Raw genomic sequence first — 230686 nt, forward strand, 5'->3', positions numbered from 1 at the left:
GCGCCAAACAAATGAGCCATCTCGACGAGAGTTTCCTCATATGTTGTGAAATAGTCCTCGTAATCACCATACCACCATTTGCAACGTGAAAAATGAGAATATGTAGGAGCAGGAGTAAATTGCGAGCGTGTAATATTGCCGTAGCTGTCAATCTTTATGATGTCACCTTCGGCAGCTTCGATACGTTCAGAAGCAAATTTATGTAAGCCGACACGTTTCAGAGCATTTTTCATTATGCTCTCAGTGCTGGCGTATACGTAAAGACCAAGAGACTCAAAGTGGAGCAGGCATAACGGGTTGGAGCCTTTCACAAGGTACAGGTTGTTATTTTTATCAAGAAGGCTAAAAGTGAAGCTGCCTTGCACCTGCTCCGACATATAACGTAACGAATCAAAATCCAGTTTGTGCTGTGACTCAATGAGCTGCACCGCTATATACGAATCGGTTTCGATATCCGAGACAGGTAACTTTTTCTCCTTGCGGAGCTCCTTATCGTTATAGATAATTCCGTTGTGTGCCAGACTCCAGGAAATATCGCCTGTTGTCCCAAGAAAAGGATGATTGTTGTAATTGTATTTCTCATTGCCCTGAGTTGTCAAACGGGTATGCCCCATAACCGCTCTCGTGTCATCTGGCGGATTGAAATGAAGACGGTGAGCCGCTTTCGGGCGCTTGAAGATGACGATTTGTCCGTCCTTAATATAGCTTATGCCAGAGGCATCAGTCCCGCGCTCCTCAGCGGCGTTGGCAAGAGACTGTGTCAACTTTCTCAATACTTTGTTAGGTACTACTCCTTGGTAGTTCATCCAGCCAAATAAGCTGCACATTTTATCCCACCTCCTCAAATTTTACGTCGATACTTTGTGTATTCTTCTGGTTGAGGGAATCCTCTAATATTTCACCGACCTTATCCAACAGCACAGTTGCCGTAAACAAAGCGATTATTTTGAGTATTTCTCCAGCAGGTCCTCCTGTTGGTATCTTTTTTATTATTTCTATAGGTTTCATTATACTTCCTCCTGTATTTCGATTTCTTCATTTATGTAGAGCCTGCGTTCTTTCAGGTACTGTATAAGCTCAGGTTCATTTATCGTATCTACGAACTCTGACCATGACTGATTGGCAATGCCCTCATCAGTAAGAGAGATAGCGAGATCGCAGATATCATTTACAAGTTCTAATGCAGCAATGAGCGTGTTATGCTTGAGAGTACCGCGGAACAGGCGGAATTCTAAAGTTGTGTAGTTCATAAGGTTCACAGCTGCATATCTGCCGTTGTTTCCTTTCTTAGCCTTATCGAGAATCTCACGACCTGTCTTTTCGTAGCCATATCTGGCCGCCCATCGGTTAATACTGTACTCACTGCGTCGTGAGAACTTGAGCAATTCAGGCCAGTGGTGTTCAACGAAGTACAGTATCCTTGCAATAACTTCATCCTGCTCCTCTCTGCTGTCACCAAGGGAATCCCTGTTGACGTGAATGTGTAGTCCGCAGGTACTTGTCTGATGCGAGCGATATCCAAGATATATAGCCTTTTTCATTATCTCTTCCCACTGAAACTGCTTATGATATTCAAGGCTCATTGGGTGGCTTACGATTTCAAGTCCGTCATCGAGACTGCCGTCACCTTTTATATAAATTTTATCTTCGCCCTTGTTTGCGATAGCAAGTATCTCATCAGCATTATCACAATCCTTGCCAGCTCCGTCAATTTCAAGCTCAACGCCGAAATATCGGATTGAATCGCCTCCATAAAATATAGGCTCAGGTTTGTATCCATAGTCGTGGATACTTCTGTTTTTGTCTACCTCATCGTGATAGCACTCCGAGCAGTAACTATCACCATCGATGTTGTAGGCATCATCCTCATGCAACAGCACATCGCAGCAGCTACAGCGTGTATAGTGATTGTGATAGCAATGGCTACAGAGCGTTGTATCATCATCGCCATAGCTGTCATCGATCCAAATTACAGCTCCACATCTGTCGCAGGTATGAGGAACATTGTGATATGCAGGTGCCTATGTTTTCTATCCTTACGCGAGAAGCAGCGGGGACTGTACGAGATATACACGACCGTATGCCGCTTATACTGGATAAGGATAATATACTTGACTGGATACGTCCTGACGGAGATTCCAGCGCTATAGTAGAGAAAGCACTAACTAATCTGGTCTATGAGGGAGCTATTGAGTATCCTAGATTTCCACCTGAGACAATCAAAGCATAGAATAATACGTGAGCCGCCCATTGGGCGGCATCGCATGAAAGAATATATGTTGCTGAGAATCACTGAGTGGTTTTTAGAGTTTTTGAAGAATATTGCGGTTTTTGTTAACCGAGGTTAACGGCAAAGAAAATATTATAGATTTTAAAAGTTTATATATTCCAATGTTATTATGTATATTACGAACATCACGTAAAATAGTTGAAATCAAATTATTTATATGATATAATCTAAATGCTGCATAAATTGCAGGCAAGACAATACTTTTTGAAGTGTTATACTGAAAGAGCAGTCGACAAACACCCCAAAATCTGGTAGAATAATAATAACAAAACCGGAAAGGGAAAACGACTATGAAGTACAGTAAAGAATTCAAAGAAGAAGCATTAAAGCTCTCGGATGAAATTGGACTGAAAAAGGCTGCTCAGCAGTTAGGCATTCAGTATTACACACTATCAGACTGGCGTACAAAGCGAAATGCCGCTGCCAAAGCTAAGAAGTATCAGATGACCGATGATGAAGCAAAACTGCGTATTACAGAGCTCGAACGTGAAAATGCCGAGCTTCGCAAAGCAAATGATATTCTCAAGGACGCACTCGGTTTTTTCGCAAAAGACCGGAAGAAGTAAAGACAAGCGAACGTCACCTGTTCGTCAATGAGTTCCGTAACAAGTACGGAGCGAAAGCAATATGCAGATTTTTGAAAATCAGCGAATCAGGATATTATCGCTGGCTAAGAAATCAGGGCAAGCCCGGTGCAAGGCAGCTTCTTCTGGTCAAAATACAGGGAATTATTTCCGAGCATCCTGACAACAAGAATTACGGTGTCAGAAGGATGCAGGCAGCTCTTGCATAGCGTGGCACTCATGTAAGCCTCAGAACAGTATACCGCACTATGAGCGAAGCCGGGCTTATCCACAGGCACCGTAGACCTCACGGTATCACAAAAGCTGATACTGAAACTCAGAACAGAGAGAATCTGATAAAAAGAAATTTCAGCGCAGACAAGCCGCTGAAGAAACTGCTTACCGATATTACCGAGGTCCAGTGTTCTGACGGAAAGCTCTATGTTTCACCGATCCTCGACTGCTTCAACGGCGAGATCGTAGCTCTTGAAATGCGTGATAACATGAAGAAGGAACTTTGCATAGACACCGTAAAACAGCTGCGTGAGAAGTACGGTAGACTGGAAGGAAGTGTTCTCCACAGTGACCGTGGCTGCCAGTACACAAGCTACGCCTTCCGCAGGGAACTTGTAACTAATGGGCTCATTCAAAGCCTCAGCGGCACTGCTCATTGCTATGACAACGCCCGTATGGAGAGCTTCTTTGCCACGCTGAAAAAAGAAAAACTGTATCAGATCCCGATCTACAGAATGAAACGTGAAGAGGTCAAAACTGTCATCTTCAGATACATCTTCACCTACTACAACACACAAAGTATCAACAGCTTCAATGAAGGCGGCCTCCCACCTGTGGCATTAAGAACTTCAAAGCAGCTTACTCATCACGCTGCCTGACTCCGGCCTATCCAAGATTTTGGGTATTTTATGACTGCACTTTTCTTGACAATTCCACATATTGGGAATTATGGAAGCTGTAGGTTCCCCCTTAGAGCCATATGATTTTGATAATTGTGGTGAATTCAACGCAATTAATGCCGCTTTATTGGATAAAGCAGACCCTAGTAATTTGGTTATTGTATCCACTAAGAGGACGAAGTATTCCATAATGAAGCCATGTGATAATTGTAAAGCGCTATATAACGGCTATATTAACTACTTTATCACTAACTCATAAGATTAATTAAGACTGAAAGTGGAGGTTATATGATTAGTAATATTGAAGAAATACTCATTTCGGCTGGTTGGATTCCAGGCAGATGCATTAATATTGATTCGTACATGGAATGGTTTATTAGTGAGGGTTATTCACCAACTGAAAGCATAAAGAGTTTTTTGCATGAGTTTGGAGGTTTGACAATTTCAATACCTTATAAAAATAGTTTTGACCAAGGAGTTGCAACAAAGAAGGTAATTATAGATCCAGAAGAGAACGGGTTCGAGTACGAATTCATACACAAATACAATTCTTATTTTAAAGAACAACTTTTCCCTATCGGTACATCAGAAAGTACAATTGATTATTTTATGGATACAAATGGAGCAATATATGCAATATTTGGTGACGTAGGTGCTAAATGGGGAAATTCCATTTATGAGGTAATCACGAAAATCACAAATGGAAATATATCAAAATTTGTCTCTCTTTATTGATGATGTTAGCGAATTAAAATGGATCTCACAGCCTGCTAAGCTTGTGGAACGGAAGATAGTGCATCTAAATAACAACTCTGAGAAATGCATGTATTGCAAATCTCAGGGTTGTTCCTTTATCAGTTTCAATAGGTATATAGGGTATATTTTAATACAACACAATTTAGTTTGTTTTGATAATCCTTCATTCTTCATAGAAATCTCTGTGTTGTTGCTGACAAATCGACAGGCAGGGTGTATTTTGGACTCTCAAGTAATAATCCTAATAATCCAACGCTGCGTACAACCATAGACGATTGGCTTGTAGAAAGCTTGTTTCATATACTGTATGGATAGATAGAGGCGAATTCCATGCTCCATGTTCTCAGTGCCAAGATATGTATAAGGGCTTTATAAGCGGCTTTTTAGATTTGGAGTGATAAGTAGTGGACAATAGTAAAGATTTAGAAGAAATACTTCTTAATTGATGCTTATAAAATATAAGAGAATCTTCTCAAGATTATAATCAGTCTTGATCAGAACGAATAATTCTTATTATAAAGCTCCTCCGAAAGGAGGAGCTATCTTCTTATGTATTTACATTGTATAAGTGATATGGTATAATAGGTTACAAGAAACGAATAAGGAGCTATATATGGTAAATAAAGAGATTATCGACAGGGACACTTACCGAAAAAACAAGAAAATGAACCGAGAGGAGCTTACAAAGTTCATTCTGCAGTATGGTGATCAGTTACTATGAGAACAGGGGAAAAAATTGATCTTCCTGCTCTTGAGGCAGAGCTAAGTAAGATCAAAGGTATAGGCGGTAAGCGACTTGAGGAGATAATGGTTGTTATAGAGAAATTCTTTGAAGAATAGATATATCCAAGACTTATGGGACGGCTTGAAGCCGTCCTTTTATAATAGTATGATAATTGTTCGTGTGGAATAATTGAGCAAATAATAATTATACTGTAAAAAAACAAATCTACTATAGCTTTTCCCTTTCAATTATTGAAAAATCAATTGTCCATGTTTATCTTACATATGTAATCTCAACAGAACTGTCAGTGCCAAGATAAAGCTCCTTACATTAATCCAGCATGATCATTTTTCAGCACTCTTCTTGTTATAATTTTGAATTAATGAATCCTATATGAGAGTTTTTACAATCTCAAACGTCTATTTTACAGAAAGGTTTTTTATTACCTTAAAAAGCATGATAAAATCAAAGGAATGAGGGAATTACAATGAATGCAAAAAAATTACTGAAACGAAATCTTGCCGCTGTTGTATGTGCAGGAATGTTATTCAATCCTGTCATTACAGCTTTTGCCGCCGAAACTGAAGATACAAGTACAGAAAAAAATCCAACGATAGTTCTTAATTTCAAGGACTATGAAGTTGACAAAGAATACATAGGTCTGCAATTTGACCTGTATGCGTATGTATATGATAAAGAGAAAAATGAAACTATGGATTTTAACTGTGGAAACTACGATACCGGAGATAAAAGCAGTATCAGCGTTGAACTCCCAAAGGAGATTTTTAATACATTCAAAGACGAGAACAGATACGAAATAAGCTTTTATACCAACCCTACCAACGTTAGCGGTATATGTTTTGTTGCCAATTCCGACGATATTTACTATAAAGGCGAAGAAAACGAAAGTTATGATGTGATACTGGAAAAACATAATAACAACATAGCAATAATTACAGGTTCATTAACTCTCAATCTGCCTGAGAAGCTTGAATATAAGATCGGTGAAGAGCTCGATCTTACAGGCGGCAGTACATTCGGCAGTGGAGAAATCAGAAGTAGTTTAAATGATAGATCTTGTGGTATGTGGGACGATTTTGGCTCTCCATTGTCTTTGCACAGTTTAGATGCTTATGATTTCGATAACAGTAAACCGGGAGAATACATTATTAAATACATAAACCAAAAATCATATACCGTTAATGAAAATAGAGTTTCTGTAAAACCAAGTGAGTTTACCGTTACTGTAGTGGAGTCAGAGAGACCTGAAGGACCTACAGCAAAAATATCCATTGTTGATGCGGATACAGGTGAAAGCATCAAAGGTATCAAGGCAAAATTGTTTGAACATAATCAAAAAAACTACGATATTGAGCCGAATGAAGACAAGATCATCGCAATGTGGAATACTTCCGATATACCTGAAAGGCTGTTTACCGAAACAGATTTTTCCGCTGATAAACAATACTATATAGGATTTGAGAGCATTCCTGATAAATATCATGATAGTATGGTGCTTTACTGTGATGGTTATGAATTTAGTACAGAAGAATATTTCAGCTTTGAAGAAGATAACGAAAATAAAGACTGGACTCTCAGTATTAAAGCCAAAGAGGTCAAGCCTATACCTGCCGGTACTTTTAATTTCAGACTGTATGAAAGATACAGCGGATTACGTGAGGATTCTAATAATATAGGTGTTGCAGAAATAAAGGACAGCGACGGAAACTCAATAGGATTTTTCCCTCTTGACCGTGATTTTGAACTTCCCGACGGTGATTATTCATCAACTGTATCTATATTCTCGAAGGATTACAAGTGCTTTAGTGATGAAACTATCAATTTCTCAGTCAAGAACGGTAAAACTGAAACAACTCTTGATTATAACATTGAGAAGTGGAATTTTGCAGATATCGGAAACGGTGACAGCAATAATGACGGAACAGTTGATATGTCCGATATCGTCCTCATTATGCAGTCTCTGGCTAATCCTTCAAAATACGGTATTAACGGCACAGATGAAAACCATATCACAGAAGCAGGCAATCATCGTGCCGACATTGACGGAAACGGTGTTACAAATATGGATGCAGTAACAATACAGAAATATCTCCTTGGATATTTTGATATCAAATAACAACAAATGTTTCGCACAAAGAAACATAGATGTTCAGCACCATGGATCACAAGCTCACTCTCTACCATGACATGGGCGAATTCATAAATATAATCAGCGGTTATCAGTGGATGATACAGAACAAGGAAAACATCTATCTGTGCCTTTATTACAACTGGAACGATACAGTCTCCGAAACCGCAGGCATAATGCGCTCTGTTAGCCTGCTTGATGACCATGCCTCTTTTGAAATGGATCACTGCGGCTTGCCGCACTGCGCAGGAACAGCGGATATACCGATATGCTAAGGATCCGCAACAATATATACAGCTCCCGCGAAATAACACACGAATAGCAAAAGCCCAATACTCCCTTGTAACTATCTCCCTCGGTATCAGCAACATATCCGACAAATGCGGCTACCTCGACTACAAGTTCTTCCAGCAGCATTTTTCCGCAAATACGGGGATACCTGCTCTGCGATACAGAAATCTGATCAAGTGGTGATCTTATACAAATGAAAAAGGACGGCATTACGCCGTCCTTTTATAATATTTGTCCATGCGAAACAGGTCTAAAAACGCCTGTTTTCCATGAAGTTTATTTCTTTTCTTATTATATTCCCACCTGCATTAAATATGTAAGCTCCATTTTATGCTCCACAGATCTCATACTGTTTCGGGTAATTTTCCATTGTTGTTCCGGACACATCATATTACTAATATGCCACACTTTTAAATTATATAGCTCTCACAAATTAATTTGTGAGAGCTAATATTTTCCTACACTTTTCCTACAGTTTTAAGATTTTTTCTGCAAAGGTAATAAGCATCAAATCAGCTTTTGTCCTCGAAAAATAGGTACAAAACAGGATCCTACTCCTGTTTCATTCACTTTAGTTTCTTAGCTTAATGACATTAGCAGCAAGGCCTCTTTCCTTTATTTATTGACAAAAGGAATGATAGTTTACATGAGAATATATATTTCAGACAGTATATGTTCCGCCAACCGGAAAGCTTTTGTCTTTGCCAAGGAGATAATTCTGCAACAGAACAAGGTCTGCGATACCGATCTCCTTGTCACCGTTCACATCAGCTGCTGCAAGCATATTTTTACTGCTGATGGTGTTTTTGTCAATAATTGCCTTTTTCATGAGTACGAAATCAAACACATCTACTCTGCCGTCACTGTTGAGATCACCAACATAACCGGAAGTTGTCACATCCTGTATGTCTTCCTTTTCGGTGTAGTAATAATCAGCCTCGGGGACGTCCTTGTTATATACACGGAAATAGTCCATAGAGCCGTTCATACCTGCGCCAATGAGATAAACATCATTCGTGCCGATAACATCAATCGGCTCAGCAGAAAATTCTGCGGTTTCGGTTTTCAACTCATTGCCGTTATCGATCTTAAGAGTCGCCTTTCCGTCCGAAATAAGAACGCTGACAGTTATCCACTCTCCGAGTTTATATGCTTCATTGACCTTCACGCACTGATCTACGCCATAAAGTGCAACAGAGCCGTTTTCAGCTACAAGTGTTATTCCCTTATCCTCTGAGCCGAAACGGAAAAGTTCGCTCCTACTTTTGCTCCGAAGAAGGACAGCTGTCTGATATTCTGCAGTGTGAAGTGCAGTATAGGAACTGTCTGCAAGCAGATACTGCTCATCCGAACCCTCAAAGGTAAGCACTCCCTTGCCGGAGGTCATAGCCTTGCTCCATACCGGACTACCAATAGAAATACCGAATGTTGAGGTATACTCATCTGCTGCAATGTCAGTGCTGTCGGCAGCAAATTCCAGAGCCGCCATCTGGCCGTCAGTATAGGGGCGGTTCTGTGCATATTCATCGTAGCTCGTCCAGCCATACATGGAACCCTTTTGTATCGTTCTGCCGGAGTCATCATAGTAATCGCCGTCAGGCATTGCCTGCCCTGTTGCAGAGCCATTGCTCAGACAATATGCAACTCCCTTGACAGTCGCATTCCCGCTGACCGTGTACGTGTTAAAAACAAGACCACTTTCCAGAACTCTTGCATTGTCGGAGATGACTGCCGATCCCATTACACCGGCATTATCAGCTATTATAGCATTATCCTTAACAACTGCATTTTCTGCTACAACAGCGTGTCCTTTCACGACAGCATTGCCTGAGATCTTTGCATTTCCGCTGACTACAGCATAGCCGTCAATTATTGCATTGCCACTGACGGTTGAATATCCAAGCACCTTTGCATCAGCACCAACGTAAACAGATGGCTCGACCTTAGCTGTTGAAGCAACGAATCCTCCTCCGTTCGGATGACGCGAACCGTGTACAGCTGCAGCATCGTTCTGAGTCTGCTTTATGCCTGCACCCGTGATAATTGCTCCCCATGGATATCGTGTCTTGCTGAGAAACGGTGCATGAGCTTCATCAAATTCACCTGTTCCATACGCCCACGGAACACCTGTCTGCTGCCAGACTGAAATGTCAGGTGTAGCTGTGACGGTTAGATACGCCGCAGAGTCATTGCTGCCGAAATCCATATTCATAGTCTCTCCAGCTTTGAAAAGCTCAGAATAGCGTGTGGTACCGTCCTTCTGTTCAACTGCGATACAAGCCCGCCAGTCTGCGCCATTGGTCTTTGTCAGTCCTTCAAGAGTGACGGAAATACTGCTGCCCGTAACCTCGAGCGGTACGATGTTAACGCCGAACTGCTGAGGTGCACGTTCGGTCGGAACGGTATAATAGTCCTCCATGCCTATGGTATTTTCAAGGATAGTAAATATCTCTCCCCAGTTCCACTCGCCTCGTGCAAGAAGCTCGTTCTGACGTGACTGATAGTCCTTCTTGTGAGCAAGGTCAAGTGTTGCAAGTCTCTTTGTATAATGACCGAGGGTGTCTTTCATATCTGCACCTGATATACGCTCTATCTCTATGTATGGATATTCATCACGCTTACCCTGCTGCATAAGGTCTCTGACGAAGCTGCTGCCATAGCCGGGAAGATCATCCGGGTTTTCGGTGATGTACTGCAAAAATGCCCATGAAGCGTAATTATCACGGCCAAGTATCGACGTGAAGCAAAGATTCTTCATATAGGTCTCAAAGTAATCGGTTATGCCGTTCACATTCCCCCACTGACTACTGTAGTAATCGGAATAGAGAAACTGCTCACGATACCAGTTGGCAATTGCCTCCCACCAAGAAGATACGTATTTATTTTCGTTCCAGCCGAGTTGATGAGCTGTTACGACATGGCCGAACTCATGTGGGAGCACCCATGAAGGATTAGGAGAGTTCTGCATAGCACCCACGCAGCAGAACATGAAAGCATAACCCTGATTGTCATATCCCATATAAGCCCAGTCATCCGGGAATGGCTTAAGGCCGGTACCGGATATGTAGAAATTGACCTTGTATCTGTTTCCGTCACGGAGAGCCAGATTTACCGACTGTGTAGGAGCTTCCATGGAAAGGTCGTTCATATAGACGTCCCAGCAGGCTTCAAGGTTTTTAGCATTTTCCTTGAGAAACTGTGTGGTTATCTTCGCTGAATCAGCTCCGTTTTTGCCCCAGATGAACTGGAAATGTTCTGATTCCCAGCGATTGACATCTTCGTTTGCACACCATATATCCCGCGTCATCAGAGCATCAGCTGCTCCGGCAGTTTCAATGCAAGCTGATAATGGTACTGTGCTTAATGAAAGCGCCGCCGCCAATACGGTCGCTGCTGTTTTTCTTGCTGATCTGAACATCAATGATCCCTCCGTTAGTATTACGGTATGCCTATTACCGTTTTTCCTCATGTCGGCAAGGGAGAAGGTGCCTGAAGATCCGATACTCCGCTCCCTGCACACTGCATATGCTTTTCCTGTCACTTATATGATAGCATGACATTTTTATCTTTTCAATAACATTTTAAACACTCCGACTGACATAATACAGAATCCTTGTTGACAGAAAGCAGCATCGTAATGTATAATAAATGAAAAGGAGGCGGTATCATGAAACGTATAGGTGTAGTAATACCTTCGATAACAGACGATCTGCAGACACAGCTTCTTGATGGCATTTTCAAAACTGCCTCTGCCGCGGATTGTGATGTAATAGTGCTGACAACTATGACAAACGGACTGGAATTTCACGTTCAGAGTGAGATAATGGATGGAGAAGAAAGCATTTACTGTCTTCTTGAACGAGCTGCACTGGACGGAGTGCTGATCGCTTCGCAGTATTTCGTCAAAGAGAGCGTCCGCCGCATGGTATTGGAAAAGATAAGGCGGACCGGAATTCCGTGCATTGACCTTGGCGGCAGTTCCCTTGGCTTTGAAACTGTCTCTGTACCGCAGGATGATGCTGTATATGAGCTGACGTGTCACCTGATAGAAAAGCACGGGTGCAGAGAACTGATGTTTCTTGCCGGACATGAAGGCAATCCTGATTCAGAGCAGCGTATGTCCGGTTTCCTCCGCGCAGTAAATGAACACAACTGTACACATGAGATATTCTATGGAGACTTCTGGAAGATGCGTGCAAAGGAGCTTGGTAATGAGTTAATACATCACAAAAGGAAGTGTCCTGATGCTGTTGTATGTGCAAATGACATAATGGCAGTAACACTATGTGATGTTCTGCAGAAAGGCGGCATCAATGTCCCCGGCGATATCATTGTAACCGGCTTCGACGGGCATATCAGTGCGATATCAAATTTTCCTTCTGTTACTACGATAGGCGGTATTATGTCAGAAACGGGCAGAGCCGGAACAGAAAAACTGCTAAGAATTAGCGGAGGGATGCCGGTTCCGGACTCTGGAAACGATTTACACATAATCTATGGTGCAAGCTGCGGATGTGTAGAGAAAATGGCTGATTATCAGACAGCAGCACTACAGGTACGTGAGCAGATTCGGCGTGACACTGAGGTCAGCGATATGCTCGAAATGCGAATCAATGCTGATGTTATAACAAGAGCTTCAGCCGTTGAGTCTCTCTCTGAGCTGACTGATATCGTTGACCAGACAGCACACATAATCAAAAGCTACCGCTCACTGCATCTTTGCATTCTTCCCGATTGGGACAGCGAACCTGAACAGCCGGATATATGCCGTACAAAGCCATATCCCGGACAAATGCTCTGTGCTGTTACAAAGGAGGCATGGAAGGACGGCAAAAGCGGCTCATTGTTTCCTACGTCACAAATAGTGCCAATGCTTGCAAAGCCTCATGAACCTGTTCTGTTGATACTTCTGCCGCTGCACGCCGCATCACAGGTTTTCGGATACTGCGGATTTGTCTATGAAAAAGCAGCAGACTTCAAGGCATCGGTCATGCTTTTCAACCTTCTGAGTTCCGTGGCAAACGGTCTGCGTATCCTGCGGCACAGACTATATGCGGAGTATCTGCAAAAAACGGTAGAAGAAGCTTCAATGTACGATAAGATGACTGATATGCTCAGCAAAAAAGGGCTGCTGCTTTATCTCGAGAACCAGGAGCAGACAAGCAGAAATAACGGCATAATGCTCGTTACTATCGCTATGCTTACGGCTTCACCGAACAACATGAGCAGCAGTATAATGACCGATAACGTACTTCAGTCAGAGCTTTTGCTTGCAAATGCGATACGTCTGATATCAGGACGGAAGTATCAGACTGCACGTCTCGACAAAAGAACTTTTGCAATAGTTTTTTCTCTTGAGGAAGAAACACCTGAATACTATGCAGAAGAACTGATGATACAGCTTGAAGTACTCATACGCAAAATGCAGGAGGGTTCGGCGGCTGCATTTCTTCCTGAGCCGTACTATGTCTGCGGAGAGGTGTCATATCCGGCTGAGAAATGTCTCTCTGAGCTGTGGGAGTCGCTTAGCAGCAGTATGCCTGCGGAAAAGGGATTTACAGGTATCAGTCAGCTCAAAAAGCTCAGGCGTGAGATACACAAGGCGCCTGAGCTTGACTGGAGTCTCTCTGTACTCGCCAAACGGCTGAACATCAGCAAAAGCTATGTTCAGAAACTGTACAAGGAGCATTTCGGGGTCAGTTATATTGATGACCTGCTTGAAGCACGTATAGGTATGGCAAAGAAGCTTCTGTTAACGACCGATCTGCGTGTCAGCGAGGTTGCCTCTTCCTGCGGATATCAGAACGCTACTCACTTCATGCGTCAGTTCAGAGCGAAGACAGGAATGTCTCCATCTGAATACAGAGAAAGGCAATAATGGGATGTTGTGCCATTGATTGTTAGCGCCAAACATCCCATGCTTATTAATATAAATTATAAAAAGCTCCGCAGTAATGGCTAATGTCATTAAGCTAGTCGAATATCCATTCATTAAAGCCGCAAGGCTAGCAAAATACGGAGTCTATGATATGCAGGGTATCACCATGCTACCGGAGGCTCTGTTATACAAGGAATTTGGTGTTAACGCTGAATTCATTATAGATCATGCCTGGGGACGTGAGTCCTGCACTAGCACAAAAAGCTGATAACGTCGAGCTTTACAAACAACTCATTGATTTAAGTTCACAGGCCTTGGATATGCAGACTGAAATAGCAAAACTACGCGAAGAGAATTCAGAACTACAAAAATCCAAAGAAACGGAGCAAAGGTTTGTTAGGCATGAACAGCCGTATTTAACACTTGAAGGTGATAATCAAAAGATTTGTTATTGCGCTGTATGTTGGGGAAAAGACGAGAAAATGATTCAGATGGACAGAATTAACTGGGATAAAGGTCAAATAAAGCTATATTGCAGCGTTTGCGAGAATCACTGCATTGAATGCGAGCAGTAGGTGATGACTGCCTTTCATTAATACTACGGAGTATACAAAATCAATTATATAACGATGAGAACCGCCCATGCGCGATTCTGTTTTATGTATTTACATTGCATGTGGGATATGGTATAATAAACGAAAAAGGAGCTATATATGGGACAGAAAGAGATCATCGACAGGGATACTTACCGAAAAATCAAGAAAATGAACCGAGAGGAACTTACCAAGTTCATTATCCAGTACGGAGATGAACTGCTCGGAGAACAGGGCAAAACAATTGATCTTCCTGCTCTTGAGGCAGAACTCAGTAAAATCAAAGGTATTGGTGGTAAGCGCCTTGAGGAGATAATGGTTGTTATCGAGAAATTTTTTCAAGAATAAATAAAATACTTATGGGACGGCTTTACGCCGTCCTTTTATAATATTTTGATAATTGTTCGTGTGGAATAGGTTTGAAAAATGCCTATTCTACGTGAAAATAATTTCAAATCCGATAAATAATTTTCAGTTCAAAGTAAAAAAGAAGAATGGCTGAATCCCGCTATTTTACGCGATACAGCCATTCTCCTGACTCATTATTTTGAGCGGACAGAGAGGGATTCGAACCCTCGATACGCTATTAACGTATACACGAGTTCCAGTCGTGCGCCTTAGACCAGCTCAGCCATCTGTCCATACTTTGGTGCGAGTAATGGGACTTGAACCCATACGTCTCTCGACACACGCCCCTCAAACGTGCCTGTCTGCCTATTCCAGCACACTCGCAAAGTACTTTAATATTATACTACAAAACAAGTACAATGTCAATAGCAACTTATATATATTTATATTATTACTATTAGTGGAATTTAATATAACAATCACTGCATGAACGACTGATACACACAAATGCAAATATAAAAACACAAAAAATCTCAATTTTCGACAATTTACGCTAAAACACCCTATTGAAATTCCTCTTCAATGGGTGTAGAATAGTAAACATAGTAACAAAGAAAAGGAGTCCTAACATGGAAAATGAACGAATCAAAGTATTGATCGGTGACGATTCAGCAACAAACGGAGTAAGAGTAGCAGCAAAGCTTAGGGATAACGGCATTACAGCCTATACCCGAAGGAAACATAGCAAAGCGATACTTGATTCTATTCTCAATGACAAGCCTGATGTAGTACTGGTAGACTTGACCTTACCTGACGCAGATGCGCTTATGGTAATGAAGCAAGTCAAGGAAACATTTGTCTCTCCACCAGCATTCATAGTTGTATCTGATGTACAAAACAAATTTATTGAACGTCAGGTAATGGAAAACGGAGCATCATATTTCTTATCTAAGCCGTATGATCTTGAGTCTCTCAGCTACATCGTCAAATCTGTATGCAGAAAGCCAATACCTTTAAACTGTACTGATACTGAGATAATGGTGACAGACGTTATTCAGAAGCTTGGTATACCGGCGCATATAAAGGGATATCATTATCTGCGTACTGCAATACTTAGTGCAATTGAGAACAGCCAGCTCATGGAGTGTGTAACAAAGCAGCTTTATCCATGCGTTGCCAAGAAATATGCCACAACTTCATCTCGTGTTGAAAGAGCCATACGTCATGCAATAGAAATTGCATGGGATCGCGGAAACGCCGAAATAATAAACAATTTCTTCGGTTATACCATAGACAGTTACCGCGGCCGTCCGACAAACTCAGAATTCATAGCTCTTGTCACTGACAAAATAAGGCTCAGACTGAAAAACACATCTGTATGATCCAATTACTTATACACATCAAAAGCCCGTATCACTACGGGCTTTTATTTATTAATTCCTTATTATTCTGCGTACAGGAAAAGTTGCAGAAGCCATACAAAATGCAATTAGTATAAGCCATTTCTTTTCGATAAAGCTGCCATGCATCATAGAGAAAAGATAAAAATATCCAAGCTTTGTACCGAATGAAAAATTAAGGATATAATATATCACAGATGCCATATAGCCTACTACAACATTTCTGCCTATACCTGCAAATGCAAAGCCAATTGCTCCAAGAAAAAGAGCTGTTGCCGATGAACCTATAAAATACCTTACTGTGACCTGTGAATTACAATTCTTCATATAAAGCACATAAGCACCTATCATACATAATATCACTATCACGGAACATATCAGTCTAAGAATACATACTATATCATGGTTTATTTTCTTTGAACGTACTATATCGTATATGCTTTCGTTCTGTTCAGGCAAAAATACAGGTGTCATCAGAACTACGCCTATAAGCGGAACATAAAGTTCAAGTGGCTGAGCTGCAAGGATACTATCAAGCTGTGAAAGACTGAAAAAGATAGGTGAAGCAAGCAGTATACACAGTGCAACTATATAATGTATCAGAAAATTATGCTTTACGTCTGAATATACTACCCTTGCCAAACAACCTGATACCATTAAAGCTTCCTCCCCTCTTCAGTTCATAAATACCAACAGTGAATAAAACCGCTGCTACAGATATCACCATATAAAAGACACGGTTAAAAACGAAATTATTCCAATTCATAATAAATCCACTTCTGTTCCCCAATGCATTATGACGGCATATAAATGTAAACTTCCCTATCCGTCCTGATAATCCTGCTGTTCCGCCTGCCATAAGTCCCATAAACCACCATACGAACTGCACCAGTATAGCAGCACCTGCTGACAGTATTTCCGTAACCAACATTCCTGTTGCTGTGGCAGCCATTATATTAGGAAGCAGCCAGAATGTTGGGAGCGTAAACATAGCCGTCATATCTATATCAGCACCATTATATCTTATAAGTATCTGTATAAGTGCGATGACCATGAATACAAATACAGGAATGAACATGGTTGTCACAAGCGCGAGAAAACGAGTGAATACTATGCGTAACGAGGACGATCTGCGAGAATATATAAGCTCACTCATTCTGCGTCGTCTGTCTGCTGCTGTAAGCGCAGCTGCAACAAATACAGGTAATATAGCAAGTACTATACCTGCATAGTCGCTGAATAATCTTGCGTATGCATTTGTTACTCTGTCATCAGTTAAAATGCTGTTATAATCTTCAACTGCGTCCTCATATGTCATGGGTACACGGGAGAACTTATAAACCAAGCCGTCAACAGCGTAATCAGAACCGCCGCCGAGAATATCATCAACATCGTCCATTATATCAGTAAAACGCTCATATGTCATACTCACGCTTATAGGCATATCTCTAATGGCATATTCGCCGTAGTCGTGAGTACCGTCCGTAATATAGCAAACATCTGCGTTTTTCTTCTTTTCAGCAATACCTTCACTATCCAATCCTGTGATCTCACAGATGTACTTTTCAATCTTTGCCTGCTCTTCATTATCAAGATGAACAGCTTTATAAAAACCAAAAGGATAGCATACATACCTGTTTGATAAGAATTCCACCGTCAGCGCATCTGTGGCTGTTGACATAATAAGATCATGGTCTTCGACTATCTTTTCTCCGTAATCATAATCACCTTGACTTGGCGGATAAACCTTTTCTCCGCCTTCCATGAAATACTGACTTACGATCATCAGAATAACAAGCAGGGAATATAAAATGTATGTCAGAGAACTAAATATCTTTTTGCACTCCATACAGAACAGCATCATTCTTCACCTCCGACTATATCACAGCCGTGACTGTGCAAACAGTAAACATAAGCGCCTTCAAGATCAGGTTCAGTGAGAACGGTATTAGGAAGATCAGGCTCGGTATCAGATACTATCCTGACTGTGACATAGTCAGTCTGCGCAAGCATACCTGTTACGATATACTCTTTTTTTATCTGCGGAAGAAATTGTTTCTCAACATTTGCCGTATAGATATGTCCTCTTGCATTTTCAAGTATTTCATGAACTGTTCCTTTCCAGAGTATCCTTCCTGCGTCCATTATGGCTATATTCTCACAGGTAGCTTCGATATCGCCCACAATATGCGTTGAAAGCAGAACTATACGTTCCTGAGCTACTTCACAGAGCAGATTTCTGAAACGGATACGTTCTTCGGGATCAAGTCCTGCTGTAGGCTCGTCAACTATCAGTACCTTCGGATCATGTATAAGAGCCTGAGCGATACCAAGTCTGCGCTTCATACCGCCTGACAGTTCCTTGAACTTTTTGTGACGATGTTCAATAAGATTGACCTTGCGAAGGAGCGAAGTAACACGCTTTTTACATTCAGCCTTTGGTATGCACGAAAGTGCCCCGAGATATTCGAGTACCTCATCACACTTCATATTTGGATACATTGAAAAATCCTGCGGAAGATATCCTGTCATAGCACGTATTTCCTTTGCACTTTCAACGGGTACTCCGCATATGTTTATATCGCCGCTCTTCTTTTTATGAAGAACAGCAAGCGTTTTCATCAGAGTAGTCTTTCCTGCGCCGTTTCGTCCGAGGAGTCCGAACATTCCTTTTTCAATAGTAAGATCAATGTCAAACAGTGCCTGCTTTTTGCCGTAGAACTTATTGACATTTTTTATTACGATCTTTTCGTCCATTTTATCGCCTCCAAAAATAATGACATGATAAGCTTTTCCTATCATGTCATTATAATAATCTATGAATTTCAACTTTTTATCTACTTTCCGATTTTTTTACAGAAAATTCTGCTGTGACCTTTCCGCCGCCTTTTTCACCATTGGTGATATAAAGATCACCGCCGCATTTTCTGCATAACAATCGGCAGATATAAAGTCCAAGTCCGAAATGCTCTATCTCATCTTCATTTTCACCGTGGTAAAATGGCTGCCACGCCTTTCGCAGAGCTTCTTCCGAAAAGCCTTCGCCGTCATCAGATATTGCTATCCTGAGTTTGTCATCTTCTGCTTCCGCAATACAGCTGACTTCACTCTCTTTGTATCGCTCAGCATTTGAAACAATATTTTCAAATACCTGCATTATAAGTTCACGGTCATTATAAATAAGAATGTCCTCATTTTCATTTGCAGACATTGAAAAAACTTCATTGCCGCATATGAGCTTTCCGACTTCATCAAAACTGTCGCAAAGCTCTTTATACGAAATAGCTTCTTCCTCGGGAATAATATCTTCAAGCTTATGAGCTGCACTCATCTTTTCCGTGTAATGCTCCAGACGCTCCACCTGTACACTCATTTTACTTAGGATATCCGCCTGCTTTTCGGGACTTATCCTACCATCAAACTTCTTTACAAGCTCGGTATATCCTTTAAGCACCGTTATCGGTGTACGGAGATCATGTGAAAAGGCTGAATTAAGGCGTTTGCGCTCTTCAAGTGATTTCCAGAGCTCGTAGTTGCTCGAATACAGATTTTTGCGCATATTTTCAAATGACTCACATAATCTGCCAATTTCGTTTTTGCACTCAGTGCGAACTTCAAAATCAAGATCATCACTCAGTATCCTTTCAGATGCAGATAACAGCGTATCTATGGGCTTTTTGACTTCTGCCGCATAAAATGTTTTTACGGTGAACCAGATGCAAAGGCAGGACCAAAATGAAACTGCAATATATCTGCCATAATGGAGCAGGTCATATAACCACATATCATCGGGAAGGCTGTTCCATAGCCGATACTCGTCCATAGAAAAATATTCCGGCAAAAACACATTTACGTGCCGATTAACATACCACCTCTGAAGATAATCAAAAAGCGCATAGATCAACCAGTTACCAATAACGCAAACCACAAAGCATATGGCAAGATACTTTATAAATGAACTCTTGATACCGACTTTTTTTATTTTATCCATTTATACCCCATTCCCCATACAGTGCCGATATGCTTATCCTCTCCGTATTTTCCAAGCTTTGCTCTTATACGCCTTATATGCTCGGCTATAACAGAGCTGTCACCCTCCGCTTCATAGCCCCATATTTTCTCGTAAATTCGCTCTTTATCAAAAACCTGCCCTGTATTAAGCGAAAGAAGCTCTATTATGCGGAATTCCTTGTTCGCAAGTTCAATAACTTCGTCTCCTGCCGAGATTTTTTTCTCGGTATAGTCAATTACAAGATCACCATAAAACCGAACATTCTTTGCCGCGCTGACTCTCCTGTCTCTTCGTATATGTGCAGCTACACGAGCACCGAGCTCGTCCAGTGAAAATGGCTTGATTATGTAGTCATCTCCGCCTGCTGCAAAACCGTTTATCTTGTCCTCGTCTTCGACCTTTGCAGTAAGAAAAAGGATAGGACAGCTTACGTGATCCCTTATTTTCTGACACACTTCAAAGCCATTCCCGTCAGGCATATTCACATCAAGGAGTATTATATCGGGTGATTTCGATACTGCTTCAACAGCCTGCGAACCGCTGTATGCCGTATATACACAGTAACCCTCAAGCTCAAAATAGTCCTTCAATAATCCTACAACGTCCTTTTCATCATCTGCGATAAGTATACTGTACATATTTTCCCGCTCCTTTCCCTATGATTGTAAAACCGAAAAATCAACTTTTTATCAACTGTTTTATTAATATCTGCTCAATTATTATAACGCCAAATGCTGTCATTGTCAATTATGAGCATGGTAAGATCGTAATTGGATTTTCACATCTATTCACTCTGTAAACATTGATTTATCAATAAAAGTATGTTATAATAATAACAAATCAAATACAGGAGCATTATCATGTCAAAACTGATATCAGATAAATTCAAGGACTGGGAAAAAGTCTGCAATGAGCGTTTCGACAAACTTAAAGAAAATGAAGAAAAGCTCAACAGTTATTTTATCTCAGCCTATGGTCTTGAAGCCGAAATCACGCCTGAGGTAAAAGACGAGGACATTACTGTACGCAGAGCTGATCTCCAAAGAGAGATAAAAAGCCTGATAAGCTACGCTGTAGGCTGTATTTTCGGTCGTTATTCGCTTGACCGTGAGGGACTCTGCTACGCAGGCGGCAGTTGGGACTCCTCTGCATATTCTACTATTATCCCCTGCGAAGATAATATAATGACAATAAACTCTGCTGACAGCGGACTTACGGCTGCTGTCATAAGCTTTGTCGAAAAAGCCTACGGAAAGGAAACACTGGAAGAAAACCTTTCCTTTATTGCTGAAACACTGGGCGGCAGCGGCGATGGCCGTGAAGTGATACACAATTATCTCAGAAAAAGCTTCTTTAAAGAACACAATCAGATATACCGCAATCGCCCTATATACTGGCAGTTTACCTCAGGAAACAAAAAAACATTCAAGGCAATTATGTACATTCATCGCTATACCCCCGATACCCTATGGGTACTTGAGGAAAAATATGCTGTGCCGTATTATGAACAGCTCAAATACAGGCTTTCACAGCGAAACGAAGAATACCGAAGTGCAAACGGCAAGGAAAAAACTGCCTTTCGCAGGAACATATGCCGAACACAGGCACTTATCACTGAAATGGAGGGATTTATACAACGGCTTCATCTCCTCGCAGCTGAGAAGATCAGCCTTGAACTTGATTACGGCGTAAAGATTAACTACGAAAAACTCAAAGACATACTTGAATGATCAACTTTCGACCACTGAAAATGAGGAAAATTTTTTTATTTGACTTTTATAACCTATTAATGTATAATAAACGCTGATATATCAACCAAGGAGGATAAAATGAAGAGAATAATCCTGAATATGGCACCTTACTGGCATATCGTCCTTATCATTCTTGTTTTTCTCGGAGTACAGGCATACTGTGACCTTTCACTTCCGCAGTACACATCTGATATGATAGACATTGGTATCCAGAACCACGGTGTGGAGTATATTCTTCCCAAAAAGATGACTTCGGAAGATATGCTGTATTCTACGCTGTTCATGACGGACAGTGAAAAACAAAAGTGGGAAAGCTTATACTCTCAGAACGGCGACATATATGAGAGAAAGGCTTCCGACAAAGAGCTTGAAAGCTCGACCGAGGAATTTCTCGTACCTGTTGCCCTGTCTCAGCAGACCGGCAATATGAGTGAGGAGAGATTTAAGGCAACTTTGAAAGACTCTATGGCAAAATCTCCGCAGCAGTCTCCCGAAGGACTTGACATCGACAGTCTTACTCTCGATGAGATAAGTGAGAATATGCACCTTGACCTGAAAACATTTGAAGCAAAGAACGAAAACGGCGTTATGACTACATATGTGGATATGCGCCCTATAATGCTGGGACTTATAAAAAATGGTATGCTTGATACCGAACAGATATCAACTCTCCGCAGTCAGCTTGAAGAAACCGTCTCAAAAGTCGGCAGCAATACCATGAAGTCAATGGGCATTTCTTATGCCATTTCAGCCGATAAAGCCGCAGGAGTTGACGTAGACAGCATACAGAAGAAGTATCTGTGGATGCAGGGACTTAAAATGCTGGGCATGGCTTTTCTTATGCTTGCTGCTTCGATCGGTGCAGGCTATTTTGCAGCGCGTACAGGTGCAGGTATAGGTCGTGATCTGCGCGAAAAAATATTCAGGAAGGTCGTAGGGTATTCAAATACCGAGATAGACAAATTCTCAACAGCCTCCCTTATAACCCGAAGCACAAACGATGTACAGCAGATACAGAACGTAACGGCTGTACTGCTGAGAGTACTCATGTATGCACCTATACTCGGTATCGGAGGAGTTATAAAGGTCCTTAATACAGGCGCACATATGGGCTGGATAATCATTGCTGCCGTATCTATTATCCTAATGTTCATTCTTGTTCTTATGATAATCGCTATGCCTAAGTTCAAAGTCATGCAGAAGCTTGTGGACGGTCTCAACCTTATATCACGCGAGATACTGACTGGTCTCAGTGTAATAAGAGCTTTCGGACGTGAAAAGGAAGAGGAAAAACGCTTTGACAAAGCCAATACCGATCTTATGAAAACTCAGCTCTTCACCAACAGAGTAATGACATTTATGCTTCCCGGTATGATGCTGGTTATGTACGGTGTTTCACTGACTATCGTATGGGTATCGGCTCACAGAGTTGACACAGGCGATCTTCAGGTAGGCGCGATGACTGCATTTATCAGCTACTCCATACAGATAGTAATGTCATTCCTTATGCTTACGGTAATGTCGGTCATACTCCCTCGTGCAGGAGTTGCGGCTGACAGAATAGACGAAGTACTCAAAACAGATACAACTGTACTCGAACCCGAAGCTCCTAAATCAATAACTGCTCCTACAGGAACAGTCTGTTTCAATAACGTTTCGTTCAAGTATCCTAATGCCGATGACAATGCTATAAGCGATATAAGCTTTACGGCAGAGTCTGGCAAGACAACAGCTATCATAGGCAGTACGGGCTGCGGCAAATCTACTCTTATCAATCTTATCCCACGTTTTTATGATGTTACTGAGGGAAGCATAACTGTTGACGGCGTAGATGTACGCGAACTCAGCAAGTCCGACCTGAGATGCCGGATAGGTCTTGTGCCGCAGAAAGGTGTGCTTTTCTCTGGTACTATAAGCTCTAACCTTAAATTCGGCAAGCCTGATGCTACAGATGAAGAGCTTGCAAAAGCTGCTGAGATCGCTCAGGCTATGGAATTCATATCAAATGACGAAAATGGCTTTGAAAGAGCCATATCACAGGGCGGAAGCAACGTTTCCGGTGGTCAGAAGCAGCGTCTTGCCATTGCACGAGCTATCGTCAAGAAACCTGAAATATACATTTTTGATGACAGCTTCTCGGCTCTTGATATGAAAACTGATGCTGCGCTCAGAAAAGAGCTTAAAAAATACGTTAAAAATTCAGCAGTTATCATAGTTGCTCAGCGTATCAGCACTATCATGAATGCCGATCAGATAATCGTTCTTGATGAAGGCAGATTAGTCGGCAAGGGTACTCACAAAGAGCTTATGAAGTCCTGTGATACCTATAAGCAGATAGCAGGCTCTCAGCTTTCCGAGGAAGAACTGAAAAAGAGCATGGGAGGTGAAGATAATGAGTGAAAACAATAAAAGTAGTATGCCTGTACAGCGTCCGCGAGGACATATGGGCGGCGGAGGCAGATTTGCTCCCGGCGAAAAGCCAAAGAATTTCAAAAGTTCGATGAAAAAACTCATATCCTACCTTGGAGCATATAAAATAGCTATTTTCATTGTAATGATACTTGCAGCTGTGGCTACTGTATTCTCTGTTGCAGGTCCTAAGATAATGGCAAAGGCTACAAACGCGCTGTTTGACGGACTTATGAGCAAGATCGCAGGTACAGGCGGTATCGACTTCGGATACATCGGCAAGATACTTCTCTTTACTCTTGGACTTTATATTTTCAGCTCAGTTGTAAGCTTTGCTCAGGGCTGGATAATGACGGGAATATCACAGAAGATATCCTACAGACTGAGAAAGGATATATCCGAAAAGATAGCACGTATGCCAATGGGCTATTTTGAAAGCAGAACCTACGGCGAAGTACTCTCACGTATCACAAATGATGTTGATACTATGGGTACTACTCTCAATCAGAGTATCACGCAGATAATCACTTCTGTTGCTACTCTTGTGGGTACGTTGGTGATGATGCTTTCGATATCCCCTCTTATGACGCTTATTTCAATAGTTATCCTTCCTATTTCAGCAATACTTCTCTCACTTGTTATAAAGAAGTCACAAAAACACTTCCGCACTCAGCAGGAATACCTGGGACATATAAACGGTCTCGTTGAAGAAACATACAGCGGACACACAGTAGTTCAGGCTTTCAATAAAGAAGAGGAAACACTGAAAGATTTCTGTGACACCAACGACGTGCTCTATAAATCGGCATGGAAATCGCAGTTCATATCGGGTATAATGATGCCTATAATGCAGTTTGTCGGAAACCTCGGCTATGCAGGCGTTGCTATCTCAGGAGGACTTCTTGCAATCAAGGGCGTTATCGGTATCGGTGACATACAGGCATTCATTCAGTATGTAAAACAGTTCACACAGCCGATACAGCAGATAGCTCAGGTCATAAATCAGGTACAGTCCATGACAGCGGCTGCTGAAAGAGTATTTGAATTCCTTGAAGAAGAGGAGGAAGAGCAGATACCTGCTGACGCTGTTATCCCTGAAAATGTAGTCGGCGACGTAAGCTTTGACCACGTTTCATTCGGATACAACAAGGATAAAATTATCATCGGTGATTTCAGTGCTGATATCAAGGCAGGACAGAAGATAGCCATAGTCGGTCCTACAGGTGCTGGAAAAACTACAATGGTAAAGCTGCTGATGCGCTTCTATGATGTAAACGGCGGAACGATCTCCCTTGACGGAACTGATATCCGAAAGATACCGCGTTACGAACTGAGAAAGAACTTCGGCATGGTTTTACAGGATACATGGCTTTTCAACGGCACTATCATGGAAAATATCCGCTACGGCAGACTTGATGCCACAGATGAAGAAGTCATTGCTGCTGCTAAAGCCGCTCACGCTCACCACTTCATCAAGTCACTTCCAAACGGCTATGATATGGTACTTAATGAGGACGCAAGCAACGTATCTCAAGGACAGAAACAGCTCCTCACCATTGCAAGAGCTATCCTTTCAGACTCTAAGGTAATGATACTCGATGAAGCAACATCTTCTGTTGATACACGTACAGAGGTGCTGATACAGGACGCTATGGATTGCCTTATGAACGGCAGAACAAGCTTTATTATCGCACACCGACTTTCAACTATCAAAAATGCCGATATCATACTCGTTATGAAGGACGGCGATATCATAGAACAGGGCAATCACGAAGAACTTCTCGAAAAGAACGGATTTTACGCACAGCTCTACAATTCACAGTTTGAAATTGCATAAACAAAAACGGTCTCTTTCGAGACCGTTTCTTTTATGTTGATTTATTACAAATTATATGTTATACTTAGCAATGGAGGTAATATCTATGACTTTTGAAAGACTTGAAAAGAATATATGCGATAATATATATGAGGCTCAGCTGAAGCTCGGCTACGATCAGCGTCCCATGAGCCTTAATTATACAAACGCCACACTCTGTCATCTTATCGGAATAAATGACACTGCGCAACTGTCACAGCTTCTGGAAAGCTTTGCTGACAGTGTGGCTCAAAAGCTTGGTAGTCTCTCTTTCCGCAGTACCCATAACGGTTTCTGCATAACTATCCCTGCGGAGGGAACTGCTTATGTCAGTGAGCACAGCAGCGGCAATGAGTTCATGGCAAAGCTTGTTGAAGCGGTCAGAGGTCATGCCGATACGGAAACGATACTCGGTATATTTAAGGAAGCTTCGGCAAATGTTTCTGTGACTGAGCTGAACAATGAGGAATTCCGTTATCTCGTTTTCTTTCCCGATATGACACCCGATGAGTATTACTACTGTATATCCGAGGAAGAAGAAATGGACGGGCATATCCACGCATCTTATCACAGGTTTATCCGCGAGGATTATGAGGAACTTGGCTTCTGAAATGGACAAAAGCTGTATTCGCCTATGAATACAGCTTTTCTGATCTGTCCGTTACAAAGAAATCGCCTCAGCTGATCGTGTGCAGATATCAACTGCGGCATCGCTCAAATAATAACCCAATTATTCTCGCAATACAATTATACCACTTATATAAAACCATGTCAATAAGAAAGAGCGTTATCTGTCAAAAGTGTACAAATAACGCTCGTATTTTTATATTTTTATTATTTTTTTGACTTGTCTATCTTCTCGCTTTTTACAATAAGAATATCATTCATTTTAAGCTTTACACTGTCAACCGGAACGATAGTAAGCTCACCTCTCAGGATAACGTGTATGCTTAAACTGTACTTTTCTCTTATATCCAATACACTCATTCCCGAAAAGCCGCTTTTGCGGTCAATAAGTATCTCACCGACTTCTTTTATATCAGGAAATCTGACATCTGACTGTTGATTTTTTGTGTACTGCTCAACAAAACCTGCACTGATGATACCTGTTGGGATAGCAACCACTCCCACACCAAGGAAAGCTATACATATTCCTATAAGCTTACCTATAACAGTTACAGGATAGATATCGCCGTATCCAACAGTAAGAAGCGTTGAAACGCTCCACCATATTCCCGAAAAAGCATTGCTGAACACCTCGGGCTGCGCTTCATGCTCAACACTGTAGATGCCCAGAGATGAAGCCAGCATGAGTACGATAATAATGAAAACAGATGAAAAGATCTGATTTTTCTTCTCGATAAGGACTGTTGTAATAACGTGGAATGAGTCATAGTGGGCATTGACTCTGAAAAGGTGAAATATCCTTACAACTCTCAACATTCTGAATACGATAAAACCGTCAAGGAATATGAATGGAAGTATCGTAAGAAGATCAACTATACCGTCAAAGGATATCAGAAATCTCATTCTTGCCTTTAATTTGCCAAGCTTTGGATAAAGCAAATCAGCTGTCCATATTCTGAGTACGTATTCAATACAGAAGATAAGTACAGTAACTCCCTCGATTATTTTAAAGCCGGTCTTGAACCTTGACAACTCGTCAAATGTTGAGAGAAAAACAGTGAGGATATTCAGAATGATAACAGTTACTATAAGGAAATCAAAAGCTCTGCTGGGGAAATCATACTTGTTTCCGATCTGAATAATATCGAAGATACGCTTTTTAAGCTTATTGTTCTTCTTAATTTCACTCAATTCCACTCAGCTCCCTGTAAAGTTTTTGTGCATAGCCGTCTGTCATGCCGCAGACAAAATCCGTGACCAGCATAAGCCTTAAATAAAGCTTTTCATTCTCCTGTTTTCCCTTGGAATAGGTCTTATACGCACGTATATAATTCTCGGAAACGATCTTCATTATTCGCTGCTCTATGGCTGAGCTTTCAAGGTCTGTATCATACACCATAGCAGCCTTCGTCAGCTTGTTCAGAAGAAATTCGTATATCTCCCCTGCTGCTATTTCAAGCTTGAATATGTCCTTTGACTGAAAAACATATCTGCTTGCTATATCTCCAAGTGCAAATGCAAGAGCATTTCCATGCGAGACAGCAAGAAGTTCCTTAGGAAAGCTTCCTTCCATTATTTCCTTATAGTTGCTTGTAAAGCCGAAAGCCGCACATCTTAAAAGAACGCCCTGTACGTAGATTATCCAGCGCTGGACCGCATTCTGCTCAGGTGATGAAATACCTTTTTCATTTGCCTGACTGTAATAGTCCTCAAGCTTTTTAACTGCCTTGCAGTACTCCTCACATTCTTCATTATCAGCGCATTTAGCGATATATTCTTTTTTCAGATCATATAACAACTGGCCGTAGCTCACAAATCCCTTTTTCACGGCGTCCTCGATATCAGCGGTCTTATAAGCGATATCATCTGCTGCTTCAAGAATGAATGCAAGAGGGTGTCGGCAGTCTACAGCTCCTGTGCTGTTTACTATGTCCTCAAATATATCCTTATCTGCATAGTAATATCCCATTTTCTTGTCCTTGATATTTCCGCTCTTTTTGTTGATCTCTGTAGATGAGACAGGATATTTTATTATAGTATTCAGCAGAGTATAGGTAAGGTTCATACCATTTTCGTCAACAAGGAAATGCAGCTTTGTAAGAAGTCTGAGTGCTTGTGCGTTGCCCTCAAAATGATAAAAATCATTGAGCATCTGAGGCGTAAGAAGCTCGTCTATCTTTTTGCCGCCAAATTCAAGCTTATTCAGATTTTTTCTGAACCAGTCGCGGACATAATCCTCTCCGAAGTGTCCGAAAGGTGGATTGCCGATGTCATGGATAAGTCCCGCACATTCAAGTACGCTGCATATCTTGTCTATATCCTCATAAGAAAGATCTTTATCCTTTCCGTATTGCAATATATTGCGGAATATCATCTGTCCGAGAGACTTTGCAAACGATGATACTTCAAGTGAATGAGTCAGACGAGTACGAACAAAATCTCCCCTGTCAAGAGGAAATACCTGTGTCTTGTCCTGCAGGCGTCTGAATGAAGCACTGCCGATTATCCTGTGATAATCACGCTGAAACTCATTTCGTGTATCTGTACTCACAGAAGTTGTAGAATAGCTCCTTCTGCGCTTTTCACATAATAGGTTTTTCCAGTTCATATTAAAGCTCCGTTCTCACGATAATTGGATTGTCGATAACTATACTTTCGGGTTCAACGATACAATCGTATGCGAGGATATTTACTCCTGCTTTCTGTGCAGCTCTCAGTGCATCGCCAAACGCCCTGTGCATTACATCATTAGGTCGGAATTCCTTTATTTCCTTCATCTGTATAACGAACAGCAGATATGCTCCGTATCCTTCGCCTGCTGCACGTATAAGCTCATTTATATGCTTTACTCCGCGTTCTGTGGGAGCATCGGGAAAAAGTGCGATACCGTTATTTTCAAGGGTAACGCCTTTTACTTCAAGGAAGGATGCCTTTCCGTTTTCCTCTATCCTGAAGTCAAATCGTGATGCTCCGTATGTACATTCACGGCGTATCACAGCCTGCTCAGAGAATAGCTTTCCGCTTTTCAGCCATTCCTCAGTTGCCGAGTTTGGTATCTGTGAATCCATGTTCACAAGCAGGGGGTGAAGTCCGTCACGGAGCTTTTCAACAGCAACAAGGTCATATTTTGTCTTTCTTGCAGGATTGTCCGAACGTTCAAGGTAAACTGTAACGCCTTCCCTTAGAAGTTCCCTGCATCTTCCCGTATTCTTTACGTGTACTGTCTCTCTTTCGCCATTTATCATCACTTCTGCGATAAATCTGTTGGGACGGGATATAAATACAGCTTTTTCAATATTTCGGTACTTCATATTCCTTGCCGTAGATCTCCTTGTAAGTATCCTTAGTACACATTACATATACATTATATTCATCACATTTATCTTTGAATATCCTTTTTGCCTTTCCGACATATGCCTGAGCGATATAATCATCTTCAAATCCAAGCTCATCACATATAAAAGATGTTTCCTGAGGTCCGTCGCATACTATAAGATCAGGTTCGCCCACTTTTTTCCATTTATCGAGCACCTTTTCTTTTTCATTATCGTCAATTACTACATGGCTGATAAATGAAAGATCATAATTAAGATCATAATAAATACTATGGTCGAAATACGCATTTGCGGCAATACTTGAAGCATTTACCAAATATAAATCATTCTTTGACCATGTGGTGAGTATCTTTTTGTCTTGAAGTCTGTTTTCCTTTACCCAGTCAGCAAGTGCAGGTGCAGGATCGTATGGAAGCTTTATCTCATGGTAAAAGCTTAAAGCGTCCCAATAAATATTAATTGCCGAAAATGCAGCTGCTGCTCCAATAATTATCTTTTTTGTGAAAGAAACCGATAGACCTGCTTTTTCTGCGATATTAGTAAATTCGCTTATTTTTACAGGTTCTTTATCTGCTGCTGTCCATAAAATAAACAGCATATACATAAAGAATATACCAAAATGGTGCGGATTGATATGGATAGCTGTTAGTACGGCAATGAAAGCGTAAGGTATAAAAAGCTCCGCGATCATGCGTCTTTTTTTGCATATAGCAAATAAAACAGCCCATATAAGCAACGATATCGCTCCTGCGGCAATAACTTCTCCAATAGGATTTACTTCATCTCTCATGTAAAGAAGTTCCGATGAGAACGAAGTAAAGAGATTTTCTGACGGTATAAGCAGCCAGCTGAACAAATAACAAGCAGCATAATTGTGCTGTCCGCCCACTGACTGTTTTACGGCATATGTATCTGAATGAGGCATGATATCTGCGATCATCGTCAGTGCAGAAGCTAAAAGTACGATATAGCATATCATAAGCTTTTGGTTGGATATGACATCTGCACACATTTTCTTTATACTGCGCTGTCTTATAGCTTCGCCGACCATATCAGCTATAACTATTCCGCCTGCAAATGCTATTCCGTATGAGTGTATAGTACATATAAATATAAGTGCAAGACAGTATCTTAAAGGCTTTTCATGCCTGTCCTTATAACACATTGCAGCCAGTAGACATGAACAGGTAAGCATCATGTACGGACGGGATATAACGCTGTACTGATAAAGAAGAAAAAAACTCAGTGGTATGATATTTTTTGTTATCCTGCTGAATGGCGAGCGAAACTGTATAAGCAGAATTACAGCTTCAACAAATATAAAGTTTACTGATTTAATGGCTGTTTCAAAAGATAAACCAAGGGATATTGCGATCTTTAAAAGGAAATGCCACATGGGAGGGTGTCCCTCATAATGCGTCCAGCGCATCAAAACGTCATGCCATGAGGTGTCCCTTGCCAACAGATAAGCCTGTGCTTCGTCAAACCACGGTTCATGGCAGTATAAACCTATTACAGCCAATAGCGATACGATAACAGTTACAAGCACTGATGCCATAAGATCAGACTTTTTGTTCTTTAAAACCATATTTGCACCTCGTTATTTATTCTGTTCCATAACGTCCAGATAATGAAGTTCTCTGAACTTTTTCGGAGTAATGCCGTTTATCTTCTTAAATACGCTTATGAACGCGCTTTGTGACGAAAAACCAAGAGCAAGCGATATCTCAAGGCACGAAAAATCAGAATATCTCAAAAGATTTTCTGCCGTTGATACTTTCGCCTGTATTATAAAACTCTTTATGCTCATTCCCTTTTCCTTTGAGAAAAGCTTTGACAGATATGAGGGATTGAGTCCTACATGATCTGCAAGCAGTGTGAGCGTAAGTTCCTCATGAAGGTGCTCATAAATATAATCTATACATCTTCTAACGTGAAGGGATACTACATTTTCTTTTTTAAGTGTACGCATACGCTCTGTAAAATCAAGCTGCATCTCTCCAAGAAGGTCGATTATTTTTTCCGCATCGTTGAGCTTGTCCGCACGCTGTATATAGATATCGCTGAGGGTATATGCAGTATTAAGTGCCATTCCGCCCTCAATGCAGAACCTCGCCACCAGTGCAACAGCCGTTACAAAATGATACATCACATTACGCACGGGATCATTGGAAAGTGTGCCTTTTCCCTCGAAAAAATTCCTGCGTATGATCTCAAATCTCTTTTTTATACCCTCGATGTCTCCTGCCTGGACCATTCGGTAAACACTCAGCTCACGTTCAAAGGGACTTCGCATAAAGCCGTCATTTTTCTGTATATAAAGCCTGTAATTCAGATCACGGTCTGTTTTCATAAACTCCCCCCAAATTCAAAAATTGCGGTCTTATTCCCATTATTTGCTGTAATCCTATTATATCCTATTTTTGATACAAATGCAATATTTCTGATATAATTTCTTTGTTTGTTCGACTATAATAAAGGCAATGAAGAACAAATAAAAACAACGTGATATAGCTGTAAAGGAGGAGTTTTATGGCAAAAGCAAATGATCTTACCCAGGGAAAAGTTACAGGTCTAATACTTAAATTCTATTTTCCGATGCTGCTGACAAATATGCTCCAGCAGTTATATACCATCGCTGATACAGCTATCGTCGGAAAAGGTCTTGGCGACAATGCTCTTGCGGCAGTCGGAAATATGTCATCTCTTACTTTTCTGATATTCGGCTTCTCCATGGGACTTGCCAACGGCTTCTCAGTTATCATCGCCCAGAGCTTCGGTGCAAAGGACTATTCAAAGCTGAGACGTTCTGTAGCTTCATCGGCAATGCTTTGCTTTATTATTGGTATTATCCTCACAGCAGTAAGTATCTCATTCCTGAAGCCTGTACTGCATCTTCTGAGAACAAATGAAGCTATAATGCACGACGGTCTTGTATACGGCTACTTCATATTCGGTGGTCTTATCGCAACTATCACTTATAACCTCTGCTCATGTATTCTCCGCGCACTTGGAGACAGCAAAACTCCGTTCATTGCGATCATCATATCAAGCATAGTCAATATCTGCCTTGACAGCTTCTTCATATTTGTACTGAAAACAGGCGTTGAGGGAGCTGCTATAGCTACCATATTCTCGCAGATAATGTCTGCATTCATCTGCTGGCTCAGAATACGCAAAATAGAAGAACTCAATGTGACAAAAGAGGATTTCCGCGGCAACGGCAAGCTTTACGGTGAACTTTTCAAAAACGGTCTGCCTATGGCATTTATGAACTCAATTACAGCTGTTGGCTGTATGGTAATACAGTATTTTGTAAACGGCTTGGGAGTCGCTTATACTACTTCATACTCGGCTTGCAGCAAATTCCTCACTCTCTTTATGCAGCCTGCCTGCACAGCAGGATTTACAATGTCGGCATTCACGAGCCAGAATTACGGTGCAAAGAGATTTGACCGCATACGCGAAGGGCTCCATGTATGCCTTGCTATCTCAACTATCTCATACGTTTTACTTGGCTCGGTAATGGTATTCTTCCCCGAAGCACTTGCAAAGATCATGTTAAACGGTGAAGAACCTGTTGCTATTGCCAAGACATATCTCCCTGTATGCGGAATATTCCTGTTTGCTGTTGATTTCCTTTTCGTATTCAGAAACGGCTGTCAGGGCTTCGGAAAACCTTTTATCCCTATGATATCAGGAATAGCTGAAATGGCACTTAGAATTGCTGTCATCGCTCTGTTCATATCAACAGTCGGCTTCAGAGCTACAGCATACGCTGAGGCTTCTGCATGGATAGGAGCACTCCTGATAAATATGGCTGCTTTTGAGCATACTCTCAGAAAAAATCTATCCGAACCTGTTGTACACAGGAAAGAGATAAAAACAGTTGCATGATCCCAGACTGGTCTATCAGTCGAAAATATACACCCAATCACTTCCTCACTCAGCTGTCTGTAATCCAATCCGTTACAGGCAGCACTTTTTTGCAAAAAAACAGCCCCTCGTATAAACGAAGGGCTGTATCTTATCTTTCTTTTGCAATTCAGCTTAAACGTCAGCGAGTTGCCGTAAGCTTTTAATCACCGATCAACTGATCTTTTTGCATTTCTTCATAATTCTTTTTAGCTTCAACCTGACTTTTATAATTATCTTCTATAGCTGACTGTATCTGTGCATTTTCGGCATTGATAGTATCTTCTGAATTATCTATATCATAGCATATATCGTTTCTGTGTATCTTTAATATATTATCACTGCCTGCTATTTTTATGCCAATATACGGGTCACTGTAAGAAGAATACATAAGGAAGCTTACTCCTGCGGTATATATCTTCATGCTTTTCTTTGAATAAGCACAAGCAGGTGTATCAAGCACACGTTCACCGATGTACTCATCGTCACCTTCTGAAGTGAACTCAAGGGAGAAGCCGAATAAATTAAATTTGCTGCTGTCACTGTCATTATTGTCAGTAAACTGATTGAACTGCTGTAATTCCGAATTATCCATTGCATAATCGCCGTTAGGATAGTTTTTGATTTCCAGATGATCTAAACCACCGTCCAAAATATCTTCACCAACATTGGCATATGGTTTATAATAGTTCAGAGAACTGCCGTTGCTTTCGTCATTCGGCTTACTTGTAAAATATTTTTTACGCATGAACAAAGAATGATCTTCTTTTGGCATTACCGATGTACCGTTAAAATAAACGGAACAGTTCCACATATCTTTTTCGTCAGGCATTTCAAATAAATAACGCTGACCTGTCTCTTCGTCAATAGCTGTAGCAGCCATATCGTAAAAATACTGACGGTTATCTTTCATATAATTACAGTACAATACCTCGGTGTACAGCAGATCTACGTTATCATTATACTTGAATAAATGATCGTACATAAAAGAAGCAGCCATTACTTTCTGACCGTCACCGTCAAGCACATCATCTCTTTTACTTCCAAAAAATTCTTTGTTGACTGTGTACTGTGTCAGGTTGTCATCTAAAACATCATATAGTCCAAGCTTCTCAAAGTCTGAATCAGTGAATTTGGCTTTCGATTCTGCAACGGCAAGTATATTGTTTTTGTCGTAATCGCCTGCATATTCAACTGCATAGATCTGGTTTGTCGGCAGTTCGTTGTACATTCTTATATATATGCGTACATTGATATCGTCTTTCTCATCTTCATAAAACGGGCAGCTGTAATACGGCGTGATCAGAACGTCCTTTTCAATGTATTCTTTCAGCGGCATATCATATATTTTATAAGTGTGTTCAATGTTTTCTTCTGATATTTCCGCTAATATCGACCTATACCGGCTATCGTTATCTTTGCCGATATTTGAAATGAATTCCTGTACGAACGCTGTCCGGGAAAGTATCCCCACAAACAATACCGCTGCCGCAGCTACTGCTGTCCATTTCAGCACAGGCACTGCCTTGCGTCTGCCCGTAACATTTTCAAGGTCTCTTACGGTAAACTCGCTGTCGGAAAAATCCGAATCGTTCTCAGGAAAAGCTCTTGCGGAGATCTTATCAAAACAGTCCACAGAGGACGAAAGCTCGTTCATCTTGTCCTTAAGCAGCTTCTCAAATTCCAGATCTCCCACTATATCATTTTTCTTTTTCACTGATCTTCACCTGCCTTTTCCTGTAAAATGGTTATTGCTTTCTTGTACCTTGATTTCGCTGTTGTCTCAGGGCATTTCATTACCTGCGCTATCTGCTTGAAAGTAAGCTCTGCACAGCATTTCAGAATGACAGTTTCCCTTTGCTTTTCATTTAAATGCTTTAGAAGCTGATTTATGTAAATACTGTCCTCGACAGTCTTTTCTGCTTCGCCGTAGCTCTGTATTATAAAATTCGTTATCTCTTTCTTGTATCTTCGGCGAAGCTCAAATGCAACGTTGCGGGCTATAGTGATTATAAATCCCTTGCCGTCCCCTTTTTTGGCGGAAAAATGTTTTACCTGCGTTAGTCTTACAAAGGTCTCGGTCACGCAGTCCTCAGCAAGATGATAGTCAGAGGTTATACCAAATCCAACGGCAAATACCGTATCCTTGAACATAACGTACAGCCGGCTCAGACTCTCTTTCGATGTCTTGCAGCTTGCTATTAATTCATTTACGGTACTATCCGCTTCATTGATCCTATCTTTCTTTGTAAAAGAAGTAAAAATTGCTCCGTCACCTCCGCTGATGAAATTCGTATCGGCATCCATTATATATCACTCCTTTTCGGTTATCAGAGGCAGGAATATCTCCCTGACTTGCAAGCTCCTCTGAAGCTCCTGTGAAAGCTTTCATATATAAGTGTTTTCAGATGCCCAAAAAGACGAAAAATTTCAAAATTATTTTTTATGTAGTTAGTCATTTATAACATAATTGCATCGTGTTATCAAAATTATATCATCAAAAAAGAAAATTTGCAATATTATAACCTTACCTATTGACAAACATCTCAAAATATGATATATTAAACATATGAACAGATATTCATATGTTTGAAAGGATGGTGACTTTATGGAGAAGATCTTTTCGATATCAAATCTTGACTGCGCTCACTGCGGTGCAAAGATCGAAGAAGCCATAAACAAGCTTGAGGGTATAGAGTCAGCTGTTTTGAACTTCCCCATGAAAAAGTTTAAAATAAAAGGTGAACTCACTGATGAACTTTTAACTGAAATAAACAAAGTCGCTTCGTCAATAGAAGCAGGTGTTGTCATCTCCCCTATTGAAAAAGAATTAAAAACTCACTCACATCATCACGGTGAGAAATGCTGCTGTGGTCATGATCATGGACATCATCATCACGATGATGAATGTGACTGCGAACATGAACATCACCCAAAACATGAGCATGAACATCATCACAGTGAAGAGTGCTGCTGCGGACATGACCATGAACATGAACACAACCATGAAAAAGCACATTCTCATGAACATACTCACGATCACGCCGAAAGTCACGAAAGTCTTTCACATGAGATATTGACTCTTGTAATAGGTATAGCCTTTTTTGCAGCAGCGGTCATATGCGACAAATTCATTGATATAAAGCCGCTGACAGTAAGTCTTTATGTTATTGCATACCTTATTCTCGGCTTCAATGTTCTTAAAGCTACATTAAAAAACCTCAAAAACAAGAACCTATTCGATGAAAATTTCCTTATGACAGTTGCGACTATCGGAGCATTTGCTCTCGGTGAATATGCAGAGGCTGTTGGAGTTGTACTTTTCTTCCGCATAGGAGAGCTTTTTGAGGATTACGCTGTATCACGCAGCCGCAAGGCTATAACCGATGTTGCGGCATACAAAGTAAAAGAAGCAGATGTGCTCGTAAACGGTGAATTTATCAGAGTTGATTCAGATAATATCAAAGTCGGTGATATACTCCGAATAAAACCAGGCGAAAGAATAGCTGCCGACGGAATAATAGAGTCGGGCGAGTCAAAAATAGATACCTCAGCTGTAAATGGTGAACCCGTTCCGCTCATCGTTCATAAAGGCGACAAAGTACACTCAGGCTGTATAAATCTTTCTGAAACATTCACACTGAAAGCAACTGCTGCTGCCGATGACTCCATGATATCAAAGATAGCACAGGCAGTCGAGGACGCTTCCGCAGAAAAGCCTCACATCGACCGATTTATCACACGCTTTGCCAAGGTATATACTCCTATCGTTATCGCTACAGCTCTTCTGACAGCCATCGTTCCTTCGCTTATCACAGGCAACTGGAGCAAATGGGTATATTCTGCACTTACATTTCTCGTTATAAGCTGTCCCTGCGCACTTGTTCTCAGCGTGCCTCTTGCGTACTTCTCGGGTATCGGTGCAGCTTCAAAGCTGGGCATACTCTTCAAGGGCGGAAATGCCATTGAAGCACTGGGCAAAGTAAATGCTATTGCATTCGATAAGACAGGAACTCTCACAGACGGCTGCTTCACAGTAACAGAAATAGTATCATACGGCGATATGAGTTCAAACGAGTTGCTTTCAATATGCGGAAGCTGTGAGCAATACTCAACTCACCCTGTTGCAGAAAGCATCGTTGAATACTGTCGCGAGAATGGTGCAAAGCTTACAGAAGCAGAAAAATCAGGAGAAATTGCAGGACGAGGCGTTACTGCTGTTATCGGCGGTAAGAATATTATCTGCGGCAATGAACGTCTTATGTCAGAAAATAATATCACAGTCAATGATAAAGAAGTACCGCTCGGCAGTGTTGTATATATTGCAGTTGACGGCAGGATCGAAGGAAGGATAATCGTTTCCGATATCGTAAAAAAGACCTCGGCGAATGCTGTAAAACAGCTTAAAGCTATGGGAGTCAGAACAGCAATGCTCACAGGCGACAAATCTGAAAATGCAGCTGCCATTGCAAAACAGCTCGGCATCGACAGTGGAAAAGGCGACCTTCTCCCTGACGGCAAGCTCAAAGAGATCGAAGCCATGCGAAAGGAATGCGGTGCAGTTATGTTTGTTGGTGACGGATTCAACGACGGACCTGTTCTTGCAGGTGCAGACGTAGGCGGTGCAATGCAGAGTGGCTCTGACCTCGCACTTGAAGCTGCTGACGCTATATTTATGAATTCCGAACCTGATGCGGTAGTCAGAGCAAAGAAAATTGCTGACAAGACCATGCGCATTTCAATGGAGAATATCATATTTGCACTTGCAATAAAGGCTGTAGTACTTATTCTCGGACTTTTAGGTCACCCCAATATGTGGCTCGCAGTCTTTGCAGACTCAGGAACTGCAATGCTGCTTATCCTTAATTCTATTCGAGTACTCAATACTAAAAAATACAAATAACTTGCCATTTACTTGATTTTATACTATAATTATATAAGATCACCGAGCCTTTATTTGGGCTCGGTGATTTTTTTCTGAAAATATGTAACGTTTCATTCACTCAGGTTACTAAATTACAGAAGCTTCTAAAAAAGTGAAAGGAGTGATGCGGATGAACAAGGAGATCGAAGACTATTACGAAAAATACGGTCAAAAGGTCTATGCCTATCTTATAAGTATTACCCGTGAACCTGATACAGCGCAAGATCTCACACAGGAAACCTTTCTGCAGGCAATGCGTTCCCTAAAAACATTCAAAAATAAATGCTCAGTCTGTACATGACTGTGTCAGATTGCAAAAAAATCTGTGGTGTACAGAGCTCAAACGCAGGAAATATCACCCGTCCACTTCACAGGAGCCTGATATATCCGCACTTGACATCAGTATCATACCACCCGATAAACAGACTGAGAGCAATGATACTAAGATGTACATTCTCAAACAGATACACGAACTGCCTGAGCGAGAAAAAGAGATAATACTTCTAAGAGCAACAGGTGCTATGTCTTTTGATGAAATCGGTCAGCTTTTTGGCAAGAACGGAAGCTGGGCAAGAGTGACATACTATCGTGCCAAACAAAAACTGAGAAAGGAGTAACACTATGAGATGTGAGATAATAAAAGACCTTCTCCCGCTGTACTGTGACGATGCACTTTCCGATGTAAGCAAGGAAGAAGTTGAAAAGCATATTGCAGAATGTGATGACTGCAAAAAAGTATATGAAGATATGAAAAACGGCGATATAAAGCTTGATACAGCTTCAAAGAACATAGAGCCGCTGAAAAAAGTCAAGAAAAAAATGCGCCTTACAAAAATATTCTTCGCATTTATCCTGTTGGCAGTTGTTCTTCTCGGAACTGCATATGAGCTTTTCTGCCTGCACCCTCGGCTTGCAAAAACCGATCAGATATCATTTATCCCTGAAGTAACGAATTACGGAGTACAATACCGATATCCAAATCCAGACGATGACGAAAATCATCCATTTATAGTCCCAATACAAGGCAAAGAAGAGAAAGATATCAAAATAGATAAAACAAATGACTGTGTATACGTAAATGGTGAAAAGCTGCTTGATGAAAACGGCAAGCCTGTTCCGTCAAACGGAAAAGTCGTCCCGTGGGGAAAATTACGTATAGGAGTCCATGTTGAAACTTCATTTAAAGCTGTAAGAGAAAAAGTAACATTCGCCCCATATCCCTCATTAAACGTTGAAGCAGAATTTCGCCCATGTCTGCCGTTCAGACAGGATATGAACAAGTGTATACAGAATGAGTCAAATACTATGTACTTCGATTTCCCTATTGAATATCTTACTATGGATACAACTCTGACTATACACTGCCGTGATGATGATATAGTCATAAGACCTTATACTTTCAGTGACCTTATGATAGAAGAACAGTCTTGATATGCTTTTTATATATTTTCTTTCAAGTTGTTGACAGATATTTCAACACATTGTTGAAATACGTGTTAAAAGTAATGCCCCCTTGTAAACAGGGGGGTTCCAAAAGAAGTTTTGTAATCCTTATGTTAGGTTGCGTAACTACGGTTACGCAACCTTTCTTCTTTTATCATAGTCTTTTCTTGAAAGTACCGCCGAAGCAACAGCAACACGAAAGCGAAAATAAATATCCTCCTTCTGCTGACGATGACCACTGGACTTATCCGGTGCATGAACGACGATACGTTCAATCAACTCATGCATAATCTCAGGCGTAAGCTCTGTGATATGCTCATACTTCTGTAATTTTGCCGGAAACATTATCCTTATACAATCTTGTGAACAGCTTGTCCAGTTCAGCAATACGCTTTTCATTCTTATACAGTGTACGCTTTGCCTTTTTCAGGTCATATTCATGATCGACGGCTGAACGTTCCATTGCTAACTGAACAAATTCGTCCTCATGCTCATGTATAGTGTCCAAAAGCTTATTAAGCTCTTTCAGAACCAACTCCTGCAATACAACTGTTCTAATATAATGAGCACTGCATTCCAACTGATCCTTTGCATAGGTACTGCATTTCAAATGGTCCTGATTTTTCGGTTGGGTTCTTGCCCTGCAAAGATACATCTTTGCGCCGCAGTCCGCACAGTACACCATGCCTGAGAACGGATTGAGTTCCTCACATTTCTGCATCCTTCGACGATTCTGCCGAAGTGCCTGCACCAAGTCAAAGTCGTGCTGCGTGATTATTGCGGGATGCGTGTTCTCAAAGATTTTCCATTCCTCTCTTGGTGTCTGCATCTTCTTTTTGATCTTATAAGATTTTCGATGCGTTTTGAAGTTGACAGTGTGTCCGAGATATTCCATGTGCTCCAGAATCTTGACGACCGTGCTGTCATTCCACCTTGTCGGATATTTGTAATTTCCTGACGCAATGTACCCTTTGGATATAGCATAGGCTATAGGGATCAGCACTTTTTCAGAAGATAGCTTTTTGGCAATCTGATCAGGACCGAAGCCTTCGATACACATTTGGAAAATACGCCGAACTATCGCAGCCGATTCATCGTCTATCTCTCAGATATGCTTATCCTGTTCAGTTTTTCTGTAACCGTAAGGCGGAAGTGTTGAAAGTGGCTTGCCTGACTGCCCCTTTGCACGGAACACAGCCTTGATTTTTTTCGAGGTATCACGAGCGAACCAGTCATTAAAAATATTTTTAAATGCCATCAGTTCGTTTTCGCTCTTGGCTGTATCGACTGCATCATTGATCGCAATGTACCGGACATCAAATTCAGGAAAGATGATCTCAATGTACTCACCGGTTCTCAGATAATCTCTGCCGAGACGACTAAGGTCTTTTGTTACGATGATGCCAACTTTACCGTCCTCCATATCCTGTACCATTCGCATAAAGTCAGGTCTTTGTAAGGTGGTTCCGCTCCAGCCGTCATCCACATAGAACTGCGGATTCGGAAAGCCGTTTTCTTTCGCATACTTGAGCAGAATTTCCTTTTGGTTGGTAATGCTGTTGCTCTCACCTGCAAGGAGATCGTCTTGCGAGAGGCGGCAATATAAAGCTGTAATCTTATCTTCTCTCATCATATCCTCACTTTCCGACAAGCTACAGCGGATTCGCAACTATATTATACCACATCTTCAAATAAAATTCATGACTTTAAAGCGTTAAATTTTAAAATCCGCTGTATTTTTATATCACGGCTTTATTTCTGTTTTTTTACCCGTTCTACATCATGAACGATCAGCCTTTTAACTACATCCTCCAGTGTTTCCTTACATTCCAAACAAAAATGCAATTCAACAATATAGGTCGTATGACCGAATTTATATTCTGTATCGCTTGCTTCTGCGTTATTCATTTTTATTTTGTTATCCATTTAGCCTCCTTACAGATATTGAGTCTGTAATGAATTGAGCTACTATGTACTCAAAACTCTTTTTTCTCCTCATCAATCGGCGTATTCAGAACACGTTTCAATGCTTTTCCGCCTTTGAAGGTCGGAATACGTACTCCGTGCAGATCGGTCAGAACTTCAAATGTACCGAATCCGCCGATCTCTATTTTTTCCCCTTTTGAAAGCAGAAGGCGAAGTGTATCCATAACAGCATTGACACTATTGTATGCCTGTCTGCGGCTGATGTCTTTTTGTGCTGCGACAGCCTTTACAAAATCACTTCTGTTCATTGTCAGCCTCCTTCTTAAAATGTTCATTCAAGAAATTATCAAGCTGCTTGCGGTACAAGGTGATGTACCGCTTTCTTGTTTTCCCGACACGTTTCTACGGACGGTAACGCACCTGTCCCGTAAGAATCCAATGTACCTTTATATAGTCCATTGCAAACAGCTTACGAAGGATCAGAAGCATATCGACCTTGTGTTCGGGATATTCGACCGCACGAAAACACGGGATATAGATTTCCGGTCGGATATAATAATAGGTATCATCGCAGTAAGCGAGCGGCTGCTTATCTGCTGACACAGTATTATGATCCTTTACAGCGACTATACAATCGGGATTGGCTTTAATGTAACAGCAGAGCAGATAAAGGAAATCTGCCGTCTGCTTTTCAACGCTCATAATCGTCACCTGTCTTTGCGGCGATGCAGAGTGCCATTGCAAACGCACTGACTGCACCGCCTACGAATAATCCTGCAATAAAATGTCCCATAGAATACCTCCGTTTATATTGCTTTGCGCTTTGCAGCAGGTTTGGCGATATAGTCTAAAGAAAACACAGCTTGATTATTTTAATGAACTCATAACGGCTGAACCTGTAAGGCTTAATTTTGATTGTAATGTGTCAGGTGTTCTGGAATTGAAAACTGATGTGAAAAAGTGAATTATTTTTTAAGTGTTACAAAACAAATGTTCTGATTAGTGATAAAAAAGAGAGCGACTGTTAAAACAAGAACATTCGCTCTTCTACTATTATCTTTTTGAACAGCAAAGATAGTGCATATATGTGAAAGCAGCCCGATACTCGCATAAGTATCGGGCTGTTCTATTTGCGATTCCGCTATATACCGTCTTTTCGTATAACTTCTTTCGCTTGCCCCAGCTAAAAGGGAGCATTTTTTTAATAAAATGTAGCAACAGGCTGCTCGGGAGCTTCTGCTTTTCCATAGCTCTGAACATAGAGCACAGGACCTTTTCCGCGGTAAAGCTTATGCTTCTGAACACTTATCTTTCCTGTAATTGTTATCCATTCCTTATTTGGTGGTTCTTTGCCGCTGTCGTCCTGAGCAACAAGCCAGCAGTACTGTATATCCTCAACACAGCAGGTCATTATATGACGACCTACAGCGTAGGTATTCTCAGGGAATTTGGAATTCTTTGCAGTAAGTGCTTTGAAAGTCATGGTTTTACCGTCATATTTCATAGGCTCATCCATAATATCACGGTACCAAAGAGCGAAGTCCTTATCCTCAAGAATGATCTCGTCAGCTTCGACGTCAAACGGGAGCGGATCTTCGATATCATCGTATGCAACTCTGCCGTCAGAGTATTCATATACTATCTCTGCTCTTCTGCTTACTCCCCTTACGATCTTGTGGAATTCATTAGGATCATATTTTTCCTCAAAACGGTTAAAGCACACCATTTCGGTATTGTTGAATTTATCGACCACAAGGCTTCTCATATTTGCATTGTAGTTCATGAATGTTGTAGCATCAACAAAGCACATAACCTGAGCGATAGTAGTCTCGTCAGGCATTGCCTTGAAGAACTCGTCCATAGTCCACATACCGTTATATTCACATACGATACGCTCAGCACCGCTCTCTTTCAGCAGTTTTGTGAAGTTTTCCTCAGTAAACTCTGACTTATCGTCAATTACTTTTATAACGATATTCTTCTTCGGCATCTTTGAGATATCGAACTCTTCAATTCCCTCCTCACATACGAGAAGGAGAGTTTTTTCACCCTTATTGAAGCGTCTGTCCTCAAGTGTTTCCTGTATGAACTTTGTCTTTCCCGACTCAAGGAAGCCGAGGAACAGGTATATCGGTATTAATTCGTCCTGATTAGGCACGTTTTACAGCTCCTTTCGTTTGTTCAGGCTTTGAAAAGCTCGGCAATTGCTTCCTCGTTTATCTTAGAACCGATAACACAGAGTCTGCCAATTGTGCTTGCACTTCCTGTACGAACATCAGGTACTCCGGGAACGTAATCATAGTGTATCCACTTTCCGTCAGTTCCTGCAACTATTCCCTTCGCACGAAGTATCATACCGTACTTCTCCTCATCACCAAGCGCGTTGAGCGCGTTTGTGATCTCTTCGGGAGTATAGGTTCTTGTAGTCTCTCTGCCCCAGCTTGTGAATACATCATCTGCATGGTGATGGTGATGATGGTCGTGATCATGGTCATGGCAGCCGCAGGTACAGTCAGGACCGTGGTCATGATGATGTTCGTGTTCTTCATCATGGTCATGGTGATGACAATGCTCATCATGATCATGGTGGTGGTGCTCATGCTCTTCTTCGTCGTGATAATGGTGGTGATGATGATCATGATGTGCAGCCTCTTCAAGGAGCTCTTTGAGTTCATCATCAAGAGTGTTCTTCTGAGTCATAGCGTCAACGAGCTGTGCGCCTGTAAGCTGATCCCATTCAGTTGTAACTATAGGTGCAGCAGGGTTTTTCTCACGCAGGCTCTTTACGCAGTCATCAAGCTTATCCTGTGAAAGTCCGCTTGTATGGCTGAGTATGAGACAGCTTGCATATGTTATCTGATTATCAAAGAATTCACCGAAATTCTTCATATACATCTTATACTTCTTAGCGTCAACAACAGTTGTAAAGCCGTCAAGCTCTACGTCATGCGCGTTTATATTCTGCACTGCACGAATAACGTCACTGAGCTTGCCAACGCCTGAAGGCTCAATAAGGATACGGTCTGGAGCATAGTCAGCAAGTACCTTTTCGAGTGCCTTGCCGAAGTCGCCAACAAGGCTACAGCAGATACAACCTGAGTTCATTTCAGTTATCTCAACACCTGCGTCCTGTAAGAAACCGCCGTCAATGCCTATCTGACCGAATTCGTTCTCGATAAGCACCAGCTTTTCGCCCTTGTATCCTTCCTGTATGAGCTTCTTTATAAGAGTGGTCTTTCCTGCACCAAGAAAGCCCGAGAAAATAGTGATCTTTGTCATGTGAACAACACTTCTTTCATAAAAATAGTTCAAGTTATATTATACCACATTGACAAAAATAAATCAACCCCCAATACAACAGAAAAGGCTGCCGCAAATGCGGCAGCCCAATTATTACTTATTCAACATTGCCTACTGCTGAGATGACCTCTGCAAGGAGATTTGCAGGAAGCTGCTCATATCTTACGAAATCAAGTGTGAAGCTTCCGAGACCTCTTGTAGTCTGACGGAGATACATTGCAAAATCGTGCATCTCACGCATAGGAACTTCTGCCTGTATCATGGTATTTCCGTTGCCAACAGGCTCCATACCGAGAACTCTGCCTCTGCGCTTGTTGAGTTCGCCCATGATATCACCTGTATTTTCATCAGGAGCAACTACTTTAAGCTCGCCGATAGGCTCAAGCATTACAGGATCAGCCTGTCTCAGACCTTCCTTGTACGCAATGGAAGCAGCTGTCTTGAATGCCATTTCCGAAGAGTCAACAGGGTGATAAGAACCGTCTACAAGTATAGCCTTCAGACCAACTACAGGGCAGCCTGCAAGTACGCCCTTTCTGACGCTTTCTTCAAGTCCCTTCTGTACTGCCGGGAAGTAGTTCTTAGGAACAGCACCGCCGAAGATCTTCTCCTCAAATACGAGTGTATCGCTTACGCATGGCTCAAACTCTATCCATACGTCACCGAACTGACCATGACCGCCTGACTGCTTCTTATGTCTTCCCTGTACCTTTACCTTCTTTCGGATAGTCTCCTTATAAGCTATCTTAGGCACTGTAAGATTTACCTCAACACCAAACTTTGTCTTGAGCTTTGCAGCTGCAACTTCGATATGCTGCTCGCCGAGACCGCTCAGTATCTGCTCCTTTGTGGTATCGTCCTGCTCATATGTCAAAGTAGGATCTTCCTCAATAAGACGCTGCATACTTGTTGAGATCTTAGCCTCATCGCCCTGTGCTTTAGCCTTTACAGCCATAGAATAGCAAGGTCTCGGGAATTCCATATTAGCGAATTCAACAACTCTTGAAGAGTCTGAAAGTGTATCGCCTGTATTTGCGGAGATCTTTGAAGCAACTACGATATCGCCTGCATATGCAGCCGATACTTCTGTCTGCTTCTTTCCGCAAAGAGTATAAAGCTTGCCTATCTTTTCTGCTCCACCAGTTGTTGAATTTACAACATCACAGTTAGCAGCAAGCTTGCCTGACATAACTCTTATAAATGACATCTTGCCAACGAACGGATCGGCAACTGTCTTGAATACGAACGCTGAAAGCGGATCGTTAACGTCACACTTTACTTCTGTAACGTCCTTTGTAGCTGTATAAGCCTCAGCAGCATATACTTCATTAGGTGAAGGAAGCAGAAGCTCTATCTCCTTGAGAAGCATATCTATACCTGCAAGATCAGCAGCTGATGTGCATACAACAGGTGTGATGATACCTCTGTTCATACCGTCATGGATACCGTCGATAAGCTCTTTCTGAGTGAATGCCTCACCCTCAAAGAACTTCTCCATAAGCTCCTCGGAAGTCTCTGCAACAGCCTCAGAAACAGCTGCAACAAGTCCGTCAACACGATATTCGAACTTTTCGGATATCTCGGCTGTAGGCATTTCTGTCTCTATAGCATTGCCCTTATCGTCATATTTATAACACTTCATCTCAATGAGATTTACATATTCAACGATCTGACCATTGCTTATAACAGGAACTACTACAGGGCAAACTGTAGGTCCGAATACTGTTTTAAGCTCGGTGAGGACATTGAAAAAGTTAGCGTCCTTGTCATCTATCTTGGTAACAACGAACATCTTTGACTTGCCCTGCTTTACAGCTTCCTCATAAGCCTTTCTTGCGCCGACCTTTACGCCTGATTTTGCAGATACAGTTATCATGACCGTATCGGAAGCCCTGATACCTTCTATCATTTCAGCTGCAAAATCGAATAAGCCCGGTGTGTCAAGCAGATTTACTTTAAGATCATTATATTCAAAAGATGCAAGAGAAGTACCTATTGAGATCTTTCTCTTTATCTCTTCGGGATCGTAATCGCAAATTGTTGTGCCGTCAGCAGTCTTGCCAAGACGATCGGAAGCTCCTGCCTTGTAAAGGATTGCCTCTGCAAGAGAAGTTTTTCCTGAGCCGTTATGGCCTGCGAATGCTATGTTTTTGACCTTGTTTACATCATATTCTTTCATGGTAAAGTTTCTCCTCTTAAATGGTTTATCCGCTTTTGATGTACGGCATAACAATATTATAATTCATTAATAAAAAAATTGCAATACTAACAGAAAATTTTCTACATTTTACAATACAGGCTTATCCATATGTTGTGCAGTATTGACAAAAACATCTTCTGCTGTTTTATCAAATAGGCGAACTTTTCCCAATGAGCAGAAAATTGCGAAATAAGCAGTTCCCCAGAGTATAGCATAAACAACGATCGAAAAAATACTGCTAACGGCTATATTACAGATATCAAGGCACATTTCTGCTGCATACATTGTTGAAGCTGCAAGAATTACAGGCAAAAGAAATGTTCCACAAAGTTTCCTTCTGACTCTTGTAACATTTGTTATTTTGATGAAACGGGCACAGTTACCGAAAACGTTGCTTGCATAGTATGAGATGACTATCCCGTAAAAGCCGATACGCGGAATAAGGATAAGTACAGCTGCAATTCTGATAATGTATTCAGCAAGATAATTCATTGATGAAAAGCTTTGCAGTCCCAATCCTTTTATAAGAGCTTCAAGAACTATCTCCATATATATAAAAGGTATAACAGGAGCAATAACTGTTATCATTCTGCCGGCAAGCTCTCCGCCGCCGAGAAGTTCACCTATCTGTACTCCGAAACGCATAAGAACAGCCGCAGCAAAAACCGAAAACATAAGAGTCCATGAGCTTATCTTATTCGTCAGCTGTTTTATCCTTGCACTGTTCTTTTCTGCGTTTGCTCTTGCGGTTTCACTTACAATTATACCCGACATTGAGCATAAAACTACTGAGGGGAAGAACAAGGTCGGTATCACTATTGCTTCAAATATGCCAAATTTGCTGAACGCATCGCCTGCCGAGTCACCGTACTGTCTGAGATATATGGGTATAAGTGCGTCGTTTGTACTGCTCAGAACAGCTGTAAGGATACTTCCGCCCATTATTGGAAATGACAATGTGGCATACCTGCAGAATGTAAGACTGCATATACCTCGGCGCGTTTCACGATATTTCAGATAAGCTGCGCCGAATATAGCCAATGACACTGCGTTTCCTGCTATTATTCCCAATATCATTATCCTGCATACCTGATCTTCTGTTGAAGCTCCTGCAGTCATGGTCATGCCAACAATCACAGCACATCTTATAAGGAATTCGACTATCTCCCCTACTGCTGTTACTGCTGCTTTTCGGCAGGCATTGAAATATCCTTTCAGGCAGGCAGAAACAGCTCCTGTTATGAGAGCAAATGGCATCAAACGCAGTGCCGTAGTAAGATGAGCTCCGCTGAAAAAACGAATACTTATCGTCTCGGAGAAAGTAACTACTGCCGCCGATACGATCATGCTCATTATCAGACACAGCCTTATGCCATATGAAAGCACCCTGTTCGGATCACCGTTTTTCCTGCCAAGTTCTTCAGATACAAGGCGGCTGATACACAAAAAGGCGTTTCCGTTTGATAAAATGCCTGCAAGTCCCAAAAAAGAACCTATCAAACTTAATATTCCCATTGCGGAAGTTCCAAGCTGCTTTGTAATGAAAACATTCAGCATGAGTACAGCCATATCAAGAAACAGCTGCATCACCGTTAGCAAAAAGGTATCACGTAAGATCTTACTTTTTAATATCATAATGTCCTCCAATATGTACTTCTACATTATATGGAGAAACATCATAAAAAATGACAAAAACGGACAACTTTGGCTGTCCGTCTTGTAAATCATATTATCTCTTTTTATAAAGCAGCAATTCAGGTTCTGCACCGTCTTTTCCGTATGAAGCGACCATGAGGAAGTCCGCATTTGCAAGTATTCCGAAACAGTGACCGTCGCCAAGCTCACTTTCAAGCTGATTGCCGAGGTAAGTTGCATTGTCATCGAGAAGCTTGACCACACTGCCGTTAGGCATAGGATATGCAATATTGACATATGCTCCCACTAAAGCATTCAGCTTTTCCACCTTTGGCATATTCTTGATATTCAGTGCGTTGAATTCATCAATAAGCTGCTGCTTGAACTTCTCAAAAGCTCCGCCGTCCTCAAGCTCCTTATGATCTTTCCAGTAGCTGAGGTTCGGCAGCATATCCTTCATGTACTCACGAGCCTGCTCTTCAGTGAAGCCCTGTCCTGCCATGTGCTTAACGCAGACATTTATGAGATCATCCATATCGTGATATGTATAATTTCCGTCTGCATAGCACCATTTGCAGTAGCTCTCGTTGAATGAACCGTCAGTCTCTTTGCTTATCATTGCGTCTTCAAGAGGCATACCGCAGCACTGACATACGAGCTTTCTCGGTGAGCCCAAAAGAGTGTTTATAGAAACATCAAAGAGCTGTGAAAGAAGCTTTAATGTTTCCGTATTTGGTACAGTGTCGCCGTTTTCCCAGCGTGATACAGCCTGACGGGTAACAAATACCTTTTCTGCAAGCTCGTCCTGTGACATCTCATGTTTATTTCTTAGTTCAAGTATAATACTTTTAGTTTCCATGTTTATCACCTCTGATGCTATTATAACATATCTGCCGACAAAATCAAGCAACTGTCTGTTGCTTTTCACAAGCATCATATTCATTTTCGACAAGGACGACCACTGGTCGTCCCTACAATTCCAAATTTAAAGGGCGGATAATATCCGCCCTACATTGTTTTTTTGGCGGAACGCCAAGAGCGGCATTCCCTACACTACTTTCTACTCACTTTTTCAGCAGCCTATCCAGCATTACCTGTCTGCATTCCTTTTCAAGAGTATCATCGAGAGCATCGATAATAATGTGCTCAGACTCTCCCCTGTTTACGCAGTATTCTATCATATAATCAGATATTTCAGGATTTTTTGAGAGACATGGTCCGTGAAGATAAGTTGCGATGACATTCTTTTCGCAGTAGCCCTCAGCTTCGCTCTTTGAGCAGTTGCCGTTTCCGTAAAGCACCTTGCCGAAAGGAGTATTTACGCCCTGAGTCTGACCGCCATGGTTTTCAAAACCCACAACCTTTACAGGCTTGCCCGTGATCTTTGTCTCGATGACAATATTGCCGATACAACGCTTTCTTCGGCTGTTTGGAGCTACGGTAAAGTAATCGAAAAGCCCAAGTCCTTTTATGTCGTTGCCGTCAGCATCACGGTAATATTTTCCCATAAGCTGATAGCCGCCGCATATAAGGAACAGAAATGTGCCGTTTTTATAAGCCCTTACGATACCTTCTTTGCATTTGAGCAGATCAGCAGAAATATGCTGCTGTTCAAGGTCAGCACCACCGCCTATATATATAAGATCATATGAGCTGAAATCAGGCATTTCCGAGTCAATAGAATACTTGTCTATCTGACACTCTATACCGCGCTTTTTGCAGCGGAAAGCCATGACCTCCATGTTTCCGCTGTCGCCATACAGATCAAGCATATCGGCGTACATATGAAGAATTCTTATAGTTTTCATTTGTTACCTCCATGCTTTGTGATATATCGTTTAAGTGCGCTTCTTGTGGGCTGTACAGCCGTATAGTTGGCTATTATGAACTTTCGGCTCTCTGTACTTGCAAGCTCTTCAACAGCTTTGTCAAGATCAGGACGTACAACGATCTTCGCAGAATCATAGCCTGCTGTCTTGATACGTACAGCTATGTCATAGGCTCTTGTACCTGATGTAACTACTCTTGAAACTCTCTCGAAGATGCTGAAATTAATATCATATATCCACGAAACGTCAAGTCCGTCCGCAACATTATCGTTAAGTACGAAAAGAAGCTCCTTTTCGCCATTCATCTCGTTCATTACACGGAGAGTCATATTTGCTCCTACAGGGTTTTTTGCAAGATTGAGAGTTGCCTTGCTCTTTCCGAGCATGAAGTTTTCCATACGTCCGTTCTTGACGGTATAGCTGTTGATAACTCCGTCCGTTATCTTCTGGTCGATATTGTAGAGCTTTGCTGCTGCTGCAACTGCTGTCATATTATAGACATTGTAGATACTGTTGAGCTTGGGCGAATAGGTATGACCGTCAGCTGTGAATACAGTTTTTTCAAGGTCGATATCCTTTGCGGTGATATAGGGCTCATAATTTCCGAAGCCGCACTTCTTACAGATGAACTTTCCGATATGCGAATACTGATAGTACTCATATTCAAGCGGTTCACCGCAGAATGGACAGAAACGTCCCTCAGAGGCTTCAAAAATCTTCTCAGTAGCAAAAGCATAAGGCTCTGCATGGAAGTATCTTACGTTCTTATTCTTGGGGTTTGCTCTGCCGAGACGGGCTGTATTAGGATCATCACCATTGAGGATAAGATTGCCCTCGAAGGTCTTGCAAAAGCCGTTTATCTTCTGGATAAGGGTTTCCATTTCGCCGTTTCTGTCAAGCTGATCGCGGAAGAAATTCAGCACCACAAGTGTATCCAGTTTGAGTTGTGAATATACAACAGGTACGTGTGACTCGTCTGTTTCAAGTATAAGGTAGTCAGCCTTGACCTTTCCTGACATATCGCAGTATTTCAGGAGCATTGAGCATATTCCCGTATCGAGGTTGTTGCCCTCTTTGTTTATGATTATTTTCTTGCCGCTGCGCTCAAAAAGCTGAGCTATGCAGTTTGTAACAGATGTCTTTCCGTTAGTGCCTGTTATTGCAATAATTGGACACTCTACCTTGAACATTGAGACTGCCTTGTGCCGTGACAGATGCCACAGCACGATACCGGGCAGATTTCCAGCATTGCGGTGCATCAGCTTCAGAAGCTTTACTATTATTTTTCCGATGATTATGAGAAGTCGTTTCAATTTCGTCCTCCGTATTTTTTAGTTTCCTGTGTAGGTCACTCTGCCGTCCTCGGCAAAGCCGACCCAACCGCGGTTTTTAGCCGCCTTTATTCCAAGAGCAACAGATGTCTCAAGAGTGCCCGTCATTCTTGTAAAGCCGAAGAGGTGCGCCACTTCGCGAAGCAGGTCCTCACGAGCCATAGCGACCTGACGTGACATTATCGCCTTTATTCCCACTGCTATCTCTTCGGGTGCTACCTCGTCGATATCACGCTTTTCATCTCCGCTGTATACAGTCCTGCACTTGTCATACGACTCAGGAGACTGCTGCTTCAGCCATACATACTCGTTTTCTCCTGCTGTCGTTACCTGTGCATCTGAGTTTTCAAAAGCTTTATCGAAAAGTGCTTTCATGTTTGCTCCGGGACGTGATATTCCCCAGCACGAAAACGTCTTTTTAGCCAGAGTTTTCTTGTTCATCGGTGCTTCGGCAGCAAGTATATCGTTTATGCACTTGGTTATCTTAGCAGTACTGCTCTCGTTGAAGTTTTCAGAAGTTCCCAGAGCCTTTATCTTGAATGACTTGAACTCGTCGAAGCTCTCTGCAAAGCTGCTTACTTCCTCAGTCTCAAATACAAGCTCTTGTTTCTTCTTTTCCTCAGCTTTCGGAGCAGACTGAGGATTACGGTATCTTTCGATAGCACCGTCGATCTCAGCCTTTATCTTGCCAAGTACCTTTTCCTTATTGTCCAGCCAGTCTATGATATAAACGCTCATAACGTTCCAGCCAAGACCTCTGAGTACACTCGGCTGTGAAAGGCTTCTGTCGCTTGCTGTACCATTATGGAAATAGGACTCGTTTCCGCAGTTTATACCCATAATATAGGTATCTGGCTTATCAGGATTAACAACTGCTACATCTACCTTATAGTCAGAGCAGCCAACACTGCATTTACATTCATAGCCCATTTTCCTTATCTCGTCCGCAACTACAGTCTCAAAGCCCTCAGTGCTGCTCTTAGAACCTGCTCTTACAGGAAGTGCGCTCCTGCCCTTTGCAGCAAATTCAAGGAAGCCCTTGAGTCCCTCAACACCGTCGGAGCGTGTACGTGAAAGGTCGATCATATCGGGAGTGATGACCGAGAATACTATCATCTTGCACTTTGAACGTGAGATAGCAACATTAAGTCTTCTCCAGCCGCCGTCGCGGTTAAGCGGACCGAAGTTCATTGATACCTTGCCGTCCTTGTCAGGACCATAACCGATAGAGAACATGATAACATCACGCTCATCACCCTGTACATTTTCAAGGTTCTTGATGAGGATAGGCTCATACATCTCGTTTGCGTATTCTTCAAGCTTCGGATCTTCTCGGTATGCGTCCATGAGAAGATCATCAATAAGGTTCTGCTGAGGCTGACTGAATGTTACAACACCTATACTGAACTTTCTCAGCTCAGGGTCTCTCAGTCTGCGGCATATCTCCTCCACAACAGCCTGTGCTTCTGCCTTATTGGTACGTGTAGAGCTCTTGTCGTAATAGCCCTCAACGTGTACCCAGCTAACCTCTGATACCTGATCGTCAGGCGACGGGAATGTATAAAGCTTATTTTCGTAATACTTTGAGTTGCTGTATGCAATAAGACTCTCATGGCGTGAACGATAGTGCCAGAGGAGATGCTTCTGCGGCATTGAAAGGGCAAGACAGTCATCAAGTACGCTTTCAAGGTCTTCCTTCTCATAGTTCTCCTCGTCCACCTGATTAGAAGCAAAGAAGCTTGTAGGCGGGAGCTGTTTCGGGTCGCCGACTACTATAACATTCTCTCCTCTTGCAATAGCTCCTACAGCCTCGCAGGTCGGGAGCTGTGAAGCCTCATCGAATATAACAAGATCAAATTTAGGGTAAGACGGATCAATATACTGAGCTACGGAAATAGGGCTCATAAGCATAACAGGACACATTCTGCGCAACAGATTTGGTATACTGTCGAAAAGCTTTCGTATGGACATCATTCTGCCGTTTGACTTTATAGCCTTTTGAAGTATTCCTATCTCAGAGCTGTTTGCGGAGCTGCCGGGAGCAGGTATCTTTGCTGAAAGCTCTGCTGCAAGCTCCTTGATAGAAAGTGTTGAGAAATCATCAAGGACTTCGCCGAAACGTCTGATAGTATCTTCAAAGAGAGTGCCCTGAAAACGTGAAAGCACACTGCTGCGGGAAATAGTGCTCGTTACCATAGCCTTGCTGATATCGCAGTCAAATGCGCCGATAAGCTGCTCAGTCGGTACATCACCATTCATATAAGCATCAGCAACGTTACCTATGCCAAGCTCACGGAGCTTGTTGCATATAGTAACGATACCTGTCCATTCTTTAAGCTGCGGAAGTGCTTCTATAACAGCATCGGCTTTCTGCTGAGCATCACTGCCCCAGCTTTCGCCTGTTATGAGCTTGTCAGTATTTATGCCGAAATTGGTTCTGAGCTGAGATGATACATTTTCAAGTGCAGCATAATCAGCGGATATCTTCGATGTATCACTGCTTATTCCGTTAGTAAGGTTCTCACATAGCTTCTGCTTTATTTCGGGAGCAAATGACGAAGCAGCCACCTTTTCACCAAGCTCAGCCGAACGTGCAACACATTTCTCGATGCTGTTCCAGTCAGCATTTTCATCAAGCTTAAAGGTTCCAAAGTACTTCACAAGCTCGGGCTGCGCGGAAGCGACTTGATTTTTCAAATTAGAGAAATGGGTGATTTTGTCGTAATATTCGGTGATATTGGACTTTGTAACAGTTGATGAGGATTTAGCGTGGGCAGCAAGCTCCTTGACGAGTTTATTGCTTCCCAATGCTTTACCGATAAACCATTTGCCCTGCGCAGTTTTCCACCTTACAAGAGCATCTCCTGCGTTATATCCGAGGACAGACGACTCAAACTTTGCAAGGAGCTCGTCTTTCGCCTGTGAAAGCTCCTTACCCGTATTGATAAGTCCCTGTGCAGGCTCCTTAAAGCCATTCCAGCGGCTGTCACCGATAATATCGGGAAGAAGCTGCTCTCCGCCTGATGCTGCGGTAAGTATCTCAGCCGCAAGCTTGCATTGCTCAAATGTCATCTCACTGCTGCCTGTAAACTGAGCAAGCTGCTGTGTATCGCTCTGAGCTGCCGTAAGAGCTGTTTTAAGCTCGCGAAGCTTCGCTTCCATAGCTCCTCTTGTTTCGGGAGTGCATGAAGTAAGCTCGCATACTCCGAGAGCAGTCGTGGTAACATCGCCGAATTCACGACCTGCCGCAGCAAGGCTCTCAAGAGTCTCACGCCATGTGGAATAAGAACTTTCGCTCATAGCGTCAAGCTGCTCGTTCGTAAAACTGAACTTTCCGCCATAGCTGCTGTTTTTCTCGTATCTTACAGCTGCATCATACATTGAGCAGCCGAAATTACGCTTTTTATGTATCTCCTCCATTGTGCTGTTGAGCTCTTTACGCATTTCAGCTATCTTGTCAGCCTGTGCTTTGTACTCAGCAGGCTTTTTGATACGTCCCACGTTGAGGGTCTCTTCAAGCTGTTTGAGTACAGCTCGCTTCTGAGCCTTGTTTGAGTGAAGCTCTATGCAGAATGGTCCGAGCCCTACTTTGTTAAGACGCTTTTCAACAACGGAGAGAGCTGCCATTTTTTCCGCAACGAAAAGTACGGATTTTCCCTGATACAGCGCACTTGCTATCATATTGGTGATAGTCTGTGACTTACCGCTTCCGGGAGGGCCGTGAAGAACGAAGCTCTTGCCCTGTGAAGCTGCGTATACAGCCGCAAGCTGTGACGAATCCGCACTCAGTGGTACAACAAGATCTGACGGTGCTACCTTATTGTCAAGGTCAAGGGGAGATATGTACAGGTCGTCGCCTGCCCACTCAGTCTTGCCTGAAATAAGACTTGCAACGACTTTATTCTTTGCAAGCTCATCAGCACGATTGCGGATATCGTTCCACATGATGAAACGATTGAAGGAGAACTGTCCGATAAAGGCATAATCAACGATATCCCAGCGAGGCTGTGACATTATCCCCTGACGGATAGTATTGAATATTATTTGCAGGTTTACTCCGTTTTCGTCCTCGGGAACAGGATCAAGTCCGTTGATATCAATGCCGAAGAACTGCCTCAGCATCTCAAGCATGGTTATGTTCACCTGTGTATCCTCATCACGCATACGGATAAGATATGTCTTTTCCTGTACCTTACGAATTATATCTATCGGTACAAGTACAAGAGGTGCATAACGAGGCTTATCGCTCTTTTCGGTCTCATACCAGCGAAGGAAGCCAAGAGCAAGATATATGGTATTCACACCATTTTCTTCAATGCTGACCTTAGCCTGTCTATGAAGCTTTTTCATTATTTTTTCAAGGTCAGTCTCGCTAATAAAAGTCCTCAGACGGCGGCTTTTGAATTCAGATTCTGAGATAGAAGTAATAAGGTCGCGGTCGTTCTCTATTTCGTAGATCTTGCTGTCGGACATTTGCAGAGTCATATCATTGGGCATTGGCATGACTTTGAAGTCCTCGCCCTTTGATATCTCGTCCTCAAGTACGCCGAGATCACTTATCATAAGCTGTACGCTCATAGCTGACGGGCGGAAATTGAGCAGGCTGTTCCTAAGGCTGAGATCAAGGAGCTTTCTCTCCCATATGACCTGTTTTGTAACTTCCTTAGCCTCTCCTCCTGCAACTGTCTGACCGATAATGTCTATTTCATTTGGAGCAGATGTTATCTCGGTTTTTTTACGCTCTCCGTAGTCAACTGCCTTGAATGTTCCGTTTTCATATACTCTTGCAGGCACGGGACGTATGCCGCTTGAACGTGTACGGCTTATATCTATGGCAAAAATAAACTTTGATGCATCATCAAGGTGAGCTGCGGCGTGTTTTTCGGCATTGTCAAAATCAATATTCTTTCCTGCAACGAGATCTGTACACTCAACTGCACATATAGCATCTATTCCATGAGCGATACGCTTTGTTATGGCAGACATATCATATTGCAGACAATCGGAAAAGGTCTCGTTATCCAGCCAGCAGGCTGCAAAAGCGTGTCCCTGCACAAGAACTATTACTGGATTGAGTCCTGCCGCTTCAAGGCATGAACAATAAAGCACTGTGAGATCAAGACAAGTGCCCTGCTTGTTTTCAAGCACTGTATCGGGCATACGTATGCGCTGAGACTCCTCAAAACTAGCAGGCGGCATTGCATAGGCAATGTTCTGTTCCTGCAAAGCTGCATATATCGCGCCCATCTGCTGCTTAACTATGTTAGGGTTCTTGGTCTGATAGCCTGTAAACGCAGGATCACCGCACCATTTTTTCAGATATGCACTTGCAGATGACAGTAGCTCCTGTACCTTAGGGTGATTTGGACTTACAAAGGCTGCGGCAGTCTCAGGCATAAAGTTGATGCCTGACCACTGATCGTACGCAAGAAGCTCTATGCTGCGAGTTTCAGATGCAATAACTTCATCACCCTGCAATGCCTCTATAGTAACGCTTCCCACGATCTTTTCGGTCAGACTGAAAAGATAATCGGAAAGCATGATTATATTTATAGGTGATATTTCCACAGGCTGTGAAGGCATAAGATCAATGGGAGCTGATTCAAATACCTTTGCAAACTCAGGCTCGAAGCTTACCCTCAGTCTTACATTTTTCACTTCCTCCTCGGAATTATTTGTCATAACGATATTTCTGAATACAGGTACGTAATTCTGCTGCATTGCAAAATTGATCTGAGCGGTCATATTGCCGCTGAAAGTGATTTTATTATCCATACGATCCTCCGTTCTGCCATTGGCGATGCATAAAATACTATTTCTATGATACCACATTTCACGTTGATTTACAATATTTACAGCAAAAAAAAATCAAACAAAAAGCTGCCCGAAGGCAGCTCTGTGTTATCATTGTGCGTAAACTCTTATATTGTGTCCGCCGTTTTCTGTAAAACTCAGACCGTCAGCCGAGAAAACACCTTCAAAGTCGATAAATTTCTTGTCATCGGCTTCTTCTATCCACTCCGAACCTTCAAAAGTAACAGTAACTTTTCCGTCGGGAGCAATATTAGTCACCTGACCTATAGTGATAAAGCTGGACTTTTTTCCCATCTGAGGCTCATATTCAAAAACAGCCTGCAAATCGCCGTGCACTCCTACGTCCTCAACGGTGAGCTTGATAGTATTGTCACCTATATCAGGCGAATATAGACCATCATAATTGTTAATGAGGTATGTAAGATCAGCCCCTGCTGACTTTTTCAGCTTTATCTCGTAATCATCTGATTCAAGCGTACCATTTTTCAAATCAAAAACGCCCTTGAATTCAATGATATGGTATGTTTCAGGCTTTTTCTCCCATTCTGCTCCCTTGAAATCAACTGTTATGATATCATCATTGTCAGATTTTTCAACAGTACCTTCCATATGATAACTTCCTGTGGGTACTCCCGGATTTGCAGGATCTTCATGGAAGGAAAAGAGAGCCTGTATTTTACCGTCATCATCAACACCGAATACTGAAAAATCAAGCCCTGTCAGTCCCTGAGTTGCCACATAAGTGCCTGAATATGTATTCACAAGCTCCTGGTACTCTTTCCTGGCAGCCGTAGTAGCTTCGGTAGTTGCCTCAGTAGTAGTCGTAGTTGTTTCAGTAACGGTCGTTGTTGGCTCAGTAGTTGTATGTTCTCTTATATAATCTTCACTGTTATTATCAGAGCAGGCAGCTGTCAGTGTAAGCACGAAAGCCGCTGTCATAATAACAGAAGCAAGTATCTTTCTTTTCAAAGCCTTTACCTCCGATTATCAGTCTTTATGTACGATAACTCCGCCTGTCTTGTAAATGCTGTCAGAAGGGATAACTCCTCTTACACAGCTTGTTGGATAGATATTTGAATTTCTGCCGATAACAGTACCGGGATTGAGAACGCTGTTGCAGCCAACTTCAACGAAGTCACCAAGCATTGCACCGATCTTTTTGATACCTGTTTCGATCTTTTCATCGCCTGACTTGATAACTACATTTGTCTTGTCAGACTTGACATTTGAAGTGATCGAACCTGCACCCATATGTGACTTGTAGCCGAGGATACTGTCACCTACATAGTTATAATGCGGAGTCTGAACGTTATCAAAGAGAATAACGTTTTTAAGCTCTACAGAATTTCCTACAACACAGTTCTCGCCGACAAGTGCGCTTCCTCTGATGAATGCACCGTGACGCACCTCTGTTCCTGCACCGATTATACATGGTGAACCAAGATAAGCTGTGGAAAAAACCTTTGCTGTCTTGTGTACCCATACATTTTCAGACGGGTTATCATATTCATCGGGACTCAGAGTTGCTCCAAGTTCGATAATAAAGCTGCTTATTCCCTTTAAAGCTTCCCAAGGGTATGTAAAGCGGCTGAGATATTCCTTTGCTGCTGTATGATTAAGATCATACAGTTCTGATATTTTTATGTTGTCCATTTGTATCAACTCCTGAAAGATCATAAATATTGCAAATACAATTATACTATCCATTCAGCCCAATGTCAAGGAAAAATGACAAAAACACGGCTTTATCCCTACTACTTTACAATTTCGTAAAAATATGGTAAAATAAAATCTGCACTTTTATAGTGCGTGAGTTTCGCATAAAATATATGCGAACAGTTTCCGATGTTTACACAGGAAGTGTATAAAATGAAAAACAAGCTTTTACAACTGCTGAAATGTCCGATGGCAGGACTGCTGATATTATTATCACTGTCAGTATCCCTTTGCCTTACTTCTTCTCTCGGACACGCAGAAAAAATAACAGATGACCAGAGCATGGAATTAAATGACGTTATTGAAACAGTTTCTAAACTTATCAATATCGAGTTTACATGTCCTCCTACAACCGCTACAACTACATCTGCTACTACCACAACAACTACAGTTACGACTACATCACAGTACGAAATATGTGAGCCTACTAAACTGGCAGGACAGTCTCCCAACAGCAAATTCTATCAGGAAAGACTTGCTATTGCAGGCGACTCAATAACTCTCGGTCTGAATTACTACGGTTTTATACCTGATATGCACAGTATTGCAGGTGATTCGGTATCTATATGGAATCTTGATTACTTTACATTTGACCTGGGTGGCGGTGAAATGGGCATGATCGATGCAATAGATTACGTTCACCCGAGACTGCTCTATATGTCAATTGGTATGAACGATGTTAATCTCAACTATCCCGACACGTATGTTGAACGTTACCGCGAGATAATCAATGAACTTATAAAACGAATGCCTGATATAAATATCGTCGTTGCTGCAATAACACCTGTAAGCTCTGACTGTAACGTTGTACGAAACGACATCATTCGTGAATACAATGCCGCACTCAAAAAAATGATAAAGGATATGAAGCTTCCTCAGGTAGTCTTTTTTGATACTTATTCCGTACTTTGTGACAACGAGCAAAATCTAAAAGATGGTTATTCATCAGGTGACGGAATGCACCTGTATATACCATGCTACAATGATATCCTTACAGCTCTGTTTGATTTCCTTGATACCACCGATTTCAAACAACGGCTCGGCGGATAAAAATTCAAGCCTGAGAGGTTGATCTCTCAGGCTTTTTATCATGTATTCTTGTCAACTTCGTGGAACTTCTTGAGATTACCTATCTTCTCATTTCTCTCGTCAAGAACTCTCTCAACGTCAGACCAGTCAAGTCCCTGATTTGCACAGAGTACCATTACATGGTAGAGAAGGTCGTTTATCTCGTTCATAAGCTCGTCGTTATCGCCGTTCTTTGCTGCGATAACTGTCTCGGTAGCTTCCTCGCCTACCTTCTTGCATATCTTGTCTACGCCTTTTTCAAAAAGGTAGCAGGTATAAGAATTTTCAGCAGCAGTCCCGTTCTCGAACTGCTTTTTTCTTTCCTTGATAACTTCAAAAATTTCCTGGTAAACTGTCATATTATTACTCCTTTGTATTATATTAACTTGCTGTAGTGGACGCCAGCCCCTACATTTTTATTCCTCGGAATTGTAAATCTCATTGAAAAAACAGCTGTAGCTGCCCGTATGACAGGCAACTCCCGTCTGCTCAACATTTACAAGCAGTGTATCGTTGTCACAGTCGCCGTATATAGAGACCACCTTCTGCAAATGTCCCGAAGTCGCGCCCTTGTTCCAGTACTCCTGACGTGAGCGGCTCCAGAACCATGTATAGCCTGTTTCGAGAGTCTTTTTCAGGCTCTCCTTGTTCATATACGCAAGCATAAGAACTGTTTTTGTATTGACCTCATAGCATATCGCAGGGATAAGCTCTCCCTTTACGAAGAATTTGTCGAGATCATTAATGTCTATCTTTATCATAGTATTTACCTTTCATTTCAGTAATCTATCCACCACTCGGGAGTTATTTCGCCAAGTGTAATTACCTTGCCCTTGCTGTAGTCCAGCATTATCTTGATATCCTTGTAGCTTTCGGGCATAAGCTGTACCATAAGCTCGCGGCAAGCACCGCATGGAGCTCCCTTGCCCTCAAAAGGCGGTATACAAAGCAGCTTGTCTATCTCGTTCTCGCCGTTGGTTATCATATTGAATATGGCGTTTCTCTCCGCGCATATTCCCAGCGTTGAACAAGTGTCGATACATACACCTGTGTATATCTTTCCCGACTTGCTGAGCACAGCCGCAGATACTTCACCTGCCGTGACATATTCGGATATACGCCGCGGTTTAAGAACAGCCTTAGCCGCTGCATACATCTCTTCCCATATCCTATCCATAGCTTATCTCACTATTACGCCCTTGCCTCGGCAGTAGTCCTTGACTTCGCCGACAGTAAGCTCCTTGAAGTGGAAAAGTGAAGCCGCAAGAGCTGCTGTAGCACCTGTTTTCTCGAAAACCTCGTAGAAATCGTTTATCTTGCCTGCTCCGCCGCTGGCGATAACAGGTATAGAGCAGTTGTCACATACAGCTTTGAGCATAGGAATATCAAAGCCTTCCTTTGTGCCGTCGGCATCTATGGAGTTAAGGCATATCTCACCTGCTCCAAGCTTTTCGATAGTATGTACCCAGTCGATAAGATCGATGCCCATGTCCTTGCGTCCGCCGTTTATATAAACAGTCCACGTATTATCAGCTATCTTCTTTGCGTCGATACCTACGCATATGCACTGGCTGCCGAATATGTCTGCGCCGTCTTTGATGAGCTGAGGATTTTGTACAGCCTGAGAGTTTACGGACACCTTGTCAGCACCTGCTCTCAGAGCCTCACGAATATCGTCAACTGTCTTGATACCGCCGCCGACTGTAAGCGGTACGAAAACCTTCTTAGCTGTATCTCTTACTACATCGAGGAAAACTCCACGTCCCTCAAATGAAGCAGTTATATCATAGAATACTATCTCGTCTGCGCCCTGTTTGTTGTACTCCTCAGCACACTCCACAGGATCGCCTACATCACGTACTCCCTCAAAATTTACGCCCTTTACTACCTTTCCGTTTCTTACATCAAGGCAAGGGATTATTCTCTTTGCAAGCATTTTCTCACTTCCTTAAAAATTGTTTATTATTATTTTTGCGGATACTATCACCACAATAAAGATGATCTCAGCTATGATTATATATTTATTTGACTTTTTCATCCTCACTTTGCTGTCAACTGCCAGAAAAGCTACTATAATTATCAATAATGGCAAAGTCTGGAATTCCCTTATTGGTAAGCCGAATGTGAACATTCTCGTCTGGTATATCACACAGTGTGCCCATATGGTGTAGAACACTGCCCAGAACAGCTTCATTGCGTCAAGAGCTGCAAAGAAAGTCATTCTGATGAACCTGTCATCTTCTTCACTAAACTTCTTGCCGATACGCTTTATCTTTCCAACAGCTATCTGAGCTAAAGTGAATATCCATGCAAGTCCGAAACCTGCCATAAACGGGAAAAAAGCCAGCCATTTTGAACCGTAAACATCAAATTCGTTATCATCGCCGTAATGTATGCCTACCTGTTGGGGAAATTCCCTGTAAACCGACAGCATATACACTAAATACACAGTGAGCATACCGAATGAAATGATATTTACCGCTGTATGAAGCTTTTTAAAAACATTCTCATTCATTTGAATACTCAATTGCTTCTTTTAGATTTAAAGTTCCTTTATATATTGACTTTCCGCATATTGTACCGTAAAGTCCCATTTCCTTGCAGGCGATGATGTCGTCCATAGTATGTACTCCGCCGCTTGCTACGATATTGGCTCTGCCCTCTGTAGCGTCAGCAAGCTTTTTGAGCTGCTCGCGGTTTACGCCTGAGAGTGTGCCGTCTTTGGAAATATCAGTGAAAATAAAGTACTTCACGCCTGATTCTATCATCTTATTCGCAAGGTCGATATAGTGAACATCAGAGCTTTCCAGCCAGCCCTCTGTAGCTACCATTTCGTTCATTGCATCTATCCCTACAACTATCTTTTCACTGCCAAATTTCTCAACAGCTTCACAGACAAGCTTGGGATCTTTCAGTGCGACCGAACCGAGTATTACCCTTGTGATACCCATATCAAGGTATTCCTTGATCGTCTGTATACTTCTTATACCGCCGCCAAGCTCTACCTTTAAGTTAGTTTTCTCGGCAACATCGGTATATATCTTTGTATTGACAGGTCTGCCCTCTTTTGCACCGTCAAGGTCTACCATGTGTATCCATTCTGCTCCTGCTGCCTCAAAACTTTTTGCAGTTTCAAGATAATCGGAAGCCACCTTTTCGACAGTGGAAAAGTCGCCCTTGAAAAGACGGACACAGTTGCCGTCCTTAATATCTATTGCGGGAAAAATTATCATGCTTATTCTCCTTTTGATCTTATGAGTTCGAGAAGCGGTCCGAGGTTCTTTTTATCGGTCCAGTCGCACTTTTTATCCTTTGCTTCAAGCAGCGGACGATCATACGACTTTAACTCCGCAGGATCTTTCTTTTCGATCATTTTTATGTAAAGCTTCATCATTGCCTTATCAGTGAAACCAAGATCTTCGATATTCCAGATCCCCTGATAGTAAAAGAGCGGTATATCTGCAAGCTCGCCCTTGAGATTGTGCTCCTTCAGTATACCGAGCACCTCATCGCTGCAAGGTGCCATACCGCAGGCGAAAATGTATATATTCCTGCCTTTCAGCGCACCGATATTCTTTTTCAGAAATGCTATCCCTGCAATAGAAGATGCATAGACACCGCCGCCAAGAACGATAGTGTCATATTTTTCCACTTCTTTTATGTCAGCCTTTTTTGTGTCGATGACCTTGAATCCGGTCTCCTGTGAGAGCCATTCCGCATATTTTTGGGAAGCTCCGTATTTAGACCGACAGAGTATTATTCCGCTCATTTTTTACCTCATCATTTTATTTCTTATCATATCGGCATATTCTGCCGAAAGTCCGATCTCTTCAAAGTAATTATCTACAGTGCCGAAGCGTTCTGTAAAAAGGTCAATAAAACCGTTCATGCTCTTTTCGTTTGCAAGTACGATATTCCTGTCGACTTCGGGGTGAGCCGCAAGAAATGCTTCAAGCCTTTTGTGATTGTACTCGCGGCTGATAACATAATCCCTGACTACAGACTCTCTGTCAACTTCGCAGGTCATAAGTATTATCGCACTTACTACGCCTGTCCTGTCTTTTCCTGCCGTACAGTGGAAAAGTACACCCTGTTCTGCTTCTGCAATGACTTTCATCACCTTCGGCATATTTTCAGCAGTTGCTATAGTCATATATGACAACGGTACAGCCTCAAGACTTTCGGGAACACCGCTTCCCTCAACTATGGGAAAGTGATGATACTCAAACTCCGACAGCTCAGATAATGTATCAGGAGTCTTTGCTCTCTCCGTTTCTGTACGCATATCGATTATAGTCGTTATATGAGATGAAAGAAGTTTAATGATGTCATCAGCCTGAGGAGCAGAAGGTACATCGCTGCGCCAGTACACATTATTTTTCGTAATACTGCCGTCAGCAGTTTTAAAACCGCCAAGCTCACGGGTATTATACGAGCTTGAAAGCATACTCTTATATACCATAATAACGTTCCCTCACTTTAACTTTGCAAGTATGTCCGGATACGTCTTGTTCCAGTCTTTCTGCGGATCGTCAAGAACAATGCTGCTGATATCAAGTTTACTGAGAATATCAAGTTCACGCCGCTGTCTTTCTTCAAGTGCAGATATATACCCGTCAAACCCTTTTAGTCCGTGGCTTTTGCCATACTCACCGTTACAGTGATAGTCGATGACCGAATTGAGCCACTCATCTCCTCGTTCAGCAGAAGCTTTCTTTACACTTTCGTAAACTTCACTGTTTTTGAGATATACTACAATAGGCGAAAACGGCTTTATAATCTCACATATTTCAGCTATATATCCAGCAGAAACTGATTTGTCAAATCCAAAACGCATCATAGTCTCGCACATAGGATTCTGCAAAAGCACACAGTTGAAAACATATCTGCCGCCGTCATTTTTAGCTGCAAATTCACGCCATTTATCGAGCATTACAGCACGTTCGTTCTCCCATGGAAGAAAATCGTATATCTTGTATTGCAGGAGCTTATTGAATAGCTCTCCGCTGAATTCTCCAAGACTAACGATATTACCGCCTGAGTTTTTCACAGTGTGCTTAGCTATCTCCTGACGCTCGTCTGATGTGAAATTTTCGAGCTGGTTATCCGTCAAAAATGCATGAAACTCATAGTCCGCAGGATGATCGCCTGTACCTTCGTCAATGAAAGTCATATCAAGCTGCTGTGCAATAAATCTTGCAGTTGTACTCTTTCCCGAGCATGGCAGTCCTTCGACTATGATGAGCTTGTTCATTTAATAAGTCCTCCGAAGCTGCGGAGAATTTTAAGTCCTGTTTCGCCGCTCTTTTCGGGGTGGAACTGTGCGCCGTATACGTATTTTCCGTCGTAAACAAGTGCAGGCACTCTTCCGCCGTATTCAACATATGCAGCTATATTCTTATCCTCGCAGTGAGCCTTGTATGAGTGAACAAAGTAAACATACTCGTTATCCCCTACATTTTCAAGAAGCGGACAGTCATTGAGCTTTTCGAGCTTGTTCCAGCCCATGTGCGGGATTATAAGCTCAGGTTCTTCCATTTTTCTTACGCTGCCGCCGATAAGTCCGAGACCGTCACATTCCTCGAATTCATAGCCCTTTTCAAATATGAGCTGCATACCGAGGCAAATGCCGAGGAAAGGCTTCTTTGTGGCTTCTTCCTTGATAGTGTCAATAAGTCCCGTAGCTTCAAGCTTCTTCATAGCCGCAGGGAATGCTCCGACTCCGGGAAGAATAACAGCGTCCGCAGACTTTACTGACTCCTTATCGCTGACAAGCTTACTGTCAAGTCCGAGATAATCCAAAGCGTTCTTTACGCTGAAAATATTGCCTGCGCCGTAATCAATTATAGCGATCATCAGAGAACTCCTTTCGTTGAGAGAGTTGAACCGTCTGAATTTTCAGTAACAGCTGTTTTAAGTGCATGAGCTACTGCTTTGTATACAGCCTCTGCCTTGTGATGGTCATTGCTGCCGTATAGAAGGTTGATGTGCAGCGTCATGCCAGAATTGAATGCAAAAGCGCGGAAAAATTCCTCTGTCATACAAAGATCATAGCCTCCGCAGCTCTGATTTGTAAAGTCACAGTTGAAAACAAGGAATGGACGATTGCTCAGGTCAAGACTTGCCATTGCAAGAGACTCGTCCATAGGGATATAAGCTGTACCATAGCGGACTATACCTGATTTTGTACCGAGAGCCTGTCCTAAAGCTGCTCCGAGAGCTATGCCTGTATCTTCGATAGTGTGGTGACAGTCAACGTGCAGGTCGCCCTTGACCTTGACAGTCATGCTTATACCACTGTGTACAGAAAGAGCTGTCAGCATATGATCAAAGAAACCAATACCTGTATCTATATCAGCCCTGCCCTTTCCGTCAAGAGTAACAATTACCTTTATCTGAGTCTCTTTTGTATTTCGCTCAATAGTTCCTGTACGCATACTGACCTCCTTTACTTACCAAAGTAACTGTCAAGGACGCTTATAAAACGTGCGTTTTCAGCTTCTGTACCTGCTGTTATACGTATAAAGCCCTTGAACTTTCTTATTGCGATAGAATTATCCAGCATAAAGCTGTATATCTTTTCAAACTCGTCTGTCTTTATGAAAATGAAGTTTGTGCATGGCTCATATACTTTCTCAAAGCAGCCATACTTCCTGTCAATTTCAGTAATGTCGCTGTAAAGCTTCTTTGTATTTGCAACGATTATATCGCGGCACTCTTTAAGATATTCCTTTTCACTGAGTATATCTGCTACGATAGTCTGCGCAACTGTATCATTGTTATATGGAGACTTAGCTGCACGTAGCGCGTTGGTTATAGTCTTGTTTGCCACTGCAAAGCCAAATCTTACTGCTGCAAGTCCTATAGCCTTTGAGCAGGTCTTGAGTATTATAAGATTATCATAATTATTGACCTCTGAAAGTATGGACTGATCCCAGAAGTCCATATAAGCTTCATCAAGGATAATGAGTACATCGTCAAGAGACTCTATTATCTTCCTTATAGCTGCTCTGTCAAGTCCTAAAGATGTTGGATTACAGGGATTTGAGAAGATAAGTCCCTTTGCACCCTTTTCCTTGCAGAATGAAATGAGCTTATCGGGATCAATTGTAAGATCAGCTTCCTTCTGATAGGTCTCAACATTAACCTCGTAAAGCTGAGCATAAAACTCATACATTGAGAAATCATGTGAGACATTTACGATAGTATCTCCAGCCTCAAAAAAACAGCCTTCGATTATGCTTATAAGCTCGTCAGAACCGTTTCCTGCACTAATAAGCTCCTCAGGAATGTTGTATAGCTCAGAAAAAGCCTTAGTAGGAGCTTTTGCAAGACAGTCTGGATAGCGGTTGAAGTCTATCTGTGAGATGCTTTTGTTTATCTTTGCTTTAAGCTGATCGTTAAGGTTGAAACAGCTCTCGTTTGCATCAAGTCTGATATCGTAGTGACCTGTGATCGGATCATAAGGCACTAAATTTATCAGCTTTTTATTAAGTTTGTAACTCATAATTTATCCTTTCCGAAAAAACACCTATAGGGCGACAGTATCAAAGAGCCGCCCCATTGCGTGATTTAGTCTTCAAATCTTACCTTGATAGCGTTAGCGTGAGCGGTAAGTCCCTCGCGCTCTGCAATAAGAACGATGTCGTCCTTAGCCTGTCTGAGTGCTTCCTCTGTGTAATAGGTATAAGCTGTACGCTTTGTGAAGCTTGCTACGCCAAGCGGAGAGAAGAAACGAGCTGTACCGCTTGTAGGAAGAACGTGGTTAGGACCTGCATAGTAGTCACCGAGAGGCTCGGAAGCATAGTGACCGAGGAATATTGAACCTGCGTTGTCAAGACTTCCAAGAAGCTCAAATGGATTTTCCATAAGGACTTCAAGGTGTTCTGGAGCTATCTCGTTTGCAAGTTCTACGCACTTTTCACGGCTATCTGCAATGATTATAGCACCGTAATCTTCAAGGGATTTCTCAATGATATTCTTTCTTGAAAGATACTCTTTCTGACGCTCGATCTCCTTGATAGTGCCGTCAGCGAGCTTTTCACTGGTAGTTACCATAATTGCGGAAGCAAGCATATCGTGCTCAGCCTGTGACATGAGATCGGCAGCTGCAAACTTAGGATTAGCTGTATCATCAGCGATAACAAGTATCTCACTCGGTCCTGCTATCATGTCGATATCAACTACACCGTAAAGAAGCTTCTTTGCAGTAGCAACGTAAATATTTCCAGGGCCTACAATCTTGTCGCACTTAGGTATCTCTTCTGTACCGTAAGCAAGTGCAGCTATAGCCTGTGCACCGCCTGAGAGGAACACTCTGTCAACTCCGCAGATAGCTGCTGCAACGAGTATATCCTTATTAGGTGTACCGTCCTTCAAAGGAGGTGTTACCATGATTATCTCCTCAACGCCTGCAATTTTTGCAGGGATAGCATTCATAAGAACGCTTGACGGATAAGCAGCTGTACCGCCCGGAACATAAAGTCCTACTCTGTGGAGTCCGCGCACACGCTGTCCCATGATAACGCCGTTCTTCTTTGGAGAGATGAAGCTCTGCTCCACCTGTCTCTGGTGGAAATCAGCGATATTCTCCTGAGCATTGAGAAGTGCGTCAACAAACTCCTGATCTGCTTCTGTGAGAGCGTCATTGATGACCTCACGGGGAACTTCATAGTACTCGGGAAGATTTCCGTCAAATTTAAGTGTATAATTCTTAACAGCTTCATCGCCGTTATTCTTTACATTCTCGATTATCTCGGATACGACTTCCGTTACCTTTTTGTTTGTCTCACCGCTTCTTTTTTTAAGATCGTTAAGAAAAGCAACTTCGTCAGTACCGTTAGCGAATATTTTCTTCATTAAAGATTCTCCTCTATAAGTGTGATAAGTCTGTCTATTTCAGCGTGTCTCATTTTGAGACTTACGGTATTTGCTATAAGTCTTGCAGAGATAGGAGCAACGTCCTCAATGACTTCAAGTCCGTTTTCTCTTAAAGTAGTACCTGTCTCAACGATATCAACGATACCGTCTGCAAGCTCAAGAAGAGGAGCAAGCTCAACAGAACCTTCTATCTTGATTATCTCGGTATCCATGCCTTTTTTCTCAAAAAAGCTTCTTGCAACATTAGGATACTTTGTAGCGATAGTCTTTATACCGTAGCCGCTGTAAAAATCATAGCCTTTCTTTGTAGCAAGTGCGAACTTGCATTTACCAAATCCAAGATCAACGAGCTCGTAGAACTTTCCCTTCATCTCCATGATAGTGTCCTTACCCACAACACCCATATCACACACGCCATGCTCAACATATGTGATAACATCATTTGCCTTTGCAAGAACTACTTCGAGATTTGCGTCAGGTACGGGAAGTATAAGCTTTCTGCCTTTATCACGTACAGCAGTACAGTCAAATCCAAGCTTTTCAAGGAGACCTACTGTATCTTTTTCAAGTCTGCCCTTTGTAAGAGCCATTCTTATAGGCTTATTCATATGTTGACCTCCTTGCTTTCACCATCTATAACAACTACCTTCGCTATCTTCTTTTCCATTGCATAAGCACGTACACTGTCAAGATCGTCAAAGAGTGCATTCTCAACTACCATGCCCTGATCACGAAGCTCCTTTGCAGCTTTAAGTGCAGCTACCTCGCAACCTTCCTCAGCATATACGATAACATCGGGTCTTGGCTCGGCAGGAAGAACATCGCTCTTTTCCATAAGCTTAGCCACAGCATTGATATTTACCGCGAAACCGATAGCAGGTACATCATATCCGAACTCTGAAATGAGCTTGTCATAGCGTCCGCCTGAGAGAACTTCCTCACCGTGTCCCTGTAAATATCCCTTTATGATAAGACCTGTATAGTAGTCGGTCTTGTTTACGAGCCCGAGATCAACAGTGATAGAACCCTCACCGCCGCAAAGCTCGGAAGCATCGGCATAAATCTCTCTGAGCTCGTCAAGTATACGCTTGATATTTTCGTCAGGCATGAGCTCCTCAGCCTTTTCAAATACTTCCTCACCGCCAAAGAGTGCAGGAAGCTTTTTAAGTGCATTTGTAACAGGAGAATTTCCGAAGCTGTCAAGCAGATCGTTGAGTGCAGGGAAATTCTTGTTCTCGATAAGCTTTCTGATGCTTTCCTTGTCATTTTCTGAGGCATCGAGCTTTCCTACAAGTTCTTTGAAAATGCCTATATGTCCAAGTTCAAGTGAGAACTCCATACCAAATGAGCTAAGTGAGTCAACAGCTGTTGATATAACTTCAAGGTCTGCTATCTTGAGCTGTGAACCTATAAGCTCTATACCGGCCTGTACAACTTCGTCGCTTCTGCCTTTTAATGAAGGCTCAGTTGTGTATACAGCCTGAGCATAGCAGAATTTCAGCGGAAGCTCTGCATCTCTCAGTCTAGTTGCAACTATTCTTGCGATAGGCATAGTTGTATCAGGACGCATTACAAGCAGTCTGCCCTTGCTGTCAGTAAGCTTGTAGAGATTTTCCTGAGGGAAATAACGTGAATTAAGGTTGAATACGTCATAAAATTCAAGTCCGGGAGTTATGGTCTCATTATATCCGCGGCTTTTGAAAAGTCCCATAAGGGTGCTTTCTATATTTCTTCTTACGATACACTCTCCGAAGAGCAAGTCTTTTGTACCCTCGGGAGTTATAAGGTCATAGTTTTTCATGTGAACCTCCTCGTTAATCACTTTAGTCTGCTAACATGATAATATGATAACATATTACTAAAAGAAAGTCAAGTTAAAAGAACGACATCTGTGTGGATTCGGGTAAATCACCAAACGCACCTATGCTTTTCAACATATCTATTGTTGTTTTTGACGCACCGCTCTCCTGCTGGAACTCCTCGATAGACATAAATCCGCCCTTCTGAACAGCTTCGTAAATTCCCTTTGCAGCGTTGTCGCCGACACCGCTCATTGCGGAGAAAGGTATTCTCAGCTTGCCGTCCTCAACAAGATAATCTGTAGCGTGTGATTTGAAAAGATCAATGGGCAGGAACTCATATCCTCTCGACATCATCTCATTTGTAATGAGCAGGATATCGTACAGGGCACTGTCCTTGTTGGTCTTGTCGTTGCCCAGTGCCTTGATCTCCTCGATCTTGGCACGAACTGCACCTTTGCCCTTAATAGCAAGCTCTGCGTCAAAGTCCTCACCTCTTACGGAGAAGTAGGTCGCATAGTATTCAAGAGGCATATGCAGCTTGAACCAGCCCAGCTTTATGGCAGCGATAACGTACGCAGCCGCGTGAGCCTTCGGAAACATATACTTTATCTTCAGACAGCTCTCGATGTACCATTCGGGTACGTTGTGATCGCGGAGCATCTGGATTATCTCAGGTGTGAACTGCTTGGGAGCTTTACCCTTACGTGTCCACTCCATTATCTGGAAAGCCATTTTCGGCTCTACCCCTTTATACAAAAGGTATGTCATAATAGAGTCACGCGTACCGATAACGTCTGAAATGGTACATACGCCGTTGTCGATAAGGTCCTTAGCATTTCCCAGCCAAACGTCGGTACCGTGGGAAAGTCCCGAGATCTGTAAAAAGTCGCTGAACTTGGTGGGCTTTGCGTCCAGAAGCATCTGTATTGTAAAGCCTGTACCCATTTCAGGTATGCCGAGGCTTCCTGTCTTGCAGTATATCTCCTCGGGAGTTACACCCAGCACATCGCAGTTGGTACACATACGAATAACATCGGGGTCAGATGTGGGAACATCCTTTATCTTTATGCCCGTAAGGTCTTCAAGATGCTTGTACAGCGTTGGAACAACGTGTCCAAGCTCGTCAAGCTTCAGGATAGTATCATGGAGCGAGTTGAACGTGAAATGAGTTGTGATTATCTCGGAATCCGCAGTATCAGCAGGGTGCTGAACGGGAGTAAAGTCATAAACGTCATAATCTGACGGAACAACGACCATTCCGCCCGGGTGCTGTCCTGTAGTCCTCTTGATGCCCGTACAGCCGATAGCAAGACGGCTCATTTCCGCATTGTTAAGCGTGATGCCGTTTTCTTCGCAGTACTTCTTTACGTAGCCATAGGCTGTCTTTTCAGCAACTACGGATATAGTTCCTGCCTTGAAAACGTTTGATTTACCGAAAAGCTTTTCTGTATAACGATGTGCCCAGAACTGGTATTCATCGGAGAAGTTAAGGTCTATATCAGGAGCTTTATCGCCATCAAACCCGAGAAAGGTCTCGAATGGGATATCATGTCCGTCACGGTTCATGTCCTTTCCGCAGTCGGGACACTTCTTAGGCGGCAGGTCAAATCCCGAACCGTATACACCGTCCAGCAGGAACTCACTGTGCTTGCAGTTAGGGCAGACATAGTGTGGCGGAAGCGGATTTACCTCCGAGATACCTGCCATTGATGCAACGAATGACGAACCGACCGATCCTCTCGAACCAACAAGATATCCGTTGTCAACAGAGTTCCAAACAAGCTTCTGTGCGATAATGTAAAGTACTGAAAATCCGTGCTTGATAATAGATGAAAGCTCTCTGTCAAGACGCTTGTCAACAAGCTCGGGAAGCGGATCACCGTATATCTCATGAGCCTTGTCATGAGTTATCTTTACAAGCTCTTCCTCAGCACCTTCGATCGTAGGTGTAAAAGTTCCCTTTGGTATAGGACGTATCATCTCTATCTGGTCGGCAATTGCATTGGTATTGGTAATGACTACTTCTTTTGCCTTATCCTCGCCGAGATATGCAAACTCCGTCATCATTTCCTCGGTAGTCCTCAGATAAAGCGGAGCCTGCTCCTCTGCGTCCTTAAAGCCCATGCTTGCAAGGATTATCTTACGGTAGATAGCGTCCTTCGGATCAATAAAATGAACATCACAGGTCGCGCAGGTAGGTATACCCAGTCTGTCACCCAGTTCTACTATATTTTTATTGAATTCACGAAGCTCGTCATCGTCCCTTGCTACGCCCTCACGAACCATGAATTCGTTGTTGCCTATGGGTTGTATCTCAAGGTAATCATAGAATTTCGCAAGATTGTCGATATAGTCCTGATCGCGTATATCAAGCATAGCCTGAAACAGCTCTCCTGCTTCACAGGCACTTCCGTAGATAAGTCCCTCACGATGTTCAATGAGCTTGGACTTAGGTATAAGCGGCTTTTTATAGAAGTATTCAAGGTTACTGAGCGATACCAGTCTGTAGAGATTTTTAAGTCCTGCCTGATTGCGGACAAGAATGATATGATGATAGCTTTTCAGCTTCTTTGTCTCTATCTCACCAACAAGTATATTGAGCTGCTGTATTGACTTGAAGTTTCTTTCACTTTTAAGTCTGCCGACAAGCTCGATATATATTTTCGCAAGCATCAAAGCATCATCGGAAGCTCTGTGGTGGTCAAACTTTCCGAGTTTGAGCTGCTTTGCAACAAGATTGAGCTTGTGTCGTCCCATTTCGGGGAGCATGGACTGACACATAACAAGTGTGTCCACCCATGTATACGGGAAATCGATATCCTGACGCTTCTTCACCTGATTTATCATGTTGGTATCATAACGGGCGTTATGAGCAACAAGCACAGGCTTGTCTCCGCAGAACTCCATGAACATACGCAGTGCCTCTGCTTCATCAGGAGCATTGGCAACATCTGCATCGCTTATTCCCGTAAGCTCAGTTATTCTCTCGGGGATATGGAAACCGGGATTTACCTTTGTATTGAAGCTGTCAACTACCTGTAAGTTTTTCAGCTTTACGGCACCTATCTCTGTAAGGCGGTCATTGCGGAAGCTGAGTCCTGTAGTCTCAACATCGAATATGATTATCTCATCATCGAATGAACGGTCATCGTCGCCGTAGACTACCATGTCACGCTCGATATCGTTGACAACATAAGCCTCCATGCCGTATATAGCCTTGAAGTTCTTTGGCATATTATACATACAATCAGGGAAAGCCTGCACGTTACCGTGATCGGTTATAGCCATAGCCTGATGTCCCCATGCAGCGGCTCTGTTGATAAGTGTAACAGGATCGGTAACAGCGTCCATTGCAGACATATTGCTGTGGCAGTGGAGCTCGACACGCTTTTCGGGATAATTGTCCATTTTCGGTATACGTTTTACCTTGATAAGAGAATTTGCCGATATGACAATATCTCTTGCGTAGGAGTCGTAATCCAGCTTACCCGAAACGAGAAGTGTTGCGCCACTCTTTATTGAGCCAAGCTTCAGCTCCTCTACCTCTTCATTCTTGGCAAATATCTTCACCTTTAACGAACCACTGTAGTCTGTGATATCATATGTAACTACAGTCTTTTCGTTACGGACTTCTTTAAGCTCAGAGGCAAATACATCACCTACGACAACGACCTTTTCTCCAAGACGCTGTACAGCTTCGCAGATCGGTACAGGTTTTTCACGTATAGCCTTGCCCTTGACTATTTCGGCAGACTCTGCGTCAAAATCCTTATCAAGAGCAGTAACATCAATTGTCACAGTAGGTATTACCGACTTCATTTCCTCGGCTCTTATCTCATCGGGAGTCTTGTCGGGAATGAGCTGACTGCTGTAATCAGGCATATCCGCTTCGATACGCTCTATCATCTCATCGAACTGCTGAGCACTTACATTGTTCTCACCGTCAAGAACTACCTTGACCTTCACACCGAACTGATTATATATCATTCGTGAAAAATACAGGCAGAAGTTATACCTGTCAAGGATATCCCTGCCGCCGTGTACTATCTTTATACGCAGTTCTCCGTTTCCGAGAGTTACTTCCGCATCATCGAGAAAGCCGTTGACTACAGGTATTTCGCGCTTCAAAAGTTTAAGAAGCTCGCTGTAGCAATCCATGCCGAATTTCTCAGACGGATATCGAGGAGCAAGTCTAACCTGCTCCACCTTTATAGCTGTCTCCACAGCCTTTTCAAAACTAAAGATATCATCACTTGGTACTATTTCACCGAAATGCGCATGAAAACGTATCTTTTCGAGATTTTCGCTGTATGTCAGCTTGAATATCTCGCCGCTGAGGATACTCTCAGGCAATTCGAGGTCATAATCTTTGAGAAATTCGGATATTTTTATCTGCATTTGTCAACGTCCTTCTTAAAAATCATCATTAGCATATATGATCTGCCGCCAATTATTTATTGGTCATCAGCTTTTTAAAACCTACAGCAATTACATTCACTGCAGCAATTGCAATGACTAATATGAAAACCTCAGCCGTATATCTAAGGAATTTATTACCGATAAGTTCTTCAAGTCCTATGATATCTGTTACAATAAATCCTAAAATCAAGCCAAAAAGCAATAATACAGCTTCTTTCCAGTCAAACTTATGCGGCTTTTTATCTCGTCCTGAAAAGTCTCTTTTAAAAGCTTTTAATTATAATACTCTTTTTCATTTTCCTTTGTGTATTTCATTGCTTTATCTCCTAAAAAGTTTTATTAAAAAATCTTTCAGAGTTTTTCTATCTCAGCAAGAAGCTCGGGAACTATTGCATCTTCACTTATTTTGCGCTGAGTGCCGTCCTTTTTGAAGATGATAGCACAGCCGTCACCGCCTGCAATGCCGACATCAGCTTCACGTGCTTCTCCCGGACCGTTTACGATACAGCCCATGACTGCCACTGTTATATCCTTGTCCATATCCTTGACAGCTTCCTCGACCATTTTAGCCGCCTTAACAAGGTCAATTCGGGTTCTGCCGCAGGTAGGACATGATACTATCCTTACGCCGCCGCGCTTGCCGATACTTTTGAGAATATCCTTTGCAGCAGCTATCTCGCGGATAGGATCATCTGTAAGAGATACACGGATAGTCTCGCCGATACCGTCACAAAGAAGTGAGCCTATACCTATTGCTGACTTGATAAGTCCCATACGCTCTGTACCCGCCTCAGTAACACCGAGGTGAAGCGGATAATCACACTTATGCGCTGCAAGTCTGTATGAAGCTATCATCTTATTTACATCCGAGGACTTAATGGAAATAACTATATCGTTAAAGTCAAAATGCTCCAGCATAGCTGCGTGTCCCATTGCACTCTCAACAAGAGCTTCGGGAGTAGGCGATCCGTATTTCTCAAGTATCTCCTTTTCAAGAGAGCCTGAGTTTACGCCTATACGTATAGGGATATTTCTTGTGCGGCAGGCTTCGACTACAGCCTTTACCCTATCCATACCGCCGATATTACCCGGATTGATACGTATCTTGTCAACACCTGCGGCAGCAGATTCAAGTGCAAGCTTGTAATCAAAGTGGATATCCGCAACAAGGGGGATCTTTACAGCTTCCTTGATAGCAGGGATAAGCTTTACAGCCTCCATATTCGGAATAGCTGCACGTATTATCTCGCAGCCTGCCTTTTCAAGCTCAACTGCCTGCTTTACACTGCCCTCGATATCGTCCGAGCGCATATTGAGCATCGATTGTATATATATATGCTTTCCGTCGAGGACACAGTCCCCTACCTTTACAGGTCTGACATTTCTCATATTATTCCTCCGTAAAATGTAAATTACAATGTTATCTTTTCGCCGTCAGCTGAAATAACAGTATCAGGGAATATTTGTCTGAGCTCCTCAGCGTATGCCGAAGGCTCTTTTTCGGCAGGACTGTAATGTGTGAGCCAAAGCCTCTTCACTCCTGCTTTTTTTGCAATATTGCAGGCGTCCTGCATGAGCATATGGTGCTTTTCGTTCATGGACTCCTTTTTATCAGGAACCCCATACATTCCCTCGCACACAAAAAGGTCCGAGCTTTCCGCAAATCCAACGATTTCATCAATTGGCAGAGTATCCGTGGTATAGGTTATTTTTAAAGGCTGCCTTTTACCGCCCGTTACGGACTCGGAAAAGATAGTTCTTCCGTCAATGAGGGTAACTGTTTCACCGCCGTGAAGTCTTTTCCACATCTCTACGGGAATATCCAGTTCCTTTGCTTTCTCAGGAAGAAAAACAGGCTTTTTTTCAAGGATAAGACTGTAGCCGATACAGCTGACTCTGTGAGAAAGGGGCAGAGTCTTTATTGTCAGCATAGGATCGATCGTATCGGCGATAAATCCATATGGTCTGTCCTCGGAAATACTGTGCAGACGCACTTCATAAGGAAGTCCGCCGCATATGCTTACAAGCTTTTCAAGTACCGGGATACAGCTTTTGGGAGCAGCAATATCAAGTGGCTCTGTACGTGAACAATTGCCGACAGATAAGAGCAGTCCCGTAAGCCCCATAACATGGTCAGCATGGCAATGAGTGAAGAGTATAAGCTCGATCTTACTCAATTTCAGTCCATGCTTGGCAGCAGCTACCTGAGTACCCTCACCGCAGTCTATAAGTACAGCCTTTCCGTTAAACTCAACATAAAGGCTCGTAAGGAACCTGTCTTTCAGCGGAAGCATACCGCCTGTACCGAGCAGACATACGTCAGCCATTTTTGCCTCCTGTGATAAGTTTGACGATATCATTGTATGTTGCAAAGATCATTATACCGAAAAGGAGCACCATTCCTGCGAGATGAACATATCCCTCATGTTCGGGCTTGATGGGCTTGCGGCGTACAAGCTCGATAAAGCAGAAGAGAAGTCGACCGCCGTCAAGTCCGGGAATAGGAAGAAGATTGAAAATACCTACGTTTATTGAGATAAGTGCCATCATATAAAACAAATTAAATATGCTTTCCTTAACGTTTTCAGCATCCTTCGCCGCATCATTTATAACTGTAACAACGCCTACAGGACCTGAGACCTCTTCTTTTTCCACTTGTCCCGAAAACAGCTGTTTCAGTGAAAGACCTATGATATGCGTCATAGACATAAAGTTTTCGCCGGAGCCTTTCAAAACAGTAAGAGGATTCTTATTCTTGTATACGACCCCAAAATCAACAAATTTATCACTTCCGTCCTTGATGCGGAAAGATACGTCATCTAATTTCAGCTTTTCTCCGTTACGCTTGACGATAACCTCATGACCTTCATGCTCTTGCATAACATTGAAAACATAATTGAAGTCAATGATACTGTACACTCTCGTACCGTCCACAGATATTATCTTGTCGCCCTTTTCAAGACCTGTATCATAACTTTCGGCATAGTAAGTGATAACTCCGTCATCTTCGGTCCTCATAAAGTTACTTACTGTAGTCGTCGGAACTCCGTCCATCATGCTTATATATATAACTATAGCTATAAAACCGAGAACAAAGTTCATTCCCGCACCTGCAACAAGTACGACCATTCTTTTCCAGAGCTTGGCGTTGCGGAAGCTTCTCGGATCACTGTTGGTAGCATCTTCTCCTTCCATAGCACAGTAACCGCCAAGCGGAAGAAGTCTGAGTGAATACTTTGTCTCGCCCTTAGTCTTCTGGAGCAGCTTTGGTCCCATACCTACCGAAAACTCCAGTACCTTTATACCGCTGAGCTTGGCGCATATGAAATGTCCGAACTCATGCACGGTAACTATCAAACCGAAAATAATAATTGCAATAACAATACCCATGTAGTACGATCCTTTCTCAGTCGAGAGCCTTTTTCACTTTTATCTGCTCTCTTACAAATGCTCTTGCAGCCTTATCTGCTGCCATAACATCTTCATAGCTTTTTATATCTGATATTGTAAATTTATCAAGCACTGACGATACTATCTCGCCTATCTCTATGAACTGTATCTCATCATTGAGGAATGCTCTTACAGCCTCTTCATTTGCGGAATTAACAAGACACGGATAAGCTCCGCCGCGTTTTATAGCTTCTATAGCTGCTGAAAGGCACTTGAATGTTTCATAGTCAGGCTTTTCAAAGGTAAGCTTTCCGTAATCCGTAAGTGAGAGCCTTCCTGTGGGGCATGACATTCTGTCAGGATAAAGCAGCGCGTACTGTATCGGTATCTTCATATCAGGCACACCGAGCTGTGCTATGACGGAATAATCATTATACTCCACAGCGGAATGTACAACGCTCTGACGATGAACAACTATCTCTATCTGCTCGGGAGTAAGATCAAAAAGCCATTTTGCTTCGATGAATTCAAGTCCCTTGTTCATAAGTGTAGCAGAGTCAATGGTTATTTTATTGCCCATCTCCCAGTTAGGGTGATGAAGTGCCTGTGCCTTTGTGACTTTTTTCAGCTCTTCGTAGCTTCTTCCGAAGAAGGGTCCGCCCGAAGCTGTAAGTATTATCCTGCTCAGCTGTGAACGCTTATTTCCCTGCAAGCACTGGAATATAGCCGAATGTTCACTGTCTACGGGATATATCCTTACTCCTCTGTCAGCTGCTGCTTTCATTACCAGCTCACCGCCTGCAACGAGAGTCTCCTTATTGGCAAGCGCAAGGTCTTTTCCTGCATCTATTGCTGTAAGAGTAGGCAGAAGTCCAACCATGCCCACAACAGAGTTGAGCACGATATCAGCTTCTTTGAGCGATGCAAGAGTACAAAGTCCTTCCATTCCAGAATAGAGCTTAACCTCCATATCGGAAATACGGCTTTTGAGCTCGCTGTACTTTGTTTCGTTGTATATGCAGGCATACTTAGGGCGGAATTTCCTTATCTGCTGTTCAAGAGCCTCGATGCTGCTGTGAGCAGCAAGAGCTGCCACCTTTATGCCATGCTTTTCGCAGACCTCAAGAGACTGCGTACCTATGGAACCTGTTGAGCCAAGTATCGACACAGTTTTTTCCATTGTCTTTTCCCCTTTTCACGGAAATTGCTTCCCGTAAGATTTTATGATAAAATTCACTATAAAATGCGAAATGGACTATCCATGAATAGTCCGTTTCAGCAATATCACTGTACACCGAATAAGGTGATGAATACATAGAATGTGGGCAGCACAAAAAGAACGCTGTCAAAGCGATCCATAAGTCCGCCGTGTCCCGGCATTATCTTGCCGTAATCCTTAAAGCCTATCTGACGCTTTACCATTGACGCAGAAAGATCACCCACTGTGCCTATAACAGCGCAGACTGCACCTGTAATAAATGCAATGGCGGCTCTCTTTGCAGTAAAGCCGTAATAGCATGAAAATGCTACAGTATAAGCAATAGCAGTTGTAAGGATACCGCCCATGAGTCCCTCGATAGTTTTCTTTGGACTTATCTCAGGGCAAAGCTTGTGCTTGCCGATAGAAACACCTGTGAAGTAAGCTCCCGTATCGGCTATCCATGCGCCGCAGAGTCCCATAATGAGCAGGAACAGTCCGCTTTTGGGATCATAGCGTTCCATGCGCACCATTGTAGTCATAGCCTGCGGAACAAGTATCATTACAGCAAGTACGAAAAACACCTGCTCGTAGCGTATCTCCTTGTGCTTTTTAAGCCATGTTATGAAGATGACAAAAGCACAGAGAAGCATTATGCCAAATACATATATTTTATATTTATCCTCATAACGCCATGAAAGGAACTCAAAACGCCCGGGATATTCTACTCCATAAACATTGATCTTTGTCAATATGCCATAGAGTATCGGTACGGATATACCGCAAGCTTCTGCCGCTACGAGTATCGGGATACACTTATGGAGCTTCACAGCCCGAAGCAGCTCAAAGAGCATTACTGCGATCATTGCTGCAACTGCTATGGGCAGAACTACAGTATCGTGAAAGAAAAGCACTATACCGATAAGAACTACGCCTACAGCTCCCGAAATTATACGTGTAAGCATCACACACCTCCGAAGCGGCGGTTTCTGTTTGCATACTCAATAAGTGCCTTGTCAAGCTCGGCAGGTGTAAAATCAGGCCAGAGCACATCTGTGAAGTAATACTCCGCATAAGCACACTGCCAGATAAGGTAATTTGAAAGTCTCAGCTCACCGCTGGGACGTATAAGCAGGTCAACATCGGGAAGTCCAGCTGTATAGAGCTGGTCTGCCACAGCCTGCTCGTTGATGTCCTCGGGACGTATCTCGCCGTTTACAGCCTTCTGCGCAAGTATCCTTGCAGCATGGGCTATCTCATCACGTCCGCCGTAGTTTACTGCCATCATAAGAGTCATCTCATCATACTTGGCAGTATCTTCTTCAAGACGTATCATCTTCTCCTGCAAATCCTCATCAAAGGCAGACTTGTCACCGAGAAATACCATACGTGTATTCTCGCTGAGGAAGTTTCTTACATCAACGATATAATCACGAAAAAGCTCCATGATTGTATTTACTTCATCGGAAGGACGCTGCCAGTTTTCAGTTGAAAAGGCATAGAAGCTGATATTCTTCAGTCCGATGTCCTTACAGTAGCGGACAATCTTCTTAAACTGCTTTGCACCCTCACGATGACCGAAGGAACGGGGCAAACCGCGCTTTTTAGCCCATCTGCCGTTTCCGTCCATGATAAAGCCTACGTGCTCGGGAAGCTTCTCGGGCAGCGTAAGCTCAGATTTTTCTTTTTTTCCGAATAATGCCATATTTCACCAATTATACTGTCATGATCTCTTTCTCTTTATCAGCGACCATTTTATCTACATCAGCACACATCTTGTCTGTAAGATCCTGTACCTTCTTCTCGCAGTCCTTGAGATCGTCCTCTGTGATCTCGGAATTCTTCTTCATAGTCTTGTACTTTTCCATTGTATCACGTCTGATAGAACGTACAGTTACCTTACACTCTTCACCGTACTTCTTGATGCTCTTGCAGAGCTCCTTACGGCGATCCTCTGTGAGCTGTGGGAAAGCAAGACGGATAACGTTGCCGTCGTTTACAGGCTGGATACCGATATCAGAAGCCTGGATAGCCTTTTCGATAAGCTTGAGTGTGGACTTGTCCCATGGCTGGATAACAAGTATTCTTGCCTCTGATACAGATACTGCTGCCATCTGGTTTACAGGTGTAGCAGCTCCGTAGTAATCTACCATTACCTTATCAAGAACTCCGGGATTTGCTCTTCCTGCACGGATAGCTGCAAACTCATTTCCGAGAGCATTAAGGCTCTTATTCATCTTTTCCTTAGCGAGATTAAGCTGTTCTTTCATTGTATAACATTCCTTTCAGTATAAATTATCGATTATCAGTTTTCAGATACAACTGTACCTATATTCTTGCCCATAACTGCATCATATATATTATCAGGGCGGCTAAGATCGAATACGAGCATCTTCATGTTATAATCACGGCAAAGAGCAGCAGAAGTGCTGTCCATAACAGCAAGTTCTTCACCAATTACCTTAGAGAAAGTAAGTGTCTCATACTTCTTAGCATCATCATACTTATGTGGATCCTTATCATATACACCGTCAACAAGTGTTGCTTTGAGGAGTATATCAGCCTCTATCTCAACAGAACGAAGAGCTGCTGCTGTATCTGTTGAGAAGAACGGGTTACCTGTTCCGCAGCCGAATATAACTATTCTGCCCTTATCAAGATGTCTTACAGCTCTGTTGCGGATATAAGGCTCAGCTATAGCTGACATCTGGAGAGCAGTCTGTACTCTTACTACACAGCCCAGTGACTCAAGTACATCTGCAAGCGCAAGCGCATTCATTGTTGTTGCAAGCATTCCGATATGGTCTGCACGAGTTCTGTCCATAGCTCCGCTTGAACGACCTCTCCAGAAGTTTCCGCCGCCTACTACAACTGCGACCTGAGCTCCAGCGTCGCTGCACTTTTTGATGCTCTTACATATATCAGTAACTACATCATAATTAAGACCAGTCTTATTGTCGCCTGCGAGAGCTTCGCCGCTGACCTTTAATAATACTCTTTTATACTTTGGTTCCATATAAGCACCTCACAAAAAATTATCTATAGATTATTTTACACTAAATTTAATAATATGTAAAGTACATTTTCCGAAAAACAAGAAAAAAATACTCTGTTTTTTTATAAAATCCTATTTTTTCAGCTGTAAAAGTACTTCAAATGTATACAATTGTTTATTATAGACAAAATTGTTGAAATTTTATTGTCACATCTTTTTTGCTTTTTTGCTTGACAACTTCCCCTCATCGTGATATAATATAAAAGCTGGTTCAAGCGGCAACAACAAAACACAAAAATGGAGAGGTATCGAAGCGGTCATAACGAGGCGGTCTTGAAAACCGTTTGACTTAACGGTCACGTGGGTTCGAATCCCACCCTCTCCGCCAATTTTTTTATCGGTGAGTTTCTCGCTCGTCGGTTTGCGGATTTACCCAAGTGGTGAAGGGGCTCCCCTGCTAAGGGAGTAGGTCGGGAAACCGGCGCGAGAGTTCAAATCTCTCAATCCGCGCCATGCCTGCATTCTTTGAATGCAGGTTTTTTAATTTTGTACAGTCTGGCATATATAAATGAAAAGCTCTTCCAAACGGAAGAGCTTTTCATAGTAGTAGAAGTTCTGTGATTTCTCACAATCAAATCATATCATATCCCATGTCATTTGTCAAGTAATTGCAAAAATTTGCTTATACATCATAAATTTATCATTTTTCACATAAAACAAGTATATTTTTCATACAGAATGTGCTATACTTTATGTACAGGAGGCGATGAGAGATGAAAAAAATAAACGGTTTTAATAAGGGTATCAATTTCGGCGGCTGGCTCTCACAGTGTAACTACGAAAAGGAACACCTCGACACCTTCATCATAGAAAACGATTTCAAAACTATTGCATCATGGGGAGCTGACCACGTTCGTGTCCCTTTTGATTATAATATACTTGAAAATTCAGACCGCTCTTTCAGCGAGGAGGGCTTCGGATACCTCGACAAGGCTGTTGAATACTCGAAAAAGTACAACCTTAATATTATCCTTGACCTTCACAAGACCGCAGGCTTTTCATTTGATTACTACGCAGAAAATGAGAGCGGTTTTTTTGACAGTGAAGAATGTCAGGAACGCTTCTACCGCCTCTGGGAAGAAGTTGCAAAACGTTATGGCTCGATGAGTTCTTTTGTGGCATTTGAGCTTCTCAACGAAGTTACTGATGCAAGCTTTATTGACGCATGGAACAGGATAGCTAATGAATGTATACGCCGCATAAGAAAGATCACAAAGGATACCCTCATACTTGTGGGCAGCTATCATAACAACAGTGCTGATACCGTTCAGTTCCTTGACGCTCCATATGATAATAATGTCATTTATAATATGCATTGCTATGAGCCGTTAAAATTCACTCATCAGGGTGCTTACTGGACTACAGCTATCATTCCCGAAGAGCGTATCCCTTTCGAGGAAAGCGAGACTTCTGCCGAATACTTTGAGAAGCTCTTCTCAACCGCTATCGCTAAGGCAGAAGAGTACAACACAGGTCTTTACTGCGGCGAATACGGCTGTATCGACGTAGTATCCCCCGAGGATACCGTAAAGTGGTACAAAACGATCAACTCGGTATTTGAAAAACACGGTATCGGAAGAGCCGCATGGAACTACAAGGCTATGGACTTCGGTCTTTCAGATGCAAGACTTGACAATGTAAGAAATGAACTTCTTAAATTAATATAAAGAAAAACCCGGCTAAGCCGGGTTTTCTTTTTACGATAAATCAGCTATCAAATAGACAAAAACTATTTCATAGAGTCTATAAATTCTTTTATGGAGCGTTCCGCAGCATCATATCTTTTGCGGAATTCCGCTGCCGAGATCCTCATTGCACCATTGCCGAGAATTATCATCTGCTCGATACCGTCAGAGGTCGCAACCCTTACACGATGATTTCTTGAAAGCTCATGTGTAACTCTTTCAATATAGGAATCCGCAGTCTCAGACTCCTTTGTATAAACAATATTTATATTGCAGTACTTCTCGACTTCGCGGTGTTTTCCCTTTACTCTGTACGCATCAAATACAAGGATCAGCTCACTTCCGTCATATCCCTGATAGTTGCACATACGGTTTATGAGTTCACCTCGTGCAGCATCAAGATTATCCTCGGATATTTTTTTCAGATCGTCCCACGCGAAAATAATATTATAACCGTCTACAAGAAGATAATCAGGTCCTTCATACTTCGGCAGTCTTACCTTTTTATCATCAACGCTTACTGCTTTTGTCTTTTTGAAAGCCCTTACAGGATCACGGTTTATCTTACCGTATGTTCTTTCAAATATCTCCATGAGCTCTTCATCGCTCACTGCTTTTTCCATAAAGCGTTGAGCTTTTACACGTTTTTGCTCCGTGCTCTCTTCCTCAATTCCGTTGGCAAGTTTCAGCGGCAGGTGCATATGCTCATATACCTCGTCCCACTTCACTATAAAACCTGCTCCGTGAGAACAAAATACAGAATCAGCGCTGTTTTCCGTATCGCTGTCACAGTCATATCCAATAGACGCAATAACTTCTTCCGTATTATGACATTCTCTGTAGCCTGCTATATTAAATGAAAGTCTGCCCTTTCCGTGTGAATATGCAATAACTTCGGACTGATAATCATTTATCTCGGAAACAGGAGCACTTCCTCTTATGAGCGACATCTCGCCGTTATTCTCAGGAGTATCAAACTCAGCCGACATATGCTGCATATCAGAAATAGCTCTACCAACATTTTCGGTTGGTATTTCAAGCTCATAATTATAGTACGGTTCAAGAAGTACAGATTCTGCATTTCGCAGTCCATGTCTTACAGCCCTGTATGTGGCTTGTCTGAAATCTCCGCCCTCAGTATGTTTGAGATGAGCTTTTCCCGATACAAGCGTAAGCTTCATATCGGTTACGGGAGAACCCGTAAGTACGCCAACATGAGTTTTTTCAGCAAGATGAGTAAGGATAAGTCTCTGCCAGTTCCTGTCAAGCTCATCTTCCGAACATTCGGTATCAAAGTGTAGACCGCTTCCCGCAGGCAAAGGTTCAAGGAGAATATGAGCTTCTGCATAATGGCGTAAAGGTTCATAGTGTCCGACACCCTCAACGGCATTTCTAATTGTTTCTTTATAAGTAACTGCTCCGTTGCTGAAACAGACTGTATAACCGAATTTCTCTTCTATGACTTTGGTAAGCACTTCCAGCTGAACCGCTCCCATAAGCTGTATATGTATCTCACGATTTTGCTCATTCCAGAGTATATGGAGCTGTGGGTCTTCATCTTCAAGCTGTCTGAGTTCTTTTATGGCATCATAGACATTTTTATCATCGGGCAGTATTATCTTATAGGTCATAACAGGTTCAAGGAAAGCCTGTCCTGCATTCTCTTCAATGCCAAGTCCCTGACCTGCATACGTTCCGTTAAGTCCCGTTACTGCACATACTTCACCAGCACAGGCTATATCCGCAGTCCTGAACTTTTCGCCAGAATAAAATCTTATGGAACTGATCTTGCCGCTTACTTCATTGCCGTCTGCATCGGGATATGTAAGTTCTTCCCTCATTCTAAGCTGACCGCCTGTAATTTTCATATGAGTAAGCCTGCTTCCTTTCGGATCATAGGATATCTTGTATATCTTAGCACCAAATTCGTTTCTGTGCTCAGTTTCACGGGTAAATCTGTCAAGCAGGCTTATAAAGCCTTCTATCCCCTCCATTTTAAGTGCCGAACCAAAAAAGCAGGGAAAAATTCGTCTTTCAGCTATTGCGTTTATTATGCTGATATCATCGACATTTCCGTCTGAGAGATACTGTTCCATAAGCTCTTCACAGCACATTGCCGAATTCTCGGCTATCTCAGCATCACTGCCCGAAAAATCAACGCAGTTTTCCGAGAGCCTTGCGGCGAGATTTTTTACAATGTAACTCTTATCCGCTCCTATGAGATCCATTTTATTCACAAAAATAAACACAGGGACTTCATATTTTCGCAAGAGCTTCCATAAAGTAGAGGTATGGCTCTGCACACCGTCAGTACCGCTTATAACAAGTATAGCATAGTCAAGAACGCACATGGTACGTTCTGTTTCCGCAGAAAAATCAACGTGTCCCGGAGTATCAAGAAGTGTGAAATGAGTATTGTCTGTCGAAAACTCAGCCTGCGAAGAAAAGATAGTTATTCCTCGTTCACGCTCTATAGAATTTGTATCAAGAGTAGAATTACCGCTGTCAACTCTTCCGAGCTTTCTTATAGTTCCTGTCTTGTAAAGCATCGCTTCTGCAAGAGTAGTCTTGCCTGAGTCAACATGAGCAGTTATCCCGACAGTTATTTTTTTCATTGCACCACCTCAAAATAATGATATTACTTAATTTTAACATAAAAATACAGTTTTGTCCATATAAAAATCACATCACCAAAAGAAACTGAATATAATATTACAGTACAAATTACCTAACCAATACTCAAAGGTGATATAATGAAACGAAAAACAAAAATGCGAAAGAAGAATATACATAGAAAAATTGCAGTTATTTTCGGCTTTGCAGTCATATCATCATTCATTCTTTCATCAATTATCGAAAAAAAGATAAGACCGTACGCAGTACTGCAAGCAGAACATTTCGCCCAAAAGACAGCCAATGAGATCATAGAACATTCTGTATCCGAATATCTGGAGCAAAACAAATTCACATATAATGACTTTGCAGCCGTACTTTACGATGAAAAAAAGAAAATAGCCTCAGTAGAGACTATTCCTTATACAATAAACAAAACTCAGTCCGAACTTAGCCTGCTGATAAACAAAGAGCTTGAAGCATCGGGAAAACGCACAGCAAAAATTGCTTTGGGTTCACTTACAAGCTCATTCCTGTTAACAGGAAAAGGTCCTAAGATCAATATAAGGGTATCACCTATAGGAGTCGCAGATGTCAGTCTGAAAAGCGACTTCTCCGAAGCAGGTATAAACCAGACACGGCACAGGATATCGGCATTCGTATCAGTAAAAATGACTTCTTCCGTGCCTCTTTACAGCTTCGAGACAGTATCTGATTTTGAATTCATATTAGCGGAAAACATTCTTATAGGAGATGTTCCGAATATCTCACCATATGCCGCAGTTACACACAGTAAATAACAAATTACTTGTTTCCCTCAGCGCATACCCATTTCTCTCCTGATTGGGTATGTATCTTTATGTCCTTGAAGCCTGCTTTTTCAAGCAGATCGTGGAACTCCTTCAATGTAGGGTTATACAGACTGAACTTCTCTATTCCCTCAATATCTTTTTCATCAAGGTCTGCATCACCGTTTATATCCGCAACGATAAGGAACTTACCGCCTTTGTCAAGAACTCTGTACACCTCACGCAGATTTTCAGCAGGATCAGGCCAGAAATAAAAACTTTCAACCGTGATTATCTTATCAAAGGAATTATCATCAAAGGGCATTTTTTCAACGGATTCCTCGATTATATTCATTTTTCCGCTTTCAATATCCTCTTTGTTCTTTTCAATGGAAAGCTTTACGGAAAGCTTTGAATAATCCAGTCCCGTAAGCGTACCGCTTGCAGTTTTTTCAGACATTCTCCTTAATGTCTCACCGCCGCCGCAGCCGATATCAAGTATCCTGTCATTTTCTTTAAACTCAAAGAAACCAAGTGCCCAGCCTGTTACAGCATAATGATGCTCATTCATTCCTTTAAGCATCTCTGCTCCAGCTTCCCCGTGAGGCTTTCGCGGATCACCAAGCTCTGTTATAGACTTCTTTTCTTCGCTCATTTTTCTGCTCCTTAATAACCATTTTGCAACACCGTCATCATTGTTGCTCTCTATAACAGCAGTTGCAGCTTTTTTCAGCTCATCAGCGGCATTTTCAACTGCATAGCTTTCATCAGCTATCTCAAAAAGATCAAGATCATTCAGTGCATCACCAAAGACCACAAGCCTTTCACAGCCGAGATACTCCTTTAGTTGAAGTGCTGCACGGGATTTTGAAGCTTTAAAAGGCATTATCTCAAGCCACTGTTCGTTTGAATAGATATCACGCTGAAATACGCAATGATACTTTTCCTTGTATTTATCATAAAAAGGCTGAAGCTTTTCTGTATCGTCAATACAGGTAAGATAGAAAATATCACCGCAGAAAAGCTCCGCTTCTGAGACAACAGGATTGTTCCTGCTGTCTCCCCTTCTTGACTCAACAAAATCAGCCATTCCCTTTGTTATCCTATCAGCAACGTACGAAAACTTTTCCTTACCGCTATGTACCGAATAAACTGTAGGCTGAATATTGCTTTCCAGCATCTTTTTTATAACATTCTTTACTTCATCATCAAAGTAATTTGATATAAGCCTTTCGCCGCTGAGAGTATCAACTACAAACGCACCGTTATAAACAATTGCAGGAAGGCTTACAGAAATACCTCTTGTGACCTTGCTTGCCGCACTCCACGAACGAGCTGTTGCATACGAGAAGATCATTCCCTCACTAACGAGCTCATTTATCACTTTATTTGTATGATCCGAAGTCCGCTGCATACTGTTCAGCAGTGTACCGTCAAGATCTGAAAGGTAAAGAGTCTTTTTATCCATTTTCTCACCATACCTAAAAAGGCTGACGTAAAACGACAGCCTTTTCGTTATTATTCAACTGTAACGCTCTTTGCAAGATTTCTCGGCTTATCAACATCGTAACCCTTTGCAACGGATACGTAATAGCCAAGGAGCTGGAGCGGTATTACCGCAAGACTTCCTGCAAAGTGAGCATCTGTCTGCGGGATATATACTGTGAAATCAGCAAGGTCTTCCATGCTGTAATTGCCATAAGTCGTAAGTCCCATAAGTGAAGCTCCACGGCTCTTTACCTCGACCATGTTGCTTACAGTCTTTTCATAAAGATCCTGCTGTGTAAGTACGCCGATAACAGGGATACCTTCCTCGATAAGGCTGATAGGACCGTGCTTGAGCTCGCCTGCTGCATATGCCTCAGAGTGGATATAGCTGATCTCTTTCATCTTGAGGCTTCCCTCAAGACCGATAGCATAATCTATGCCGCGTCCGATAAAGAAAGCGTCCTTAGCACCTGCAAGCTTATTTGCATACCACTGGATTCTCTCCTTATCCTCAAGAATTTTCTCGATCTTCTCAGGAATAGTGTAGAGCTCTTTGAGAAGCTCTTCACACTTGGCCTCTTCCATTTCTCCGCGAGCTACAGCAAACTGCATTGCAAGGAGATATCCTGCGATAAGCTGAGTGCTGTATGCCTTTGTTGTTGCAACAGAGATCTCAGGACCTGCAAGTGTATAGAATACGCTGTCAGCTTCACGAGCGATAGAAGAACCGACAACATTAACGATACCAAGAGTCTTAATCCCCTTATCCTTAGCTTCTCTGAGAGCAGCAAGACTGTCAGCAGTCTCTCCTGACTGGCTGATGATTATAACAAGGCTGTCCTTTACAAGAGTCATCTTTCTGTATCTGAACTCGGAAGCAAGCTCAACTCTTACAGGGATAGATGTAAAGTCCTCAATAACATACTGTACAGCCATACCTACGTGATATGCACTTCCGCAGGCAACGATGTAGATCTGGCTTATCTTCTGCATTTCTTCATCGGAAAGTCCCATTTCAGAGAAATCTATCTTTCCGTCCTTGACAACTGAATTGATAGTATCACGAACTACCTTAGGCTGTTCGTGTATCTCCTTGAGCATAAAGTGTTCATAGCCGCCCTTTTCAGCAGCTTCTGCGTCCCACTTGATCTCTGTGAGAGGCTTTTCGATCTCTTCACGGTCGATATTATAGAATGTAACGCCGCCCTTTACGAGCTTTGCGATCTCCATATTGCCGATATAGTAAACGTTTCTTGTATACTTTAAGATAGCAGGAACATCTGATGCAACATAAGTTTCACCATTTGTAACACCGATGATCATAGGGCTGTCCTTACGAGCTGTGTAGATCTCACCGGGGAAATCCTTGAACATAACACATAAAGCGTAAGAACCTCTTATACGGATCATAGCACGAGCGATAGAGTCTACAGGTCCGAGATTGTACTTCTTATAATAATAGTCGATAAGCTTTACAGCTACCTCTGTATCAGTCTGAGAATTGAAAGAATAGCCGCTCTTTGAAAGCTTTTCGCGGAGCTCCTGATAATTCTCGATAATACCGTTATGAACAGCGATAACATTTTCATCGTCGCTGCTGTGTGGGTGAGCATTAAGAGCAGAAGGTTCACCGTGAGTAGCCCAGCGAGTATGACCGATACCGCAGTCGCCTCTTACAGCATCACCGTTATTTGTCATTTCCTTTAAGACCTTGAGCTTGCCCTTGGCTTTTACTACTTCGGTTTCCTTTTCGCCGTCACGTACAGCGATACCTGCTGAGTCGTAGCCTCTGTATTCAAGCTTTGAAAGTCCGTCAAGCAATATAGGTGCTGCCTGAGCACTTCCTGTAAAGCCAACTATTCCGCACATAATTTGTTTCCTCCAGAACTGTTTTATAATTTTCATACCGCGATCCCACGCGGAAAGGATAATACACCATATTAGTTCTATTATACATCAAATCGCGCAGCTTGTCAACTGACTTATTGTTCAAAAATTGCGCAAATGATATTCAAATATTTTCATTTCTTTACTTACTGTTAGTAGGATTTGTTTTAGGTATAGCAGTTTTTTCGACTCTTTTGTACAAGAATGTATCTGTATTCTTTTCAAGTTTAAAGCTGTTTTCTTTTCTGTAGTCTGTCGCACCTGTCTTTTTATGCACCGATCTCATGCTTGATTTCATTATTGATACAACGATCAGTGCAGATACAAGTCCAATAATCAGACTTATAACAAAGGAAGAAACAACATTATGCCGCCTTTTTCTCGGAACGCTTGAATTTTCGGAAACATCAGCATTGATCCCGATGTCATTCTCGTCTGCATCGTTGAGTTCTATTTCGTCAATATCTTCATCTTCAAGATCATAATCGTATTCATCGACAAAATCGAAATCATATTCTTCATCATAATCATCATTATCATATTCATCGGCATAAGCAGTAAAAGGTTCACGGATTTCTGCATCGTCATATCCTGCGAAGCCGTACATACCGAACAAAACTACAAGAGAAGCAGCTGAGGCAGCAATTCTTTTCAAATTCATATTTCAGCCTCCTAAGAAATCAGAAATGACAGTCCGAAGCAAACTGCCGTAACACAAGCTGCAATACCGCAGAACCACTTTGCAGCAGCAGACTTATCAACAGGAAGATCACCTACAAATTTGCCTGTCTGACCGTTCATAGCGAATGTATACTTATTTCCTTCCCACGACGTATTAAGTATCCACACGGGGTACAGCGCGTATTTGGCTTTGCCGTTGCTGAGGGATATGTTTCCGCTTTCTTTATTGAAGGAATTGTATCCGTTTACGGTACTTGCAAACACCTGCTCTGTGGTATTCTTTATACGTTCGTTTGCACGCTCTATGCTATCCTCGGCAGAAACATCGTATTTGTCAGCAAGATATCCTGACAGATATGCGGTCTGAAAATCAACAGCATCTTTAAAATCAAAAGGTTCAATGGACTCCATAAGCTCGTCCTGCATTTTTGTCGAACCGTCAACAGGAACAAGCTCAAATCTTACATTTCCTTCTCTTTGAACGGAATAATAGCTTCTTTCGATATAACTGAAGTTGTTGTCGCTCCAGTGGCGTATCTTTTCGCCTTTATATATCATACTTGCCTGCACATCAGCATCAAAAAGCCAGACAGGTACGTATACGCCCTTTATTTCATCAATATGATTTTGGTCCTTGAATACCTTTGGAAGCAGCTTTCTTCCCTCAAGATGCTTGTTTAAAGCGTCTTTTGCGGCTTTTTTATCAAATTTGAACGGGATAACATAATCAGGTTTAAGATCACCCGAAAAGCTTCCTGACATTACAACAGGATTATCACAGTAAGGGCATTTTGAAGCAGCAGTAGTTGAATCGGTTATTATTTCGCCGCCGCAGGATTTACAGGTATAAACACGCATACCTTCCGTCTCGCCGTCTTTCCATTCGCTGCCTGCACTTGTCTCCCATTTCATGTCGTCTTCTTTTTGTGAGTCAAGGGCGTTATCGTGGTCTTTAAGAGATTCCACATCGAATTCAGACTCACAAAACGGGCATTTCATTTTCTGGACACCGCTGTCAAATTCAAGCTTGCCACCGCAGGCAGGGCACTTATACTCTATTACATCAGACATTCATTTCACCACTTTATTTCTTATTTATTGAATATCATGAAGCAATCATATATCATTTAAAACGGGCGGACGCAAGGTCCGCCCGTTATGTATTATCTTACTTTACGATATCATCATCTGTGAATGGGTCTCCGCACTCAGGGCAGAACTTAGGAGGATTCTTAGGATCCTCAGGTTCCCAGCCGCACTTGTCGCACTTATAGAGTGGTGCACCCTCAGGCTTCTTCTTTCCGCAGTTAGAGCAGAATCTTCCCTTGTTGACAGCACCGCAGTCACAGGTCCAGCCATCGGGAGTTAGAACTACAGGCTTTGGCTTTCCGCAGCCTGCACAGAACTTGCCTGTGTTTGTCTCGCCACATTCACACTTCCATGAATCAGCTGACGGAGCAGCAGCGCCGACTGTGGGAGCAGCTGCCATCTGAGGAGCCTGCTGTGCCTGATTCTGCTGAGCCATATTAAAGAGTCCCTGTGCATTCATGCCGCCCATCTGCTGAGTCATGCCCATCCCGAAAAGACCCATAGCTGCGCCGTTAGGATTATTTGCAGCATTCTGCATAGCCTGAGCCTGAGCTTCAACGAGAGTTGCAGCAGCATTGCCCGGATCACGGTTCCAAGCTCTGTCTTCAAATTCCTGGATTCTCTTTGTATCTTCCTCAGAGATAGTAGCGGAATTGATATTAACTGTCCAGAGTTTAAGACCTCTCTTTTCGCTCCAGATAGGTGCAACTTCTGTCTCGATAGCAGTCTTAACTTCTCTCTGTCTGCCCGGGAGCTCATCGTATCTGATGCCTGATGCAGAAATAGCTGCAAATGCAGGCTGAAGTGAATCGAGGAACTCGCTCTTGAGCTGATTGTCAAGCTCTGAACGCATATAGCGGTCTGTTACGTTGCCGCATACATTAACGTAGAAGAGAACCGGATCAGCGATCTTATATGAATAGATACCATTGCAGCGTACGCCTACTGTGAAGCTTCTGCCTAGGTCCTGATAAGCCATTCTGAAAGGAACAGGGTTCTGAGTACCGAACTTGTTATCAAGCAGTTCCTTCATGTTGAAGTAGTAGATTCTCTGATCCTTAGCTGCTGTACCGCCGTGCTTGATACGATCCCACATCTCCTTGAAAGTCTCCTTGAGACCTGCACCGAAGCTGCTTGAGAAAATACTTGGTGAAGTACCTGTTTCATACTTGTATACACCTGGCTGTGTAGCGATCTCAGTTACAACACCCTGATCTACCATTATCATAGCCTGACCTTCGTGAACAACTATTCCGCTGCCATCGGAAATAACATTCTCATTTCCCTTTGTATTTGAGGAGTGCTTGCCAAGCTGCTTTTTTCCTCTTACAACGAGTACATCTGTTGGGATAGACTCACATACAAAGAATTCCTGCCATGTATCAGCAAGAGTTTGACTTGCTCCGACGAGAGCTGCCTGAATAAGACCCATAATTATAGCTCCTTTCGGGAAATAATCCCTAAATAATATTTAGCGAAAAACCGTTGTTTTCCGTTACATTCTGTCAGCATATGACTAACACACAATAATTATAACATATTTCTGAAAAAAATGCACTACCCTTTTAGCAAATTTTTACTTTTTACGATATATTTTTATATTTTAACAATATTATTCCCATGTTTTCCATACATCGGGACAATATCCAATCGTAGCTTTTTTGCCGTTTCGGACAACAGGAGTTTTGATTATCTGCGGATTTTCAAGTATTTTCTCCTCTTTATCTGCCTCTGAAAGGTAGTTCAGCATTACAAGCAGTTCGTTATCCTTACTGTTTTCGTTAATCAAATTGTCGGTACCGCCTAAAGCCAGCTTTACGCTGTTGAACTCGCCTCGGCTCATGCCTTTTTCTTTCATGTCGATAAGCTGATATTTAATACCGCGCTCCTTGAAATATCTCTCCGCCTTTTTAGTATCAAAGCACTTTTTTGTACCGAATATCTGTATATTCATTCTAATTATTCCTCCGCTGCAAAAGCTATATCCATATTTTCTACTGTTTTTACAAGTTCAAACTCGACGCTGTGAAGATCAAGTCCGTTCTGAGCAAAATACAGTCTTATCGCTGTAAATCTTGAGAAAATAGGCATTTCAAGTGTAAACGAAACAGGCTTGCCATCTGTACCACTCCATGTAAAAGTACCTACAGCTGTACCCATAGCGAATACTGTCACAGGTATCTGCGCAAGCGGACTCTGCTCAGAAGAAGCAGTAATGGTCATTTTATACCAGCCCTCAGTTTTAACTTTAAGTGCAAACGAGTAATTAGTTCCCATAACGCTCTTAACGCCTGTAAGGTCGATCTTGGCTTTCTTGTTGAGCTCATGGAAAACCACAGGTTCGTCCGAATTATCAACGTCAGAATCACGATTGATTATCTCAACTGTATCCTCATCGCCGATCATACGCTTCATGGCATGGGTATGCAGTATAAATCCGAGAATATTCGCAGCATTTCGCTGTAATTCACCTCTTGTGAGCGAACCGTCCTTCAACGCTTTCTCGATGTCCTCGTCAATGCATGAGCTGTCCGAGCAGACCATATATACATCGTTCTGAGCCTTTGTCATAGGTGCGTAGAAGTTTCTCTTCGGCTCACCGCCTCTGTAATTTACATTTGCCCACCAGTCGGTCATGGTAAATCCTTCAAAGCCCCATTCCTCACGTAGAATGACAGTATTAAGATCAAAGTTTCCAGCTGTCCACAAACCGTTTATCGCACCGTAAGTCGTCATTATAGAATCGGCTTTTCCCTCTTTGACTGCAATTTCAAAGCTTTTCAGATAGATCTCTCTTAGTGCGCGTTCTGATACAACAGAATCAAGGAAATGACGATTTGTCTCCTGATTATTGGCGCAAAAATGCTTGATCGTTCCTGTTACACCGACTTTGTGAAGTCCCTTTAATTCGGCAGCAGCCATTTTGCCTGTAAGGAATGGATCTTCCGAGAAATACTCGAAATTTCTTCCGTTCAGAGGGTGACGATGTATATTCATTCCGGGACCGAGGAGACAATCCACCTTGTTTGCTATCATTTCAGTACCCGTAAATTCAAACAGTTCTTCTGCAAGCTCGGTGTTGAATGTTGAAGCAATAAGCGTACCGTTAGGCAGGCTGAACGCCTTTGTTCCGCAGTCAAGTCTCATGCCCGAAGGACCGTCAGAGCAGCAGCCAGCAGGGATACCAAATCCTGTAAGTGCATCGGAAACGCCGCCAAATGCAGACGCTGTACCTGCTGTTACACGGGGACTTCCCATTCCCTCGCCTCTGATGATACATGACAAGTCGTAGTTATTGAGCTGAGCGATAAATTCGTTCATTGAATTCTTTCCGCTGAGCACATCGGCAAGTTTTATGCCTTTGTTGCCTGAATATTCAATTTCCTTGGGGATACGTTCAGCAATACGCTTTGCTTCGTCTACTTCACTCACAGGAGCTTTTTCCATAGAGTAAACTATACCGTTATCGGTTTCAGAAGCTTTGATACGCTCAAATTCAGTAACAGGAGCAAGTACCTGCGAGCATTTTTCAATGACTTTATCTTCAGAGATATCAAAAATATACGCTAACGATGCACTTCTCGCATCACTTCCGATATAGAACCTGTATGTTCCGCTTTCAAGGAGCCAGCAGAAACGCTTTCCTGTTATTCCACTGTCATCATAGGAAGCAAAATCGCGTTCAGAAACCTTTATTGTTACGATATCGCTCTCATTCGGTGTAAGCTCCTTTGTTTTTGCAAAACCGCAAAGAACTCTTGCAGCTTTTCCGAGCTTGCCCTGCGGAGCTTCGCAATATACCTGTACTACCTCTTTTCCCTTATAATTACCTGTATTTGTAACTTTAACTGTAAATATAATGCTATTTTCCGATTTCTCGGCTTTTTCAAATACAATATCAAATGAAGTGTATGAAAGTCCGTAGCCAAAGGGATAGAGCACCCTGTCCTTTGCAAATGTCTCGAACCAGCGATATCCCACGAAAATATCTTCTGTATAGTGATCGCATTTCTTGTCGCCGAAATACTTATCCGATGGATAATCCGTCACCTTATAAGCTATGGTATCGGGGAGCTTGCCTGACGGAGATACCTTGCCAACAAGCACATCAGCTGTACCTGTACCGCCTATCATTCCGCCCTGCCATACATATAACAAAGCATCAGGCTTACATTCCATTATTTCTTCAAGGTCGATAAGTCCGCCTACATTGAGCAGAACGATGACCTTCTTAAAATAACTGCGCACTTTCTTCAGCATATCCTTCTCAGTCTCTGTAAGAAGATAAGAGCCTGCTTCAATACGCGCATCTTGTTCCTCACCTGCTGTTCTGCCGATAATAACTATCGCCTTATTACTTACTGACGCTGATTTTTTCACTATCTCATCATCAAGAGGCATTTCCTTCTGTGACCACGGTTCTCCGCCCCAGCCGCTTCCCTGATCGAATGGGTTCTCTTCGTCCCACTTCCGATAAATACCGAGAAGCTCCTGATCTACATTTACACCTGCTTCAAGGAGTCCGTCAACTATACCTGTTACCTTTGAAACGTTTACCATGCCGCCCGATCCTGTTCCGCTTTTATAGTAATGGAGCTGGATACGTCCGAAAACAGAAACCGCATCATCAGCTTTAAGCGGAAGAGCGTCATTGTTCTCAAGCATAACAATGCCCTCTGAGACCGTCTGCACAGCTTTTTCTATATATTTATTCCAATCAAGCACTCTTTTCATAATGATTACCTCCCAATACGAGATTTAATAATAACATTATATCAATTATTTCTCTAAAATGCAAGCGAATTGTTATAAATACACAAAAAAGTAACAATATATCTATACGACCGACAAAAGAAAAAGCAGTTCAATCAGAACTGCCATTTTCTTCTTTTTCTTTCATATTTACACGTGTCCATTCAGCAACAGTGTATATAAATACAGAATTAGTGGGCACATCATTTGTGCTCTGCAAAGTATTCATAAATATAAGCTCTGCAAGATCATCATTATGTCTGTGCCAGCCTGTCTTTATTGCGTGTCTGACTGCTCTTTCTATTGATGCTTCGGAAGTGTTGTACTCTTTAGCTATCCTGACATATATATCCTTATTAAATGACAGATTTTTCTCTTCCGAGGTAACACATATAAAGATACTGTCACGCAAATAACGATATCCTTTGGTATTGGGAGCAATACCAAGATTTAGCAGTGTTTTAACTATTTCAACTTCTATTTTCTGTTTCAATTACAATACGCGTCCTTTCGATATATCTACTTTAAATTATAGCACATTTTTCCTTACTGTGTTATAGCAGATTTCGTCGTCTTGTGACGTATTTTGTCGAAATATGTGTATCATAAAAAAAAGAGCAGCAAAAGCTGCTCTTTTTTATCAGTTCTTTATCTGTTTAGCAACGAGACTCTCACCGCAGTAAATAGAACGAAGCTTTGGCTTTTCGATCTTTCCTGTGGGATTTCTCGGAACATCTGCAAAGATTATCTTATGAGGTCTCTTGTATCTCGGGAGCTTCTGACAGAATGAAGTGATATCCTCCTCTGTACAGTTGTGATCTTCCTTTATTGATATGATAGCTGCGGCTATTTCGCCCAGTCTCTTATCGGGAAGACCGATAACGGCAACATCCTTGATATCGGGGTGACTTCTGAGGAAGTCCTCGATCTGAACAGGATAAAGGTTTTCACCGCCGCTGATGATAACGTCCTTTTTACGGTCAACAAGGTAAATAAAACCGTCCTCATCTTCCTGAGCCATATCGCCTGTATAAAGCCAGCCGTCCTTCAATGTTTCGGCAGTAGCCTTTTCATCACGATAGTAGCACTTCATAACTCCGGGACCTTTAACGAGAAGCTCGCCTACCTGTCCGCGCTCGACTTCATTTCCATTTTCGTCAGCTATCCTTACTTCCCAGCCGTAACCGGCTTTTCCGATAGCACCTACCTTGTGGATATTCTCAACACCGAGATGTACACAGCCGGGACCGATAGACTCGCTGAGACCGTAATTAGTGTCATACTGATGCTTAGGGAACACCTTTTTCCAGCGTGAGATAAGTGACGGAGGAACAGGCTGAGCACCTATATGCATAAGTCTCCACTGATCAAGATCATATTTATCAAGCTCTATCTCACCGCGGTCGATAGCGTCAAGTATATCCTGTGCCCATGGAACAAGGAGCCATACTATGGTACAGCCTTCGTTGGAAACAGTCTCTATTATCGACTTGGGCTTTACACCTTTAAGGAGAACAGCCTTGCTTCCCGAATAAAGGCTTCCGAACCAGTGCATCTTTGCACCTGTATGGTAAAGAGGAGGTATACAAAGAAATACATCATCTCTTGTCTGACCGTGGTGATTTTGCTCTACCTTAGCCGAATGCATAAGGCTTGTATGATCGTGGAGGATAGCCTTAGGGAAACCTGTTGTACCTGATGAGAAATAAATAGCAGCATTATCATCATCTGATATTTTTACATCAGGAGCTATACTTGTACAGTTGGCAACAAGGCTGTCATAATGCTCAGCAAATGAAGGACATCCTTCGCCCACATAGAATAAAAGTCTGTTCTTGCTGATATCGTCAGCTATTTCCTCTATTCTTCCTATAAACTCAGGTCCGAACATAAGGATATCAACTTCTGCAAGATCAAGACAGTATTTAATCTCGTCAGCAGTATATCTGAAATTAAGCGGCACTGCCATAGCACCTGCTTTAAGTATTCCGAAATATATCGGCAGCCATTCAAGACAGTTCATAAGAAGTATGCCGACCTTATCGCCTTTTTTTACTCCTCTTTCAAGAAGCATATTGGCAAAACGGTTAGCCTTTTCATCAAATACCTTCCATGTAATCTCACGTCTGTAATGACATTCGGGATTTGGTTCTATAAGCTCATATTCTTTCCATGTTATACGTCTTACTTCCGTTATCTCGGGATTTACCTCAACGAGAGCAACGTCGTTACCGTATAACTTCGCATTTTTTTCAAGTAATTCTGTTATTGGCATTGTTATGTTCCTTTCCGTATGCAATGCAGCAGGACTTTTACATTTAAAAGCCAAAAAGCTGCAAAGCAATAAACTATTTATATTTTATCACAAAAAAGTGAAAAAGTAAATACTATTTTTATGTTTTATTTGACAAATCGAGATATGTCTTTTACAGCACTTTGCATAAAGAAAGGCACATCACTGATATGATGTGCCTAAGCTTTTTAATCTTTTGAATCTTCAGAGCTGAACTCGGCTTCTGACTTTTCTTCAACTACTTCTGCTTCAACAACTTCAGCCTCGGCAGTTTCAGCTTCGTTTACCTTAGCACCGCATTTATCGCAGAAAAGCTGATCTCTGCTGATCTGAGCTCCGCAGTTAACGCAGAACATCTTATCCTCAAGAGACATAAGAACGGCTTTAAGCTCGGAAAGCTTACCGTTTTTCTCCTTGATATCAGCGATAGTAGCTGCATATTCGCTCTCGGGATCATTGCCTATCTTCTCGAATAAAGCTTTACCAAGCTCTATGTAATCAGAGTTGATATCTGCCTCGATATGCGCAATATCACGTTTTACCTTGTTTTTTTCTGCAAATTTTTTTGAATTGCTGGATACTGTCTTAGCTCCTCGCTCAACAGACTCGCCTACTTTGCCTGCAAAGCCTTTTACTGAATCAACAAAACCCATAACAATGACCTCCTGTATATAAATTTATATTCTTATTTTATCACAGTAAAAAGCCATAGTCAAGTATAACTCGGTTTTTCTGTGATCTTAAATCTTACTGCATTGAGAGCACGAACTGCTGCGTCCGAAAAATCGCTGCATACTGTTGAATATAATGTCATTATAACACTATCAGCCGAAACATGATCTCCGATATCACAGTTCATAACGATGCCTGCACTCATATCCAGCTTATCTTCTTTTGACAGCCTGCCTGCTCCGAGAAGAAGCGAAGTCATGCCAAGCTCTTCACAGTCAAAGCCTTTTATCACCATGTCCTTAGTTGCTCTTATCTCGTATTTAAGAAGAGGCTTCGGAAGCAGTGAAGTATCATCGCAGACTTTTTCATTTCCGCCATGAAGCTTTATGGTCTCACGTAATATATCAAGTGCTTTGCCCGAGGAAACAGCCTCCTCAGCCAGTTTCCGACATTCGCACTCAGTTCCTTTTCCAGAAAGCTCAAGCATTGCTGCCGCAAGCTCGATACAGGTATCGTAAAGCTTACCCTTTGACTTTCCCTGTAAAAGCTCTATTGCTTCCTTGACTTCAAGGGCATTTCCTATATTCTTTCCAAGAGGTACATTCATATCAGTTACTATCGCTCTGCACTTTTTACCTGCCGAACGTCCGACTTTTTCCATAAGTGATGCCAGCTTCTCAGCATCTTCCTTTGTTTTCATAAATGCACCCGAGCCGTATTTCACATCAAGTACCAGAACATCTGCGTTCATGGCAAGCTTTTTGCTCATAATACTTGCGCATATCAGCGGTATACTGTCAACTGTACCTGTTGCGTTTCTCAGAGCATACATTTTCTTATCAGCAGGACACAGATCACCTGTTTGAGAAATAATCGAAAAGCCTGTAGTTTTAAGTACCTTCTCAAATTCACTTATGGAAAGGTCAGTCCTGTATCCATCAATGCTTTCAAGCTTGTCTATTGTACCGCCTGTATGTCCGAGTCCGCGTCCCGACATTTTTGCGACACATACGCCGCAGGCTGCAACGATAGGACCTATTATCAGCGATGTCTTGTCACCAACGCCTCCTGTACTGTGCTTGTCCGCTGTAAATGGGATATCCAGTTTAAGAACATCTCCGCTGTCACGCATAGCTGCTGTCAGGGCAAAGGTCTCTTTCTCCGAAAGTCCGTTAAGGCAGACTGCCATAAGCCATGCTGACATCTGATAATCGGGTATTCCGCCGTCTGTATAATTCTTTACGAGCCAGTTTATTTCGTCTTCTGTAAGTTCCTGTGCTTTTTTTGTTTTGTTAATAATATCAATGATGTTCATGTATCCACCTCCTATACACATATTTTACCATAAAAATTATAAATTTTCAACAGTTTTTGTGAAATAGAACGTGATTTTTACAAAAAATTCATTATTACAAGAAAAATAACAAAAGGTACTCCAAGGACTATGCTGCCAACCGTATTAAAAATATTGAGCGGTATGTCTGCTCCTATCATAAGACCGTATTTATTTACGATAAACAAGGCTGCTCCACCTGTAACTGCTCCTGTCAAAAATGAAAGCAGCTTTTTCTCACGTCTGAAATAATATATCACCATTATTACTGCCACTGCTCCGCACAGTGTTCTGAATATCATTTCCGTATCCATATTTTACCTCTTACATAAGTATATATCCAAGTGCGATTATCAGCTTTATGTCTGCACCTTCTTTTATAAGCATATATAGCAGCGCTGCTATAAGAAGCTTGTCACTGTCTACACCGCCCTCAAAGAACTCGTCAACAAGTCCTCCCAGTGCTTTTGGCTCTTTTTCAGACTTGACTTTTTGTTTACTGCACTCTTCCCCGTATGACTCTTCACATTTCTGCGGAGGCAAGTCAGCGGCAGGTGTTCTGTAAACGCCTCTGTACAGTTTTTCATTGCCTCTTCGCGGCTTATTAAGATCATATACTGCCATTGACTCACCTCCCCGTTATTTCAGATAAGCTCCTGCAATATTCCGCTGTCCTTTGCGATATTCCATATTGCAAGCAGTTTGAGCAGCTTTATCGCCTTATCCACTCTTTTCTGCTTTTCCGCACCAAGATGAGGTTTCAGCGCGAGCAGCAGATCAGCATTTTTATCCTGCTGTGAAGCCGCATTTATTATCCCCGTAAGCTTGATTATGGAACTAAGGTCAGGCTGATCCCCATTAGTTTCTTCTGTATGTTTATTATCAGCATCTTCCGTGGTTTCCGAATTCATCATCTGTGCCAGCTCCGACAACTGCCTTACACTTTCTTCATCGGAAAGCAGTTCGTTTATCCTGCTCATCAGATCGTCCATAGTAAGCTCCTCTTACTTTTTTCCGCCCGATAATTTCTCATAGAGAGCTTTTGCCTGCGGTGTGCTCATCATTCTTTCCACAAGCTTCGGATTGTTCACAGCCTGTCTGAATTTAGCCGCATCGGTACTGTTCATAGCCGACAATGCACTGTCAAACTTGCCCTCTTCAAGCTCTGTCCGAAGCTTTTCCGGCGGAACTCCTATCTTTTTGCTCACAGCATTCAGAAGCCCTGAAATTTTTTTAGGATCAATATTGCTGTTCATATTTTCCTCCTTATAATTTATTCAATATATTATATTGCTATATACTGTACTTTATGTCATATCCTTCATTTTTTATACATATTCACGTCATAATTTTTTCATATGAATAATTTTTTGGTAAATATTGCTTTATTGATAGATTTATGTTATAATGAGTTATCAACTTCTTTATTGGAGGGATAGCATTGCGTATTGTTGTTATATCTGATACTCACGGTAATTCTTACGCTCTTGAAAACGTTATCATGCGTAATACCGATGCAGACTGGATAATCCACCTTGGTGACGGCGAACACGAGCTTGACAATTTTATCCTCAGTCATCAGAAATTAGCACCTAAGATAATCCATGTTGCGGGAAACTGCGACTTCGACAGCCTGAGCGATGAATATTTTATTCTTCCTGCTATGGAACACAAAATATTTGCCACTCACGGACATTTATACGGTGTAGGCGGTTCGCTGGAAAGGCTCAAATCACTTGCACTTTCTAACGGCTGCGATATTATCCTCTTCGGACATACTCATGTGCGCTATCAGAGCTATGAAAACGGGCTTTACATACTAAATCCCGGCAGTGCTTCTATCCCCCGTGACGGCTTAAAGCCTTCATTCGGTCATATCGACCTTACTTCCGAAGGCGATGTAGTTACAAATATTGTAAACGTATGATATCCCCTGCTTATATTTTATGCAGATGACCCATTATTGTTACATAAGAAAATCCCCTTGAACTTTATCTGTTCAAGGGGATAATTTTATATTCTGTTTTAGTTTGCATAGAGAATTCCCTGACGGTCTAACGAACTGTCATATTCTTTGAGTCTTGTAATATCTGCTGAAATAACAGCCAGATTTCCGTTTGGATTAACATTTACATCTGCTGTCATATCAATTGCATCAACACCCTGTGTATCGTGGAGAACAGCGTGTACCTTGCATATCTTTGTTTCCTTGTTATAATCAAGTACTTCAAGAGAAGTCAGAATATCCATACAGTCAATATCTATATCTTTATATTCATCTATTTTCTCAAGATAACACTGTATAGCTATAGCTGAATAGTATTCCAGACTGATACCATGCCCTATGGATTTTATCTTCCATTCGTCATTTTCAAATATAAGTGTAAATATCAGCTCTTCGCCGTATTTAACATTTTCATACCCTGTATATGGTGGTTTCAAAAAACGTGAAACTACCATTTTATCAGCACTTTTTTCTGTGATCTCAGGTTCTGAAGTAAAGCTTTCTTTAGCTCCTCTTTCTGCATAATTTTTATTTACATATATCTCTCCGTTGTAATCCACATATGCTGCATTATTAACAGCCATAGCTGTTTCTTCTACACATTCTTCATCATGGGTTGGGCTGAGATCAACACGGCTTCCGTTTTCAAATTTGCTTACATCGCCGCCGAGCCAGCTCATAACTGTACAGCCGTCTTCAATAAATATACCATTTTTGAAGTCAGCCGGCGTTATTGTATCTGTATCAAATCTGGTATCATAAGTTGTCAAAGCTAAATTTTGCTTGTAGTAGTCGTAAATATCCTGACAGCTATGGAAACGATCATCAGTGACCTTGCAGAAGGTACGCTGTCCGCCGTAATTATTTGACCAGTAATCATCTGTACTGTCGTAGGTATAGAATGTTATGCTGTCATTTGCATCAAAGTCAACACAGCCGCAGCGCATAATATTCGCGCTTTCAAGATATTTGTCGGTAAGTTCCTGTGCAATAGCTTCGTAATCGTAATCTACAGGTGGAGCAGTTTCCTCGGTGGCTATCTCGTTCGCATCTTCTATTACTGTCTCAGTATCTTCTGCTGTCGTTTCTTCCTCGACTGTATCAGCAAACTGTGAACCGCCGTTCCTGTGCATAAAGTAGCTCGTAGTTCCTATACCGCCTGCAACAAGTACAAATGCTGCTGCAATGCTGATATACTTCATTGCGCTATGTCCGTGCTTGACTTCAACACCGCTTACCTTTTCATCAAATTCATTTATGTTTTGCTTTATTTTGTTCTCACCTTTATTCATACCAAGTACCTCTTTCCTGCATCGCTCATCAGGCTCCAAGCGATCTGTAACTTTTTTATAATCGTTTATATTCATAATCGGAGCTCCTTTCCGAGGATCTTTTTCAGCTTCTTTCTTGCACGGTAAAGCTGAGTCTGCACGGCAGATTCATTGTTTCCCGTTATCCTGCTGATCTCCTTTACGGAATAATCCTCGTAATAATATAAATGTATAACAAGTCTGTATTTTGTAGGAAGTGACATAACTGCATGATATACCTCACTCTCTTCGGGAGTTTCATATACCAGTGAAGCTTCCTCAAGAGGAATGGCAGTCAATGAATACTTATACCTCAGCGAACGGAACATATCCTTGCATTTGTTTACGGTTACTTTCAGAAGCCAGCTTTTTTCCTTGTCAGAGTCCTCAAACCTTATATCAGCGGTAAAAAGCTTTATGAACGTCTCCTGCATGATATCTTCCGCATCTGCTTTATTCTTGCAGTACGCAAACGCCATACGGTATACTGCGTTTTTATATTTGTCGTATAGTTCTGCCATTTGTTCTGTAGTCATTAGTTCACTTCCTTGTGCTGTTGAAGTACTTCATATATATAACGGATATCTATGATGAAATATCACACAAAAAAATAAAACGGTGCAAAAAGCACCGCTTTTTTATGAAATTCTCTTTCCTTTTCCCTTTTTTCGCTTCTCCACTGGCTTTTCCTTACCGCCCATATCCTCGAAGATACGCTCCTCTTCTGTAGGAGTATCATCAATAAGCTCGGGATTTATCTCACCGATGCTTGTGTAATACGGATTGATAACATATTTCTGTATAACAGGATAACATACGAAACTGTTTATCAGGCAAATGAATGCCGCAGGGAAAAATGCGATCAGCAGGAAGAAAACAGGCATAAGGTAGATAAAAAGAACTACCATAAGTGCAATAAGAGCAACTCCGATAATAAATACGAGTAAATTCTGCTTCATTGCAACAAATGCAAGTGCAAAAGAGTTCTTGAAAAGGTTCTTCATAGAAAGGTTAGTCGCTGTCAGCATAAGATATATATAATGGTTCATCATTACGATAACAAGGAACAAGCTGAATGTTATGACCAAAGGTATATACATTGCCTTTGACTGCTGTACTGCAAGAACAGGGTAAACATTTAATGCGGCATAAGCCGAGATAATTACAAGGCAGTCCAGAAAGCCTATTATTACCGACTTCTTGAAATTCTCCTTGAAGCCCTTGATGAAATCCTGCATTATAAATGAATGTTTATTTATCACAAACTTTCGCATTATCTTTGTCATACCGGCTGTCGCAGGTCCGATAAGTATCATAAAGACAAGGATAAGCAATACACTGCTTATCATCGCAGCGTAATAGTTGTTTTTGAAAATATTCAGCACAGGAAAAACAAACAAAAGAGGCAGGAAGAACAACATATATACAAGGTTGATCTCCATAAGCTTCCAGAATTTACGGCAGAATATGTCCCAGAAAAGAGCAGCTCCCTTTTTCTTGGGCGCATTCTTTGAAATTCCTGCACCTGTGCTTTCATAGTTTTTGAATAAACCCAATTTAAAATTCCTCCGTTTATTGCCGAATGATCTTGAAATACAAATAATTGAGTCCTCCATCAGCGGCAGAGATAATTAACGATAAAAATATAAGTACAATAAACTTTACGCAATAGAGCCTGAAGCTCTGTACATTATCCGAACAGGCTTCGTCTTTTATGCAGTACATGAAAATACTGCGTGATCTGCGGAATGTTTCTCTTATGGTAAGTATTGACAATACCGAAAAAGCAACTGCTTTCGGCAGCACTGTTATAAGCACAGGAAGAAATGCTGCTTTTCCCATACAGGAATACATAAGTGTTACAGATACACCTATCCCTGCACCACGGTACAAAAGCAGCAACGCACCAAAAGGCTTTCCGAGGGCACACAATCCAAAGAAAAATGCTGCTGCCGTAAAAATAAGTGAAGATACAAAAGTTCCTCTCGCAAGTGCAAATAAAGAAACCTCTTCACTTGTCGGTACAAAATACTGATTTACAAGGAATGAATATGCTGTATCCCTGTCTTTTATCATCAGTGAACCGACAGCTATACCTACCATAACTATCAGCGTATAAGCAAACAGGCTTGTCCGCTTATCATTATTTTCATAAAATGTACTTATATGTTTCATGCGCATCATTCCTTTCTTATAAAGGATATGCGCATTATTCATTTTGTATTACTTTGAAAGCTCGTAAGCTCTCTTTGTACAGCTTTCACAGCAGTTCTTTACGACTTCTGTGAGATTCCCCTCATAGAGTCTGTCAAGACCTGCAAGAGTTGTTCCTCCGGGTGATGATACCATTTTTATAAGCTCGTCAATAGTATTTCCTGAGTCTGTTATCATCTTTGCTGAACCGATAAGACTCTGTGCAAAGAGCTCCTCAGCTGTCTCGGCAGATATTCCTACAGATGCTGCATAGTCGATAAAGCCCTTTGCAAAAAGATAGATAAAAGCAGGGCTGCTTCCGTTGATAGCGATTATCTCCTTCATCTTATCCTTTGATATTACTGCTGCTTTACCGCATATTTTAAATATGTTGAGCACAACATCGAATTCTTCATCTGTTACCTTGTCGTTTCTTGAAAGTGCAGAAGCTCCCTCACCGAGAAGAAGAGGTGTATTAGGCATTACAAGAATTACCTTTACGTCGGAAATAGTTTTCTTTGCAATGAATTCATCGCCTATTCCTGCGGCAATGGATATGATGACCGTATCATTAGTAGTATACGGTGCGATCGACTCAAGTACGCCCTCGATTATCTGCGGCTTAACAGCAAGAAAAACGTACTTGCACTTTTCCATTATCTCTTTTTCAGATGAACAGCCGTTTACATTATACTCAGCAAGTGCAGTTACTTTCTCTGTGCTTGGATCAAAAGCGTGAAGCTGTACTGTTTTGCCAAGACTGCTTGTGGATATTCCTTTCATAATTGCAGTGCCCATATTGCCTGCACCAATAAATCCTATGTTATTCATAGCTATGATCTCCTTATTTCAATGTAATTTTTATTATACATCATTATGTACAAAATTGCAAGTGATAATTTTGTGATATTTAATGAGACAAGGCGATTTTTGCGGCGTTTCTTGACAATTTTCAACAGCGATGATACAATTATGGTATTGATCTTATGGGGGATAATATTATGAGTAAAAAAGAAAGTATGAAAGACAAGTCTACACGCTATTCAAACAGTGTTATATACTATAAGAGCCTGTCATGCAAAGTAAGTCTTTACGAGGACAGAGCTATAACTGAATACTGTGTGAAAAACAAGCTGTCAAAAAGCCTTTTCCTTGCAACTGCGGCTATGTACTGCATAAAGAACAATATTTCAGGCAAGGAGCTTCTTAACAGCACCACAACTTCGGAAAACTTTGATTACAGAGACTATATGGAAGATGAATATGATGAGTGAATGTTACCTTTGTCCGCGGAAATGCGGAATAGACAGGACAAACAGCACAGGCTTCTGCGGAGCAGGTGCTGAAACGATGATTGCAAGAGCTTCCCTGCATAAATGGGAAGAACCCTGCCTCTCTTACAAAAACGGAGCAGGTACTGTTTTCTTTTCGGGCTGTAATCTGCACTGCTGTTTTTGTCAGAATAATCGTATAAGCAATGAGTTATTCGGCAAGGTCATAAGCGATGAAAAGCTTGCGGATATATTCCTTTCATTGCAGGACGCAGGAGCTGACAACATCGACCTTGTAACTCCTACACATTTTGTTCCTAATATTATCAGAGCACTTGATAATATAAAACATAAGCTGGTCATACCTGTCGTATACAATTGCGGCGGATATGAACTTACGGAAACTATTGATATACTCAGCGGCTATATAGATATCTACCTCCCCGATATTAAGTATTTTTCAGCGGACATCTCCGCAAAATACTCAAATGCACCTGATTACTTTGATATTGCTTCAAAAGCTGTCCTTTCAATGATAAAACAAGTCGGCAAGCTCACATATAACAACGAGGGCGGTCTTATAAGAGGTACGATAATAAGGCATATGGTACTTCCCTCTCAACGACATGATTCCATGAAGATAATGGACTGGATAGCTGAAAATACTTTCACAGATGAGGTACTGGTCAGCATAATGAATCAATACACTCCTTTTGACTTTATCTCCGAGGAACACAAAGAACTGAAACGCCGCATTACAAAAATGGAGTACAATACTGTAGTCGATCATGCAGCAGAGCTTGGGATAAACGGATTTACACAGCAAAAAAGCTCAGCTTCGGAAGATTACGTACCCGACTTTGATCTTACAGGAGTATAAAAGCACCTTTCAATAAAATTTTTCAATAATCATGTCACAAAACTTCATTTCTGCCTGTTATATATTTTGAAACGTTTCAATCGAGGTGATAAGATGACTAAGGAAGATTCCAGCAAACTTACCACTCTTTACAGCCTTTATGAACAGCCGATGTACCGCATCGCATACGCAGTCCTGCACGATGAAGGACTTGCGGAAGATGCTGTTTCAGACGCATTCATCCGCATACTTGGAAAGCTGCATAAATTCGATGATTGCCGAAGTGCAAAAACACGGTCTTACATAATAAAGGTCATAAAGAGCACATCTATAAATATTTATCGCAAAAACAAACGACGCTTTACGGAAGAAGTGCCTATAGACGATGCTTTACAGATAGCCGATATACGTACCGATACCGAGAAAAAGCAGCAGGTCGATAATATACTCAGTACTCTTGATGAACCTGACAGAAGTATCGTTATGATGCGCTGCATAAGAGAAATGTCATGGAGAGAAGTCGCCGAAAAGTTATCTCTCACCGAAAGCAACGTAAGAAAGCGTTTTGAACGTACTAAGAAACGCCTTAGAATGAAAGGAGCGGTTAGTGATGAGAAATAAAAGGCTGCCTTCTTCAAAACAATGGGATAAGATCATAAATGACGCTTTTAAATCAGACAAGCATCATGATTTCTCCGTATCGTATGAACTCAGAAAGTCAGAGATACAAAAAGGAAATACAATAAAAAAAGAAACAAACCATTTTCACAGCCGTTATATGAGTATGGTGGCAGCTGCCGCTGCTGTTATAATCGCAGTACCTGCAATAGTATTCGCTTACTCAAATCATTCCTATGAGACCGAACCTGCATTTGAGATAAAGCCCTCTGAACCAATACAAACTACTACATTCGTGACCGAAGAAGTGACAACTGAACCTGTTACAGAGGAAACAACATATGCAGTACCTGTTGAAGATAATACAGGCATTTTCCAGCTTGCACAAAATGGAAAATATCAGTTTATCCTCACATATACACCTTCGTACGATGAACTGTCAAATACTCAGACTTACGATTTTCAGTATTCATGGCTTCCCGACGGAGTAGCCCCAATACCCGATGATCCTAAAAAGATGTGCACTACACCCACAGGCGGAACGCTTAATATGGTCTGCTACAGAGTTAAACAGGGTACTTCTTTAGAAGAAAGGATCAGCAGCATAGTTAATTACGAAAAACTGTCAGATGACGAAAAAACCGCATATATCTTTCATAGTTCCAGCCCTTTTATCGATTTACAGGATCAGGAAAAGTGGTCTGAAAGAGATGTATGGATAAAGTTCAACGGAACAAACATTATTGCTCAACTCTTTGCAACAAACGATATATCCAGCGATGATCTAAAAAATATTATCCGCTCTGTCAAGCTTGTCCCTTCGGATAACGAATTAACAGAAGTATGGAAAAATAAATATGTTACCGAAAGTAAGATATCGGAGGAAGAATACCGCGATGAATTTTTAAAGACATGCAAATCAATCAATGAAATTGAACTTACAGGTATTGGCAAACCAATTCCTCATACAGTAAATAATAACAGCGTTGAAGTTACTATTGATAAAGCATGGATACAGGACGATTTTAAGGATATCACTACCAATACGTGCTGTATGCCGCGGGATTACAGTCAGTTCATCGATGATGACGGAAAGATCTGCAAGACATACCACTGGATAAAGAACGGAGACGGAATAAATACTTTAGATGAGATCGTTGAAACAGAAAATGTTGAACTAAAGCTCATTGTTCTCGAAATGACCTATACCAACACAAGTGATCACGATATTGTCGAAAGCTATGATAAAGGTACAACAGACTTCCTTATTGATCCTATGAATTATTTATGCGTGGACGGAAAGCTTGATCCAACTGATTATATGCACAGAGAAGGACTCACAGTTTATTCCGATCAATATATAGCTTCTGACGGCGGATGGGTATCCTTTGAGAGTGATGATCATTCATCAAAAAATTACATCAATATCCCTCAGGGCGGACAGACTCATGTTAAGGTATCATTACTTGCAAGAGCTGACAGCCTTGATGATTACTATATAAATATTTTCGGCAGTTACTCCGATCAAAATGATCCGAATAATTTATATCTTGCTGTTAAAGATATCGAAAGATAACATTAAAGGGCAATACACTAAAGTGTATTGCCCTTTCGTATCATATGGTCACTGTTTTTGTCATGCTTATTTTTTCATTCTCAATATCTATTCTGATACTCTCTCCCCTTTTTATCTCTGAATTTACTATCATTTTTGCAAGTTCATTTTCTACAAGCTCAACTGCTTTGCGCCTTATGGGTCTTGCACCGTAACGGGAAGTACCTTCTGCAGCTGCAACTGTCTCTTCAACTCGCTGTGTAAACTCGATATCTATACCGAGAGTCTTGGCACGGTGGGCTATATTTTTTAGCTGTAGGCGGCTTATCTGCAAAAGATGTTCATGTTTGAAAGGTTCAAAAAATATTATCTCGTCTATACGATTGAGAAGTTCAGGCGAAAAATACTTCCTGATACTTTCCGTTGTCCTGTTATTCATATCATCATTATCCGAAAAACCAAGTGACGTCTTTGTCGTAAGCTCCTCTGCGCCTATATTTGATGTCATTATTATTATGGTACTGCGGAAATCTATCCGTCTCATAACAGAATCTGTGAGGAAACCGTCCTCAAGTATCTGCAAAAGTATATTCAGTACATCGGCATCAGCTTTTTCTATCTCGTCAAAGAGCACAAGTGAATACGGACATCGCTTGACTCTTTCACAGAGATTATTGTCACAGTTATCGTATCCTGCATACCCCGGAGGCGCACCGATAAGCTTTGATACAGAGTGCTTTTCCATATATTCCGACATATCTATGCGTATAAGACTGTTCTCGCTGTCATAATACTGTTCTGCAAGTATCTTTGCAAGCTCGGTCTTTCCTACTCCTGTAGGTCCTGCAAAAAGAAATGAAGCAACAGGTCTGGATACGTCTCTTAATCCTGCTCGTGAACGATAAAGAACTTCCGTTATTTTTCTTACAGCTGTATCATGTCCTATTATGTGTTCAGACAGCTTCTTCTCTAAATTCCCGAGCTTTTCAACATCAGCCGAAGTGAGCTTACTTAATGGTATACCTGTTTTTAGCGATATGACGTGGTTGAGATCGTTTTCGGTAACACCTTTTTCATCATAGCTATTTATTACTTCATTAAGCTGGTTGAGCGTTTTCCCCTCCATATGGATAAGCTTGGTATCATCTTTAACAGTTTTTCCGCAGTTTCTTATCTTAGCGCAGGCACAGGCCTCATCTAACAGATCAATGGCTTTATCTGGAAGAAAACGATCCGTTACATATTTCTTTGAAAGCTCAACGGCTCTTTTTATTATATCATCACTTATTTCTATGCCGTGATATTTCTCATAATTATGCCGCAGTCCGTTTATCATCTCTACACAGCTTTCTATATCAGGCTCACATACCTTTACTGCCTGAAATCTTCTTTCAAGTGCCGAGTCCTTTTCGATAGTCTTACGATATTCTTCAAAAGTTGTTGCTCCAATTATCTGTAATTCTCCCCTTGCAAGCTGAGGCTTCATAATATTCGCTGCATCTATCGCTCCCTCAGCTGCACCTGCACCAACTATCATGTGTATCTCGTCAATAAAAAGGATTATATTCCCTGCACTTACGGCTTCATCAATGCATAACTTTATACGTTCTTCAAAATCTCCGCGATATTTTGCTCCAGACAGGAGTGAAGCTATATCTAAAGAAAAAATGTACTTGTTTTTTAGATCTTCCGGTACGAGATTTCTTGTAAAAAGCTCCGCAACCCCCTCAACTATAGCCGTTTTTCCCACACCTGCCTCACCTATAAGACAGGGATTGTTTTTATTTCTCCGCGAAAGTATCTGCAATATCCTTTCTATCTCTTTTTTACGCCCTATCAGAGGATCGTTCTTTCTTACCAAACTCAGATCGGTAAGATTTTTGCCGTATCTGTAAAGATTTGGTATCTGAGACTGTTTCGGTATCATTGCATCATAAAGCTTTCTGCCTGTTTCATTGTCAAGGATATCATCAAGCCGAGTGAGAATAATGTTTTGATCTGCACTTAGTTTTCGCATTATAGTACAGCCGCTGCATGATCGTTCTTCGAGCATTGCTGCAAGTATCCTTTCTGGAGAAGCTTTTTTTCCGTTTGATACAGATGCTGCCAAATATGCTTTTTCGAGTATCCGTTTTGCAGCTGTTGTAAGAAAACGCTGATTAAGTACGGTCGTTGAACCCTGACCTACCATACTGATTATTTCACTTCGGAGTTCATCGAATGATATACCACCTTCCATAAGGATATCCGCTGCTTCCGTATTTCCTTCTCCTGCTATAGACAGAAGGATATGCTCGCTTCCTACATAAGTATGACCAAGTTCAGAAGCATACTCTATAGCTCCTTCGATTATCATAACAGCTTTCTTTGTGAATTTTTCATTGTTTATCATATTTTTTGCCTCCTTATTGCTCTGAATATATTATGCCACTTTTTTCATGCGATAAGTGTCGAAATAAATGACCTTAAAAAAACAGTAACACTTTTTTTCGCGTGACATATTATGTACTATGAAGCAAAGAAAAACGCTTCAAATACATCAATCTAAGGAGATAATCAATATGTGTAATTCATGCTTCGGAGGAAACAACTGCTGGTGCATCATTCTTTTAGTACTTCTCGTTATCATTCTCTTTTCGGGCTGCGGCAATAATGGCTGTGACTGTGGCAATAACGGCGGCTGCGGCTGTGGCTGTTAAAAAACACAAAGGGACTGCAATGCAGTCCCTTTATTTATTATTCAGCTTTAAGCAGCTTATTTCTTCTGTTTGTAAGCAACGGCTGTGTTCCGTTTATAACACAATCAGCTGTAACAGTTACCTTTGCAATACTTCCGTCAGACGGAACATTAAACATGGTATCCATAAGAATAGATTCGATGATGGAACGAAGTCCGCGGGCACCTGTTTTCTGTGCAATAGCCTTCTTAGCTATCTCTATAAGTGCATCATCATCAACTTCAAGCTCTATATCATCATAATCGAAAAGCTTCTTATACTGCTTGATAAGCGCATTCTTAGGCTCAGTAAGAATTCTTACAAGTGATGCTTCATCAAGCTCTTCAAGAACAGATATAACAGGAAGTCGTCCCACAAATTCAGGTACCATACCAAATTTAACAAGGTCTTTCGGTACGACCTTCTTAAAGATATTGTTCTCTTCCTTATGAGTCTTTATCTCTCCGCCAAAGCCGATAGGAGCTTTTCCGATACGCTTCTGTATCTGCTTTTCAAGTCCGTCGAACGCACCGCCGCAGATAAACAGGATATTCTTAGTATTTATCTGAATAACTTCCTGATTAGGATGCTTTCTTCCGCCCTGTGGAGGAACATTTGAAACAGTACCCTCTATGATCTTGAGGAGTGCCTGCTGAACGCCTTCACCGCTTACATCACGAGTCAAAGATGTATTTTCAGACTTTCTTGCTATCTTATCTATCTCGTCGATGTAGATAATACCTCTTTCAGCAGCCTTTATATCAAAATCAGCAGCCTGTATAAGTCTGAGAAGTACATTTTCAACGTCATCACCAACGTAACCTGCTTCTGTAATTGTTGTAGCATCTGCAATTGCAAACGGAACATTCAGAAGCTTAGCAAGAGTCTGTGCAAGAAAGGTCTTTCCGACACCTGTAGGTCCGAGAAGAAGCACATTGCTCTTCTGAAGCTCTACGCCGTCGCTGTCAGAGAAATCCTTATCATTTTCCTGACTCATTATTCTCTTGTAATGATTATAAACAGCTACAGCCAGTGACTTTTTCGCATCGTCCTGTCCGATAACATATTCATCAAGAAATGCTTTTATCTCAACAGGCTTCATAAGCTTTATTGAAGAAACATCGCCTTCGTTATCAGATTTTGAAGCTTTTCTGTGTGCTTTGGCTACTCCAGAACCATAGAGCATTTCGTAGCAGTAAGTTACGCACTCGTCACATATATTAGATGAACCTGCAGAAAACATACTGCGTACTCTGTTTTCACCCTTTCCGCAGAAGCTGCACGATTTAAACGTTTCAGCCATTTAATTCCCCTACCTTTTTGTGATTACTTTATCTATAAGACCAAATTCAAGAGCTTCCTGAGCAGTCATGTAATTATCTCTCTCACAAGCAGCGTGCATCTCTTCGACACTCTTACCTGAGTTTTCAGCCATAATGCTCTCAAGACGGTCTCTTGTACGTTCGAGATTTTTAGCGTGTATCATGATATCTGTCTGCTGACCGCCAAGTCCGCCGCCGATAAGAGGCTGGTGGATCATGATCTCACTGTTAGGAAGAGCGATCCTCTTGCCCTTTGCACCTGATGAAAGCAGAAATGCTCCCATTGAAGCAGCCATACCGATACAGATAGTAGATACATCACACTTGATATAGTTCATAGTATCGTATATTGCCATGCCGGCTGTAACAGAACCGCCGGGGCTGTTTATATATAATGAAATGTCCTTTTCTGAATCCTGACTTTCAAGATAAAGGAGCTGTGCAACAACTACGCTTGCAGTTGCATCGCTTACCTGATCTGAAAGCATTATAATTCTGTCATTGAGCAGGCGCGAGTATATATCATAGGATCTTTCTCCTCTGCTTGTCTGTTCAACAACGTAAGGTACTAATACGCTCATAGTTCATCGCCCTTTCTTTTAAAAACAGTTGTCCCACAAGAAAGCTGCGGGACAACATCACATACTATAATTATTTGTCGAAAAGAGTATTATTCAGCCTTTTCTTCAGCAGAAGTGTTATCTACAACAGCATTTTCCTTTACAAACTCAACAGCCTTCTGTACCTTGAGATCTGTAGTGTATTCATCAACAGGGATAAATCTCTTTATAGTCTCAACGTCAACGTTGTTTGCTGCAGCGATCTCACCAAGACCGTTGTTGATCTCTTCTTCAGTTACTTCGATATTCTCGAGCTCAGCGATCTTCTCAAGAGCAAGTCTGAGCTTGACTTCATTAACAGCTCTGTCTCTGTATGTCTCTCTGAATGAATCCATATCCATACCTGTGTACTGGAAGTAAAGCTTGAGATCCATACCCTGTGAACGGAGCTGCTGCTCAAAGTTTCTCATAAGAGCATCGATCCTCTGCTCATACATACAATTCGGGATAGGAGCATCAACTTTCTCGATAAGAGCGTTCATTATAGCATTCTCAAAGTTAGAGTCTGCCTGCTTAGCTGCTGCGTCCTCGAGCTTAGTCTTGATATCGTCCTTATATTCTGCAACTGTCTCAAACTCTGTTGCATCCTTTACGAGATCATCGTTGATCTCAGGGAGCTCTTCATAGCTGATAGCCTTGAGCTTGCACTTGAATGTTGCTTCCTTGCCTGCATAATCAGTCATCTGATAATCCTCAGGGAAAGTAACGTTTACGTCAAACTCATCGCCGATGTTGTGACCAACGATCTGATCTTCGAAACCAGGGATAAACTGACCGCTGCCAAGACGAAGAGGATGATCCTCACCCTTGCCGCCTTCAAATGCTTCGTCACCGAAGAAGCCTTCAAAGTCGATAGTAACTTCATCATCAAGCTGTGCTGCTCTGTCATCAACAGAAACTATACGAGCATTCTTCTTTCTGATGATGTCGATCTGCTTGTCGATATCCTCATCTGTGATCTCCTTAACTTCCTTAGGAGCCTTGATGCCCTTATAGTCAGAGATCTCAATCTCAGGCTTTGTAACGCAGATAGCCTTGATCTCAACACCTGTAGCCTTATCGATCGATGTAACTTCAACATTTGGCCTGTCAACAAGCTCAAGACCTGTCTCAGTAACAGCTGCATCAAGCTCAGGTCCGAGAAGTGAATTGATAGCACCCTCATAGAATGCACCCTCACCGAACTCTCTCTCAGCAAGCTTTCTTGTTACCTTGCCTTTTCTGAATCCCTTGATCTGGATATTCTTCTTCTGTCTCTGATATTCCTTTTCAACAGCAGCCTCAAAAGCCTCTGCATCAATTGAAATCACTAACTCTGTAGTATTTACATCTGTTTTGTTTGATGATTTTAAACTCATTTTAATACGTCCTCCAATATTTATATAACATACTTGGTATATTATACCACATTTCAAAAATTTTTTCTACTGATTTCTCACACTTCTGCATAATGCACAATTCACAAAACTTTTTCAGGCACAAACTGTAAATAATCACCTGCTATAAGATGAAAATTTACATCATCATATGTATTTTTCACACACAGGTCATGCGCTGAACGTCCGTGTATATGTCCATAGTAGCAATCCTTTATCTTATACCTGTAAAGCACTTCAAGAATGTCATAGTTGAAGTTTGTCGCAAATATGGGCGGATAATGAAGAAATACTATGGGTTCGAGATTCTCAGCAAGTGCAGACTTTATGGAAGTTTCAAGTCTTTGCACTTCCCTTTTCAGGACTTTTTCGTCCTGTGTCTCCCCGGGCATATTTACCCAGCCGCGAGTACCGCAGATCCCGTAATTCTCATACCTGTAATGATTGTTATGCAGTATGCTTATTGTGCCGCAACCTTCGGAAGCAAGGAAATCCTCCATTTTCTTCATGGTAGTCCACCAGTAATCGTGATTTCCTTTTATTATTATCTTCTTTCCGGGAAGCAATTCTATAAAACGGAAATCGGGAGCTGCTTCCGCCAGAGACATACCCCATGATATATCTCCGGGAAGCACCACCGTATCCTCATCTCTGACAATTTCAAGCCAGTTCTTTTCGATCTTCTCCTGATAATCCTGCCACCCCGGGAAGATACTCATTGTCTTTTCGGGATCACCCTTGCACAGGTGAAGATCAGCGAGTACATAGAGACTCATTTTCAGTTGCTCAGTGTTCTGAGCACATAGTCCTTCTGATCAGCCTTATCGATAACGTCGTTGAAACGCTCAGGCTTGTTTTTAAGATCTGCAAGAGCAGCAGGAACAGGTATGTCGGAAAGCTCAGCTATCTTGTCTACCTTGTCATACTCGTCAATATCTGATTTCTCGCCCTCGAGAGCTTCAAGTACAGCTGCGCTGAACTTGTAAGGACTTGCAGTTGAAGCAATAACAGTCTTTGTATTATCACCTGTTGTCTCCTTATAGTCCTTGTATACCTTAACAGCTACTGCTGTATGTGTATCGCAGGTATAAGAATACTTCTCATAGATAGAATGTATGGTAGCCTTTGTCTGACCGTCATCGCAGAAGCCTGCTGAGAACTCTTCCTTCAGCTTTGCCTTGACTTCATCACTTACCTCATATCTTCCCTCAGAAGCAAGCTTGCCGAACCACTCGCGGATAACCGCATCGTTCTTGCCTGTCATGAGGTAAAGAAGTCTTTCAAGGTTGCTGGAGATAAGTATATCCATTGAAGGAGAAACAGTTGCATAGAACTGTCTGTTTCTGTCATAAATACCTGTATTGATAAAGTCTGTAAGAACATTGTTGATGTTTGATGCGCAGATGAGCTTATTTACAGGAATACCCATGTGCTTTGCATAATAAGCAGCGAGGATATTACCGAAGTTGCCTGTAGGAACTACGATATTGATCTTTTCGCCAAGCTCTATCTCCCCGTCCTTTACAAGCTCTGCATAGGACGAAACGTAGTATACGATCTGAGGAACAAGTCTGCCCCAGTTGATAGAGTTGGCACTTGAGAACATCATTCCCTTTTCATCAAGAGCCTTCTTTACATCATCATTTGTGAAGATAGCCTTTACACCGTTCTGACAGTCATCAAAATTACCCTTTATAGCACAAACTCCGACATTAGAGCCTTCCTGAGTCTTCATCTGACGCTTCTGCATCGGGCTAACGCCGTCCTCAGGATAGAATACGAGGATAGATGTACCTTCAACGTCCTTAAAGCCTTCAAGTGCAGCCTTGCCTGTATCACCCGATGTTGCAACAAGAATAACTATCTTCTTATCAAGATTGATCTTCTTTGCCGATGTTGTAAGGAAGTATGGAAGTATCTGAAGAGCCATATCCTTGAATGCGCAGGTCGGACCGTGCCAGAGTTCAAGCATATATGTTCCATCAAATAAATGAGCGATCTCAGAAATGCTTTCGGTCTCAAAATTCTTAGTGCTGTACGCATTATCAGTACAATAATGTATCTCGGCATCAGTAAAATCTGTCAGATACTTTGAGAATACATAAGCAGCTCTATCGGCATACTTCATATCACCGATAGCTTTTATCTCATCAAGAGTAAGCTGTGGTATGCTCTCAGGAACGAAGAGTCCGCCCTCAGTGGATATACCCTGAGTGATCGCTTCCGCACTCTTGACCTTGACATCGCTGTTTCTTGTGCTGTTATAGAACATATTATCACCCTTTAAAATATGAAATTGTAGCCTGTGGTATCATAGGCATTGGTTATATAATCAATGCTGAGCACTTTTCCGTCCTCGATGATGACTTGTGCGACATCAAATCTTGGCTGCAGGAAATTCGGGTGCTTGCAGCAATAATCAGCGGCTGTTTTGATTATCAGCCCGCGTTTACGCTTGTTGACAGCCTCAAAGCCAGTGACCATACTTTCAGGCTTACGTGACTTTACTTCAACAAATGCTATATAAAAGCCGTCCTCGGCAATTATATCTATCTCGCCGCCTTTTATACGGTAATTCCGTGCGGCGATTTTATATCCTCGGTCTTTAAGGTAAGCACAGACGCTTTCCTCACCGAGTTTTCCTATTTCACTTTTCGTCATAAAGCTTTTTCAGGAATGTTTTCCTGTGTACATCGGAAATGCCGAATTCTTCAAGCTTTTCGTAATGCAGCTTAGTACCGTATCCTTTATGCTGTGAAAAGCAGTACTGAGGATACTTGCCGTCGAGCTCACGCATATAGCGGTCTCGTGATACCTTTGCAAGAATTGAAGCTGCCGCTATGGAAGCCGAAACAGCATCACCGTGTATCACAAATCTGCTCTCACATTCAAGCTCGGGGAGACGATTGCCATCGATCAGAGCAAGGTCGAGACGTACTCCCAATCCGCTGACAGCTCTTTCCATTGCAAGCATTGTAGCCTGTAAAATATTGAGCTTGTCTATCTCCTCAACGCTTGCTGTTGCCACACAGTATGCATCAGCCTTTTCGATGACCTCATCGTAAAGAAGCTCACGGCGTTTTTCGGATATCTTCTTGCTGTCATTGAGATAGTTTATCAGCACACTGTCATTGAGAATGACTGCTGCCGCATAAACATCGCCTGCAAGAGGTCCTCTGCCAGCTTCATCGACACCGCATATCACAGGGTATTCCCTGCGAAGCTCAGTATCGTAATCAAATAATTCCTTATGTAAAATAACTCTTGCCATTACAGCTCCTTCTTCTGCGGAGCTTCAAGAGTTATCCTGCCAAGCTTGCCGCTTCTGAACTCATCAATAACAGTTATGGCTGCACGCTCGGTATTGATCTCTCCGCCTGATATCATCATACCGCGCTTTTTGCCCACCTTTTCAAGGAGCTCAAGTCCTGTATCTTCATCGGAAAGCTCGATCTTGTATCTTTCCTTCAAAGACTCGGGGTAATTCTCGGCAAGATAAGCAAGAAGCTTCATCGCAAGCGTTTCAATATCAAGGATATCGTCGCTTATTGCTCCTGTAAAAGCAAGTCTTACAGCAACGTCCTGATCTTCAAACTTAGGCCACAAAACGCCCGGCATATCAAGCAGCTCGGTATTGTTATCAAGCTTTACCCACTGCTTTGTACGCGTAACACCGGGTCTGTCCTCCACCTTAGCGCGTTTTGAGCCTGCCAGTTTATTGATAAGTGAGGATTTGCCCACGTTAGGGATACCCACGATCATTAGTCTGACCGCAGCTCCTGTCATACCGTTTTTAGCTCTTTTTTCCATAAGCTCTTTGAGAACGGTATTCTTTATTGAAGGAAGTATAGCCTTCAAGCCTTTGCCTGATTTGCAGTCAACTGCAAGGGCTTCACTTCCGTTTTGTCTGAAATAATTTATCCACTGCTGAGTAGTTCGTTCATCAGCAAGATCACTTTTGTTAAGCAGTACAAGTCTTGGTTTATTTCTGGTCATATGATCCATTTCAGGATTGCGGCTGCTCAGAGGAGCGCGCGCATCAACTATCTCAACAACAGCGTCAACAAGCGAAAGATTAGCCGCTATGAGACGCCTTGTCTTAGCCATATGTCCAGGAAACCACTGGATCTGCTTCATATCGCTGTTATCCACAAAAGCCTCCTGTAAACATCTACTTTTATTTTACTATGCCTATCTTTTGTGCAGGTGCGGCACGGAACAATACCTTTCCCACAACACTGTCTACAGATACAAAACCAATATCGTATGAACGGCTGTCAAGGGAATTTCGCCTGTTATCGCCCATTACAAAGAGATATCCCTTCGGAACGGTAACAGGATATTTTCCTGTGAATGCTCCCTCATCTGAATGAGTAAGTCCGCTTGTATAGTCCTCTGTCAACTCTTTTCCGTCAACGAATACCTTGCCTCTGTCAAAGTCGATATCAACGCTCTGTCCCTCGGAAGCTATCACTCGCTTTACCACGGTTTTGCGAGAACATGCTTTTTCATACACCTCGCCGCTGTCATCAAGAAGATGCGCACTATCGATATCTGCTATTATAATATCGCCGCGTGAATATCTAAAAAACGGCATTGTCTCAACTATAACGGTATCTCCTTGAACAAGCGTATTCTCCATTGACTCGCCCTTTACGATATATACTCTGAAACAGTATGTAAATATCATAACTATAACGAAAAACGTTACAAGCAGAGTTTCAAGAAAATCCACCGCTTTGCTCAGTAATCCCGAGCCTGCTTTTCCTGTTTTCATTTAGAAAAGAAGTAACTTGAACTCCTTGATAGGCGAATATCTCAAAACTGCCTTTCCGTAGATCTGATCCTTTTTGATAAGACCAACATCACCTACACGGCTGTCAGAAGAAGCACGTCTGTTATCGCCCATTACGAAATAATATCCCTCGGGGATAGTTATCGGGAAATCAAATGCATCGCCTGCATCGACAACTGTATCCTTTATATAAGGTTCATCAAGTACCTTTCCGTCAACTATGACCTGCTCATTTTCAGGATCTATCATAAGAGTCTGACCCGGTTCTGCAACAACTCTCTTGATAAGACATTCATTAAGGAATGACTGTGAGATGTCACGCTCTTTTACATTGTTGTTTTCATCAAGGAGATAAGACTTGTTGTTATCGATCACTATGATATCTCCATAATGCGGACCCGAATAAACAGTTGTCATGAATATTCTGTTGCCGTTAAACAAAGTATCGTTCATAGAGTTTCCGTCAACAACTACAGGGTGGAGCAAATATGTGAAAATCATAACAATGACGAATACAGTGAGAAGTGTGGACTCAACTATCTCAAGGATATCATCAACGAGCTTGCTTTCTTTCTTAACAGACTCTTCTGAATCCTCTTCGTTATCATCATCGTCTTCCTCTTCGTCGTCCTCGTCTTCTGCGTCATCATCGCTGTCATCATCATCATCATCAACAGCATCTTCTATGAGCTCTACAGTCTCTTCGGCTGCTTCTTCAACTGTTTCCTCCACTGTCTCACTGACAGCTTCCACGGCAGTTTCTTCTATATCGTTTTCTGTTTCGCCATTCTGTAATACGTTCTTTATTTCATCAGCCATAATGCTGCCTCCAGACTATAAAATATTAATATGTAGCAAAAAAGGGACTTTAAGTCCCTCAAGGAAAGAAGATGAGTCAGCCGAAGCGAGTCGGCTGAACTCAGTCTGCAACCTGTTAGCGGATCTGTTCCTTAACCTTAGCAGCCTTACCAACTCTGTCTCTGAGGTAGTAGAGCTTAGCTCTGCGAACTTTACCGTATCTTACAACCTCTACCTTGTCAACAACAGGAGAGTGAAGTGGGAATACTCTTTCGATACCGCAGCCGTGAGCTACACGTCTAACAGTGAAAGTTTCGCTGATTCCACCATGCTTCTTTGCAATTACAGTACCCTCGAAGATCTGGATACGGCTCTTATCGCCTTCCTTGATCTGAACGTGTACCTTTACGGTATCACCTACGTTGAACTGTGGAACATTTTCCTTCATGCTTGATTCGCTGATTAACTTGAGTGCATCCATTTTATTTTCCTCCTAAAATTTCCGAACATTCTTACCTGTCCCGCATTGACCGTTCAGCATTCGGCGTATGCAGGAATAATATAATAAATAAGTGTACATAGTACACAGGCTCAGAAATGAGCATCAGGCAGCGGACTATCCGATTTAATGTCTTTCGGCATTAACCCTCATTCGGGCATAAAGATGCCCGAACGGATTTCAAATGCTTTTATATCATACCACACTTTGACAAAAAATGCAAGTGTTTTTTGTGCAAAAATATATATTTAATATATTTACTTCTTTCTGAGTATCGCCATTGCTGCATGATGAAGTATCTCAAGATCGTCCGAAGGCGTCTTTTCGAGCATTTCCATGTGCTCCCTCTCCCATGCTGCTATCTCTTCTTCGGTCATTGAAGCTCCAACTCCGCGGCAGGCTTTCATTCTTCCGTTCCAGCTTTCACGGGTAAACGGCACTATAAGATCATAATCCTCGGCATACTCAACATCAAAGTATTCATTTGCGATCTCGGGAACAAATACAGGCTTGCGAGTATAACCTCCGCCAGTCCACTTTGGATTATACTTCAGAACCAGTTTTTCACTTTCACCTGCAAGCTTGTCATCATCAGGAAGCCATGCCATGAAAAGAATGACAAGTCTGCCGCCTTTTTTCAGAAGCTTCGCAAGCTTAGGGATAACTTTATCATAATCAAAGTAGAAAAAACACTGGCAAGCGGTGATAACATCGAAACTTTCCTCAGAAAAGTCGAGGTCTTCTGCCGCAGAGACTACAAAATCAATTTTCATGCCATTTTCTTCGGCAAGCGATTTTGCCTGAGCAATCTGGTTTTCGGATATGTCCGAACCTGTCCACTCAGCCCCGTATTTGTACATATTCCGCGGCACAACGCCTGTTCCCGTGCCGATGTCAAGAACCCTCTGTCCCTTGACACAAATTCCTCTTTCTGCGACTTTTCCGAAGAAAACAGGCGGATAAATATCGCGAAATTTAGCATAATCGGAAGATGTACGTCCCCAGTCGAAGGCTTTGCCTCCGTCTATATCATTCTTGAAAATATCCATTTTATATCCTTTTCTTAGTCAAATACCGAATTATCGGCACATAATATAGCTATTCTTCGTATGTTTTGGGGTTCAAAGGCAATATCTGCAGCCTTTTTTAAAGCTTCAATAAAAAGTGTCGGATTGTAATTGGTCTGCGTACCTGCGGGCAGATACATTGAAATATTGACCGAATTATCACCTTTTTCACAAGAAAGAATCTCCATATCTGGTTTGATATCAACAGTTTTTATACCCTTTTTGGTTTTCTTTTCAATGAGTATCTCAGGGCTTGCAATTAGCTCCTGAGCAGCAGCAAAAAGTCTGTCTGTGTCATCAGATACAAGTGAGAAGCTGTATTCAGCCTTTGCGATAGCGGTTATCTTCTGCTTCTGCTCTGCGACCTTGACGATACGCATACCTTCGGGCATTACTGCGTTGAGCTTGTCCCTTATCTCGTCAAAAGACAGCTCCTCGTTGAGATTGAAGTCAAGTATCTCGCAGCTGCTCTCAAATCCAAGAGAAAGTGCCAGCGCAAAGCTGTAATAAGGGTGAGGATTAAAGCCCTCAGTGTACCATATTGGCAGTCGTGAGCGTCTGAAAGTCCTGAGCATACAACGGTTAAGGTCAAGGTGGGAAATGTATTTTGCGCGTCCGCATTTTTCAAACGTAGCTCTTACACGTATCAAAAACATTCCCTCCCTACTTTTTTATTTACACCGCAGCCCGAACATCTCAGGCGGCAGTTCGGCGTAGTTTTCGACTGATGAGCCGTTTTGTTCTCGCGGATAAGGAATTCCTTTGAAACAAGATAGTCCAGATGATCCCACGGGAGTATCTCATCATACTCAAAACGCCTATTTGCGTAAAATGATGTATCTATACCGCACTCCTTAAAAGCTTCCATCCATTTGTCAAAGTGAAAATACTCTTCCCAGCTGTCGAACTTACAGCCCATTTTCCATGCAGTATAGACCACGTTGCAAAGCCTTCTGTCACCTTTGGCAAGTATTACCTCAAGCATACTTACGTCAGGATTGTGATAGCTGACCTTGACCTTTTTCGTCTTTACGGAGTCAAGGAGAAGCTTCTGCTTATGCTCTATCATCTCACGTGTATCCTGCGGCTCGAACTGGAACGGAGTAAAGGGCTTTGGAACAAAAGTCGCACAGCTTATTGATATCTGAACTCCCCTGCCCTTAGGACGGTTCTCAATACTGTAGAAAAGGTCGATTATACGGTTAGCAAGCTCAGCGATACCGACGATATCCTCGTCAGTCTCAGTGGGAAGTCCCATCATAAAATAGAGCTTTACCGATGAATAGCCGCCCTCGAATGCGATACGACAGGTATTCATTATCTCTTCCTCGCTGACGTTCTTGTTTATAACATCGCGGAGACGCTGTGTACCGCCTTCTGCGGCAAAAGTAAGTCCGCTTTTACGGACTCTTTTTATCTTTTCGAGCAGAGATTCCGAGAAGTTATCAACTCGCAGTGATGGCAGTGAAAGATTTATCTTTTCGCTTACAGTATAGTCAAGCAGCTTTGTGAGCATAGGGTCGATCTCTGAGTGGTCACTTGTACTCAATGAAGCCAGTGACACCTCATCATAGCCCGTATTTTCGCAAAGGCACTTGGTTTGATATACGACTGTATCTGCGTGTTTCTCTCGAAATGGGCGGTATATAAATCCTGCCTGACAAAATCTGCATCCGCGTATACAGCCTCTCAGCACCTCTACAGAAGCACGGTCCTGTACTATCTCAGTAAAAGGTACTACAAAATTCTTCGGGTAATAGGAGCTGTCCATGTCCCTGATTATACGCTTCCTTATGACCTCAGGCGCCCCCTCGGATACGTTCATTTTTTCGATAGTACCGTCAGATTTATAGGTGAAGCTGTAGAACTGCGGCACATAAACTCCCTCGATCTGAGCGGCTTTTCTGAGGAAATCCAATCTTGAAGCCCCCTGCTTCTTCATCTCAGCATAAAGATCCATGAGTTCAAGGTTGACTTCCTCACCCTCACCGAGAACGAATATATCAAAGAAATCCGCAAGCGGCTCAGGATTGCATACACATGGTCCGCCCGCAATAACTATCTGTGTGAGCTCGTTTGTCCTGTCCTTGGCGTATACAGGGATACCTGCAAGGTCAAGCATATTGAGGACATTGGTGTATGAAAGCTCATACTGCATCGTAAACCCGATAAAATCAAAATCTTTTATAGGATCAAGGCTTTCAAGGGCATATAACGGGATATCATTCTCACGCATTATAGCCTCAAAATCCTCACCGGGCGCAAAACATCGTTCGCACCAGTAGTTTTCACGCTCATTTGTGAGCGAATACAGTATCTTCATGCCCAGATGTGACATTCCGATATCATATGTATCAGGAAAGCAAAAGGCAAATCTCACGTCTATCTTTGATTTGTCCTTTATAATGCTTCCGACCTCGCCTCCGATATATCTCGACGGCTTCTGCACCTCAAGAAGGTGTTTTTCAATCTTATCTTTAAGCATACTGCCTCCGCTATCAATAACGCTTATCATCAGGTATCAGCGACATAAAGCTTCTGTGCTCGCCTCTCCAGCCAATGGGAACAAAATTCTCAAAGTTTTCAGGTCGTGGGAACTGTGAATACATAGTATTACTGTCAAAATCAATGAACATGGAAGCTTCATAGTCTATCTTCTTATCGTCATGGGCCACCATTCTGAGCAGTCTGAGCTCATCGGAAGAATACCTGCATTTAAACAGATGGGCAAGGAAATGACTTGCAGTAAAGCCGTCAAGGACTTCTATTCCCCAGCGTTTATCGCAGAACTGCTCATAAGTACCGATATCTTTTTCGAGCTGTGCCTGTGTCCTGCCGCTTTTTTTATAAGCAGCCTCCCACACGGCGTAAAGCTTCTTATAGTCCATTTTCCAGAGATTTTTCGGAGCTACATACCATTCAAAATGCTTTTTGAAAAGTACTCCGACTACTATATTTTCACCGTATTTCGGCAAGACCTTATCTATCTGTTCCATAATTCCCTGAAAGCTCCTTTTCAAAACATATCATATCACACAATTGAACTCCCGACTCAATGATCGGGTGATCGTAGTTATCAATGAAAAAATTTTTGATAACGCCGCATCTTCTGAAACCACAGCTTTCATAAAAAGGCACTGTCAGAGGACTGTCTCCCGTTCCGACAGTAAGCTTTTTAAAAGCTCCCGAAAACTTATCCTCAATATAGCCGATAAGCTTTCTTCCTATGCCCTGACGCTGATAACGCTCCGCAACAGATATATTTTTCAGTTCAAGGACAAGATCGCCCTCATCTGTCACTATGCACACAGCACAGACATCATCATCGTTCTTAACAACAAAAAGTCTGCCTCTGTCAAGGTACTTATATATCATCTCCTCCTGTTCGTCACCGAGCAAGAGCAGATAGATATAATCTTCTTTGTGTTCTGAAACTTCGGAAATACACATCATTTCATGCTGTCCTCGCAGAAACGTTTCGGCAGGAAGTCTGAAAGCCTGTATTCACCGTCAGCCAGAACTATTACAAGATCATCTCCGCAGAACTCACTGAGCACCTGTAAACAAGCTCCGCAGGGATAACAAGGCTTTGAGAAATCGCCGTCACCGCTTCCTGCTATAGCAATAGCCGAAAACTTTGTATATCCCTCAGATACTGCCTTAAATACAGCTGTGCGCTCTGCACAGTTAGTAAGTGAAAAAGATGCATTCTCAATGTTGCAGCCCTTGAATATCACGCCCTCAGCAGTGAGCAAAGCTGCTCCTACCGAAAAGCCCGAATACTTTGAATAAGACATTTCAGCCGCTTTTACTGCCTGTGCCAGAAGTTCCCTATGCTCCATAATATCACCTGTTTCTGCCTACCTTACGTTTTTTGCCGTCAGGAGTCATTATATAAGTATTATCCAGCTGAGCAGCAAGATTTCCCGTAACCGCTCTTCTGTATTCGTTGCGAAGCTCTGTCTGTTCAGCCTTTTCCGCTTCAGTAAGTCCCTCGTTTTTAGACTTTCTTGCAAGCTCGTTTATACGATCTATTTTTTTCTGATCCAAATTAAACACTCCTATATAAATATACTATTATTGTAACATCATTTCAAGATAATTTCAAGTATAAAGGCATTATTAAAAATAATAAATCAGAAGCTTACTTTTCAGACTTTACCTCTTTCTTTTTAGGCTGGACGTATGCAGCAAATTTATCGTATATCTCAGGGTATTTATTTTTAAGACGTATCGGTCTCATATTGCTGTCAGTAAAACAGTGTACCGAATGTCCGTAAACATTTACTTCACCTGTTTTGCCGCTTACAATACGGTAATCCAGTTCAAGTGTAGTGCCGTTGACCTTCGTCAGAGTCCCGTAGACTGAGAAAGGCTCGTCAAATACAAGGGGACGCTTGTACTCACAGTTAAGTGAAAGCGTGTGAAGAAGTATGCCCAAGCTCTCAAGCAAATCAAACGCAACTTCACCCTGTTTAAGATGATCTACTCTTGCTTCATCAAAATAACGAATATAGTTTGAATGATGAACTACCCCCATTTTGTCGGTCTCATAATAAAATACGTTTCTTGTGTAAGGTCTTAATTCTTTCATAGATATCTCTCATTAAATAAAAAATCATACTTTAATATACTATCATACAGTATCACAAATGTCAATATTTTTATAATAATCTCTTTTCAATATATCTTTGATTTATTTTGATTTGTGTGCTATAATAAAAAGGGATTTTTTGAACAGGAGGTCAATATGAAAAAAGCTCTCGTAACAGGCGGTGCAGGCGGTATAGGTGAAGCTATCTGCCGCAGACTTGCTGCCGACGATTATTATGTATACATAAACTACAACAACTCAAAAGAAAAAGCGGAAAAGCTTGCTTCCGAAATAGACGGACAGGCTGTTCGTTTCGATATTTCCGATAATGATACAGTAAGAAATGCTATTGAAAGCATCGGACATATCGACCTGCTTATCAACAATGCAGGTGTATCCGAAATAGACCTTTTTACATCTATCAAGCAGGAAAGTGCGAATAAGATACTCGATATAAACCTGAAAGGAACGTTAAACTGTGCAAGAGCTGTTCTGCCTTCAATGATAAACCAAAAAAGAGGAAATATAATAAATATATCCTCAATGTGGGGGCAGTGCGGAGCTTCCTGCGAAGTTGACTATTCTGCTTCCAAGGCAGGCATAATAGGCTTCACAAAAGCACTTGCAAAAGAAGTTGCACCGTCTGGCATACGTGTAAACTGCATAGCTCCGGGATTTATTATGACAGAGATGAACAGCAGATTTTCCGAGGATGATCTTAAACTGATACGTGACGATATCCCACTCGGCATATTCGGTGAACCGCGGCATATAGCCGATGCAGTCGCTTTTCTTGCTTCGGATCAGGCAGAATACATAACAGGTCAGATATTAGCCGTAAACGGCGGAATGGTAATTTAAGAGGTAATGATATGAAAGACAGACTGAAAAAGCAGGTCGAATTTCTGCTTGAACTTGATAAAATGAAAAATCTGTACCGTCAGACCTATGTACTGCACGAAGACAGAAAGGAAAACGATGCGGAACACAGCTGGCATCTGGCTATACTGGCATTCCTCCTCGCCGAGTATTCAAACGAAAAAATCGACATTACTCATGTAATGAAAATGGTACTGCTGCATGATGTTGTTGAAATAGACGCAGGCGATACATATTGCTATGACAACGAGGGTTACAAATCAAAAGCTGAACGTGAGGAAAAAGCTGCACAGCGTATTTTCGGGCTTCTTCCCGACGATCAGCGCAAAGAGTTCTACGATCTGTGGCGCGAGTTTGAAGACTCTGAAACGCCTGATGCCCGCTTTGCTGCCATGCTTGACAGAATACAGCCTCTGCTTCTGAATTATACCAAAGGCGGCATCTCATGGCAAGAACACGGAATTCACAAGCAACAGGTATTAAGCCGTAATATCGACTATTTCTCAGAGTCAGACGAACTCGCCGAACTGATTAAAAGCGTTATTGATGATGCAGCAGAAAAAGGGTGGCTGAAAACATAAATCGACAAATTGCACAGTTTTCTCTTCCATTTGCAGTACACTATTACTAAACCGCCGAATTTAATGAATAAATGATGATAATTTATGTTAAAACTTGAATTTTCACCTCTATTATGCTATATTAGTAGTATAAAATAATATAAAAACAAGATTGATATAGAAGGATGATGACTAATGAATAAAAAAGCAACACAAAGTGCTGCGGGGACTGCTGTGAAAACAGAAGATGCACTTTTAAATGAAGTGAAAGATCCTATTGAAGCAGCTATTGAGACCGCAGAAGAGAAAAAGCCGCGGTTCCCAAGGCTGAAAAAATACAATGAGAAAAGAGAAGCCAATTCATCAAAATACAGCAAATTCAACCGTTTTATAATGATAATATTCCCGTTGTTCATTTGCTGTATGGCGGAGATAACTCAGTCAAAATATATTTCATCTTTCGTGAACCTTATTACCGAAAGACCTACCGTTTTCGTATTTGACCTTATAATCACAGCCGTAGTTTTCATATTCCTGCTGGGATTATTCAAAAAAGGCTGGCTGACCATTCTGGTACAGACTTTCATATTCATGGCACTGAGTACAACAGAGCTTTTCAAATACGGAACAAACGGCAATCATCTCATACTTTCGGATATGAAGCTTGTCAAAAGCGTAAAAAGCCTTACCTCTTTCGCTTACATAAAGATCACTCCGAGGCTTATCCTTTATTACGTTATAGCAATTGCTTTTGTATACCTTGCCTTTTACTTTAATCCTAAGATAAAAGCCTCACCGCTCCGCAGAGTGACCATGTGCTGTGCCTGCGCACTGCCGATGGCAGCACTTATAGTGCTCCCTTCGTTCTATAATCCTGTATATAATGCTTTCAAGCTTGATACAACTGATGCTACAAACGCATTCAAGCTCAATGAAAAATTTGATAAAAACCATTTCCTTGCATTTCTTGTACAGACCGCTTCGGAAAGCTATGCAAACCGTCTTGTAATACCTGAAACATACAGCGAAGAATACATTAACCAGATAACTGATATCCCTGTTGAAACAACTGAGGACTTCAACGGCGGCAAAAAGCCTAATGTTATCGTTATAATGAGTGAATCCTACGCAGATTTCCGAGTATTTGACGAACTCAAAGTCGATGATAAATACTACAAGTACTTTGACAGAGCGATCTCTGACGGCAAGGGCGGTATCGCAATAACTCCTACATACGCAAGCTGGACTGTACGTTCAGAATTCGAGCTTCTTTTCGGACTGCCTGTAAGAGGTCTCAATACACCAAATATGCCTCAGCGTGAGCTTGCCGACCGTGTACAGCCAGCTCTTGCACAGTATTACAAGAGCTGGGGATACAACACCGTTTATGTTCATCCATTCCAGAGCAATTTCTACAGCAGAGCAAAGATATACGGTCACTTCGGATTTGAGAAAATGATCTATCACGACGATCAGGAAGGCACTACCGATTTTACTGTTCCTGTAGACCACTTTGGTACATATGTTGACGACTCAACTGTTTTCGATCAGATATTGTATGAGATAAAGGATTCTGACAAACCGATCTATCTCCATACAACAACAATGCAAAATCATCAGCCATACGATCAGGGTGAAGATCCCAACAACGAATTCGTAAACTATCTTACATGGATAGAGCATACAAATGATGGTCTCAACGACTTCCTCACTGAACTTAAAAAGGTAGACGAGCCTACTCTCGTATTCTTTGTGGGAGATCACTTCCCTTCACTCAGAGGTGAAACAAGCGTTTACAATCAGCTCGGCCTGACTGGCGAAAACTGTTCTCCTCTTTATCAGCAGAAATACTTCTTCTGGAGCAATTATGATGCTGATTTCTCATATATTCCAGAAGAGGAAGTTTCATTCTTCTACATACCATATGTTATAATGAATATCATTGACGCTCCACGTGATGCATTTATCGAAAAAATGAACGGCTATATGAAAACACTGCCCGTTTATTCGACCGAGTATAATGATGAGATACCGAGGAACGATGAACTTGATATTTTAACTATGGACAGAGTCGTTCTTGAAGACTTTTCACCATCACCTATTCCCGATGATGAGTTATCTACTCACGATTAAGGAGTCAATATGAAAGAATTAACCAAAGGCATCACAGGCACATCTGAGCTTACTGTGTCAGAAAAAGAACTTGCTGTAAATGTTGGAAGCGGAAGTCTTGAAGTACTTGCCACTCCTGTTATGGTAATGCTTATGGAAAAAGCTGCCTGCACTTGTATTTCCGATTTTCTTGAAGGTGACGAAACAACAGTCGGCACAGAAATGAATGTAAAGCATATCTCTGCAACACCTAAGAATATGAAGGTATGTGCAGAAGCGGAACTTATTGAAATAAACGGCCGTGAACTGATATTCTCTGTAAAAGCCTATGACGAAGCAGGAGATATCGGGGAAGGCATACATAAAAGATTTCTTGTATACGGCGAGAAATTCACTGCTAAAGCAAATTCAAAAATTTAAAGCTAAAGGCTTCCGCAAAATTCGGAAGCCTTTTTCGTATACCAAAGCCCCTTTGATATATCAAAGGGGCTTTTATACACTTTTTAGTTTACATCAGGTTTCAGGTTTTACATTCTCACGAATGTTTTTCTGCTCCTGAAGAGTTACCTTTACCTTAACTTCTTTTCCATCACGATATACTGTAAGAGTAATAACATCTCCTACCTTATGCTGATTTTTTATCTCATTGAACTTATCACGGGTAGTAACTGATTCACCTTCAATATCCAGTATAATGTCACCAACCATAAGACCTGCAAGATCAGCAGAACTTCCCTCTTCGATAGCTCTAATCAGCACTCCCATAGGTACATTATAGAAACGTGACTTTATCTCGTCAATATCAGAAGTATTAATGCCTATCTGTGGTCTGCCTGTTACATATCTGAAATTAATAAGATCATCAATTATAACTTTAGCTTCTTTCATAGGTATTGCAAAGCAAATTCCTTCTATACTCGCAGCATTGCTGTTGTAGCTTGATGACATCTTAGCCGAATTGATACCTATTACCTGTCCGCAGCTGTTAAGAAGTGGTCCGCCGGAATTACCGCTATTTATAGCTGCATCAGTCTGTATAAGATTCATCTTTTTCTCGTTGATATCAATTTTTCTGTTAAGCGCAGAAACTATGCCGCTTGTAACTGTGCCGAAAAGATCAAATCCGAGAGGATTGCCGACAGCAATTACCAGCTCGCCAACTCTCAGTTCATCGCTGTCACCGATAACAGCAGGTGTAAGCCCCTTTTCATCGACCTTTAATACAGCTATATCAGTTTCAACGTCATAAGCAACTATATTAGCCTCATGCTGTGTCTCATCGCTGAAAAGTACAGAAACCTCTGTAGCCTCTCCTGCATTATACTGAGTATCAAATACAACGTGGCAATTAGTAACGATGTAGCCGTCCTCAGAAATAATAAAACCTGTGCCTGTAGTAGATATACTTCGCATTAAAGGCTCTGTGTTCCAGCCCCACATACTGAATGACTGCTGCTGTTCAAATTCAAACGACGAAGCAACACCAACAACCGAAGGCATTATAGCGTCAACAATATCAGGAAGCGGCTTTGCATCACTGCGTGAAGCAAGCTCTATCAGGCTCGGAAGCTCCTCCTGCGCCTTCTCCTTATCTTCGACCTCTTTTGAAACTGTTTTAGATGACGCATCATTCGACAGCTCAACAAGTTCCTCTCTTGTATCTCTCAGGAACTTGTAGACCTGAACTGTTCCTGCACCTAAAATTATAACAGCAAGAACGGCTGCTGAACTTTTCATAAAAAAATGCAGATTTTTCCTGCACTTCTTTTTGGAGCTTTCAGAAGTATATGAATAAGAGTTCGGCTCAGAAGCAAAGCTTACCTCGCTGCTTTTATTATCATTTATATCATCAACATTTTCTTTACGAGAATGATTATTATCATTGAACAAATCTTCGGAATTCAGATCATTATTATCATTATAATTTTCCGCCATATTTCTCATCCTTCCATAATAAGTCATTATATTCTATTATAAGCATTTTTGTGATAAATATATGATAACATAAGGAAAAATCATAATTTGCCATAAAATATATAATGAAAAACAAAAGCCCCGATATTACATCGGGGCTGTAATTATTCTGTTTTATTTTTAAGCGACTTCCATCACTTGGCTAAATTACCCTTTGGACTCACCCTTTCGGATCAGATTTTTAATGTGTACCTATTTTTCATACGCACATCATTCCTTTAATAAAAGTAATCAAGCAATGTTAGAATTTCTCCATTGGAATCACCTATAAATTGTATTTTTTTCGGTATCGCTACATCCGACCCGAATATTCTGCAATTTCATTAAGCAATTAACCTATTTTCTCATTGGACTCGTCCTTTACTAAAAGATTTTTCGCAATATATCTAAAGACTCATTGTCGAAATTTCAGATAATCTGTATTCAAACTGAGTTTAGACATGAAGCCGTTTAAAACAGCAATACGTCAGCCTTGTGAATCGAACTTAAAGTATTTTTGAACTTTACATCAATGGAACAAGCTTTTCAGCCTACATTCCCTCTTAATCAGTTCTACTCACTCAGCAAGCCCGCCGGCTTCACGCTGCTGTCTTAACGTTTCTTCCATCGGACTCACTCTCCCTTCCGCGTATAATCATTTACATTGAGACTCACGTCTCAGTCCAAGTAAATTCAGCTTGGAGTTTCCTTTCGGTCTCTCCTTTTCCTTGATTATATATTACCACATCATGTGTGAAATGTCAATAGAATTCAATCAACTTTTAGTTGTTTTTAGTACAATTCGGCATATGCTACAAACATATTATCATTCAATTGTGCATTTTTACCTTTAATTTAATATTATTATTTCCTCTTGATTTTTAAGCAGAAATAGTGTATAATATATTTATCAAAAGGCAATCGCCGGAATGGAGAATTATTATGTCCGAAATGAACGAATACACTCCCGATCTCTTTGAACTGATCGATGAGGAAGGAAACAAAAAACAGTTTGAGCTTTTTGACGCTGCCGAAATAAACGGTGAACAGTATTATGCTATGCTTCCTGCTATCGAAGATGATGATTTCCTTAACTCCGACTGTGACCTTGTTATTCTTAAATCAATAGAAGAGGACGGCGAAGAAATTCTTGCTTCTATTGATGACGATGATGAATTTGAATCAGTTTCAAGATTTTTCCTTGAAAGATTACAGGACGCTCTTGAGGAATAAAAAAATTCATATTTTAATGATTTTACATAAAAAACTCTTGATTTTTTGAAATCTTTATGATATAATATATACAAGAAAAGAAAAATTTCTGCCTTGTTCGGGTAATTATAGTTTTTATAATCCAACACATAATCCTAGGGAATTCGACTCCGTATGTGGACTGCAGACCTCCCGCTTTGCGGAAGAAGGGAGCGAGAAGCATAAGGGCGTTTACCCACCTGCTTCGTGCGGGTTTTATGCACTATATGACGGCAAGGCGGATTTTTATTACATTTTCTAATATTTAAGCCCGAAAGCATTGCTCTCGGGCTTTCTTATTATGCAGCTTCCTGCTGTTTCATTTCATTCGATCTCCATTTCTGTATTTCATCAACAAGAACGTCAAGGCTTGTAAAGTGCAGATAATGCTCACCTTCTATAACAGTTACCTTGCTATTGGGATTTGTTACAACGTCTTTGTGTATCTGCTCCCATGAATCCATGCTCTCAGTGTTTGCCTTTGCAAGTACATAAAGAACAGGAACTTCCGAAGGGAATTTCATATCATAGCATTTTTTCATATTCTCAGGAAGTTCATTCATTTCGTCCATCTGAGTGTCTGTAAGTGATGCGGTGCAGTATAAAGCAAGCGCCTTATCCCTGTCGTCCTCTGTAAGAGTTGGTATCTGCTCCATTGTTTTGTCAAATGAAAGCTCGGTTATCAAACGCTCAATACCTGTTTTTACAAATGCTACTCTTATTATCTTGTACAGCATTCTTGTATTCTTAGGCTTTGCTATCCACGGTGCATCATCTGACTGATGTGGCAGAGAAGCATCAATGCCGATAAAGGCTTCAACTTCATCTGTATACTGATTAGCATAATACAGGCTATAGAGTCCTGCTATGGAATGTCCTATAATGGTATATTTATCATATTTTAGATACTGCATCAGCTCGTGAAGCTCTTCACAGTAATTCTCAACAGTACGCTTTCTGTCTGTTCCGTCACTGAGACCTACGCCCAGAGGTTCAACTATGATCATTTTATAATCATCTTTAAGCCTGTCCGCAAATGTATCAAATTCATAGTGTGCAGTGCTGCAACCATATCCGGGCAGTACAACAGCCACATCATCTGACTTGCTGTCATAAAAAGTATAGTTTATCCTGTCTCCGTGAGATGTTGTAAAGTATTCACCGTATGCATCGGCAAATATCTTTCTGTCACTCTTACACTTTATGTGGTGTCTTACAGCAAGTATTGCTACTGCAACAAGGATCATCAGAAAAAGTATACCAAAGAATTTCAGTATTTTTCTTCCAATTCTGCGTGGTTTTTTTACCGGATTTGTTACGTCGTTGTTTTTCATATGATTTCTCCTTTTTTCGACATTTTAGGACTTTATTATACAACATTCGACATTTACTTGTCAATTATAAAAAAATAATACCTCTGAATGTACTTCAGAGGTATTACATCTTATTTATGGAGCAGTAAAAGTATCATGGCTCTGCTTCAACAGCACGCCCTTCTGCAAGACTTTTACCGCAGTCGATATATCTTTGATTTGAACTTCCGCGGAACTTTATCTCCCAATCCTTCTGAGCAAGGATAAACGGTCCATCGATCAGATAATCCGTTACCGAAAGGAGCTCGTTCCAGTGGTTTTTATCACGGTTTTCGTAAAGATGCTCGAACGTGTAGCCCGTATATGTAATAATATTCAGTCCCAGCTTCTTTATCTCCGTTCCAAGCACTGCAAGAGCTTCCGCCTGACAGAAAGGCTCACCGCCGCTGAATGTCACACCGTCCAGAAGCGGATTAGTCTTTATCTTTTCAAGCAGTTCCTCTGTAGTTGTTACAGTTCCGCCGTCGAAATCATGAGTCTGAGGATTATGGCAGCCCTCACAGTTATGAGGACAGCCTTGTACAAAAACAGAAAATCTTATTCCCGGACCGTCTACTATTGAGTCATTAACAGTTCCGGCAATCCTGATATTCATTTATATCACCTTATACATTATGCTTTACTCGGTCATGCTCCTCAGCACGCTTACCGTCATTGAAACGATCGAGTGTACCTACAAGATAACCTGTGATACGGCGTATCCTGTCGAAAGCAACATTGTTTGAATGTTCCTTTCTGCCGCAGCATGGACAAGTCTCGCCGATAATACCTGTATATCCGCAGCACGGATCACGGTCAACAGGGTGGTTGATAGCACCGTAGCCTATTCCCGACTCCTTCATGCAGCGAACGATCTTCTCGAAAGCACTAAGGTTTTCAAGTGGATCACCGTCAAGCTCAATGTAGCTGATGTGACCTGCATTGGTAAGCTCATGGTAAGGAGCTTCTATCTTTATCTTCTCAAATGCGCTTATCGGATAGTAAACAGGTACATGGAAAGAGTTTGTATAGTAATCACGGTCTGTAACACCTTCGATTATACCGTACTTCTTTGCGTCCATACGTACAAAACGTCCTGATAAGCCTTCAGCAGGAGTTGCAAGAAGTGAGAAGTTAAGACCTGTTCTCTTTGACTCTTCATCAAGGCGGCGTCTCATAGATGTAACTATCTCGATACCGAGCTCTCTTGCTTCTTCACTCTCTCCGTGATGAGCACCGATAAGAGCCTTTAAAGTTTCAGCAAGTCCGATAAAGCCTACTGAAAGTGTGCCGTGCTTGAGCACTTCACCTACTGTATCATCGGGTGAAAGCTTGTCAGAGTCGATCCATATGCCCTGTCCCATAAGGAAAGGATAGTTTCTCACTCTCTTCTGGGCCTGTATCTTGAAACGATGCATGAGCTGGTCGATAACGAGCTCTACCTTTTCTTCGAGCATATCAAAGAAAAGACCAACATTGTGATCTGCCTTGATAGCAAGACGAGGAAGATTGATAGATGTAAAGCTGAGGTTTCCTCTGCCTGTTACTATCTCTCTTGAAGGATCATAGTTATTTCCGATAACTCTTGTACGACATCCCATATATGCTATCTCGGTATCAGGATTGCCCTCCTTGTAATACTGGAGATTATACGGAGCATCAATAAATGAGAAATTCGGGAAAAGACGCTTTGCAGAAACTCTGCAAGCGAGCTTGAAAAGATCATAGTTAGGATCGGTCGGATTATAGTTGATACCGTCCTTTATCTTGAAAATATGTATCGGGAAGATAGGAGTCTCGCCGTTGCCGAGACCTGCTTCCTGAGCGAGAAGAACGTTCTTGATGACCATTCTTCCCTCGGGGGAAGTATCTGTACCGTAGTTTATGGAACTGAACGGTGTCTGCGCACCTGCACGGCTGTTCATGGTATTAAGGTTGTGGATAAGTGCTTCCATAGCCTGATAAGTAGCTCTGTCTGTTTCCTTTTCAGCATTTCTTGTGGCGAAAGCCTGAATTTTTTCAGCAGTTTCCTTATCTGTATATTTCAGCAGAAGCTCCATTTCCTTTTCCTGATAGCCGTTATCCTGTGCAAGAACGGGTTTCAGACCAAAGTTCTCGGATATTTCTTTCTTTATACCGTCTATTACCTCGAATTCATTGTCCACACCGCAGATAAGGGAAAGAGCTCTTGCAACATTCTGTGTATATCTTGCTGCGTAAGTTTTCTTTACGCCCTCAGCCATTGCGTAATCAAAAGTAGGTACGCTCTGACCGCCGTGCTGGTCGTTCTGGTTGGACTGGATAGCGATACAGGCAAGAGCTGAATAGCTTGCTATATCGTTAGGCTCTCTGAGGAAGCCGTGACCTGTAGAAAAACCGTTTGTAAAGAGCTTTTTCAGATCTATCTGTGTACAGGTCGTTGTAAGTGTATAGAAATCGAGATCGTGTATATGTATATCGCCCTCGCGGTGAGCCTTTGCATGAGCGGGCTCAAGGACGTACATCTCATAATATTCCTTTGCTGATACCGAACCGTACTTGAGCATTGTGCCCATAGCGGTATCGCCGTCTATATTAGCGTTTTCACGCTTTATATCACTGTCTTTTGCGGGACTGAAGGTAAGCTCATTGAGCACGCACATCAGATTGGTCTTCATCTCACGGGAGCGTGTACGCTCGTAACGGTAGAGAATATATGCCTTTGCTGTTTTAGCGTGACCTTTTTCAATAAGGACTTTCTCAACAAGATCCTGTATCTCTTCAACAGTTGGAGTTTTTCCTGGATTTTGTTCCTCATATAGTCGGCAGACCTCAACAGCAACGTCCATTGCAACATTGAAATCTGTACCGCCGCGTGTCTGCGCAGCCTTGAAAATAGCATTTGCTATCTTCTCTATATTAAAAGGAACTTTTCTTCCGTCTCTTTTAATAATGTGGATTATCATTTTCTTTGTCATACCTCCAAACACAATATATAGTGTCTGCCTTTCAATAGTTCCTTATTAGTATAAAACATTCCGAGGCAGAAGTCAATGATGTATATGCACAACTAATTATTGATTTTTATGCATTTTATTGTGATATTCGTGCATAAATCATTTAAAAAAGAGCTTTTTGCGATATTCCGTCGTTTCAAGCCCTCTACAGATTGTAAAAGCCCCGACCACTATATATAGTGGTCGGGGCTTGAAATTATACAGTATGACAAAGTATATAATCTGCTATCGCCTTGTAAGCGGCTTCCGTAAGAGCTCCCGTTGATGAGTCTCTGTACTCATCAGAAAGTGCACCGTCAACGCCTTTAAGTGCTGTATTGGTATCTATACAGTATACATTCTGCATATTCGCAATAGTAAGAAGCTTTGTGTTGAACTCATTTATAACACCATTGCCTGTTGTAGCATTTGCATCATCACGTACAGGCGGGAGCTGCATTATATAAATATCAGCATCGGTAAGGTATCCTCTGAGATTTTTTACAAACTCTGTATACTCTGAAACCATGTCCTCCATTTTGGAAGTACCGATATCACTTCCGAGCATGATATATATTACCTCAGGCTTCTTTGCCTGTAACACCTCATAAACGCTCTTAGTGCCGTAAGAGGACTCTATGGCAACTGTATTGCAGCCTGCTGCATTTAGTTCACTGCTGCCGATAACGTCTTTCATACCTGTGTATTTAGCCATATCAATAAGTGTAGAATCTGTAACGAGACAACATGATGAAAGATAATCCGCACTCTTTGCCTCGGACTGAGAAACGGGATTGGTTATCTTGTCTTTTTCTTCGCTTGCAGGTTCAATATCTTCCGTACCGTCTGATACGTCATTGCTTTCCTGAACGCTGTCGGCTGTTTTATCCTCTTTGCCCTGCTCGTCTTTATCTTCGCCAAACTCTTCGCTGAAAAAGTTTTCGTTAAAGTTTGCTGATACCATATATATAATAAACCACGCAGAAAAAGAAAGGGCAAATATGAGTATAAGCCCCCATATGCTGAACCTTACCTTTGGTCTGCCGCGTTTTTTATCAGAAATTCTTGTAATACTCTTCTTTTTAGCCATTTTTTCTCCCAACTCTTAAAAAGCTGCCGAATTACGGTATTCGGCATACCGAAATATGCTGAAACGACATACAAATATATTATATCTCTTTTTTTATACATTTGCAATACTTTTCAGTAATTTTACAACATTTTTATTTTTCTGCCGTTATTGTCTTGAATTATTATCCGAAATAGTCTATAATAATATTATGTTATTTCAAGGAGGGATGATCTATGATGCATTGCGGCAAGCCTATGTACAGGGGAAGATTTACTGTAGAGAAGCGCGGTATCCCCGGTAAAGGCTCTTCTCTTATCTATCCTGTTGCCGCCTTTTACGACGGAAACGACATGATCTGCGAGACTCCCGTAGACTCTACTCTCGGATATTACTGCTCGGAATGTGGGCTTATGCTCGGAGTATTTCCCGTAACTCACCCTACAGGCTTTGTGGGAAGGTTCAACCAGAATATTGACGATAAAATAGATATCCTTCCTCAAAAGATATGTCCTGAATGTGGTGCAGAAATAGATATGGATTATCCGCGCTGTCCTTTCTGCGGTCACATATACGAAATTATCTAACGGCTCAAACCTGCTTTGCAGGCTTTAATAAATATACATACGGAGGTTTTAAATATGACTTACAAAGAAAGCTTTATAAAGTTTATGGTGGACTGCGGAGTTCTTACTTTCGGCGAATTCACACTGAAAAGCGGCAGAAAAGCTCCTTATTTCATAAACTGCGGTAATTACAAAACAGGTGCGCAGCTTGCTAAGCTGGGCGAATACTATGCTGAATGCATAAAGGCAAACGATATCCCTGTTGATACTCTCTTCGGACCTGCATATAAAGGTATCCCTCTTGCTGTATCTGCTGTTGTAGCACTCAGCAACAAGTTTGACATTGATGTTTCCTACTGTTTTGACAGAAAGGAAGCTAAGGACCACGGTGAGGGCGGTATGTTCGTCGGCAAAAATCTTACTGACGGCGAGAGAGTTGTTATCATAGATGATGTAATGACTTCAGGAAAGGCTCTCAGAGAGTCTATGCCTAAGCTTATGACTGCCGCAGACGTTAATGTTACAGGTATGGTAATAACCGTTGACCGTATGGAAAAGGGCACAGGAGAGCTTTCAGCTGTACAGGAAGTCAAGCGTGATTTCGGTGTTATCGTTTATCCTATCGTTACTATGGAGGATATTATCAACGCTATCAAAAATGGCATCGTTCCGGGCGAGGAATACCTCGATAAGATGCTCGAATACAGAGAGACTTACGGAGTTAAATAAAACACATACATAAGCTCAGGGAGGATAGGGAGTATAACCGCCAAAATCCAATACTTATTATATATTTTCTTTTTTCTATAAAGAGAAGTAAGAAAATATGGTTTATGCTCCCTGACTCCCCCTGAAATTAAAGAAGTGCTCCCCTGTGGGAGCACTTTTTCGTTATTTGAATAAGATTATCAGGAACTGTGATACAAGCACTACCGAAATAAGTGCTACAGGATATGTTGCTGCATAAGCTGATGCAACATTCTCTGTACCTGCTGTGCTTATAAGAGTACCCAGTGCAGGTGTAGACGTCATACCGCCAGTAATAGAACCGAGGTTGTTCAGCAGGCTGAGTTTCAGAACATACTTTGCGAACAGATAACCTATTATCATAGGAAGTATAGTCATTATAATTCCGTAGAGGAAGTATACGGCATCAAAATACTGAACGAACTTTGCTCCGCCTGCAACTCCCGCACCGATAAGGAAGAACATGAGTCCAAGCTCACGAAAAACCTTCAGTGTGGAATCCTTTGGCATTATAGAAAACTTGCCTATTCGTCCGAAGTGACCGAATAAAAGCGAAACTAAAAGGCAGCCGCCTGTTGTTGAAAGAGAAAAGTTACCGAATTTGAATGAACCGATAATGATACCTAAACAAGCTGCAAGAGCAAAAGGCATGATACCGAAGCTGTCCATCTCGATAGGAGTGAACATTTTTTTTTCTTTGCCGCTCTTCTTTGAAGAAGGTGCGAGCAGCTCTCTTTCCTTAGCCATATCAGCCTTTGTGATCTTAGGTATGATCTGAACAAAGAGCACAACGCCGATAACTCCGAAGATATAAGCAATAGCATATCCGACAGATACTATGCTCTGGAGGTGTTCCGTACCAACTGCATCTTTGGCAGCTGAGAAACCGGGAGTACTTGTAAGCGCACCCGAAAGGATACCTGTAAGCATTGCTGTAAACTCTTCTGACGAAAGATCAGTAAAGTTCTTGCCTACTGTTATACAGCCTGCACAAGCAAGTCCGCCGCTGAGGATTATAATAATTGCAAGGAGTACGTATGATTTAAAGTTCTTCTTGAAGTTTCCGAAGAAATTAGGTCCTGCAATAAATCCAACTGCTGTAACAAAGAGGATAAGTCCCAGATTATCAACTATTTTCAGAGCTTTGCCTACGAAATCCGCATTTATCTCGGTTGAAAGCTCTTTATAGAATAAGCATCCGTATACAAGAGCAACAATGAAAACACCTGCTGTACCGAGAGAAACGCCCTTGATTGTTATTCTTCCGAGGATATATCCCAGTGCTGCAATGGCGATAACAGACAGCATCAGGAATGACACATCGTGTATCGAAAGAATTCCATTAAAAAAATCCATTATATATCACTTAACTTTCTTTTATTATATACGTACTTATGGGACGCTTTTTACAGCGTCCCATTTTTATTTCTTTCTTGCGTATTTTGGAAGAAGCATTGGTGAAGCTACATCACTTGCTGCACCTGACTCTGCAAGCTCCTTATTGAATTTCTCGATATGCTCGAGAGTAAGCTTATCGGAAGCTGTTGTTTCTTTAGCTTTGGCAGCTGCGTATATACCTGCATTTCTGCCGAATACGATAACATCAAGGAGTGAGTTGCCCATGAGTCTGTTTCTTCCGTGGATACCGCCTGCTACCTCACCTGCTGCATAAAGGTTTTCAACGCCTGTAGCGCAGTCATCAGTGATATCAAGTCCGCCGTTCTGATAGTGGAGAGTAGGATAAACAAGGATAGGCTCCTTACGGATATCAATGCCGTACTTGCCGAACATTCTCATCATAGCAGGGATACGCTTCTCGATAGTACCCTCACCGTGGATATACTCGATCATAGGTGTATCGAGCCAGATTGACTTGCCAAGTGTAGTCTCTATGCCCTTGCCGCGCTCAGTACACTCACGAATGATAGAAGCTGCGGTAACGTCACGAGTCTCGAGTGGGTGCATGAACACATCACCGTCTATATTGACAAGCTTTGCGCCAAGTGAACGAACCTTCTCAGTTACAAGTGCACCGAATATCTGCTCGGGATAACCTGTACCTGTTGGGTGATACTGAAGAGTATCAGCATAGAGCAGCTTTGCGCCAACACGGTAGCCCAGGATAAGTCCGTCAGCAGTTGCACCGTAATGGTTTGATGTGGGGAATCCCTGATAATGTAAACGTCCTGCACCGCCTGTTGCGATGATAACAGTCTTTGCTCTTGCAACGAGGAGCTCCTTTGTCTCCATGTTCATAAGAACTGCACCTGCTGCTCTGCCCTTATCATCAAGGATTATCTCAACAGCAGCCGTGAAATCGATAACAGGTATGCCTCTGTTGATGACTTCATCACGGAGAGTACGCATTATCTCAGCACCTGAGTAGTCCTTAGCAGCGTGCATTCTCTTTCTTGAAGTACCGCCGCCGTGAGTAGTTACCATAGTGCCGTCAGGCTCTTTATCGAACTCGACACCGAGCTTGTTGAGCCACTGTATAGCCTCGGGAGCTTTTGTAACGAGCTTCTTTACAAGCTCGGGCTTTGCAGCAAAATGTCCGCCGCCGAAAGCATCAAGGAAATGGATAGCGGGAGAATCATTTGGTTTGTCGGCAGCCTGTATACCGCCCTCAGCCATCATTGTATTTGCATCGCCGATACGAAGCTTTGTAACGATCATAGCCTTTACGCCTGCTTCATCAGCCTCTATAGCTGCGGAAGCACCTGCTCCGCCGCCGCCGATGATGAGTACATCTGTATCATAATCAGGTGAGGAAAGATCAACATCTGCTGCGCTGATACGGCTTTTGCCCTGTAAAAGTGCAGCAAGCTGTGTAGGCACTTTATCGCCCTTGTTCACACCTGCGGAAAGAACAGTGAATTCGTCCTGCTTGTAGTCAGGGTGGAAATGAGCAAGAAGATCATCTTTCTCCTCAGCAGTCATTCTTCTTGGTTCGATAGCTGCGTTTTCAGCTCTCTTTGCTGCAACTACCTTTGCAAGTTCATTAAGCTTTTCTATTTTATACATGGTTATCCCCCCCTTACTTCTCGATCTCGCGGTGATTGTACATATCCTTGATCTCTTCGATATTATCGACAGCCTTTGTCATAAGCTCCTCGATCTGCTTATCAAAGATACCTTCGTTTACTTCTTTTACACGGTCAGAGAGATGTCCGCACTCAGGAGCTATATACTTGCCGTTGAGTCTTCTTGCAAGCATAGCTACCTGTGGGTGGGAAATACCAGCAGGACAGCGTGATGAACATACTCCGCACATTACGCAGTCAAAGCTCTCCTCTGCACACTTATCGTACTCACCTCTCTGAGCGTATGCGATATACTGCATAACGTTCAGTTCCTGTGTACAGGCTTTTGTACAGGCATTGCAGCCGATACAGCTATAGATCTCAGGATAAAGCTGCATCATTATCTGCTGAGTAGGCTTAATCTCTTCGATATTATATACTCTCTTTTCAAGTGGGAAGAAAGGAAGTGTTGCAACATACATTCCCTCCTGTACTTCTGTCTGACAGGCAAGACATCCGTGAAGCTCTATCTCGCCCTTTATTCTGTAAATTGTAGCACAGGCACCGCAGAAGCCGTTACGGCAGCCGCAGCCTCTTACAAGGTCATAGCCTGCATATTCCATTGCTGTCATTATAGTAAGACCTGCGGGCACCTGATACTTCTTGCCGAACAGGTAAACATTCAACATATTTTCCATGCGATATTCTCCTCCTTAATATTCATCAGGCAGCTCGCCGAGCTGGTCGAAACGGAAAACAGGTCCGTCCTTACATACATACTTATCACCGATATTGCAGCGTCCGCATTTGCCCACAGCGCACTTCATCTTCAGCTCCATAGTTGTATAGACCTGAGTATCGGTAAATCCAAGCTCTTTAAGTCCTGCAAGTGTAAACTTTATCATTATCGGAGGTCCGCAGATAAGGACTGTTTTGTTTATGGAAGGATCAAGTTCCTTTACATAGTTCGGAACAAATCCCACATGACCGTCCCAGCCCTCCTGAGGATTATCAATAGTAAGGTTGACCTCGATGCCGTCATCAGCCATCCATTCGTCTATTATTTCCTTATAATCAACAAGGTCATCTTTTGAACGTGAACCGTAAACTATCTGTACCGAACCGTAATCCTCACGCTTGTCACGTACATAGTTTATAACGGAACGAAGCGGAGCAAGTCCGATACCGCCTGCAATAAAGAGAAGATCCTTGCCCTTAAGTTCTGTCTCAACAGGGAAATGATTTCCGTAAGGTCCGCGGATAGTTATCTGCTGACCAACGTCCATTGCATGGAGCCATGTTGTGAGGCAGCCGCACTTCTTTATGCTGAACTCCATAAATTCCTTATTTGTCGGAGAAGATGTTATTGAAAACATACCTTCACCCACGCCCGGTATAGACAGCATAGCGCACTGTCCCGGCATATGCTCGAAAACCTTGCCGCCCTCAGGCGACACGACTCTGAATGTTTTGACATCAGGAGTATCCTGTCTTATATCGGTAACTACTCCTATGTAAGGTATCAATGTATCTTTATTCATCACTTTACCTCCAATGCTTTCATTACCTTGACTATATTCATTGAAATAGGACACTTTGAAAGGCATCTTCCGCAGCCTACACAGCCGAATTCGCCGTTATTATTTGATGGAAAATATACAAGCTTGTGCATAAATCTCTGTCGGAAACGTTCAAGCTGAGTAAGACGTGGATTACCGTGTGCCATTTTTGTAAAGTCTGAATACATACATGAGTCCCAGCAGCGGAAACGTTTAATGCCGTGACCTGTATTGAAGTCCTTGATATCATAGCACTGACAGGTAGGACATACAAATGTACAGGTACCGCAGCCGAGACAGCTCTCAGAAAGCTCTGCCCACTTCTCGGAGTTGAAATGCTCCATGAGCTTATCGCCGCCGAATGACTCTGTTGAAATTCCTGCAAGAGGGAGCTTTTTAAGTATCTCTCTTGTCTTGTCTCGTACAGCATCAAGCTTTGCAGTGTCGCCCTCTTCAAGAAGAGATGAGATGCTGTCGATGAACTTCTGTCCCTTATCGTTATGAGCCTCAAAGAAAATGCTCTCGCCGTCGCTGTAGCAGGCAGCATCGCCCTCGGGAGCAGCAGCGTCAATACCGAATGTACCGCAGAAGCAGGTCTCAGCAGGTCTTGTACAAGCCATAGTTACAACTGTGCCGTGATCGCGGCGATTTTTGTAGAAGCTGTCCACAGGTTCGCTGAGGAATACCTTGTCAAGGATCGTAAAGCTTCTTGCATCGCAGGCACGTACACCGAATATAACGAAATCTTCCGACTCTTCTCTGATGTCGATGACCTCTATATTCTTGCCTTCCATTTTGAAGTCAACAAGATTTTCGGTCTGAGGGAAGAAGAAATCCTTTGCACTTCTCACTGTATTGAGTGCATTGCTGAGCTTCATACCGCTCTCGTATTTTTTATACTCAGCACTGCCGTCCTCACGGTCAGCAGGGATATACAGTGTCTGTGAAGCTGATATCGCCTCAAAGAGAGCGTCAAGCTTATCAATTGATATTTTAAGCATTATTCAACTCCCCTTTCGTGTACGATACTTGCTTCGCAATCGTCCTGTTTGTAATCATTAAGAGGAGCGCGTGAGGTAGTATCCTCACCTGCCTGATATTCACCGTAAAGAGAATTGATATCCTTGATGAACTTTCTGTTGAGCAGATGAAGCGGTATATTCTGAGGACATACTCTCGAACACTCTCCGCAGTCTGTACATCTTCCTGCAACGTGGAATGCACGGATAATGTGGAACATATTCTCCTCAAAGCTGTCAGCAGGAGCTTTATTCTCAACGCCTGAATTCGGATTGTCAAATACGCACTTTTCACAGGTGCAGGCTGGACAGACATTTCTGCAAGCATTGCAGCGGATACACTTTGAAAGCTGGTCTCTCCAGAAATCAAATCTCTCCTGAGCAGTCATATTCTCAAGCTTTTCGACCATTTCAAAACGGTTTGACTCAAGTACCTCTCCGTCATCGCCGATGAGCTCATCGAATACAACGTGCTTTTTGCTCTTGCATGAAGCGCACTTATCAAGAACAGCCTCATAGTAAGGCATTGTCTCCTCGCCGTAAACAGTTTCTATTTTAAGTGTATAGTTTTCGTTTTTAACACCGAGAATACCTGTAATGCCCTTAGCCTTTATCTTCTCGGCATCAAGCTTTGGACCGCCGGGGATACCGATAATGTACACATTCTCGCGTACAACTCTGTGCTCCTTGGTAAGCTGATTGAAGCTGTATGTATCGCAAGGCTTGAGGAAAGCGAGGATCTTTCCCTCTTTTTTGCTCTCCTTGACAAGGTACTTTGATACATTTGCAGATGTAAAATCATCAAATACAAAATCAGCGTCAAGCTCTTCAGCTGATCTGAATACAGCAGGAGTTATATCGTAAGCGAATTCTCCTCTTTTCCAGCCGATAACACGATCTACAGTGCCATCAGCCAGAAGCTGCTTAGCTCTGTTTATCATTGCTTCCTGCATCGTAAATCCTCCAATCTGCGGTTAGGTCCGAGTTTTTTTACAGCCTCTGTAAATTCGTTCATAGTTGCTGCGAATTTAGCACCTTCGGCTGCCGATACCCACTCTACTCTTGTTCTGTCACGCTCAATTCCGAGAAAATCGAGCATACTGAAAAGAAGAGTCATTCTTCTTCTTGTAAAATAGTTGCCTGATGTATAATGGCAGTCTCCCGGGTGGCAGCCGCAGAGGATAACTCCGTCAGCACCTCTCTGGAATGCTCTGAGTATAAACATCGGATTTACTCTGCATGAACAGGGTACTCTGATGATCTTTACATTTGAAGGGTAATTAAGTCTGTTAGTTCCCGAAAGATCGGCACCTGCATACGAACACCAGTTACAGCAGAATGCAACGATCAGCGGCTGAAACTCTTTATTTTCATTTACTTGCATATTGCGTCTACCTCCGCCATTATCTGGCTGTTCGAGAATCCGTTAAGATCCATAGCTCCCGAAGGACAAGCAACTGTACAAGCACCGCAACCCTGACATACAGCAGGATTGACGCTTGCAACTCTGCGTACTGCAATAGTCCTGTCGGGCATTTTGAATTCCTTGTCCGTATATGTGATAGCTCCGTAAGGACATACCTTTTCGCATGACGAGCAGCCGTTGCACATGAGCTCATCAGAATGAGCAACGCAGGGATTGCAGGTTATGCTGTCCTTAACGAGAAGTCCGATAGCCTTTGCAGCTGCCGCACTTGCCTGTGCAACAGTCTCAGGGATATCCTTTGGTCCCTGGCAGGCACCTGACAGGAATATACCTGCTGTAGCACTCTCTACAGGACGAAGCTTCGGGTGAGCTTCTGTAAAGAAGTCGTTTGTATCCATCTGAGTCGTAAGCATTGTAGCCAACGGACGAGCAGTCTTGTCAGGCTCGATAGCTGCTGCAAGAACTACCATATCAGCGTCGATATGGAGCTGTTCATTGGCAAGGAGATCAGATGCCTGTACATCTATCTTACCGTCAGAACGAGGTGTGACCTTGCCCACCATACCCTTGATGTAGTGAACATTGTACTGTTCAACTGCACGGCGGTAGAACTCATCGAAGTTCTTACCCGGGGTACGCACATCTATGTAGAATACATATACTTCTGTATCAGGATACTTTTCACGGATAAGCATAGCGTGTTTAGCAGTATACATACAGCATATCTTAGAGCAGTAAGGCTTACCCTTGCTGTCGTCACATCTTGACCCCACACACTGCACAAATACTATCTTGTGGGGGTGAGTTTTATCGGAAGGACGAAGAAGTGTACCGCCGTTAGGACCTGCCGCATTCATAAGACGCTCAAGCTCAAGCGATGTAACAACGTCAGGACACTGATTATATGCAAATTCATCATACTTATCAAGCTTTATAGGATTAAATCCTGTTGCAACTACGATAGCACCGTACTTCTGCTCAATGAACTTATCCTCCTGCTTGTAGTCGATAGCTCCCACAGAACATACCTTTGAACATACGCCGCACTTTCCTGTTTTCATCATCATGCAGTAGTTCGGATCAATTGTAGCCACCTTTGGTACTGCCTGAGCAAAAGGAATGTATATTGCAGTTCTGTTATCAAGTCCCATATTGAACTCGTTAGGAACTTTCTTCATAGGACATTTTTCAGTACAAAGACCGCAGCCTGTACATTTGGTCTCATCAACAAAACGAGCCTTTTTCTTGATAGTAACGGTAAAATTACCGACAAATCCCTTTACATCGGTAACTTCGCTGAATGAGTGGATAGTTATCTTCTCATTCTGAGAAGCCTCTACCATTTTAGGGGTAAGGATACAAGCAGCGCAGTCAAGAGTCGGGAAAGTCTTGTCTATCTGCGCCATTTTACCGCCGATAGTAGGATTTTTCTCAACGATATCGACTTCAAATCCAGCCTCCGCGATATCAAGAGCAGTCTGTATACCTGCAATACCGCCGCCGATAACAAGTGCTCTCTTTGCTACAGGGCTCTCTCCTGCTGTGAGCGGAGCATTAAGATGTACCTTTGCAACAGCAGCCTTACCGAGGATTATAGCCTTTTCTGTAGCTGATGCGATATCCTTGTGTATCCATGAGCACTGTTCACGTATATTTGCAATTTCTACAAGATAAGGATTAAGACCAGCCGAAGCAGCAGCCTTTCTGAATGTGTTCTCATGCATTCTCGGTGAACACGAACATACTACAACACCTGTAAGATTATGCTCCTTGATCGCATTTTTTACAAGGTTCTGTCCGGATTCGGAACACATATACTGATAGTCCTGGGAGATAACTACTCCGGGCTCATGTCCGAGAGCCTCTGCAACAGTCTTGACATCTACAGTTGCAGCGATGTTAGTTCCGCAATGACAGACAAATACGCCTATTCTCTGCATAGTGCTATCTCCTCCTTACTTTATGTATTTTCTGAAAGCAGTAACGATAGCCTGCTGTGGCAGATCGTCATCGAGCATTTCAGGTATCTGGTTCGGGTTCATATGGTTATTGCCCTGCTGACGAACAGCTGCAAGGCGTACAGCCTCAACTACCTTTGCAGGCTCAACATTTCGCGGGCATCTGTCTACGCAGGCAAAGCAGGTAAGACATTTATATATGGACTTTGAGTTCATTAAAGTCTCAATGTCGCCTCTTTCCACCATATAGACAAACTGATGAGGATGATATTCCATTTCATCGTAGGAAGGACAAGTTCCCGAGCATTTTCCGCAGCGCATACATTTCAGCACGTTAACACCGCTTGAACGTATCACCTGCTCTTTCAGGTTCTTATTCATTGTTACCCTCCTTTAATCCCAGTGCCTCAGCAAGAAGCTCTGTAAAATAATAAACAGGAAGCTCTGAGCCTGAGTTCTTTTTAAGGTTATACAAGCAAAGCGGACAGGCAGTGATCATCATATCAGCTCCCTGATCCTGAGCGGAATCCATTACAGCTCTGCTTCTCTTTGAAGCCTGAGCCTTATCCTCAAGGGTTATATATCCGCCGCAGCATTCGTTCCTCTGAGCGTATATAACAGGAGTTCCGCCGATAGCCTTTATAAAATCCTCCATTATAGTCGGATTTTCGGGATCGTCCATAGCAAGTGCCTTTGAGGGACGAAGAAGGAGGCAGCCGTAATAAGCAGCTATCTTCTTGCCTTTGAAAGGATCAACCACCTTCTGTGCAAGGTTGTCAAATCCCACCACATCACGAAGCATCTCAAGATAGTGATATACAGTCGTCTCGCCGCTGTAAGGCTCGTCAAGCTTCAGGTAATTATTGACCTTTGAAGCCATTTCTTCATCGTTTGCAATATCATAATTAGTCTGCTTTATAACATTATGACAGGCTGAACAGACAGTGATAAGCGGTCTGTTCATTTCCTTTGCGGAATTAAGTGTCCTGACCGCTGAAAGCTTTGTAGCTATCTCGTCTTTAGCTGTAGTATAAGCTCCGCCGCAGCACTGCCAGTCAGCAGGCTCTTCAAGAGCGATACCGAGAGCTTCGGCGGAAGATCTTGCATATGTATCAAGATCTTTAGCCTTTGTTCTCAGCGTACAGCCAGGGTAGTATGTAAAAGTTTCCATATGCACGCTTCCTTTCATTTTATATCAGACCATTTCCTCCGGGTGGAAAACCTCGTCAAACTTTTCAGCTGTAAGGAAACCGAGTTCAACGCAGGCTTCTTTAAGGGAAATATTGTCCTTGAAAGCCTTTTTGGCTGTTTTTGCTGCATTCTCATAACCAATGTAAGGGTTAAGAGCTGTAACAAGCATAAGTGAATTATAAAGATTGTGGTGCATTTTCTCCTTATTCGCCGTAATTCCAACAGCACAGTTCTTATTGAACGATGTAATGGACTCAGCAAGAAGTCTTGCGGACTGTAAGAAGTTATATGCACAAACAGGCATAAACACATTGAGTTCAAAATTGCCCTGTGAAGCAGCCATACCAACAGCAACATCATTTCCCATGACCTGAACAGCTACCATAGTTACCTGTTCGCACTGTGTCGGATTGACTTTTCCCGGCATTATAGATGAGCCCGGTTCATTCTCGGGGATACGTATCTCGCCAAGGCCTACACGAGGACCGGAAGCAAGCCATCTGACATCATTCGCTATCTTCATCATATCTGCTGCAAGAGCCTTTAACGCACCGTGAGCAAATACTATCTCGTCCTTTGACGTAAGTGAATGGAACTTATTATCCGAGGATACAAATTTCTTTCCTGTAAGCTTGCTTATTGCTTCGGCAGCTTTTTCCGCAAAGCCCTTAGGCGCATTAAGACCTGTACCAACGGCTGTACCGCCTACGGCAAGCTCTTTGAGTTCTTCACAGGCAGTAAGTATCATCTTCCTGTCCTTTTCCAGAGAAGCTCTCCAGCCACTTATCTCCTGTGAGAATTTAATAGGAGTAGCGTCCTGAAGGTGAGTTCTGCCGCTTTTTACAATACCCTCATTCTCTGCTTCAAGGCGTTTGAAGGTCTCAACAAGAGTATCGATCGCAGGAACGACCTTATCCTCAAGAGCAATAACAGCTGCAATATGCATAGCTGTCGGAAATGTATCATTTGATGACTGGCTCATATTTATGTCATCATTCGGGTGGAGCAGCTTAGCACCTGCGATCTCATTGCCACGGTTTGCAATAACCTCGTTGGCATTCATGTTTGACTGAGTACCGCTGCCTGTCTGCCATACAACTAATGGAAAATGATCGTTGAGAGATCCGCTGATGACCTCATCACAAGCCTGTGATATTGCGGAAAGCTTTTCATCGGTCATTCTCTCTGGTCTGACTGAATGATTTGCAATAGCTGAGGCTTTTTTGAGTATACCGAATGCGTGGGTTATTTCCCTCGGCATTGTCTCAATACCAACGCCGATAAGGAAATTTTCGTGACTTCGTTCTGTCTGAGCTCCCCAATACTTATCCGCGGGAACTTTCACTTCACCCATAGAATCATGTTCGATACGATAATCCATTTAATATCCACTCCTAAACATTTCAAGAGGAGATGCCGCTCATCGGCATCAATCCCCTTATCACATTATCACACAATATTAGTATACCAGTATATTTCAATAAATTCAAATTCAGTTTAAGAATATCGCTATTCAGATATTGATATCTAATTAACAAATGGCTGCGGACATTTATCGAGCACAAAATGATATGATATATTGGTTTTTATATTACTCTTTTATCGTTTATACATAATTAAGAACAAAGTGTGTTTTTTTTGTTGCATTTGTCTTACTTTCTATAGTAAACAAGAGTTTTATGCATATATAACAGCAGTAATTATACCACCTGTTTATCTTCCAGTTTTATACAATTGCTTAAAAACTTGTCATTTCTTTTATGCAATGCTTACTAAAAGCAATTCCGTTACAGAATAGGATAATTCTATATTATATATATCGTTCAAAAATCTTTGATATTTTTTTCACATTCTTTCCGATAAAAAGCAGCAGATACTTTTGTATCTGCTGCACACTCTCATATTTTACTTTTTTCGTCAAGATTATTCAAGCAATATGACAACGTAGTTAAGCTGTCTCCAAGGTGAACGTTCTCAACAGCAACGCCTTTATGCGTTACTTTAAGGTCGTAATGGGTAAAGTTCCAGAAAGCCTTTATTCCGCACTCTATAAGAGTATCAGCAAGCTTTTCAGCCGCAGACATAGGCACGCAGAGTATAGCCGCAACAGGTCTGTTCTCAGCGCAGAAAGTTCCTATCTCATCTACTCCCCTGACCTTAAGTTCACCGATATCTTTTCCGATAAGATCAGGATTGATATCGAAAGCGCCAATAAGGTCAAATCCCTTGTTGTGGAAATCAATATGTGTAGCAATAGCTCTGCCCAGATTTCCCGCACCAAGAAGTATCATAGGAGTCTGCTTGTCCAGCCCAAGTATCTTGCCTATCTCGATACGCAGGTCGCTGACATTATAGCCGTATCCCTGCTGACCGAACTCACCGAAGCAATTGAAATCCTGTCTTATCTGAGAAGCTGTGAGCCCCATTTTCTCAGACAGTTCCCTTGAAGATATACGGACATATCCGTTGTTTTCAAGCTCTCCAAGAAATCTGTAATATCTCGGAAGCCTTCTAATAACAGAGTTTGATATTGAGTTTTTTGACATCGTGATATGCCTTCTCTCTATTTACATTAATTTATCGAGTCTTATCTTTATTTCATCAAGGAAAGTCTTGGAATCGACCTTTTTCTTGTTGTCAAGCTTAGAAATAAGGTAAAGATCACCTGTCATAACTCCATCTTCAATTGTCTGGATAGTAGCCTTTTCAAGCTTATCAGCGAAATCGCAGAGCTCAGGAGTATTGTCCAGTTCACCTCTCTTGCGGAGAGCACCGCTCCATGCAAAAATAGTTGCAACAGAGTTTGTAGAAGTCTCCTCACCCTTGAGGTACTTATAATAGTGACGCTGAACAGTTCCGTGTGCAGCCTCATACTCATATATACCGTCAGGAGAAACAAGTACAGATGTCATCATAGCAAGGCTGCCGTAAGCTGTAGATACCATATCGGACATAACATCGCCGTCGTAGTTCTTGCAAGCCCAGATGTAGCCGCCGTTTGAACGAATGACTCTTGCAACAGCGTCATCAATGAGAGTATAGAAATACTCGATGCCTGCTGCTTCGTACTTATCCTTGTATTCCTTATCGAATATCTCCTGGAAGATGTCCTTGAAACGGTGGTCATACTTCTTTGAAATTGTATCCTTAGAAGCGAACCATACGTCCTGCTTGAGGTCAAGACCGTAGTTAAGGCAAGCTCTTGCAAAGCCTGCGATAGAGTCATCAAGGTTGTGTAGTCCCTGAATGATACCGTCACACTTCTTGAAATCGTGGATAAGCTCGCGAGTCTCGTTGCCGTTCTCGTCAGTTACGACAAGCTCAGCCTTGCAGCCCTTGTTTACGCGCATTTCTGTATTCTTGTATACATCGCCGTAAGCGTGACGTGCAATAGTGATAGGCTTAGTCCATGTCGGGATATAAGGCTCGATACCTTTAACTATAATAGGTGTACGGAAAACAGTTCCGTCGAGAGCGGCACGGATAGTACCGTTTGGTGATTTCCACATCTGTGTGAGGTTATACTCAGGCATTCTTGCTGCATTAGGTGTGATAGTTGCGCACTTTACAGCAACACCGTACTTCTTGGTAGCCTCAGCTGAGTCAATAGTAACCTTATCCTTAGTCTCTTCTCTGTGCTTGAGTCCAAGATCATAGTATTCGGTATTAAGCTCTACATATGGTTCAAGAAGAGTTTCCTTGATCCACTGCCAGAGAATTCTGGTCATCTCGTCGCCGTCCATTTCGACCAGCGGCGTTTTCATGGTTATCTTAGCCATCGGTTTATACCTCCATATCAAATAATTAATCAATCAAAAGCGATCAAACCTATTATGACCGCTACAACTGTGACAATAAGAGCCACTGTGCTTCTTCCCTTTTCAGATATATCTTTTTTAACAACACCAACACCCATATAAGCAGCTACGTATGCAACAATACAGATGATAAAGATCATCCAGCCTTTTTTGGTAGTTGGTATCACTATTCTTCTTGCAGCGTCCATAAATCCATTGCAAAGCACTTCTGATAAATGCATTATACACCCTCATTTCCAATATTATTATAAACTTTAATATGCAAAAAGTTATTTGCTGTCTGAACGACTGCCAAAAAACATTAACAGAGCAAATGCACCGCAGAAAAGAAGCATAAGAATGATATTTCTTACAATTGCGGGCGTAAGTGATATCTTGTCAAAAGAAACGCTCTTATATGTACCTACCGCCAGAGCACTGATACCGCCTATTACGAAATAGGCAGCACCGCCGAACCCAAGCAGCTTTGTTACAGCAAGTCCGAGCACAAAGCCCAGAAACTGAGGAAGCAGAAGCACCATAAAGCTGCTGAAATAATTTCCGGCCTGATCCCGCGGAGTCATCCAGTAAACGCCGCGCTCTCTCCGCGCCTCCTCAGTCCTCTGGTTCTTTGTATTCACATCAGATAATATATCTTTAAAAATTTCCGATATTTTCATTTTATTACTTCATAGATTCTCTTGTGAAATCAAGAAGTCCGCCTGCAAGCATGATATCCTTTGTACGTCCTGAAAGCTCGCAGAGTACAGGTATAGACTTGCCGTTTGTCTTATTAAGGACTGTAAACTCTGTCCTGCCTTCTTCTACTGCCTTTCTAACATCTGCAAGCACAAGCTCATCGCCCTGAGCGATATTGTCGTAGTCTGCCTCATTTACGAATGTAAGAGGAAGAATACCTGCATTGATAAGGTTAGCACGATGAATTCTTGCAAATGACTTTACAAGAACAGCCTTTACACCAAGATAAAGAGGAGCAAGTGCAGCGTGCTCTCTTGATGAACCCTGTCCGTAGTTTGAACCGCCAACGATTATGCTCTTGCCAAGAGACTTTGCTCTCTCAGGGAAGCTCTCATCGCATACAGCAAAGCAGTGCTGTGAGATCTTCGGAATATTTGAACGAAGAGGAAGTATCTTCGCACCGGCAGGCATAATATGGTCAGTTGTTATATTGTCGCCGACCTTGAGCGATACAGGAGCATCAATAGTCTCAAGGAGAGGTGATGTTTCAGGATATGGCTTGATGTTTGGTCCGCGGAGTATCTCAATGCTGTCCATTTCCTCAACAGATGCAGGAGGTACCACCATATTATCATTTATAACGAACTCCTCAGGAAGCTTGAAGTCAGGCATTTCGCCAAGCTCTCTCGGGTCAGTGAGATAGCCTGTAAGAGCTGATACAGCAGCCATTTCAGGAGAAACGAGGTAGATCTGTCCGTCCTTAGTTCCGGAACGGCCTTCAAAGTTTCTGTTGAATGTACGGAGAGAGATACCCTTTGAGTTAGGTGACTGTCCCATACCGATACATGGACCGCAGGCACTTTCAAGGATTCTTGCACCTGCATCAATGAGTATCGAAAGCGCACCGTTCTGTGCAAGCATATTGAGGACCTGCTTTGAACCTGGAGCAATTGCAAGTGATACATCAGGATTAACTGTCTTACCCTTGAGGATATGAGCTACCTTGAGCATATCAAGGAGAGAAGAGTTTGTACATGAACCGATACATACCTGATCTATCTTGAGTCTGCCTATCTCTTCAACGCTCTTTACGTTGTCAGGAGAATGAGGACAGGCAGCAAGAGGAACAAGCTCACTGAGATCTATCTTTAACTCTTCATCATATACAGCATCAGGATCAGCAGCAAGAGGAGTCCATACCTCTTCACGCTTCTGAGCCTTGAGGAACTGCTTTGTGATCTCGTCTGACGGGAATATAGAAGTTGTTGCACCAAGCTCTGCGCCCATATTTGTGATTGTAGCTCTCTCAGGAACTGAAAGTGTCTTTACACCTTCGCCGCAGTACTCGATGACCTTGCCTACGCCGCCCTTAACAGACATTCTTCTGAGAACTTCAAGAATAACGTCCTTAGCAGCTACCCACGGACGGAGCTTTCCTGTAAGCTCAACCTTTACGACCTTAGGGCAGGTGATATAATACGCACCGCCGCCCATAGCAACAGCAACATCAAGTCCGCCTGCTCCGATAGCGATCATACCGATACCGCCGCCTGTAGGTGTATGGCTGTCAGAACCGATAAGAGTCTTTCCGGGGATACCAAAACGCTCAAGGTGTACCTGATGACAGATACCGTTACCGGGACGTGAGAAGTAAATACCGTGCTTCTTTGCAACGCTTCCGATAAATCTGTGGTCATCAGCGTTTTCAAAACCGTTCTGGAGAGTATTATGATCTATGTAAGCCACTGAACGCTCGGTCTTTACACGAGGTACGCCTATAGCTTCAAATTCAAGATATGCCATAGTGCCTGTAGCGTCCTGAGTAAGGGTCTGGTCGATACGTATACCGATCTCCTGACCTTTGACGTACTCGCCGTCAACCAAGTGTGCTCTGAGGATCTTTTCAGTTAAAGTTAAACCCATTGAAGATCATTCCTTTCAATACATAAGAATACATTCTAATTGTACAACATTTCTTACAGTTTGTCAAGAATTAAACAAAGTTTTTTATCATAAACAAAAAGAGCCTCATATGAAGCTCTTTTGACATATTATGATACGAATTGGCTATTGTACAATTCTGAGTAAAAACCGCCTTTTGCCATAAGTTCTGTATGACTTCCCTGTTCTATGATATTTCCGCGCTCCATAACGAGGATAACATCGGAATTCTTGATCGTTGAAAGACGATGTGCTATGACAAAGCTGGTTCTTCCCTCCATAAGCTTCTGAAATGCTTTCTGTATTCGCTGTTCCGTACGCAGATCTATGGAACTTGTAGCTTCGTCAAGAATAAGCATAGGCGGATCCATAAGCATTATCCTTGCTATACATATAAGCTGTTTCTGTCCCTGTGAAAGTCCGCTGTCCTCACTTATGACGGTATCATAGCCGTTGGGCAGTCTCTTTATGAAACCGTGAGCATATACCGATCTTGCAGCCTTTTCTACCTCTTCTCTTGTGGCATCGGGCTTGCCGTAAGCTATATTTTCTGCAACAGTTCCCGTAAATACCCATGTTTCCTGCAATACCATGCCAAAGCAACTCCGCAGGCTGTCCCTTGTAAGATCAAAGATATCTTTGCCCGATATCTCTATCTTTCCTTTATTGATATCATAAAAACGAAGCAGAAGATTGATTATAGTTGATTTTCCGCAGCCTGTAGGTCCAACGATAGCTATTCGCTGTCCTGCCTTAACGTCAAGGCTGAAATTTTCGATAAGCTTTACATCGGGAGAATAAGAAAAGAATACATCTGAAAACTTTATAGTGCCGTCACACGACGACAATACTTCCTTATCGCTGTCATCGCTTATCTCTTCTTCGTCAAGTACATCAAATACTCTCTGTGCCGAAGCAACTGCGTTCTGCAATTCTGCAAAAACTCCCGATATCTCATTGAAAGGCTTTGTATACTGATTTGCATACGCAAGGAAGCTGGAAAGCTTTCCCACAGTCATTTTACCGAGAAATCCCCAGTATCCTATAACTCCGAGAGAACCGAGAAGTCCGACCGCAGCATAGATAAGACCGTTGACAAATCGCGTTGTAGGATTAGTCATAGAGCTGAAAAACGTCGCCTTTGCACCTATTTCGCCATAGGCTTTGTTAATCTCCTCAAATCTCTTCTCCGCGCGTTCATCATACACAAAAGCTTTTACTATCTTCTGATTTCCTGCCATTTCCTCTGCAAGGCTCACCATATCACCTCGCAGCTTCGACTGCTTCATATATGAATTGTGCGAAGCTTTTGTTATCTTTGATGCTGCAATGAACGACAGTGGCGTAAGTATAACGACTACGACAGCTATCTTTACATTTATAGTCAGCATAAATATAAGCGTACCTATTATAGTTATTACACCGCTGAAAAACTGAGTGAAGCCTTGGAGAAGTCCGTCCGAAACTATCTCGATATCATTGATGACACGGCTGGTAAGCTCACCCTTTGTATGTCCGTCGATATATTTGAGCGGAACTCTCTCAAGCTTATTGAAAATATCCGCTCTGAGGTCACGGACTGTATAAAATGCAAGCTTATTCGTACACAGGCTCATAAGCCACTGAAACAGTGTGCTTGCTATTACCATAGCAGCAAGAGCAGTTATTATTTTCAGGAGCTTATCGAAATCCACACTCCCCTTTCCTACGCAGCAGTCAACAGCTTCACCGATGAATACAGGTACTGCAAGTGAAAGCGATACTCCAAGTGCAGCAAAAAGAACTGTCAGTACAAAATACATGATATAAGGACGGGCGTAGTGGAATACTCGCTTTAATGTTTTAAGCATTTTTTTCGCCCTCCTTCTCATTCATCTGAGAGCAGTATATCTCATGGTATACCTCACAGCTGTTGACAAGCTCGTCATGTGTACCTATACCAACAGCCTCACCGTCGTCCATAACGATTATTTTGTCAGCATCTCTAAGAGAGGTGGTTCTCTGAGAGATCATGACAATAGTAGTATTCGGCAGGTCGCTGCTGAGTGCTTTTCTGAAAGCAAGATCGGTCTTGTAGTCAAGTGCGCTTGTAGAGTCGTCAAGGATAACGATATCAGGACTTCCCACCAATGCACGGGCAATTGAGATACGCTGCTTCTGACCGCCCGACAGGTTCTTACCGCCCTGAGATATCACAGTATCGAGCCCGTCGGAAGTACGCTGAACGAACTCCCAAGCCTGTGCAGTTTTCAGTGCAGCGATTATTTCGTCATCTGTAGCATCAGCTTTTCGCCACTTCATATTTTCGCGGATAGTTCCTGTAAAAAGCATAGCCTTCTGTGCAACAGTTCCTATGTGTTTTCTCAGTTCATCCGGCTCTATATCATTTACATCAACGCCTGCGATATCGACTGTTCCCTCTGTTGCCCTGTAAAAGCATGGGATAAGATTTGCAAGAGTAGACTTTCCGCAGCCTGTACCTCCGATAATTCCAAGCATCTGTCCGCGCTTGACAGAAAAGCTGATATTTTTCAGTGAATAGTCACCTGCGGTCTCATAAGCAAAGGATACGTTCCTGAACTCGATCATTTTTTCCGAGCTGTCATCAAGTACGGTTATTTCACCTTTTTCCTCAGGTAATAGCGCAAATACTTCGCTTATACGATTTGCCGAAGCGAAAGCCTTTGTAAAAATAACGATAAGATTTGCAAGAACTACGAGTGCAAGCAGTATTTGTGTCATATAGTTCGTAAATGCAGTGAGCTCGCCTTGCGTCAGCTTTCCCACATTTATCCTGCCGCCGCCGAACCATATAACGGCTACTATGCCTAAATTCATGACCATGAATGCTACAGGATTAAGTATAGCCGATATCTTGCCGACAGCTATGGAACATTCTGAAATATCATCGACAGCTTCCTTGAATTCATCAATTTCTTCCTGTTGACGCGAAAAAGCTCTTATAACTCGTGTACCTTCAAGGTTTTCACGGGTAAGCATAGATGCGCGGTCAAGACATTTCTGCGTTTTTTTGTACATTGGTATAGTCTTTCGCATGATAAAGAATATTACAAGTGATATAAGCGGCGCAACTACAAAGAAAACGAGAGAAAGCTTCATATCTATGGTAACCGCCATTACAGCAGCACCTATAACAAGAAAAGGAGCACGTACTGCAAGCCTTATGAACATATTCACACCGTTCTGCACTGTATTCGTATCATTGGTGAGCCTGTTTACAAGCGAAGAAGTTCCTATTTTGTCAATGCTGCTGTATGACAGAGAATTGATATGCTTATAAAGGGCTGCACGAAGCTCAGTACCAAAGCCGTATGCACACCTTGCAGCAAGATACTGACACGTAAGCGCAAAAGCAAGACCGCAGACTCCGAGAAGAACTATCAGTCCGCTCATCTTAAATATATAGGAACTGTCATTTCGTACTATGCCATTATCAATTATCTTAGCCATTACAACAGGAACTATAAGCTCGAATATAGCTTCGAGAAGCTTGAAAAAAGGTCCGAAAACCAGCTCCTTTTTGTAATTTTTAAGATATTTCAGCAGATCTTTCATATTCTACAAACCACCTGTTTTATATTCAAACATAGCAAGCGACACTTCCGAGTCATCAAAAGTGCCGCCGATACATTATATTTCTATGCCGTTAGCTTTTAAAAGCTCCCTTGCAGATTCGACCGAATCAACTCCTGCTGCGTTCTTTACAGGAGCAAATTCCTTTTCACGAACTACTTCATAAGCAAGACAGCTGTCCTGCATATGTACCATATCAAGAACGAGTGTCTCGAATTTATGTCCATTCGGCATATCAGGCTTTACAAGCTCGCCGTTTTCGTCCATAAACGGTATCTTCTTGTCAACAACATGGACAGGCATCTTTCTGTCGCATATCTCCTCAAGCTTCTCAACATTGAAAAGATAATTGAGGATAACGCCGTATTTATACGCAAGCTCGCCCTTTTCATCAAGCAGAGTGCGCATCTCCTCTGTCATCTCATAATACTCGACAATTGAAGGCATACCGTCTTCAAGGCAGAGTACTCCCACCTTTTCGTCAGGTGAAGCCTTGCTGACGACCTTTCCGCCTGACTGCAAACCCGACTTTATAACAGCTCCTATAAATCCGGGATCGGCAATACGCTGGAGAACATTGTCAACAGCAAATACATTTATCCATTCAACGCCATTGGCTTTTATCTCATCAAGCAGTCCTGCTCTTACAAGTGATGAGAACCAGCCGCCGTTGCCGTTAGGTGAAATGGAGATCTTTGACTTGCTTTCCATGAGAATCTTTCCGCTGAAATCAACGGAAGGAGCCATATCCTGTATAAAGAAATGAACATATTCGGGAGCATAACCGAAGTAATCCTTCTCCTTGAAGAATTCAGCAGTGTCCTTATGGTTTTTCTCACTGGTCATGATATAGAGAGGGACCCATGCACCTGCGAGTTTTACCACGTCCATAAGATTATTGATAAGGCACTGGAAAATATACAACTCTTTATTAACGCCTATGTTGAACATTCCCTTTGGCTTATCAAAACCAAGTCTTGTTCCCTGTCCGCCTGCCAGAAGAACTGCCGCCGTCTTTCCTTTCTTTATCGCTTCAACACCCGCCCTTACATATTCATCACTTTTGGAAGCGATATCTTCAATAGTCACAGCACCGAGTGGTTCAAATTTTCCACGGACTGTGTTGCTGTTCTTTTCAGCATCAAGATTATCAAGAACAGAGAAATCAATAATTTCGATCTGAGATAATAATTCCTGTTTCTCGTTATCGGTCAATTCGTCGAAATAATTCAGAATATGTTCCTGTCCATAATCTTTTAGGATACGTGCCGCCTGATCACGATTTATCATAAACTCCTCCTATTTTACACGGCATTGCAGCCGTTTAGTTATATAATATTATAACACAGGTATATAAAATAGTCAATAATATACAAAAAAATTCCGATACTCTTTTGAGTATCGGAATTTTGGGGTAATGCTGATCGCATCTGGTCTGAGTGACGGGACTTGAACCCACGGCCTCTACCACCCCAAGGTAGCGCGCTACCAACTGCGCCACACCCAGACGGTTTCATACTTTGCAATCAACGATATATATTATATCACTCTTAAAAAAATTTGTCAAGCTTTTTCTTAAAAATTGCAAAAGAAAAATATCTAATTATTTTTTCAAAAAAGTGCTTGACAAATCACTACGTTTATGATAGAATAAATATTACTGCGGAGCAACTCGAAATGAGTCCGCCTCGGTCAGTCTGAGCCGTGTGAAATTTATCAGACATTATGCGGATATGGCGGAATTGGCAGACGCGTATGGTTCAGCTTTCGCTATGATAGTGAAAAAATATCGGTCTCACGATTATGTGAGACCGTTTTTTATATTTAATGTCTGCTCAACAACTAAAAATCGGATTAATATAGCTTTTAGAAGTCAAGCTCAAACCTATGCCTGCTATTATCACAATGAGTCCTGTTATAAACAGGACTCGCTGCTTTTTAACTTCCTTTTGTACTTATGCTTGTATTATTCTTCTTTTTTGCGGAGCTTTCCCGACCAGATAACAACACCGAGACCCAGAAGTGCCACAGCGGAAGCGCCTGCTAATGTACCTGCAAGCGCAAGGGAATTAACACCTGTCTGCGGGAGATTTACCACGCTGCCGTCAGAGAATTTCTCACCGACGCCTGTATCGGGATCAAGATTATATGCGTCAAAATCTTCGCCTTTTTCATCTGTAAATACAACAGTGACAGAACCGCCTACGTTAGTCATTGAATGTGTATCAGCAGGTCTGATACCTGTTTTTTCTTCATAATCTTTTGCCGCCATTTTCTGAAGCTCATCTGTTGAATATTTGTGTTCGGGCTCTATATAGCGGACAAAATGTTCTGAGCAGTCCTGACCTGTATAGAGGTCATTGAGAGGAGTCAGTGAAGTTGCTTCAAAACCAGTATAGAAGTTACCGTTTTCATCGTAAAGATTGAACCATGTCATTTTGCTGCCGTTGGGATAACCTATATCTTCTGCCTCAACAGTACCATACATTACTCTTCCGTCAACGAAGATAAGAGTAAACGAACCGTCGTTTCTTATGATAAGCTGCCTCGGATAAAGTGTATCAACTTCGTCCCATGTGCCTGCTATCTCTGAAATATCATGTCCTTCGGCTCCGTAAAAATCACCGAATTCAAAGCTTTCGATATGCCATTTGCCGCTTTCGCATTTGAGTACGGCTCTGCCAAAACCGTAGAGTTTATCGCCCTTATTAGCCGTAGCTGTGCAGTAGTCCATAGCAGGATCTGTGATGGTAACACCGTTCTCTGTATGGAACTGATAGAAAGAACGAGGTATTAATTGTACATAGAGTGAACCGTCCTTCTCAATGAAATAGCCATCAATGTCTCTTATAAAAGATTCTTTTGCTTCTCCTGTGAAATTATCTGCAATAAATGCATATAGATCAGCTATAGAAGTAAAACGGCTGTCATTTACCTTTACATAACCCTTAACTTTTCCGTCATCGATAGTATAAACAGGACTTGCACCGGTTAATGCCATAATTACATTGAAGTTTTCCATAACTCTTATAGCCCCCATAGTCTTATCCTCTTTATCAAATGATGCACTCTCGTTCTTGTCATCAGTCTTTCCGCCTTCTGATTGCTCCTGATGAGCATTAGCATTTGTATCGGCGTTCCTGCGCCTGAGAGTAAAGTCGCCGGCCTTTAATTCATCGACTGTTCCGCTATCAGTCTTTGGGAAGCCTATCCATGCAATGCCGTTTGTATTATAGAAATTGTACCATTTGCCGTCGCTGTTTTCGCTGAACATCTCATTTCCAATCTTGATAAAGCCCTGAATTATTATGCCGTCGGGATAGGTAACAGTATATGCACCGTCTGCACTGATATTGAAAATTCTTCTGTTGCCGTTCACTTCTTCCCATTCCCCTGTTATTGCGGAAAAGTCAGCATCAATCGATAAGAGCTGAGCCATTCCGCCGTTTCCGGTGATATATACATTGGGATTATTCTGACTGCAATAGCAGCCGATAAAGAACTTGTCACCCTCATAGAATGCAAAAAACGGAACTTTGAACTCTCCCCCAAATGTATCATAATCCACCTTTACCGTGCCTGAATGAGTATTGCCGTCAAGGTCTGTATATGTGTATGTGCTGTCTTCTTTTACAGTTATAATTCCGTTGTCAGTTACTCCTGCTGTTATATTCATACCTTCGGGAGCTACCTGATACTTCCACTGACCTACAAGGTTTCTGATGTCAGTTTCATAGTAAGAAGTCTCTGATGTGACTGATATGGCTGCGGGGTCTTCTGCAAAAGCAGTAGCTGTGGGGACTGCTGTGAGCATTGCAAGAACTGCGAGACAAGAAATCATTTTTTTCATAAAAACTACCTCATTCCTTTTTAAAATTATTATGTTTAGGCGCTGTGCCTTTACTGTGATTATATAATAGCATAGTTTTTCTGCTCTGTGCACAGAATTACAAATTTGTAATTACTTTTTCAGCATCTTGTGAATAACATTTCGTCAGCCACATTTGCATAGTTGTCGAGCCACAGTAGATTTCCATTATTATCGGTGTAGAACATGGCGCTGCCGTTATTATAATTTTCCGTATATGAGCTTTGACCGTCCTCTGTATAAAAATAATCAACATTTACTCCCGAACCGCTGCAAACGAGAGCATCATTCTCCGCATCGTATGTAAAGATGTATGTCCACGCACTGCCATCAGCTGCGCTGGAACTCCACTTTACATCTGCGTTGTATGTTCCGTCGCCGTCAATAGTAAGTGTATGGGAATCGAGAACTTTTTCCTCATACCATACACCTGCTATCTGCATATAATCGGCATTGGTCACAGGTGAAGCAACGGTGTTTTCTTCATATACAGCTGTTGTGCTGGTATCGCTGCTTTCAGTTTTTTTATTGTCAACTTTTGCAGAAGTAGTTGATGTGTTTTCAGCAGTAGTAACTGCTGTGGTTGTTACTATAGCCTTTGTTGTAGTTTTGTTGTTATCAGAGGTTATACCGCTGTCTGTTTTTCCGCAGCCTGTTATTGCTGTGAGTATGCCTGCCATTGCAATGATAATAAAAGTCTTTTTCATAATTATTCTCCTTTTCAAAAATATTAAGGTCTCTGCCGACAATGCCATTATAGCATTGCAAACAGAGACCATGTTGCAAAATTACAGATTTGTAATCTGAAAACAATTTTAGAATATGACACGTCTGAGAACGTACTCGCCCTCCGATGTGGCGGCTATCTCATATGTACTCATATCATCCATATTCAAATGCTTTTTCAGACGGGAAATATTGACTCTTATAGTATTTTTGCTATCCTCCACGTCGCAGCCGTATATAGTCTTGTATATATCATGATAGCTTATACGCGAGCCTATCTGCGAGGCTAGCATATAGAGTATCTGAAGTTCACGCTGAGGCAATGAGTATTCATTTCCATCAAGTGTGGCTGTTCCCGCAAAAAGATCAACTGTAAGTTCGGGCAGCTCTATCTTCGGGTGCTGAGGAGACTGCTTTACATTGCGGCGGAGCTGTGCTTCTATACGTGCCTTTAATACGTTCAGGTCGTATGGCTTTGTTATATAGTCGTCGCCGCCGCTGCGGAAGCCCATAATAACGCTGTCGTTCTCGTCACGGGCTGTAAGGAATATCACGGGAGCCTGTGTTTTCTGCCGCAGTATCTTGCAGAAGTCCATACCATCGCCGTCAGGGAGCATAACGTCAAGAAGTACAAGGTCGGGAACGCACTCTTCAAGCATAAATGTAGCAGTCTGTACCGAATCCGCACAGTGTACGGCATAGCCCTCGTTTTCAAGGAATGTCCTGTTGATACGCATGATGTCTGAATCGTCTTCTACTAATAATATGTGTGGCATAATGAATCCCCCTGTGATTACAATTTCGTAATTCTGTTCACTTAATGAAAAAAATATGGTATAATGTATTCAACAACATAAAGGAGTGATAAAATGAAAAAAGAAATTTCCAAAAGCCGCGCTTTACGGAGAAGGCTTCTTAGTGTTCTGTTAATATGTTTTATTACTATAATGATAATATTTGTTTTTGTCTTTAATCTTGTATATAAACGCTCGACTAATATAGTTGTTTCACATACATCTAAGATTGCAAGCAATACCGTTGATACTACCGCTCATGGCTTCTATCAGGTCACGCTTGGAAATTTGCAGTCATCTCTCGAAAGCTTCGGAACTAACATATGTACAGTGCTCGGCTCTTTGCAGGATATACCTGATATAGATCCGAAGCTTGTTCTTGAAACGCATATGATTGATTTTTTTGAAATAGATACTTCACATGAGTTTAATGATGTTATTGGTTTTACTTATTCTAACGGTGAATTTCACAGTATACCTTCCGAGCCTGAGTGTGACCGTATGATCCAGCAAGCCGTCGAAGCACTGGATAAAGAATATGCAAAAGAACCTTCCTTTTACGGTATGGGAAATACACTTCAGAGAAACATTGAACAATATACCGAAATAAGCACAGGAATATATACTCTGGAAGGTCAGGGATTTATCTGCGCATGGGATCATCTGATAAATCACACTGTTGGATATGATGATATATGTTACGGTATAATTTTGTTCGACCAGAATCATTATAAAGACCTTATCAATGAGATCGCAGCTGAGCAGACTGACTCTCTGTTAGGTGAAATGAATGATCTTTTCCAGAGGTCAATATATATCATGGTCGCGGTTATTTCGGGAGTGCTGATATTGTTTATCGTGATTTCGGTCATTCTCTCAAAAAAACTGTCAGATCCTATCGTTACTGAGCATGATATGCTGGTAAAGGTAAACGAGATGAAGACCACCTTCCTCTCGGACGCTTCCCACGAGCTAAAAACTCCTCTTGCGACTATGTCGGGATATGCTCAGAATGCGGAAATGGAGCTTGCAAACGGCTGCGATACGGCTGCCTTACAAGAAAAGCTGAAACGTATCTCCTCGGAAGCCAACCGTATGGCTCTTATGGTAACGCAGATACTGGACGCTACCCGAATCGAGGAAGGACGAATGGTTCTGGAGCCTGCTCCCTGCGATATAGACAGCCTTGTGCGCGAGACAGTTGAGACCTATTTTGCCGTGCTCAATAAGAACAACAACAGGCTCGCAATTCGTATCCCTCTTGAATTGCCAAAAGTAAATGCTGACAGTTCAAGATTACAGCGTGTTTTCGTAAATCTTGTCTCCAATGCCTTAAAGCATACCAAAAACGGTACTATACTTATCAAAGCAGAGGAGGAAGGAAACTTCATAAAAGTAACCGTAAAGGATACAGGAAGCGGTATCTCCGCAGAGGATATGCCTCATATCTGGGAGCGATACTACAAGGGTAAACACTCCGAAACAGGCACTGGACTTGGTCTTTATATATGCAAGTTCATAATCGAGTCCCACGGCGGTAAGATATGGGCAGAAAGTGAAGTGGGCAAAGGAACATCGTTTATGTTCACGCTGCCTGTATAATAAATACTTTTACATTATACCATAAATGCTTGAAAATAGCAAGAAGCGCGGCGAAAAATGTGCCGTTATTTTTATCTTCAGCGCAAAAAAGGGTGCGGCGGCTCGCCGCTTATACCATAATTCCAGCAAAAAAGCCAGTGTTTTTTACTCTCAATCTAATAATTAGCTAATATAACCAATCAGCACTTATCTCTGCCATTCTTCCATATTACATAGGTATAATATTGATGCTTGATAATGTGAAAAACAAAGTATCCCCACTTCTTAACGAGTGGGGATACTTTGTTTAAATAAAAGATACAAGACTTTTTTCAAAAAAAGCTTGACAAACTCACCTATTTGTGATAAAATATTATGGTACTGCGGAGCTACTGGTTTTACAGTCCGCCTCGGTTAGTCTGAGCCGTGTAAAATTTATCAGGCATTATGCGGATATGGCGGAATTGGCAGACGCGTATGGTTCAGGTCCATATGAACGCAAGTTCATGCAGGTTCAAGTCCTGTTATCCGCACCAGCGCCTCACATAATGTGAGGCGCCTTTTTTGTATCAAAGTATCTCATCTGTAACATCTTCCATTATGTTGTAATTGAACGCGCCGTTCATATCGAAGCTTATGTCGATAGACTTGTCCTCGTTCTGGTGAACTGTGACCTGACGGACAAGCATTCTCAGGTTGACATTTGAGATATGCCCGTCTGCAAGTATAGTCTCTATCAGTTCCGAAGTATTCTTCAGTTCTTCACGGCGCTTCTTGCAGACCTCATCATAATGCCGCAGGTCGGTTATCTTCTTTTCGAGAGAACGTATCTCATCTTCACGCTTTTCAATCATATCATTGTAGATCTTAGCATGGTCACGGTCATTGATACGCTCTATGATAAGCTGTTCGATCTCATCACGCTTCTGCTTGATTTTCTCATTGCTGCGCTGTATTTCCTTATCATACTTAGGCTTCTTTTTGAGCCAATTCTTGACGATTTTTTCGTATTTCGAACTCTCAGCTTGTATATACTCAAGCAGAGATACGATTTCAATATTTATCAGTGCATCAAGCTGCTCCTCGCGGACTGAATGTGGTGTGCAGTATTCCTTGCCGTAGCGATGGTTGCTGTTGCAGGTGTATTCAACATATTCATTACCTCGCCATTTTCTTCGTCTTGCAATAAGACTTGCACCACACTCGGCACATTTTATCATTCCTGCATATCTGTGAATGTTACGTCCACACTGCGAGCGTGGATTTATCTTCGACCTCTGTTCCAGCATGAACTGTGCCTGTTTCCATGTAGTTTCGTCTATGATAGGTTCGCAAAAGTTATCATGCCTATATTGCTCATCGTCAGGTACTGCTGTTATTGTTTTATATATTTTTGAGCTTACCGTCTTGTGATTCACAAGTGTTCCGTGATAAAGCTCATTAGTCAGCATACGCTTCACTGTAGTCTGAACCCACAGATATTTCTTGGAGATGTCAGGCTTATGGTCGCTCAGCTTTCGGTTGAAGTAATAGTCAGGTGACTTAATTCCGTCCGCGTTCATCTTCTTTGCTATGGTTGTCAGACCGTATCCGTCTATGTACAAGCGGAAAACCTCCCGGACTATCCATGCTGTCTCCTCATCAATTGTTATCATATCAGTATTCTTATCTTTTATATACCCCATCGGCAGAGTCTCGATTATGCCGGTGGTTTTCTGCTTCTGCCGCACTCCTGCACGCACCTTTTTACTTATGTCTTTGGCATAGAAGTCATTGAACAGCTGCTTGAATCCGATGAGCATATCATCGTTTTCATTAGTCGAGTCTATGCCCTCGGTCACCGAGTAGACCTTTACGTTGTTCTCACGCAGGTGGTCGATAAACAAAGCAGTCTGAGTTCGATGTCTGCCGAGTCGGGATAAGTCTTTGACTAAAACTATGTCGATCTTTCCATCATCTACAGCAGTTTCAAGCTGACCGATTCCTTTTCTGTTGAATGTCATTCCTGAAACATTATCATCGAAGCTTTCTCCGACAACGTCGTATCCGTTCTGTTCTGCGTAGTCAGCAAGTATCCGTCTTTGATTCTGTAAGCTGTTCATCTCAGCGTCCTCGTCACGGGACAGTCTGTAATAGAGCCATGCTCTCATATAATCACTCTCCTTTTTTTGGCAGTCGCAGCACCTTGTCCGGTGCTACGACACACCATACCACAGACTTTCTCAGAAGTCTACTATTTTTTCTTTATCCTCTGAAAGTTTGACCTTTCCACTAAAATCCACGTGAGCAGTCTGTGTAGTTTCTGATGAGTTCAGATAGTCGTGGATCATAGCCTCTATGAAATTATCAAAGGCGGTCTTATCACCGCTGTATATGAAATTTGCAGTTTTGATCTTAGGTTCAGTTCTCGTTTTTCCCAATATACCACGCTCCTCTCAAATCTTCTGTTCATGTTTCCTGTGATTCTTACGTTGTTCATTTTAATCTTTCCTTTCGTTATTTGATTGGGCATCACCCCATATGCATACCGAGATCTTCCTTCTTCCGTATCTCCTTCGCCAGTGCCTTTCGGTCAACATGCTCTCGAGCATACTCAGTATCGTCATCGACAGGCTCGTCCTCGATTATCGAAGCCACAGCAGCAATGCCACTGACGATATCAGGTGCAGCACTTCTATCAGCACCACCAGTCGGAGCAGTCTGAAGCCGTGACTTCTGCTCTGCTCGCCTGAGCATTTCAGCTGCGATAAGGTCCGCTCGTTCAGATTCCCAGCCTGTGATATGAGGTCCTTCGCCGCCTGATCCAGCTTCGACACCTCTGCCGTCACGTTTTGTGACGTCTGCTCCTGTATCTCCTTCCCCTGTTCCAGCAGCTGATTGTATATCGTCCGCTGATTTTGCAGGTACTGTTTCATCTGTGCATATGTCATAGTTTCGTCTGTCTGAGCCTTGACATCGAACAGCGTATCTGTCAGAAGTTTCAGCTGCGAGATCAGCGCCAGCCAGTTGTGTTCCTGGACGCAGACCATAGTTGGTATGTCCTGTGTCTCCTCCAAATTCTGCTTGGAGGCTTCTTTCGCTTCTTCGTATTTCGAATTCATATTCCATATTCTCCTTCCTGTATTTCGCTTCGTGCAATTTATTGTCACGGCATCTCCTGCCGTTGGGACAAGTGTATGTGATGTACTTCCGGCTGTCTTCCCACTTGACATCGTAGCCACACTGCTTCATGTAAAAGCGGAATTGCTTCTTGCACTTGGCTCTTTTCATGACCACATCAATGGTATTGAAGAGAGCCATTTTCCAACTCTCACCTCGAATTGCAACTCGATACTCGCCGTTAGTTATACCGTTACTCTGCTTGTGAATCTCAGGTTTGCTGAGAGTTGTTACACCGTACTTCTGACATATCTCATCGCTGAGCTGTCGCAGGTCTTGCAGTGTGAACTTGTTCGAGTGGTACTTCAGACCTGTCTCGGCATTGACCGCATTGAGCACAAAATGCGAATGTATATGGTCGGCATCTGTGTGAGTTGCCACTACAACTTCGTGACCTGGGAAAGCTCGCTCCGCAAACTCAACAGCGATCTTGTGAGCAAGCGCAGGAACGATATTATAGCCGCTCGGGTGCGACTGAACGAAATGATAGTAACGCACACCGTCAGTCTTGCCGTACATCTCACGGGTATTTTTGAACTCCTGATAGGCAGTGGGCAGCGAACAATTGAGAGCCGTCACAAACTTCTTACCCTCAGTCTTATCATCGCGGCAGATGTAGTCGAGACTTTTCTTGCCGCCGCCACCGCCTTTCGTACTTATCGCTGTGACCGTCGCCACTATTTCACCTCCCGAAGCAGCCGACCTATCAACTCCGTGAACTTCCTGTGCTCATCAAGGAGCGGCTGAAAATTCACGGCGGTCAGCCTGTCCATATTTGCCAGTGTAGCTATCTGATTGAGGTTTCGACCGATAGCTTTCTGCTGCCGGACTATCTCGTCGATTCCATTGGCGACAACGATTTTCTTGCCAAGAGCGCACCGCATAATGAAGTCATTGAGCCTCAAGCCATGCCTATCAGCGAGCTCATGGATACGCCTGCTTTCTTCCTCTGTGCAGCGTATCGCTATGGTTGTGTTTCTCCGTCTCATAGAATCCCTCCTTTTCTTCCGTTTTGTAAAATGTTTCGGCGTGCCGACAATTATACTTCCTGTCCGTAGGGACTATGCGGAGGCACAATTGGGAGCGGCGGCTCGCCGTAAGTGGGTTCGGGCTTCTGCCCGACAAGCAAGGCGGCAGGCGGAATGCCAGCTGCTATGCTTGCCAACCCAGAAGGGTTGATTTTTCTCAGGTACTGCCACTTTTCTCCTCTGTCGATAGTATCTGTGCGGTATCGCCACACTCGCTCCACGTTGCGCGACAATCGCTTTCACCGCCGCAGGTAGGATAACTACCCGAATTTGGCATCGGCGACAGAAACGGCGCGTTTTGTGCGTGATTTTACCGTCACCCGAGAGCATTATACCGTCACCCAGAATCACAAATACCGTCACCCTCTGTTTTACCGTCACCCGCCTCAAACAAAGGTAAATAGACGTTTTCTGAACTTCGGGTGCCGGCATGGTCAGCAATTTCTACCCACAGCAGGCTTCCGTTTTTACTGTCACCCGACTGGTCGTAAATCAGATCCAGTATTCGAGCTCCGTGACTCCTTCGAGCTGTGAATAGCACTCCGTATGTTTTAAGTTCATTGGTATGCTGAACAAGATTTCTCGTTATCCAGTTCGGAGCGTACTCACGACCGAAGTGTGTGTACATCAGCTTGCAGAGTTCAGTTGCTGAACCTGTGAAGCGTTTCTCATCTACCATCAAGTCATGTATGGCGAAAGAGAAAAGATCTGGCTGACGCTCAGGCACATCGTCAACTACATTCCACTTGTGACCGCTGAACTCCAAGCACAACTCCATGTGTTCAATGTCACGACCAGCGCAATGCAGCTTTGCTTTACCGCTGCCGCGACGCTCTTCGATCATAACCATGATACCGTCAACGCTGCCGATGATACCTGTCGAACCCGACACCATATTGAACGGATCGCTGTCATAACACTTGCGCGTATGGTGTACGACAAGTATTGCAACTTTCAGCTTATCCGCAAGCGCTTTCAGCACAGAGAGCTCTTTGTAATCTGAACCGTAATTGACATCAGTGTTGCACCTGACCTTCTGCAACGTATCGATGACTATGACTTTCAAATCAGGAAGCTCCTGTTTACTTTTTTCAAGTTCTTCTTCCAGACCGTTGCCTATTGACTGCGCTTCAATTGCGAAGTTCAAGTTCTCACATGGTTCGTCTGTGAGTTCGTATATCCTGTTCTGCAAACGAAGGAGGTTGTCCTCAAGACTCAGATACAATACCTGACCAATATTAGTATCGTGCTTGAGGAACTGCTCACCGTTAGCGACTGACATACACAAGTCCAGCGCTAACCACGACTTGCCTATCTTCGGTGCGCCTGCAAGGATATACAGACCGGGATACATCATTTTGTAGATGATGTACTCCTGCTTTTCCAGCGGAGTTGTCATTATGTACTCGCTGTTGTAGATCGTTAATTCGTTGCCTATAACTATCCCCCCTTTTATTTTGACAGCAAAAAAACGCTCCGCGAAATGCAAAGCGTTTTGCCCTCTAAATATATTATGGTACAGTTTTTTGATTTTGCATAAAATCAGGTAACAATTATTTTTTATTAAAAACGACAATTTTACTTGCAATTTGATTTTGGATGTGATATACTATAATCGGAGGTGATAGAACATATGTTTTCTGATATTTGTTTTTACGTCAAAGGAAAGACAATTGAAGTCGACGGACAGGACTTTCTGCTCGGAGAGCTTACCGAATCCTGTATGAATATCAACGACGATCAGTTCCATGAGATATACTTTAGTTTTGACAAATTCAAAAAAGAATTCCCAACAGAACTGCCTGAGCAGGAGAAGTATGATAAACTTAAAGAAGAAATATTCAGAATTGACAGTCTGCTCCGTGTACATAAGATATTTCAAGTGCTTGGTACTCCCATTGAGACAATTAAATCTTATTTTAAAGATAAAAGCATATTAGAGAGCTGGGATATGTTTTGTCAGCTTTGTAACGAGTATAACGGTATAATTATAGACATTTACAGTTTCAATGTAACTATAAACTGCTTTATTACACAGTGGATAAGGAATCTTAAAAAGTGTACTCCTGATGATTATGCTGCTGCATACTATGATTTCGTTTTCTCTCCGCTTGCTTACAAGTATATCGTCAATCCTGTCTATAATGACGGTTTCATTTATACAAATACAGAATTCCTATCATCACTCAATCTTGTACCAAGAGAGACTTATGAAGGTAGTGGAAAATATGTAATCGCAGAGTATTATCATACTTCTATACTGCAGTCATTCCTGAAAATCGACTATCTCAAAGGTCTTATGGCTGGGCATAGCATTAGGAAATGCGAGCATTGCAAACGGTTCTACCTTTCAACCAACGCATACAGAACTCGCTTCTGCGACAAGCCTTCTCTTGAAGATCCTAAGTTCACCTGTAAGCAGATAGCATACAGGAAGACACATATCAAAGATAGTAATGACAACAATCCAAAGTATCAAACATACAAGAAAGCGGTACACCGAATCATGCGAAGCTGTCAGCGCGGAGCTATTACGGTATGGAGGTTTTTACAATGGGCTTTGATTTTAGCATACAAGCGCGTATAAAAGACAAATTAACAGGAGAAGTAGTCTCAGGTTCTTATTCAGGCTATAAAGAGATTTGTTACTGGGGCAGCAGAATGTTTCTTGATCATCGTGCTACTATTATTGAGATATGCAATAAATATTCAGATTATCAGTATTCAGTAGAATCAGATCCTGTTATAGTTTCACGCTCTGCTTTACGCGAGATATGTGCTTATATTTTCAGACGATGCTGTATATCTGATAATGAACTTATCAATGAAAATGATTGGCAATGGCGAGAATGCTATGAAATCACAAATATTGATATGGCAATAAAATTACATGATTTTTTAGTTTCTCTTGACTATATTGAATTTAAAAATACTGATACAGGATTAGCAGGACAATTCATTTCTGATCCTCAGAAGAGAGTTCTTTTTGAACAAAATCCCCAAAATTATGAATGGGAGTTCAGGATTGACAATCATTATTCCGGAGATGTTATTTTCACAACACCTAAGTAAACAAACGGAAATATTAATGCAACAGGTAAAGTAACTTTGTATACTGAAAGAAGGTGCTGTGAAAGTTGCTCAGATGTCGTTGCGCAGTTTTCTCAAAAATATCCTAATATTGAAATTGAAGTTATTCACAATAACAATATACATGTAATATTAAATAGGTGGAATATGAGGATTAATAAAAACGAATATTTAACAGCTGTAAAACATCTTAAAGAAGATATTCACTATTATTTTTCAGAATCTAAATTAGATAGTCTCAGGCTATGTTATTTAGTCGAAGAATACTGTGAAAATTTTATTCATACTGAAGAAGAAGCGCTTTTATCTGCATTAACTTTTGAAGGTGCGCTTCTTGAAGTCACAGGTAACATATATCATTTGCAGTCGTTGAAGGAAGATATCAATAAATTCGACAGAGGTTTTCCATTTACAATGATAAATGAAGATGAATATGAATATCTAAAAAATACTGTAGATAGACTTAAAAAGTTTATTCAGACATTGCCATCTGATTTCAAAACATGGTTTGATATATCATAATTGCTCATATAATTTGCCAGCAGTGTTCGTGGGCAGTTACTGGCAAGTGTTAACAAAGAGTCCTTGCAGTTTTGGGTAATCTAAGCGGCATACACAATCTATAGCAATTAATGAAAAGCAGCTTTCCCTTATGCTCGAATGATTTCAGACAGGGGAAGCTGTTTTTTTGTATGTCGCTGAAGGACTCTGAAAAATATCCCAATATTGAAGTTGAAATTGTTCATAACAACGATAAAACTATACTAAATTAAAGGAGTAATAGTATTGTGTATATAAGAGAAAACAAGTATTTTGATGACAAGGATTTAATTTACAATGAAATGAAAGAAGTCATAGAAAATCCTGTTAATATCCATTGCAGTATTCCTTCGTATACTCTGTCATCATATATGGCAGTGAGGAGGACAACTTCGGCTTCGATTATATCACCGAGGACAGGCTCGGAGAGAACGAGCTTCACCATGATAACGATGTATATATAAAGCTCTGCTGTGAATACTTAAATCCGCTGTTTGATCAGCTGTCAAAGAAGGAACAAGAGATCATCGGAAGATGCTTTGGAGTATTCGGCTATGAGGAGATGTCCGCTAATGATATATCCGAGCTAATACTCATGACGCCGAATGCGTTAAATAAATCCGTAAATGCCTCACTGAACAAGCTGAAAGAGCTTTACTACAAGGACAGCAAGCTCTTTTACTGGCGGAATGCTAACTGGGGATTTGAAGATAGAAACGTGGTTTATTGCAAAGGCGATGTAAAAGCTGACAGTAAAAAACTAAAGAATAAGTCATTTATCAACTTAACACTTTATGAGAAATCAGCTGATAAATTTATCTTAAAACTTGACAAATCATTATGACTGAGTTATAATAAATATATAAAAATTATTCTGAAAGGAGCTGTTACTATGCCGAATATCGTGCCTATTTCAGATTTAAGAAATTATTCTGCCGTATTGCAGGACGTTGCAGTAGGTTCGCCTGTTTATCTTACCAAGAACGGTCGGGGTTGCTATGCGATCGTTGATATTGAGGAACAAGAGGAATACGAGCGTACTAAAGCAGCACTCCGCCTGATGTGCGAACTGGAAGATGGTAGAAAGGCAGGGGAACAGGAAGGCTGGATATCATCTGAAGATATCAGAAAGCGTTTTGGAGCAAGGAAAGTATGAATAAAATCGTTTACTCTCCGAAAGCTCAGAATGACCTGGACGAAATATGGGCATATATTTCTGAAAAGTTGTTAAATCCCACTGCTGCTGAGAATACGATAGATGGTATTCTTGATACAATAGATGCTCTGCAAGAGCGTTCAGAGATAGGAAAACCTCTTTATTTCTCGTCCGATTTGTTCAGCGGCTATCGTTTCATTGTTTATAAGAAATATCTTGCATTCTACAGAACAAGCGGGGATACCGTCTATATAGACCGTATCATATACGGAAAACGCGACTATATGAGGCTGCTGTTCAAAGACTTGGATTAGTCTGAGAGAATATATGCTCACTAACGTGACCTATCCCTCAGGTCCATATGAACGCAAGTTCATGCAGGTTCAAGTCCTGTTATCCGCACTCGTATAATACGTAAAAATTCGCGCTTCACAAATGTGAGGTGCGAATTTTTTTGTATAGTCATTTACAATAAAAAGCTCCTCCGCATGGAGGAGCTTTTGTAATTTGAGTAATACGCTTGAAAAAGACTATCAATGCATTATTTCCTATCAAGCATAAATACCTTCAACGTGATCGGTTCATCTTTCGTTACAGAAATATATGCATAGAAGCAGAGAATGTAAGAAGCGTCAAGTGCATCTATCTTACCGTCCTCGTTTACATCATATGCCTCTTTCTGTTTTACAGTCAATGTGATCGAATTTGAAGTTGAATTCTTCGCATATATCATAAGGATAATGCTTGCATCAACTGCATCGACCTTGCCGTCACCCGAAGCATCACCTAATTCGATATCAGGTCCGTCGTCAGTATTAGTAGTTGTGGTAATTGTAGTTGTGGTCGTGCTTGTGGTAGAAGTTGTTGATGTAGAAGTTGTCGTAGTTGTTGTTTCTGTAGTTGTAGAAGTAGTTGTTGTAGTCGTCGTTTCTGTTGTCTCAGAGGTTGTGGAAGTTGCAGTAGAAGTCTCTGTGAGTTCAGTAATTGTTTCTGTAGTAGTTGATGTGGTAGTTGTTTCAGTAGTTGTAGTTGTTGTAGATGTAGTTGAAGTAGTTGATGTTGTAGTCTTACTTGTTGTAGTTGTCTTAGAAGTTGTTGATGTTGATGATGATGTAGTTTTGCTTGTTGTAGTTGTCTTAGAGGTTGTTGAAGTAGTTGATGTTGTAGTCTTGCTTGTAGTAGTTGCTTTAGAAGTTGTTGATGATGTTGTTGTAGTCTTGCTTGTAGTAGTTGCTTTAGAAGTTGTTGATGATGTTGTTGTAGTCTTACTTGTTGTAGTTGCTTTAGAAGTTGTTGATGATGTTGTTGTAGTCTTACTTGTTGTAGTTGTCTTAGAGGTTGTTGAAGTAGTTGATGTTGTAGTCTTACTTGTTGTAGTTGTCTTATAAGTTGTTGAAGTAGTTGATGTTGTAGTCTTGCTTGTTGTAGTTGCTTTAGAAGTTGTTGATGTAGATGATGTCGTAGTCTTGCTTGTTGTAGTAGTCTTGGAAGTTGTTGAAGTTGTGGTCGTTGTTGTTACGTTCGAACCTGAAGTTGTAGTAGTTGTAAAATAGTCTTCACCAAGGAATCTTACCTTACCGTCTATTGCTTCATTGTTTACACCGATAGTAACATTTTTCTCCCAGTCTGCTCTTGTACTTGGATAGTAGACATTCTCTATACCGCTGCATCCGTTAAATGCATTATCAGAGATCTCGGTGACAGTTTTCGGAAGGTATACATCTTCGATATTTGACAATCTGAACAATGCATAGTTAGAAAGTCTGCTGCCATCAATGATAGTAAGCTTTCTAAGTGCTGCGGGGATAGCTCTGCCATTACCATAGGCATCAGTGACCTTGTAATACTCTTCACCCTCGCCGCCAAGGAAGTATGATGATATCTGACTTACTTTACCGGGATCATCTGCACCTTCTTTGCTAAATCCTGCAAAAGGAAGTGTAAGTTCAGCAAGATTTGCACAGCCGCTGAATATAAATGCTCCTATACCGTCTGCTCCGCCGTAAATCTCAGCCTTTTTGATATCTGAGCAGCCGCTGAACGCGTATTCACCGATAGTTTTTACAGATGTAGGGATATTGATGCTTGTAATGCCTATACAGTTTGAGAACGCACTTGAACCTATAGATGTCAGTGTTGTAGGGAACTTGATATCACCGAATTCGACGTTTTTACAATTCATGAATGCGCTATTGCCGATACTTGTAATACCCTCGGGTATAAATCCGTTTTTCATCGCTGTACAGCCGTCAAATGCGTGTACTCCGATCTCGGTTATAGTTTTGGGTATATTGATATTTTCAACTCCGCCGAGTCTGAAAAATGCGTAGTCGGAAATTCTTTCGCCCTCAAGGATATTGATAGTTTTAAGGACTACAGGTATTGATCTGCCATTGCCATATGCATCAGTAATGTGGTAATATTCATCGCCCTCACCGCTAAGGAAGTAAGATGAAATCTGACTTACTTTACCGGGATCATCTGCACCTACTTTACTAAATCCTGCAAAAGGAAGTGTGAGTTCAGCAAGACTTGCACAGCCGCTGAATATATATCCGCCTATACCGTCTGAACCGCCGTAAATCTCAGCCTTTTTGATAGCTGAACAGCCGCTGAATGCATATTCACCGATAGTTTTTACAGATGTAGGGATATTGATACTTGTAATGCCTATACAGTTTGAGAATGCACCTGAACCTATAGATGTCAGTGTTGTAGGGAACTTGATATCACCGAATTCGGCGTTTTTACAATTCATGAATGCGCTATTGCCGATACTTGTAATACCCTCGGGTATAAATCCGTTTTTCATCGCTGTACAGCCGTCAAATGCGTGTACTCCGATCTCGGTTATAGTTTTGGGTATATTGATATTTTCAACTCCGCCGAGTCTGAAAAATGCGTAATCGGAAATTCTTTCACCCTGAAGGATATTGATAGTTTTAAGTACTACAGGAATTGATCTGCCGTTGCCGTAAGCATCGGTGATATGATAATACTCATCGCCCTCGCCGCTATGGAAGTAAGATGATATCTGACTTACCGTACCAGCATCATCTGCACCTTCTTTACTGAAACCTGCAAAAGGAAGCGTAAGTTCAGCAAGTTTTGCACAGCCGCTGAATATATATCCGCCTATACTGCTATCAACGCCGTATATTTCAGCCTTTTTGATAGCTGAACAGCCGCTGAATGCATATTCACCGATAGTTTTTACTGTTTTAGGAACGACAATACTTGTAATAAGTTCACAGTTTACGAATGCATTTGAACCTATAAATGTAAGAGTGTCAGGGAAAACGATATCCCCAAAATTTGCTTTGCTACAATTTACGAATGCATTATTGCCAATGCTTGTTATACCCTCGGGTATAAATCCGTTTTTCATCGATGTACAGCCGTCAAATGCGTGTACTCCTATCTCGGTTATAGTTTTTGGTATATTGATATTTTCAACTCCGCCGAGTCTGAAAAATGCGTAGTCGGAAATTCTTTTACCATCGAGAATATTGATAGTTTTAAGTGCTACAGGTATTGATCTGCCGTTGCCGTAAGCATCAGTAATATGGTAATACTCATCGCCCTCACCGCTAAGGAAGTATGATGATATCTGACTTACTTTACCCGGATCATCTGCTCCTTCTTTGCTAAATCCTGCAAAAGGAAGTGTAAGTTCAGCAAGTGACTTACAGCCGCTGAATATATATCCGCCTATACCGTCTGCACCGCCGTATATTTTAGCCGTTTCGATCTTATAACAACCGCTGAATACATATTCACCGATAGTCTTTACCGATTTAGGAATATTAACACTTGTAATAAGTTCGCAGTTTGAGAACGCACTTGAACCTATAGATGTCAGTGTTGTCGGGAAGTTCATATCACCGAAATCGACTTTTGAGCAGTTTGCAAATGCATTATTGCCGATAGTGGTCAGCTTGCTCTTTATCTCATCATTATTATGATTTTTGAGCAGATTGTTTGTTATAGATGAACAATTCTCAAATGAACGTGATCCTATGGCTGTTAAAGTATCAGGTAAGATAACAGTTTCTAATCCGTCGAGTCTGAAAAATGCATAGTCCGAGATCCTGCTACCGCCAAGGATTGTGATCTTTTTAAGTGCTGCAGGGATTGATCTGCCATTGCCGTAAGCATCGGTGATATGGTAATATTCATCACCCTCACCGCTAAGGAAGTATGATGATATCTGACTTACTTTACCGGGAGCATCTGCACCTTCCTTACTAAATCCTGCAAAAGGAAGTGTGAGTTCGGCAAGTTTCGGACATCCGCTGAACATATATCCGCCTATACCGTCTGCACCGCCTTTGATAACAGCAGATTTCAGTTTTACACAGTCTCTGAATACATATTCACCTATATTAGCGACTTTTTCGGGAACTTCGATCTTTTCAATGCCAGTACAGCCTGAAAATGCGTAAGAACCTATTGAAAGAACAGTTTCCGGAATTGTGATCTTGGTGAATGAATTACAGTTGAAGAAAGCGGCATCGCCTATCTCTGTAAGAGCCTTAGGCATTTCAAGCTCTCCCTTAGGAAGTTTCACTTCAACTAACTTCTGCTTCTCATAATCAAATACTATGTAGCTTATATAAGCAAATGAAGTACAGTCTCTGAAAGCATTATTTCCGATACGCTTGATAGAATTCAGCATATTGACAGATGTCATATTGCTGCATTTATTGAATACATTATCGCCTATGCTTGTTATCAATTTGCCGTCTTTTTCAGTTCCTGCGTTCTCCATGACCACATTAACTATTTTAGAAGGATCCTTGAATGGTGATTGAGAGAAATCATACATATCACCATTACCGAAGATATACAGATATCCTGTCGGATAGAGCATATACATTATGTGGTCGCCCAGTGCGCCTGATTCTATGCAGATCTGATCGGCAGAAGGAGCTTTTGCTGTTGTAACAACGCGCTTTACACGATTTGCTGTAACCGTTGTAGTAACTATCTCCGGTCCGTCAGTATCGGTGTCATCGCTTGATATCGGAGTAATATCATCATCCTCATCAACATCAAAACTATAATTCAAAGTCTTTGCTTTATCATTGATATGGAATGAAGTACTCTTAACCTTTTTACCATTGATAATAACATCAACTTTATGAGCACCGCTTCTGCAATAAACAACTATATTGCTGCCGCCCACAACACCTGTTGATACATCACCGTCAATAACGATCTCCGCATTAGGTGTATATGTTGAACCGTCAGGTTTTATAGCAGTCAGGTTAAAAGTAGTCTTATACGCAACATTAGGGCAAGAACCCAATCCGAACTTTGGTCCGCGGCCTGCTAAAGCTATCCATGAAGCAGGAAGACCTGCCGCAGTAGCCACAAGTCCGAGATTATCAAGGCTGAGATACCAGTCAAATAGCTTTGTACTGAATGATGCGATCTCACATTCGATGTCTATGAGCTTTAAGCATTTGAACTCAACGCCTACCGATACAACAAAGCTAACATCACCTGACAGACACGTATCACAAGCGTGTTTCGTATCGCCTGATGTATCAAAGCATACAAAAGCTGTATTTGAGAATGATCCGGATTCACCGTCATTTGCATAAGATAATTCCAATGAGCCTGTTATATCAAAGCCCACCTTTGCATAGAGCGTGAATTCGAGCAGAGTAACAAATCCAAGATCAACAGCATCAAGCGAGGCTGAAAGCTTCAGACCAACAAATGCTTCACCTTCAAGCTTCACAGAAACACCCTTTGAATTTTCCTCAGTATTTTCAATAGTTTCCATGCCGTCATCTGAATCGTACTGGAAGCCGTAAGTAGAAGAACCTGAGAATGTTACGCCAAGTGAACCCTCAAGCTCAAGAACAAAATCAACAGATATCTTTACTGTTGCACCCGGGATACCTGTAGGTATAACTACGCTGCCGAGTCGCGGCTCACAGTCTTTTTCGCTGAGGTTCTTGATAACATCATTGTCCCCATTATCAGCACTGAGTGAGATGGTGAATGAGTATTCATACCCTAATTCATAATAGGCATATGCATATCCCCACTTTTTGTAAAACTCAAATGACTGAGTAAAAGAAACGCCTACCTCAGCACCGAGACTGATGCCTGAATCTCCAAGATCAACACTGCCGCTTGCCGAGAACGACTCAGTGTTTGAACCTGAATATGAAAGGAGATACTGCGCCATATCAAATGTCATGACACCTGTATCTTCAAAGTCTGTATCGGTACGAACGATACCCTCGTCAGCTGTTTCCATATCAAGAACAGCATCTCTCGGATCTGAATGTGACTCAAACTTGACAAATGCAAGCATATCGTCTATATTATCATTACCGGATACAGTTACTGTATCGCCGTCAACCTTTACGTCCTCGACAGCAATAGAAACTATTGATTCGGGACTTGGCTGGATATAGAAGAATTCGCCGTTCCTGAGGTTCTTGACTGTATCGTCAGCATTGCTGAAAACGAAAACATTATTGTCAAAGTCAGAAGAAACAAGCTCATTCTTTCCTTCGTTGCTTTCGGCAATAATAGTATCATCACTGAGGACAACGAAGTTGTTTGTCTCATCGTCGTCAAAGTTTACTACTCTGTCCTGTGCGAAATCCTTGGTAGTTTTTGAAAGGATATCAGCCATTTCCTTAGTGTACTTCTTTACTATGAAAGAATCACCTACAGGACGGTTAAAAAGGTCGAATAGCTGTACCTTGATAATGAAGTACTCCCCAAGCTTTGAAGTGTCAACTGAAGCTTCGCTGTGTTTTAAGCGTCCTGCTTTGACATTTCCTTCAACGGAAGTAAACAGCTGACCGTTCTCATCATCAACGAAAGTTATCACGTATTTGCTGTCCTTTGCCTGCGTGGAAGTAACAACAAGCTTACCTGTATCAGGATCAAAATCCAGACCTGTTATCAGGTATTCGCCTTCGCCAACATCTGAATTGGCGAGTTTTTTCACAGTCTGATCTTCTTCCGCTGCATGAGTGATAAAGTTACCCAATGAGTTGGACGATTCAAAGCTCAGATTGCTTGCACGTTCGATAGCTGACTCTTTTTTTGCGTCGTTATCCGAAACCGTACTTAATGTGTTGCCGTTTGACAAGACCGCTGTAGTACAGATAACTGCACTCAACGCTCCTGCTACGAGTCGTTTGAACATTTTTCTACATTCCTCCCTATTACTTATTCGGTGTAATACACCAATTTTAAATTATAAAAATAAAAGCATATATTGTCAATGCTTTTATTGTCAACATTTTCAATACTGCTCATTTTTATACTATAAAAACTATGATATATGTTATTATTTATAAAATACAGCGTTTTTCAGGTCAGCCCCATATGAGACTGACCTTACACTTTCAGTTCAAGTTATTACTGTACCTGTATTCATCAGCACGAAACAGTAAATGTCATATCTAATGCTGTTAATTTTTTGATCATCAAGATGCAGCACCAATATAAAATTTTTATAATAATACCACATTTTATATAATTTGTCAATAGAAGCAAAACATCACAAGCCCTCCTCAAAACCCGTATATTCATCTATATACGTGATTTATAATATGCAGGAATTTGTGCTTCTAAAGAACGAGTTGTGAATTTTTTTATAACGTGAAATATTTCCCGAAATATTTCGACTATATTGTCAAGAGGGACCTCACCTCCCGAAAGGAGGAATACATCATGAATGATAAACACATCATCGAAATGTTCCGAAACAGAGATGAACAGGCAATAACAGAACTAAAGCTGAAATACGGCAGATTATGCTTCCATATCGCAGCAAATATCCTTTCCCAGCACGAAGATATCGAGGAATGTCTGAATTCCGTATACTACGATATATGGAACAGGATACCGCCCGACGAGCCAAATGATCTCAAAACATATCTGTGCCGAATAGTGAAAAACAAAGCTATCGACAAGCTGAAATACAATTCCGCATCAAAGCGTAATTCCAAATTAAGCGTATCGATTGACGAGCTCGCTGAGTGTATCCCCGATACGCGGCAGCAAGATATCCCGACACAAAAGCTTTCAGAGATAATATCCCGTTTTCTGCGAATGCAGGACGAAAAAAACAGGAAGATATTTGTGAGGCGTTACTGGTACGGCGATGACATTTCAAAGATCGCCGAGTATTTCCAGATGAATGAAAAAACTGTTGCCACAAATCTTTTTCGGACAAGAAAGAAACTAAAAGAATTTTTGAAGAAAGAAGGTTTCGAGTATGAATAAAAATGATTTATTTGAAGCCATTGACCTCATTGACGACGATCTTATCAGAGAAGCTCAGATAAGCTCCGAAACTTACTCAAAGGTCAAAACTGATGAACCAAAGCCTGATATGACTGTTTCGGGAGTTGAAGTTCGCAGCGGTATCAGGTGGCAGCGCGTCACAGCTATCGCCTCAGCATTTATCCTTATCTCAGGCTTAGGAATATTAGGTGCTTATCTCCACGAAAATCGCCCCACACGGCATATACAGCCTACCGAGTTCGTAATTCCTGCCGCTACGGAAAGTACATCTGAAACTGCGGACAAGCAGACAGAGAGCACAGAAGCTGTGACCACAAAGATAACAAGCTCCCCCAAAAAAGAAACAAAAGAAAGTACAAATACAGTTACAACAAGCAAATCCGACTCCGAAACTTCAACCGCTGCTTCTGCACCGACAGAAAGCAGTGAGCCGACACCTGCGGAGAATACGCAGTCTGATGAAAAAAATCCTGTTGTAACAGTCACTCAGCCTGTTACAATCTCAACTACTACAGCTAAAAAAAATATAGTTACGAGCAAGCTTACTAAAACCACTCAAAAGTCCGTAACAACTACTACCGCAAAACAAACCGAACCAAAGGTAACTGAGCCCGAGCCAACAACAGAAGATAACTGGGTGATACATCTTCCATGCACTAAAACTTCTGATATAGCATGGAATGCGTACCAGTGTCCCGAGATGTTCGAGATACTCAGAAGTATCACATATACTCCGGGTGATGAGCGCGGAATGTGCAATACTTATCTCATAGACAATGACGACAATCACAGAATATATGCTCTGAACTTTGAGGATAAGTGGGTAATGAAGTTTGGAACGGACGGCACTGACTGGGGATACGCCTCAATGCCCGACAGACTATACGAGCTTTTCTGCGGTTCATAAATATCAAAAGGTCCTCGATAATTCATCGAGGACCTTATTTTACTTTTCACAGGAATGAATTGCCTTAGCAGGACAGGCTGCCATACAAGCACCGCAGTTGGTACACTTATCGTAGTCGATAGAAGCGTGGAAATTATTAACAGTGATCGCACCGTTAGGACATTTCTTCTCGCATATCTTACAGCCTATACAGCCGTTTTTGCAGGAAAGCTTTGTAGCCTTTCCGTTATCGCCCGAGGAACAAAGAACATCAATATGCTTTGCAAGTGGCTTTATACTGATAAGGCTGTTAGGACAGGCAGCTGCGCACTGACCGCAGGCACCGCATAAGGCAGGTATTACCTTTGCTACGCCGTTAACGACCTTTATTGCATCATGCTCACAAGCACTAACACAATCTCCAAGACCGATACAGCCAAATTTACAAGTACCGTTTCCGCCGTAGAAACGCTTCACAGCCTTACATGACTGGACTCCGTCAAACGAAAAAGCAGTCTGAGTAGCATTGCAGTCACCGTTACAGTGAACTACAGCTGTCATTGGAACTACCTCAGCGGCAGCAGTACCGAGAATAGCAGCTATCTTCCCTGCTGCATCTGCTCCGCCCGGACGGCAGAGATTTGTAGCTGCGCCTTTCTGAACTATAGCGTTTGCGTAATCGGAACAGCCTGCGAATCCGCAGGCACCGCAGTTAGCCTGAGGGAGTGCCTCGCTTATTTTTTCGATACGTTCATCGACTTCAACATGGAATACCTTTGCAGCAACTGTCAGCAGAACACCTGCCAGAACTCCGCAGCCTCCGAGGATAAGTGCAGGTATAAGATAAGTAGTCATACGCGCACCTCCTTAGCTGAACAGTCCCGAGAAGCCCATAAAGCTTACAGAAACTATCGAAGCTGCAATAAGTGTAGCAGGAACTCCCTTGAAAGTTTCAGGGATATCTGCATATTCAAGCTTTTTGCGCACACCCGAGAATATTACAAGTGCAAGCATAAAGCCAAGTCCGCCGCCGAGAGCGTTTATTATAGACTGCCCGAAGCTGTAGCTGTTATCGATATTAAGAACTGTAACACCGAGCACAGCGCAATTTGTAGTTATAAGCGGCAGATAAACGCCAAGCGAGCTGTAAAGTGACGGAACGCACTTTTTAAGGAAGTTCTCGACCAGCTGAACGAACAGAGCTATAACAAGGATAAATACAACGGTATCGAAGTATTCAAGTCCGTTTGGAACGAGTATTCCGTGATGTATAGGATATGTAACAAGTGTAGCACATATCATTACGAAAGTAACTGCAATTCCCATACCAGCCGCGCTGTCAAGCTTCTTTGAAACACCGAGGAACGGACATATACCCATGAACTTTGAAAGTACAAAGTTATCAGTGAGCATTGCAGAGAGAAGTATCACAAGCATAGTTTTCATTTGCAGTCACCTGCCTTTCCGCATTTATCCGCATTCGGACAGCCGCTGCATCCAAGCTCCTGAGGAGGCTTCTTGTTGAAAAGCTTATTCACAAGAGCGATTATGATGCCGAGAGTAAAGAAACCGCCCGCAGGCATAATAAACAGCAGCATGGGATTATCGCTGAGTACAGGGATAGTAAATCCCATCCACTTTCCCGAGCCGATTATCTCACGGACAGAGCCCATAAGGAACAGAGCAAGTGTAAAACCTATACCCATACCTATAGCATCACAGGCAGAAGCAACAACACCGTTCTTGCTTGCGAACATTTCGGCTCTGCCGAAGATGATACAGTTAACAGTGATAAGTGTAAGGTAAATACCGAGACTGTCATAAAGGCTTGGCACAAATCCTTCAAGCAGGAAGCCGATAAGTGTAACGAAGCTTGCAATAATAACGATAAACGCAGGGATACGCACCTTATCGGGAATTACTTTTCTGAGTGCGGATATTACAATATTTGAACCAAGAAGAACGAATGTAGTAGCCAGTCCCATACCGATACCGTTCATAGCCTGAGTGGTAACAGCAAGAGTAGGACACATACCTAAAAGCATTACAAGTGTGGGATTTTCCTTGATGATACCCTTGGTTATCTCCTTAGTGAGAGAATTTTTGTTATCAGCCACCTATTATCGCCTCCTTATTTTCGTTATATACCTTCAAAGCAATATCAACTGCGTGTTTCATGCCCTTTGACGAGAAAGTTGCACCGCTTATAGCGTCAAAAGAGTCGGTCGGCTGTGTAAGTCCGTAGAACTGCTTTCTGAAATCAGCCTCATCTCTGACCTTAGAGCCAAGTCCCGGAGTCTCTCCAAGAGATACGAACTCGATACCTGAAACAGCACCGTTTTCGTCTATACCAACGAGAATGTTTATACCGCCCTTTGAGTAACCGTCAGTGCATACCTGTATAACGGTCTTTTTATCGGGAGTAACTGCTATGGTCTGTATCTCGTCGTATCCGCATTTAAGCTGAACTGTCTTGCTGTCGGTCTTGCCGAAAAGTGCCTCAACACTGCTGTTGAATTTCTCCGCTTTCTGCTCCGCGATTCGATCCTTTGTAAGCTCATAGGCAAATGCAAGAAGCAATGAAGCGATAACGCATATAACAGTAAGTACAAGAGTAGGCTTTATCTTATCCTTCATTCTTTTCAGCCTCCTTTGCACCGAGCACCTTTGTTCTTGTAAGCTGCTCTATGTAAGGTGTAAGAACATTCATAAGGAGTATGGAGAACGATACACCCTCGGGATAAGAACCGAAACGTCTTATAATAAAGGTTATGACTCCGCAGCCGAGTCCGAAAACTATCTTGCCCTTTGTGGTTATAGGAGTTGTAGCGTAATCTGTAGCCATAAAGAAAGCACCGAGGAATACGCCGCCTGCCAGTATCTGATATACAGGATCATCGCCTGCTATAAAGCTGAGTAGGAAAAGGCTTCCGATGAATGACACAGGTGCAGCTAAAGATATTATCTTTCTTGCTGCAAGGTAAAGTCCGCCTATGAGAAGTCCCAGAGCACATACCTCACCGAGACAGCCTCCTGTCTTACCGAGAAAAAGATCAAGATATGACGGAAGTTCCCCGCCATTTTTGGCAAGTACCAGCGGAGTTGCCGAAGATACAGCATCGTAATCGTACTCCAGCGGCTTTATCCAGTTTGTCATTGCCGCAGGGAAAGATACCATAAGCACGATACGTGCAGTAATGGCAGGATTGGCGAAATTCTGTCCAAGTCCGCCGAAAAGCTGTTTTACGATAACGATAGCCACAAATGAACCTATGACAGCCATCCAGTAAGGAAGAGTCACAGGTAAATTCATCGCGAGAATAAGTCCCGTAACAACAGCCGACATATCGCCGACAGTATTACTGCGCTTCATCATAGCACGGCATACATACTCAAAGAATATACAGCTTCCGATACAGACTGCCGTAAGCGGAATAACGCGCATACCGAAGAAATATATCGCAGCTCCCCATGCAGGAAGAAGAGCGATTATGACATTCAGCATTATATTTGAAGTTTTTACGTAGTTTTCGTCGTGTGGTGACGGCGAAACGATAAGCTTGTTCATGTTTCTCCGCCTCCTTACTTTCTTGGGATAAGTGCTTTGGCAAGCTGATTTGTCTCTGCAAGCTTTCTGTTTGCAGGACAGACGTATGTACAGCTTCCGCAGTTCATGCAAAGCATAACTTTAAGCTGTTTCAGCTCATCGATATTACGAATCTTATAAGCTCTGTCTATATCCGCAGGCATAAGTCCGAGAGGACATACTCTCACACAGCGACCGCAGCGGATACAGTTTGATGTTTTACGCTCATCGTAGTGATTGAAAGCAAGAAGTGCATTTGAAGTCTTTACAACAGGCATATCAATATCGGGAACGCTCATTCCCATCATAGGACCGCCTGCAATAAGCTTTTTAACAGAGTCAATATCTGTCTTGCAGAATTCAAGGAGTTCTCTGAACGAAGTGCCTATTATTGCACTTACATTCTTAGGCTCACCTACTGCATTTCCGTCTATTGTTAATCGACGTGTAACAAGGGGCATACCTGTCTGCATATACCTGTACAGGAAAGCAACTGTGGAAACATTCATAACGATAACGCCTGCATCAGCAGGAAGAGTACCCTCGTTTACTATCCTTCCCGTCGAATTATAGATAATGACCTTTTCGGCGCCCTGCGGATACGAAGACGGAAGAGTGATTATATCAATAGTATCATCATTCTCAGCCATTTCTGTGAAGTTTTTGATGGCTTCGGGCTTGTTAGACTCTATAGCAAGCTTTGCACACTTGATGCCCAGCTGAGATTTGACCATATTTATGCCGTTGATGATATCCTGCGGATTTTCCATCATTTCACGGTAATCGGCAGTGATATAAGGCTCACATTCAGCCGCATTTATAATAAGTGTATCAATATCAGCCTTTGGATTAAGCTTTATATGCGTCGGAAATCCTGCACCGCCAAGTCCACAGGCACCGCTCTCGCGGACTGCCTTGACGAAGCTTTCCTTGTCTGTGACAACAGGCGGCTTGACTTCATCAGAAATTGTCTGCTGTCCGTCGGTCTCTATTTCGACCATTTTACAGACTGCACCCATGGCGTTGCGGTAATCAGTCAAAGCAACGACTTTTCCCGAAACTCCAGAATGAACAGGCGCACTGAAAGGAACATCTGAGTCGCCTATTTTCTGACCGACTTTGACCTCATCACCGACCTTGACAAGAGGCTGACAAGGTGCTCCCATAGTCATGGACATAGGTATCCTGACCTTCTGAGGAAGAGGAAAAACTACAGTAGAGCTGTTTTCCGTATTTTTACGGTGTTTCAGCTTGATACCGTTCAATTTCTTCATATATTACTCCTTATGCTAAAGCAGAAAACTGCCGAATTAATTAATGTATTCAACGTGGAATAAGCATCAGACTCAAAAGCCCACACAATAATAATTATATATCATATCAAAGAATTATTCAAGATGTTTTTACAAAAAAATAATAAATTGACAATAAAATATGTTCTTATCAAATAAAAAGAGGCATCCGAAGATGCCTCATAAATGCTTATTTATTTTTTCTGCGGGAGATCACAGCAACAGCAGCTGCTGCACCAAGAACGGCTAAAACAGAATATATCGGTGTAACACCTGTTTTGGGCGAATCAGTTTTACTCTTAGTCGTTGTAGTAGTTTTCTTTGTAGTAGTAGCCGTAGTTGTGGTACTTGTCGCAGTTGTGGTCGTTGTCGTGGTATTTGTCAGCTCTTCACCGTCTTGTGTAGTCGCCTGAGTAATGGTTGTTGTTGTACTTGTAGTTGTGGTAGTAGTTGTTGTTGATGTAGTAGTTGTAGTAGACGTTGTAGTCGTGGTTGTAGTCGTAGTAGTTGTTGTTGTGGTAGATGTCGTTGTCGTGGTAGTTGTAGTTGTCGTAGTTGTGGTTGTCGTAGTTGTGGTTGTCGTAGTCGTTGTAGTAGTTGTTGTTGTCGTGGTAGTTGTGGTAGTTGTTGTTGTGGTAGTTGTTGTTGTGGTAGTTGTGGTAGTTGTTGTTGTGGTCGTTGTTGTGGTAGTAGTTGTTGTCGTTGTTGTCGTCGTAGTGGAAGTAGTTGTAGTTGAAGTAGAAGTAGAAGTTGTACTCGTCGTAGTAGTGGTACTTGTGGTCGTCGTTGTTGAAGTAGTGGTAGTCGTCGTAGTTGTGGTGGTTGTGGTCGTTGTAGTGGTCGATGTTGAAGTGGTCGTTGTTCCCTCAGTGCTGTTAAGCATCTTAGGATTGAACGACGAATAACCAAACTGTATACCGCCGTCAAAGGACTTGGCAAATGTAGCACCTGCTACGTGACCGCCCTCGTCACCGCTTCCGTCAGCATTAGGAGCAAGTGTCGAGCCTTGTATTGAACCGAGGTATTTGAACTTTGTAGCGTCCTTCAGGTTATACAGAACAGGCATATTTTCGCCCTTATCCTGCAGCAGATTTCCCTTGTCATCGTAAAGCTTCATATTAGTAAGGGGAAGCTTTACATCTTCTCCGGGGACATTGATCACCAGATATGAGCCCTCTGGAATATAAACATCTATCTGTAAATAACCGTCATTGAACGTTTTCGCCTGATCCGCATTGAGTGTTACTACATTAAGGTTTTTGTCGCTGCCCGTGATCGTCCAGCCCTTATCGTAGTACTTATCAACGCCAAGATTTGCATTCGACTCAAGACCGCTCAGGTAGCTGCTCCTCTGATCGAGCAAAGCAAACTCCTTATCGAAATCAATGAGCTGACCAACGTAAATCTCACATTGTCCTGCATTCTCATGGTCGATTATCTCCTGACTAACGGATTTCTCGCTGCCGATAACAAAACGTTTGCCGTCAGGCTGGAAATTTTTCAGTGTATCTCCGCCAACAACTATCTGTGCAGCCTTACTTGACGGATCAAGCTTAGCACCGACAGAGTACGAAACAGGATCACCAATATTTGCATTGCCGCCCGCGGCAAGTCTGCCTTCACAGTCAGAGCCGTGAGCTGCAAAATCATCGTGGAGAAAAACTGAGAACTGTGAAGCAGCTCCGAGGAAATACTCGTCAGAATCGCTCACCCCAAGCAGTTCTGCTTTATTCTGCTCTGTCACAGGCTGTGAACCTTGTTCAACAGGCACTTCCCTATTACGGAAAGCCAACGGTACAGCTCCCATGATACAAAACGAAGTCAAAACACTTAAAAGGCGTTTAATTTTAATCTTATTCATAAACGATCCCCCAAATATAATATATTTTATACTATTCTACCATAAAAAACATATATAATCAATAAACATTATACACAAAAATTAAATAATATCTATAAGCATTATTCACATTTTACGAATAAACTAAAAAACGCTTCTTCAATACTTGAAGAAACGTGACAAATAAAAAAGCACCCGCTATTGCAGATGCTCTTTTGGAGGCGCCACCCAGATTTGAACTGGGGATCAGGGTGTTGCAGACCCACGCCTTACCACTTGGCTATAGCGCCGCTATTGGAGCGGATTACGAGGCTCGAACTCGCTACCTCCACCTTGGCAAGGTGGCGCTCTACCAGATGAGCTAAATCCGCATAATGGCGACCCCGAACAGATTCGAACTGTCGACCTCCTGCGTGACAGGCAGGCGTTCTAACCAACTGAACTACGAGGCCAAAGAATTGGTGGGGACTACAGGGCTCGAACCTGTGACCCTCTGCTTGTAAGGCAGATGCTCTCCCAGCTGAGCTAAACCCCCACTTTATTCTTCTGTTCATCGGTTTCTCGCCCGACGACTTTAATATTATATCACGATATCTGCTCGTTGTCAAGACTTTTTTTGAAATTTTTCCAAAAAATTTTTAGTGCATTTGCTTTTTGGCTATATTTTGCAAAATGCACTAAAAAATTTTCTTTTTATAAAGGTCTATATAATATAAAACCAGCTTTCATCATTATCAAGATCGGATTTTTCCACCTTGGAAGAATCATCAAAATTATATCTCAGTTCCTGATTTTTTACGCTGACCTTTGCACCCGACGGTACAGAACGTGTTATGAATACGTTACCGCCGATGACAGCATTCGCGCCTACAACAGTTTCACCGCCGAGAATAGAAGCTCCCGAATAGATAGTAACATTGTCCTCAATAGTAGGATGACGCTTCTTATTACGCAAAGACTGACCGCCTCTTGTAGAAAGCGCACCAAGGGTTACGCCCTGATATACCTTAACGTAGTCCCCTATCTCTGTTGTTTCACCGATAACTATACCCGTACCGTGGTCGATAAAGAAATACTTGCCGATAGTTGCACCGGGATGTATATCAATACCTGTTTTGCTGTGAGCGTGTTCGGTCATAACTCTCGGGATAAGCGGAACACCAAGTACAAAAAGCTCATGTGCGAGACGGTTTACAAGTATAGCATAAAGTCCGGGATAGGAATAAATTATCTCGTCCTTATTATATGCAGCAGGATCTCCGTCATATGCAGCCTGAACATCGGTTTCGATGAACGCTCTTATCTTCGGGATCTTATTAAGATACTCAAAAGTAATACGGATAGCGTTGTTGTTTAATTCGTTGTCATCAAGCTTCTCGTATTTTTCATCATATCTCAGAACTATATATATCTGCCTGATAAGCTTGAAAATAACATCTTCAAGTATCATGGACATATTATTTCTTACAGTAAATACTCTGTAGCTCTTATTTCTGAAGTAACCAGGGAAAATTATTCTTCTCAGACCTTCGATTATACTTATTATCTCATCGTTATCAGGATGATCGAAAGTTTTTATCTCATTGATAGTACGATCGTCCTTATAATCAGAAAGTATACTATGCGTAAGATCATTTATCATGTCTTCAAGACCATTCATCATATCCACCCCTTAATGCAATTATACCGATACATATCAGTACATATACAATTATACATTATTTCTTATACATAGTCAATATGTTTTATATACATAAAAAAAGCTCTGTTTTGCTATTGACTTTAAATGATATTCACGATATATTATATATATGTATTAAAAAGGAGTACTCTATGGATATCAATATCGACAGGTCACTTACAGGTGAATTCAGTAAAAGCATCTGGTCTAAATTCAGAAAAGGCATAGATGAATACAAAATGATCGAAAACGGCGACAGGATAGCTGTCTGCATATCAGGCGGCAAGGATTCCATGCTTATGGCAAAGTGTCTCATGCGTTTGCAGAAATACGGCAGCATAAACTTCGATACCGAATATATAGTCATGGATCCGGGATACACAGAGGAGCACCGCAGCAAGATAATCGCAAACGCCGAATTACTGAATATACCCGTAAAAATAATGAACACACGCATTTTTGAGTCAACTGCAAAAGCAGAAAAGCACCCATGCTTTCTCTGCGCAAGACTGCGCCGCGGCTGGCTGTACAAAACAGCTCAGGAGCTGGGCTGCAATAAGATAGCTCTCGGTCATCACTTCGATGACGTAATAGAAACAATCCTTATGGGTATGCTTTACGGCTCGCAGATACAGACTATGATGCCTAAGATACACAGCGAAAACTATGAAAACGTACAGGTGATACGTCCGCTTTATCTTGTCCGCGAAGATGATATAATAAAATGGTCGGAATATAACGATCTGCATTTCATACAGTGCGCCTGCCGAATAACAAGAAGCGAAGGAAGCTCTAAACGTGCCGAAGTAAAACAGCTTCTGAAAACTCTGCGCGAAGTCAATCCCTCTGTTGATATGAATATATTCCGAAGTGTAGAAAACGTCAATCTGCAAACCCTCATTTCCTACCACAGAGGAAGCGAATATCACCATTTCCTTGATGACTTCGACAAAGGGCTTAGCGTAAAGGGAACGAATAAATTTGAAGATCATTCCTGAAGCGTTCTGGTGATGATATATGTCAAAGAAACTTCAAGGCAGTATAATGCTGCTTATCACAGCGATGATATGGGGTACTGCATTTGTTGCGCAAAGCGAAGGAATGAAGTATGTCCGACCTTTTACATACAATGCCGCAAGAACATTGCTTGGCGGCATCGTACTTATACCAATAATTTTAATATTCAAAACAAAGGATAAAAAAGCCAAAAAAGCTCCGCTTACTGCAACTATATCAGGCGGTATATGCTGCGGGATCATCTTATTCATCGCAAGCTCTCTACAGCAATATGGTATAAGTCTTACATCAGCAGGAAAAGCAGGCTTTATCACTGCTCTTTATGTAATAATAGTCCCTCTGCTCGGAATATTTCTCGGCAAAAAATGCAGCTTAAAGGTATGGATATGTGCAGTTATAGCAGTTACAGGCTTTTATCTGCTTTGCATAAATGAGGGTGTCACAGTTTCAAAGGGGGACCTTTACGTACTTATATGCTCCTTTTTCTATGCACTCCACATACTTGCAATAGATCACTTCAACGCAAAAAATGCCGACAGCATGATGATGTCATGCATACAGTTTTTCACAGCAGGAACGCTTATGGCTGTCTGTATGTTCTTGTTTGAAGAGCCACGTGTAAACGATATCATAGCCGCAAGATATACCATTCTTTACACAGGTATCATGTCCTGCGGAGCAGCATACACATTGCAGATAATCGGACAGCGTTTTACTCCCCCTGCCATTGCTACACTGCTTATGAGTCTCGAATCTGTTTTCGCCGCCCTATCAGGCTGGCTCATACTGTCCGAACAGCTCAGTGTAAAGGAGCTTGCAGGCTGCGGACTTGTTTTCGCAGCAGTTATCATAGCACAATTGGACATAAAACGCCGTTCAGCATGAGTTGCAAATATAATAATACAGCAAAATAGAAAGAACCCCTTTTTCAAAAGGGGTTCTTCTTTATTAGTATGATGTTAATTGCCAAGCATTGGTTTTACCATGTCCAGCCGCTGAATTTCTTAGCAACAGATGTTTTAAGTGTTTCGTTGTTCTTTTTGAGATATTCATTTGCTGCTGCAAGTCCGATAAGTATAACACCTGCGAGGAAAAGATATATCCACCAGTTGAGTGCCATGAGGTAATCCCTTGTTGCAAATAATGTTATTGTAAAGAGTGAAGCAGCTGATGTGATGAACCATGTCTTTGATCTTGATACGATAGAAGCTAAAAGAACGATCATCATTATTGCCATTACAAATATAGTATTTTCTGCTGTATCAAATACTATAGCATCAATAAGAAGTGATACAAATGTGAATATGAATATGATCTGTGAGAAATTCTTTGCTATATTCTCGAATTTGCGCCAGATAAAACGTACTGCAAAACCTGATAATGCGATCATTGCAAGAGTTATCTTGTTTGTTACAGCTCTTGACTCGAAGATGAAGAACGGACGCTCGATGAGTGCGATGACTGTGAAAGCTGTAGATAATGTTAGAAGTACGGAAACTGCTTTATCGCTGAAATTCTTTTTAACGAGTCCTGTGCAGAAAATCGCGCAGGCAATAAGTCCGAGAAATACAGACAGGTCTGTAACGCCGAATACCTTGAAAACAGGTACTATTGCAACAGTGATAAGAGGATCAACATCTTTCTTGCTGCCTTTATCACAAATGATAGCTTCGGGATATATTATTCTTGAAAGAACTGCGTAGACGATAACTGTTATGAACATTGCTATCTCAGGTACTATACTGTCTTTTGAATATTCACTTGCCATAAGGTATGTTATCTTGATAAGTGCAAATGATGATAAAGCTGCTGTGATGTTGAACTTTGATTTGTTAGAAAGTGCAAAATGGATAAGGCAAAGTGCTGCTGTAATAAGTGTGAAAAGCTTGTACTGCTGTGTTGAAATAAGGATCATACCTGCTAATCCGAGATTTGAATATACAGCCGCTTCAGATTTGATCTTCTTGCCAAATGGTGTACAGAGTATAACTGCTGCAAAGCCTATGAGAAGTCCTGCGAGTATGCTCATGCAGATGATGTTGTTAATGTAGTATTCCTGTGAAACGATGTAATATCTTGAGATAGTCATAACTGCACTTACAGGTATAACAGGTGTAAAAAGTCCTGCAAGTATCTTTACTGTAGGATCACTGCTGAATAAGTAAGAATCAACTATAACAGAGGCAATTGCTGCGATCATAAGATAAGGTACAAATGAATTTGTTCTTATCATTCCTATGCATAAGAATGTTGTGAACATAACTGATAAAAAAGTGATAAGCTCTGCGAATTTGTTCTTTAAATCAGGAACAAAGCGGTGTATAAAGTAGACGATCATTGTAATGAGTGAAAATGCTATTATGCTGAGTTTATCGCTGTATGCATTTGAAAGTGAAACGTATATCATCAATGAGAGTATCAGTGAAAGAACTGATTCAATGCCGATAAGAGCTGATATCTTCTTGTAAATTCCGTAAAAAGCAAACTGAATGACAGCTGCTGCGATTATGAAATAGCTTGCAAATGTTGGTCCTGAAAGAGTTGTTATGACATAGCTTAATGCTGATGAGCCAAAGATAATTGCTGTTACTGTGCCAACATTTTTTACAGGTGCTTCGTATTTGCTGCCCTTGAGCGGAGCTGCCAGATAGATGAAAGCTGTAATTACTATCTGAGCTGCTGCGAAAAGGAATGAACGTGAAGCATATGTGTCTGCTGCCTGTAAAATAGTGAATAAAAATGCAAGTGCTGCGGCTGAAAGTGAAGTGTATACAAGAATGATATTCCTGAAAAGCTTTGCGCCTATGAACATGAGAGCTGCTGCTATGATTGATGAGAATGCAAGCAGTGCAAATGCTCCGTCACCGTCAAACGAGAACCATTTGCCCATTATCTGATAGTAGCCTGCTGTAAGTAATGCCGTGGATACGAAACCTGTACCAAGTACATAAAACGACATAGATGTACCTGAGAGTTTAAGTGACTTTGATACTACGCAGCTGAGTATATATGCGATAACTGCTGCTGCGGCTATTATAAGAACTCTGCCTGTGTGAGTTGTGTTGACCCAGCTTGCAACGCCAAAGGCAAGTCCTGAAAGAACTACAAATACTGTACCGATAAGAAACAGTATATTTGAAACTGTCATATCAGGCTTTGAATTCTTTGGCTTTACAGGCTCAGCTTTCTGCGGCTCAGGTAAAGGAGCTTCTTCTGCGGGAGCTTGAGGGCTCTTCGGAAGAGGTGTAGGTGTGCTTCCGAAGCCTTCGGGAGCAGGATTGCTGTTGCTGATATTGTAACCGTAAGGCTGATTATTATTGTAATAGAGATAATTCGGATAATTGCTGCTGTTTTTATTTCTGTCCGACAGCTTAACTAAGCCTATTACGATAAGCGGTATCGCGATCGGCATTAAAATAAAGATCAATGTCAAAAAATCTGTCATAATGACCATCCTTTCTGTAAGGAGCGTTTGTTTTGGCTGTGACTATATAATATCACGTTTTCGGAATTCTTTTAAGATGTCGTTCGTCATTTTTTGGGTGACAAATGTCACTTTATGAATGACAAAAAGCACTCCAAAACAAAATAATAAATAATTTGTGTATTTGATTAATGCTGATACAAATTAATTTTAAATTTACAAAATGTTATATCATCATAGAGTACTTGTAGTATAAAACATCTAATCAAATACAAAATGCTAAAAATCAGCTGAATAAATGACCTAATGAGCAGCTTAAATTACTGCGTCATTTGTGATATGTAACAAAAATTAATGAACTTTTTTAGTGATAACTGTTTTGCTCTTGATTTTTTTGCAACAATAAGTATAATTGAATTGTATTAGTTTAGATGAGATTTATATATAAATAAAATCTTTAGTTTACTGCATTAAATATTCTGTGATGTTTTAATAATATCTTTATACTATATGTGGTGAGCGTTCAAACAATACAATGGTCGGGGTGAAGGGAGTTTTATATTATGAGAGATCTGTTTAGAAGCTTTAAGTGTCGAAAAATCGTTCTTGCTGTAGCTGATGTATTTATTATCTGCGTTGCAGCTTTGGTCGCAAACTTTTGCTTGTCATTTGTCGGGCGGGACATTGATGAGTCAAAACTTGTGATATCTGGGGCTGTGAGTGCGATATGCTGTATAGGCGGAATGTTCATAGCGGGTGCTTATCACAAGTTATGGCGATACTTTAATAGTAAAGATTATCTTACTTGTGTTTACGGTTCAATAGTCGGTATCGTTTGCTCAACGGCTATCGTTTACATAATTGACGGTACATATGAACTGAGTTATTCTGTTTTCCATCTTGCACTTATCGTCCTTGGCGTTTGCCTTTTCAGATATTTATTCAAGACAGCGTTCATAACTCTTGCACAGCCAAAAACTTTCAATGGTAAACGTACAATGGTTATCGGCGGTGGTCAAGCCTGCAAGACTATACTCAAGGAAATACACAACGCTCAGAATTCTCCGTATTCAGAAGACAAGCAGGTAACAATGTTTGATCCTGTCTGCATTATCGACGATGACAAGGAAAAGATAGGTTCTGAGATCGGCGGCATTCAGATCGTGGGAACTACAGCTGAGATCTACAGATTTGTCAAGGAGAAGAATATCGAACAGATACTCTTTGCTATCCCATCTTGTTTCGAGGACGAGAGAAAGCGCATACTTGACATATGTGCAGATACTAAAGTACCTGTAAAAGTCGTTCCTTTTATCGGCAACCTTGTTTTTGACGATAAAAACAAGACTATCATCAATCAGATACGTGATATCAGAGTTGAGGATCTTCTCGGCCGTGATCCTATCAAATTTGATAATGCGGATATCAAAAACTTCATCGGCGGCAAAGTATGTATGGTAACAGGCGGCGGCGGAAGCATTGGTTCAGAGCTTGTTCGTCAGATATCAAAATACTCTCCTAAAAAAGTCATAATCGTTGACATCTATGAGAACAACGCTTATGAGATAGAGCAGGAACTAAAAATGGAATACGGCGATGAGCTTGATCTTGTAACACTTATCGCTTCTGTACGTGATTACTTCCGTATGAATCAGATATTCGATACTTACAAGCCTGATGTTGTTTTCCATGCAGCTGCACATAAGCACGTTCCGCTTATGGAAGTGTCCCCTATGGAAGCCATCAAGAATAACATTGTCGGTACTTTCAATGTTGCTACACTTGCACAGTTCCACAACGTTGAGAAGTTTGTAATGATATCCACAGATAAGGCTGTTAATCCGACCAATGTTATGGGTGCATCAAAGAGATGCTGTGAGATGATAGTTCAGTATCTTGCTCAGCAGCATGAAGGAAGAACTGAATTCGTTACAACACGTTTCGGCAACGTTCTCGGTTCAAACGGTTCTGTTATCCCGCTTTTCAGAAAGCAGATAGAACAAGGCAGACCTGTTACTGTTACACACCCTGATATAATTCGTTACTTTATGACTATACCTGAGGCTGTAAGTCTCGTTATGGAGGCTGCTGCTATCGCTCACGGCGGCGAGATCTTCGTTCTTGATATGGGACAGCCTGTAAAGATAGTTACTCTTGCCGAAAATCTTATCCGTATGTACGGAAAAGAACCTTATAAAGATGTTGAGATCAAATTCACCGGACTTCGTCCCGGTGAGAAGATAAAGGAAGAGCTCCTCATGAATGAGGAAGGTCTCCAGAAAACTTCCAACAAGCTCATATTTATCGGTAAGCAGATCGAGATCGACGAAATGTCCTTTGCTTTCAGACTCAATGCACTTAGAAATGCTGCACTTGAAAACAATGAAAAGATAGCTGTTGAAGCTCTGCATGATATGGTTCCTACATTTACCACACCCGATGAATTCAACAGCAAAGAGCTTAAAAAGGAAACTCTTGTATCTGCTGCGGAGTCAGCTTAATAATGTCAATAATGTTCCTTTCATGGGAATGTACGACGTACTGCCGATCATTGATCGGCAGTATTTTTGTCATACCAATTTTTGCACAAAACTCCGTCCTTGTCATAATATACCTTTTTTCTCATGGAGTTGCGGTTATTTTGTATCAACATGGAAAAGTGATGTTGTTAAGGCTGTCCTTATATTGACAAAAAGCTGATGGAGTGATATAATTTTAAATTATGATGGAGTATTGTATATTAAGAGCTTCTATGCTCTGAGGAGGAAATTCTATGTCAATTAATATCCCCGAAATTTTTGCTTGCAATGTGTTCAATGAGGAAGTAATGAAAAACAGACTTCCAAAAAACGTTTATAAAGCTCTCAAGAGGACTATGCAGAACAATGAGCCTCTTGCAGATATGGCTACAGCCGATGTTGTTGCAAATACAATAAAGGAATGGGCTATAGAAAGAGGCGCTACTCATTACACTCACTGGTTCCAGCCTATGACAGGCTCGACTGCTGAAAAGCATGATTGCTTTATCAGTCCCGCACCAAACGGAATGGCTCTTATGGAGTTCTCGGGCAAGGCGCTTGTAAAAGGTGAGCCTGATGCTTCTTCTTTCCCCTCAGGCGGTCTGAGACAGACAAGTACCGCAAGAGGATATACAGCATGGGATCCGACTTCTTACTGCTTCGTTAAGGAAGGAAGTCTTTATATCCCTACAGTTTTCGTATCCTATACAGGTGAAGTACTTGACAAGAAAACACCTCTGCTGCGTTCTATGCAGGCTCTCAGCAAGACTGCTGTCCGTTTCCTCAAGCTTTTCGGAAACGACAGAGTTACAAGAGTTACCTCTACAGTTGGCGCAGAACAGGAGTATTTCATCATTGATAAAAAGATGTACGACAAGCGTGAAGACCTTATCCTTACAGGAAGAACTCTCTTTGGCGCAAAGCCTCCTAAGGGACAGGATCTTGACGATCAGTATTTCGCAAATCTTCGTCCGAGAATAGCTGCTTATATGGCTGATCTTGATGAAGAACTCTGGAAGCTCGGCATATATTCAAAGACCAAGCATAACGAAGTTGCACCTGCACAGCACGAAATGGCTCCGATATTCACTACCTCCAATTTGGGTACAGACCAGAACGAGCTTGCTATGGAGGTCATGGAAAAAGTAGCTCTCAGACACGGACTTGTTTGTCTGCTCCACGAAAAGCCTTTTGAGGGCGTAAACGGTTCAGGTAAGCACAACAACTGGTCTATGTCCACAAATGACGGTCAGAACCTTCTCGATCCCGGAGATACTCCTATGGATAATCTCCAGTTCCTTACTATACTCTGTGCTCTTATCAAGGGAGTTGACGAGTACGCAGATCTTATGAGACTTTCTGCTGCTTCCGCAGGAAATGACCACAGACTCGGTGCAGATGAAGCTCCCCCTGCTATCGTATCCATGTTCCTCGGTGAAGAGCTTGAAGCTGTATTACAGGCTATAGAGGACGATACAGAGTATAAGACAAAGACTCGTGCTTTCAAGATAGGTGTTGACGCACTCCCTTCATTCCCTAAGGATTCCACAGACAGAAACAGAACTTCTCCTTTTGCTTTCACAGGAAACCGCTTTGAATTCAGAATGGTAGGTTCTTCCGATAATATCGCTTGTCCTAATGTTCTTCTCAATACTATCATGTGTGAGGAGCTCAGTCAGTTCACTGAAATTCTTGAACCATTCAAGGGCAAGGATAATTTCGATGCAGAGGTAAGAAAGCTCCTCAAGAGCGTTATCAAGGATCACAGAAGAATTATATTCAACGGTGACGGCTATTCTGCTGAATGGGTAAAGGAAGCTGAAAGAAGAGGACTTCCAAACTATGCTTCAACTGTTGACTGTATGCCTCACTATACTGATGAGAAGAATGTGCGCATCTTCCGCAAGTTTGAGATATACAACCAGAATGAGGTAGCTGCAAGAACTGAGATCCACCTTGAAAAGTACTCAAAGACTATCCGTATCGAAGCACGTACAATGGTAGAAATGGCAAGAAAGCAGCTTCTTCCTGCTACTATGGAATACGTTCAGACTCTTTGCGAATCTATCGCTACAAAGAAGCAGATAGGCTTTACAAGCAAAACTGATGAAAAGATCGCAAATAAGCTCAATGACCTTGCTGACCGCTTCTATGAGTCTATCGAGAGACTCGAACAGAGAGTAAATGAAGCAAACGCTGTAAGCGGTATCCAGAAGCAGGCTGAATTCTTCCACGATGTTGTACTTGCTGAAATGGATATCATGAGAAGCATCGCAGACGAGATCGAGCTCAATATGCCTGCTGCAAAGTGGCCTATCCCCGCTTATTCAGAGATCATCTACAACGTATGATAAAAGCCGCACCTATGTGCAGAAATGTATAAAAGCTTTTATGCTTATTAATGAGAGTCCCCTTTTTTAAAGAGGACTCTCTATTTTTTCATGATAACTTCTGCATTGCACCGCTTATAATTCGGCATATTTTTTACAAAAAAATATTGCCTAAAAACATCTCATGTGTTATAATAAATATATGATTTTTGTTTATGGAGGTGCATTACTACGTCAACAATGGTTTCCGCCGTACTTCTTATACTCGGACTGTGCGGTATGCTTGTATCGGTCACATGGGTACTTCGCCGCGGCAACAGCAACAGACTTACTCACATTTTTCTGAGCTGCCAGCTTTCGATAGTTCTATGGCTGATATCTGAGATACTTATATTGTTTTCATACACAAAACAGCAATTCTGGATAAGCTATGTAATAGGCAATCTCGGAATAAGCTGCTTCGGACCTTTATGGCTGTGGCTGTCTCAGGAGTACACCTTCAGTTCCAAGAAAAAGCCTCGTTTTCTCTGGCTGCTGCCCCTTATTACAATATCTGCGGTATGCGTAGTACTGACTAATCCGATACATCATCTCTACTACGACTCGTTTGTAGACAAACGCTTTACGTACGGACCTCTTTTCTACGTATATCAGGTAATATACTATGTATGCATAGTCACAGGTATTACAATAATCTGCCTGAAGCATACAAGAAACTCATCGCAGATAACAAAGCAGTCCTTTCTGCTGATCCTTTCAGCAGCTATCCCCCTCGGAGTAAATACTCTTTCTCTCACGGGAGTTTTTCATTCAAAGGTTACACTTACACCGTTGTTCTTCGGAATATCAAGTATACTTATAATTATAGCCCTCGGACGATACGGACTGCTCAATATCAACAGCATAGCTATCCGCGAAACTATAAATAATATTGACAGCGGAGTAATGATCTTTGACAACAACAACAGGATAACCTACAAAAACAAGTTTTCTGAGAATATCCCCTTTTTAAAGGATGTAAATACTTCCTATGAATTCATGCGGCTCATATCCGAAATGATGAACGAGGAGATACCAAGCGATTTCAGCCTTATGGAGCTGAAATACGAAAACGAGTATTACAACATAAAGCAGAGATACTGCCAGAACAACAGCGGTAATGATGTTGCGCGCGTAATAACTATCAATAATGTTACCGAATACCACGATCTTGCCAAAGCAGAAAAAAAGCTCAGCCTTGAACAGGAACGCAACAGGATAGCGCAGGAGATGCATGACTCGGCAGGTCATACCTTTACAATGATAAGCTCTCTGGCAAGAATACTCAAATACGATGCCGAACAGCAAAACCCTGACAAAGTAAAAATGCTTGAGAGTATTTCCGAGATCGACGGACTTTCACGAAGCGGCGTAACACAGCTCAGATGTACCATAAACAATCTACGCGACGATGAATTCATGAAATCGGTCACAAGCGCAGTACAGACCGTTATCACAGCCGTAAGAGGCGTAGATATCGAGCTTTGCATACAGGGTGATGAAGACGAGAGACACAGCTTCTGCATAAAGGAGATGTATGATAACTGCCGCGAGACAATAACAAATGCTCTTAGATATTCCGAGGCATCAAGGATAGACGTTATAATCAAGTTCCTTGATAAAGCCATAGAGATGTACATACTCGACAACGGAAAAGGCTGTGACAGTATTTCCGAGCATAACGGACTGAGAGGTATCCGTGAACGAACAGAAGCTTTGGGAGGAAGTGTGAGGTTTTCCTCTGTAAAAAATGAAGGGTTCAATACAATAATAAAAATACCGATAGATGGGGTGGAGAAATGATAAATGTAATTATAGCTGATGATGTAAAAATACTCCGAACAGGACTTAAAGCTGTCCTTTCGGGTGACAGTGAGATCAATGTTGTAGGAGAAGCTTCCGACGGTAAAGAAGCGTACGAAATGAGCATAAGACTGAGACCTGATGTAGTCCTCATGGATATGCGTATGCCTGATTACGACGGAGGATACGGCACAAGAAAGATCAAGGACACTCTTCCCGATATAAAGGTCCTCGTACTCACAACTTTTGACGACAAGGAAACTGTTGACAAAGCTATCGCAAGCGGTGCTGACGGTTATATTCTCAAGGAAATGGATAACGACAAGATAATCAACTCTATAAAGGCAGTATCAGGCGGCATAAACGTATTCTGCAATAATATTTTCCGCTCCATAAAGAAAGATGTCGTTGTACAGCAGGACGCAAAGAACTTCGATCTTACCGACCGTGAGATAGATTTTATCCGTCTTATATGCGAGGGCTACGACAACAGAGAGATAGCCTCAAAGCTTTTCCTTGCCGAAGGTACAGTGCGCAACGGTATTTCCAGACTTCTCGAAAAACTCGGAATGAAGGACCGTACACAGCTTGCTGTGTTTGCTATAAAAAATAACATTATATAAACTATCACTAAAACGGAAGGCATTTCTTCCGTTTTATTTTTCTTGATTTTTCATTGTGAATGTGTTATAATATAAAATTGGCTCAACAAATTACATAAGGAGAGTATTTATGAGTAAATTCAGAAAACAGCATATGTCCATAAACTGGCATGAGATCGTTGACAGCGAAAGCTCTGAACCTGCCATTAATGCCTCGCTGAAAGAAAAGGCTACTCTCGTAGGCAGAGTCGGGCTGATGATGCTTTCGGTGGGAACAGGCGCATGGAGAGTAAGAGCATCTATGAACAAGATAGCCCGTGCTCTCAACATCACCTGCAATGCGGATATCGGTCTGCTGTCGATAGAATATACCTGTATCAGCGGCGGAGAGATGTATACAAATGCTATCTCGCTGAATACCACAGGTGTAAATACAGATAAACTGAACGAGCTAGAAAATTTTGCTGACTGCTTTGCAGAACGTGCAGGAAAGTATTCGGTACATCAGTTCCATATGATACTTGACAAATTTCAGGATATGAAAGGCAATTATAAGGCTTGGAACTTAGGTCTCGCCTCTGCACTCGCCTGCTGTGCTTTCACCTTTCTTCTCGGAGGAGGACCTGCTGAGATGATATGTGCATTCTTCGGTGCAGGAATAGGCAATTTTGTGAGAAAGCTTCTGCTTGAAAGGCATATCACCCTTTTTGCAAACGTAGCCGCAGGCGTTGCATCTGCCTGCTGTACATATGTGCTTTTTATAAAACTGGCAGAGATGCTTTTTGACGTATCGGCAGTTCATCAGGCAGGATATATATGTTCAATGCTGTTTGTTATCCCGGGATTTCCGCTTATTACAGGCGGTATCGACCTCTCGAAGCTCGACCTAAGATCAGGCATAGAAAGAATAACGTATGCACTCCTTATTATCATAATGGCTACGCTCACAGGCTGGGTAAGCGCACTTATTTTCAATTTTCACCCACAGGATTTCGTTGAATACAATATATCTCCCCTGCTCCGCTTCTGCCTTATAATGCTTACAAGCTTCTGCGGAGTCTACGGCTTTTCACTCATGTTCAACAGCAAACGCAAAATGGCAGCCCTTGCAGGCGTTATCGGCATGATAGCAAATACCCTGCGTCTTGAACTTATAGATATTTTCGGCATACACGTAGGACTCGCCGCATTTATCGGTGCTCTCAGCGCAGGTCTTATGGCATCTGCAATAAAGCACCGCATAGGATATCCGCGTATAACCCTTACTGTTCCGTCGATAGTGATCATGGTACCCGGTATGTTCATGTATAAGGCGATATACTACATTGCTTTGAACGACATCTCAACAGGCGGACTATGGCTCACAAAGGCAATTCTTATCGTTATGGCACTTCCTATCGGACTAATATTCGCAAGGATACTTACAGACAAAAATTTCCGAAAAAGCAGCTGAAAAAGACCTTCCATAACGGAAGGTCTTTCTTTTACAGGTTTTCATTTTTCAGTGCATCTATGGTATTATCCTTTCTGATCTTTATCATCGAGAACATCATAGTTGAGAAAACTACAACGAAAACACTGAGAACTGCAACAATAACGGCTGTCCACGGAATAAAGAACTCCGTATCTACGCCTTGATTTACAGCGCGATATATAAGATATGTAACAACTGCCGACATTGGCAGACCATAGAGGAGTGCCTTTGTACCATACAGGATACACTCAAAATTCAGCATTTTTCTCATGCCTTTTGAAGTCATTCCCACAGACCTGAGCATTGCGAATTCTCTCCTTCTCAGGCTGATATTGGTAGTTATGGTGTTGAATACATTAGCTGCTGCGATCAGTGATATCAATATGATAAAACCGTAAGCAAAGACCTTGATAATAAGTATCATACTTCTGTTTGACTCAGCCTCATCTGCATAGTTATACAATCCCTCAGTTGAAAGTCCGTTATTCTTTAATGAAGTTTTAAGTGCCTCAAATCCCTCGTAAATATCATCAGATTTTATGCAGAATTCAAAGCGGTTCAATGTTTGTTCTTCACTGTCGCCGTATAAGGTTTTGTAGCTGCTTAACGGGAAAACTATAGACTGAACATCAGAATAAATGAAAAACGGTCTTTTATCTGTAACTGCACTTATATGTATGGATATCTCATTACTGCAATCATCAACAGGGAACTTTATGGTATTATCATCGTTTACCTCATAAGCATCTGCCTCAACATAAACTGCATTTCCTTTATCATCAATCTGGTTGAAATAATACCCTTCTTTTTTATCATATAAGCGAGTGCTCATCTCAAATTCAGAATCTTTGAACATTTTCAAACGCTTCATTTTCTCAGACTCTCCGTCAAAATACAGTACATTATCAAGAACTATACCATTAAGGGCGTTCTTGCCAAAGAAATCATCAGGATCGGCATTGCAGTATTTTGCAAACTCTCGGAAAGATCTATCATCTACAAAGAAGATATCCATATCTGTATATTTCTTTCCGTTTTCTGACGGCATATAGTCTGTTTTGTCCATGACAAATCCATTTATGGCAACATCATCTTTAAGATACTTGCTGTCGATAGATACTTCCATATTATCATATTCAATAAATGTTGAATCAGTGATATGATCTGTATTCTTTATGATATCATTGATCCTTTCAGCTGAAATATCATTGAGGTCGGTCGTACTGAATATTGAATATGTGTAATCCATACCCATAGTATCATGTGTATCCTTGACTGCGCTTACCAGATAAGCAGTAAAGGAATAAGCTGATATGAACAGAACAATACTCATAAAAAGGCTGATAACTGTTGCGCGGTACTTCTTTTTGCTGCGCTTGAAGTACTTATGAGCCAGCATACCGGGAAGTCCGAATATTTTTGTAATGAACTTAGGAGTCTTGATATACTTTTTCTGGACTATATCCGAATTCTGTCTGATAGCTTCAACAGCAGATATCTTAGTCGCTCTTTTTGAAGGTATCCATGCGGATATAGATATAGTGATAAAAGCGATCACACAGGCTGCGAGTATAGCAACAGGTGAAACACACACACGCAGAGGTTCCGGATAGCTGTTATTTGAAAAAGCAACAAATCTGCTTCCGATAGCGAGGAATGTTATCCACATACCGACAACACCAAGGATAATACCCAAAGGAATACCGATAACACTTAATGCAAACGCCTCAAATCTGACCATTTTTTTCAGCTGCTTCTTTGTAGCACCGATCGAGGAAAGCAGACCGAACTGCTTTGTTCTCTCCGAAACAGAAATGGAAAAAGCATTATATATGAGCATTATTGAGCCGAACATTATAAGCCCAATGATTATAGCTGCCAATCCGATAACAACACTGTAGAAGCTTTCATATCTTGAAACACCTGTAAGCATAAGTATATCACTGTGAGTTCTTCCGCCAATATCGTTATCCTTTATGAAGTCGTATATGTCCTTACCATTCTTCATGCGGTAATATATGCTGACTTCCGCATTATCATCTATATCATCAGCAACAGTAAGTGCTGTATATCCGGGAGCAAAGTACTGCTCGAACTCAGGACGCTCATATGTACCTACAACTGTAAATTCCATTGTTTCTTTTACATCAATGTATTCAGTTTTAAAAACCATATTATCATTAGTGTCAAAAGCATACATAGGGCTATTTTGTGTAAGAACAACGCTGTCATCATCATAAGCAGCAACGTTTTCTTCTGAATCTATACCTAATTCAGCCATCTTTTCCAAGTCGAGCTTTCTGTCGCCTACTTCAAGAGTTAACTTATCGCCGACTTTATAGGACACTCCGCCGTTTTCATCGAGATGCTCTGGAAGTATTATCTCATTTCTGTTCTGAGGCATACGTCCTGATTTAAGATGAACAGGGATAAGTCCGTCAATACTCTCTTCAAATCCGCTTATATAAAGATATGGCTTGTATTCGTTTATGCTGCCTATATCCGCATATCCGATATAGCTGAGACTTCCTGCGTCTGAGACTTTATCTGAGCTTTTTATTTTATTATAAGTATCCACATCACTTCCGCTGACAAGTCCGTGCCATTTTCCTTCAACATACTCATAATAGCTAACGGCATACTTCTGAACAGAAGCGATAGAAGTAGTTACCGCACAGATAAGAGCTGTTGAAAGTATGATGCCGATAATTGTCACGATAGTCCTTGTTCTGTTCTTTTTCAGTGACTGTACTGTTACTTTGCTGAATACATTCATTTGCGTATCACCTCGTCACGAGTGATCTTGCCATCTTCAATAGCAATTATCCTGTCAGCCTGCAATGCGATATTCTCATCGTGAGTAATTATAATAAGAGTCTGATCGTATTTCTGATTTGAGAGTTTCAGCATATCAACTATCTCCTGACTGTTCTTGCTGTCAAGATTTCCTGTAGGTTCATCAGCGAGAACGACAGCAGGAGCATTCATCAGTGCTCTTCCGATCGACACACGCTGCTGCTGACCGCCTGAGAGCTGATTGGGAAGATGTTCCTCACGGCCGTTAAGCTTCAAAGTCTCAATAAGCTCTTTCAGACGTTTATCGTTGACCTTCTGACCGTCCATAAGAACAGGAAGAGTAATATTCTCTGTCACATTCAATACAGGGATAAGATTGTAGAACTGATAAATAAGTCCCACCTGTCTGCGTCTGAAGATCGCAAGCTGCTCATCATTCTGAGAGTAAACATCATTTCCGTCCATAAATACTTTTCCCGAAGTAGGCTTGTCAACGCCTCCGAGGATATGCAGCAGAGTTGATTTACCTGAACCCGAAGGACCGATTATTGCAACAAATTCACCTTTTTCTACTGAAAAGCTTACATTATCAAGCGCACGAACTTCATTTTCACCGTTTCCGTAAGTCTTGCAAAGATTTTCAACTTTTAATATTTCCATTAAGACACACCCTTTCTGAGTTTCTGTATACATTCTATCACGTCAAGATGACTATTCAGTGACTTGAAAATAACAAATCCGTCACAAAAGAAAAAGGCAGGATCAACTGCCTTAAACCGTACCTTTATAAAATCTGATCGTAAACATTGCACCTTCGCTGTAATTCTCCGCTTTCAAAGTGCCGTTCTGTCCCGTGATGATCATACGTGCAAGTGCAAGACCGATACCAAATCCGCCCTTATCCTCAGAAGCACGTCCCTTATAGAAGCGTTCAAAGATATGTGGAAGGTCCTCAGCGTCGATACCGCTGCCGCTGTCAGTGATAACTATTTCCGAATAAAGCGCATTTTCACTGCCAACGACCTTTATAGTACCGCCGTCGGGAGTATGCTCCATACAGTTCTTCACGATATTTCCTATAGCTTCACAGCTCCACGCTACATCACATTCAAGCTCTCCGTCCGCTTCGACCACAAACTCCTGACAATGCAGTTCGATAGGTACTCTTACAGGCATACAAGCCTTTTCGAGGAGCTGCTGCATGGTTATTTTTTCTCCGTGGAATTTTACTGTACCTGCATCTATTTTTGACATTTTCAAAAGTGCATTAATGAGCCAGTCGATACGTGAAAGAAGCCCGTAAAGCTTATGAACTGTCTGTTCGCGCTTCTCAAATGATATATCAGGCTCAGCCAACATAGAAACAAGTATATTTATTGAAGTGAGCGGAGTTCTAATCTGATGCGAAACATCGGCAAGAAAATCCGCAAGATATACCTTGTCCTCAATAAGTTTAGACTGCTGTTCACGAAGTCTTACAGTCATTTTATGTATCTCGCTCTGAAGTAGAGCAAGTTCACCTTCGTTGTAATCCTCAAGGCATATATTCTCATTTTCATGAAGTATCCTGTCAATATTGCTGGTGAGCTGTGATATCTTTCTGTATCTGAAAAAAACAGTTAAGAAATGTATAGCAGTAAATCCTCCGCACAGTAAGATCACAGGGATAAGAAATCTGTCATCATATATCCATACAGCAATAACAGCCGCAAGCGAAAGAATGAGGAAAGCAATGACAGAACGAAAAACTTCAATATTTCTCAAAAGCTTCATCATAAGTCAACTCTGTACCCCATACCTCTTACAGTCTTTATGATCGTTGGATTTTGCGGATCGTCCTCTATTTTTTCTCTCAGACGCTTTATATAGACGGTAAGCGTATTATCATTGACAAATTCTCCTGCTATATCCCATATGGACTCAAGCAGCTTTGTACGTGTCATAACAGCTCCCCTGTTATTAATGAACACAAGGAGCAATCTGTATTCAAGTGCGGAAAGGAAGAGGTCTTTACCATTTTTGGTTGCAGTACCCTTAACAGTATCCACAAGCACATCTCCGAGCTGAGCAACAGTACCCGTACTTCCGGTAAGTCTCAGAATATTTTTGATACGCGAAACAAGTTCACGGGGACGGAAGGGCTTGGCAATATAATCATCTGCACCAAGGTCGAAGCCTGTAACAGTACTGAATTCGTCACCCGAAGCAGTAAGGAATATAACAGGTATACAGGTATTGGATTTTATAGCCGAGCATACAGCAAAGCCGTTTCCCTCAGCAAGAGAAACATCAAGGAGCACAAGATCAAAAGGTTCGTTTTCCACCATTTCAAGAGCCTTTGTCTGTCCGTTGGCGTTTTTTACGCTGAAGCCTTCTCCCGAAAGGTATTCCGTAAGGTTTGCGATTATTTCCTTATCATCTTCTACAAGTAATATTTTATTCAAGTCACCACAACTCCGTTCAAATAAACTTTATTTGTATTATAGCACATAAATGCTACAAAAGCAAGAAACAAAAAAACAGCACTTATCATGCTGCTTTTTCTTTATCTTTTTGTAGAGGTGAAATATTCACGATAATGATACCTGCGGCAACAAGAATAAGTGCAGCCGCTACCTTATAAGGACCTGCCTCACTCTTCTCGGATAAGAGAAGATATGAGAGTATTACGCCGAAAACAGGGTTCATAAACCCAAAAACCGATATCATTGAAACGGGATTATGTTTCAGCAGTACTCCCCATATTGAAAACGCAGCCGCAGAAACGAATGCAAGATAAACCAGCATAAGAACTGCTTTGGTATTAGTGATCGTTACCCTTCCGCCTGAAATAGAACCGACGACAGTCATAAAAATGCCGCCTATAACGAACTGCCAGCCACTTAGCAGCACCGTATCCTCAGTATGTGAATAACGTTTGATAAGTCCTGCCGAAAATGCATAGGACAGCGCGGACAGGAACACAAAGCCCTCACCAGTAAATCTGAAACCTCCGCCTATACCGCTGAGATTTATGAGCACAACCCCCGAAAAGCCGATAAGACAGCCTGCTATTTTACGTAAAGTAAGCTTCTCGGTACGAAATACCAGAGCAGCAACAATAATAGACAGAAACACATTTGAAGCCGTAATGACCGAGCTTTTCATGCCTGTGCTCCTTGTAAGTCCGATATAGAAAAATGTATATTGAAGTATGGTCTGAAAAAGTGACAGCTTTGCAGCTTTAGGAAATGAACTTTTTTTCGCAACAAGAGGCTTTTTCTCAATTATACTGCCGATAACAAGCGCAAGTATCCCTGCGAGAGTAAATCTCAGACCCGCATACAATATCTGTGCAGCAGTATCATCTGCGGATATATGGGAATATCCGCAGCCAAGCTTTATGCACGGGAAAGCACTTCCCCACAGCAAACAGCACAGCATAGTCAACGGCAGCACAACTATCTTTTTAGTAAGCAGCGACTTATCACTCATATGACTCTATACCTCTTAAAATGCCCATTTTTTCAGCTTCAGCCATGAGCTGCCTGCATTTTTCATTCATAGTGCCGAAGCTTTTCAGTGTACAAACAGCGTTTCCGCAGCTTCTCATAAGTTCAAATGCTTTCTCATATTTCACATCTGAGACAGCTTCAAAAGCCTGCTCCGATACAAGCTCCGAAGCAAGAGCAGCTGCAACGGGATATTCGATATCATTCTCATGGATTATACCTGCCGCAAAAGCGATACCCTTTCGGCGCAGACTGCGGTACAGAGCAATGGCACTTCCGCCGCCTCCTATAACGAATACCGTGGGAGCGGAAGTGAGCTTTCCAAGCTCAGGTGAACCATAGGCTTCGCAGAAGCTTCCCTTTTCGACACCGTAAAGCTCCTCAATACAGCCGCCGGAGAATATTTCCTGTGGAGTACCTGTGCGATAGATACCTTTACCCTTGATACATATGATAGTATCGGAAATGCGCTGAGCCAGCTCCAGCTCATGGAGCGACATGATAACGGCTATATGACGCTCGTCAGCAAGCTTTTTCAGTATCTTCATAAGCTCCAGCTTATACTTTATATCGAGAAATGTTGTGGGCTCATCAAGTATAAGGATATCAGGCTCACGGCAGATAGCACCTGCAAGCATTATCCTCTGACGCTGACCATCGCTTATCCTGTCGAAGTCACATTCAGCGATATCCTCAGCATCAACGAGCCTGAGTGCTTCCCTTACCTTTTCCCTGTCCTTGTCGGACAGCACTCCCAGCCTGCCCGTATAGGGATAACGTCCTGTTTCAACAACATCTATGCAGCGCATATATTCGGTCTTTACTCTGCCTGTAAGAAGAACCGACACAGACCTTGCAAGCTGATTGCCGCTAAGTTCCTTGAGCTTGTCTTTTCCGATATAAACAGCACCGCCGAGGGGGATAAGCTGTCGGCAAATAGTTTTAAGTATAGTTGATTTTCCAGCACCGTTAGGACCTATGAGAGTCAGTATCTTCCCCTGCTCCGCATTTATCTCAATACCCTCAACTATGACCTTTTTGGCATAGCCTGCCGAAAGAGCCTTTGTACTCAGCATTATCTCATTCATTTCCGCCTCTCCTTTCCTTGTGAAGAAGCATATATATTACCACAGGCGCACCGAATACAGCTGTTACTGTGCTGATACTCAGCTCTGTAGGTGCAAAAAGCGTCCTCGTTATCAGGTCACACAGCAGACAGAACACCGCACCGCCGAGAAAACAGGCAGGCAGTATGCGTATAGGCTTTGCAGTACCGAAGCCGCTTTTTATGATATGCGGTACTGCAACACCCACAAAGGAAACAGGGCCTGCAAAAGCTGTAACGCAGGCGGAAAGCACACTTGAAAGCAGTATCAGCGAAGCTCTGAAGGCTTTTATATGTACTCCCGAATTTACTGCATATTCCTCACCCAGCTGATAAGCGTTCATAGGCTTTGACAGCAGAAAAGCAAGTATACAGGCAGGGAAAACGATAGCTGCCGAAGTCAGCACATCGCCTTTTCCGATACCAGAAAAGCTTCCCATTGACCAGTTATGCAGATTAACGATATTGGAGTCATCGGAGAAATTCACCACAAGCTCGGTAATTGCCGAGCATATATATCCTATCATTACACCGCATACTATAAGCACGGACATACGCTTTACCTTGCCCGATATGAGCAGGATTATCCCCATTGATATCATTGAACCCACAAAAGCCGCCGAGACCATGCCGAATGAATTCACAGCAAATCCCTGTGACAATGAGAATACCATGAGCAGTGCAACCATAAGCTTTGCACCTGACGATATACCGAGGATATATGGACCTGCAATAGGGTTTGCAAAGAAATTCTGAAGTAAAAATCCCGAAACAGACAAAGCTCCTCCAAGGATAACAGCCGCAGCAGTTCGCGGAAGTCTCAGTCCTGTTATTATATTGTACGCTGCCTTGTCCGTGTCAGGTTCGCGGAGCGCATTTATCATTCTCTGAACGGATATATCCGCACTTCCTGCACATATATTCAATACTGCAAGGAAAACAAGCATAACAGTGAGGATAATATATCCCCATATCATACGCTGCCACTGAACTTTCATCATTATCACTCCAGACGATACATAAAATTCATTTTGTCATCAGCTTCACCCTTGAAAACGCTGTGAAACTCCTTTATCATATCCGCAGCACCGGTAGTCTGCTGAAATATATTCTTTTCAGTACACCATACCTCGCCGTTTTTCACAGCCTTGAAATCCCTGAGCAGAGGATATTTTTTTTTAATATCATCTATACTTGCCACACCGCCTGTGATATCGCTGTTATAGAAAATAATATCAGCATCACAAGCCTTCTCATAAAATGACTCAGGCTGAATAGTCATGGAAGAAAGTGCGTTCTCGTCGGTTTTCAGGTCATCATTGGTAAAGATGTAGCCTCCCCCTGCCATTCTCATCATTTCGGGAACGTAATCAGACGGCTTGCGGACTACCACACCGCCTGCGGAGTTGATATAGAAAAACGCAGCCTTTCTGCCTGTATTTTCTTCCGTGAGTATCTCTTCTATCTGCTTTGTCTTATTATCAAACAGCTTCTGTGCCTGCTCCTCGCAGTTAAAGAGTATGCCGTAAAGCTTTATCCACTCCATTCTTCCGAGAGGATCTTTTTCGTAGCTTGACCGCTCAACAAGAACAGGTATACCGAGAGCTTCTATCTGCTCCTTGACTTCGGGACTGTGATATATCATGGTAGACTCGATCGCAAGTCCGCATTCTTCTTCAAGCAGAGCCTCATAATCGGGAGCACTGTACTTGCCGATATAGGTGATATCGCCGCTGTCTATCCTGTCACGGATATTCTGCAAGCTCCAGTCATCATACTTTGTGGAAGTCATAGTCACATCATCAAGCGCACCTGCTCCGTCAATGAGGTCCATAGCAGAAGAAGCCGCATTGTACACATTATCCACGGGCTGCTGAATAACTACAGCATCACCTGCCGACTTCGGAGCATCACCGTTCTCGGGCACGATAACATATTTGTCATCAGCAATGGTTACAAGCACACAGTCGTTGTCGATATACTCCGCCGAAAACTGCCGAGCATATTTCAGCTCCAGCATTTTTCCGCCGTGAGAAACATCGGCTTTACTTTTTTTACTGCCGCAGCCTGCAAGCAGAACTAAAGCCGCAGCTCCGCAAAATATACGTTTAAGCATTTTATTCGGTTATTGTGGAAGAATCAAAGAAAAGAGTATATTCGATCTCGTGAGAAGTGCTCATAGCTGTAGTATCAGCCTTAACGGGCATCTTGTAATCAAAGCCTGTAACAGGTATCTCGAATATTGAGAATTCCTCTGTACTTACAGGCAGTATCTTCTCATCATCGACTATCATGTAATCGTACTTGTTGCTGCTCCAGATAATTTCAGCAGCAGCCTTTCCGTCCTTGACTGTAAGCTTTGCAGGCGAAACAACAGATGCTTTTCCCGAGCCGCCTTCAAGCTTTACATCGACATTGTATTCTCCGTCCTTGATACCGAGAGACTCAACAGTATTATATCTGCTTTCATAGAAAGCCTCATCTGACAGCGAATCAGCACGGAATACAAGCTTTCTGTCGTACCACTGTTCCTTGCGCTTGCTGAAAGCCGCACAGTCTATCTCCTTGTCAAGAGCTTCAACAGGCACAGTGAAAGCCACTGCATCGCCGCTCTCCTCTGCATTGATGTAATCGCTTTCGGAAGCCTTTGCTGCATCTTCGCCTGTACCCATGAATAGGTACTCATAGCCGCTTCCACTCATAGTCATCTTTGCAGTCATCTTACCGTCTGCAACTGTAAGCTTACATTCGGTTATCTTGAACATTGACGAGCTTGAATCAACATTTATATCGTACTCACCGTCTTTGAGCTTATCAGCTTCAACAGCGACCATGCCCTCATATCCGACCTCCTGCTGAGGTGCAGTGACCTGTTCTGTAGTTGTTTCTGCTTCGGTCTCAGCAGCAGTAGTAGTTGTTTCCGCTTCTGTTGTAGTCTCAACAGCAGCAGTTGTAGTCTTTGCCTCAGACTCAGATGAATTATTCTTATTGCCGCATGAAGTCAGTACAGCAGCTGTTAATAAAAGTGATACTACAGCATATTTTTTATACATATCAATTACCTCTTAATGAAGCAGCCGACATAAAGCCGGCTGCAATTTCAATTTAACTTTTTCTTACTTTACAGAGTCGATAGCCTTCTGAGCGTGTTCAACGTATATCTTCTGGATATCTTCGTTCTCACCGAGACCTCTCAGTACACACTCAACGTCATAGCCTTCAGCAAGGAATATCGACTTCCATGAATCCTCTTCGTCGCCTGCCATATCATTGTTAGCGTGATCGCCTGCAACTACCATGAGAGGCTCAAGGACTACCTTCTTGTAGTTTCCTTCCTTTACCTTTGCAAGAACATCTTCAACAGAAGGTGTAGCCTCAACAGTACCTACGTAGTAATTCTTGAAGCCGTCAGCTGTAAGAAGATCCTGCATCTTCTGATATACAGCATTTGACTCAGCCTCTGTACCATGTCCCATGAAGCAGATAGCAGTCTCACCGTCATCATACTCCTTAGTCCAGTCTGTGATAGCCTTCTCTACCTTAGCAAAGTCATCATCGCTTGTAAGGAGCGGCTCACCGATAACTACCTTATCAAAAGCGTCTGAGTATTCAGCTATCTTTCCTGTAACTTCCTCATACTCAAGACCGTTCATAAGGTGAGTAGGCTGAACAACGAGAGTCTTTACCTTATTGTCAACAGCTCTTTTAAGAGCAGCATCTATATCATCAATGAGGATACCGTCTCTCTTGTTAACATGATCTATAACGATATTAGCTGTGAAACCGCGGCGTACAGAGTAATCAGGGAATGCCTTTTCGAGAGCATTCTCGATAGCACCGATAGTAAGACGGCGGCTGTCGTTGAAGCTTGTACCGAAGCTTATAACGAGGAGCTCACTGTCACCGATCTCGTCCTGATTTCTGATGTTATCAAGTGAAGCATCACCTGTATCGTAGTTCTCTTCATCGTCCTCTTCCTCAGCCTCAGTAGTAGTTTCAGCTTCTGTAGCTTCGGTAGTATCAGCCTCAGTTGTTACAGCAGTTGTAGTTGCTTCTGTAGCAGCAGTATTTCCGCTGTCCTTCTTTTCGCTGTCACCGCATGAAGTGAAGCAAGCAGCAGTAAGTGTAAGTGCAGCAGCTGCTGCGATCATTCTTCTCATTTTCATTTTCTTTTCCTCCTGTTTTTTCAGGAGACATAGGTCGTGCGCAAAAAACCTTCTGCACAGGCAGAAGGCATAATAATAAACCCGTTGATATTACGGGCAGCAATGGTACGATCAATGCCTCGTGATCCTGGGAATTACCCCATGTACCGATAAGCGGCAGGTTTCCTGACTTACAGGCAATAGCACATTTTTCCGCCTTCCCGTTATTACACAGTGGCTGTACGCAAGCACATGGAAAAATGCTGCCTGATCACAGTGACGAGATCGTTCAGGTATCACACCTGCTTCCCTTTTACCCTTCCGTACCGAAGCAGGAAGGCACCGTTTACCTTATAAAATATAAATACAAGAGTCATTATAGCACATATCTCTCATAATTCCAATAGTTTGGTTCAAAATCGGAACTTTTGACAAAAAAAGTTCTTTCTTTTACAAAAAAATATATGCAAGAGCCCACTATATTAATATTTACACTATATGTAATAGTTTGAATACTTTTGTATACCTCTTGTCCATTGACACTTTGGCTAAAAAAATGCTATAATTATATAAACATTTCTATGTTTGGAGGATATTAAAATGAAATTGAAGAAGCTAATATCGGCAGTTGTCTCAGGCTGCATATTCTTGTCGACTTTCACAGGCATGACTTCACTCGCAGCCAATCAGCGCGTATCCGTACACGATCCTTCCATAGTCAAGAATAACGGTATATATTACGTATTCGGCTCACATATAGAAGCAGCAAAGACTACTGATCTGCGCAACTGGAAACGTTTCTCAAACGGCTATGCAACCACAAATAATGTAGAATTCGGCAATCTTTCCCAAAACCTGCAAAAAGCCTTTGCGTGGTCGGGTGAAGACCTTGAGGACTGTGCAGGCGGATTTGCTGTGTGGGCACCAGATGTAGTATGGGACGCAGACTATATCAACTCTGACGGCAGCAAAGGCGCATACCTTATGTACTTCTGCACTTCCTCAACTTATATGCGCTCCGTAATAGCTTATGCCGCAGCAAAGAATATAGAAGGACCGTATACCTTTGTGGATACCCTCATTTACTCAGGCTTCACCAACAATGACGCATATGTAAAGAGTGCAACAAAAAACGTCAACAAGAAGTACACCTCCACTAACATAGACGAGCTTATTGCCGCAGGACAGGTAAGCTTCAACAACAGCTGGTTCAGGAACAATGACTTCAACAATCAGCTCTTCCCCAACGCTATTGATCCTACCATATACTATGACACAAACGGAAAGATGTATATGTGCTACGGCTCATGGTCAGGCGGAATCTTCACCCTTGAGATAGACCCGAAAACAGGACAGTGCATACACCCGAAAACAGGCACTACCTCTGACGGCAGAATGGTGGACAGCTATTTCGGTACGAAAATATCGGGAGGCTACGGCAAATCAGGTGAAGGCCCTTTCATTGAATACAACGCCGACACAGGCTACTATTATTTATGGGTAACATTCGGCGGACTCACCTCCACAGGCGGATATAATATGCGTGTATTCCGCTCTGCATCACCTCTCGGACCATTTACCGATCCAGCAGGCAGACAGGCTGTTCTCCCCACAAATCCTAACCTTGACTCCACAGGTCTGAAAGTCATGGGCAACTACAAATTCAGCTCACTGAGCAAAGCTTACATGGCTTGCGGACACAACTCCGTACTCCGTGACGATGACGGCAAGTGGTATCTTGTATATCACACAAGATTTGACGACGGTGCAGAATTCCACGAGGTACGTGTACACTCCATGTACTTCAACGAAGAGGGCTGGCCTGTTGTCGCTCCATACGAATACGCAGGCGATGAGATATCCACATCTGGCTACAATGACTCCGACATTATCGGCGACTATGAATTCATCAACCACGGCACTTCCACAGACGGAAAAATAATAAACTACAGCAGCATAAAGCTCAATGCAGACGGTACAATAAGCGGCCCAGTTACAGGAAAATGGTCACAATCGCAGGAAAGTGCAGCTGCCGAGATAACCATAGGCGGTCAGAAATACAGCGGTTACTTCCTTGCAGCCAAGGACGAAAACGGCAAGAAAGTAATGTCATTCACCGCAGTTGGTAGCAATAACCAGACCGTATGGGGCGTACAGACAAAGGAATTTAACGGCAAGGAGCGTCAGGTCGGTATCCCCGACTACACCGACAAAGACTCAAAGATAGTATATTCCACGAATTTTCTGCTGCCAAGCAGCTGTATCCCGTATATTTCAAGTACAGAACTTCATTCCGACGTATCATATTATATCATCAACCGCAACAGCGGCAAGGTCGTCGACCTGCCCAACGGAAGCCTTGATATCGGTACTAATATACAGCAGTGGGAATTCAACGGCAGCTGGGCACAGCAGTGGAAGCTCACAGCTATCGACGAAAAGTATTTCTATATACTTTCAGCAGGCGATGAGCACAAATGCATCGGACTTGCCGAAAATTCTGGAAGCGACGGAGTAAACCTTGAATTGCAGGAGTTCACAGGCGCAGAAAATCAGAAATTCATGTTAAAAAAGCAAGGCTCATACTACGGTATTGTTACAGCTTCGTCCAATGAAAAAAGCGGATTTGACGTATATGAATGGTCAAAGGAAAACGGCGGAAACATCAATCAGTGGGAATACCGAGGCGATGACTGCCAGCTGTTCAGCCTTGAACCCGTACACCCTGCCGTAGCTGACGGTTCATACTCCATACGTGACATCTCATCAGACTGCCTGTATAATTCATCAGACAGAGAATTCGGTTTAGACAGCTATATGCAGATACATGAAATAAACGGCGACTCATTAAATCACGCAGACGATCATATCTGGAAATTCAACAAACTTGATGACGGCAGCTATACAATTATAAACAAGTACGGCGACGCACTCACATCTGACAGTGCAGGAAATATCACTGCAAAGGAATACACAGCCGACAGCTCACAGAAATTCAGAGTCACCTGCAATAAAGACGGCTCGTATTCATTTGTACAGAACGAAAAATGCGTTACTGTCATCAGTAATTCTTCCGCACTCACCTGCCGTCTTGAAGAATACATGGGCACTGAAAACCAGAAAATAATACTTACTCCCGAAAAGCTGCGTACAGGCGATGTGAATTACGATACAGACATAACTGTTGCAGACCTTGTAATGCTGCAAAAATTCCTGCTGAAAAACGAACCCGTAACAAACTCTGCATATGCAGATATCAACTATGACGGAGTTGTTGACATCTTCGACAGTATCGGACTCAGAAAGCTTCTCATAACCTAATAACAGACCTCCGCGCAGCTGCAAGCCATAAACTTGCCGCTGCGCTTGTTTTTTCGACAAAATACAAATAATTCATTTTAACTTGACATTCTATGTGAAAGTGTGTAAAATATTAATAAGTAGGCCTATTTTACCTGCTAAAGAGAAAAAATTACGGAGGTTAATATGGATCCAAGACAAAACAGACCGCAGAACAGACGTAAAAACGTCACATCCGGCGGCAATGGAGCACATAGACGCGGCGATGGACTTGGCACAGGTCCTGTCGGTTCGGGAAGCTATTCAGGCGGATCAACAGGCGGCGGAGGCGGCGTAAAGAGAGCAGCTGCCGGCGGCGGCGGAATAATGACGCTCCTTATAATCGGTTTCCTTTTATTTAAATTTATGGGCAGCGGTGCAGGCGGCGGAGGCGGCAGCAGCAGCGGAAGCAGCGGCGGTGCCGGAAATCTCCTCGGCTCACTCTTAGGCGGCGGTTCAGCACCGTCAGGTTTTGATTTCAGCACTGAGGATACTGCTACAGGCAGTGCAACCAGCGACACAGCGGTAGATACATCTGTTGCAACAGGTTCAAGAGAGAAGCGCACAGTTATCAAGGGCAACAACGAGGACGTTGTAACTATCATGGTATATATGTGCGGTACTGACCTTGAATCAAAATACGGCATGGCTTCTTCCGATATGCAGGAAATGGCAGGTGCTTCCTACGGTGACAACGTAAACGTAATCGTATTCACAGGAGGCTGCTCAAAGTGGAAGTCAACAGGCATAAGCAATAAAGTAAACCAGATATACCAGATAAAGAACGGACAGGTCATGAGACTTTCCGATGATGCAGGTTCTAAGGCAATGACTGATCCTAACAACCTTGCATCATTCATACAGTACTGCTCAAAGAACTTCCCTGCTAACAGAAACGAGCTTATCCTCTGGGATCACGGCGGCGGATCTGTTACAGGCTACGGATACGACGAAAAGAACAAGAGCAGCGGATCTATGAGCCTTGCAGGTGTTAATCAGGCACTCAAGAGCGGCGGTGTAAAGTTCGACTTCGTTGGCTTCGATGCTTGCCTCATGGCAACAGCAGAAACTGCACTCATGCTCAACGAACACGCTGATTACCTTATCGCATCTGAGGAAACAGAGCCCGGTATCGGCTGGTACTACACAAACTGGCTCACAAAGCTCGGCAGCAACACTTCAATGTCAACACTTGATATCGGCAAGAACATTGTAGACGATTTCGTTTCCGAGTGTGCAAAGAAGTGCAGAGGTCAGAAAACAACACTTTCTGTTATCGACCTTGCTGAATTCTCAAACACAGTACCAAAGGATCTCAATGCTTTTGCTAAATCTGTAAGCACAAAGATCTCAAACGACGAGTATAAGGATATTTCCAACGCAAGATATTCTACCCGTGAATTTGCAGAAAGCTCACGTATAGATCAGGTAGACCTTGTAAACCTTGCTGAAAATGTAGGAACTGCCGAGGGTAAAGCACTTGCTGAAACTCTGAAAAAGGCAGTCAAGTACAACCGCACATCTACAAATATGACAAACGCATACGGAGTATCTATCTACTTCCCCTACCAGCGTACATCATATGTTGATACAGCCTGCAATACATACAATCAGATCGGTATGGACTCTGAGTATTCAAAGTGCATAAAGCAGTTTGCAAAGCTTGAAACAGGCGGACAGGTCGCAGCAGGCGGCACAGGTTCAGCCCTCAGCTCACTGTTCGGTCTGGGCGGTTCATCAGGCTCTTCAGGCAGCTCTGATATGATCGGTTCACTTCTTTCCAGCTTCCTTGGCGGCGGAAGAAGCATAGCAGGTCTTGACAGCACAAACACAGAATTCATGAAGGATACTGATGTAGACGACACAGCAGAGTATCTTTCAACTCACTACTTTGACGCATCAAAGCTCACATGGGAAAAGCAGAACGATTCTTATACTATGAAGCTTGCTGACAATCAGTGGGAAATGGTACACAAGCTCGACCTTAATATGTTCTACGATGACGGTCAGGGTTACATCGACCTTGGACTCGACAACATCTACGACTGGACAGAAGAGGGAGACCTTATTGCTGATACTGAAAAGAACTGGCTCTCTATCAACGGAAACGTTGTAGCATACTATCATACAGATACAACAAACAGCGGTGACGATACTATCATTACAGGTTATGTACCTGCTTTACTCAACGGTGAGCGTGTAAACCTCATAATCGTATTCAACAATGCAAATCCTAACGGCTTTATCGCAGGAGCTTCAACAGACTACGTTAACGGCGAAACAAACGCTGTAGCAAAAAATCTTACAGAGCTCAGTGTTGGCGACAAGCTTGATTTCATCTGTGATTACTATGATTACGATATGAATTATCAGGACAGCTACATGATCGGCGAACAGGTAACAGTTTCCGAAAATATGACCATAAGCAATACAGACGTAGGATCAGGCGCGTGTCATATCCTCTACCGTTTCTCTGATATTTACAATCAGGATTACTGGTCAGAGCCTATCGTTATCAAATAAAACACAAAAGAGCAGCTTACAGGCTGCTCTTTTTATTGCAATGATATTGTAAAAAAATAAAATTATTATTTTATTGATATTTTTACTTGACATCGCCGCTCATTTGAGGTATAATATTAATGCTGTCCGAGGTGTGGCTCAGTTTGGTAGAGTACTACGTTCGGGACGTAGGGGCCGCAGGTTCAAATCCTGTCACCTCGACCAAAAGGCGGTATATCATAAAAAATATACCGCTTCATATTATGCCGCTGTGGTGGAATTGGCAGACACAAGGGACTTAAAATCCCTCGGTAGCAATATCGTACCGGTTCAAGTCCGGTCAGCGGCACTTAAAAACGTCGAATTTTTCGACGTTTTTTTATTTTTATGCCCCTGCACATGAAGTGCAGGGGCATATTTTCATTTCATAAGATCAATTATCATCTAAGTATTCAGTTTGTTTCAAGCAGTATCTTCTGTATAGCCTGAGCATCGCCCACCGTCAGTCCGTCGCCGTCCATGTCGGCATTTGCCTTGCCCTGTGCTGTCAGGTGAAGCTCTGCTGTACCGTTTTCGCCGTACTTATTAGGATTTGCAAGAGCCTGCATGATAAGGACTACGTCTGACATATCACGCTCACCGTCGCAGTTTGCATCGCCTTTTACATTAACTGTAGCATACTCCCAGTATACCTTTTCGCCGTTGATAATATGTACGAGAGTGAAGAGCTCATTGCTGATACCATTCTGCTCAGCAAATTCCAGCATCTGCTTCTTCTGCTCAGTCGTTACGTTTTCGACTACATATTCAATAACGAGAGGCGGATAGTAGCTTGGGTACTCAGCACTTGTCAGGCACTTTGCATCAAGACCATTGTCCTCAAAATACTTGTTCAGCTTATCCATTGCTTCCTTTACCTCTACAGAGACTGTTGTAGTTGTTATAGGTACATCTTCAGGGAGTGTTGTAGTTGTTGTTATCGGTGTATCATTATTTTCTTTCGGCGTACCAGAACAAGCTATGTAATCGTAGTAGAAGCCTGCGAAATATTCATTGAACTGAACATAATTCCAAGCTGCATACATACCATCATCTGCCTGAGCTGTTATAGGTATGATCTCAAAAGCACAATACTCAGCGTTGCCATTGCCCTTATCTACAGTTAAAGCTCCTCTCTGTTTTATCGCAAACATATCTGTCGGAAGTCCCATTTCTTCGATGATCTTGTCATCTTCCCAGCATACCTTGTAATCATCTGCAAGCGCTTCATTGGATACAGGGAACGGATTAGCCTCAAGAAGTACCCATACTCTTCCGATCTTATTCATTTGTGCCATATCATCTTTTGACCATAACCTGTATTTCAGACCTTCTGTCATTCCGTTTTCTGCAAACAGTACCTTGAATTCATCAAGTGACATTCCTCTGATGTCATCGAATGTGATATCAGAGTCGCTGCAATCAACAGGCGTATATCCTAACTCCTCGCCTGATACAAATTCAGACTGCTTTATTACCTTTCCCTTGATACGGTCTGTACCTGCTATCTTGTAAATCTGCTCGGGAGTTAATGAGCATCTCAGAGCTGTTCCTGTAAAGTTCGCCTCTGAAACGTCAATTCCTATAAAGTCGCAGACTTCTTTTGTTATAGCAGCATAAGCTTCCTCATACTTCTTCTGGGAGAGATCATTTTTATAAGCCCCGACCATTTCGTTGATCTCTTCTTCTGAATATACTGATGTATCCAGTGTGGTTTTATATTCCTCAGCGGCTTTGTTTACCCTTGGAATGATTTTTGAATAGTCGATCTTGAAAGTACACCACATCATTACGTCTATCTTTTCAAGTCCTGCATCAATGTCCTTTTTCAGTTCATCTGAAATCCTGATGTTCTCCTCCTCTGCACTTGCTTCAACTGAAACGTTCTGCGACTGAGCAGCAACAGCAGTAAACGGAACAGTTATACAGCTTGCCAGCATTGAAGCTGTCAGCAAAATATTGATCATTTTTTTCATACTAAGACCTCCTTTAAAAAGTGTCGTAAAATTTTACGATATCGGATAAGAATGTTTTGAATGTATCCGATGTACTTATTTGCCTTTTCACTAATTAGTCGCAGTTTTCATATCCCAAATCGCAGTTTTTTCAAAAAAACTTTTCAAGCTGCGAAAATTGTGTTATAATAACCATACCGACAGCTTTGTTATTGTACATATATTACAAATCTTAAAAATCCTTTTACAGGTATGCGATTCTGACAGCTTTTTATACGACTAATTAATAGAAGAATGTA

207 protein-coding genes, 12 tRNA genes, 1 other RNA gene, 1 pseudogene and 1 riboswitch are annotated in these 230686 nt (G+C 42.0%); of the genes and pseudogenes, 61 read left to right on the top strand and 160 right to left on the bottom strand.

The window, feature by feature from the left end; translation table 11 throughout:
* From BLW60_RS08085 to BLW60_RS08095, 3 genes are all read right to left on the bottom strand, one after another.
* A partial coding sequence (locus BLW60_RS08085; protein ID WP_074716669.1) for a class II glutamine amidotransferase occupies positions 1 to 827 on the bottom strand: 827 nt, incomplete at its 3' end.
* A 1-nt stretch (position 828) separates the two neighbouring features.
* A complete protein-coding gene (locus tag BLW60_RS08090) occupies positions 829 to 1008 on the bottom strand; it encodes a hypothetical protein (protein WP_074716205.1) in 180 nt (59 codons plus the stop codon).
* Positions 1008 to 1880, bottom strand: coding sequence for an amidoligase family protein (locus tag BLW60_RS08095; RefSeq protein ID WP_242872849.1), 873 nt, complete (start codon positions 1878 to 1880; stop codon positions 1008 to 1010). Before BLW60_RS08095 ends, BLW60_RS08090 begins: the two co-directional genes overlap by 1 nt.
* A gap of 131 nt (positions 1881 to 2011) precedes the next feature.
* On the opposite strand from BLW60_RS08095, the gene BLW60_RS08100 reads away from it, so the two are divergent.
* From BLW60_RS08100 to BLW60_RS08130, 8 genes and pseudogenes are all read left to right on the top strand, one after another.
* Positions 2012 to 2230, top strand: coding sequence for an SOS response-associated peptidase family protein (locus BLW60_RS08100; RefSeq protein WP_074716207.1), 219 nt, complete (start codon positions 2012 to 2014; stop codon positions 2228 to 2230).
* 350 nt (positions 2231 to 2580) lie between these two features.
* Positions 2581 to 2856, top strand: a complete 276-nt coding sequence (locus BLW60_RS08105; RefSeq protein WP_028516357.1) for a transposase — start codon at positions 2581 to 2583, stop codon at positions 2854 to 2856.
* A 71-nt stretch (positions 2857 to 2927) separates the two neighbouring features.
* Entirely contained in the window at positions 2928 to 3083 is a 156-nt protein-coding gene (locus BLW60_RS16995) for a hypothetical protein (RefSeq protein ID WP_207645923.1), read from the top strand.
* Positions 3084 to 3098: 15 nt separating this feature from the next.
* A pseudogene (locus tag BLW60_RS08110) lies at positions 3099 to 3746 on the top strand (IS3 family transposase); the annotation flags it as partial.
* Positions 3747 to 4055: 309 nt separating this feature from the next.
* Positions 4056 to 4502 (top strand): SUKH-3 domain-containing protein, encoded by a 447-nt coding sequence (locus BLW60_RS08115; RefSeq protein ID WP_074716213.1) that lies wholly within the window; start codon positions 4056 to 4058, stop codon positions 4500 to 4502.
* A gap of 738 nt (positions 4503 to 5240) precedes the next feature.
* The gene (locus BLW60_RS17265; RefSeq protein WP_278289908.1) at positions 5241 to 5363 is read left to right on the top strand and encodes a hypothetical protein; all 123 of its coding nucleotides are present in this window, start codon (positions 5241 to 5243) and stop codon (positions 5361 to 5363) included.
* A gap of 371 nt (positions 5364 to 5734) precedes the next feature.
* Positions 5735 to 7384, top strand: a complete 1650-nt coding sequence (locus BLW60_RS08125) for a dockerin type I repeat-containing protein (RefSeq protein WP_074716215.1) — start codon at positions 5735 to 5737, stop codon at positions 7382 to 7384.
* Positions 7385 to 7425: 41 nt separating this feature from the next.
* Positions 7426 to 7671: a hypothetical protein gene (locus BLW60_RS08130; RefSeq protein ID WP_139283388.1), complete on the top strand. Its 246-nt coding sequence runs from the start codon at positions 7426 to 7428 to the stop codon at positions 7669 to 7671.
* A 677-nt stretch (positions 7672 to 8348) separates the two neighbouring features.
* On the opposite strand, the gene BLW60_RS08135 is transcribed toward BLW60_RS08130, so the two are convergent.
* A complete protein-coding gene (locus BLW60_RS08135) occupies positions 8349 to 11105 on the bottom strand; it encodes a DUF6055 domain-containing protein (RefSeq protein ID WP_074716219.1) in 2757 nt (918 codons plus the stop codon).
* A gap of 249 nt (positions 11106 to 11354) precedes the next feature.
* Between BLW60_RS08135 and BLW60_RS08140 the strand changes: the two genes are divergently transcribed.
* From BLW60_RS08140 to BLW60_RS08155, 3 genes are all read left to right on the top strand, one after another.
* Positions 11355 to 13565: a helix-turn-helix domain-containing protein gene (locus BLW60_RS08140; protein ID WP_074716222.1), complete on the top strand. Its 2211-nt coding sequence runs from the start codon at positions 11355 to 11357 to the stop codon at positions 13563 to 13565.
* A 227-nt stretch (positions 13566 to 13792) separates the two neighbouring features.
* The gene (locus BLW60_RS17000; RefSeq protein WP_207645924.1) at positions 13793 to 14140 is read left to right on the top strand and encodes a hypothetical protein; all 348 of its coding nucleotides are present in this window, start codon (positions 13793 to 13795) and stop codon (positions 14138 to 14140) included.
* A gap of 138 nt (positions 14141 to 14278) precedes the next feature.
* A complete protein-coding gene (locus tag BLW60_RS08155; RefSeq protein WP_074716230.1) occupies positions 14279 to 14506 on the top strand; it encodes a hypothetical protein in 228 nt (75 codons plus the stop codon).
* Positions 14507 to 14710: 204 nt separating this feature from the next.
* On the opposite strand, the gene BLW60_RS08160 is transcribed toward BLW60_RS08155, so the two are convergent.
* Both BLW60_RS08160 and BLW60_RS08165 read right to left on the bottom strand, forming a co-directional pair.
* Positions 14711 to 14799: transfer RNA gene (locus BLW60_RS08160), tRNA-Ser, on the bottom strand.
* 6 nt (positions 14800 to 14805) lie between these two features.
* Positions 14806 to 14890, bottom strand: a tRNA-Leu gene (locus BLW60_RS08165).
* A 245-nt stretch (positions 14891 to 15135) separates the two neighbouring features.
* On the opposite strand from BLW60_RS08165, the gene spo0A reads away from it, so the two are divergent.
* Positions 15136 to 15888, top strand: coding sequence for a sporulation transcription factor Spo0A (gene spo0A / locus BLW60_RS08170; protein WP_074716237.1), 753 nt, complete (start codon positions 15136 to 15138; stop codon positions 15886 to 15888).
* A gap of 51 nt (positions 15889 to 15939) precedes the next feature.
* On the opposite strand, the gene BLW60_RS08175 is transcribed toward spo0A, so the two are convergent.
* The 5 genes from BLW60_RS08175 to BLW60_RS08195 form a co-directional block, all read right to left on the bottom strand.
* Positions 15940 to 16563, bottom strand: a complete 624-nt coding sequence (locus BLW60_RS08175; RefSeq protein WP_081348176.1) for a hypothetical protein — start codon at positions 16561 to 16563, stop codon at positions 15940 to 15942.
* Complete coding sequence (locus tag BLW60_RS08180; protein WP_242872850.1) at positions 16514 to 17770, bottom strand: Yip1 family protein; 1257 nt, start codon at positions 17768 to 17770, stop codon at positions 16514 to 16516. Before BLW60_RS08180 ends, BLW60_RS08175 begins: the two co-directional genes overlap by 50 nt.
* Positions 17767 to 18663, bottom strand: coding sequence for an ABC transporter ATP-binding protein (locus BLW60_RS08185; protein WP_074716240.1), 897 nt, complete (start codon positions 18661 to 18663; stop codon positions 17767 to 17769). The genes BLW60_RS08180 and BLW60_RS08185 overlap by 4 nt, the downstream gene beginning before the upstream one ends.
* Positions 18664 to 18739: 76 nt before the next feature.
* On the bottom strand, positions 18740 to 19897 hold the full coding sequence (locus tag BLW60_RS08190) for a HAMP domain-containing sensor histidine kinase (protein ID WP_074716242.1): 1158 nt from the start codon (positions 19895 to 19897) through the stop codon (positions 18740 to 18742).
* Complete coding sequence (locus tag BLW60_RS08195) at positions 19885 to 20556, bottom strand: response regulator transcription factor (protein WP_074716244.1); 672 nt, start codon at positions 20554 to 20556, stop codon at positions 19885 to 19887. The genes BLW60_RS08190 and BLW60_RS08195 overlap by 13 nt, the downstream gene beginning before the upstream one ends.
* 222 nt (positions 20557 to 20778) lie before the next feature.
* Between BLW60_RS08195 and BLW60_RS08200 the strand changes: the two genes are divergently transcribed.
* From BLW60_RS08200 to BLW60_RS08215, 4 genes are all read left to right on the top strand, one after another.
* Positions 20779 to 21648, top strand: a complete 870-nt coding sequence (locus tag BLW60_RS08200; protein WP_074716246.1) for a BREX-1 system adenine-specific DNA-methyltransferase PglX — start codon at positions 20779 to 20781, stop codon at positions 21646 to 21648.
* A gap of 99 nt (positions 21649 to 21747) precedes the next feature.
* Positions 21748 to 24069: an ABC transporter ATP-binding protein gene (locus BLW60_RS08205; protein WP_074716249.1), complete on the top strand. Its 2322-nt coding sequence runs from the start codon at positions 21748 to 21750 to the stop codon at positions 24067 to 24069.
* A complete protein-coding gene (locus BLW60_RS08210) occupies positions 24062 to 25915 on the top strand; it encodes an ABC transporter ATP-binding protein (protein ID WP_074716251.1) in 1854 nt (617 codons plus the stop codon). The genes BLW60_RS08205 and BLW60_RS08210 overlap by 8 nt, the downstream gene beginning before the upstream one ends.
* Positions 25916 to 26000: 85 nt before the next feature.
* Positions 26001 to 26543 carry a DUF3877 family protein gene (locus BLW60_RS08215; protein WP_074716253.1) on the top strand — a complete coding sequence of 181 codons (543 nt, stop codon included), beginning with the start codon at positions 26001 to 26003 and terminating at the stop codon, positions 26541 to 26543.
* A gap of 224 nt (positions 26544 to 26767) precedes the next feature.
* Here BLW60_RS08215 and BLW60_RS08220 read toward each other — a convergent pair whose 3' ends face one another.
* From BLW60_RS08220 to BLW60_RS08240, 5 genes are read right to left on the bottom strand one after another with little or no spacing between them, the layout of a single operon-like run.
* Positions 26768 to 27757 (bottom strand): ion transporter, encoded by a 990-nt coding sequence (locus tag BLW60_RS08220; RefSeq protein ID WP_347496393.1) that lies wholly within the window; start codon positions 27755 to 27757, stop codon positions 26768 to 26770.
* Positions 27744 to 29168: a deoxyguanosinetriphosphate triphosphohydrolase gene (locus BLW60_RS08225; protein ID WP_074716254.1), complete on the bottom strand. Its 1425-nt coding sequence runs from the start codon at positions 29166 to 29168 to the stop codon at positions 27744 to 27746. Before BLW60_RS08225 ends, BLW60_RS08220 begins: the two co-directional genes overlap by 14 nt.
* A 1-nt stretch (position 29169) precedes the next feature.
* Positions 29170 to 29871 (bottom strand): DNA/RNA nuclease SfsA, encoded by a 702-nt coding sequence (gene sfsA, locus BLW60_RS08230; protein ID WP_074716256.1) that lies wholly within the window; start codon positions 29869 to 29871, stop codon positions 29170 to 29172.
* Positions 29852 to 31483, bottom strand: coding sequence for a hypothetical protein (locus BLW60_RS08235; RefSeq protein WP_074716258.1), 1632 nt, complete (start codon positions 31481 to 31483; stop codon positions 29852 to 29854). Before BLW60_RS08235 ends, sfsA begins: the two co-directional genes overlap by 20 nt.
* Before the next feature lie 12 nt (positions 31484 to 31495).
* Positions 31496 to 32248, bottom strand: a complete 753-nt coding sequence (locus BLW60_RS08240; RefSeq protein WP_074716260.1) for a helix-turn-helix domain-containing protein — start codon at positions 32246 to 32248, stop codon at positions 31496 to 31498.
* A gap of 179 nt (positions 32249 to 32427) precedes the next feature.
* Here BLW60_RS08240 and BLW60_RS08245 point away from each other — a divergent pair, with 179 nt between their 5' ends.
* Complete coding sequence (locus BLW60_RS08245) at positions 32428 to 33792, top strand: MATE family efflux transporter (protein ID WP_074716263.1); 1365 nt, start codon at positions 32428 to 32430, stop codon at positions 33790 to 33792.
* A gap of 181 nt (positions 33793 to 33973) precedes the next feature.
* Here BLW60_RS08245 and BLW60_RS08250 read toward each other — a convergent pair whose 3' ends face one another.
* Together BLW60_RS08250 and BLW60_RS08255 are read right to left on the bottom strand one after the other, a co-directional pair.
* The gene (locus BLW60_RS08250) at positions 33974 to 35527 is read right to left on the bottom strand and encodes a hypothetical protein (protein WP_074716265.1); all 1554 of its coding nucleotides are present in this window, start codon (positions 35525 to 35527) and stop codon (positions 33974 to 33976) included.
* Positions 35524 to 36117, bottom strand: a complete 594-nt coding sequence (locus tag BLW60_RS08255) for an RNA polymerase sigma factor (RefSeq protein WP_074716267.1) — start codon at positions 36115 to 36117, stop codon at positions 35524 to 35526. Before BLW60_RS08255 ends, BLW60_RS08250 begins: the two co-directional genes overlap by 4 nt.
* A 301-nt stretch (positions 36118 to 36418) precedes the next feature.
* Here BLW60_RS08255 and BLW60_RS08265 point away from each other — a divergent pair, with 301 nt between their 5' ends.
* The 4 genes from BLW60_RS08265 to BLW60_RS08275 all read left to right on the top strand — a co-directional run bounded on the left by BLW60_RS08265 (position 36419) and on the right by BLW60_RS08275 (position 40165).
* Entirely contained in the window at positions 36419 to 38713 is a 2295-nt protein-coding gene (locus tag BLW60_RS08265) for a heavy metal translocating P-type ATPase (RefSeq protein ID WP_081348179.1), read from the top strand.
* A gap of 151 nt (positions 38714 to 38864) precedes the next feature.
* The gene (locus BLW60_RS17175; protein ID WP_242872851.1) at positions 38865 to 39035 is read left to right on the top strand and encodes an RNA polymerase sigma factor; all 171 of its coding nucleotides are present in this window, start codon (positions 38865 to 38867) and stop codon (positions 39033 to 39035) included.
* Between the two features lie 10 nt (positions 39036 to 39045).
* Positions 39046 to 39351 (top strand): RNA polymerase sigma factor, encoded by a 306-nt coding sequence (locus BLW60_RS17180; protein WP_242872852.1) that lies wholly within the window; start codon positions 39046 to 39048, stop codon positions 39349 to 39351.
* A gap of 4 nt (positions 39352 to 39355) precedes the next feature.
* A complete protein-coding gene (locus BLW60_RS08275) occupies positions 39356 to 40165 on the top strand; it encodes a zf-HC2 domain-containing protein (protein WP_074716269.1) in 810 nt (269 codons plus the stop codon).
* 144 nt (positions 40166 to 40309) lie between these two features.
* Here the strand turns inward: BLW60_RS08275 and BLW60_RS17385 are convergent, their stop codons facing one another.
* The 17 genes from BLW60_RS17385 to BLW60_RS08345 all read right to left on the bottom strand — a co-directional run bounded on the left by BLW60_RS17385 (position 40310) and on the right by BLW60_RS08345 (position 59865).
* On the bottom strand, positions 40310 to 40522 hold the full coding sequence (locus tag BLW60_RS17385; protein ID WP_431768010.1) for a DUF4368 domain-containing protein: 213 nt from the start codon (positions 40520 to 40522) through the stop codon (positions 40310 to 40312).
* A complete protein-coding gene (locus tag BLW60_RS17390) occupies positions 40494 to 41237 on the bottom strand; it encodes a recombinase family protein (protein WP_431768011.1) in 744 nt (247 codons plus the stop codon). The genes BLW60_RS17385 and BLW60_RS17390 overlap by 29 nt, the downstream gene beginning before the upstream one ends.
* Positions 41238 to 41282: 45 nt before the next feature.
* Positions 41283 to 41810: a recombinase family protein gene (locus BLW60_RS17395; RefSeq protein WP_431768012.1), complete on the bottom strand. Its 528-nt coding sequence runs from the start codon at positions 41808 to 41810 to the stop codon at positions 41283 to 41285.
* Between the two features lie 119 nt (positions 41811 to 41929).
* Entirely contained in the window at positions 41930 to 42103 is a 174-nt protein-coding gene (locus tag BLW60_RS16230; protein ID WP_081348180.1) for a transposon-encoded TnpW family protein, read from the bottom strand.
* A 50-nt stretch (positions 42104 to 42153) separates the two neighbouring features.
* Positions 42154 to 42411 (bottom strand): HU family DNA-binding protein, encoded by a 258-nt coding sequence (locus BLW60_RS08290; RefSeq protein ID WP_074716271.1) that lies wholly within the window; start codon positions 42409 to 42411, stop codon positions 42154 to 42156.
* Positions 42412 to 42505: 94 nt separating this feature from the next.
* Positions 42506 to 42805 carry a hypothetical protein gene (locus tag BLW60_RS08295; RefSeq protein WP_074716273.1) on the bottom strand — a complete coding sequence of 100 codons (300 nt, stop codon included), beginning with the start codon at positions 42803 to 42805 and terminating at the stop codon, positions 42506 to 42508.
* Positions 42795 to 42896, bottom strand: a complete 102-nt coding sequence (locus BLW60_RS16460) for a DUF3789 domain-containing protein (protein ID WP_139283389.1) — start codon at positions 42894 to 42896, stop codon at positions 42795 to 42797. Before BLW60_RS16460 ends, BLW60_RS08295 begins: the two co-directional genes overlap by 11 nt.
* A gap of 408 nt (positions 42897 to 43304) precedes the next feature.
* Positions 43305 to 44261 carry a TIGR03943 family putative permease subunit gene (locus BLW60_RS08300; protein ID WP_074716276.1) on the bottom strand — a complete coding sequence of 319 codons (957 nt, stop codon included), beginning with the start codon at positions 44259 to 44261 and terminating at the stop codon, positions 43305 to 43307.
* Between the two features lie 23 nt (positions 44262 to 44284).
* Positions 44285 to 45382: a CobW family GTP-binding protein gene (locus tag BLW60_RS08305; protein WP_074716277.1), complete on the bottom strand. Its 1098-nt coding sequence runs from the start codon at positions 45380 to 45382 to the stop codon at positions 44285 to 44287.
* Between the two features lie 118 nt (positions 45383 to 45500).
* Positions 45501 to 47582 (bottom strand): elongation factor G, encoded by a 2082-nt coding sequence (gene fusA, locus BLW60_RS08310; RefSeq protein WP_074716279.1) that lies wholly within the window; start codon positions 47580 to 47582, stop codon positions 45501 to 45503.
* 108 nt (positions 47583 to 47690) lie between these two features.
* The gene (locus tag BLW60_RS08315; RefSeq protein WP_074716281.1) at positions 47691 to 49238 is read right to left on the bottom strand and encodes an oligosaccharide flippase family protein; all 1548 of its coding nucleotides are present in this window, start codon (positions 49236 to 49238) and stop codon (positions 47691 to 47693) included.
* Between the two features lie 94 nt (positions 49239 to 49332).
* The gene (locus tag BLW60_RS08320; protein ID WP_278289909.1) at positions 49333 to 50181 is read right to left on the bottom strand and encodes a zinc ribbon domain-containing protein; all 849 of its coding nucleotides are present in this window, start codon (positions 50179 to 50181) and stop codon (positions 49333 to 49335) included.
* A 121-nt stretch (positions 50182 to 50302) separates the two neighbouring features.
* Entirely contained in the window at positions 50303 to 51046 is a 744-nt protein-coding gene (locus BLW60_RS08325; RefSeq protein WP_074716284.1) for a type 1 glutamine amidotransferase, read from the bottom strand.
* Positions 51043 to 52380: a Mur ligase family protein gene (locus BLW60_RS08330; protein WP_074716285.1), complete on the bottom strand. Its 1338-nt coding sequence runs from the start codon at positions 52378 to 52380 to the stop codon at positions 51043 to 51045. Before BLW60_RS08330 ends, BLW60_RS08325 begins: the two co-directional genes overlap by 4 nt.
* Positions 52381 to 52398: 18 nt before the next feature.
* Positions 52399 to 58173, bottom strand: coding sequence for a DUF4011 domain-containing protein (locus tag BLW60_RS08335; RefSeq protein WP_074716287.1), 5775 nt, complete (start codon positions 58171 to 58173; stop codon positions 52399 to 52401).
* Between the two features lie 129 nt (positions 58174 to 58302).
* Positions 58303 to 59181 (bottom strand): hypothetical protein, encoded by an 879-nt coding sequence (locus BLW60_RS08340; protein ID WP_074716289.1) that lies wholly within the window; start codon positions 59179 to 59181, stop codon positions 58303 to 58305.
* 18 nt (positions 59182 to 59199) lie between these two features.
* Entirely contained in the window at positions 59200 to 59865 is a 666-nt protein-coding gene (locus BLW60_RS08345; RefSeq protein ID WP_081348182.1) for an acyltransferase, read from the bottom strand.
* 216 nt (positions 59866 to 60081) lie between these two features.
* Here BLW60_RS08345 and BLW60_RS08350 point away from each other — a divergent pair, with 216 nt between their 5' ends.
* Positions 60082 to 60978 carry a GDSL-type esterase/lipase family protein gene (locus tag BLW60_RS08350; protein WP_074716293.1) on the top strand — a complete coding sequence of 299 codons (897 nt, stop codon included), beginning with the start codon at positions 60082 to 60084 and terminating at the stop codon, positions 60976 to 60978.
* A gap of 38 nt (positions 60979 to 61016) precedes the next feature.
* On the opposite strand, the gene hisE is transcribed toward BLW60_RS08350, so the two are convergent.
* The 25 genes from hisE to pyrH form a co-directional block, all read right to left on the bottom strand.
* Positions 61017 to 61355, bottom strand: coding sequence for a phosphoribosyl-ATP diphosphatase (gene hisE / locus BLW60_RS16235; RefSeq protein WP_028516514.1), 339 nt, complete (start codon positions 61353 to 61355; stop codon positions 61017 to 61019).
* A 57-nt stretch (positions 61356 to 61412) separates the two neighbouring features.
* Entirely contained in the window at positions 61413 to 61757 is a 345-nt protein-coding gene (hisI, locus tag BLW60_RS16240) for a phosphoribosyl-AMP cyclohydrolase (protein WP_081348184.1), read from the bottom strand.
* A 17-nt stretch (positions 61758 to 61774) separates the two neighbouring features.
* On the bottom strand, positions 61775 to 62173 hold the full coding sequence (locus tag BLW60_RS08360) for a cytidine deaminase family protein (protein WP_074716296.1): 399 nt from the start codon (positions 62171 to 62173) through the stop codon (positions 61775 to 61777).
* Positions 62174 to 62176: 3 nt separating this feature from the next.
* The gene (gene hisF, locus BLW60_RS08365; RefSeq protein ID WP_074716298.1) at positions 62177 to 62932 is read right to left on the bottom strand and encodes an imidazole glycerol phosphate synthase subunit HisF; all 756 of its coding nucleotides are present in this window, start codon (positions 62930 to 62932) and stop codon (positions 62177 to 62179) included.
* Between the two features lie 12 nt (positions 62933 to 62944).
* The gene (locus BLW60_RS08370; RefSeq protein ID WP_074716300.1) at positions 62945 to 63511 is read right to left on the bottom strand and encodes a hypothetical protein; all 567 of its coding nucleotides are present in this window, start codon (positions 63509 to 63511) and stop codon (positions 62945 to 62947) included.
* Positions 63504 to 64229 carry a 1-(5-phosphoribosyl)-5-[(5-phosphoribosylamino)methylideneamino]imidazole-4-carboxamide isomerase gene (hisA, locus tag BLW60_RS08375; protein ID WP_074716302.1) on the bottom strand — a complete coding sequence of 242 codons (726 nt, stop codon included), beginning with the start codon at positions 64227 to 64229 and terminating at the stop codon, positions 63504 to 63506. The genes BLW60_RS08370 and hisA overlap by 8 nt, the downstream gene beginning before the upstream one ends.
* Before the next feature lie 2 nt (positions 64230 to 64231).
* Positions 64232 to 64765: a flavodoxin domain-containing protein gene (locus BLW60_RS08380; RefSeq protein WP_074716305.1), complete on the bottom strand. Its 534-nt coding sequence runs from the start codon at positions 64763 to 64765 to the stop codon at positions 64232 to 64234.
* Positions 64766 to 64768: 3 nt separating this feature from the next.
* Positions 64769 to 65458: a tyrosine-protein phosphatase gene (locus BLW60_RS08385; protein ID WP_074716307.1), complete on the bottom strand. Its 690-nt coding sequence runs from the start codon at positions 65456 to 65458 to the stop codon at positions 64769 to 64771.
* Between the two features lie 12 nt (positions 65459 to 65470).
* Positions 65471 to 66250: a P-loop NTPase family protein gene (locus tag BLW60_RS08390; protein ID WP_074716310.1), complete on the bottom strand. Its 780-nt coding sequence runs from the start codon at positions 66248 to 66250 to the stop codon at positions 65471 to 65473.
* Complete coding sequence (gene hisH, locus BLW60_RS08395) at positions 66247 to 66852, bottom strand: imidazole glycerol phosphate synthase subunit HisH (protein ID WP_074716313.1); 606 nt, start codon at positions 66850 to 66852, stop codon at positions 66247 to 66249. Before hisH ends, BLW60_RS08390 begins: the two co-directional genes overlap by 4 nt.
* The gene (gene hisB / locus BLW60_RS08400) at positions 66852 to 67433 is read right to left on the bottom strand and encodes an imidazoleglycerol-phosphate dehydratase HisB (RefSeq protein WP_074716315.1); all 582 of its coding nucleotides are present in this window, start codon (positions 67431 to 67433) and stop codon (positions 66852 to 66854) included. Before hisB ends, hisH begins: the two co-directional genes overlap by 1 nt.
* Before the next feature lie 11 nt (positions 67434 to 67444).
* Complete coding sequence (locus BLW60_RS08405) at positions 67445 to 68503, bottom strand: pyridoxal phosphate-dependent aminotransferase (RefSeq protein WP_074716316.1); 1059 nt, start codon at positions 68501 to 68503, stop codon at positions 67445 to 67447.
* A gap of 65 nt (positions 68504 to 68568) precedes the next feature.
* On the bottom strand, positions 68569 to 69855 hold the full coding sequence (gene hisD, locus BLW60_RS08410; protein ID WP_074716318.1) for a histidinol dehydrogenase: 1287 nt from the start codon (positions 69853 to 69855) through the stop codon (positions 68569 to 68571).
* A complete protein-coding gene (gene hisG, locus BLW60_RS08415; protein WP_028516501.1) occupies positions 69855 to 70484 on the bottom strand; it encodes an ATP phosphoribosyltransferase in 630 nt (209 codons plus the stop codon). The genes hisD and hisG overlap by 1 nt, the downstream gene beginning before the upstream one ends.
* Positions 70481 to 71677 (bottom strand): ATP phosphoribosyltransferase regulatory subunit, encoded by a 1197-nt coding sequence (gene hisZ, locus BLW60_RS08420; RefSeq protein WP_074716320.1) that lies wholly within the window; start codon positions 71675 to 71677, stop codon positions 70481 to 70483. Before hisZ ends, hisG begins: the two co-directional genes overlap by 4 nt.
* Before the next feature lie 73 nt (positions 71678 to 71750).
* Positions 71751 to 76076 carry a PolC-type DNA polymerase III gene (locus BLW60_RS08425; RefSeq protein ID WP_074716322.1) on the bottom strand — a complete coding sequence of 1442 codons (4326 nt, stop codon included), beginning with the start codon at positions 76074 to 76076 and terminating at the stop codon, positions 71751 to 71753.
* A gap of 52 nt (positions 76077 to 76128) precedes the next feature.
* A complete protein-coding gene (locus BLW60_RS16795) occupies positions 76129 to 76299 on the bottom strand; it encodes a hypothetical protein (RefSeq protein ID WP_175460909.1) in 171 nt (56 codons plus the stop codon).
* A gap of 149 nt (positions 76300 to 76448) precedes the next feature.
* Positions 76449 to 77486, bottom strand: coding sequence for a flavodoxin-dependent (E)-4-hydroxy-3-methylbut-2-enyl-diphosphate synthase (ispG, locus tag BLW60_RS08430; protein WP_074716324.1), 1038 nt, complete (start codon positions 77484 to 77486; stop codon positions 76449 to 76451).
* A gap of 23 nt (positions 77487 to 77509) precedes the next feature.
* Positions 77510 to 78424, bottom strand: a complete 915-nt coding sequence (locus tag BLW60_RS08435; RefSeq protein WP_074716370.1) for a ribonuclease Z — start codon at positions 78422 to 78424, stop codon at positions 77510 to 77512.
* Positions 78417 to 79487 (bottom strand): M50 family metallopeptidase, encoded by a 1071-nt coding sequence (locus BLW60_RS08440; RefSeq protein ID WP_074716372.1) that lies wholly within the window; start codon positions 79485 to 79487, stop codon positions 78417 to 78419. Before BLW60_RS08440 ends, BLW60_RS08435 begins: the two co-directional genes overlap by 8 nt.
* A 16-nt stretch (positions 79488 to 79503) precedes the next feature.
* Positions 79504 to 80667, bottom strand: coding sequence for a 1-deoxy-D-xylulose-5-phosphate reductoisomerase (locus BLW60_RS08445; RefSeq protein ID WP_074716374.1), 1164 nt, complete (start codon positions 80665 to 80667; stop codon positions 79504 to 79506).
* Positions 80668 to 80771: 104 nt separating this feature from the next.
* The gene (locus BLW60_RS08450; RefSeq protein WP_074716376.1) at positions 80772 to 81650 is read right to left on the bottom strand and encodes a phosphatidate cytidylyltransferase; all 879 of its coding nucleotides are present in this window, start codon (positions 81648 to 81650) and stop codon (positions 80772 to 80774) included.
* Positions 81650 to 82390, bottom strand: coding sequence for a polyprenyl diphosphate synthase (uppS, locus tag BLW60_RS08455; protein WP_074716379.1), 741 nt, complete (start codon positions 82388 to 82390; stop codon positions 81650 to 81652). Before uppS ends, BLW60_RS08450 begins: the two co-directional genes overlap by 1 nt.
* 10 nt (positions 82391 to 82400) lie before the next feature.
* On the bottom strand, positions 82401 to 82955 hold the full coding sequence (gene frr / locus BLW60_RS08460) for a ribosome recycling factor (protein ID WP_074716381.1): 555 nt from the start codon (positions 82953 to 82955) through the stop codon (positions 82401 to 82403).
* 35 nt (positions 82956 to 82990) lie between these two features.
* Entirely contained in the window at positions 82991 to 83701 is a 711-nt protein-coding gene (gene pyrH / locus BLW60_RS08465) for a UMP kinase (RefSeq protein WP_074716383.1), read from the bottom strand.
* Between the two features lie 278 nt (positions 83702 to 83979).
* Between pyrH and BLW60_RS08470 the strand changes: the two genes are divergently transcribed.
* The 3 genes from BLW60_RS08470 (at position 83980) to BLW60_RS08480 (ending at position 85407) form a co-directional block, all read left to right on the top strand.
* A tRNA-Ser gene (locus BLW60_RS08470) sits at positions 83980 to 84068 on the top strand.
* Between the two features lie 35 nt (positions 84069 to 84103).
* Positions 84104 to 84193, top strand: a tRNA-Ser gene (locus tag BLW60_RS08475).
* A gap of 260 nt (positions 84194 to 84453) precedes the next feature.
* Positions 84454 to 85407, top strand: coding sequence for a glycoside hydrolase family 5 protein (locus tag BLW60_RS08480; RefSeq protein WP_074716385.1), 954 nt, complete (start codon positions 84454 to 84456; stop codon positions 85405 to 85407).
* Positions 85408 to 85469: 62 nt separating this feature from the next.
* Here the strand turns inward: BLW60_RS08480 and BLW60_RS08485 are convergent, their stop codons facing one another.
* On the bottom strand, positions 85470 to 88040 hold the full coding sequence (locus tag BLW60_RS08485; RefSeq protein ID WP_074716388.1) for a translation factor GTPase family protein: 2571 nt from the start codon (positions 88038 to 88040) through the stop codon (positions 85470 to 85472).
* 138 nt (positions 88041 to 88178) lie between these two features.
* Here BLW60_RS08485 and yunB point away from each other — a divergent pair, with 138 nt between their 5' ends.
* Positions 88179 to 88838, top strand: coding sequence for a sporulation protein YunB (gene yunB, locus BLW60_RS08490; RefSeq protein ID WP_074716390.1), 660 nt, complete (start codon positions 88179 to 88181; stop codon positions 88836 to 88838).
* Between the two features lie 4 nt (positions 88839 to 88842).
* On the opposite strand, the gene BLW60_RS17005 is transcribed toward yunB, so the two are convergent.
* The 15 genes from BLW60_RS17005 to BLW60_RS08565 all read right to left on the bottom strand — a co-directional run bounded on the left by BLW60_RS17005 (position 88843) and on the right by BLW60_RS08565 (position 104277).
* Positions 88843 to 90294, bottom strand: coding sequence for an HAD-IIB family hydrolase (locus tag BLW60_RS17005; RefSeq protein ID WP_074716392.1), 1452 nt, complete (start codon positions 90292 to 90294; stop codon positions 88843 to 88845).
* Positions 90295 to 90344: 50 nt separating this feature from the next.
* Positions 90345 to 92183, bottom strand: coding sequence for a glutamine--fructose-6-phosphate transaminase (isomerizing) (gene glmS, locus BLW60_RS08500; RefSeq protein ID WP_074716394.1), 1839 nt, complete (start codon positions 92181 to 92183; stop codon positions 90345 to 90347).
* A 160-nt stretch (positions 92184 to 92343) separates the two neighbouring features.
* On the bottom strand, positions 92344 to 92862 hold the full coding sequence (locus tag BLW60_RS08505) for a hypothetical protein (RefSeq protein WP_074716396.1): 519 nt from the start codon (positions 92860 to 92862) through the stop codon (positions 92344 to 92346).
* Between the two features lie 11 nt (positions 92863 to 92873).
* On the bottom strand, positions 92874 to 93953 hold the full coding sequence (locus BLW60_RS08510) for a TFIIB-type zinc ribbon-containing protein (protein WP_074716398.1): 1080 nt from the start codon (positions 93951 to 93953) through the stop codon (positions 92874 to 92876).
* A gap of 97 nt (positions 93954 to 94050) precedes the next feature.
* Complete coding sequence (locus tag BLW60_RS08515; protein WP_074716400.1) at positions 94051 to 95403, bottom strand: SPFH domain-containing protein; 1353 nt, start codon at positions 95401 to 95403, stop codon at positions 94051 to 94053.
* A 180-nt stretch (positions 95404 to 95583) separates the two neighbouring features.
* Entirely contained in the window at positions 95584 to 95925 is a 342-nt protein-coding gene (locus BLW60_RS08520; RefSeq protein ID WP_074716402.1) for an arsenate reductase family protein, read from the bottom strand.
* A 5-nt stretch (positions 95926 to 95930) separates the two neighbouring features.
* A complete protein-coding gene (locus tag BLW60_RS08525) occupies positions 95931 to 98705 on the bottom strand; it encodes a glycoside hydrolase family 3 protein (protein ID WP_074716404.1) in 2775 nt (924 codons plus the stop codon).
* A 130-nt stretch (positions 98706 to 98835) separates the two neighbouring features.
* The gene (locus BLW60_RS08530; protein ID WP_074716406.1) at positions 98836 to 99216 is read right to left on the bottom strand and encodes a sporulation initiation factor Spo0A C-terminal domain-containing protein; all 381 of its coding nucleotides are present in this window, start codon (positions 99214 to 99216) and stop codon (positions 98836 to 98838) included.
* 147 nt (positions 99217 to 99363) lie between these two features.
* Complete coding sequence (locus BLW60_RS08535; protein WP_074716408.1) at positions 99364 to 100998, bottom strand: class I adenylate-forming enzyme family protein; 1635 nt, start codon at positions 100996 to 100998, stop codon at positions 99364 to 99366.
* A 206-nt stretch (positions 100999 to 101204) separates the two neighbouring features.
* Positions 101205 to 101669, bottom strand: coding sequence for a zinc ribbon domain-containing protein (locus BLW60_RS08540; RefSeq protein ID WP_074716410.1), 465 nt, complete (start codon positions 101667 to 101669; stop codon positions 101205 to 101207).
* A gap of 59 nt (positions 101670 to 101728) precedes the next feature.
* On the bottom strand, positions 101729 to 103003 hold the full coding sequence (locus tag BLW60_RS08545) for a thymidine phosphorylase (protein WP_074716412.1): 1275 nt from the start codon (positions 103001 to 103003) through the stop codon (positions 101729 to 101731).
* Positions 103004 to 103080: 77 nt separating this feature from the next.
* Complete coding sequence (locus BLW60_RS08550; protein WP_074716414.1) at positions 103081 to 103335, bottom strand: pro-sigmaK processing inhibitor BofA family protein; 255 nt, start codon at positions 103333 to 103335, stop codon at positions 103081 to 103083.
* A 10-nt stretch (positions 103336 to 103345) separates the two neighbouring features.
* Positions 103346 to 103645 (bottom strand): hypothetical protein, encoded by a 300-nt coding sequence (locus BLW60_RS08555; RefSeq protein ID WP_074716417.1) that lies wholly within the window; start codon positions 103643 to 103645, stop codon positions 103346 to 103348.
* A 20-nt stretch (positions 103646 to 103665) separates the two neighbouring features.
* Positions 103666 to 104013 carry a hypothetical protein gene (locus BLW60_RS08560; RefSeq protein WP_074716419.1) on the bottom strand — a complete coding sequence of 116 codons (348 nt, stop codon included), beginning with the start codon at positions 104011 to 104013 and terminating at the stop codon, positions 103666 to 103668.
* A gap of 12 nt (positions 104014 to 104025) precedes the next feature.
* Entirely contained in the window at positions 104026 to 104277 is a 252-nt protein-coding gene (locus BLW60_RS08565) for a hypothetical protein (RefSeq protein ID WP_074716421.1), read from the bottom strand.
* Between the two features lie 185 nt (positions 104278 to 104462).
* Between BLW60_RS08565 and BLW60_RS08570 the strand changes: the two genes are divergently transcribed.
* Positions 104463 to 104948: a metallophosphoesterase family protein gene (locus BLW60_RS08570; protein ID WP_074716422.1), complete on the top strand. Its 486-nt coding sequence runs from the start codon at positions 104463 to 104465 to the stop codon at positions 104946 to 104948.
* Between the two features lie 98 nt (positions 104949 to 105046).
* Here BLW60_RS08570 and BLW60_RS08575 read toward each other — a convergent pair whose 3' ends face one another.
* From BLW60_RS08575 to proC, 5 genes are all read right to left on the bottom strand, one after another.
* Positions 105047 to 106393: a hypothetical protein gene (locus BLW60_RS08575; protein WP_074716424.1), complete on the bottom strand. Its 1347-nt coding sequence runs from the start codon at positions 106391 to 106393 to the stop codon at positions 105047 to 105049.
* Complete coding sequence (locus BLW60_RS08580) at positions 106390 to 106872, bottom strand: RNA polymerase sigma factor (protein ID WP_074716426.1); 483 nt, start codon at positions 106870 to 106872, stop codon at positions 106390 to 106392. Before BLW60_RS08580 ends, BLW60_RS08575 begins: the two co-directional genes overlap by 4 nt.
* A gap of 102 nt (positions 106873 to 106974) precedes the next feature.
* Complete coding sequence (locus BLW60_RS08585; RefSeq protein WP_074716428.1) at positions 106975 to 107892, bottom strand: YesL family protein; 918 nt, start codon at positions 107890 to 107892, stop codon at positions 106975 to 106977.
* 16 nt (positions 107893 to 107908) lie between these two features.
* Positions 107909 to 108553, bottom strand: coding sequence for a stage II sporulation protein M (locus BLW60_RS17400; RefSeq protein ID WP_431768013.1), 645 nt, complete (start codon positions 108551 to 108553; stop codon positions 107909 to 107911).
* A 6-nt stretch (positions 108554 to 108559) separates the two neighbouring features.
* The gene (gene proC, locus BLW60_RS08595; RefSeq protein WP_074716432.1) at positions 108560 to 109360 is read right to left on the bottom strand and encodes a pyrroline-5-carboxylate reductase; all 801 of its coding nucleotides are present in this window, start codon (positions 109358 to 109360) and stop codon (positions 108560 to 108562) included.
* 170 nt (positions 109361 to 109530) lie between these two features.
* Here proC and BLW60_RS08600 point away from each other — a divergent pair, with 170 nt between their 5' ends.
* The 4 genes from BLW60_RS08600 to BLW60_RS08615 all read left to right on the top strand — a co-directional run bounded on the left by BLW60_RS08600 (position 109531) and on the right by BLW60_RS08615 (position 112853).
* A complete protein-coding gene (locus BLW60_RS08600) occupies positions 109531 to 109803 on the top strand; it encodes a hypothetical protein (protein ID WP_074716434.1) in 273 nt (90 codons plus the stop codon).
* Entirely contained in the window at positions 109793 to 110680 is an 888-nt protein-coding gene (locus BLW60_RS08605) for a radical SAM protein (RefSeq protein WP_175460910.1), read from the top strand. The genes BLW60_RS08600 and BLW60_RS08605 overlap by 11 nt, the downstream gene beginning before the upstream one ends.
* A 93-nt stretch (positions 110681 to 110773) precedes the next feature.
* Positions 110774 to 111280 (top strand): RNA polymerase sigma factor, encoded by a 507-nt coding sequence (locus tag BLW60_RS08610; protein WP_074716438.1) that lies wholly within the window; start codon positions 110774 to 110776, stop codon positions 111278 to 111280.
* Complete coding sequence (locus tag BLW60_RS08615) at positions 111270 to 112853, top strand: hypothetical protein (RefSeq protein ID WP_074716440.1); 1584 nt, start codon at positions 111270 to 111272, stop codon at positions 112851 to 112853. Before BLW60_RS08610 ends, BLW60_RS08615 begins: the two co-directional genes overlap by 11 nt.
* A gap of 40 nt (positions 112854 to 112893) precedes the next feature.
* Here BLW60_RS08615 and BLW60_RS08620 read toward each other — a convergent pair whose 3' ends face one another.
* Positions 112894 to 115224, bottom strand: coding sequence for an ATP-dependent Clp protease ATP-binding subunit (locus BLW60_RS08620; RefSeq protein ID WP_074716442.1), 2331 nt, complete (start codon positions 115222 to 115224; stop codon positions 112894 to 112896).
* Between the two features lie 169 nt (positions 115225 to 115393).
* Between BLW60_RS08620 and BLW60_RS16800 the strand changes: the two genes are divergently transcribed.
* Positions 115394 to 115531, top strand: coding sequence for a hypothetical protein (locus BLW60_RS16800; protein WP_175460911.1), 138 nt, complete (start codon positions 115394 to 115396; stop codon positions 115529 to 115531).
* A gap of 37 nt (positions 115532 to 115568) precedes the next feature.
* On the opposite strand, the gene clpX is transcribed toward BLW60_RS16800, so the two are convergent.
* The 19 genes from clpX to BLW60_RS08715 form a co-directional block, all read right to left on the bottom strand.
* The gene (clpX, locus tag BLW60_RS08625) at positions 115569 to 116852 is read right to left on the bottom strand and encodes an ATP-dependent Clp protease ATP-binding subunit ClpX (protein ID WP_074716444.1); all 1284 of its coding nucleotides are present in this window, start codon (positions 116850 to 116852) and stop codon (positions 115569 to 115571) included.
* A gap of 9 nt (positions 116853 to 116861) precedes the next feature.
* Complete coding sequence (locus BLW60_RS08630; protein ID WP_028516677.1) at positions 116862 to 117452, bottom strand: ATP-dependent Clp protease proteolytic subunit; 591 nt, start codon at positions 117450 to 117452, stop codon at positions 116862 to 116864.
* A gap of 89 nt (positions 117453 to 117541) precedes the next feature.
* A complete protein-coding gene (gene tig, locus BLW60_RS08635) occupies positions 117542 to 118849 on the bottom strand; it encodes a trigger factor (protein WP_074716446.1) in 1308 nt (435 codons plus the stop codon).
* A 101-nt stretch (positions 118850 to 118950) separates the two neighbouring features.
* Positions 118951 to 119643 (bottom strand): metallophosphoesterase, encoded by a 693-nt coding sequence (locus BLW60_RS08640; protein ID WP_074716448.1) that lies wholly within the window; start codon positions 119641 to 119643, stop codon positions 118951 to 118953.
* A gap of 2 nt (positions 119644 to 119645) precedes the next feature.
* On the bottom strand, positions 119646 to 121139 hold the full coding sequence (gene thrC, locus BLW60_RS08645; protein WP_074716450.1) for a threonine synthase: 1494 nt from the start codon (positions 121137 to 121139) through the stop codon (positions 119646 to 119648).
* Positions 121140 to 121150: 11 nt separating this feature from the next.
* Positions 121151 to 121528, bottom strand: a complete 378-nt coding sequence (locus BLW60_RS08650; protein WP_074716452.1) for a YraN family protein — start codon at positions 121526 to 121528, stop codon at positions 121151 to 121153.
* Positions 121515 to 122138: a ribonuclease HII gene (gene rnhB / locus BLW60_RS08655; protein WP_074716454.1), complete on the bottom strand. Its 624-nt coding sequence runs from the start codon at positions 122136 to 122138 to the stop codon at positions 121515 to 121517. The genes BLW60_RS08650 and rnhB overlap by 14 nt, the downstream gene beginning before the upstream one ends.
* Complete coding sequence (gene ylqF, locus BLW60_RS08660; RefSeq protein WP_242872853.1) at positions 122138 to 123019, bottom strand: ribosome biogenesis GTPase YlqF; 882 nt, start codon at positions 123017 to 123019, stop codon at positions 122138 to 122140. The genes rnhB and ylqF overlap by 1 nt, the downstream gene beginning before the upstream one ends.
* A 25-nt stretch (positions 123020 to 123044) precedes the next feature.
* Positions 123045 to 123644, bottom strand: coding sequence for a signal peptidase I (lepB, locus tag BLW60_RS08665; protein WP_074716456.1), 600 nt, complete (start codon positions 123642 to 123644; stop codon positions 123045 to 123047).
* Positions 123645 to 124481, bottom strand: coding sequence for a signal peptidase I (gene lepB / locus BLW60_RS08670; RefSeq protein WP_074716458.1), 837 nt, complete (start codon positions 124479 to 124481; stop codon positions 123645 to 123647).
* Between the two features lie 115 nt (positions 124482 to 124596).
* Positions 124597 to 124941 (bottom strand): 50S ribosomal protein L19, encoded by a 345-nt coding sequence (rplS, locus tag BLW60_RS08675; protein ID WP_072948496.1) that lies wholly within the window; start codon positions 124939 to 124941, stop codon positions 124597 to 124599.
* A gap of 275 nt (positions 124942 to 125216) precedes the next feature.
* Positions 125217 to 126008 (bottom strand): class I SAM-dependent methyltransferase, encoded by a 792-nt coding sequence (locus BLW60_RS08680; protein ID WP_074716460.1) that lies wholly within the window; start codon positions 126006 to 126008, stop codon positions 125217 to 125219.
* A gap of 14 nt (positions 126009 to 126022) precedes the next feature.
* Positions 126023 to 126676, bottom strand: coding sequence for a TIGR03936 family radical SAM-associated protein (locus BLW60_RS08685; RefSeq protein WP_081348185.1), 654 nt, complete (start codon positions 126674 to 126676; stop codon positions 126023 to 126025).
* A complete protein-coding gene (locus BLW60_RS08690; RefSeq protein ID WP_074716680.1) occupies positions 126673 to 128511 on the bottom strand; it encodes a TIGR03960 family B12-binding radical SAM protein in 1839 nt (612 codons plus the stop codon). Before BLW60_RS08690 ends, BLW60_RS08685 begins: the two co-directional genes overlap by 4 nt.
* A gap of 13 nt (positions 128512 to 128524) precedes the next feature.
* Positions 128525 to 129022 carry a hypothetical protein gene (locus BLW60_RS08695; protein WP_074716464.1) on the bottom strand — a complete coding sequence of 166 codons (498 nt, stop codon included), beginning with the start codon at positions 129020 to 129022 and terminating at the stop codon, positions 128525 to 128527.
* A complete protein-coding gene (locus tag BLW60_RS08700) occupies positions 129006 to 129476 on the bottom strand; it encodes a GNAT family N-acetyltransferase (protein ID WP_074716682.1) in 471 nt (156 codons plus the stop codon). The genes BLW60_RS08695 and BLW60_RS08700 overlap by 17 nt, the downstream gene beginning before the upstream one ends.
* Positions 129476 to 129868 carry a cytidine deaminase gene (locus BLW60_RS08705; protein WP_074716467.1) on the bottom strand — a complete coding sequence of 131 codons (393 nt, stop codon included), beginning with the start codon at positions 129866 to 129868 and terminating at the stop codon, positions 129476 to 129478. Before BLW60_RS08705 ends, BLW60_RS08700 begins: the two co-directional genes overlap by 1 nt.
* A gap of 4 nt (positions 129869 to 129872) precedes the next feature.
* Complete coding sequence (locus BLW60_RS08710) at positions 129873 to 130076, bottom strand: DUF896 domain-containing protein (protein ID WP_074716469.1); 204 nt, start codon at positions 130074 to 130076, stop codon at positions 129873 to 129875.
* 94 nt (positions 130077 to 130170) lie between these two features.
* Positions 130171 to 130620: an acyl-CoA thioesterase gene (locus BLW60_RS08715; protein ID WP_074716471.1), complete on the bottom strand. Its 450-nt coding sequence runs from the start codon at positions 130618 to 130620 to the stop codon at positions 130171 to 130173.
* 156 nt (positions 130621 to 130776) lie between these two features.
* On the opposite strand from BLW60_RS08715, the gene ymfI reads away from it, so the two are divergent.
* The 4 genes from ymfI to BLW60_RS08735 all read left to right on the top strand — a co-directional run bounded on the left by ymfI (position 130777) and on the right by BLW60_RS08735 (position 134591).
* Positions 130777 to 131481, top strand: coding sequence for an elongation factor P 5-aminopentanone reductase (gene ymfI / locus BLW60_RS08720; RefSeq protein ID WP_074716473.1), 705 nt, complete (start codon positions 130777 to 130779; stop codon positions 131479 to 131481).
* 11 nt (positions 131482 to 131492) lie between these two features.
* On the top strand, positions 131493 to 132080 hold the full coding sequence (locus tag BLW60_RS08725; protein WP_074716475.1) for an HD domain-containing protein: 588 nt from the start codon (positions 131493 to 131495) through the stop codon (positions 132078 to 132080).
* Positions 132081 to 132254: 174 nt separating this feature from the next.
* Positions 132255 to 134192 carry an LTA synthase family protein gene (locus BLW60_RS08730; RefSeq protein WP_074716477.1) on the top strand — a complete coding sequence of 646 codons (1938 nt, stop codon included), beginning with the start codon at positions 132255 to 132257 and terminating at the stop codon, positions 134190 to 134192.
* A gap of 9 nt (positions 134193 to 134201) precedes the next feature.
* Positions 134202 to 134591 (top strand): thioesterase family protein, encoded by a 390-nt coding sequence (locus BLW60_RS08735; protein WP_074716479.1) that lies wholly within the window; start codon positions 134202 to 134204, stop codon positions 134589 to 134591.
* Between the two features lie 93 nt (positions 134592 to 134684).
* Here BLW60_RS08735 and BLW60_RS08740 read toward each other — a convergent pair whose 3' ends face one another.
* Positions 134685 to 136106 carry a S1C family serine protease gene (locus BLW60_RS08740; RefSeq protein ID WP_074716481.1) on the bottom strand — a complete coding sequence of 474 codons (1422 nt, stop codon included), beginning with the start codon at positions 136104 to 136106 and terminating at the stop codon, positions 134685 to 134687.
* A gap of 960 nt (positions 136107 to 137066) precedes the next feature.
* Here BLW60_RS08740 and BLW60_RS08745 point away from each other — a divergent pair.
* Both BLW60_RS08745 and ssrS read left to right on the top strand, forming a co-directional pair.
* Positions 137067 to 137357 carry a DUF1292 domain-containing protein gene (locus BLW60_RS08745; protein WP_074716483.1) on the top strand — a complete coding sequence of 97 codons (291 nt, stop codon included), beginning with the start codon at positions 137067 to 137069 and terminating at the stop codon, positions 137355 to 137357.
* An 82-nt stretch (positions 137358 to 137439) separates the two neighbouring features.
* A non-coding RNA gene (ssrS, locus tag BLW60_RS08750) (6S RNA) lies at positions 137440 to 137624 on the top strand.
* 50 nt (positions 137625 to 137674) lie between these two features.
* On the opposite strand, the gene BLW60_RS08755 is transcribed toward ssrS, so the two are convergent.
* The 4 genes from BLW60_RS08755 to BLW60_RS08770 form a co-directional block, all read right to left on the bottom strand.
* A complete protein-coding gene (locus BLW60_RS08755) occupies positions 137675 to 138709 on the bottom strand; it encodes an alpha/beta fold hydrolase (RefSeq protein WP_074716485.1) in 1035 nt (344 codons plus the stop codon).
* 133 nt (positions 138710 to 138842) lie between these two features.
* Positions 138843 to 139343, bottom strand: a complete 501-nt coding sequence (nrdG, locus tag BLW60_RS08760; RefSeq protein WP_074716487.1) for an anaerobic ribonucleoside-triphosphate reductase activating protein — start codon at positions 139341 to 139343, stop codon at positions 138843 to 138845.
* Positions 139344 to 139353: 10 nt separating this feature from the next.
* The gene (locus tag BLW60_RS08765; protein ID WP_074716684.1) at positions 139354 to 141672 is read right to left on the bottom strand and encodes an anaerobic ribonucleoside triphosphate reductase; all 2319 of its coding nucleotides are present in this window, start codon (positions 141670 to 141672) and stop codon (positions 139354 to 139356) included.
* A gap of 247 nt (positions 141673 to 141919) precedes the next feature.
* Positions 141920 to 142792 carry an SGNH/GDSL hydrolase family protein gene (locus tag BLW60_RS08770; protein WP_074716489.1) on the bottom strand — a complete coding sequence of 291 codons (873 nt, stop codon included), beginning with the start codon at positions 142790 to 142792 and terminating at the stop codon, positions 141920 to 141922.
* A gap of 215 nt (positions 142793 to 143007) precedes the next feature.
* Between BLW60_RS08770 and BLW60_RS08775 the strand changes: the two genes are divergently transcribed.
* Positions 143008 to 143358: a zinc-ribbon domain-containing protein gene (locus tag BLW60_RS08775; RefSeq protein WP_074716491.1), complete on the top strand. Its 351-nt coding sequence runs from the start codon at positions 143008 to 143010 to the stop codon at positions 143356 to 143358.
* 54 nt (positions 143359 to 143412) lie between these two features.
* Positions 143413 to 144066: an orotate phosphoribosyltransferase gene (gene pyrE, locus BLW60_RS08780; protein ID WP_074716493.1), complete on the top strand. Its 654-nt coding sequence runs from the start codon at positions 143413 to 143415 to the stop codon at positions 144064 to 144066.
* A gap of 162 nt (positions 144067 to 144228) precedes the next feature.
* On the opposite strand, the gene BLW60_RS08785 is transcribed toward pyrE, so the two are convergent.
* The 23 genes from BLW60_RS08785 to BLW60_RS08895 form a co-directional block, all read right to left on the bottom strand.
* Positions 144229 to 145440 carry an aspartate-alanine antiporter-like transporter gene (locus BLW60_RS08785; protein WP_074716495.1) on the bottom strand — a complete coding sequence of 404 codons (1212 nt, stop codon included), beginning with the start codon at positions 145438 to 145440 and terminating at the stop codon, positions 144229 to 144231.
* A gap of 66 nt (positions 145441 to 145506) precedes the next feature.
* Positions 145507 to 147108 carry an FAD-dependent oxidoreductase gene (locus tag BLW60_RS08790; protein WP_074716497.1) on the bottom strand — a complete coding sequence of 534 codons (1602 nt, stop codon included), beginning with the start codon at positions 147106 to 147108 and terminating at the stop codon, positions 145507 to 145509.
* A 13-nt stretch (positions 147109 to 147121) separates the two neighbouring features.
* Complete coding sequence (locus BLW60_RS08795; protein ID WP_074716499.1) at positions 147122 to 147805, bottom strand: 4Fe-4S dicluster domain-containing protein; 684 nt, start codon at positions 147803 to 147805, stop codon at positions 147122 to 147124.
* A 15-nt stretch (positions 147806 to 147820) separates the two neighbouring features.
* Positions 147821 to 148648, bottom strand: coding sequence for an FAD/NAD(P)-binding protein (locus BLW60_RS08800; RefSeq protein ID WP_074716501.1), 828 nt, complete (start codon positions 148646 to 148648; stop codon positions 147821 to 147823).
* Positions 148648 to 149667: a 4Fe-4S dicluster domain-containing protein gene (locus tag BLW60_RS08805; RefSeq protein WP_074716503.1), complete on the bottom strand. Its 1020-nt coding sequence runs from the start codon at positions 149665 to 149667 to the stop codon at positions 148648 to 148650. Before BLW60_RS08805 ends, BLW60_RS08800 begins: the two co-directional genes overlap by 1 nt.
* A complete protein-coding gene (locus BLW60_RS08810) occupies positions 149667 to 150638 on the bottom strand; it encodes a 4Fe-4S dicluster domain-containing protein (RefSeq protein ID WP_074716505.1) in 972 nt (323 codons plus the stop codon). The genes BLW60_RS08805 and BLW60_RS08810 overlap by 1 nt, the downstream gene beginning before the upstream one ends.
* Positions 150623 to 151069 carry a hydrogenase iron-sulfur subunit gene (locus BLW60_RS08815; RefSeq protein ID WP_028516711.1) on the bottom strand — a complete coding sequence of 149 codons (447 nt, stop codon included), beginning with the start codon at positions 151067 to 151069 and terminating at the stop codon, positions 150623 to 150625. Before BLW60_RS08815 ends, BLW60_RS08810 begins: the two co-directional genes overlap by 16 nt.
* Complete coding sequence (locus BLW60_RS08820) at positions 151060 to 153051, bottom strand: CoB--CoM heterodisulfide reductase iron-sulfur subunit A family protein (RefSeq protein WP_074716507.1); 1992 nt, start codon at positions 153049 to 153051, stop codon at positions 151060 to 151062. The genes BLW60_RS08815 and BLW60_RS08820 overlap by 10 nt, the downstream gene beginning before the upstream one ends.
* A gap of 15 nt (positions 153052 to 153066) precedes the next feature.
* Positions 153067 to 153450 carry a 4Fe-4S dicluster domain-containing protein gene (locus BLW60_RS08825; RefSeq protein WP_074716509.1) on the bottom strand — a complete coding sequence of 128 codons (384 nt, stop codon included), beginning with the start codon at positions 153448 to 153450 and terminating at the stop codon, positions 153067 to 153069.
* Positions 153443 to 154240, bottom strand: a complete 798-nt coding sequence (locus BLW60_RS08830) for a CoB--CoM heterodisulfide reductase iron-sulfur subunit B family protein (protein WP_074716511.1) — start codon at positions 154238 to 154240, stop codon at positions 153443 to 153445. Before BLW60_RS08830 ends, BLW60_RS08825 begins: the two co-directional genes overlap by 8 nt.
* Positions 154241 to 154264: 24 nt before the next feature.
* The gene (fumC, locus tag BLW60_RS08835) at positions 154265 to 155641 is read right to left on the bottom strand and encodes a class II fumarate hydratase (protein ID WP_074716513.1); all 1377 of its coding nucleotides are present in this window, start codon (positions 155639 to 155641) and stop codon (positions 154265 to 154267) included.
* A 517-nt stretch (positions 155642 to 156158) separates the two neighbouring features.
* The gene (locus BLW60_RS08840; RefSeq protein WP_074716515.1) at positions 156159 to 156806 is read right to left on the bottom strand and encodes a redox-sensing transcriptional repressor Rex; all 648 of its coding nucleotides are present in this window, start codon (positions 156804 to 156806) and stop codon (positions 156159 to 156161) included.
* Between the two features lie 21 nt (positions 156807 to 156827).
* The gene (locus BLW60_RS08845) at positions 156828 to 158039 is read right to left on the bottom strand and encodes an NADP-dependent isocitrate dehydrogenase (protein WP_074716517.1); all 1212 of its coding nucleotides are present in this window, start codon (positions 158037 to 158039) and stop codon (positions 156828 to 156830) included.
* 29 nt (positions 158040 to 158068) lie between these two features.
* Positions 158069 to 158299: a hypothetical protein gene (locus BLW60_RS08850; RefSeq protein WP_074716519.1), complete on the bottom strand. Its 231-nt coding sequence runs from the start codon at positions 158297 to 158299 to the stop codon at positions 158069 to 158071.
* A gap of 48 nt (positions 158300 to 158347) precedes the next feature.
* Entirely contained in the window at positions 158348 to 158737 is a 390-nt protein-coding gene (locus BLW60_RS08855) for a hypothetical protein (RefSeq protein WP_074716521.1), read from the bottom strand.
* 4 nt (positions 158738 to 158741) lie between these two features.
* A complete protein-coding gene (locus BLW60_RS08860) occupies positions 158742 to 160679 on the bottom strand; it encodes an aconitate hydratase (RefSeq protein WP_074716523.1) in 1938 nt (645 codons plus the stop codon).
* Between the two features lie 128 nt (positions 160680 to 160807).
* Positions 160808 to 162547, bottom strand: coding sequence for an ABC transporter ATP-binding protein (locus BLW60_RS08865; RefSeq protein ID WP_074716525.1), 1740 nt, complete (start codon positions 162545 to 162547; stop codon positions 160808 to 160810).
* Positions 162540 to 164273, bottom strand: coding sequence for an ABC transporter ATP-binding protein (locus BLW60_RS08870; RefSeq protein WP_074716527.1), 1734 nt, complete (start codon positions 164271 to 164273; stop codon positions 162540 to 162542). The genes BLW60_RS08865 and BLW60_RS08870 overlap by 8 nt, the downstream gene beginning before the upstream one ends.
* Before the next feature lie 75 nt (positions 164274 to 164348).
* Complete coding sequence (locus tag BLW60_RS08875) at positions 164349 to 165581, bottom strand: UTP--glucose-1-phosphate uridylyltransferase (protein ID WP_074716529.1); 1233 nt, start codon at positions 165579 to 165581, stop codon at positions 164349 to 164351.
* 141 nt (positions 165582 to 165722) lie between these two features.
* Positions 165723 to 165798: transfer RNA gene (locus tag BLW60_RS08880), tRNA-Pro, on the bottom strand.
* A gap of 459 nt (positions 165799 to 166257) precedes the next feature.
* Positions 166258 to 168141: a hypothetical protein gene (locus BLW60_RS08885; protein ID WP_074716531.1), complete on the bottom strand. Its 1884-nt coding sequence runs from the start codon at positions 168139 to 168141 to the stop codon at positions 166258 to 166260.
* Between the two features lie 119 nt (positions 168142 to 168260).
* Positions 168261 to 168866, bottom strand: coding sequence for a hypothetical protein (locus BLW60_RS08890; protein ID WP_074716533.1), 606 nt, complete (start codon positions 168864 to 168866; stop codon positions 168261 to 168263).
* 108 nt (positions 168867 to 168974) lie between these two features.
* Positions 168975 to 169661: a response regulator transcription factor gene (locus BLW60_RS08895; RefSeq protein WP_074716535.1), complete on the bottom strand. Its 687-nt coding sequence runs from the start codon at positions 169659 to 169661 to the stop codon at positions 168975 to 168977.
* 171 nt (positions 169662 to 169832) lie between these two features.
* On the opposite strand from BLW60_RS08895, the gene BLW60_RS08900 reads away from it, so the two are divergent.
* On the top strand, positions 169833 to 171281 hold the full coding sequence (locus BLW60_RS08900) for a sensor histidine kinase (protein WP_207645926.1): 1449 nt from the start codon (positions 169833 to 169835) through the stop codon (positions 171279 to 171281).
* 428 nt (positions 171282 to 171709) lie between these two features.
* A tRNA-Leu gene (locus BLW60_RS08905) sits at positions 171710 to 171796 on the top strand.
* A 33-nt stretch (positions 171797 to 171829) separates the two neighbouring features.
* Here BLW60_RS08905 and BLW60_RS08910 read toward each other — a convergent pair.
* The 6 genes from BLW60_RS08910 to BLW60_RS08930 all read right to left on the bottom strand — a co-directional run bounded on the left by BLW60_RS08910 (position 171830) and on the right by BLW60_RS08930 (position 176936).
* Complete coding sequence (locus BLW60_RS08910; RefSeq protein ID WP_074716540.1) at positions 171830 to 173410, bottom strand: recombinase family protein; 1581 nt, start codon at positions 173408 to 173410, stop codon at positions 171830 to 171832.
* Positions 173411 to 173482: 72 nt separating this feature from the next.
* Positions 173483 to 173680 carry a hypothetical protein gene (locus BLW60_RS08915; protein WP_074716543.1) on the bottom strand — a complete coding sequence of 66 codons (198 nt, stop codon included), beginning with the start codon at positions 173678 to 173680 and terminating at the stop codon, positions 173483 to 173485.
* 91 nt (positions 173681 to 173771) lie between these two features.
* The gene (locus tag BLW60_RS08920) at positions 173772 to 175097 is read right to left on the bottom strand and encodes a relaxase/mobilization nuclease domain-containing protein (RefSeq protein ID WP_074716546.1); all 1326 of its coding nucleotides are present in this window, start codon (positions 175095 to 175097) and stop codon (positions 173772 to 173774) included.
* Positions 175097 to 175408 (bottom strand): plasmid mobilization protein, encoded by a 312-nt coding sequence (locus tag BLW60_RS08925; RefSeq protein ID WP_074716548.1) that lies wholly within the window; start codon positions 175406 to 175408, stop codon positions 175097 to 175099. Before BLW60_RS08925 ends, BLW60_RS08920 begins: the two co-directional genes overlap by 1 nt.
* A 50-nt stretch (positions 175409 to 175458) precedes the next feature.
* A complete protein-coding gene (locus tag BLW60_RS16470) occupies positions 175459 to 175668 on the bottom strand; it encodes a hypothetical protein (protein WP_207645927.1) in 210 nt (69 codons plus the stop codon).
* 116 nt (positions 175669 to 175784) lie between these two features.
* Positions 175785 to 176936, bottom strand: a complete 1152-nt coding sequence (locus BLW60_RS08930) for an AAA family ATPase (protein WP_074716550.1) — start codon at positions 176934 to 176936, stop codon at positions 175785 to 175787.
* 144 nt (positions 176937 to 177080) lie between these two features.
* Between BLW60_RS08930 and BLW60_RS16475 the strand changes: the two genes are divergently transcribed.
* The 6 genes from BLW60_RS16475 to BLW60_RS08960 all read left to right on the top strand — a co-directional run bounded on the left by BLW60_RS16475 (position 177081) and on the right by BLW60_RS08960 (position 180547).
* Positions 177081 to 178034, top strand: a complete 954-nt coding sequence (locus BLW60_RS16475) for a DUF6076 domain-containing protein (RefSeq protein WP_139283392.1) — start codon at positions 177081 to 177083, stop codon at positions 178032 to 178034.
* Complete coding sequence (locus BLW60_RS08940) at positions 178001 to 178519, top strand: hypothetical protein (protein WP_074716554.1); 519 nt, start codon at positions 178001 to 178003, stop codon at positions 178517 to 178519. The genes BLW60_RS16475 and BLW60_RS08940 overlap by 34 nt, the downstream gene beginning before the upstream one ends.
* 12 nt (positions 178520 to 178531) lie before the next feature.
* Positions 178532 to 179059 carry a deaminase domain-containing protein gene (locus BLW60_RS08945; RefSeq protein WP_081348187.1) on the top strand — a complete coding sequence of 176 codons (528 nt, stop codon included), beginning with the start codon at positions 178532 to 178534 and terminating at the stop codon, positions 179057 to 179059.
* Between the two features lie 355 nt (positions 179060 to 179414).
* The gene (locus BLW60_RS08950) at positions 179415 to 179921 is read left to right on the top strand and encodes a hypothetical protein (RefSeq protein WP_074716557.1); all 507 of its coding nucleotides are present in this window, start codon (positions 179415 to 179417) and stop codon (positions 179919 to 179921) included.
* A 48-nt stretch (positions 179922 to 179969) separates the two neighbouring features.
* Entirely contained in the window at positions 179970 to 180233 is a 264-nt protein-coding gene (locus BLW60_RS08955) for a type II toxin-antitoxin system prevent-host-death family antitoxin (protein ID WP_074716559.1), read from the top strand.
* Positions 180230 to 180547, top strand: coding sequence for a type II toxin-antitoxin system RelE/ParE family toxin (locus tag BLW60_RS08960; RefSeq protein WP_074716561.1), 318 nt, complete (start codon positions 180230 to 180232; stop codon positions 180545 to 180547). The genes BLW60_RS08955 and BLW60_RS08960 overlap by 4 nt, the downstream gene beginning before the upstream one ends.
* Positions 180548 to 180774: 227 nt before the next feature.
* Here the strand turns inward: BLW60_RS08960 and BLW60_RS08965 are convergent, their stop codons facing one another.
* Positions 180775 to 187416 (bottom strand): leucine-rich repeat protein, encoded by a 6642-nt coding sequence (locus BLW60_RS08965; protein ID WP_074716562.1) that lies wholly within the window; start codon positions 187414 to 187416, stop codon positions 180775 to 180777.
* Positions 187417 to 187946: 530 nt separating this feature from the next.
* Here BLW60_RS08965 and BLW60_RS08970 point away from each other — a divergent pair.
* On the top strand, positions 187947 to 188501 hold the full coding sequence (locus BLW60_RS08970; RefSeq protein ID WP_074716564.1) for an RNA polymerase sigma factor: 555 nt from the start codon (positions 187947 to 187949) through the stop codon (positions 188499 to 188501).
* Positions 188494 to 189429, top strand: a complete 936-nt coding sequence (locus BLW60_RS08975) for a hypothetical protein (RefSeq protein WP_074716566.1) — start codon at positions 188494 to 188496, stop codon at positions 189427 to 189429. The genes BLW60_RS08970 and BLW60_RS08975 overlap by 8 nt, the downstream gene beginning before the upstream one ends.
* A gap of 39 nt (positions 189430 to 189468) precedes the next feature.
* Here BLW60_RS08975 and BLW60_RS08980 read toward each other — a convergent pair whose 3' ends face one another.
* The 12 genes from BLW60_RS08980 to BLW60_RS09035 form a co-directional block, all read right to left on the bottom strand.
* On the bottom strand, positions 189469 to 190263 hold the full coding sequence (locus BLW60_RS08980; protein WP_074716568.1) for an RnfABCDGE type electron transport complex subunit B: 795 nt from the start codon (positions 190261 to 190263) through the stop codon (positions 189469 to 189471).
* A gap of 12 nt (positions 190264 to 190275) precedes the next feature.
* Complete coding sequence (locus BLW60_RS08985) at positions 190276 to 190854, bottom strand: electron transport complex protein RnfA (protein ID WP_074716570.1); 579 nt, start codon at positions 190852 to 190854, stop codon at positions 190276 to 190278.
* Positions 190851 to 191525 carry an electron transport complex subunit RsxE gene (rsxE, locus tag BLW60_RS08990; protein ID WP_074716572.1) on the bottom strand — a complete coding sequence of 225 codons (675 nt, stop codon included), beginning with the start codon at positions 191523 to 191525 and terminating at the stop codon, positions 190851 to 190853. Before rsxE ends, BLW60_RS08985 begins: the two co-directional genes overlap by 4 nt.
* On the bottom strand, positions 191518 to 192045 hold the full coding sequence (locus BLW60_RS08995; protein ID WP_074716574.1) for an RnfABCDGE type electron transport complex subunit G: 528 nt from the start codon (positions 192043 to 192045) through the stop codon (positions 191518 to 191520). The genes rsxE and BLW60_RS08995 overlap by 8 nt, the downstream gene beginning before the upstream one ends.
* On the bottom strand, positions 192035 to 192976 hold the full coding sequence (locus BLW60_RS09000; RefSeq protein ID WP_074716577.1) for an RnfABCDGE type electron transport complex subunit D: 942 nt from the start codon (positions 192974 to 192976) through the stop codon (positions 192035 to 192037). The genes BLW60_RS08995 and BLW60_RS09000 overlap by 11 nt, the downstream gene beginning before the upstream one ends.
* Positions 192977 to 192990: 14 nt before the next feature.
* Entirely contained in the window at positions 192991 to 194268 is a 1278-nt protein-coding gene (rsxC, locus tag BLW60_RS09005; protein WP_074716579.1) for an electron transport complex subunit RsxC, read from the bottom strand.
* 208 nt (positions 194269 to 194476) lie between these two features.
* Complete coding sequence (locus BLW60_RS09010) at positions 194477 to 196147, bottom strand: choice-of-anchor A family protein (protein WP_074716581.1); 1671 nt, start codon at positions 196145 to 196147, stop codon at positions 194477 to 194479.
* A gap of 195 nt (positions 196148 to 196342) precedes the next feature.
* Positions 196343 to 196416, bottom strand: a tRNA-Cys gene (locus BLW60_RS09015).
* A 5-nt stretch (positions 196417 to 196421) separates the two neighbouring features.
* Positions 196422 to 196497 (bottom strand) — tRNA-Gly (locus BLW60_RS09020).
* A gap of 4 nt (positions 196498 to 196501) precedes the next feature.
* A tRNA-Asp gene (locus BLW60_RS09025) sits at positions 196502 to 196578 on the bottom strand.
* Between the two features lie 7 nt (positions 196579 to 196585).
* Positions 196586 to 196661 (bottom strand) — tRNA-Val (locus tag BLW60_RS09030).
* A gap of 168 nt (positions 196662 to 196829) precedes the next feature.
* On the bottom strand, positions 196830 to 197786 hold the full coding sequence (locus tag BLW60_RS09035) for a serine O-acetyltransferase (RefSeq protein WP_081348188.1): 957 nt from the start codon (positions 197784 to 197786) through the stop codon (positions 196830 to 196832).
* Positions 197787 to 197959: 173 nt separating this feature from the next.
* Here BLW60_RS09035 and BLW60_RS09040 point away from each other — a divergent pair, with 173 nt between their 5' ends.
* Both BLW60_RS09040 and BLW60_RS09045 read left to right on the top strand, forming a co-directional pair.
* The gene (locus tag BLW60_RS09040; protein WP_074716586.1) at positions 197960 to 198805 is read left to right on the top strand and encodes a tRNA lysidine(34) synthetase; all 846 of its coding nucleotides are present in this window, start codon (positions 197960 to 197962) and stop codon (positions 198803 to 198805) included.
* A gap of 19 nt (positions 198806 to 198824) precedes the next feature.
* Complete coding sequence (locus BLW60_RS09045; RefSeq protein ID WP_074716588.1) at positions 198825 to 199709, top strand: DMT family transporter; 885 nt, start codon at positions 198825 to 198827, stop codon at positions 199707 to 199709.
* A gap of 94 nt (positions 199710 to 199803) precedes the next feature.
* Here BLW60_RS09045 and BLW60_RS09050 read toward each other — a convergent pair whose 3' ends face one another.
* Positions 199804 to 202269, bottom strand: coding sequence for a hypothetical protein (locus tag BLW60_RS09050; protein WP_074716590.1), 2466 nt, complete (start codon positions 202267 to 202269; stop codon positions 199804 to 199806).
* A 542-nt stretch (positions 202270 to 202811) separates the two neighbouring features.
* On the opposite strand from BLW60_RS09050, the gene BLW60_RS09055 reads away from it, so the two are divergent.
* The 5 genes from BLW60_RS09055 (at position 202812) to BLW60_RS09075 (ending at position 210994) form a co-directional block, all read left to right on the top strand.
* Positions 202812 to 204749, top strand: coding sequence for a polysaccharide biosynthesis protein (locus BLW60_RS09055; protein ID WP_074716592.1), 1938 nt, complete (start codon positions 202812 to 202814; stop codon positions 204747 to 204749).
* Positions 204750 to 205021: 272 nt separating this feature from the next.
* A complete protein-coding gene (locus BLW60_RS09060) occupies positions 205022 to 207118 on the top strand; it encodes a glutamine synthetase III family protein (protein ID WP_074716594.1) in 2097 nt (698 codons plus the stop codon).
* Between the two features lie 219 nt (positions 207119 to 207337).
* A complete protein-coding gene (locus BLW60_RS09065; protein ID WP_074716596.1) occupies positions 207338 to 208939 on the top strand; it encodes a sensor histidine kinase in 1602 nt (533 codons plus the stop codon).
* Complete coding sequence (locus BLW60_RS09070; RefSeq protein WP_074716598.1) at positions 208936 to 209562, top strand: response regulator; 627 nt, start codon at positions 208936 to 208938, stop codon at positions 209560 to 209562. Before BLW60_RS09065 ends, BLW60_RS09070 begins: the two co-directional genes overlap by 4 nt.
* 109 nt (positions 209563 to 209671) lie before the next feature.
* Positions 209672 to 210994: a threonine/serine exporter family protein gene (locus BLW60_RS09075; RefSeq protein WP_074716600.1), complete on the top strand. Its 1323-nt coding sequence runs from the start codon at positions 209672 to 209674 to the stop codon at positions 210992 to 210994.
* A gap of 31 nt (positions 210995 to 211025) precedes the next feature.
* On the opposite strand, the gene BLW60_RS09080 is transcribed toward BLW60_RS09075, so the two are convergent.
* The 10 genes from BLW60_RS09080 to BLW60_RS09125 form a co-directional block, all read right to left on the bottom strand.
* The gene (locus BLW60_RS09080) at positions 211026 to 213791 is read right to left on the bottom strand and encodes an ABC transporter permease (protein ID WP_074716602.1); all 2766 of its coding nucleotides are present in this window, start codon (positions 213789 to 213791) and stop codon (positions 211026 to 211028) included.
* The gene (locus BLW60_RS09085; RefSeq protein ID WP_074716604.1) at positions 213788 to 214471 is read right to left on the bottom strand and encodes an ABC transporter ATP-binding protein; all 684 of its coding nucleotides are present in this window, start codon (positions 214469 to 214471) and stop codon (positions 213788 to 213790) included. The genes BLW60_RS09080 and BLW60_RS09085 overlap by 4 nt, the downstream gene beginning before the upstream one ends.
* A gap of 111 nt (positions 214472 to 214582) precedes the next feature.
* A complete protein-coding gene (locus BLW60_RS09090) occupies positions 214583 to 215587 on the bottom strand; it encodes a sensor histidine kinase (protein WP_074716606.1) in 1005 nt (334 codons plus the stop codon).
* Positions 215584 to 216255 carry a response regulator transcription factor gene (locus BLW60_RS09095; protein WP_074716609.1) on the bottom strand — a complete coding sequence of 224 codons (672 nt, stop codon included), beginning with the start codon at positions 216253 to 216255 and terminating at the stop codon, positions 215584 to 215586. The genes BLW60_RS09090 and BLW60_RS09095 overlap by 4 nt, the downstream gene beginning before the upstream one ends.
* 85 nt (positions 216256 to 216340) lie before the next feature.
* Positions 216341 to 217285, bottom strand: coding sequence for a DMT family transporter (locus tag BLW60_RS09100; protein ID WP_074716610.1), 945 nt, complete (start codon positions 217283 to 217285; stop codon positions 216341 to 216343).
* Positions 217278 to 218390, bottom strand: a complete 1113-nt coding sequence (locus BLW60_RS09105) for an ABC transporter ATP-binding protein (protein ID WP_074716612.1) — start codon at positions 218388 to 218390, stop codon at positions 217278 to 217280. Before BLW60_RS09105 ends, BLW60_RS09100 begins: the two co-directional genes overlap by 8 nt.
* On the bottom strand, positions 218383 to 219405 hold the full coding sequence (locus BLW60_RS09110; RefSeq protein ID WP_347496394.1) for a FecCD family ABC transporter permease: 1023 nt from the start codon (positions 219403 to 219405) through the stop codon (positions 218383 to 218385). The genes BLW60_RS09105 and BLW60_RS09110 overlap by 8 nt, the downstream gene beginning before the upstream one ends.
* A 5-nt stretch (positions 219406 to 219410) precedes the next feature.
* Positions 219411 to 220523, bottom strand: a complete 1113-nt coding sequence (locus BLW60_RS09115; protein WP_074716616.1) for an ABC transporter substrate-binding protein — start codon at positions 220521 to 220523, stop codon at positions 219411 to 219413.
* A 1-nt stretch (position 220524) separates the two neighbouring features.
* Complete coding sequence (locus tag BLW60_RS09120; protein ID WP_074716618.1) at positions 220525 to 221460, bottom strand: hypothetical protein; 936 nt, start codon at positions 221458 to 221460, stop codon at positions 220525 to 220527.
* A gap of 63 nt (positions 221461 to 221523) precedes the next feature.
* The gene (locus BLW60_RS09125) at positions 221524 to 222573 is read right to left on the bottom strand and encodes a sirohydrochlorin cobaltochelatase (protein WP_074716620.1); all 1050 of its coding nucleotides are present in this window, start codon (positions 222571 to 222573) and stop codon (positions 221524 to 221526) included.
* Positions 222574 to 222711: 138 nt separating this feature from the next.
* Positions 222712 to 222914: riboswitch (cobalamin riboswitch) on the bottom strand.
* 238 nt (positions 222915 to 223152) lie between these two features.
* Between BLW60_RS09125 and BLW60_RS09130 the strand changes: the two genes are divergently transcribed.
* The 4 genes from BLW60_RS09130 (at position 223153) to BLW60_RS09145 (ending at position 228742) form a co-directional block, all read left to right on the top strand.
* Positions 223153 to 225873 (top strand): family 43 glycosylhydrolase, encoded by a 2721-nt coding sequence (locus BLW60_RS09130; protein WP_074716622.1) that lies wholly within the window; start codon positions 223153 to 223155, stop codon positions 225871 to 225873.
* A 165-nt stretch (positions 225874 to 226038) separates the two neighbouring features.
* Complete coding sequence (locus tag BLW60_RS09135) at positions 226039 to 228414, top strand: clostripain-related cysteine peptidase (RefSeq protein WP_074716624.1); 2376 nt, start codon at positions 226039 to 226041, stop codon at positions 228412 to 228414.
* A 127-nt stretch (positions 228415 to 228541) separates the two neighbouring features.
* Positions 228542 to 228618, top strand: a tRNA-Pro gene (locus BLW60_RS09140).
* A 40-nt stretch (positions 228619 to 228658) separates the two neighbouring features.
* Positions 228659 to 228742, top strand: a tRNA-Leu gene (locus tag BLW60_RS09145).
* 103 nt (positions 228743 to 228845) lie between these two features.
* Here the strand turns inward: BLW60_RS09145 and BLW60_RS09150 are convergent.
* On the bottom strand, positions 228846 to 230408 hold the full coding sequence (locus BLW60_RS09150) for a dockerin type I repeat-containing protein (protein WP_074716625.1): 1563 nt from the start codon (positions 230406 to 230408) through the stop codon (positions 228846 to 228848).
* Positions 230409 to 230686 lie beyond the last annotated feature (278 nt).

The organism is Ruminococcus flavefaciens (assembly GCF_900108555.1).
Classification (GTDB): Bacteria; Bacillota; Clostridia; order Oscillospirales; family Ruminococcaceae; genus Ruminococcus; species Ruminococcus flavefaciens_P.

Excerpts from the sequence above, each read along its gene's own strand:
- BLW60_RS08315 (WP_074716281.1), bottom strand. The coding sequence starts at position 49,238 with ATGATATTAAAAAGTAAGATCTTACGTGATACCTTTTTGCTAACGGTG.
- BLW60_RS08620 (WP_074716442.1), bottom strand. The coding sequence starts at position 115,224 with ATGATAAACAATGAAAAATTCACAAAGAAAGCTGTTATGATAATCGAA.
- BLW60_RS08970 (WP_074716564.1), top strand. The coding sequence starts at position 187,947 with ATGAATGATAAACACATCATCGAAATGTTCCGAAACAGAGATGAACAG.
- BLW60_RS08155 (WP_074716230.1), top strand. The coding sequence starts at position 14,279 with ATGGGACAGAAAGAGATCATCGACAGGGATACTTACCGAAAAATCAAG.
- pyrH (WP_074716383.1), bottom strand. The coding sequence starts at position 83,701 with ATGGAACCAAAGTATAAAAGAGTATTATTAAAGGTCAGCGGCGAAGCT.
- BLW60_RS08510 (WP_074716398.1), bottom strand. The coding sequence starts at position 93,953 with ATGTCTGATGTAATAGAGTATAAGTGCCCTGCCTGCGGTGGCAAGCTT.
- BLW60_RS09050 (WP_074716590.1), bottom strand. The coding sequence starts at position 202,269 with ATGACAGATTTTTTGACATTGATCTTTATTTTAATGCCGATCGCGATA.
- BLW60_RS09070 (WP_074716598.1), top strand. The coding sequence starts at position 208,936 with ATGATAAATGTAATTATAGCTGATGATGTAAAAATACTCCGAACAGGA.
- BLW60_RS09085 (WP_074716604.1), bottom strand. The coding sequence starts at position 214,471 with ATGGAAATATTAAAAGTTGAAAATCTTTGCAAGACTTACGGAAACGGT.
- BLW60_RS08125 (WP_074716215.1), top strand. The coding sequence starts at position 5,735 with ATGAATGCAAAAAAATTACTGAAACGAAATCTTGCCGCTGTTGTATGT.
- BLW60_RS08445 (WP_074716374.1), bottom strand. The coding sequence starts at position 80,667 with ATGGAAAAAACTGTGTCGATACTTGGCTCAACAGGTTCCATAGGTACG.
- rplS (WP_072948496.1), bottom strand. The coding sequence starts at position 124,941 with ATGGATGCACTCAAGTTAATCAGCGAATCAAGCATGAAGGAAAATGTT.
- BLW60_RS08960 (WP_074716561.1), top strand. The coding sequence starts at position 180,230 with ATGAATAAAATCGTTTACTCTCCGAAAGCTCAGAATGACCTGGACGAA.
- hisA (WP_074716302.1), bottom strand. The coding sequence starts at position 64,229 with ATGATAATTTTTCCCGCAATAGATATTAAGGACGGCAACTGTGTCCGT.
- thrC (WP_074716450.1), bottom strand. The coding sequence starts at position 121,139 with ATGTTCTATAACAGCACAAGAAACAGCGATGTCAAGGTCAAGAGTGCG.
- BLW60_RS17000 (WP_207645924.1), top strand. The coding sequence starts at position 13,793 with ATGCCTGGGGACGTGAGTCCTGCACTAGCACAAAAAGCTGATAACGTC.
- BLW60_RS08440 (WP_074716372.1), bottom strand. The coding sequence starts at position 79,487 with ATGGGTATTGTTATTGCAATTATTATTTTCGGTTTGATAGTTACCGTG.
- BLW60_RS09090 (WP_074716606.1), bottom strand. The coding sequence starts at position 215,587 with ATGATGAAGCTTTTGAGAAATATTGAAGTTTTTCGTTCTGTCATTGCT.
- BLW60_RS08740 (WP_074716481.1), bottom strand. The coding sequence starts at position 136,106 with ATGGCGGAAAATTATAATGATAATAATGATCTGAATTCCGAAGATTTG.
- BLW60_RS08580 (WP_074716426.1), bottom strand. The coding sequence starts at position 106,872 with ATGACTACAGAACAAATGGCAGAACTATACGACAAATATAAAAACGCA.
- BLW60_RS08245 (WP_074716263.1), top strand. The coding sequence starts at position 32,428 with ATGGCAAAAGCAAATGATCTTACCCAGGGAAAAGTTACAGGTCTAATA.
- BLW60_RS09105 (WP_074716612.1), bottom strand. The coding sequence starts at position 218,390 with ATGAATGAGATAATGCTGAGTACAAAGGCTCTTTCGGCAGGCTATGCC.
- BLW60_RS08115 (WP_074716213.1), top strand. The coding sequence starts at position 4,056 with ATGATTAGTAATATTGAAGAAATACTCATTTCGGCTGGTTGGATTCCA.
- BLW60_RS08765 (WP_074716684.1), bottom strand. The coding sequence starts at position 141,672 with ATGATAATCCACATTATTAAAAGAGACGGAAGAAAAGTTCCTTTTAAT.
- BLW60_RS08680 (WP_074716460.1), bottom strand. The coding sequence starts at position 126,008 with ATGGATATTTTCAAGAATGATATAGACGGAGGCAAAGCCTTCGACTGG.
- BLW60_RS08855 (WP_074716521.1), bottom strand. The coding sequence starts at position 158,737 with ATGAAAATATCGGAAATTTTTAAAGATATATTATCTGATGTGAATACA.
- BLW60_RS08810 (WP_074716505.1), bottom strand. The coding sequence starts at position 150,638 with ATGCAGGAAGCAATGATAAACAGAGCTAAGCAGCTTCTGGCTGATGGC.
- BLW60_RS08985 (WP_074716570.1), bottom strand. The coding sequence starts at position 190,854 with ATGAAAACTATGCTTGTGATACTTCTCTCTGCAATGCTCACTGATAAC.
- BLW60_RS08175 (WP_081348176.1), bottom strand. The coding sequence starts at position 16,563 with ATGGTATCAGGTTGTTTGGCAAGGGTAGTATATTCAGACGTAAAGCAT.
- hisE (WP_028516514.1), bottom strand. The coding sequence starts at position 61,355 with ATGACAGTTTACCAGGAAATTTTTGAAGTTATCAAGGAAAGAAAAAAG.
- BLW60_RS08350 (WP_074716293.1), top strand. The coding sequence starts at position 60,082 with ATGAAAAACAAGCTTTTACAACTGCTGAAATGTCCGATGGCAGGACTG.
- BLW60_RS08735 (WP_074716479.1), top strand. The coding sequence starts at position 134,202 with ATGAAAGAATTAACCAAAGGCATCACAGGCACATCTGAGCTTACTGTG.
- BLW60_RS09065 (WP_074716596.1), top strand. The coding sequence starts at position 207,338 with ATGGTTTCCGCCGTACTTCTTATACTCGGACTGTGCGGTATGCTTGTA.
- BLW60_RS08505 (WP_074716396.1), bottom strand. The coding sequence starts at position 92,862 with ATGAATTTGAAAAGAATTGCTGCCTCAGCTGCTTCTCTTGTAGTTTTG.
- BLW60_RS08785 (WP_074716495.1), bottom strand. The coding sequence starts at position 145,440 with ATGGATTTTTTTAATGGAATTCTTTCGATACACGATGTGTCATTCCTG.
- BLW60_RS08820 (WP_074716507.1), bottom strand. The coding sequence starts at position 153,051 with ATGCAGAGAATAGGCGTATTTGTCTGTCATTGCGGAACTAACATCGCT.
- BLW60_RS17400 (WP_431768013.1), bottom strand. The coding sequence starts at position 108,553 with ATGAATAATGCGCATATCCTTTATAAGAAAGGAATGATGCGCATGAAA.
- BLW60_RS08850 (WP_074716519.1), bottom strand. The coding sequence starts at position 158,299 with ATGCATTTATCAGAAGTGCTTTGCAATGGATTTATGGACGCTGCAAGA.
- clpX (WP_074716444.1), bottom strand. The coding sequence starts at position 116,852 with ATGGCTGAAACGTTTAAATCGTGCAGCTTCTGCGGAAAGGGTGAAAAC.
- BLW60_RS08295 (WP_074716273.1), bottom strand. The coding sequence starts at position 42,805 with ATGAGCGTTGAAAAGCAGACGGCAGATTTCCTTTATCTGCTCTGCTGT.
- BLW60_RS08940 (WP_074716554.1), top strand. The coding sequence starts at position 178,001 with ATGGGCTTTGATTTTAGCATACAAGCGCGTATAAAAGACAAATTAACA.
- BLW60_RS08800 (WP_074716501.1), bottom strand. The coding sequence starts at position 148,648 with ATGAATAAAGATACATTGATACCTTACATAGGAGTAGTTACCGATATA.
- BLW60_RS08890 (WP_074716533.1), bottom strand. The coding sequence starts at position 168,866 with ATGAAAAAGACTTTTATTATCATTGCAATGGCAGGCATACTCACAGCA.
- BLW60_RS08900 (WP_207645926.1), top strand. The coding sequence starts at position 169,833 with ATGATAATATTTGTTTTTGTCTTTAATCTTGTATATAAACGCTCGACT.
- BLW60_RS08965 (WP_074716562.1), bottom strand. The coding sequence starts at position 187,416 with ATGTTCAAACGACTCGTAGCAGGAGCGTTGAGTGCAGTTATCTGTACT.
- BLW60_RS08090 (WP_074716205.1), bottom strand. The coding sequence starts at position 1,008 with ATGAAACCTATAGAAATAATAAAAAAGATACCAACAGGAGGACCTGCT.
- BLW60_RS08265 (WP_081348179.1), top strand. The coding sequence starts at position 36,419 with ATGGAGAAGATCTTTTCGATATCAAATCTTGACTGCGCTCACTGCGGT.
- BLW60_RS08305 (WP_074716277.1), bottom strand. The coding sequence starts at position 45,382 with ATGACAAAGATCACTATTTTCTCGGGCTTTCTTGGTGCAGGAAAGACC.
- BLW60_RS16230 (WP_081348180.1), bottom strand. The coding sequence starts at position 42,103 with ATGGATAACAAAATAAAAATGAATAACGCAGAAGCAAGCGATACAGAA.
- BLW60_RS08995 (WP_074716574.1), bottom strand. The coding sequence starts at position 192,045 with ATGAAGGATAAGATAAAGCCTACTCTTGTACTTACTGTTATATGCGTT.
- uppS (WP_074716379.1), bottom strand. The coding sequence starts at position 82,390 with ATGGCATTATTCGGAAAAAAAGAAAAATCTGAGCTTACGCTGCCCGAG.
- BLW60_RS17175 (WP_242872851.1), top strand. The coding sequence starts at position 38,865 with ATGAACAAGGAGATCGAAGACTATTACGAAAAATACGGTCAAAAGGTC.
- BLW60_RS08200 (WP_074716246.1), top strand. The coding sequence starts at position 20,779 with ATGTCAAAACTGATATCAGATAAATTCAAGGACTGGGAAAAAGTCTGC.
- BLW60_RS08345 (WP_081348182.1), bottom strand. The coding sequence starts at position 59,865 with ATGGACAACATAAAAATATCAGAACTGTATGATCTTAATCATACAGCA.
- BLW60_RS08185 (WP_074716240.1), bottom strand. The coding sequence starts at position 18,663 with ATGGACGAAAAGATCGTAATAAAAAATGTCAATAAGTTCTACGGCAAA.
- BLW60_RS08695 (WP_074716464.1), bottom strand. The coding sequence starts at position 129,022 with ATGGAACAGATAGATAAGGTCTTGCCGAAATACGGTGAAAATATAGTA.
- hisZ (WP_074716320.1), bottom strand. The coding sequence starts at position 71,677 with ATGAAAAACTATGACCTTATAACTCCCGAGGGTACAAAAGACTTGCTC.
- BLW60_RS08480 (WP_074716385.1), top strand. The coding sequence starts at position 84,454 with ATGAAAAAAATAAACGGTTTTAATAAGGGTATCAATTTCGGCGGCTGG.
- lepB (WP_074716458.1), bottom strand. The coding sequence starts at position 124,481 with ATGGCTGATGAAATAAAGAACGTATTACAGAATGGCGAAACAGAAAAC.
- BLW60_RS08190 (WP_074716242.1), bottom strand. The coding sequence starts at position 19,897 with ATGGATAAAATAAAAAAAGTCGGTATCAAGAGTTCATTTATAAAGTAT.
- BLW60_RS08370 (WP_074716300.1), bottom strand. The coding sequence starts at position 63,511 with ATGAATGAGAATGTTTTTAAAAAGCTTCATACAGCGGTAAATATCATT.
- BLW60_RS09125 (WP_074716620.1), bottom strand. The coding sequence starts at position 222,573 with ATGAAAATGAGAAGAATGATCGCAGCAGCTGCTGCACTTACACTTACT.
- BLW60_RS08545 (WP_074716412.1), bottom strand. The coding sequence starts at position 103,003 with ATGAACATCATTGATATTATTAACAAAACAAAAAAAGCACAGGAACTT.
- BLW60_RS08105 (WP_028516357.1), top strand. The coding sequence starts at position 2,581 with ATGAAGTACAGTAAAGAATTCAAAGAAGAAGCATTAAAGCTCTCGGAT.
- BLW60_RS08385 (WP_074716307.1), bottom strand. The coding sequence starts at position 65,458 with ATGGTATATAAGAGTATGCTTTCAAGCTCGTATAATACCCGTGAGCTT.
- BLW60_RS09120 (WP_074716618.1), bottom strand. The coding sequence starts at position 221,460 with ATGTATAAAAAATATGCTGTAGTATCACTTTTATTAACAGCTGCTGTA.
- BLW60_RS08525 (WP_074716404.1), bottom strand. The coding sequence starts at position 98,705 with ATGAAAAGAGTGCTTGATTGGAATAAATATATAGAAAAAGCTGTGCAG.
- BLW60_RS08925 (WP_074716548.1), bottom strand. The coding sequence starts at position 175,408 with ATGAGACGGAGAAACACAACCATAGCGATACGCTGCACAGAGGAAGAA.
- BLW60_RS08485 (WP_074716388.1), bottom strand. The coding sequence starts at position 88,040 with ATGAAAAAAATAACTGTCGGGATAACTGCTCATGTTGACTCAGGCAAG.
- BLW60_RS08575 (WP_074716424.1), bottom strand. The coding sequence starts at position 106,393 with ATGAATATAAACGATTATAAAAAAGTTACAGATCGCTTGGAGCCTGAT.
- BLW60_RS09035 (WP_081348188.1), bottom strand. The coding sequence starts at position 197,786 with ATGAATGGTCTTGAAGACATGATAAATGATCTTACGCATAGTATACTT.
- BLW60_RS08885 (WP_074716531.1), bottom strand. The coding sequence starts at position 168,141 with ATGAAAAAAATGATTTCTTGTCTCGCAGTTCTTGCAATGCTCACAGCA.
- BLW60_RS08275 (WP_074716269.1), top strand. The coding sequence starts at position 39,356 with ATGAGATGTGAGATAATAAAAGACCTTCTCCCGCTGTACTGTGACGAT.
- BLW60_RS09055 (WP_074716592.1), top strand. The coding sequence starts at position 202,812 with ATGAGAGATCTGTTTAGAAGCTTTAAGTGTCGAAAAATCGTTCTTGCT.
- BLW60_RS08980 (WP_074716568.1), bottom strand. The coding sequence starts at position 190,263 with ATGACTACTTATCTTATACCTGCACTTATCCTCGGAGGCTGCGGAGTT.
- BLW60_RS08755 (WP_074716485.1), bottom strand. The coding sequence starts at position 138,709 with ATGAAAAACAACGACGTAACAAATCCGGTAAAAAAACCACGCAGAATT.
- BLW60_RS16460 (WP_139283389.1), bottom strand. The coding sequence starts at position 42,896 with ATGGGACATTTTATTGCAGGATTATTCGTAGGCGGTGCAGTCAGTGCG.
- BLW60_RS08725 (WP_074716475.1), top strand. The coding sequence starts at position 131,493 with ATGAAAGACAGACTGAAAAAGCAGGTCGAATTTCTGCTTGAACTTGAT.
- hisB (WP_074716315.1), bottom strand. The coding sequence starts at position 67,433 with ATGCGTACAGGAACTATTGAGCGAAATACAAAAGAGACTCAGATAAAG.
- frr (WP_074716381.1), bottom strand. The coding sequence starts at position 82,955 with ATGAAAGAACAGCTTAATCTCGCTAAGGAAAAGATGAATAAGAGCCTT.
- BLW60_RS16475 (WP_139283392.1), top strand. The coding sequence starts at position 177,081 with ATGTTTTCTGATATTTGTTTTTACGTCAAAGGAAAGACAATTGAAGTC.
- BLW60_RS09130 (WP_074716622.1), top strand. The coding sequence starts at position 223,153 with ATGAAATTGAAGAAGCTAATATCGGCAGTTGTCTCAGGCTGCATATTC.
- hisD (WP_074716318.1), bottom strand. The coding sequence starts at position 69,855 with ATGAAGAAAATATTCGCTAACGGTACTGACGAAGTTGCTTTTCTTAAC.
- BLW60_RS09110 (WP_347496394.1), bottom strand. The coding sequence starts at position 219,405 with ATGAAAGTTCAGTGGCAGCGTATGATATGGGGATATATTATCCTCACT.
- BLW60_RS08235 (WP_074716258.1), bottom strand. The coding sequence starts at position 31,483 with ATGGTTTTAAAGAACAAAAAGTCTGATCTTATGGCATCAGTGCTTGTA.
- pyrE (WP_074716493.1), top strand. The coding sequence starts at position 143,413 with ATGACTTACAAAGAAAGCTTTATAAAGTTTATGGTGGACTGCGGAGTT.
- BLW60_RS08910 (WP_074716540.1), bottom strand. The coding sequence starts at position 173,410 with ATGAGAGCATGGCTCTATTACAGACTGTCCCGTGACGAGGACGCTGAG.
- BLW60_RS08830 (WP_074716511.1), bottom strand. The coding sequence starts at position 154,240 with ATGGAAACTTTTACATACTACCCTGGCTGTACGCTGAGAACAAAGGCT.
- BLW60_RS08205 (WP_074716249.1), top strand. The coding sequence starts at position 21,748 with ATGAAGAGAATAATCCTGAATATGGCACCTTACTGGCATATCGTCCTT.
- sfsA (WP_074716256.1), bottom strand. The coding sequence starts at position 29,871 with ATGAAGTACCGAAATATTGAAAAAGCTGTATTTATATCCCGTCCCAAC.
- BLW60_RS08630 (WP_028516677.1), bottom strand. The coding sequence starts at position 117,452 with ATGAGCGTATTAGTACCTTACGTTGTTGAACAGACAAGCAGAGGAGAA.
- BLW60_RS09010 (WP_074716581.1), bottom strand. The coding sequence starts at position 196,147 with ATGAATAAGATTAAAATTAAACGCCTTTTAAGTGTTTTGACTTCGTTT.
- BLW60_RS09060 (WP_074716594.1), top strand. The coding sequence starts at position 205,022 with ATGTCAATTAATATCCCCGAAATTTTTGCTTGCAATGTGTTCAATGAG.
- BLW60_RS09075 (WP_074716600.1), top strand. The coding sequence starts at position 209,672 with ATGAGTAAATTCAGAAAACAGCATATGTCCATAAACTGGCATGAGATC.
- BLW60_RS08865 (WP_074716525.1), bottom strand. The coding sequence starts at position 162,547 with ATGCTTAAAACATTAAAGCGAGTATTCCACTACGCCCGTCCTTATATC.
- BLW60_RS08560 (WP_074716419.1), bottom strand. The coding sequence starts at position 104,013 with ATGGACGATCTGATGAGCAGGATAAACGAACTGCTTTCCGATGAAGAA.
- BLW60_RS09080 (WP_074716602.1), bottom strand. The coding sequence starts at position 213,791 with ATGAATGTATTCAGCAAAGTAACAGTACAGTCACTGAAAAAGAACAGA.
- BLW60_RS08795 (WP_074716499.1), bottom strand. The coding sequence starts at position 147,805 with ATGGAAAATATGTTGAATGTTTACCTGTTCGGCAAGAAGTATCAGGTG.
- hisG (WP_028516501.1), bottom strand. The coding sequence starts at position 70,484 with ATGAATAAGCCTATAAGAATGGCTCTTACAAAGGGCAGACTTGAAAAA.
- BLW60_RS08815 (WP_028516711.1), bottom strand. The coding sequence starts at position 151,069 with ATGCAAGTAAATGAAAATAAAGAGTTTCAGCCGCTGATCGTTGCATTC.
- BLW60_RS08860 (WP_074716523.1), bottom strand. The coding sequence starts at position 160,679 with ATGGGTTTAACTTTAACTGAAAAGATCCTCAGAGCACACTTGGTTGAC.
- BLW60_RS08425 (WP_074716322.1), bottom strand. The coding sequence starts at position 76,076 with ATGCAGATAAAAATATCCGAATTTCTCAAAGATTATGACCTCGAATTG.
- BLW60_RS09115 (WP_074716616.1), bottom strand. The coding sequence starts at position 220,523 with ATGCTTAAACGTATATTTTGCGGAGCTGCGGCTTTAGTTCTGCTTGCA.
- BLW60_RS08450 (WP_074716376.1), bottom strand. The coding sequence starts at position 81,650 with ATGCTTACACGTATAATTTCGGGAGCTGTAGGCGTAGTTCTTATCGGT.
- BLW60_RS08380 (WP_074716305.1), bottom strand. The coding sequence starts at position 64,765 with ATGAGCGGAATAATACTCTGTCGGTCTAAATACGGAGCTTCCCAAAAA.
- BLW60_RS08745 (WP_074716483.1), top strand. The coding sequence starts at position 137,067 with ATGTCCGAAATGAACGAATACACTCCCGATCTCTTTGAACTGATCGAT.
- tig (WP_074716446.1), bottom strand. The coding sequence starts at position 118,849 with ATGAGTTTAAAATCATCAAACAAAACAGATGTAAATACTACAGAGTTA.
- BLW60_RS08700 (WP_074716682.1), bottom strand. The coding sequence starts at position 129,476 with ATGTGTATTTCCGAAGTTTCAGAACACAAAGAAGATTATATCTATCTG.
- BLW60_RS08600 (WP_074716434.1), top strand. The coding sequence starts at position 109,531 with ATGAGTAAAAAAGAAAGTATGAAAGACAAGTCTACACGCTATTCAAAC.
- fusA (WP_074716279.1), bottom strand. The coding sequence starts at position 47,582 with ATGAAAGAATATGATGTAAACAAGGTCAAAAACATAGCATTCGCAGGC.
- BLW60_RS08790 (WP_074716497.1), bottom strand. The coding sequence starts at position 147,108 with ATGTATAAAATAGAAAAGCTTAATGAACTTGCAAAGGTAGTTGCAGCA.
- ymfI (WP_074716473.1), top strand. The coding sequence starts at position 130,777 with ATGAAAAAAGCTCTCGTAACAGGCGGTGCAGGCGGTATAGGTGAAGCT.
- BLW60_RS08255 (WP_074716267.1), bottom strand. The coding sequence starts at position 36,117 with ATGGATGCCGATACGAATTTCATCAGCGGAGGTGACGGAGCAATTTTT.
- BLW60_RS09135 (WP_074716624.1), top strand. The coding sequence starts at position 226,039 with ATGGATCCAAGACAAAACAGACCGCAGAACAGACGTAAAAACGTCACA.
- BLW60_RS08615 (WP_074716440.1), top strand. The coding sequence starts at position 111,270 with ATGAGAAATAAAAGGCTGCCTTCTTCAAAACAATGGGATAAGATCATA.
- rsxC (WP_074716579.1), bottom strand. The coding sequence starts at position 194,268 with ATGAAGAAATTGAACGGTATCAAGCTGAAACACCGTAAAAATACGGAA.
- BLW60_RS08130 (WP_139283388.1), top strand. The coding sequence starts at position 7,426 with ATGGATCACAAGCTCACTCTCTACCATGACATGGGCGAATTCATAAAT.
- yunB (WP_074716390.1), top strand. The coding sequence starts at position 88,179 with ATGAAACGAAAAACAAAAATGCGAAAGAAGAATATACATAGAAAAATT.
- BLW60_RS08840 (WP_074716515.1), bottom strand. The coding sequence starts at position 156,806 with ATGTCAAAAAACTCAATATCAAACTCTGTTATTAGAAGGCTTCCGAGA.
- BLW60_RS08730 (WP_074716477.1), top strand. The coding sequence starts at position 132,255 with ATGAATAAAAAAGCAACACAAAGTGCTGCGGGGACTGCTGTGAAAACA.
- BLW60_RS08805 (WP_074716503.1), bottom strand. The coding sequence starts at position 149,667 with ATGCTTAAAATATCAATTGATAAGCTTGACGCTCTCTTTGAGGCGATA.
- BLW60_RS08825 (WP_074716509.1), bottom strand. The coding sequence starts at position 153,450 with ATGAATAAGAACCTGAAAGAGCAGGTGATACGTTCAAGCGGTGTTAAC.
- BLW60_RS08210 (WP_074716251.1), top strand. The coding sequence starts at position 24,062 with ATGAGTGAAAACAATAAAAGTAGTATGCCTGTACAGCGTCCGCGAGGA.
- BLW60_RS08140 (WP_074716222.1), top strand. The coding sequence starts at position 11,355 with ATGAAACGTATAGGTGTAGTAATACCTTCGATAACAGACGATCTGCAG.
- glmS (WP_074716394.1), bottom strand. The coding sequence starts at position 92,183 with ATGTGCGGAATAGTTGGCTTTACAGGAAGTGCTCAGGCAGCACCTATA.
- BLW60_RS08975 (WP_074716566.1), top strand. The coding sequence starts at position 188,494 with ATGAATAAAAATGATTTATTTGAAGCCATTGACCTCATTGACGACGAT.
- BLW60_RS08240 (WP_074716260.1), bottom strand. The coding sequence starts at position 32,248 with ATGAAAACAGACCGTGATCTGAATTACAGGCTTTATATACAGAAAAAT.
- BLW60_RS08610 (WP_074716438.1), top strand. The coding sequence starts at position 110,774 with ATGACTAAGGAAGATTCCAGCAAACTTACCACTCTTTACAGCCTTTAT.
- BLW60_RS08705 (WP_074716467.1), bottom strand. The coding sequence starts at position 129,868 with ATGGAGCATAGGGAACTTCTGGCACAGGCAGTAAAAGCGGCTGAAATG.
- BLW60_RS08195 (WP_074716244.1), bottom strand. The coding sequence starts at position 20,556 with ATGTACAGTATACTTATCGCAGATGATGAAAAGGACGTTGTAGGATTA.
- BLW60_RS09040 (WP_074716586.1), top strand. The coding sequence starts at position 197,960 with ATGGATATCAATATCGACAGGTCACTTACAGGTGAATTCAGTAAAAGC.
- nrdG (WP_074716487.1), bottom strand. The coding sequence starts at position 139,343 with ATGAATATCAGGATTGCCGGAACTGTTAATGACTCAATAGTAGACGGT.
- BLW60_RS08435 (WP_074716370.1), bottom strand. The coding sequence starts at position 78,424 with ATGGCTGACGTATGTCTGCTCGGTACAGGCGGTATGCTTCCGCTGAAA.
- BLW60_RS08520 (WP_074716402.1), bottom strand. The coding sequence starts at position 95,925 with ATGAATATACAGATATTCGGTACAAAAAAGTGCTTTGATACTAAAAAG.
- BLW60_RS08360 (WP_074716296.1), bottom strand. The coding sequence starts at position 62,173 with ATGGATAGGATATGGGAAGAGATGTATGCAGCGGCTAAGGCTGTTCTT.
- BLW60_RS08775 (WP_074716491.1), top strand. The coding sequence starts at position 143,008 with ATGATGCATTGCGGCAAGCCTATGTACAGGGGAAGATTTACTGTAGAG.
- BLW60_RS09045 (WP_074716588.1), top strand. The coding sequence starts at position 198,825 with ATGTCAAAGAAACTTCAAGGCAGTATAATGCTGCTTATCACAGCGATG.
- BLW60_RS17395 (WP_431768012.1), bottom strand. The coding sequence starts at position 41,810 with ATGATGAGAGAAGATAAGATTACAGCTTTATATTGCCGCCTCTCGCAA.
- BLW60_RS08535 (WP_074716408.1), bottom strand. The coding sequence starts at position 100,998 with ATGCCAATAACAGAATTACTTGAAAAAAATGCGAAGTTATACGGTAAC.
- BLW60_RS08405 (WP_074716316.1), bottom strand. The coding sequence starts at position 68,503 with ATGAGTTACAAACTTAATAAAAAGCTGATAAATTTAGTGCCTTATGAT.
- proC (WP_074716432.1), bottom strand. The coding sequence starts at position 109,360 with ATGAATAACATAGGATTTATTGGTGCAGGCAATATGGGCACTGCAATT.
- BLW60_RS17005 (WP_074716392.1), bottom strand. The coding sequence starts at position 90,294 with ATGGATAAAAAGACTCTTTACCTTTCAGATCTTGACGGTACACTGCTG.
- BLW60_RS08540 (WP_074716410.1), bottom strand. The coding sequence starts at position 101,669 with ATGGGTTTTGTTGATTCAGTAAAAGGCTTTGCAGGCAAAGTAGGCGAG.
- rnhB (WP_074716454.1), bottom strand. The coding sequence starts at position 122,138 with ATGGCAAGAGTTATTTTACATAAGGAATTATTTGATTACGATACTGAG.
- BLW60_RS17385 (WP_431768010.1), bottom strand. The coding sequence starts at position 40,522 with ATGTTTCCGGCAAAATTACAGAAGTATGAGCATATCACAGAGCTTACG.
- BLW60_RS08215 (WP_074716253.1), top strand. The coding sequence starts at position 26,001 with ATGACTTTTGAAAGACTTGAAAAGAATATATGCGATAATATATATGAG.
- BLW60_RS16800 (WP_175460911.1), top strand. The coding sequence starts at position 115,394 with ATGTGTAATTCATGCTTCGGAGGAAACAACTGCTGGTGCATCATTCTT.
- BLW60_RS08565 (WP_074716421.1), bottom strand. The coding sequence starts at position 104,277 with ATGAACAGCAATATTGATCCTAAAAAAATTTCAGGGCTTCTGAATGCT.
- BLW60_RS08955 (WP_074716559.1), top strand. The coding sequence starts at position 179,970 with ATGCCGAATATCGTGCCTATTTCAGATTTAAGAAATTATTCTGCCGTA.
- BLW60_RS08845 (WP_074716517.1), bottom strand. The coding sequence starts at position 158,039 with ATGGCTAAGATAACCATGAAAACGCCGCTGGTCGAAATGGACGGCGAC.
- BLW60_RS08320 (WP_278289909.1), bottom strand. The coding sequence starts at position 50,181 with ATGAATATGATGCTTGTGAAAAGCAACAGACAGTTGCTTGATTTTGTC.
- BLW60_RS08875 (WP_074716529.1), bottom strand. The coding sequence starts at position 165,581 with ATGATAAATCGTGATCAGGCGGCACGTATCCTAAAAGATTATGGACAG.
- BLW60_RS08325 (WP_074716284.1), bottom strand. The coding sequence starts at position 51,046 with ATGAAAACTATAAGAATTCTTCATATGTACGCCGATATGCTTGATCTG.
- fumC (WP_074716513.1), bottom strand. The coding sequence starts at position 155,641 with ATGGATTATCGTATCGAACATGATTCTATGGGTGAAGTGAAAGTTCCC.
- BLW60_RS08335 (WP_074716287.1), bottom strand. The coding sequence starts at position 58,173 with ATGGATAATAAAATCACTTTCAGCGGCAATATGACCGCTCAGATCAAT.
- BLW60_RS08605 (WP_175460910.1), top strand. The coding sequence starts at position 109,793 with ATGATGAGTGAATGTTACCTTTGTCCGCGGAAATGCGGAATAGACAGG.
- hisH (WP_074716313.1), bottom strand. The coding sequence starts at position 66,852 with ATGATCGCTATAATTGATTACGGCGCAGGCAATATTTTCAGCGTAAAG.
- BLW60_RS08550 (WP_074716414.1), bottom strand. The coding sequence starts at position 103,335 with ATGGATACGGAAATGATATTCAGAACACTGTGCGGAGCAGTGGCAGTA.
- BLW60_RS08770 (WP_074716489.1), bottom strand. The coding sequence starts at position 142,792 with ATGGCTAAAAAGAAGAGTATTACAAGAATTTCTGATAAAAAACGCGGC.
- BLW60_RS08640 (WP_074716448.1), bottom strand. The coding sequence starts at position 119,643 with ATGAGTCTCTATGTACTCGCTGATCTTCACCTGTGCAAGGGTGATCCC.
- BLW60_RS08650 (WP_074716452.1), bottom strand. The coding sequence starts at position 121,528 with ATGACGAAAAGTGAAATAGGAAAACTCGGTGAGGAAAGCGTCTGTGCT.
- BLW60_RS08225 (WP_074716254.1), bottom strand. The coding sequence starts at position 29,168 with ATGAACTGGAAAAACCTATTATGTGAAAAGCGCAGAAGGAGCTATTCT.
- BLW60_RS08180 (WP_242872850.1), bottom strand. The coding sequence starts at position 17,770 with ATGATGCTGTTCTGTATGGAGTGCAAAAAGATATTTAGTTCTCTGACA.
- BLW60_RS08690 (WP_074716680.1), bottom strand. The coding sequence starts at position 128,511 with ATGCTTAAAGATAAGATTGAAAAACACCTTCTTGAGGTGCAGAAGCCG.
- BLW60_RS08100 (WP_074716207.1), top strand. The coding sequence starts at position 2,012 with ATGCAGGTGCCTATGTTTTCTATCCTTACGCGAGAAGCAGCGGGGACT.
- BLW60_RS09100 (WP_074716610.1), bottom strand. The coding sequence starts at position 217,285 with ATGAGTGATAAGTCGCTGCTTACTAAAAAGATAGTTGTGCTGCCGTTG.
- ispG (WP_074716324.1), bottom strand. The coding sequence starts at position 77,486 with ATGAGAAATGTCAGACCTGTAAAGGTAGGGGACTGTGTCCTCGACGGA.
- BLW60_RS09000 (WP_074716577.1), bottom strand. The coding sequence starts at position 192,976 with ATGAACAAGCTTATCGTTTCGCCGTCACCACACGACGAAAACTACGTA.
- BLW60_RS08870 (WP_074716527.1), bottom strand. The coding sequence starts at position 164,273 with ATGAAAGATCTGCTGAAATATCTTAAAAATTACAAAAAGGAGCTGGTT.
- BLW60_RS17265 (WP_278289908.1), top strand. The coding sequence starts at position 5,241 with ATGAGAACAGGGGAAAAAATTGATCTTCCTGCTCTTGAGGCAGAGCTA.
- BLW60_RS08715 (WP_074716471.1), bottom strand. The coding sequence starts at position 130,620 with ATGAAAGAATTAAGACCTTACACAAGAAACGTATTTTATTATGAGACC.
- BLW60_RS08555 (WP_074716417.1), bottom strand. The coding sequence starts at position 103,645 with ATGGCAGTATATGATCTTAATAAGCCGCGAAGAGGCAATGAAAAACTG.
- hisI (WP_081348184.1), bottom strand. The coding sequence starts at position 61,757 with ATGATAAAGATAGACATTAATGATCTCGACAAATTCTTCGTAAAGGGA.
- lepB (WP_074716456.1), bottom strand. The coding sequence starts at position 123,644 with ATGAAAACAGGAAAAGCAGGCTCGGGATTACTGAGCAAAGCGGTGGAT.
- BLW60_RS08895 (WP_074716535.1), bottom strand. The coding sequence starts at position 169,661 with ATGCCACACATATTATTAGTAGAAGACGATTCAGACATCATGCGTATC.
- BLW60_RS08515 (WP_074716400.1), bottom strand. The coding sequence starts at position 95,403 with ATGGGTCTTATTCAGGCAGCTCTCGTCGGAGCAAGTCAAACTCTTGCT.
- BLW60_RS09150 (WP_074716625.1), bottom strand. The coding sequence starts at position 230,408 with ATGAAAAAAATGATCAATATTTTGCTGACAGCTTCAATGCTGGCAAGC.
- BLW60_RS08290 (WP_074716271.1), bottom strand. The coding sequence starts at position 42,411 with ATGAACAGAAGTGATTTTGTAAAGGCTGTCGCAGCACAAAAAGACATC.
- BLW60_RS17390 (WP_431768011.1), bottom strand. The coding sequence starts at position 41,237 with ATGTGTATCGAAGGCTTCGGTCCTGATCAGATTGCCAAAAAGCTATCT.
- hisF (WP_074716298.1), bottom strand. The coding sequence starts at position 62,932 with ATGCTTGCAAAGAGAATAATCCCTTGCCTTGATGTAAGAAACGGAAAG.
- BLW60_RS08135 (WP_074716219.1), bottom strand. The coding sequence starts at position 11,105 with ATGTTCAGATCAGCAAGAAAAACAGCAGCGACCGTATTGGCGGCGGCG.
- spo0A (WP_074716237.1), top strand. The coding sequence starts at position 15,136 with ATGGAAAATGAACGAATCAAAGTATTGATCGGTGACGATTCAGCAACA.
- BLW60_RS08390 (WP_074716310.1), bottom strand. The coding sequence starts at position 66,250 with ATGAACAAGCTCATCATAGTCGAAGGACTGCCATGCTCGGGAAAGAGT.